This is a genomic window from Subtercola boreus (assembly GCF_003399625.1).
Lineage (GTDB): Bacteria > Actinomycetota > Actinomycetes > Actinomycetales > Microbacteriaceae > Subtercola > Subtercola boreus_C.
The window spans coordinates 57,672-239,182 of record NZ_NBXA01000023.1; the positions used below are offsets into that span (position 1 = coordinate 57,672).

At 68.2% G+C, this 181,511-nt stretch carries 171 protein-coding genes, 2 tRNA genes, 2 pseudogenes and 2 riboswitches (1 of these 177 only partly in view); of the genes and pseudogenes, 71 read left to right on the forward strand and 104 right to left on the reverse strand.

Translation table 11 applies throughout. The features are described from left to right. From B7R21_RS12270 to B7R21_RS12285, 4 genes are all read right to left on the reverse strand, one after another. Nucleotides 1-1,434, reverse strand: partial view of a dipeptide ABC transporter ATP-binding protein gene (locus B7R21_RS12270; protein ID WP_172592154.1) — the 5' portion only. Its footprint begins 321 nt before the window's first position; only the first 1,434 of its 1,755 coding nucleotides appear in the window; the start codon lies at nucleotides 1,432-1,434; its stop codon lies off the left edge, out of view. Further along, nucleotides 1,431-2,411: an ABC transporter permease gene (locus B7R21_RS12275; protein ID WP_116283545.1), complete on the reverse strand. Its 981-nt coding sequence runs from the start codon at nucleotides 2,409-2,411 to the stop codon at nucleotides 1,431-1,433. Before B7R21_RS12275 ends, B7R21_RS12270 begins: the two co-directional genes overlap by 4 nt. Next, entirely contained in the window at nucleotides 2,401-3,330 is a 930-nt protein-coding gene (locus B7R21_RS12280) for an ABC transporter permease (protein WP_116283546.1), read from the reverse strand. Before B7R21_RS12280 ends, B7R21_RS12275 begins: the two co-directional genes overlap by 11 nt. A 131-nt stretch (nucleotides 3,331-3,461) precedes the next feature. Continuing rightward, a complete protein-coding gene (locus B7R21_RS12285) occupies nucleotides 3,462-5,072 on the reverse strand; it encodes a peptide ABC transporter substrate-binding protein (RefSeq protein ID WP_116283693.1) in 1,611 nt (536 codons plus the stop codon). 212 nt (nucleotides 5,073-5,284) lie between these two features. Here B7R21_RS12285 and B7R21_RS12290 point away from each other — a divergent pair, with 212 nt between their 5' ends. Further along, nucleotides 5,285-6,055 carry a CPBP family intramembrane glutamic endopeptidase gene (locus B7R21_RS12290; protein WP_116283547.1) on the forward strand — a complete coding sequence of 257 codons (771 nt, stop codon included), beginning with the start codon at nucleotides 5,285-5,287 and terminating at the stop codon, nucleotides 6,053-6,055. Nucleotides 6,056-6,077: 22 nt separating this feature from the next. Here the strand turns inward: B7R21_RS12290 and B7R21_RS12295 are convergent, their stop codons facing one another. The 11 genes from B7R21_RS12295 to B7R21_RS12345 form a co-directional block, all read right to left on the reverse strand. Next, a complete protein-coding gene (locus B7R21_RS12295; RefSeq protein ID WP_172592155.1) occupies nucleotides 6,078-6,854 on the reverse strand; it encodes a pentapeptide repeat-containing protein in 777 nt (258 codons plus the stop codon). 29 nt (nucleotides 6,855-6,883) lie between these two features. Continuing rightward, the gene (gene gcvP, locus B7R21_RS12300) at nucleotides 6,884-9,799 is read right to left on the reverse strand and encodes an aminomethyl-transferring glycine dehydrogenase (protein ID WP_116283549.1); all 2,916 of its coding nucleotides are present in this window, start codon (nucleotides 9,797-9,799) and stop codon (nucleotides 6,884-6,886) included. Beyond that, nucleotides 9,799-10,203, reverse strand: coding sequence for a glycine cleavage system protein GcvH (gcvH, locus tag B7R21_RS12305; protein ID WP_116283550.1), 405 nt, complete (start codon nucleotides 10,201-10,203; stop codon nucleotides 9,799-9,801). Before gcvH ends, gcvP begins: the two co-directional genes overlap by 1 nt. 3 nt (nucleotides 10,204-10,206) lie before the next feature. Beyond that, complete coding sequence (gene gcvT / locus B7R21_RS12310) at nucleotides 10,207-11,433, reverse strand: glycine cleavage system aminomethyltransferase GcvT (RefSeq protein WP_116283694.1); 1,227 nt, start codon at nucleotides 11,431-11,433, stop codon at nucleotides 10,207-10,209. Between the two features lie 194 nt (nucleotides 11,434-11,627). Further along, nucleotides 11,628-11,730, reverse strand: a riboswitch (glycine riboswitch). A 2-nt stretch (nucleotides 11,731-11,732) separates the two neighbouring features. Further along, a riboswitch (glycine riboswitch) is annotated at nucleotides 11,733-11,824 on the reverse strand. A gap of 73 nt (nucleotides 11,825-11,897) precedes the next feature. Further along, entirely contained in the window at nucleotides 11,898-12,605 is a 708-nt protein-coding gene (locus tag B7R21_RS12315; protein WP_116283551.1) for a copper resistance CopC family protein, read from the reverse strand. A 69-nt stretch (nucleotides 12,606-12,674) separates the two neighbouring features. Further along, a complete protein-coding gene (locus B7R21_RS12320) occupies nucleotides 12,675-13,358 on the reverse strand; it encodes an LON peptidase substrate-binding domain-containing protein (RefSeq protein ID WP_116283552.1) in 684 nt (227 codons plus the stop codon). Between the two features lie 26 nt (nucleotides 13,359-13,384). After that, nucleotides 13,385-13,642, reverse strand: a complete 258-nt coding sequence (locus B7R21_RS12325; RefSeq protein WP_116283553.1) for a hypothetical protein — start codon at nucleotides 13,640-13,642, stop codon at nucleotides 13,385-13,387. Nucleotides 13,643-13,753: 111 nt separating this feature from the next. Continuing rightward, nucleotides 13,754-14,785 (reverse strand): FAD-binding oxidoreductase, encoded by a 1,032-nt coding sequence (locus tag B7R21_RS12330; RefSeq protein WP_116283554.1) that lies wholly within the window; start codon nucleotides 14,783-14,785, stop codon nucleotides 13,754-13,756. Nucleotides 14,786-14,869: 84 nt separating this feature from the next. Then, nucleotides 14,870-15,370, reverse strand: a complete 501-nt coding sequence (locus B7R21_RS12335; RefSeq protein ID WP_116283555.1) for a hypothetical protein — start codon at nucleotides 15,368-15,370, stop codon at nucleotides 14,870-14,872. Between the two features lie 84 nt (nucleotides 15,371-15,454). Next, nucleotides 15,455-17,071, reverse strand: a complete 1,617-nt coding sequence (locus tag B7R21_RS12340) for an ABC-F family ATP-binding cassette domain-containing protein (protein WP_253259788.1) — start codon at nucleotides 17,069-17,071, stop codon at nucleotides 15,455-15,457. A gap of 146 nt (nucleotides 17,072-17,217) precedes the next feature. Further along, nucleotides 17,218-18,465, reverse strand: a complete 1,248-nt coding sequence (locus B7R21_RS12345; protein WP_116283557.1) for an ATP-binding protein — start codon at nucleotides 18,463-18,465, stop codon at nucleotides 17,218-17,220. Nucleotides 18,466-18,671: 206 nt separating this feature from the next. On the opposite strand from B7R21_RS12345, the gene B7R21_RS12350 reads away from it, so the two are divergent. Further along, complete coding sequence (locus B7R21_RS12350) at nucleotides 18,672-19,427, forward strand: SDR family NAD(P)-dependent oxidoreductase (RefSeq protein WP_116283558.1); 756 nt, start codon at nucleotides 18,672-18,674, stop codon at nucleotides 19,425-19,427. 9 nt (nucleotides 19,428-19,436) lie between these two features. Next, nucleotides 19,437-19,901, forward strand: coding sequence for a MarR family winged helix-turn-helix transcriptional regulator (locus B7R21_RS12355; RefSeq protein WP_116283559.1), 465 nt, complete (start codon nucleotides 19,437-19,439; stop codon nucleotides 19,899-19,901). Between the two features lie 25 nt (nucleotides 19,902-19,926). Here B7R21_RS12355 and B7R21_RS12360 read toward each other — a convergent pair whose 3' ends face one another. From B7R21_RS12360 to B7R21_RS12405, 10 genes and pseudogenes are all read right to left on the reverse strand, one after another. Then, a complete protein-coding gene (locus B7R21_RS12360) occupies nucleotides 19,927-20,391 on the reverse strand; it encodes a phage tail protein (protein WP_116283560.1) in 465 nt (154 codons plus the stop codon). A 17-nt stretch (nucleotides 20,392-20,408) separates the two neighbouring features. Continuing rightward, complete coding sequence (locus B7R21_RS12365) at nucleotides 20,409-20,870, reverse strand: aromatic ring-opening dioxygenase LigA (RefSeq protein ID WP_116283561.1); 462 nt, start codon at nucleotides 20,868-20,870, stop codon at nucleotides 20,409-20,411. Nucleotides 20,871-21,007: 137 nt separating this feature from the next. After that, nucleotides 21,008-21,223, reverse strand: a complete 216-nt coding sequence (locus B7R21_RS20740; protein WP_253259810.1) for a hypothetical protein — start codon at nucleotides 21,221-21,223, stop codon at nucleotides 21,008-21,010. A gap of 124 nt (nucleotides 21,224-21,347) precedes the next feature. Then, nucleotides 21,348-21,683 (reverse strand): annotated as a pseudogene (locus tag B7R21_RS20745) (SDR family NAD(P)-dependent oxidoreductase); the annotation flags it as partial. Nucleotides 21,684-22,004: 321 nt separating this feature from the next. Next, entirely contained in the window at nucleotides 22,005-22,628 is a 624-nt protein-coding gene (locus B7R21_RS12380) for a nucleotidyltransferase domain-containing protein (protein ID WP_116283563.1), read from the reverse strand. 92 nt (nucleotides 22,629-22,720) lie between these two features. Next, nucleotides 22,721-25,330 (reverse strand): carboxypeptidase regulatory-like domain-containing protein, encoded by a 2,610-nt coding sequence (locus tag B7R21_RS12385; RefSeq protein WP_116283564.1) that lies wholly within the window; start codon nucleotides 25,328-25,330, stop codon nucleotides 22,721-22,723. Nucleotides 25,331-25,486: 156 nt separating this feature from the next. Further along, entirely contained in the window at nucleotides 25,487-25,834 is a 348-nt protein-coding gene (locus tag B7R21_RS12390; protein WP_116283565.1) for a type II toxin-antitoxin system PemK/MazF family toxin, read from the reverse strand. Then, nucleotides 25,834-26,049, reverse strand: coding sequence for a CopG family transcriptional regulator (locus tag B7R21_RS12395; RefSeq protein ID WP_116283566.1), 216 nt, complete (start codon nucleotides 26,047-26,049; stop codon nucleotides 25,834-25,836). Before B7R21_RS12395 ends, B7R21_RS12390 begins: the two co-directional genes overlap by 1 nt. Before the next feature lie 67 nt (nucleotides 26,050-26,116). Beyond that, nucleotides 26,117-27,193, reverse strand: a complete 1,077-nt coding sequence (gene ychF, locus B7R21_RS12400) for a redox-regulated ATPase YchF (protein WP_116283567.1) — start codon at nucleotides 27,191-27,193, stop codon at nucleotides 26,117-26,119. A 76-nt stretch (nucleotides 27,194-27,269) separates the two neighbouring features. Continuing rightward, complete coding sequence (locus B7R21_RS12405; RefSeq protein ID WP_116283568.1) at nucleotides 27,270-28,778, reverse strand: CoA-acylating methylmalonate-semialdehyde dehydrogenase; 1,509 nt, start codon at nucleotides 28,776-28,778, stop codon at nucleotides 27,270-27,272. 106 nt (nucleotides 28,779-28,884) lie between these two features. On the opposite strand from B7R21_RS12405, the gene rmuC reads away from it, so the two are divergent. Beyond that, nucleotides 28,885-30,219, forward strand: coding sequence for a DNA recombination protein RmuC (rmuC, locus tag B7R21_RS12410; protein WP_116283569.1), 1,335 nt, complete (start codon nucleotides 28,885-28,887; stop codon nucleotides 30,217-30,219). Between the two features lie 97 nt (nucleotides 30,220-30,316). On the opposite strand, the gene glpX is transcribed toward rmuC, so the two are convergent. Further along, nucleotides 30,317-31,303, reverse strand: a complete 987-nt coding sequence (gene glpX / locus B7R21_RS12415; RefSeq protein ID WP_253259789.1) for a class II fructose-bisphosphatase — start codon at nucleotides 31,301-31,303, stop codon at nucleotides 30,317-30,319. 173 nt (nucleotides 31,304-31,476) lie between these two features. On the opposite strand from glpX, the gene fbaA reads away from it, so the two are divergent. Together fbaA and B7R21_RS12425 are read left to right on the forward strand one after the other, a co-directional pair. Continuing rightward, complete coding sequence (gene fbaA, locus B7R21_RS12420; protein WP_116283571.1) at nucleotides 31,477-32,529, forward strand: class II fructose-bisphosphate aldolase; 1,053 nt, start codon at nucleotides 31,477-31,479, stop codon at nucleotides 32,527-32,529. Between the two features lie 119 nt (nucleotides 32,530-32,648). Beyond that, nucleotides 32,649-33,269, forward strand: coding sequence for a DUF6264 family protein (locus tag B7R21_RS12425; RefSeq protein ID WP_116283572.1), 621 nt, complete (start codon nucleotides 32,649-32,651; stop codon nucleotides 33,267-33,269). A 181-nt stretch (nucleotides 33,270-33,450) separates the two neighbouring features. Here B7R21_RS12425 and B7R21_RS12430 read toward each other — a convergent pair whose 3' ends face one another. From B7R21_RS12430 to B7R21_RS12440, 3 genes are read right to left on the reverse strand one after another with little or no spacing between them, the layout of a single operon-like run. After that, complete coding sequence (locus B7R21_RS12430; RefSeq protein ID WP_116283573.1) at nucleotides 33,451-35,028, reverse strand: transporter; 1,578 nt, start codon at nucleotides 35,026-35,028, stop codon at nucleotides 33,451-33,453. Continuing rightward, nucleotides 35,010-35,780, reverse strand: coding sequence for an ABC transporter ATP-binding protein (locus tag B7R21_RS12435; RefSeq protein WP_116283574.1), 771 nt, complete (start codon nucleotides 35,778-35,780; stop codon nucleotides 35,010-35,012). Before B7R21_RS12435 ends, B7R21_RS12430 begins: the two co-directional genes overlap by 19 nt. 52 nt (nucleotides 35,781-35,832) lie before the next feature. Next, nucleotides 35,833-36,864: a 4-hydroxy-3-methylbut-2-enyl diphosphate reductase gene (locus B7R21_RS12440; protein ID WP_116283695.1), complete on the reverse strand. Its 1,032-nt coding sequence runs from the start codon at nucleotides 36,862-36,864 to the stop codon at nucleotides 35,833-35,835. Nucleotides 36,865-36,921: 57 nt separating this feature from the next. On the opposite strand from B7R21_RS12440, the gene xseA reads away from it, so the two are divergent. The 6 genes from xseA to B7R21_RS12470 all read left to right on the forward strand — a co-directional run bounded on the left by xseA (nucleotide 36,922) and on the right by B7R21_RS12470 (nucleotide 42,602). After that, a complete protein-coding gene (gene xseA, locus B7R21_RS12445) occupies nucleotides 36,922-38,166 on the forward strand; it encodes an exodeoxyribonuclease VII large subunit (RefSeq protein WP_253259790.1) in 1,245 nt (414 codons plus the stop codon). A gap of 10 nt (nucleotides 38,167-38,176) precedes the next feature. Then, on the forward strand, nucleotides 38,177-38,416 hold the full coding sequence (locus B7R21_RS12450) for an exodeoxyribonuclease VII small subunit (protein WP_116283576.1): 240 nt from the start codon (nucleotides 38,177-38,179) through the stop codon (nucleotides 38,414-38,416). Nucleotides 38,417-38,419: 3 nt separating this feature from the next. Further along, nucleotides 38,420-39,094: a DUF4245 domain-containing protein gene (locus B7R21_RS12455; RefSeq protein ID WP_116283577.1), complete on the forward strand. Its 675-nt coding sequence runs from the start codon at nucleotides 38,420-38,422 to the stop codon at nucleotides 39,092-39,094. Between the two features lie 44 nt (nucleotides 39,095-39,138). Beyond that, complete coding sequence (locus B7R21_RS12460; protein ID WP_116283696.1) at nucleotides 39,139-39,744, forward strand: carbonic anhydrase; 606 nt, start codon at nucleotides 39,139-39,141, stop codon at nucleotides 39,742-39,744. Nucleotides 39,745-39,838: 94 nt separating this feature from the next. Beyond that, nucleotides 39,839-41,257: a class II fumarate hydratase gene (locus B7R21_RS12465; protein ID WP_116283578.1), complete on the forward strand. Its 1,419-nt coding sequence runs from the start codon at nucleotides 39,839-39,841 to the stop codon at nucleotides 41,255-41,257. A 22-nt stretch (nucleotides 41,258-41,279) separates the two neighbouring features. Further along, nucleotides 41,280-42,602 carry an FAD-binding protein gene (locus tag B7R21_RS12470; protein ID WP_116283579.1) on the forward strand — a complete coding sequence of 441 codons (1,323 nt, stop codon included), beginning with the start codon at nucleotides 41,280-41,282 and terminating at the stop codon, nucleotides 42,600-42,602. A 10-nt stretch (nucleotides 42,603-42,612) separates the two neighbouring features. On the opposite strand, the gene B7R21_RS12475 is transcribed toward B7R21_RS12470, so the two are convergent. The 4 genes from B7R21_RS12475 to B7R21_RS12490 all read right to left on the reverse strand — a co-directional run bounded on the left by B7R21_RS12475 (nucleotide 42,613) and on the right by B7R21_RS12490 (nucleotide 46,128). After that, nucleotides 42,613-43,197 (reverse strand): prepilin peptidase, encoded by a 585-nt coding sequence (locus B7R21_RS12475; protein ID WP_116283580.1) that lies wholly within the window; start codon nucleotides 43,195-43,197, stop codon nucleotides 42,613-42,615. A gap of 152 nt (nucleotides 43,198-43,349) precedes the next feature. Continuing rightward, complete coding sequence (locus tag B7R21_RS12480) at nucleotides 43,350-44,687, reverse strand: PhoH family protein (RefSeq protein ID WP_253259791.1); 1,338 nt, start codon at nucleotides 44,685-44,687, stop codon at nucleotides 43,350-43,352. A 225-nt stretch (nucleotides 44,688-44,912) separates the two neighbouring features. Next, nucleotides 44,913-45,230 carry a YtxH domain-containing protein gene (locus B7R21_RS12485; RefSeq protein ID WP_116283581.1) on the reverse strand — a complete coding sequence of 106 codons (318 nt, stop codon included), beginning with the start codon at nucleotides 45,228-45,230 and terminating at the stop codon, nucleotides 44,913-44,915. A 112-nt stretch (nucleotides 45,231-45,342) separates the two neighbouring features. After that, nucleotides 45,343-46,128: an isoprenyl transferase gene (locus tag B7R21_RS12490; RefSeq protein WP_116283582.1), complete on the reverse strand. Its 786-nt coding sequence runs from the start codon at nucleotides 46,126-46,128 to the stop codon at nucleotides 45,343-45,345. 70 nt (nucleotides 46,129-46,198) lie between these two features. On the opposite strand from B7R21_RS12490, the gene trhA reads away from it, so the two are divergent. Continuing rightward, complete coding sequence (trhA, locus tag B7R21_RS12495) at nucleotides 46,199-46,975, forward strand: PAQR family membrane homeostasis protein TrhA (RefSeq protein WP_116283583.1); 777 nt, start codon at nucleotides 46,199-46,201, stop codon at nucleotides 46,973-46,975. 5 nt (nucleotides 46,976-46,980) lie between these two features. On the opposite strand, the gene B7R21_RS12500 is transcribed toward trhA, so the two are convergent. Beyond that, entirely contained in the window at nucleotides 46,981-47,301 is a 321-nt protein-coding gene (locus tag B7R21_RS12500; protein WP_253259792.1) for a hypothetical protein, read from the reverse strand. After that, a complete protein-coding gene (gene mca, locus B7R21_RS12505) occupies nucleotides 47,298-48,176 on the reverse strand; it encodes a mycothiol conjugate amidase Mca (protein WP_116283584.1) in 879 nt (292 codons plus the stop codon). The genes B7R21_RS12500 and mca overlap by 4 nt, the downstream gene beginning before the upstream one ends. A 156-nt stretch (nucleotides 48,177-48,332) precedes the next feature. Between mca and B7R21_RS12510 the strand changes: the two genes are divergently transcribed. After that, the gene (locus B7R21_RS12510) at nucleotides 48,333-48,809 is read left to right on the forward strand and encodes a DUF4307 domain-containing protein (protein WP_216364224.1); all 477 of its coding nucleotides are present in this window, start codon (nucleotides 48,333-48,335) and stop codon (nucleotides 48,807-48,809) included. 28 nt (nucleotides 48,810-48,837) lie between these two features. Continuing rightward, complete coding sequence (gene greA / locus B7R21_RS12515) at nucleotides 48,838-49,326, forward strand: transcription elongation factor GreA (RefSeq protein WP_116283586.1); 489 nt, start codon at nucleotides 48,838-48,840, stop codon at nucleotides 49,324-49,326. A 179-nt stretch (nucleotides 49,327-49,505) separates the two neighbouring features. On the opposite strand, the gene ilvA is transcribed toward greA, so the two are convergent. Next, nucleotides 49,506-50,768 (reverse strand): threonine ammonia-lyase, encoded by a 1,263-nt coding sequence (gene ilvA / locus B7R21_RS12520; RefSeq protein ID WP_116283587.1) that lies wholly within the window; start codon nucleotides 50,766-50,768, stop codon nucleotides 49,506-49,508. After that, the gene (locus B7R21_RS12525) at nucleotides 50,761-51,984 is read right to left on the reverse strand and encodes an AI-2E family transporter (protein WP_116283588.1); all 1,224 of its coding nucleotides are present in this window, start codon (nucleotides 51,982-51,984) and stop codon (nucleotides 50,761-50,763) included. Before B7R21_RS12525 ends, ilvA begins: the two co-directional genes overlap by 8 nt. Nucleotides 51,985-52,135: 151 nt before the next feature. Between B7R21_RS12525 and B7R21_RS12530 the strand changes: the two genes are divergently transcribed. Next, complete coding sequence (locus B7R21_RS12530) at nucleotides 52,136-53,356, forward strand: winged helix-turn-helix domain-containing protein (protein WP_253259793.1); 1,221 nt, start codon at nucleotides 52,136-52,138, stop codon at nucleotides 53,354-53,356. Nucleotides 53,357-53,695: 339 nt separating this feature from the next. Here B7R21_RS12530 and B7R21_RS12535 read toward each other — a convergent pair whose 3' ends face one another. The 6 genes from B7R21_RS12535 to B7R21_RS12560 all read right to left on the reverse strand — a co-directional run bounded on the left by B7R21_RS12535 (nucleotide 53,696) and on the right by B7R21_RS12560 (nucleotide 60,860). Continuing rightward, nucleotides 53,696-54,571, reverse strand: a complete 876-nt coding sequence (locus B7R21_RS12535; RefSeq protein WP_116283590.1) for a M48 family metalloprotease — start codon at nucleotides 54,569-54,571, stop codon at nucleotides 53,696-53,698. Nucleotides 54,572-54,593: 22 nt separating this feature from the next. Beyond that, a complete protein-coding gene (locus B7R21_RS12540) occupies nucleotides 54,594-55,160 on the reverse strand; it encodes a LemA family protein (protein ID WP_116283591.1) in 567 nt (188 codons plus the stop codon). A 96-nt stretch (nucleotides 55,161-55,256) separates the two neighbouring features. Beyond that, the gene (locus B7R21_RS12545) at nucleotides 55,257-56,822 is read right to left on the reverse strand and encodes a glycoside hydrolase family 1 protein (protein WP_116283592.1); all 1,566 of its coding nucleotides are present in this window, start codon (nucleotides 56,820-56,822) and stop codon (nucleotides 55,257-55,259) included. Further along, the gene (locus B7R21_RS12550) at nucleotides 56,819-58,192 is read right to left on the reverse strand and encodes a D-arabinono-1,4-lactone oxidase (protein WP_116283699.1); all 1,374 of its coding nucleotides are present in this window, start codon (nucleotides 58,190-58,192) and stop codon (nucleotides 56,819-56,821) included. Before B7R21_RS12550 ends, B7R21_RS12545 begins: the two co-directional genes overlap by 4 nt. A gap of 89 nt (nucleotides 58,193-58,281) precedes the next feature. After that, nucleotides 58,282-59,532, reverse strand: a complete 1,251-nt coding sequence (locus B7R21_RS12555; RefSeq protein ID WP_116283593.1) for an alanine racemase — start codon at nucleotides 59,530-59,532, stop codon at nucleotides 58,282-58,284. After that, on the reverse strand, nucleotides 59,532-60,860 hold the full coding sequence (locus B7R21_RS12560; RefSeq protein ID WP_116283594.1) for an MFS transporter: 1,329 nt from the start codon (nucleotides 60,858-60,860) through the stop codon (nucleotides 59,532-59,534). The genes B7R21_RS12555 and B7R21_RS12560 overlap by 1 nt, the downstream gene beginning before the upstream one ends. 86 nt (nucleotides 60,861-60,946) lie before the next feature. On the opposite strand from B7R21_RS12560, the gene B7R21_RS12565 reads away from it, so the two are divergent. After that, on the forward strand, nucleotides 60,947-63,349 hold the full coding sequence (locus tag B7R21_RS12565) for a hypothetical protein (protein WP_147305883.1): 2,403 nt from the start codon (nucleotides 60,947-60,949) through the stop codon (nucleotides 63,347-63,349). Further along, nucleotides 63,316-64,521, forward strand: a complete 1,206-nt coding sequence (locus B7R21_RS12570; RefSeq protein WP_172592156.1) for a glycoside hydrolase family 76 protein — start codon at nucleotides 63,316-63,318, stop codon at nucleotides 64,519-64,521. Before B7R21_RS12565 ends, B7R21_RS12570 begins: the two co-directional genes overlap by 34 nt. On the opposite strand, the gene B7R21_RS20130 is transcribed toward B7R21_RS12570, so the two are convergent. Both B7R21_RS20130 and B7R21_RS12580 read right to left on the reverse strand, forming a co-directional pair. Continuing rightward, nucleotides 64,494-65,360, reverse strand: coding sequence for an esterase/lipase family protein (locus tag B7R21_RS20130; protein WP_172592157.1), 867 nt, complete (start codon nucleotides 65,358-65,360; stop codon nucleotides 64,494-64,496). The genes B7R21_RS12570 and B7R21_RS20130 overlap by 28 nt on opposite strands. A gap of 14 nt (nucleotides 65,361-65,374) precedes the next feature. Continuing rightward, a complete protein-coding gene (locus B7R21_RS12580; RefSeq protein WP_116283597.1) occupies nucleotides 65,375-65,860 on the reverse strand; it encodes a hypothetical protein in 486 nt (161 codons plus the stop codon). A 55-nt stretch (nucleotides 65,861-65,915) separates the two neighbouring features. Between B7R21_RS12580 and B7R21_RS12585 the strand changes: the two genes are divergently transcribed. The 5 genes from B7R21_RS12585 to B7R21_RS12605 all read left to right on the forward strand — a co-directional run bounded on the left by B7R21_RS12585 (nucleotide 65,916) and on the right by B7R21_RS12605 (nucleotide 70,998). After that, a complete protein-coding gene (locus B7R21_RS12585; protein WP_116283598.1) occupies nucleotides 65,916-67,118 on the forward strand; it encodes an ROK family transcriptional regulator in 1,203 nt (400 codons plus the stop codon). A gap of 82 nt (nucleotides 67,119-67,200) precedes the next feature. Further along, complete coding sequence (locus tag B7R21_RS12590; protein ID WP_116283599.1) at nucleotides 67,201-68,307, forward strand: sugar ABC transporter substrate-binding protein; 1,107 nt, start codon at nucleotides 67,201-67,203, stop codon at nucleotides 68,305-68,307. Between the two features lie 144 nt (nucleotides 68,308-68,451). Beyond that, complete coding sequence (locus B7R21_RS12595) at nucleotides 68,452-69,408, forward strand: ATP-binding cassette domain-containing protein (protein ID WP_116283600.1); 957 nt, start codon at nucleotides 68,452-68,454, stop codon at nucleotides 69,406-69,408. 2 nt (nucleotides 69,409-69,410) lie between these two features. After that, nucleotides 69,411-70,667, forward strand: a complete 1,257-nt coding sequence (locus tag B7R21_RS12600; RefSeq protein ID WP_116283601.1) for a sugar ABC transporter permease — start codon at nucleotides 69,411-69,413, stop codon at nucleotides 70,665-70,667. A gap of 115 nt (nucleotides 70,668-70,782) precedes the next feature. Continuing rightward, nucleotides 70,783-70,998, forward strand: coding sequence for a hypothetical protein (locus tag B7R21_RS12605; protein WP_116283602.1), 216 nt, complete (start codon nucleotides 70,783-70,785; stop codon nucleotides 70,996-70,998). 53 nt (nucleotides 70,999-71,051) lie between these two features. Here the strand turns inward: B7R21_RS12605 and B7R21_RS12610 are convergent, their stop codons facing one another. Continuing rightward, nucleotides 71,052-71,414, reverse strand: coding sequence for a hypothetical protein (locus tag B7R21_RS12610; protein ID WP_116283603.1), 363 nt, complete (start codon nucleotides 71,412-71,414; stop codon nucleotides 71,052-71,054). Between the two features lie 43 nt (nucleotides 71,415-71,457). Beyond that, nucleotides 71,458-71,751, reverse strand: coding sequence for a DUF7882 family protein (locus B7R21_RS12615; RefSeq protein ID WP_116283604.1), 294 nt, complete (start codon nucleotides 71,749-71,751; stop codon nucleotides 71,458-71,460). Between the two features lie 228 nt (nucleotides 71,752-71,979). Here B7R21_RS12615 and B7R21_RS12620 point away from each other — a divergent pair, with 228 nt between their 5' ends. From B7R21_RS12620 to B7R21_RS12630, 3 genes are all read left to right on the forward strand, one after another. Then, on the forward strand, nucleotides 71,980-73,005 hold the full coding sequence (locus tag B7R21_RS12620; protein WP_253259794.1) for an FKBP-type peptidyl-prolyl cis-trans isomerase: 1,026 nt from the start codon (nucleotides 71,980-71,982) through the stop codon (nucleotides 73,003-73,005). A gap of 75 nt (nucleotides 73,006-73,080) precedes the next feature. Beyond that, on the forward strand, nucleotides 73,081-74,037 hold the full coding sequence (locus B7R21_RS12625) for a hypothetical protein (protein ID WP_116283605.1): 957 nt from the start codon (nucleotides 73,081-73,083) through the stop codon (nucleotides 74,035-74,037). Next, nucleotides 74,034-74,531, forward strand: a complete 498-nt coding sequence (locus tag B7R21_RS12630) for an NUDIX domain-containing protein (RefSeq protein WP_367379404.1) — start codon at nucleotides 74,034-74,036, stop codon at nucleotides 74,529-74,531. Before B7R21_RS12625 ends, B7R21_RS12630 begins: the two co-directional genes overlap by 4 nt. Nucleotides 74,532-74,560: 29 nt before the next feature. Here the strand turns inward: B7R21_RS12630 and B7R21_RS12635 are convergent, their stop codons facing one another. Continuing rightward, entirely contained in the window at nucleotides 74,561-74,770 is a 210-nt protein-coding gene (locus B7R21_RS12635) for an antitoxin (RefSeq protein ID WP_116283606.1), read from the reverse strand. A 27-nt stretch (nucleotides 74,771-74,797) separates the two neighbouring features. After that, nucleotides 74,798-76,201, reverse strand: a complete 1,404-nt coding sequence (locus B7R21_RS12640; protein ID WP_116283607.1) for an MFS transporter — start codon at nucleotides 76,199-76,201, stop codon at nucleotides 74,798-74,800. 231 nt (nucleotides 76,202-76,432) lie between these two features. Here B7R21_RS12640 and B7R21_RS12645 point away from each other — a divergent pair, with 231 nt between their 5' ends. From B7R21_RS12645 to B7R21_RS12655, 3 genes are all read left to right on the forward strand, one after another. Next, complete coding sequence (locus B7R21_RS12645; protein ID WP_172592158.1) at nucleotides 76,433-77,128, forward strand: hypothetical protein; 696 nt, start codon at nucleotides 76,433-76,435, stop codon at nucleotides 77,126-77,128. An 84-nt stretch (nucleotides 77,129-77,212) separates the two neighbouring features. After that, nucleotides 77,213-79,474 carry a TPM domain-containing protein gene (locus B7R21_RS12650; RefSeq protein WP_116283609.1) on the forward strand — a complete coding sequence of 754 codons (2,262 nt, stop codon included), beginning with the start codon at nucleotides 77,213-77,215 and terminating at the stop codon, nucleotides 79,472-79,474. A gap of 127 nt (nucleotides 79,475-79,601) precedes the next feature. Then, nucleotides 79,602-80,348, forward strand: coding sequence for a PspA/IM30 family protein (locus B7R21_RS12655; RefSeq protein ID WP_116283610.1), 747 nt, complete (start codon nucleotides 79,602-79,604; stop codon nucleotides 80,346-80,348). Here B7R21_RS12655 and B7R21_RS12660 read toward each other — a convergent pair. Continuing rightward, nucleotides 80,338-80,628, reverse strand: a complete 291-nt coding sequence (locus tag B7R21_RS12660) for a rhodanese-like domain-containing protein (RefSeq protein WP_116283611.1) — start codon at nucleotides 80,626-80,628, stop codon at nucleotides 80,338-80,340. The two genes, B7R21_RS12655 and B7R21_RS12660, sit on opposite strands and share 11 nt — an antisense overlap. A gap of 164 nt (nucleotides 80,629-80,792) precedes the next feature. On the opposite strand from B7R21_RS12660, the gene B7R21_RS12665 reads away from it, so the two are divergent. Then, nucleotides 80,793-81,248: an SRPBCC family protein gene (locus B7R21_RS12665; protein WP_116283612.1), complete on the forward strand. Its 456-nt coding sequence runs from the start codon at nucleotides 80,793-80,795 to the stop codon at nucleotides 81,246-81,248. A gap of 10 nt (nucleotides 81,249-81,258) precedes the next feature. Continuing rightward, nucleotides 81,259-81,993, forward strand: coding sequence for a DUF998 domain-containing protein (locus B7R21_RS12670; RefSeq protein WP_116283613.1), 735 nt, complete (start codon nucleotides 81,259-81,261; stop codon nucleotides 81,991-81,993). Nucleotides 81,994-82,072: 79 nt separating this feature from the next. On the opposite strand, the gene B7R21_RS12675 is transcribed toward B7R21_RS12670, so the two are convergent. From B7R21_RS12675 to B7R21_RS12700, 6 genes are all read right to left on the reverse strand, one after another. Next, the gene (locus B7R21_RS12675) at nucleotides 82,073-83,086 is read right to left on the reverse strand and encodes a PHP domain-containing protein (protein ID WP_116283614.1); all 1,014 of its coding nucleotides are present in this window, start codon (nucleotides 83,084-83,086) and stop codon (nucleotides 82,073-82,075) included. A 305-nt stretch (nucleotides 83,087-83,391) separates the two neighbouring features. Then, nucleotides 83,392-84,393 carry a proline racemase family protein gene (locus B7R21_RS12680; RefSeq protein ID WP_116283615.1) on the reverse strand — a complete coding sequence of 334 codons (1,002 nt, stop codon included), beginning with the start codon at nucleotides 84,391-84,393 and terminating at the stop codon, nucleotides 83,392-83,394. 43 nt (nucleotides 84,394-84,436) lie between these two features. Then, entirely contained in the window at nucleotides 84,437-85,354 is a 918-nt protein-coding gene (locus tag B7R21_RS12685; RefSeq protein WP_116283616.1) for a dihydrodipicolinate synthase family protein, read from the reverse strand. Between the two features lie 113 nt (nucleotides 85,355-85,467). Continuing rightward, nucleotides 85,468-86,913: an NAD(P)/FAD-dependent oxidoreductase gene (locus B7R21_RS12690; protein ID WP_116283617.1), complete on the reverse strand. Its 1,446-nt coding sequence runs from the start codon at nucleotides 86,911-86,913 to the stop codon at nucleotides 85,468-85,470. Beyond that, nucleotides 86,906-87,265, reverse strand: a complete 360-nt coding sequence (locus tag B7R21_RS12695) for a (2Fe-2S)-binding protein (RefSeq protein WP_116283618.1) — start codon at nucleotides 87,263-87,265, stop codon at nucleotides 86,906-86,908. The genes B7R21_RS12690 and B7R21_RS12695 overlap by 8 nt, the downstream gene beginning before the upstream one ends. Nucleotides 87,266-87,268: 3 nt before the next feature. Next, nucleotides 87,269-88,474: an NAD(P)/FAD-dependent oxidoreductase gene (locus tag B7R21_RS12700; protein ID WP_116283619.1), complete on the reverse strand. Its 1,206-nt coding sequence runs from the start codon at nucleotides 88,472-88,474 to the stop codon at nucleotides 87,269-87,271. 80 nt (nucleotides 88,475-88,554) lie between these two features. Here B7R21_RS12700 and B7R21_RS12705 point away from each other — a divergent pair, with 80 nt between their 5' ends. After that, the gene (locus B7R21_RS12705; RefSeq protein WP_116283620.1) at nucleotides 88,555-89,757 is read left to right on the forward strand and encodes a metal-dependent hydrolase family protein; all 1,203 of its coding nucleotides are present in this window, start codon (nucleotides 88,555-88,557) and stop codon (nucleotides 89,755-89,757) included. Nucleotides 89,758-89,878: 121 nt separating this feature from the next. Here the strand turns inward: B7R21_RS12705 and proC are convergent, their stop codons facing one another. Together proC and B7R21_RS12715 are read right to left on the reverse strand one after the other, a co-directional pair. Next, entirely contained in the window at nucleotides 89,879-90,724 is an 846-nt protein-coding gene (gene proC / locus B7R21_RS12710; protein ID WP_301182565.1) for a pyrroline-5-carboxylate reductase, read from the reverse strand. 10 nt (nucleotides 90,725-90,734) lie between these two features. After that, a complete protein-coding gene (locus B7R21_RS12715) occupies nucleotides 90,735-91,433 on the reverse strand; it encodes a GntR family transcriptional regulator (RefSeq protein WP_116283621.1) in 699 nt (232 codons plus the stop codon). 154 nt (nucleotides 91,434-91,587) lie between these two features. Here B7R21_RS12715 and treS point away from each other — a divergent pair, with 154 nt between their 5' ends. Beyond that, the gene (gene treS / locus B7R21_RS12720) at nucleotides 91,588-93,879 is read left to right on the forward strand and encodes a maltose alpha-D-glucosyltransferase (protein WP_116283622.1); all 2,292 of its coding nucleotides are present in this window, start codon (nucleotides 91,588-91,590) and stop codon (nucleotides 93,877-93,879) included. 19 nt (nucleotides 93,880-93,898) lie between these two features. Here the strand turns inward: treS and B7R21_RS12725 are convergent, their stop codons facing one another. Both B7R21_RS12725 and B7R21_RS12730 read right to left on the reverse strand, forming a co-directional pair. Beyond that, a complete protein-coding gene (locus B7R21_RS12725) occupies nucleotides 93,899-94,951 on the reverse strand; it encodes a helix-turn-helix domain-containing protein (protein WP_116283623.1) in 1,053 nt (350 codons plus the stop codon). A gap of 55 nt (nucleotides 94,952-95,006) precedes the next feature. Then, a complete protein-coding gene (locus B7R21_RS12730; protein WP_116283624.1) occupies nucleotides 95,007-95,990 on the reverse strand; it encodes an alpha/beta hydrolase fold domain-containing protein in 984 nt (327 codons plus the stop codon). Nucleotides 95,991-96,007: 17 nt separating this feature from the next. On the opposite strand from B7R21_RS12730, the gene B7R21_RS12735 reads away from it, so the two are divergent. The 3 genes from B7R21_RS12735 (at nucleotide 96,008) to B7R21_RS20460 (ending at nucleotide 97,952) form a co-directional block, all read left to right on the forward strand. Continuing rightward, nucleotides 96,008-96,481, forward strand: coding sequence for a MarR family winged helix-turn-helix transcriptional regulator (locus B7R21_RS12735; protein WP_253259795.1), 474 nt, complete (start codon nucleotides 96,008-96,010; stop codon nucleotides 96,479-96,481). A 392-nt stretch (nucleotides 96,482-96,873) separates the two neighbouring features. Further along, the gene (locus B7R21_RS20455) at nucleotides 96,874-97,641 is read left to right on the forward strand and encodes an MATE family efflux transporter (protein ID WP_253259796.1); all 768 of its coding nucleotides are present in this window, start codon (nucleotides 96,874-96,876) and stop codon (nucleotides 97,639-97,641) included. Then, nucleotides 97,614-97,952: a hypothetical protein gene (locus tag B7R21_RS20460; protein WP_216364229.1), complete on the forward strand. Its 339-nt coding sequence runs from the start codon at nucleotides 97,614-97,616 to the stop codon at nucleotides 97,950-97,952. Before B7R21_RS20455 ends, B7R21_RS20460 begins: the two co-directional genes overlap by 28 nt. 13 nt (nucleotides 97,953-97,965) lie before the next feature. Here B7R21_RS20460 and B7R21_RS20135 read toward each other — a convergent pair whose 3' ends face one another. The 15 genes from B7R21_RS20135 to hisS form a co-directional block, all read right to left on the reverse strand. Then, nucleotides 97,966-98,379, reverse strand: coding sequence for a GNAT family N-acetyltransferase (locus B7R21_RS20135; RefSeq protein ID WP_172592159.1), 414 nt, complete (start codon nucleotides 98,377-98,379; stop codon nucleotides 97,966-97,968). Between the two features lie 76 nt (nucleotides 98,380-98,455). Continuing rightward, nucleotides 98,456-98,644, reverse strand: coding sequence for a hypothetical protein (locus B7R21_RS20140; protein WP_172592160.1), 189 nt, complete (start codon nucleotides 98,642-98,644; stop codon nucleotides 98,456-98,458). 116 nt (nucleotides 98,645-98,760) lie between these two features. Continuing rightward, complete coding sequence (locus B7R21_RS12750; RefSeq protein WP_147305885.1) at nucleotides 98,761-98,997, reverse strand: hypothetical protein; 237 nt, start codon at nucleotides 98,995-98,997, stop codon at nucleotides 98,761-98,763. After that, nucleotides 98,994-99,263 carry a hypothetical protein gene (locus B7R21_RS12755; RefSeq protein WP_116283627.1) on the reverse strand — a complete coding sequence of 90 codons (270 nt, stop codon included), beginning with the start codon at nucleotides 99,261-99,263 and terminating at the stop codon, nucleotides 98,994-98,996. The genes B7R21_RS12750 and B7R21_RS12755 overlap by 4 nt, the downstream gene beginning before the upstream one ends. Further along, the gene (locus B7R21_RS12760; RefSeq protein ID WP_116283628.1) at nucleotides 99,260-100,519 is read right to left on the reverse strand and encodes an APC family permease; all 1,260 of its coding nucleotides are present in this window, start codon (nucleotides 100,517-100,519) and stop codon (nucleotides 99,260-99,262) included. The genes B7R21_RS12755 and B7R21_RS12760 overlap by 4 nt, the downstream gene beginning before the upstream one ends. Nucleotides 100,520-100,566: 47 nt before the next feature. Next, the gene (locus tag B7R21_RS12765; RefSeq protein ID WP_172592161.1) at nucleotides 100,567-100,809 is read right to left on the reverse strand and encodes a hypothetical protein; all 243 of its coding nucleotides are present in this window, start codon (nucleotides 100,807-100,809) and stop codon (nucleotides 100,567-100,569) included. 119 nt (nucleotides 100,810-100,928) lie between these two features. Next, nucleotides 100,929-101,381, reverse strand: coding sequence for a helix-turn-helix domain-containing protein (locus B7R21_RS12770; protein WP_116283630.1), 453 nt, complete (start codon nucleotides 101,379-101,381; stop codon nucleotides 100,929-100,931). Between the two features lie 334 nt (nucleotides 101,382-101,715). Next, a tRNA-Leu gene (locus tag B7R21_RS12780) sits at nucleotides 101,716-101,789 on the reverse strand. A 10-nt stretch (nucleotides 101,790-101,799) separates the two neighbouring features. Next, nucleotides 101,800-103,230 (reverse strand): NAD(P)/FAD-dependent oxidoreductase, encoded by a 1,431-nt coding sequence (locus tag B7R21_RS12785; RefSeq protein ID WP_116283632.1) that lies wholly within the window; start codon nucleotides 103,228-103,230, stop codon nucleotides 101,800-101,802. Nucleotides 103,231-103,328: 98 nt separating this feature from the next. Next, nucleotides 103,329-103,862: a DUF501 domain-containing protein gene (locus B7R21_RS12790; protein ID WP_116283633.1), complete on the reverse strand. Its 534-nt coding sequence runs from the start codon at nucleotides 103,860-103,862 to the stop codon at nucleotides 103,329-103,331. Further along, nucleotides 103,859-104,383 (reverse strand): FtsB family cell division protein, encoded by a 525-nt coding sequence (locus B7R21_RS12795; RefSeq protein WP_253259797.1) that lies wholly within the window; start codon nucleotides 104,381-104,383, stop codon nucleotides 103,859-103,861. Before B7R21_RS12795 ends, B7R21_RS12790 begins: the two co-directional genes overlap by 4 nt. A 23-nt stretch (nucleotides 104,384-104,406) precedes the next feature. After that, nucleotides 104,407-105,687 carry a phosphopyruvate hydratase gene (eno, locus tag B7R21_RS12800; RefSeq protein WP_116283634.1) on the reverse strand — a complete coding sequence of 427 codons (1,281 nt, stop codon included), beginning with the start codon at nucleotides 105,685-105,687 and terminating at the stop codon, nucleotides 104,407-104,409. A gap of 72 nt (nucleotides 105,688-105,759) precedes the next feature. Further along, nucleotides 105,760-106,965 (reverse strand): MFS transporter, encoded by a 1,206-nt coding sequence (locus tag B7R21_RS12805; protein ID WP_253259809.1) that lies wholly within the window; start codon nucleotides 106,963-106,965, stop codon nucleotides 105,760-105,762. 67 nt (nucleotides 106,966-107,032) lie between these two features. Further along, nucleotides 107,033-107,479, reverse strand: a complete 447-nt coding sequence (locus tag B7R21_RS12810) for a MarR family winged helix-turn-helix transcriptional regulator (RefSeq protein WP_116283635.1) — start codon at nucleotides 107,477-107,479, stop codon at nucleotides 107,033-107,035. A gap of 45 nt (nucleotides 107,480-107,524) precedes the next feature. Further along, entirely contained in the window at nucleotides 107,525-108,799 is a 1,275-nt protein-coding gene (hisS, locus tag B7R21_RS12815; RefSeq protein WP_116283636.1) for a histidine--tRNA ligase, read from the reverse strand. Between the two features lie 96 nt (nucleotides 108,800-108,895). Between hisS and B7R21_RS12820 the strand changes: the two genes are divergently transcribed. Beyond that, the gene (locus tag B7R21_RS12820; protein ID WP_116283705.1) at nucleotides 108,896-110,176 is read left to right on the forward strand and encodes an acyltransferase family protein; all 1,281 of its coding nucleotides are present in this window, start codon (nucleotides 108,896-108,898) and stop codon (nucleotides 110,174-110,176) included. Here B7R21_RS12820 and B7R21_RS12825 read toward each other — a convergent pair. Next, on the reverse strand, nucleotides 110,151-110,903 hold the full coding sequence (locus tag B7R21_RS12825) for a MazG family protein (protein ID WP_116283637.1): 753 nt from the start codon (nucleotides 110,901-110,903) through the stop codon (nucleotides 110,151-110,153). The genes B7R21_RS12820 and B7R21_RS12825 overlap by 26 nt on opposite strands. 113 nt (nucleotides 110,904-111,016) lie before the next feature. On the opposite strand from B7R21_RS12825, the gene nhaA reads away from it, so the two are divergent. Further along, on the forward strand, nucleotides 111,017-112,357 hold the full coding sequence (nhaA, locus tag B7R21_RS12830; protein WP_116283638.1) for a Na+/H+ antiporter NhaA: 1,341 nt from the start codon (nucleotides 111,017-111,019) through the stop codon (nucleotides 112,355-112,357). Nucleotides 112,358-112,381: 24 nt separating this feature from the next. Continuing rightward, the gene (locus B7R21_RS12835) at nucleotides 112,382-113,269 is read left to right on the forward strand and encodes an EamA family transporter (RefSeq protein ID WP_437184190.1); all 888 of its coding nucleotides are present in this window, start codon (nucleotides 112,382-112,384) and stop codon (nucleotides 113,267-113,269) included. A gap of 94 nt (nucleotides 113,270-113,363) precedes the next feature. On the opposite strand, the gene mfd is transcribed toward B7R21_RS12835, so the two are convergent. The 3 genes from mfd to B7R21_RS12850 form a co-directional block, all read right to left on the reverse strand. Beyond that, nucleotides 113,364-117,125: a transcription-repair coupling factor gene (mfd, locus tag B7R21_RS12840; RefSeq protein WP_116283639.1), complete on the reverse strand. Its 3,762-nt coding sequence runs from the start codon at nucleotides 117,123-117,125 to the stop codon at nucleotides 113,364-113,366. Nucleotides 117,126-117,217: 92 nt separating this feature from the next. Further along, a complete protein-coding gene (gene pth / locus B7R21_RS12845; RefSeq protein WP_116283640.1) occupies nucleotides 117,218-117,811 on the reverse strand; it encodes an aminoacyl-tRNA hydrolase in 594 nt (197 codons plus the stop codon). 95 nt (nucleotides 117,812-117,906) lie between these two features. Further along, the gene (locus B7R21_RS12850) at nucleotides 117,907-118,512 is read right to left on the reverse strand and encodes a 50S ribosomal protein L25/general stress protein Ctc (protein ID WP_116283641.1); all 606 of its coding nucleotides are present in this window, start codon (nucleotides 118,510-118,512) and stop codon (nucleotides 117,907-117,909) included. Nucleotides 118,513-118,705: 193 nt separating this feature from the next. Between B7R21_RS12850 and B7R21_RS12855 the strand changes: the two genes are divergently transcribed. Further along, entirely contained in the window at nucleotides 118,706-120,997 is a 2,292-nt protein-coding gene (locus tag B7R21_RS12855; RefSeq protein ID WP_116283642.1) for a hypothetical protein, read from the forward strand. Nucleotides 120,998-121,009: 12 nt separating this feature from the next. Here the strand turns inward: B7R21_RS12855 and B7R21_RS12860 are convergent, their stop codons facing one another. Both B7R21_RS12860 and guaD read right to left on the reverse strand, forming a co-directional pair. Next, nucleotides 121,010-121,972 carry an antibiotic biosynthesis monooxygenase gene (locus tag B7R21_RS12860; RefSeq protein ID WP_216364230.1) on the reverse strand — a complete coding sequence of 321 codons (963 nt, stop codon included), beginning with the start codon at nucleotides 121,970-121,972 and terminating at the stop codon, nucleotides 121,010-121,012. 2 nt (nucleotides 121,973-121,974) lie between these two features. Continuing rightward, the gene (gene guaD, locus B7R21_RS12865) at nucleotides 121,975-123,372 is read right to left on the reverse strand and encodes a guanine deaminase (RefSeq protein ID WP_116283643.1); all 1,398 of its coding nucleotides are present in this window, start codon (nucleotides 123,370-123,372) and stop codon (nucleotides 121,975-121,977) included. Between the two features lie 156 nt (nucleotides 123,373-123,528). On the opposite strand from guaD, the gene gndA reads away from it, so the two are divergent. The 3 genes from gndA (at nucleotide 123,529) to B7R21_RS12880 (ending at nucleotide 126,505) form a co-directional block, all read left to right on the forward strand. Next, complete coding sequence (gene gndA / locus B7R21_RS12870; protein ID WP_116283644.1) at nucleotides 123,529-124,986, forward strand: NADP-dependent phosphogluconate dehydrogenase; 1,458 nt, start codon at nucleotides 123,529-123,531, stop codon at nucleotides 124,984-124,986. 260 nt (nucleotides 124,987-125,246) lie between these two features. Beyond that, entirely contained in the window at nucleotides 125,247-126,116 is an 870-nt protein-coding gene (locus B7R21_RS12875) for an SDR family NAD(P)-dependent oxidoreductase (RefSeq protein WP_116283645.1), read from the forward strand. After that, nucleotides 126,113-126,505 carry a hypothetical protein gene (locus B7R21_RS12880; RefSeq protein ID WP_253259799.1) on the forward strand — a complete coding sequence of 131 codons (393 nt, stop codon included), beginning with the start codon at nucleotides 126,113-126,115 and terminating at the stop codon, nucleotides 126,503-126,505. Before B7R21_RS12875 ends, B7R21_RS12880 begins: the two co-directional genes overlap by 4 nt. A 16-nt stretch (nucleotides 126,506-126,521) precedes the next feature. Here B7R21_RS12880 and B7R21_RS12885 read toward each other — a convergent pair whose 3' ends face one another. The 4 genes from B7R21_RS12885 to B7R21_RS12900 form a co-directional block, all read right to left on the reverse strand. Beyond that, the gene (locus tag B7R21_RS12885) at nucleotides 126,522-126,791 is read right to left on the reverse strand and encodes a mycoredoxin (protein ID WP_116283647.1); all 270 of its coding nucleotides are present in this window, start codon (nucleotides 126,789-126,791) and stop codon (nucleotides 126,522-126,524) included. A 61-nt stretch (nucleotides 126,792-126,852) separates the two neighbouring features. After that, entirely contained in the window at nucleotides 126,853-127,830 is a 978-nt protein-coding gene (locus B7R21_RS12890) for a ribose-phosphate diphosphokinase (protein ID WP_116283648.1), read from the reverse strand. Beyond that, nucleotides 127,831-129,369 (reverse strand): bifunctional UDP-N-acetylglucosamine diphosphorylase/glucosamine-1-phosphate N-acetyltransferase GlmU, encoded by a 1,539-nt coding sequence (gene glmU / locus B7R21_RS12895; RefSeq protein WP_116283649.1) that lies wholly within the window; start codon nucleotides 129,367-129,369, stop codon nucleotides 127,831-127,833. It abuts the gene before it with no gap. A gap of 42 nt (nucleotides 129,370-129,411) precedes the next feature. Further along, nucleotides 129,412-129,483 (reverse strand) — tRNA-Gln (locus B7R21_RS12900). Between the two features lie 104 nt (nucleotides 129,484-129,587). Between B7R21_RS12900 and B7R21_RS12905 the strand changes: the two genes are divergently transcribed. Next, a complete protein-coding gene (locus B7R21_RS12905) occupies nucleotides 129,588-130,088 on the forward strand; it encodes a MarR family winged helix-turn-helix transcriptional regulator (RefSeq protein ID WP_116283650.1) in 501 nt (166 codons plus the stop codon). Nucleotides 130,089-130,096: 8 nt separating this feature from the next. Here B7R21_RS12905 and B7R21_RS12910 read toward each other — a convergent pair whose 3' ends face one another. Continuing rightward, nucleotides 130,097-131,971 carry an ABC-F family ATP-binding cassette domain-containing protein gene (locus B7R21_RS12910; RefSeq protein ID WP_116283651.1) on the reverse strand — a complete coding sequence of 625 codons (1,875 nt, stop codon included), beginning with the start codon at nucleotides 131,969-131,971 and terminating at the stop codon, nucleotides 130,097-130,099. 96 nt (nucleotides 131,972-132,067) lie between these two features. Here B7R21_RS12910 and B7R21_RS12915 point away from each other — a divergent pair, with 96 nt between their 5' ends. The 3 genes from B7R21_RS12915 to B7R21_RS12925 are packed head-to-tail and all read left to right on the forward strand — an operon-like array spanning nucleotide 132,068 to nucleotide 133,082. Continuing rightward, complete coding sequence (locus tag B7R21_RS12915; RefSeq protein WP_116283652.1) at nucleotides 132,068-132,319, forward strand: DUF6458 family protein; 252 nt, start codon at nucleotides 132,068-132,070, stop codon at nucleotides 132,317-132,319. Next, nucleotides 132,316-132,855, forward strand: coding sequence for an adenine phosphoribosyltransferase (locus B7R21_RS12920; protein ID WP_116283653.1), 540 nt, complete (start codon nucleotides 132,316-132,318; stop codon nucleotides 132,853-132,855). Before B7R21_RS12915 ends, B7R21_RS12920 begins: the two co-directional genes overlap by 4 nt. A gap of 38 nt (nucleotides 132,856-132,893) precedes the next feature. Continuing rightward, entirely contained in the window at nucleotides 132,894-133,082 is a 189-nt protein-coding gene (locus B7R21_RS12925) for a hypothetical protein (protein WP_116283654.1), read from the forward strand. 64 nt (nucleotides 133,083-133,146) lie between these two features. Here the strand turns inward: B7R21_RS12925 and B7R21_RS12930 are convergent, their stop codons facing one another. The 5 genes from B7R21_RS12930 to rsmI all read right to left on the reverse strand — a co-directional run bounded on the left by B7R21_RS12930 (nucleotide 133,147) and on the right by rsmI (nucleotide 138,446). Next, nucleotides 133,147-134,082, reverse strand: coding sequence for a 4-(cytidine 5'-diphospho)-2-C-methyl-D-erythritol kinase (locus B7R21_RS12930; RefSeq protein WP_116283655.1), 936 nt, complete (start codon nucleotides 134,080-134,082; stop codon nucleotides 133,147-133,149). A 74-nt stretch (nucleotides 134,083-134,156) separates the two neighbouring features. Continuing rightward, complete coding sequence (gene rsmA, locus B7R21_RS12935) at nucleotides 134,157-135,014, reverse strand: 16S rRNA (adenine(1518)-N(6)/adenine(1519)-N(6))-dimethyltransferase RsmA (RefSeq protein ID WP_116283656.1); 858 nt, start codon at nucleotides 135,012-135,014, stop codon at nucleotides 134,157-134,159. Beyond that, nucleotides 135,011-135,964: a TatD family hydrolase gene (locus B7R21_RS12940; protein ID WP_116283657.1), complete on the reverse strand. Its 954-nt coding sequence runs from the start codon at nucleotides 135,962-135,964 to the stop codon at nucleotides 135,011-135,013. The genes rsmA and B7R21_RS12940 overlap by 4 nt, the downstream gene beginning before the upstream one ends. Further along, nucleotides 135,961-137,529 (reverse strand): methionine--tRNA ligase, encoded by a 1,569-nt coding sequence (gene metG, locus B7R21_RS12945; RefSeq protein ID WP_116283658.1) that lies wholly within the window; start codon nucleotides 137,527-137,529, stop codon nucleotides 135,961-135,963. The genes B7R21_RS12940 and metG overlap by 4 nt, the downstream gene beginning before the upstream one ends. Nucleotides 137,530-137,570: 41 nt before the next feature. After that, complete coding sequence (gene rsmI, locus B7R21_RS12950; RefSeq protein ID WP_116283659.1) at nucleotides 137,571-138,446, reverse strand: 16S rRNA (cytidine(1402)-2'-O)-methyltransferase; 876 nt, start codon at nucleotides 138,444-138,446, stop codon at nucleotides 137,571-137,573. Nucleotides 138,447-138,523: 77 nt separating this feature from the next. Here rsmI and B7R21_RS12955 point away from each other — a divergent pair, with 77 nt between their 5' ends. Together B7R21_RS12955 and B7R21_RS12960 are read left to right on the forward strand one after the other, a co-directional pair. After that, nucleotides 138,524-140,170 carry a dolichyl-phosphate-mannose--protein mannosyltransferase gene (locus B7R21_RS12955; protein WP_116283708.1) on the forward strand — a complete coding sequence of 549 codons (1,647 nt, stop codon included), beginning with the start codon at nucleotides 138,524-138,526 and terminating at the stop codon, nucleotides 140,168-140,170. A gap of 71 nt (nucleotides 140,171-140,241) precedes the next feature. Then, the gene (locus B7R21_RS12960; RefSeq protein ID WP_116283709.1) at nucleotides 140,242-141,378 is read left to right on the forward strand and encodes a YeiH family protein; all 1,137 of its coding nucleotides are present in this window, start codon (nucleotides 140,242-140,244) and stop codon (nucleotides 141,376-141,378) included. A 133-nt stretch (nucleotides 141,379-141,511) separates the two neighbouring features. Here the strand turns inward: B7R21_RS12960 and B7R21_RS12965 are convergent, their stop codons facing one another. Continuing rightward, nucleotides 141,512-143,107 carry a long-chain-fatty-acid--CoA ligase gene (locus B7R21_RS12965; RefSeq protein ID WP_116283660.1) on the reverse strand — a complete coding sequence of 532 codons (1,596 nt, stop codon included), beginning with the start codon at nucleotides 143,105-143,107 and terminating at the stop codon, nucleotides 141,512-141,514. A gap of 144 nt (nucleotides 143,108-143,251) precedes the next feature. Between B7R21_RS12965 and B7R21_RS12970 the strand changes: the two genes are divergently transcribed. From B7R21_RS12970 to B7R21_RS12980, 3 genes are all read left to right on the forward strand, one after another. Further along, complete coding sequence (locus B7R21_RS12970) at nucleotides 143,252-144,547, forward strand: O-acetylhomoserine aminocarboxypropyltransferase/cysteine synthase family protein (protein ID WP_116283661.1); 1,296 nt, start codon at nucleotides 143,252-143,254, stop codon at nucleotides 144,545-144,547. Continuing rightward, the gene (locus tag B7R21_RS12975; protein WP_116283662.1) at nucleotides 144,544-145,131 is read left to right on the forward strand and encodes a CoA-binding protein; all 588 of its coding nucleotides are present in this window, start codon (nucleotides 144,544-144,546) and stop codon (nucleotides 145,129-145,131) included. The genes B7R21_RS12970 and B7R21_RS12975 overlap by 4 nt, the downstream gene beginning before the upstream one ends. Before the next feature lie 93 nt (nucleotides 145,132-145,224). After that, nucleotides 145,225-145,665, forward strand: a complete 441-nt coding sequence (locus B7R21_RS12980; protein ID WP_172592163.1) for a rhodanese-like domain-containing protein — start codon at nucleotides 145,225-145,227, stop codon at nucleotides 145,663-145,665. A 77-nt stretch (nucleotides 145,666-145,742) separates the two neighbouring features. Here B7R21_RS12980 and B7R21_RS12985 read toward each other — a convergent pair whose 3' ends face one another. Further along, a complete protein-coding gene (locus tag B7R21_RS12985; protein ID WP_116283664.1) occupies nucleotides 145,743-147,449 on the reverse strand; it encodes a thioredoxin domain-containing protein in 1,707 nt (568 codons plus the stop codon). Between the two features lie 58 nt (nucleotides 147,450-147,507). Between B7R21_RS12985 and hrpA the strand changes: the two genes are divergently transcribed. From hrpA to B7R21_RS13000, 3 genes are all read left to right on the forward strand, one after another. After that, nucleotides 147,508-151,380 carry an ATP-dependent RNA helicase HrpA gene (hrpA, locus tag B7R21_RS12990; protein ID WP_172592164.1) on the forward strand — a complete coding sequence of 1,291 codons (3,873 nt, stop codon included), beginning with the start codon at nucleotides 147,508-147,510 and terminating at the stop codon, nucleotides 151,378-151,380. 104 nt (nucleotides 151,381-151,484) lie between these two features. Next, nucleotides 151,485-152,693, forward strand: coding sequence for an MFS transporter (locus B7R21_RS12995; RefSeq protein WP_116283665.1), 1,209 nt, complete (start codon nucleotides 151,485-151,487; stop codon nucleotides 152,691-152,693). Between the two features lie 90 nt (nucleotides 152,694-152,783). Beyond that, nucleotides 152,784-153,608, forward strand: coding sequence for an aldo/keto reductase (locus B7R21_RS13000; RefSeq protein WP_116283666.1), 825 nt, complete (start codon nucleotides 152,784-152,786; stop codon nucleotides 153,606-153,608). Between the two features lie 44 nt (nucleotides 153,609-153,652). Here B7R21_RS13000 and B7R21_RS13005 read toward each other — a convergent pair whose 3' ends face one another. Continuing rightward, nucleotides 153,653-154,636, reverse strand: coding sequence for an aldo/keto reductase (locus tag B7R21_RS13005; protein ID WP_116283667.1), 984 nt, complete (start codon nucleotides 154,634-154,636; stop codon nucleotides 153,653-153,655). An 85-nt stretch (nucleotides 154,637-154,721) separates the two neighbouring features. On the opposite strand from B7R21_RS13005, the gene B7R21_RS13010 reads away from it, so the two are divergent. The 4 genes from B7R21_RS13010 (at nucleotide 154,722) to B7R21_RS13025 (ending at nucleotide 157,329) form a co-directional block, all read left to right on the forward strand. Beyond that, the gene (locus tag B7R21_RS13010) at nucleotides 154,722-155,633 is read left to right on the forward strand and encodes a DUF4349 domain-containing protein (RefSeq protein ID WP_172592165.1); all 912 of its coding nucleotides are present in this window, start codon (nucleotides 154,722-154,724) and stop codon (nucleotides 155,631-155,633) included. Nucleotides 155,634-155,711: 78 nt separating this feature from the next. Further along, nucleotides 155,712-156,128, forward strand: coding sequence for a transferase (locus B7R21_RS13015; RefSeq protein ID WP_172592166.1), 417 nt, complete (start codon nucleotides 155,712-155,714; stop codon nucleotides 156,126-156,128). Nucleotides 156,129-156,209: 81 nt separating this feature from the next. Further along, nucleotides 156,210-156,899, forward strand: a complete 690-nt coding sequence (locus B7R21_RS13020) for a Pr6Pr family membrane protein (RefSeq protein ID WP_116283670.1) — start codon at nucleotides 156,210-156,212, stop codon at nucleotides 156,897-156,899. Continuing rightward, complete coding sequence (locus tag B7R21_RS13025) at nucleotides 156,892-157,329, forward strand: MarR family winged helix-turn-helix transcriptional regulator (protein ID WP_116283671.1); 438 nt, start codon at nucleotides 156,892-156,894, stop codon at nucleotides 157,327-157,329. The genes B7R21_RS13020 and B7R21_RS13025 overlap by 8 nt, the downstream gene beginning before the upstream one ends. A gap of 31 nt (nucleotides 157,330-157,360) precedes the next feature. Here B7R21_RS13025 and B7R21_RS13030 read toward each other — a convergent pair whose 3' ends face one another. From B7R21_RS13030 to B7R21_RS13045, 4 genes are read right to left on the reverse strand one after another with little or no spacing between them, the layout of a single operon-like run. Beyond that, nucleotides 157,361-158,095, reverse strand: coding sequence for an SOS response-associated peptidase (locus tag B7R21_RS13030; RefSeq protein ID WP_116283672.1), 735 nt, complete (start codon nucleotides 158,093-158,095; stop codon nucleotides 157,361-157,363). Nucleotides 158,096-158,113: 18 nt separating this feature from the next. Then, nucleotides 158,114-159,388 (reverse strand): glycoside hydrolase family 3 N-terminal domain-containing protein, encoded by a 1,275-nt coding sequence (locus B7R21_RS13035; RefSeq protein ID WP_116283673.1) that lies wholly within the window; start codon nucleotides 159,386-159,388, stop codon nucleotides 158,114-158,116. Continuing rightward, complete coding sequence (locus tag B7R21_RS13040) at nucleotides 159,385-159,939, reverse strand: gamma carbonic anhydrase family protein (protein WP_116283674.1); 555 nt, start codon at nucleotides 159,937-159,939, stop codon at nucleotides 159,385-159,387. Before B7R21_RS13040 ends, B7R21_RS13035 begins: the two co-directional genes overlap by 4 nt. Further along, nucleotides 159,936-161,099 carry an acyl-CoA dehydrogenase family protein gene (locus B7R21_RS13045; RefSeq protein ID WP_116283711.1) on the reverse strand — a complete coding sequence of 388 codons (1,164 nt, stop codon included), beginning with the start codon at nucleotides 161,097-161,099 and terminating at the stop codon, nucleotides 159,936-159,938. Before B7R21_RS13045 ends, B7R21_RS13040 begins: the two co-directional genes overlap by 4 nt. 48 nt (nucleotides 161,100-161,147) lie before the next feature. On the opposite strand from B7R21_RS13045, the gene B7R21_RS13050 reads away from it, so the two are divergent. Next, complete coding sequence (locus B7R21_RS13050) at nucleotides 161,148-162,983, forward strand: glycoside hydrolase family 15 protein (RefSeq protein WP_116283675.1); 1,836 nt, start codon at nucleotides 161,148-161,150, stop codon at nucleotides 162,981-162,983. Nucleotides 162,984-163,068: 85 nt separating this feature from the next. Here B7R21_RS13050 and B7R21_RS13055 read toward each other — a convergent pair whose 3' ends face one another. The 4 genes from B7R21_RS13055 to B7R21_RS13070 form a co-directional block, all read right to left on the reverse strand. Next, on the reverse strand, nucleotides 163,069-165,546 hold the full coding sequence (locus B7R21_RS13055) for a transglutaminaseTgpA domain-containing protein (protein WP_116283676.1): 2,478 nt from the start codon (nucleotides 165,544-165,546) through the stop codon (nucleotides 163,069-163,071). Next, nucleotides 165,543-166,862, reverse strand: a complete 1,320-nt coding sequence (locus B7R21_RS13060; RefSeq protein ID WP_116283677.1) for a DUF58 domain-containing protein — start codon at nucleotides 166,860-166,862, stop codon at nucleotides 165,543-165,545. The genes B7R21_RS13055 and B7R21_RS13060 overlap by 4 nt, the downstream gene beginning before the upstream one ends. 3 nt (nucleotides 166,863-166,865) lie before the next feature. Beyond that, a complete protein-coding gene (locus B7R21_RS13065; RefSeq protein WP_116283678.1) occupies nucleotides 166,866-167,909 on the reverse strand; it encodes an AAA family ATPase in 1,044 nt (347 codons plus the stop codon). Between the two features lie 114 nt (nucleotides 167,910-168,023). Further along, nucleotides 168,024-168,554, reverse strand: coding sequence for a metallophosphoesterase family protein (locus tag B7R21_RS13070; RefSeq protein WP_253259801.1), 531 nt, complete (start codon nucleotides 168,552-168,554; stop codon nucleotides 168,024-168,026). A gap of 58 nt (nucleotides 168,555-168,612) precedes the next feature. Between B7R21_RS13070 and B7R21_RS13075 the strand changes: the two genes are divergently transcribed. From B7R21_RS13075 to B7R21_RS13115, 9 genes are all read left to right on the forward strand, one after another. Continuing rightward, a complete protein-coding gene (locus B7R21_RS13075) occupies nucleotides 168,613-169,986 on the forward strand; it encodes an L-serine ammonia-lyase (RefSeq protein ID WP_116283680.1) in 1,374 nt (457 codons plus the stop codon). Between the two features lie 211 nt (nucleotides 169,987-170,197). Continuing rightward, nucleotides 170,198-170,536 carry a DUF7882 family protein gene (locus B7R21_RS13080; protein WP_172592167.1) on the forward strand — a complete coding sequence of 113 codons (339 nt, stop codon included), beginning with the start codon at nucleotides 170,198-170,200 and terminating at the stop codon, nucleotides 170,534-170,536. A 5-nt stretch (nucleotides 170,537-170,541) separates the two neighbouring features. After that, complete coding sequence (locus B7R21_RS13085) at nucleotides 170,542-171,498, forward strand: bacteriorhodopsin (RefSeq protein ID WP_172592168.1); 957 nt, start codon at nucleotides 170,542-170,544, stop codon at nucleotides 171,496-171,498. Nucleotides 171,499-171,542: 44 nt separating this feature from the next. Beyond that, the gene (locus B7R21_RS13090; RefSeq protein ID WP_116283682.1) at nucleotides 171,543-172,523 is read left to right on the forward strand and encodes an MTAP family purine nucleoside phosphorylase; all 981 of its coding nucleotides are present in this window, start codon (nucleotides 171,543-171,545) and stop codon (nucleotides 172,521-172,523) included. Nucleotides 172,524-172,545: 22 nt separating this feature from the next. Continuing rightward, nucleotides 172,546-173,799 carry an NAD-dependent epimerase/dehydratase family protein gene (locus B7R21_RS13095; RefSeq protein ID WP_253259802.1) on the forward strand — a complete coding sequence of 418 codons (1,254 nt, stop codon included), beginning with the start codon at nucleotides 172,546-172,548 and terminating at the stop codon, nucleotides 173,797-173,799. After that, on the forward strand, nucleotides 173,796-174,683 hold the full coding sequence (locus tag B7R21_RS13100; RefSeq protein WP_367379406.1) for a glycosyltransferase family 2 protein: 888 nt from the start codon (nucleotides 173,796-173,798) through the stop codon (nucleotides 174,681-174,683). The genes B7R21_RS13095 and B7R21_RS13100 overlap by 4 nt, the downstream gene beginning before the upstream one ends. Before the next feature lie 225 nt (nucleotides 174,684-174,908). Continuing rightward, nucleotides 174,909-175,625 (forward strand): TIGR04282 family arsenosugar biosynthesis glycosyltransferase, encoded by a 717-nt coding sequence (locus tag B7R21_RS13105; protein WP_116283684.1) that lies wholly within the window; start codon nucleotides 174,909-174,911, stop codon nucleotides 175,623-175,625. Further along, the gene (locus B7R21_RS13110) at nucleotides 175,622-176,281 is read left to right on the forward strand and encodes a class I SAM-dependent methyltransferase (RefSeq protein ID WP_116283685.1); all 660 of its coding nucleotides are present in this window, start codon (nucleotides 175,622-175,624) and stop codon (nucleotides 176,279-176,281) included. The genes B7R21_RS13105 and B7R21_RS13110 overlap by 4 nt, the downstream gene beginning before the upstream one ends. Nucleotides 176,282-176,477: 196 nt before the next feature. After that, nucleotides 176,478-177,731: an LCP family glycopolymer transferase gene (locus tag B7R21_RS13115; RefSeq protein WP_253259803.1), complete on the forward strand. Its 1,254-nt coding sequence runs from the start codon at nucleotides 176,478-176,480 to the stop codon at nucleotides 177,729-177,731. Nucleotides 177,732-177,795: 64 nt separating this feature from the next. Here B7R21_RS13115 and B7R21_RS13120 read toward each other — a convergent pair whose 3' ends face one another. Together B7R21_RS13120 and B7R21_RS13125 are read right to left on the reverse strand one after the other, a co-directional pair. Beyond that, complete coding sequence (locus B7R21_RS13120; RefSeq protein WP_147305887.1) at nucleotides 177,796-178,275, reverse strand: hypothetical protein; 480 nt, start codon at nucleotides 178,273-178,275, stop codon at nucleotides 177,796-177,798. Beyond that, on the reverse strand, nucleotides 178,272-179,564 hold the full coding sequence (locus B7R21_RS13125; RefSeq protein WP_116283688.1) for a molybdopterin-dependent oxidoreductase: 1,293 nt from the start codon (nucleotides 179,562-179,564) through the stop codon (nucleotides 178,272-178,274). The genes B7R21_RS13120 and B7R21_RS13125 overlap by 4 nt, the downstream gene beginning before the upstream one ends. A 56-nt stretch (nucleotides 179,565-179,620) precedes the next feature. On the opposite strand from B7R21_RS13125, the gene B7R21_RS13130 reads away from it, so the two are divergent. After that, the gene (locus B7R21_RS13130) at nucleotides 179,621-181,036 is read left to right on the forward strand and encodes a glycosyltransferase 87 family protein (RefSeq protein WP_172592169.1); all 1,416 of its coding nucleotides are present in this window, start codon (nucleotides 179,621-179,623) and stop codon (nucleotides 181,034-181,036) included. Nucleotides 181,037-181,225: 189 nt separating this feature from the next. After that, nucleotides 181,226-181,511 (forward strand): annotated as a pseudogene (locus B7R21_RS13135) (hypothetical protein); the annotation flags it as partial.

Below are 181,511 nucleotides of genomic sequence, written 5' to 3' on the forward strand. Positions count from 1 at the left end.
CTGCCGCTGGCCACCGGAGAGCTCGTTCGGGTACCGGGTCGCGAGAGTCGACGGGAGCGAGACCTGGTCGAGAAGCTCGAGCACCCGGGCCCGGCGCGATGCCTTGTCCCCGATGTTGTGCGTGGTGAGCGGCTCGCTGATCGTGTTGCCGATGTTCCGGAGCGGGTCGAGCGAACCGTACGGGTCCTGGAAGACCGGCTGCATGCGCCGACGGAGGTCGAGCAGTGCCTTGCCCTTCAACGGCGCCGTGTCGGTGCCATTGATGAGGATCTTGCCCTCTGTCGCATCTTCGAGGCGCAACAGCATCTTGGCGACGGTCGACTTGCCGGAGCCCGACTCCCCCACCAGCGCCATCGTGGTGCCGCGCTCGATCTCGAACGACACGTTGTCGACGGCCTTGAAGTCGTCTTTGCTGCCACGGATCCTGTAGACCTTGGTGAGGTTCTGCAGCACGATCGCCGACTCGCGCTTCGGAGCTGCGGCCTGGAGTTCGGCGCGATCCTCAGCGGCCTTGATCAGGTCGAGCCCCTCGGCCGTCCTCGGCGCAGAGTAGTCGAGGTCGACGAGCGACTTCGAGCTCGACTGGATGCGACGCGATGCGAGGCTCGGCGCCGCCGCGACCAGGCGCTGCGTGTAGGGGTGCAGCGGGTTCTGGAGGATCTCCTTCGACGGACCCGACTCGACGACCTGCCCCTTGTACATGACCACGAGGTTCTCGGCGCGCTCGGCGGCGAGGCCGAGGTCGTGCGTGATGAACAACAGGGCCGTGCCGATCTCGCGCGTGAGCTTCTCGAGGTTGTCGAGGATGGTGCGCTGCACAGTCACGTCGAGGGCGGAGGTCGGCTCATCCGCGATCAGCAGCTTGGGTCGCGACGAGAGCCCCATACCGATCAGCACGCGCTGGCGCATGCCGCCCGAGAACTGGTGCGGGAACTGGCGGAGACGCTTCTCGGCGTCGCCGAGGCCCGCTTCCTTCAGCACGGCGATCGCGTGCTTCTTGATGTCGCTCCGGCCGGTGGCGATTCCGTTGGCCTTGATGGCCTCCTCGACCTGGAAGCCGATGCTCCACACCGGGTTCAGGTTCGACATCGGGTCCTGGGGCACGAAGCCGATCAGCTTTCCGCGCACCTCCTCCATCTCCTTCTGGGAGAGCTTGGTGAGGTCGCGGCCCTCGAAGAGGATCTCGCCGCCGGTGACCTGGCCGGAGCCCGGGAGCAGGTTGATCACGGCGTGGGCGGTGGTGGACTTACCCGATCCGGATTCCCCGACGATCGCGAGGGTCTCGCCCGCGCGAAGGGTCAGTGAGGCACCGCGCACGGCCTGGACCATGCCGTTCTGCGTCTGGAAGCCGACCTGGAGGTTCTTGATCTCGAGCAGCGGCGCACCACTGACGGTGGGCCGGGATGCGGTGGGCCGGGGTGTGGTGGAACTCAACGGAGTGCCCTCGCTTTCGGGTCGAGTGCTTCTCGAATGACTTCACCCATCAGGATGAAGGCGAACACGGTGATCGAGAGGGCGATCGACGGGTAGATCAGCGTCTGGGGGTGGGTGCGGATGTCGCGCTGGGCCTGGTTGATCTCGTTGCCCCACGACATGATGTCGCTGCCGAGGCCGACGCCGAGGAACGACAGGGTCGCCTCTGCGACGATCGCGGCGGCGAGCGAGATGGTGGTGATCGCGATGACCGGGGCGATCGCGTTCGGCAGCACGTGGCGGAACAGGATGCGGAGCTTCGAGACCCCGAGGGCGTACGACGCCATCACGTAGTCCGACTGCTTGACGCTCAGGATCTCGGCCCTCAGCACGCGGGCCGTGGAGGGCCACGCGAAGATGCCGATGGCGAGCGAGATCGTCCAGACGCTCCGGTACTCGGAGAGCACCGACATGATGACCACGGCGGCCAGGATGTAGGGGATCGAGAAGAAGATGTCGCCGATACGGGAGAGGAACGAGTCGAGCCATCCGCCGTAGAAGCCGGCGAAGGCGCCGAACACGACACCCAGCACCGTGGTGAGGAGGATCACGATGATGCCCACTGTCAACGATGTGGAGGTGCCGTTGATGATGCGCGAGTAGACGTCGCAGCCCTGCTTCGTGAAGCCGAGTGGATGACCGTCCGTCGGTCCGCCGTTCGAGAGCGCGAGCTGGCAGTCGTTGTTCGGAGCCACCGAGGTGAAGAGCCCGGGGAGGATCGCAACGACCAGGACGAGCAGAATGAGAACGCCCGAGATCCAGAAGATGGGCCGGCTGCGAGCATCCCGCCAGGCGTCGATCCAGAGGTTCGAGGGCTTCTCGGCGACCTTGACGACGTCGATGGCGACGAGCGGGGTCTCTTCGAGGGGGGCGACGAAATGGTTGGCCGAGCGGGCCGGCGTACTGGTCACCGGCGACTCGTTGACGTCATTTGACATAGCGGATCCTTGGGTCGAGCAGGCCGTAGAGCAGGTCCACGGCGAGGTTCACGAGGAGATAGATCAGAACCATCACGGTCACGAAGGAGACGACCGTCGGCCCCTCACCCCGGATGATCGCCTGATAGAGGGTGTTGCCGACGCCGGGCACGTTGAAGATGCCCTCGGTGACCGTGGCTCCGACCAGCAGCACGCCGAAGTCGGTGGCGAGGTAGGTCACCACGGGGATCAGCGAGTTGCGGAGGATGTGCACGGGAATGATGCGGCGGCGGCCGAGGCCCTTACTGTAGGCCGTGCGCACGAAGTCGAGGCTCGAGGTCTCGATCACCGATGACCGGGTGAGCCTGACGATCTGCGCGAAACTGATGCTCGCCAGCACGATGGCCGGCAGGATCAGATCCTGGATCGGGGCGCCGTCGCCGACCGTCGTGCGCGCCCAGCCGAGCTGGACACCGAACACGAACTGCGCGACGAAGGCGATGACGAAGACCGGCAGCGAGATCAGGATGAGGCTGATCGCGAGCGTCGTACCGTCGAACAGCTTGCCCTTCCGGAGGCCGGCGACCATGCCGACGAGGATGCCCGCGATCGTCTCCATCAGGAGGGCGATGACGGCGAGGCGCAGCGTCACGGGAAAGGTGCGGGCCAGGATCTCGATGACCGGCTGGCCGGAGAAGGAGACCCCGAAGTTGCCCTGGAAGATTCCGCCCATGTAGATCAGATACTGGACGATGAACGGCTGGTCGAGGTGATACTGCTGCCGCAACTGCGCGACGATGGCCGGGTTCGGCGTCTTGTCGCCGAACAGGGCGATGATCGGATCCCCCGGGAGGGCGAAGACCATGAAGTAGATGAGGAACGTTGTTCCAATGAAGACAGGGATCGCCTGGAGCAGGCGCCTGAGGATGTATCCGGCCATAGAAGCTCAGCCTCGGTTTTCGGTTAGCGTGGTGCACATTCGGGCGATTCGACCTCACTGTGAAGAGTACGGGATCAAACTACAGGGGCGACAGCGTGAATGCTGTCGCCCCTGCAGTGGTCGGGCTGGGGTCAGCCCTTGGTGATCTCGTAGTACAGCGGAACCGAGTTCCAGCCGAAGTGCACGTTGGAGACGGATGTTCCGTAGCCACCGGTCACGTTCGAGTACCAGAGCGGAATGACGGGCAGGTCCTTGAACAGGATGGACTGTGCGTCCTGGTAGTCCTTGTTCGCAGCGGCCGTGTCGGTCTCGCTCGATCCCTTGGCGAGCAGCGCGTCGAAGGCCGGGTTCGAGTAGTCCCCGTCGTTCGAGCCGGCGCCGGTCGCGTAGATCGGTCCCAGGAAGTTGAACAGACCCGGGTAATCAGCCTGCCATCCGGTGCGGAAGGCGGTCTGGATCGTCCTGTCGGTGATCGCGGTGCGAACCTGGGCAAACGTCGGTGACGGGGCGCCCGAGGCGTCGATACCGAGGTTGTTCTTCAGGTTGTTCGCCACAGCGTCGACCCAGCCCTGGTGGCCGCCGTCGGCGTTGTACGCGATCTGGAAGGTACCGCTCCACGGCGAGATGGCGTCGGCCTTGGCCCACAGTGCCTTCGCGTCGTCGGCGTTGTACTTCAACACGTCGGAACCGGCGATGGAGTCACTCCACCCGTCGATCACCGGGGAGGTGAAGTCGGCGGCCGGGGTGCGGGTGCCCTCGAAGATCACCTTGGTGATGGTGTCGCGGTCGATGGCCTCGGAGATGGCCTGGCGACGGAGCTGGCCCTCCTCACCGCTGAAGTGCGCGAGGCGCCCCGGGATGGTGAACGACTGGAAGATCGCAGCGGGCTGGTTGACCGCACGGTCACCGAGGTCGGTGGTGTAGGTCTGGTACGCGCTGTCGGGGATCTGGTCGATCACGTCGACGGCGTTCGACTGCAGGTCGGCGTAGGCCGCGTCGGCGCTGGCGTAGAACTTGATCGTCAGGCCACCGTTCTGAGCCTTGCGTCCGCCGGTGTAGTCGGGGTTCGCGACGAGGTCGATCTTGACATTGTGCTGCCAGGCACCCGTCGAAGCCAGCTTGTACGGGCCGTTTCCGATCGGGTTCTCACCGAAGGCGGCGAGGTCGGTGAACGCCACTGAGGGCAGCGGCATGAAGGCCGTGTAGCCGAGGCGCAGCGGGAAGTCCGACTGCGGAGACGTGAGCTTGACCGTGAACGTCTGGTCGTCGACCTTGGTGAGGCCGGTGAGCACCGAGTCGGACTCGGCGTTGTACCCCTCGATGTCCGCGAAGAAGTAGCTGTTGAGCTGGGTGTGGCTGAAGAGCGCACCGTACTGCCAGGCGTTGATGAACGAGTCGGAGGTGACCGCTTCGCCGTTCGTGAACTTCTCGTTCGGCTTGATCTTGATCGTGAACGTGGTCGAGTCGGTCGTCGTGATCGAGTCGGCCACGTCGTTCTGAGGCGCACCCTTCTCGTCGTAGTAGACGAGCCCGGCGAAGATGTTGTCCGTGATCTTTCCGCCACCGGTTTCGTTGGTGTTGGTCGGGATCAGCGGGTTCTGCGGCTCGGAGCCGTTGGTGCTGATGATCGCGGTCGTGTTCGCGCTCGTGGTCGATGTGCTGGCACCGCCACCCGAGCAACCCGTGAGCACGAGTGCACTGGCGACAGCCAGAGCCGCGAAGCCCACTCCGTAACGTTTGATTCTCAATGTTCCTCCTGTGCAACTTGGGCAAGTCGAGGCCGCGCTCGAGCCGGAACTCGTGCGCGATGACTACCGAGTACCCTAAAAGGGGGCGCGCACATAACCAAATGCGTGTGAAAAAAGTTACATACTAGAAACTAAAATCACCGTTTTGTTGTGCTCTTCGCACATTCTTGGTGTATTCATACGCTTCGACGCAAGAAAGCCGCGAGATGACGTCTCCTCAGTTTGGCCCTCGCCGTCGCCGGATGCTCGGCCTCGAGGTGCTCATCGTGCTGGGCCTGTCGCTGGGAGATTCGGCGGTGTATTCCGTCGTCAGGCTCATCGCGAACCTGACCCTCACGACCCCTCTCGGCTCCCAGACAGCGACGATCAACGGCAGTCTGAGCGACCGGCCGACGTTCGACCTGATCTACCAGCTGCTGGCGATCTTCTTCGCACTGCTGCCGGTGGTGCTGGCGTTCTACCTGCTCGCTCAGTCGGGGGTGAACCCGTTCCGGCGGTTGGGGTTCGACGCTCGGCGCCCGGTGTTCGACGTGTCGCGGGGGCTCTTCCTCGTGCTGGTCATCGGCGTTCCGGGCATCGCCCTGTACTTCGTCGGCCGGGCGCTCGGCATCACGGTGAATGTCGTGCCGGCCCCGCTCGACTCGTACTGGTGGACGGTGCCGGTGCTGATCCTGTCGGCCCTCCGCGCTGCGCTCACCGAGGAACTGATCGTCGTGGGTTACCTCTACGAGCGGCTGGCCCGGTTCGGCTGGCACAGATGGACGATCATCCTGAGCACAGCGATCCTGAGGGGCAGCTATCACCTCTACCAGGGAATCGGGCCGTTCATCGGCAACGTCGTGATGGGCGTGGTCTTCGGTTGGCTCTACCTCCGCTGGGGCCGGGTGGTGCCGCTGGTGATCGCGCACTGGATCATCGACATCGCGTCTTTCGTCGGCTACGCCTGGGCGCTGGCGACGTTCCCGCAGTTCTTCTAGGCGCTGGCTACTCCTCCAGGTGCTAGCTTCGCCCGCGCGGCCTTCGGGAGCCGAGGGCTCCGCGGACGACCAGGGCCACGATGCCGAGCAGCAGTACCCCGCCGCCACCGAAGAGGAGGATGTTCATTGTGCCCGCCGGCAGGCCCTGCGACGCGGCTCCCGAGGGCGCCCGGGCCGCAGGCGTCTCCGTGAATACAGGCACCGGCGGCGCCGTCGCGGTGGTCGCGGGTGTCGTCACGTTGATCTTGACGAGGGCCGTGGCTGTCTCGTTCGGGCGCGACGACGCGAACGAGCACACCACGCCCGACTGCCCGAGGGGGAACACCGCCCCGGACTCGACCGCCTCACCGGCGATCGTGCAACCGGTCATCGTGAGGCCTGTGGGCAGGGTGGGCGTGAGGGTGACGGCACCGCCGGTGGCCGAGTCCGCGGTGACGTCCAGGGTCGCCGGCAGGATGCCCGCCCCCGTGAAGTCCGCGCTCACGATGCGGGTGGCGCTGAAGTTCGTGCCCGTGAGGTTCGCGCCCTGGAAGTTCGAGTCCTGCACGTCGGCGCGCGCAAGTGTGGCCCCCGACAGGTCGGCACCCTGGAACGCCGACTGGGCGAGCTTCGCCCCGCTGAGGTCGGCCCCCGCGCACTTGCTCCCGCCGGACACCGGCCCGTCGACCGCGCGGTTGATGTCGCAGCCGTCGGAGGAGTACGCAGGGTCGGCAAGAGCCGGGGCGGCACCGGCCCCGACGAGCACCCCCGCCAGCACGAGGGTCGCCATCATCCGTGGGAGCAAACGTTTCTCAGACACCGTCACCATGATACGCCGCTGAGAAAGGCTCACCCCTCCTCGAACGCCTCCGGGGGCGGGCAGGCGCAGAACAGGTTGCGGTCGCCGTACGCCTGGTCGATGCGGCGAACCGGCGGCCAGTACTTGTGCGAGATGAGCGACTGCACCGGGTACACGGCGCGCTCACGGTCGTAGGGATGCTCCCACGAGCCCACAGCGATCGACTGGGCGGTGTGCGGGGCATTCACCAGCGGGTTGTCCCCCGCCGGCCACTCCCCTGCCTGCACGGCGTCTGCTTCGGCCTTGATGGCGATCATGGCGTCGATGAACCGGTCGATCTCGGCCAGGTCCTCGCTCTCGGTCGGTTCGACCATGAGCGTGCCCGCCACGGGGAAGCTCATCGTCGGCGAGTGGAAGCCGTAGTCGACCAGCCGCTTGGCCACATCATCGACGGTCACGCCCGTGGCATCCTTCAGCGGACGCAGGTCCAGGATGCATTCGTGCGCGACGAGCCCGTTGTCGCCGGCGTACAGCACCGGGTAGTGGTCCCGGAGCCGCACGGCCACGTAGTTGGCGGCCAGCACGGCTGCCCCGGTCGCCTGCTTGAGCCCCTCGGAGCCCATCATGCGAACGTAGGCCCAGCTGATCGGCAGGATGCTCGAACTGCCGTAGGGAGCGCCCGAGACGGCCCCTCCGGCGTGCACGACGGTGCCGGCGCCGGCACTCGCGCCAACTCCCACCAGCGGGTGCTCCTGCTTCTGCGCGAACGCGTGCCCGGGCAGGAATGGGGCGAGGTGCGCCCTCGCCGCCACCGGCCCGACGCCCGGCCCACCGCCACCGTGCGGGATGCAGAACGTCTTGTGCAGGTTGAGGTGCGACACGTCGCCCCCGAACTCACCGAACCGGGCGAAGCCGAGCACCGCGTTCAGGTTGGCGCCGTCGACGTAGACCTGGCCGCCGGCCTCGTGCACGAGCCGGCAGATGTCGACCACGTCGTGCTCGTAGACACCGTGCGTCGACGGATAGGTGATCATCAGCGCAGCCAGAGTGTCGGCGTGGCCGTCGATCTTGGCTCGCAGATCATCCACGTCGACATTGCCGAGCTCGTCGCAGGCGACGACGACGACCTTCATGCCGGCCAGCACCGCGGAGGCCGCGTTGGTTCCGTGCGCGCTCGACGGGATCAGGCAGATGGTTCGCGCCTCGTCGCCCCGTGAACGGTGGTATCCGCGGATCGCGAGCAGCCCCGCGAGTTCGCCCTGGCTGCCGGCGTTCGGCTGCAGCGAGACCGAGTCATACCCGGTCACCTCGGCGAGCCACGTCTCGAGCTGGTCGATCAGCGACAGGTAGCCGGTGACGTCGTCACGAGGGGCGAAGGGGTGCAGCCCCGCGAACTCCGGCCAGCTCACCGCCTCCATCTCGGTGGCGGCGTTCAGCTTCATCGTGCACGAGCCGAGCGGGATCATGCCCCGGTCGAGCGCGTAGTCGTAGTCGGCGAGGCGCTTGAGGTAGCGCATCATGCTCGTCTCGGAGCGGTGCGTGTTGAAGACGGGGTGCGTCAGATAGTCGGTGCTGCGGATGAGCGCAGCCGGCAGGCTCGGAAGCACCTCGGTGTACGTCGCGCTACCCCGAGGCAAGGCGTCGAGGGCATCGGTGACGGCGAGAAGGTCGGCCGGGGTCGTCGTCTCGTCGACCGAGACCGTGAGGGTGTCGTCATCGACGACGTTCAGCAGGTAGCCGCGGGCGTAGGCCGAATCGGCCAGAGCATGCGCCCGGCCGGGGACAGCCAGTGTCAGAGTGTCGAAGAAGTGCTCGTGCACCACCTCGAACCCGCCCGCACGGAGGGTCGTTGCGAGATCCCGGGCGCGCTCGTTCACCTCGGTCGCGATCGCCTTCAGCCCGTCGGGCCCGTGGTAGACCGCGTACATGCCGGCCATGATCGCCAGCAGCACCTGAGCCGTGCAGATGTTCGACGTGGCCTTCTCTCGGCGGATGTGCTGCTCGCGCGCCTGCAGACTCAATCGATAGGCGCGGTTGCCGACAGCATCCACACTCACACCGACGAGGCGGCCGGGCAGCTGTCGTTCGAGACCCTTCCGCACGGCCATGTAGCCCGCGTGCGGGCCGCCGAAGCCCATCGGCACGCCGAAGCGCTGGGTGGTTCCGACCGCGACGTCCGCGCCGAGCGAACCGGGCGACTCGAGCAGGGTCAGGGCGAGCAGGTCGGCGGCGACGACCGCGAGGGCTCCCCCGGCATGCGCCTTCTCGATGACCGGGCGGGGGTCGACGATGCGACCGGACGCCCCGGGGTACTGGATGAACACGCCGAAGCTCTCGGGAAGATCATCCGGTGCTGTGCTCGCCAGGTCGAGCTCGACGAGGTCGATGCCGACCGCCTCGGCCCGCGACGCCAGCAACGCCTTGGTCTGCGGGAGGGCATCCGCGTCGACGACGAACGTGTGGGAGGCCTGCTTGCTCGCGCGCCGGGCGAGCAGCATTCCCTCAGCGACCGCGGTCGACTCATCCAGCATCGAGGCGTTCGAGGTGGTGAGACCGGTCAGCTCGGCGACCATCGTCTGGAAGTTGATGAGCGCCTCGAGGCGGCCCTGCGAGATCTCGGGCTGGTACGGCGTGTAGGCCGTGTACCAGCTGGGGTTCTCGAAGACGTTCCGTTTGATGACGGCCGGCGTGATGGTGTCGTAGTAGCCGAGGCCGATCATCGACCGCTTCACGCTGTTCTGCGATGCCAGCGCTCGGAGCTCCGCGGAGACCTCGCGCTCGGTCGCCGGAGCGGGGATGACGGATGCCCGGCCGACCCCATCCGCACCGATCTCTGCGGCGTGGATCGACTCGGGCACGGCCGCCTCGACCAGCGCGTTCACCGAGTCGTAACCGAGCGTCTGGAGCATGACGGCCTGCGCCGCCGCGTCGGTGCCGATGTGTCGATCGACGAAGGGAACCGCCATCAGTGGGAGGCCTCCTCGTCGCTGAGCAGCGCCTGGTATTCGGGGTAGCTGAGCAGATCGGGCAGTTCGGTGAAGGCGACGCGGATGAGCCATCCCTCGCCGTAGGGGTCGCTGTTCACGAGCTCGGGGGAATCCTCGACGGCCGAGTTCTTGGCGAGGATCGTGCCGTTCACGGGAGCGAAGAGCTCGCCGACCGACTTGGTCGACTCGATCTCGCCGACCACCGAACCGTCGGCGATCTCCACGCCCTCGTCGGGCAGGTCGACGTACACGACGTCACCCAGTTTGTCGGCCGCGTAGGCCGTGATGCCGATGGTGGCGCTCGGTGCGGCACCGTCTGCGGCGGGCTCGAGGCGAACCCATTCGTGCTCGGCGGTGAAATGCAGCTGGTCGAAGTCGGTCACGTCTCAGTCTCTCTTTCGGCGGTAGAACGGCAGGGTGGTGACGCGGAAGGCGAAGCGCTTTCCGCGGATGTCGATGGTGAGCTCGGTGCCGGGCTCCGCGAAGGCGGGGTCGACGTAGGCCATGGCGATGGGGAAGCCGAGGGTGGGCGAGAGCACGCCGCTGGTGACGGCGCCGATGGGGGCGGCGCCCGCGGCGGCGGCGTCGGCTGCGGGGGCTCCGGATGTCGCGGGGCCGAAGATCTCGTAGTCGGCACGGGCGGCGCGCTTGCCCTCCCCCACGAGGCCGACGAGCACCCGGGCGGTATCGGCCGCGGATCCCGGCCGGGCTTCGGACTCCAGAACCGCACGCCCGACGAAGTCGCCCTTGGCGAGATTCGGCACGCGGCCGAGTCCGGCCTGGGCCGGCTTCGTGTCGAGGCCCAGTTCGTGCCCGTAGAGCGGCATGCCGGCCTCGAGGCGCAGGGTGTCGCGCGAGGCGAGGCCGGCCGGCACGAGGCCGAACGGTTCGCCGGCCTCGACCAGATCGTTCCAGAGCGACACCGCGAGGGCGACCGGAACGTAGAGCTCGAAACCGTCTTCGCCGGTGTAACCGGTGCGGGCGACGAAGAGGTCGCGCCCGCGGTACTCGGCGTCGACCGACCAGTAGTACTTGAGCGTGTCGAGGGGGTGGGTCGCGGCATCCGGAGCAGCGTGGGTGGCGGCATCCGGAACCGCAGCCGCAGCGCCCTGGAACCGGATGCCCTCGACCGCCTTCACGATCGCGCGGGCGTTCGGGCCCTGAACCGCGATCAGCGCCGTGTCGTCGCTCTCGTCAGTGACCGTCACCGTGAATCCGCCCGTGCGCGCCCGGAGCGCGTCGAGTGCCTCGGCGTGGTTGCCCGCGTTCGCGACCACCAGGAAGTCGGTCTCACCGCGGCGGTACACCACGAGATCGTCGACGATGCCGGCCTCTGCGGTGAGCAGCAGGCTGTACTTCGCCTGGCCGATCGCGATGGCCGAGAGCTTTCCGGCGAGGGCGAAGTCGAGGAACGCCGCCGCCTCGGGGCCCTCGACCCGCAGCTCGGCCATGTGGGAGAGGTCGAAGATGCCTGCCGCCGTGCGGATGGCATGGTGCTCGGCGAGGTCGCTGGAGTACCGCACCGGCATCTGCCAGCCAGCGAAGTCGGTGAACCCGGCGCCTGCGGAGACGTGCACCTCGTGCAATGGCGAGAAGACCAGGCCTGCGGGCATCGCCGTCGCGTCGAGCAGGGTGGCATCGGGCGAGGAGAGGGTGGGCGGCAGGTCGCCGTGCGAGCCCGGGCCCTGCGGATCAGAACTGTCGGTCATGAGTTCTCTCTGGTCAGGCGGGCTCCGGCTCTTTCGCGGATGCGAGACGGCCGAAGCGTGCTGATGTCGACGGGAACCGATCGGCTCCCGAGAACTCTCCCTCTGTCATCGTGCCTGAGAGTTTCACCGCAGCGTCGGAGCGCTGGCGACTTTCACCGTGGGCGAGCCCTCCGGACATCCGGGGAGCTACTTTTCAGAGTGGCCAGTTCGACGCGGTACACGTACCTGAGAGATTGGTGGAGAGACTTGCTCCTTCGGTGCCCCGGCGTGCCTGGGGCTCTCCCGCATCGACCTGTCGGCCGGCAGTGTTCAGTTGTGGGTCGTGGGTAGAACGACCCCCAGCTTAGCGGGCTGCGGGTGGCTGCCGGTCACGACCGGCGGAGCCGCCTCATGATGATGACGACGACGGCCGCGAGCGCGGCGACGATGGCGATCATCACCGCGATGAGCAGCGGAACGGAGAGCATCGACTGGTCGGTCTGGCCGACGGGCGAGCTGTTCAGGATGGTCATCGTGGGCTCGGGAAGCGCGTTCTGCGGCAGCGTGCCGGGTTCGACAGCGGCCGAGGGCGTCGGCGTGTCGGAGGGTGTCGCCGACTGGGGCGAACCGGCCCAGGTGTCGCCGCAGGCCGGGGACGCCAGCAGCGCCGTGGTCGTCGCGGTCGGCATGGAGGGTTGCCAGTCGAAGGTGTAGGAGTCGCTCGTGGTGTGGCCATCGGACGAGACGACCCGCCAGGTGACGGTGTATTCGCCAGCCTCTCCGAGGGAGACATCGGTGGTGACGTCACCCCCATCGACCGTGACGCAACCCGACTCGTGATGGCCGCCGTCGATGTCGGTCACCGTGATCAGCTTCACAGCGCTGGCTGCGGTGAGGATGTCGTCGCTGAACGTCATCGAGACGGCCTTGATCGGCTCGGTGACTGTCTCCCCCTGCTCAGGGCTCGACGACACGACCGTGTCGTGCGCCGACGCGGGCGAGGCCGCACCGGCACCCGCACCGACCCCGGCGAGCACGAGACCCACAACGAGCGCGAGGGCGGCGCGTCGGCGCGATTCGGGGGTGAAGGTTGGCACTCGACAACGATAACCGTCCGCACCTTGGAGCTCCCTGCCGTTCGGCCGGATGCTCAGCCGACACTCGGGCTAGGAGACGTCGTCCCCCTCAGAACCGGGTGCGCTGTCAGAACCGGGTGCACTGTCGCCGGGGCCGTCGTCCGGCCAGAGCGCGCGGTACGTCTCTTCGACCTCGCGTGTCATCGAGATCACCGACGTGAGGAGGTTCTGGAGACTGTTCGAACGCAGAAGGGCGATCTGGTCGAGCGGCCCGACGGGAGCGATGCCCGCGAGCTGCCAGGATGCGGCGCTCGGGTCCTCCGAGAGCTGGAGGTCGGCGGGCCACTCCTGTTCCCCGTTCGCTGCGGCGAGCGCGAGCACCCGGCGAACCACGGTCTCCGCCTCCTCGCGGAGCGGCTCGAGCGCGTCATCCCACTCGAGGGGAGGCAGTAGAGAGGCGTGGGCCTCTGGGAAGGGGTTGTCGGGCATCCATTCGTCGACGACGAACCGCCTTGTGCCCACCGCCACCAGCACGACATGACCCTCGGGTGCTTCGAGTTGTGCGATCTGCGCCAGCGTGCCGACGGCGAACCGCTGCTCGCCCCCGCCCACCTCCTGGCCGCGTTCGATGAGCACCACGCCGAACTCGGCCGGCTCGGATTCGAGCACTTTCGAGAGCATCACGAGGTAGCGCTCCTCGAACAGCCGCAGCTGCAGCGGCATGTAGGGGAACAGTACGGAGCCGAGGGGAAAGACGGGCAGTGTGTCGTCCATGGCCTCAGGCAACCACACCGCGCCCGCTAAGCCAAGGGGTAGCGGTGGAACACTCCGGTGGGGTCGAACCGCTCCGTCAGGCTCTGGATGCGCGCCCAGTCCTCCGGCCGGAACGACCCGGCCGCACGTTCGGGCGAGAAGCGCAGGTCGGCCTCGCTCAGGAAGTGACCGGAGCTGAGCGGTTCGAGGAGCGCCTTCACCTCGTTCAGCCACGCCCGGTTCGAAGCGTCATCCGCCTCGTCGCCCCAGATCGCGTAGGGCACGATCAGGCTCGTGTCGTGCATCCCGTACGCCGCCTCTCCCACCGGCAACAGCGTGCGGCCCCCACCGTGGCCCGGCATCGCCGACAGGAAGTACGTCTTGCCCGACGGAGCGCGCCGCAGCAGGTCGGCGAGTCAGGGCAGCAGGTCGCCGAGGTCGCGGGGGCTCCAGAAGGTGTCGGCGAGGTACCGGTGACCGTCGGGGTAGGTCGCATCCACGCCGACGTGCAGCTCGTCGAAGGCCACTCTGACGCGGTCGGTGTGCTCCCACGACCGGATGCCCGTGCCGGGGCCCTCGTCGAGAGCGGCGAATGCCTCGCGGGCTTCGGCCTCGGTGTCTGTGTAGCTGATCGCGACGACGCCCACGACGTGGGTTGGGGCATCCGTGTCGCCGCCCGCCGTCGCTGGGCCGTCCGGGCGCTCGGGGCCCTGCAGCACCACGGAGACCTCGACGCTCGCCGGCAGTGCGCGCACCGCCCGGCTCACCCACTCAGCGACGGCTTCGACCTGGGCGAGGTCGAACACCCACGAACTGAGGCGGATGTCGCGGGGCAACGGCCGGAGGTCGAGTTCGAACTCGGTGACGATGCCCGGGAACCCCGGGCCGGAGCCGCGCGCCAGCCAGAACAGGTCGGGGTTCTGGGTCGCCGAGGCGGTGACGACCTCGCCCGAGGCCAGCACTACTCTCATGCTGCGGATGGAGAAGCACGACGGCAGCCACTGCCCCCAGTTCAGGCCGAGGCCGCCGCCGAGCAGGAATCCGCCGATACCCGGGCGACCGCAGTGCCCCACCGGGAACGCGAGATCGACAGCGACCAGCGCCTGGCCGAGCTCCCCGCCCCGCACCGCCGGCCCCACCGCGGCGGTTCGTGCGGTGGTGTCGATGACGACCTGGTCGAAGGCCTGGAGGTCGACGAGCAGCCCGTCCTCTCGAACGGAGGCCGCCACCCAACTGTGTCCGCCCGACCGGAGAGCGAGCTTCTCGCCGCTGTCGCGGGCGGCGCTGACGAGTGCCACGAGGTCGGCCTCGCTCTGCGGGTAGGCCACCGCGTCGGGTGTGCCACCTGGCACCAGCCGGTTGAACAACGGATCGCGCACCGCTGTGTCATACGCGTCGTCGCCGCGGGCCACGCGCCTCACGCGCGCCGTCCCGACGGAATCGGACATGTGACGGGCGGAGCTTCCGGGGCTTTGGATCACGATCGCAGCGTATTGGCCGCCACCGCGCCGCGTCAACGCGCTCGCGCAGGCTCAACGCGCTCGCGCGGGCTGGCGAACGGGCGGCGGGCGAACGGGCGACTGGTTGCGGAGCGACCGGCCGGGCGGCGGCACCGGCCGGGGATCGCGTGGCCGCGCCTCGGCAGGCGCCTCGCTTCCGGAATCGACACTCGGTCGCACGGCGCGCGCAGCCGCACGGTACGCGAGCAGCAGGTCATGCGCGGGAGGCTTCGACGGCGCGCCACCGGGCCGCTCGTGCATCCGGGTGGCCGCCTGCGCGTGCTGCCACGACGACATCGCACGGAAGTAGTCCCACGCCGCCTCACACGCGGCCTCGAGGCTGAGGCACCAGCCCACCAGCTCGCGGTCCGCCGACTTCTGCGACCAGGTCACCACCCGGTACCAGGCGTCGACCGTGCCCTTCTGAGCCGGAAACCGGATCAGCCGGATGACGGCGAACGGTCTCGGCGACACCGGGTGCTGCAGCATCCATTCGACGGGCTGCGCGAGGCGCGAGGGATGCCAGTCGACCACACGCTCTCCCCTCGACGAGCGCCCCTGGCCGGCGCGAGGTTCACGCTAGACGGGGCCCCCGACAGCGGGCATCCGTAGCGCCCGCTACGCCGCGCTGACAGCCAGCTCGGCGACACCCGCGCCGGACGCACCGAACTCCACGTACCGCGTCGCGATCTTGTCGGTGAAGAACCGGTCGTGGCTGACCACGACAACCGCACCCGGGAAGTGAAGCAGCGCCCGCTCCATCACCTGCGTGCTCGACAGGTCGAGGTGGTTCGTCGGCTCGTCGAGCAGCAGAACGGATGCGCCCGACAGCAGGCACTGGGCCATCGCGACGCGGGCCCGCTGGCCGCCCGAGAGGGTTCCGATACGCTGCTTCAGCTCGGCCTCCGAGAACTGGAACATCGCCAGGAACCGCCCCACCGACTTGCGGGTCGCCGTCAGGGCGAGGCTGTCGGGGAGGGCGTTCACCGCGTGCGTGATCGTGTCGTCGTCATCGAGCTCGGCGAGCATCCTGTTGTAGGAGACGACGCCGACGCCCTTCGGCCAGTCGACGCTGCCCGCATCGGGTCGCTCCTCCCCCATCAGCACGCGGAGGAGCGTGCTCTTGCCGCTGCCGTTCGCCCCGAGAACAGCGATCCGGTTGCCGCGCCGGATCTCGAGGGTCAGCCCCTCGAACAGGCGCTTCTCGCCGTAGCCCTTGCCGAGCTGGTCGACCCGGCAGAGCACGTCCTTGATGTGGAGGCCGCCGTAGATCTCGGTGATGATCTGGTCGACGGGGCGCGGGGCGCGCTGCTTCTTGATGCCCGCGAGCTGCTTTCCGAGGATCTTGCCGGTGCCGCTGTTCGACTGCTTCGACGCCTTCAGCGCCTCGCGCCGGTCGGAGATGCCCTCGGCCTCGAAGGCGAGCAACTCCGACTCGTGAACGAACTGCTGCTCGAGCGTCTTCAGCCGGAACTGCTTTTGAATCACATATTCGTCGAAATTGCCGGGATATTCGTGCAGATGGAAGTTCTCGACCTCCACGATGCGCGTGACGACGGCGTCGAGGAAGGTCCGGTCGTGCGACACGATGATCGCGGCGCCCCGAAACTCGCGGAACCACGCCTCCAACCACTCGACACCTGCCACGTCGAGGAAGTTCGTGGGCTCATCCAGCAGCAGCACATCAGGTGCCTCGAGCACGATCTTCGCGAGCGCCGCGCGGTTCCGCCAACCGCCCGAGAGGTCGTCGATCGGGCTGGTGCGGTGTGCCTCGTCGAAGCCGAGCGTCGTCAGGGCTCGGTCGATGCTCCGCTGGTAGTCCCAGCCTCCTTTGTGCTCCATCAGTTCGAACAGCTCGGCCTGGCGCGTGATCAGGCGGTCGAGCTCTTTCGCGTCGTCATCGCTGGTACCCACCGCGGCGATCGCGACGGCGGCATCGATACTCGCCAGCTCGTCTTCGATCTCGTGGATGTCGCCGAAGAGGCCCTCGAGCACCTCGGTGATCGTGGCCGAGCCGTCCAGCTCGGAGAACTGCGAGAAGTACCCGAGCTTCAGCCCGTCGTCGAGGGTGACGGTGCCGGCATCCGGTGCCACCTGCTCGAGGGCGAGCTTCAGCATCGTGGACTTGCCCGAGCCGTTCCGCCCGATGAGGCCGACCCGGTCGCGCGTCTCGAGGCGGAAGAAAACCTCACGGAGCACCTGTCGCCCGTCGAAGCTCACGGTGACGTCGTTCATGCGGATGAGGCTCAATCGGGGCCGTTTCTGTGAGATGGTTCCGGATGCTCGCGCGGGGGGCCGCGCACTTCTGGGAGTTTACGGGTTAGCCGTTGCGGGCGGCGGCGCGCGTCTCCCCCCGGTGAACCGATTCGCGGCAACCGTCGTCACAGCTCCCAGAGCGCCGAGACCGGCAGACCGTAGAGCCCGGGCGCGAACTGATAGCCACCCTCGGAGGTGTTGAGGACGATGCCGCCCCTGAATCGATCGCCGGCTTTCTCGGCCAGCTTCTTCAGGCCCGCAAAATGCTCTGGACGGAACGACTGTGAAGCCTTCACCTCCAAACCGAGGATGGAACCGTCGGCGAACTCGATGACGATGTCGACTTCGAGCCCGTTCCGATCTCTGAAGTGGAAGAGCTCGAACTCTTCGGAACTCCAGCCCCGCTGCTTGAAGAGTTCCTCGACAACGAACCCCTCGAGCATCCCGCCGAGATGATCGCTTCCCGAGACAGACAACAGCTGTTGTTCGGCGAGCCGGCTGAGCCGCAGAGCCAGTGATGGGTCTGCCACGATCGCCTTGGCTCGGCCCACTTCCCGGCGGGTGAGATTCGGAGTCCACGGCGGCAGCGTGGCGGTGAGGAAGAGCGTCTCCAGAACGTCCAGGTAGCCCGTCATCGAGGTGGCGGGGATGCCCGCCTGGTCAGCTATCCGGGCTTTGACAAGTTCGCCGGCCTGATTCGCAGCGATGAGCCGCATCACAGCCTGCAGACGAGCGGGTTGAGTGTTGCGACGAAGTTCTGCCGCATCTCGCTCGAGGATCCGCGACAGGTAGCTGTCCAGCCACGTGTTGCGCAGGCGCCCTGAGAGCTGCCGAGCTTCGGGATAGCCGCCGCGCACAAGCGTCGATACATAGCCTGATCGATTCCATGACGTGACGAATTCCGGATAGTCGATTCCCGCCCGTGCCGCAGCGGCGAAATCCCCCTGCCTACCAGCGAGTTCATCCTGACTGAGACCGCGAAGTCCGACCGTGACGGCCCGGCCGGCCAGACTGTCGGAGTCACGAGCGACCCGCATCAGATTAGACGAGCCCGTGAGCACGAATCGCCCGGGTCGACGGTCGCGGTCGACGGCGGCCTTTATTGCGAGAATCAGCCGGGGATACCTCTGGACCTCGTCGATCACGACGGTCGAGGTGCTCGCTTGCTCCACGAATGCGCGAGGGTTCTCTCGAGCGGCTGCGAGAGTCTGCTCGTCGTCGAGGGTGAAGACCAGAGCATCTCGATGCTCGACGAGCAGTTGCGCAAACGTGCTCTTACCGACTTGCCGCGCGCCCTGCACGACGAGCACCGGAAAGGTGTCCAGGACTTCGGTTGCAAAGGGCAGCAGATTGCGCCGAATGAGTTCGACCATACGGCGATCATATCGCTCATGAGGATTTATCTCGTAGAAACGCTGACCTCAACTCGTAGAAACGCTGACCTCAACTCGTAGAAACGCTGACCTCGACTCGTAGAAACGCTGGACCCGATGGGAGGCCGCGCCTGGCCGATTGTCTGCTACCATACAATAATTGATAGGTAGCAAACGATCGATCACCACCAGCAGGGAGACCAGCCATGTCCACAGAACGCATCGCACTCGTCACCGGAGCCAACCAGGGCGTCGGCAAGCAGGTCGCCCGGGAGCTCGTCGCCAGCGGCGTGACCGTGCTCCTCGGGTCGCGCGACCTCGCCCGCGGCGAAGCGGCAGCCGCCGAGATCGGTGCGGGGGCCACCGCGATCCAGCTCGATGTCACCGACGCCGCATCCATCGCCGCCGCAGCCGCGAGCATCGCAGAGCAGTACGGCCGACTCGACCTCCTCGTCAACAATGCCGGCATCTCGAACACCGGCGGTTCCGGCCTCACCCCCGAGCAGAACGCTGCACGATCGAAGGCCAGCACGGCATCCATCGATGAGATCCGCGCCGTGTGGGACGTCAACGTCTTCGGCGTACTCACTGTCTACCAGGCGATGTTGCCGCTCCTCCGCGAGTCGACGGATGCCCGGATCGTGAACGTCTCGAGCGGAGTCGGCTCGCTGAGTTCCAACGCCGATCCGAGCTTCCCGTACCGCGGCATCTACGGCCCCGTCTATCCGGCGTCCAAGGCGGCCGAGAACGCGATGGTCCTCGCGATGATGATCGAACTCGAAGACACCGGCATCAAAGTCAATCTGGTCTCGCCGGGGTTCACGAGCACGGCCCTCAACAACTTCGCCGGCACCGAATCGGTCGAAGACGGATCCCGCGAGGTCGTACGCGTGGCGCTCCTCGGCCCCGACGGCCCCACGAACACGTTCACGGGCTGGGAGAACCAGACGATTCCGTGGTAGTCATGTCAGGTGCCTGACGAATCGCAGCCCCAGCACGACTCGGTCGGAGCGTGGGCGAAGCAGTACTATTTCGCCTCCCGCGCCCTGATCGAGGCGACGCTCCGCGAGCACGGCATCGGACCCACCCAGTGGTACGTGCTGCACCAGCTCGTGAACGAGGGCCCGACGACGCAGCGCGAACTCGCGCTGGCGCTGAAGATCGAACGGGCGACGATGAGCGGCGTCGTCTCGACCTTGGTTCGCAAGGGGCTGGTCGCTCAGATTCCGGATGCTGCAGACCAGCGGCAGCGCATCCTGAGCATCACCGCGGTCGGCCGTGAGCTGTGGGCGGGGCTGCCCGATCCGGTTGCCCGGGCGACCGCACTGTCATTCGACGGCGCCGACCCGGCGGAGCTCGCCGTGGCACGACACGTGCTCAAGGAGGCAACGGAACGCCTGCTCGCGCACATGGCGGCCGAGGAGGCCGCCGGGTAGGAGTCCCGGCACGCGCGGGCTCGCGTCAGTGCTCGCCCTTGATCACGAAGTACGAGCCGCGGATCGTGCCGGCCAGCTTCGACTTCTGGCGGGCGAACTTGAAGCGGCCTTCGAGCTCCTCCGGCACGTCCATGCCGTCTGAGAGCTTGAAGCCGACTGCGCGCTTTCCGCCGTCCTCAATCGCGTACATGACGTTGATCGAGAGCCCGGACTCATAGAACACGTACGCCATGTGCAGGCCGCCGACGACGAAGTCGCTGACTTCGAGAGCCGGAGACGTGATCACGAGGTCGCGTTCGGATTTCAGGATGCCCGTGATCCACTCCAGCACCTCGGGAGCCTCAGCGACCGAACTGACGGTGAACACGTGGTCGTACTTATTCCTGAAGTACCGTGCTTCGTTGGCGCGGAGGCCGGCGAGCGCGTCGGCGACCGGCGACGACGCGAGACCGGTGGTCGAGACGGTGTTGAAGTCGACTTCGTACGGCATGTGGTGGGCTCCTGTCGCTACTTGCCGGCCCGGCGCAGCTGCGATCCGGCGACGATGAGGAATCCGCCGAGTCCGACGGCGAAGGCGCTGACGCCGTAGGCGAGCACGGAGGTCATCAGCGAGGTGCGGAGCGATGCGCCCGTCGCGAGCGCCGCGCTCTGGTTGCGGAGCTCCTTCGCCTCGTCACTCGACGCGTCGACACCGCGGAGGGCATTGCTGATGTCGGCGAACGTGCGCCCACCCGCACCGCGTTCGGCATTGCCCTTGATGACCATCGCCTCGACGTAGGCCGTCGCCGGGCCCTGCACGGGCTTGCCCGCGAATCTCGGCGCGTTGCCGGGCACGGTGATCTTCTCGGCCTGCAACTGCTTGGTGACGGTCATCCAGGCACCGGCTCCGGCAGCTGCGAAGAGCGAGCCGGCCGCGAGGGAGAGCCCTCCGACACGGCGAAGGGCGGAGGCTGTGGGCAGAGATGGCATCGATCATCCTTTCGTTCAGCGGAACACCCGGGCCCCGGATGTCGCGCACTCCGACTCTAGGGGGAACCCGCGACATCCGGGGCCGCCGTGCCCTGCCGCTCCGCGCTGCCGCTCCGCGCTGCCGCTACTCCCTGCCGCTACTCCCTGCCGTCCTCCAACGGGATCAGCATGGTGCGGAACTCCCCCGCGTTCGCGTGAAGTCCCCAGATGCGATCGGCGACGTCGTCTATGCCGTTCGGGAGTTCGAGCTTCGGGATGCCACCCGGGATCACCAGCTGGCTGACCCGGACGCCCTCCCCCTCGAGCGCGTCGTGGAGCATCTCGCCGTAGGCGCTCTCCGAAGGGAACGCCACGGAGGTTCCCGCAAAGCCGGCGCGAGCCTTCACCGAGGTTCCGCCATTGATGAGGATGATGCTGCCCTCCCCCCGCTTCGCGCATCGCCGGCAGAACCGCCCGCACCGCGTGGATGAGGCCGAGCGCCGAGAACTGCAGGGCCTCGAGCGCGAGCTGCGGGGTCAGGTCGAGCACCGGCTTCAGGTAGTCGCGCGACGGGAGCGGGCTGTACTGCAGAGCCGTGATCGGCCCGAGTTCGGCCGCCGCGCGCGCCAAGGCATCTTCGAGTTGGGCGGGCATCCGCACGTCGGCGGCGAACCCGCGTGCCGTGGCCCCGGCCGCTTCGAGCTCAGCGGCCAGAATGTCGACTTTCGACTGGTCGCGTGAGATGAGGGCTATCGCGAAACCCTCGCGGGCGAACCTGCGGGCGACGGCTGCGCCGAGCCCCGGCCCGGCTCCGACAATGGCGAGTGTGGGCATAGTGCGCCTTTCGTTGGGGATAACGTGGGTGATGCGGGCGGACGCTGGGTCCCTCACAGAGACGCTTTCTCGACCAGGGCCCTCGCGGCTCGCTCGGCACGAACAAGACTGGCCTCGTTCACGGGATCGTGACCGTAACCTGCTCGGGTCTTCATTCCCAAAAGGAGAGCGAGGTGATTCGAGGCCTGCCTGTCGACCGATGCCAAGAGGGCCACAGAGTCCTGGTGATCCTGACCCTTTGCGTGCTGCCGAGCCTTAGCCAGCCGACCACGCTGGACTTCTTTGTCTGCTGCCACGGTCCTGACTGTGCTGCTTTTCGGGTCACGCCTCACCCCGATCCTTTCGAATCTGCCTTCTCAGCCACGACGGATCTCCATAGACGTCGATGCCCTCCCGGACAATCGACTCGAAGATGTCAGCGGATCGCACTTCGGACGAACGGTAGAGCAACGGGCGCACGTCGTTTCCTGTCCATCGAGTCATCTGAGCCGTGAGTTCACGCACAAGCGTCTCCCCGGCGTCACCCACATCGGTGTCGGGCATAACGACCAGGAGGTCGATGTCACTGTCCGTGCGCATCTCGTCACGAGCTGCCAAACCGAAGACCTTCACCGTGATCGGCTGAATATGCCAGATGGAGATGGCTGCGGCCATGCGTGCCAGCAGCGCGCGTTTCGCGTTGGCTATCTGTCGGATGGCATCCACAAGCAGATGATCCGGATTGAGCGCATAGGCGAAGCTCCGCCCCGTGACGCGCTCGAGAATGGTTCCCTGTTCTTTAAGACGCGCCACCGATTTTCGAACACCTTGCGAAGAACCGCCTTCCGGCAGGAGCGCACAGATCTGCCGAACAGTCAGGTACTGCTCACTTCTCGTGACGACCGCGAGAATCTGCGAGTCCAGTCCAGTGGTATCGATGACGGCAAACGGATTCTGTAGTCGCACATTCCTCATTTCGACCGCGTGCTGCTCGGAAATATACCACGCAAGTAGATGAGTCTCTACAGAAGTAGACGGAAATCTACGAAAGTAGACGACTACAACGTTACGGGCCTGGTGGGCAGTGAGGTGCGCGAAGCTCGCACATAACCCGACTTCGTGCCCGACACGTTCAGCGTGATCCGGGCTCCGAGATCCTGTGCCACCGGCTTGTAGTACGTGCCGGTCGCCCCAGGGATGGCCACACCGTTACGGATCCACTGGAAGGTCAGGCCCACGGGCGCCGGCTGCCAGCCCGGCGTGACGGCGAACATCGTCGACCCGACCTTCGCGGCTCCCATGATCTGCGGGATGGGCGCAGACGTGAGGATCCCGAGCACCGTGGATGTCGCCGCAGACGTCGCCGTGATCGTGCGATAGCCGGGCTGCTGAGCTGCAACCACCACTGTGATCGCCTTGCCGGCGTCAGCCGCCGCCAGGATGTACTGCACCTTCGTCGCACCCGGGATCGCCGCCCCATCCCGCTGCCACACGTAGGCAACCGTGGTGGGTTCCGGAATCCAGCTCCCGGCGGAAGCGCTCAGTGCGGATCCGACCGCAGTGCGGCCCGTGATGATCGGACGCTCGAGAGACCGGAACGGCCTCAGCACAGGGTTCGACTGCCCACTGGTCTTCTGCACGGTGAGATAACCGTCTGTGGCTCCCGTGACAATGACGCTCAGGCGCTTTCCGGCATCCGTGTCGACTGGGACATACGACGCCTTGGTGGCGTTCGGGATGGCAATGCCGTTGTGAAGCCACTGATAGCCGAAGGCCGGCGCGGGAACCCACGTGCCGGTGACGACGGAGACGGCTTCCCCGACAGTGGAGCTGCCTGTCAGATAGGGCGATCCCGTCCGGTCGAAGACCCGCAGAACCGTGCTGGTCGCGAGGGAGGTGCCTGTGACGCTCAGGTAGTTCACCTTGGAGGCTGTCACCGTGACCGTGAGCCGTGTGCCGGCGTCGGCGCTCGCCAGGGTGTACGTCGGGAGCTGCTGGTTGGGGATCAGCACGCCGTCTCGGAACCATGAGTATGACACTCTGCTGGGCTGGGGACTCCACGCGATCGGCTGCACAGAGAGAGTCGATCCGACGAGGTTGCTCCCCAGGATGGCAGGCCGGGAACCGCCCGAGAAGGAGGACTTCGTTGTCAGCCGGATATCGATGGCGTCGAGGCGGCCCGGACGCTCCACCTCCACTGTCGTGGCGCTCTCCCTGTCGGCGATATTTCCGTACCAGAGGGTCGCGAGATTCGGATCGTCCGGGGCAGCATGCACGAGGTATTCCCCCGCGGCGATCGACGAGAACGTGTATCCCCCGGACGCATCGGTGTTCGTCCGCCGCACAGCGACCCCGCGGGGCGAATAGAGTGCAACCGTCGCGGCAACCGGCACCAGGGTATTCCCCGACGACCGCGTGATGGTCCCCGAGACCGTTGCCATCTCGGAGGAGATGAATGCGTCGATCCCAGTCACATTCTTCCCTGCCGCGACGACGATCTGCCGCGCATCGTAGGAGGTCTTGCCGCCGTACCACACGGTCTGGAACCGGGTATGGAAGGAAGCGACATACGTACCGGGCGGGAGGGCACGGAACGTGTACTTCCCGTCTGCATCTGTGCTGATGTTCGCCCCGCAGGAGACACTGCTGCACAGAGAGACGGTCGCGTCCGCTGGCTGGCCGGACGTCGGATCGGTGAGCGTTCCCGACACCGTGGCGCCGACGCTCAGCTGCGCGTTCAGGATGATCGAGGAACCCTCGCCGACATCGAACGGACCCGACGTGAAGCTCTGGTACTTGTCTTCCGGATCGTCGAAGTCGACGCGCAGAGCCGTCTGCGGAGTGTCCGACCTGAGACGGTAGTTCCCCTGTGAATCAGTGACAACGCTTGAGGCCCGGTTGGCCGACACATGGATTCCCGGCAGCCCGACAGACGGCGAAGCTGCTGAGGTGACCTTTCCCGACACCTGCCAGACACGGAACATCCGCACCTCAAAGCCGGCGGCTGTCTCGCCGAAGTCCAGCCGAGCGGTGAAGCGGCCGACCGGACCCTCGTAGAGTCCGTCCAGGGTCTTTGCGGTGATCCTGTACGCACCCTTGTCCAGACCTCTGATCACGAATGTGCCCGTAGCGTCACTCGTCACCGACGGATAGTCGATCTCGTCTTCGTCCTCCTGTTGTAACCGAGAGGCTGTGATCACGACGTTGGCGACCGGAACGCCAGCTGCCGTCCTGGCCGTGCCGGTGATCCGCGCCTCCGGAGGAAGCAGCAGGTCGGTCTTGACGGTCGCCCCAGCAGCGAGGAGCGCGGGAGACGTGGTGTAACTCCTGTACGCACCATCGAGCGACGGTTCGGCCGTGACCACCAACGCGTGCGGAGGAACCGGGATGTCGGTGAAGGTGAATCTGCCTGTGGAATCAGACGTCGTCGAGAACCTGTAGGAGGGATCGTCAGGGTCGAGGTCCTGAGTGATCGTGACCTTCACGCCGGCGAGCTTCGGCCCTTGCGGGGTGCCGCCGAACACCGTCCCCGTGACGGTTCCCGTTCCCGGCGCCGCTGCGGCCCGGGCTGGCTGGGCCATCCCGCCACCCGACACCATCAGCACCAGGGCCAGCAGTGCGACACCCCGTCGGCTCTGGATGAACCTGCTCGCAACCCTGCGGATCATCGGTCCCCCCGGATCGTGTCGTGAGGAAACCTTATCTCGTTTCAGGAGCGCGAGGACAGGCCCCGAGGGGGGATGTTCCAGCCGTGCCGCGCCTGCGCGGGCGCGACGAGCGCCGCCAGGGCCCTCGTGGCCAAAACGTTGTGGCCCTGAGCGCGCTCAGGGCAGGGCGAGGAAGTCGCGGAGCCACACATCGACCTCTTGCATCGTCGCGGCGTCGACCGTACCCGCGATATCGAAGAGGCGTTCGCGAGTGACCGCGCGAGGTTGTTCAGTCATGGCAAACGTCTGCTGCGGGAGTGTCAGGCTGGCACCCCTCAGTGCAACGTGATTCGGCCACCCACGATCCGTCGTTGTAGCCGGAACAATGATCGCGAGCGTATCGGCTTGCTGGAGATAGAGATCGCTGGCGATGATGAGAGCGGGTCTTCGCCCGGCCTGCTCACGACCTCTCACCGGATCGAGCTCGGCCCAGACGACCATTCCACGCCGAAGATCAGCCGCCATCAGGAGTCGCTGAGTGCGACATCCCACTCCCGGAATTCATCCCAGTAGTTCTCGTCTGCACCGCGGAACGCCCGACCGAATGACTCCATCCGTGCGCGCCGTTCGTATCCGTCGAGCAGCTTCTCGATGAAGCCCGAGGCTGATACGCCCCGCTCCTGGGCATCTCGATTGATTCGATCGCGCAGGTCCTCGGAAACCTTGATAGTCGTCGCCATGCGGAGAGTATACATTGGGGTATACCGTCATGACTACCGCGCCGTCCGCTCGCGCGCACGTTTCCGATCAGACGTTAAAACGGAACTCCACCACGTCGCCGTCGTGCATCACGTATTCCTTGCCCTCGATGCGCACCTTGCCGCGGGCTTTGGCCTCGGCCATCGAGCCGGCCTCGATAAGGTCGTCGAACGAGACGATCTCGGCCTTGATGAAGCCCTTCTGGAAGTCGGTGTGGATGACACCGGCCGCCTGCGGGGCGGTCCAGCCCTTGCCGATGGTCCAGGCGCGCGACTCTTTGGGGCCGGCGGTGAGGTAGGTCTGAAGGCCCAGGGTGTCGAAGCCGATGCGGGCGAGCTGGTCAAGGCCCGACTCCTCCTGGCCGGTGGAGGCGAGGAGTTCGGCGGCATCCTCAGGGTCGAGGTCGATGAGTTCGGATTCGAGCTTCGCGTCGAGGAAGATCGCCTGCGCGGGCGCGACAAGGGCGGCGAGAGCCGCGAGGGCCGCAGAGTCACCGAGTACGCCCTCATCCACGTTGAAGACGTAGATGAAGGGCTTGGCGGTCAGCAGACCGAGCTCGCGGATCGGTTCGATGTCGAACTTCGGCGCACTCGACAGGGGCGAGCCGGAGTCGAGGATCTTCTGCGCTTCGAGAGCGGTCGCCAGCACGGCGGGCTCGATCCGCTTGGTCTTGACCTCCTTCTCGTAGCGGGCGACTGCCTTCTCGAGGGTCTGCAGGTCGGCGAGGATGAGTTCGGTGTTGATCGTCTCGAGGTCGCTCGCGGCATCCACCTTGCCGTCGACGTGCACGACGTCGGGGTCACTGAATCCGCGCACGACCTGCGCGATGGCGTCGGCTTCGCGGATGTTCGCCAGGAACTTGTTGCCGAGGCCCTCGCCCACACTGGCACCCTTGACGATGCCGGCGATGTCCACGAACGACACGGGAGCCGGCAGCAGCTTCTCGCTGCCGTGGATGCCAGCGAGCGCCGCCAGGCGCGGGTCAGGCAGGTTCACGACGCCGACGTTCGGCTCGATGGTGGCGAACGGGTAGTTCGCCGCCAGAACCTGGTTCTTGGTGAGGGCGTTGAAGAGGGTGGACTTGCCGACATTCGGCAGCCCGACGATTGCGATAGTTAGAGCCACGGAGGTCTATCGTACCCGGGCGCCCCCGGGCATCCGGAACCTGCTGTGCAGGAGGGGGCTCCGGATGCCCGCGGGGTCAGTTCTGCGGGAAACCGAGGTTGATGCCGCCGTGGCTGGGATCGAGCCAGCGGGAGGTGATCGCCTTCTGGCGCGTGTAGAACTGGAAGCCGTCGATGCCGTAGGCCTTCGAGTCTCCGAAGATCGAGTCCTTGAACCCGCCGAAGGAGTAGTAGGAGACCGGTACGGGGATCGGCACGTTGATGCCGATCATGCCGACCTCGACCTCGTTCTGGAACCGGCGGGCCGCTCCCCCGTCATTGGTGAAGATCGCGGTGCCGTTGCCGTAGGGCGAGGCGTTGATGAGGTCGACACCCTCTTCATAGGAGGCGACCCGCACGATCGACAGCACCGGGCCGAAGATCTCGTCGGTGTAGACCTTCGACGAGGTCGAGACCTTGTCGATCAGGGTCGGCCCGAGCCAGAATCCGTCGGGGGCACCGTCGACCTCGACGTCGCGACCGTCGATGACGACCGATGACCCGTCTGCGACAGCGATGTCGATGTAGGAGGCGACCTTGTCACGGTGCACCTCGGTGACGAGGGGGCCCATGTCGCAGGCGCGGCGGCCGTCGCCGACGACCAGTCCGGCGACGCGCGACTGGATCTTCGCGATCAGCTCGTCGGCGACGGGCTCGACGGCAACGACCACCGAGATGGCCATGCAGCGTTCGCCGGCCGATCCGAAGCCCGCGTTGACGGCGGCGTCGGCCACGAGGTCGAGGTCGGCATCCGGGAGCACCAGCATGTGGTTCTTGGCGCCACCGAGGGCCTGCACGCGCTTGCCGTTGCGGGTCGCCGTCTCGTAGACGTAGCGCGCGATGGGGGTGGAACCGACGAACGAGATGGCCTTGACGTCGGGGCTGTTGAGGAGGCCATCCACGGCCACCTTGTCGCCGTGCAGCACGTTCAGCACGCCGTCGGGGAGTCCCGCCTCGGTGAAGAGCGCGGCGAGCCAGTTCGCGGCCGACGGGTCTTTTTCGCTGGGCTTCAGAACGACGGTGTTGCCGGCCGCGATGGCCACGGGGAAGAACCACAGCGGCACCATGGCGGGGAAGTTGAAGGGGCTGATCATGCCGACCACGCCGAGCGGGCCACGCGTGGAGTACACGTCGATGCCGGTCGACACGTTCTCGGAGTAGTCGCCCTTGATGAGGTGCGGGAAGCCGCAGACGAACTCCACGACCTCGAGGCCGCGGGTGATCTCACCTGCCGCGTCGGAGAGCACCTTGCCGTGCTCGGCGGTGAGGATCTCGGCCAGCTCACCACGGCGTGCGGCCAGCAGCTCGCGGAAGGCGAACATGACCTGCTGCCGGCGAGTCAGCGAGGTGTCGCGCCAGGCCGGGAAGGCGGCCTTCGCGGCGGCAATGGCTGCAGCGATCTCGGCCTCGTCGGCCAGGGCGACCTGCTTGGTCTCGACGCCGAGGGCCGGGTCGTACACGGGAGCCGTGCGACCGCTGGTGCTCTCGACCAGCGCTCCGTTGATGTAGTGGGTGACGACAGCAGTGTCGGTGAGAACGTCGGTCATTTCGGGTCACTTTCGGTTGCGTGTTCTGAGGTTAGAGCATGCCCGGTTGCGGGGCCACCCGGGGCGCCGCCGCGCCGGTGTCGGCGGCCGGTGCAACACTTCTGCCATGGAATCACTTGGAGTCTTTCTGGTCTGCCTGGCCCTCGCGCTGGTGGTCGGCGCGCTCGGCGGGTGGATGCTGCGGGGCCACCGCTCCGCGGCGAGTCACTCGGCCGATGCTGCCGCGCGCTCCCGTGAGCTCGCTCCCCTGCTCGAGCTGCAGAGCCGGAGTGCCGGCGCGGAGGCGACGGCCGTCGCACTCCGCCAGCAGCTCCGCGCGCAGGATGCCCAGTACCGGGAGCAGATCGCGCAGCAGGAGGGGCGCCTGGCCGAGTTCCAGGAGCGGCTCGCCGACACGCAGCGGGCCGACGCGTCACGGGCCGCGACCGACGGGCGGGTGCTCGTCGCGCTGAGCCCGGTGCAGGAGAGCCTCCGGCTCGTGCAGGCCAAGGTCACCGAGCTCGAGGAGCAGCGCCGCCAGCAGCACGGCGAACTCAGCGAGCAGTTGCGGTCGGCGACGGAGTCCGAGGAGCGGCTCCGCACGACCGCGGAGTCTCTGGCATCGGCGTTGCGGTCGAACAGCACCCGTGGGGTGTGGGGCGAGACACAGCTCCGCAACGTGGTGGAGGCGGCGGGCCTGATCGACAGGGTCGACTTCGAGGTTCAGTCGAGCATCCGGAGCGACCGCGGCGCCGGGCGACCCGACATGGTGGTGCACCTGCCGGGCGGCAAGAACATCGCGGTCGACGCGAAGGTGCCGTTCACGGCCTACCTCGAAGCGTCGGCAATCGCCGTGACGGCCACCGGCGCCGAGGGCGCCCGACGCGAAGAGCTGCTGCGGGCGCACGTCAAGGCGGTGCGCGAACACATCACGACGCTGGGGTCGAAGGGCTACTGGGCCGGGCTCGAAGCGTCGCCCGAACTGGTGGTGGCGTTCATCCCGAGCGAGTCGCTCATCTCCACGGCGATGGAGGCGGATCCGGGCATCATGGACTTCGCCTTCTCGAAGAAGGTCGCCTTGGTGTCACCCGTCACTCTGTGGTCGCTGCTGAAGACGGTCGCATTCAGCTGGCAGCAGGATGTGCTGACGCACGAGGCGAAGACCCTCTTCGATCTCGGCAAGGAGCTCTATTCGCGCCTCGCCACGACGTCGACGCACATCGACAAGCTGGGCCGCACGATCGAACGGAGCGTCAAGGACTACAACGCGTTCGTGGGCTCGTTCGAGCGCCAGGTGTTCCCGACGGCGCGCAAGCTGAACGCGCTCGACGAGTCGGTGGTACTGAAGACGCTGGAGCCGGTCGAGGAGACCACGCGCCAGGTCACGGCCTTCGAACTGGTCGCCGAGCTCGACCTGGCCCGCGACCTCGAAAGCATCGACGACCCCAACAAACTCATCTGACGCGCTACTGGCATTGCGCCGCGCTAAAAGCAGACGGCCCGTTCAGGGCCGCCTGCCGCGCTCGCCCATTTTTCCGTAGGCGGAGCGAAATGGCTCGTCAGAGCCATTTCTCCGCTAGGTGGTCCGCCACGATGCGGCGGATGGTGCCGGAGTGGGAGCGCAGCACGATGCTCTCGGTGCGGATGACCGGGCCCTTGCGGCGGACGCCATTGACCAGCCCGCCATCCGTCACGCCGGTCGCCACGAAGAACGTGTTGTCGGAAGCGACCAGGTCGTCGGCCTCGTATACGTGGTCCATCAGGAGACCCGCGTCGATGCCGCGCTGGCGCTCCTCGTCGTTGCCCGGGCGGAGGATGCCCTGGATGAAGCCGCCGAGCGCTTTGATCGCGCACGCCGTGACGATACCCTCCGGGCTGCCGCCGATCCCCACGCACATGTCGGTGCGGGTTTCGTAGCGGGCCGCGTTGATGCCGCCGGCAACGTCGCCGTCGAGCATGAGCCGGGTGCCGGCTCCCGCCGCGCGGATCTCCTCGATCAGCTGCGCGTGCCGAGGGCGGTCGAGCACCGCGATCTTCATCTCCGAGACATCCTTGCCCTTCGCCTTGGCGAGTGCGCGGATGTTCTCACCGATGGGCTTCCGGATGTCGACGACACCGATGCCCTCGGGGCCGGTGACGAGCTTGTCCATGTAGAAGACCGAGGAGGCATCGAGCATGGTGCCGCGGTCGGAGACGGCCATGACCGAGATCGCGTTGGGGCGGCCCGCGGCCGTCAGCGAGGTGCCGTCGATCGGGTCGACAGCGATGTCGCAGGCCGGACCGTTTCCGTTGCCGACGTGCTCACCGTTGAACAGCATCGGGGCCTTGTCCTTCTCACCCTCGCCGATGACGACGACACCATCGAAGTCGACCGTTCCGAGCAGGGCCCGCATGGCATCCACAGCCGCACCGTCGGCGGCGAGCTTGTCGCCCTTGCCGATCCACGGCCAGGCCCGGATGGCGGCGGCTTCGGTCGCCCTAACGAGTTCGAGCGCGAGGTTCCGGTCGGGGTGCTGCAGGGAGGCGGGAGAATCGGTGATGGTCAAGGCGGTTCCTTTTCGGGGCTCGTGACGGGTGCTGGGCCTGGCGGCCGAGGGAGATCCGCCGCACATGGTGGCGGCGGCACGCCCACCTGCTATCAGAGTAGCGCTGGCAGGGCTCTCCGCCCGGGCGAACGCTCTCTCGCTATGCTGGAACCGCACATCATCAAAGGAGAGTCATGCCCATCGCAACGCCCGATCAGTATGCCGAGATGCTCGACAAAGCGAAGACCTCCGGGTTCGCCTATCCAGCGGTCAACGTCTCGAGTTCGCAGACGCTCAACGCCGTTCTGCAGGGCCTCTCTGAAGCCGGATCCGACGGGATCATCCAGGTCACCACGGGCGGCGCGGACTACTTTGCCGGCCAGAAGGCGCAGGCCGCCTCCGGCAGCGCCCGCGCAACCGGCGCCCTTGCCTTCGCCGCCTTCGCACACGAGGTCGCGAAGAACTACCCCATCACCGTGGCCCTCCACACCGACCACTGCCCCGAGAACGCCCTCCCCACCTTCGTGCTGCCGCTCATCGAGGCCAGCGAGGCCGAGGTGAAGGCAGGCCGGAACCCCATCTTCCAGTCGCACATGTGGGACGGCTCGGCGATCACCCTCGACAAGAACCTCGAGATCGCCCAGGACATCCTGAAGCGCACGCGTGCGATCAATGCCATCCTCGAAGTCGAGATCGGCGTTGTCGGCGGCGAAGAAGACGGTGTCAGCCACGACATCAACGAGCACCTGTACACGACGGTCTCGGATGCCCTGGCCACCGTCGAAGCGCTGGGCCTCGGTGAGAACGGGCGCTACATGGCGGCTCTCACGTTCGGCAACGTGCACGGCGTGTACAAGCCCGGCAACGTGAAGCTCCGCCCGGAACTGCTGAAGGAGATCCAGGACGGCGTGTACGCGAAGTACGCGGCGACCCTCGGCGACAACCACAAGCCGTTCGACCTCGTCTTCCACGGCGGGTCGGGTTCGAGCGACGCCGAGATCACCGAGGCTGTGGCGAACGGTGTCATCAAGATGAACATCGACACCGACACCCAGTACGCGTTCACGCGTTCCATCGCCGGCACGATGTTCAGCAACTACGACAGTGTGCTGAAGGTCGACGGCGAGGTCGGCAACAAGAAGGTCTACGACCCGCGCGCCTGGGGCAAGACCGCGGAGACCGCGATGGCCGCACGCGTGGTCGAGGCGACGCAGCAGCTCGGCTCCGCCGGCCACTCCGGCAAGTAGCTCGCTCCCCCACCGTCGTCCGTCTCGCGGTCCTTCCCAGAACCCTCCGTCGACTTTCCCCGTTGCGCAGCGAACCGCTCGTTCAGCTGCGCCTCGGGGAAACTCGATAGGGTCGAGGAATGGTAGACGACAGGCCGAAGCCCAAATACGGCGAACTCGCCCCTGAGGGCTGGGAGTGGAAGCCGCCCGCGCCGCCCGCCAGTGCTGACGTGCCCGTGCCGGCCGCCGGAAGCGCGGCGCCCTCCCCGTATGGTGGCTCGTCACTGCCGCCCGCGGGCCAGCTAGGCCCCTACAGCCCGCCGAACGGGCAGGATGCGGCCCCGAAGTACGGCGCAACGGCTTCCGGTTCGCCCCGGAGGCTCAACACTGCCGATGTCGTGGCCACCGGAGTGCTGCTGTTCTTCGGCATCCTGCTGTCGGCCAGCATGGTGCCCGCCCTGTTCGACTTCAACACCGTTCTCGGGCAGGCCGCGGCCATGCAGGGCTACGGTTCGTTCACCGCATCGTCGGCCGCCCAGACCGTGGGCACTGCGGCCGGCGTGGTCACGGTCATCCTGAACCTCGCCTCGATCATCCTGTCGGTGAGGCGAGTGCAGCGGCGCCGGATCGCGTTCTTCATCCCGCTCGTCTTCGGCGCGGTAACCTTCGCTGTGTGGATCGGCGCCATCACGTTCGCGTTCTTCAGCGACCCTTCGTTCCTGAACCAGATCACCGCGGTCACGGGCACCACGGCCCCGTAGCCCGGCCCGGCCCCGCCGGTCGCCGCCTCCCGCCCGCGCGATTCGCCGCCTCCCGCGCCATCGGCTCGGGAGTTTCGGTCGCTCTGAGGCGGCCGATGCGACCGAAACTCCCCAGTCGATGTCGCCGGGGGGTGAGGAGGGGCGGGGAGCCGGGTGAGGCGGGGGCGGGCGGCGGGTGCCGCTACGCTCCGCGGAGCGTCTTCAGACGGCTGAGCAGCTGCGGGCCTGAGCGGTCGAGTTGACGGCCGCCGATGCGGATGCCCGCGATGGCGATCACTGTTCCGAGAACCAGCCCCACGACCAACCCGATCCACCCGACCAGCAGGGAGCCGGTGACGTAGCCGACCACCGTGAGCACGATCTCGGGCAGCACCAGCAAGATCAGGATGCCCCAGGTCGCGAACGAACTGAGCGCCGTCGTGAACCCGGCCCCGGGCGCCGACTTGAATGGGTTGTCACCTGCGGCCGGCACGGGGATGATGATGCGCGCCGACGACACACTGGTAAGGCCGAAGCCCGACAGCAGCGCGCCGAAAGCCAGCCCGAGGATGAGCGGGAGCTCGTGCCACGCCCCCGCGATCGCCACGGTGATGAGGGTGAGCGCCAGCACGACGGGAACCGCGATCACGGCCAGAGCGGCGACGCGGCCGAGCCGGTCATCCCTCCCCCGCACGCCGTCGGCGAGGTGGGCGGCGAACGCGGTGCCGTCGTAGGAGATGTCGGCGAGCGTCGCGAGCGACAGGAGGAACGCGACGAGAGGGCCCGCGAGCGTCAGGAGGGTGAACGAGTGCATGTTGTTCGAGTAGAACGCGAGCAGCACAGGGATGAGCGGAACGACGATGAGCTGGCGCGCATACCGGGGGTCGCGTCGCCAGTAGGTGAGGCAGCGCGCGGCGACGGCGCCGGCCGGAGTGGCCGGGAAGACCCCGAACAGGCCGATCTTGCCGCGGGCGACCCGCTTGGACGCCGCCGCGTGCGGTGAGACGAGCGCCGCTGCGAGACTGCGGCGCCAGAGGAAGACGAGCAACGCCAGCGTCGCCAGAGCGATGATGAACTTGAGCGCGGCCGCGCCGACATCTCCGGCAGCGAGGTCGGCAGGCACGCTCCAGGCGGCGCCGAGCGGAGTCCAACCGAGCGCCCGCGCCACCTGCGGCAGGGCGTCGGCCGAATTCCGCACGCTCTGGCTCACGCCGATGATGATCGGGCCGAGCAGGATGAGCGGGATGAAGATCAGGATGCTGCTGATCTCGCGGAACCTCCGCTGCGACTGCAGGCTCACGCTGAGGGCGGCCACCATGCGGGATCCGACCACGCAGGTGAGCACGGCGAGGGCCGCGCAGACGACCGCGGCGGCCGCAGCGACCGGGTAGCGGATCCAAGACCCCACGGTGGCGAGCGAGGCGATCGACGTGATGACGCCGGGCACCCCGAGAACCCCGGCGAGCGTCAGCCCCACGAGGAGCTTCGGCATCGGCAGCGGGAACTGCGCGAGCCGCGCGGGATCGAGCGTCTGGTCGACGCCTGCTGCGATGAGGGGCACCACGATCCACCCGAGCACGACAGCGGAGCCGGCGAGCACGATGACCGTCGCGGCGAGTTCCTGCGGGGCGAACGACAGCGCGACGAGGCCGATCACCGCCACACCGACCACGCCCAGCCCGTAGACCGCGCCGATGATGACGGCGACCAGCTGCCAGGTGCTCCGCTTCAACGAGTTGCGGAGGACGAGGAAGCGTAGCCTCAGGAGTGTCGCAACCATGAGGGCCCCTCCGTGTGGTGTCGCCCACCCACGAGCTCCACGAAGCGGTCTTCGAGCGACGCCTCGCCGCGCACCTCGTCGACGGTGCCGGCGGCGAGCACACGGCCCGCCGAGACGACCGCGACGTGGTCGCACATGCGCTGAACCAGGTCCATCACGTGGCTCGAGACGATGACCGTTCCCCCGCCGCGCACGTAGTCGGTCAGCATGTCGCGGATGTTCGCGGCCGAAACCGGATCCACCGACTCGAACGGCTCATCGAGCACGAGGAGTTTCGGCGCATGCACCAGGGCGCAGGCGAGGGCGATCTTCTTGGTCATGCCGGCCGAGTAGTCGACGACGAGGGTTCCGGCGGCGCTCTCGAGGTCGAGCAGCTTCAGCAGGTCGGCGACCCGCTCGGCGACCGTGTCGCGGCTCATTCCGAACAGCAGGCCGTTGTAGGTGACGAGCTGCTCACCGGTGAGCCTGTCGAACAGTTTGACGCCGTCGGAGAGATTTCCCACGAGCTGTTTGGCTTCGAGCGGATGCTGCCACATGTCGACGCCGTGGATGATCGACTGCCCCGCATCCGGCTGCAGCAGGCCCGTGGCCATCGAGAGCGTCGTCGTCTTTCCGGCGCCGTTCGGGCCGACGAGGCCGTAGAACGATCCCGTCGGAACGGTGAGGCTCAGATTCTCGACGGCGACCTTGTCACCGAACCGTTTGCTGAGACCGCGGAGTTCCAGTGCTGCGACTGGGAGGCCTGACGTCATGGAGATTCCCCTTCTCGTTGACCCCAAGCCTACAAGTCGGCTGCCTCACACCTCAGCTGCGACGGCCGCCGAGTGCCCGCGCATCCTGAGCACCCGACGAGCTCTGGCGGAGCTCTTTCGGCAGTGAGAAGATCAGGTCTTCCTCAGCCGTCTGCACGGTCTCGATGTCGCCGTACCCCGCACCTGCCAGGTCGTCGAGCAGTTCCTGCACGAGAACTTCGGGAACGGATGCCCCGGACGTGACACCGACCGTGTTGACGCCGTCGAGCCACTCCTGCTTGACCTCGTGCGCGTAGTCCACGCGGTACGCCGCCTTGGCACCGTATTCGAGAGCGACCTCGACGAGGCGCACCGAGTTCGACGAGTTCGCGGAACCCACGACGATCACGAGGTCGCTGCCCGCGGCGACCTTCTTGATGGCAACCTGCCGGTTTTGGGTGGCATAGCAGATGTCGTCGCTCGGCGGATCCTGGAGGTTCGGGAACCGGGCCCGCAGGCGCCGCACGGTCTCCATGGTCTCGTCGACGCTGAGGGTCGTCTGCGAGAGCCACACGACGCGGTCGGGGTCGCGGACGACGATGGTGTCTGCCTCGTCGGGGCTGCCGACGAGCGTGGTGTGCTCGGGCGCCTCCCCCGCGGTGCCTTCGACCTCTTCGTGGCCCTCGTGGCCGATCAGCAGGATCTCGAAGTCGTCCCGGGCGAAACGCACGGCTTCGCGGTGGACTTTCGTGACGAGCGGGCAGGTCGCGTCGATGGCCTGGAGGCCCCGGTCGGCCGCACCCTGCACGACGGCCGGCGACACGCCGTGGGCGCTGAAGACGACGTGCGAGCCGGTGGGGACCTCATCCACCTCTTCGACGAAGATCGCGCCCTGCTTCTCAAGGGTCGAGACGACATGCACGTTGTGCACGATCTGCTTGCGCACGTAGACCGGCGCGCCGTAGCGCTCGAGGGCCTTCTCGACGGCGACGACGGCCCGGTCGACCCCGGCGCAGTAGCCCCGGGGAGCAGCGAGCAGCACCCTCTTGGCGCCGATGACGGGGGTATCCTTTAGCCTGTTGCGTACGCCGGGAATTCTCGGCATCGGCAGACTGACGGTTGCGTTGCTCACCTGATGATTCTACGTGCAGGAGGTGTGGGCTTGGCCGTTGCGTTCGATCCGAGCGGTCCCCCGACCCTCGAGAGCCCGTGGCCGGTCTCGGTGTTCTCCGGCAAGATCAAGTCCTACCTCGACCGTCTCGGCACGGCGTGGGTGGAGGGCGAGATCACCCAGTGGGGCGTGAGCGGCGGCAATGTCTACGGCAAGCTGAGAGATCTCACCGAAGATGTCACGATCGGCTTCACGATCTGGTCGTCGGTGAAGGCGAAGCTGCCGGACGATCTCAAACAGGGCGACCGCGTCATCGCCCTGTTCAAACCGAACTACTGGCTGAAGGCCGGAACGCTCTCGATGCAGGTCTTCGAGATGCGGCACGTGGGCCTCGGCGACATGCTGGAGCGCCTGGAGCGCCTCCGCCACCAACTCGCCTCGGAGGGGCTCTTCGACGCGTCGCGCAAGAAGGCACTGCCGTTCCTGCCCCGCACGATCGGGCTCATCACGGGCAAAGACAGCGACGCAGAGAAGGATGTGCTGCGGAACGCGCAGCTGCGCTGGCCCTCCGTGTCGTTCCGGGTCGTTCACACGGCGGTGCAGGGCGACCGCGTGCCCCGGGAGGTCGTGGCGGCTCTCGCCACGCTCGACGCCGATCCTGAGGTCGACGTGATCATCGTGGCGCGCGGCGGCGGCGACTTTCAGAACCTCCTCGGCTTCAGCGACGAGAGCGTGCTGCGCGCTGTGGCGGCGTGCGCGACACCCGTGGTGAGTGCGATCGGGCACGAGGCCGACCGGCCGCTGCTCGACGAGGTGGCAGACCTCCGGGCTTCCACGCCGACCGACGCCGCGAAACGGGTGGTGCCGGATGTCTCGGAGGAGCTCGACCGTGTCGACCAGGCCCGCGCCCGGCTCTCGCTCCGGGTGAGCGCGTTCGTGCGGCACGAGATCGACCGTGTCGAGCAGCTGCGATCGAGGCCGGTCCTGGCCGAATCGTCCTGGATCGTGGATTCGCGGGCAGAAGACCTCACCCGCTACGTGGCTCGCGGGGTGGAGCTGCTGAACCGGGTGCTCGAACGGGCCGGCAACACCACCGGCGAACTGGGAGCGCGACTCCGGGCGCTCTCCCCGCAGAGCACCCTCGACCGCGGGTACGCGATCGTGCAGGGCCCAGGCGGTGGTATCGTGCGGCGGCCATCGGATGCCCTCACCGACTCCTCGCTCACAATCACCCTTGCCGAGGGAACTTTCACAGCCCGCTCCGAGGGCGAGGCCCCGGCCCCCGGTCGCGGATAGGATTGGAGCCATGCCGACTCCCTCCGTTGATTCACGCGACGCTGGTACGAGCGCGCTCAGCTATGAAGAGGCGCGCGACGAACTGGTTCGGGTCGTGAACGAACTCGAGCGCGGAGCATCCACTCTCGAACAGTCGCTGGCACTCTGGGAACGGGGCGAGGCACTTGCGGCCCGCTGCGAGGAATGGCTGATCGGGGCGAAGACCCGGCTCGATGCGGCTCGCGCCACCGCTTCGACGAGGGCCGAGTAGCCCGTGGCCCAGAAACCTCCGCGCGTCGTCGCCGAACTCGGTAGGCCCGAGACATTCGAGGAGACGACCGCTCGAAAGGCCGAGCAGTCGCGCAAATACCGCGCCAACAAGACGATCAACAACCTGTGGCTCTCGCTCATCGTCTGCGTCGCTGTGGTCATCGTGATCGTGCTGCTCGTGCCGCGCGACGACACCTCCCAGCGACAGACGATCGACTACCGTTCGGTGGCGACGAGCGCGCAGGCCGCACTGCCGGTGCCGGTCGCCTCGCCGGAACTGCCGGCGGGCTGGTCGTCGAATGCCGCCGAGATCCGCCGGGGCAACGACGGCGTCGCCTACTGGTACGTCGGGCTGTTGACGCCATCCAACACCTTCGTGGCACTCGCGCAGGGCGTCGATGCGAACGACAGCTGGCTCTCCGACCAGGTGCACGACACGGCTGCTTCGTCGACGATCACGGTCGACGGCATCCAGTGGACCGTGTACGACAACCGCACGACCTCGCAGAACGTGGGGAACGCCGAGTACGCCCTCACCGCCACGGCCGGGCGGAGCACCTACGTGCTCTACGGAACGGCGGACGATGCCGACTTCGAACTCGTCGCCGCCGCACTCTCATCCAACCTCGCAGCCCAGCCGACCGCTGGTGCCGCACCGACGACAGGAGCCGGTTCGTGAGCACGATCGAAGATGCCACCACTCCCGCCGAGACCTGGGGGGAGATGCTCGCCGGCAACGAGCGCTTCATCACGGGCACGCCGCAGCACCCGCGGCAGGATGTCGATCGCCGCAACAGCCTCGCCGCCCAGCAGACCCCGCGCGCGGCGCTCTTCGGCTGCAGCGACTCGAGGCTCGCCGCGGAGATCATCTTCGACCAGGGCCTCGGTGACCTCTTCGTCGTGCGGAACGCCGGGCAGGTCATCTCCGAGTCGGTCGTCGGCAGCCTCGAATACGCGGTGGGTGTGCTGGGCGTACAGCTCATCGTGGTGCTCGGGCATGACGAGTGCGGCGCAGTGAAGGCGGCGATCGACTCGCTGGCTCCGGATGCCGTTCCCCTGCCGATCCACATCGCGAACCTGATCAGCCCGATCATCCCGGCGGTCAGGCGGGTCGCCGGCGAGGCTGCGGCCTCCGGTGCGCCCGAAGGGGTCCCGGTCGACGCGCACGCCGTGGGCAAGTACCACCTCGAGGACACCATCGCCGAGCTGCTCGAGAGCTCGGAGATGATCTCCGAGGCGATCGCCGACGGGCGGCTCGCCATCGTCGGCGCGAACTACCGTCTCTCGGAGGGGCGCGCCGAGCCCGACGTGGTCATCGGCGAGATCTGACCTCTCACTCGCTTCGCTGAGTGATTCGAAAGCTTCCATAACGAAAACCCGCGCGTCCCGATCGGGCCGCGCACCTACCGAAAGGAACCACGAAGTGGTGGAGAACGCAGCCGGCACCGAGTATCGCATCGAGCACGACACGATGGGCGAGGTGCGGGTTCCGGCCAGCGCCCTGTACGGCGCCCAGACGCAGCGCGCGGTCGAGAACTTCCCGGTCTCCGGTGACGTGCTCGAGCCGGCCCAGATCGCGGCCCTCGCCCTCATCAAGAAGGCCGCCGCCCTGGCCAACGCCGAGCTCGGGGTGCTGGAGCGCGGCATCGCCGACGCCATCGCCTCGGCCGCCGACGAGGTCGCCGCAGGCGAGCACGGCGACCAGTTCCCGATCGACATCTACCAGACCGGCAGTGGCACCTCCACGAACATGAACATGAACGAGGTGCTGGCGAGCCTCGCCTCGGAACGCCTCGGATCGAAGGTGCACCCGAACGACCACGTCAACGCCTCGCAGTCGTCGAACGACGTCTTCCCGACCTCTGTTCACGTCGCTGTCACCGCTGCCCTCATCAACGATCTCGTTCCCTCCCTCGCCCACCTCGCCGAAGCCCTCGAGGAGAAGTCGGTGCTGTGGGCGACCGCCGTCAAGTCGGGCCGCACCCACCTGATGGACGCGACGCCGGTCACCCTCGGCCAGGAGTTCGGCGGCTACGCCTCTCAGGTACGCCTCGGAATCGAGCGCGTCGAGGGCACCCTGAAGCACGTCGCCGAGGTTCCGCTCGGCGGCACAGCGGTCGGCACGGGCATCAACACTCCGGCCGGATTCCCCCAGCTGGTCATCCGGCTGCTCGCGTCGGAGACCGGCCTGCCGATCACCGAGGCCCGCGACCACTTCGAGGCGCAGGGCGCCCGCGACTCGCTGGTCGAGGCATCCGGTGCCCTGCGGGTGCTGGCCGTCAGCCTCACCAAGATCTGCAACGACCTGCGCTGGATGGGCTCCGGCCCCAACACCGGCCTCGGTGAGCTGCACATCCCCGATCTCCAGCCCGGATCCTCGATCATGCCCGGAAAAGTCAACCCGGTCATCCCGGAGGCCGTGCTGCAGGTGTGCTCGCGGGTCATCGGCAACGACGCGTCGATCGCCTGGTCGGGTGCGTCGGGCTCGTTCGAGCTGAACGTCGCGATCCCGGTGATGGGCACGGCCCTGCTGGAGTCGATCCGCCTGCTGTCGACGTCGTCGGTGCTTCTGGCCGACAAGACCGTCGCGGGGCTCGAGGCGAACCTCGAGCGCGCCCGGGCTCTGGCCGAATCGTCGCCGTCGATCGTCACGCCGCTGAACCGCATCATCGGGTACGAAGCGGCAGCGAAGATCGCCAAGCACTCCGTGGCGAAGGGCCTCACCGTGCGCGAGGCCGTCATCGATCTCGGCTTCGTCGAGCGCGGCGAGGTCACGCTGGAGCAGCTCGACACAGCGCTCGACGTGCTGTCGATGACGCGTCCGCCCCAGGTCACGGCCTGAACCGGGAACGGGCCAACTGCCGGTGAGCGAGAAGAACTGGGCGGGCAACGTCTCCTACGGAGAGAGGAAGCTCCGCCGGCCCCGCACGCTCGGTGAGCTGCAGGAGCACGTCGCAGACGCTGCTGTGGTGCGCCCGCTCGGCTCGCGGCACTCCTTCAACACGATCGCGGCCACGCCGGGCATCCTGGTCTCGTTCGACCGGTTCACCCCCGTGATGGAGATCGACATGAAGTCGATGACCGTGCGAGTGACGGCGGGAGTCACCTACGGCGTTCTCGGGCAGTACCTGCAGCGACACGGTTTTGCGCTCGCCAACCTGGCGTCGCTGCCGCACATCTCCGTGAGCGGGGCGACGGCGACGGCGACGCACGGCTCCGGCGACCGGAACGGCAACCTCGCGACATCCATCGCCTCGCTGCAGCTGGTGCAGGCGAACGGCTCACTGGTCGATGTCAGCCGGGGCGACGACGATTTCGGCGGATATGCGGTCGGCCTCGGTGCCCTCGGCGTGATCAGCGAGCTGACCCTCGACATCGAACCGACCTTCGACGTGGCCGTCTCCGTGTTCGAGAACCTGGCCTGGAACGATCTCGCTCTTCACCTCGACGAGATCACGTCGGCCGCGTACAGCGTGAGCCTCTTCACGAACTGGGCCAACGACACGGTCGACCAGGTGTGGCTGAAGCAGCGCCGGGGGCGACACGCGTTGCACCGCGGCGCCCAGGGTGGTGCCGGCGAGGGCGCCGAGGGTGACGACAACGACGACAGCGGTGCGGCCGGCCTCGGCGAGCGGTTCTTCGGAACCCGCTCGGCCACCGAGCGTCGCCATCCGCTGCCGGATGTCGCGGCGGAGGCCTGCACGGAGCAGCTCGGTCTTCCGGGTGCGTGGATCGACCGCCTGCCGCACTTCCGGCTCGACTTCACCCCCTCGAAGGGCGACGAGCTGCAGTCGGAGTACCTCATTCCCCGCGAGCACGCGATCGCAGCGTTCGAAGCGCTTCGGGGGCTCGCCCACCGGATCACCCCGCTGCTCTTCATCAGCGAGATCCGCACCGTGGCCGCCGACAACTTCTGGCTCAGCACGGCCTCGGGCCGCGACTCGGTCGCGCTGCACTTCACGTGGAAACCGCTCGGAGCGGAGGTCGAAGCCCTGCTGCCCGACCTCGAAGCTGCCCTCGCCCCGTTCGGCGCGCGCCCGCACTGGGGCAAGGTCTTTACGGCAGGAGTCGCCGAGATCGCACCGCTGTACGACCGTCTGCCCGACTTCACCAGGCTCGCCCAACAGGTCGACCCGGGACAGAAGTTCCACAACGACTTTCTGCGCGCGAAGGTCTTCGGCGCCTGAACCGGGCGAGTCACCCCCAGGGATGCACGATCGCGGCCGTCAGCGCCACCCAGAAGCCGAGGAGCAGGAACGGGCCGAGAGGGATGTCGGGAGCGGGGTGGGCGGTGCGGGGGCCCGCGCGGCGTCGTGCGCGGGCGAGCAGCAGCAACGAGGCCAGGCCGGCCGTCAGGGCCGTGATGCTGCCGGCGAGGGCGTAGAGAGCGAGGCTGGCTCCCGCGACGGGGGCGAGTGCCGCCGCGAGGAGTACCGCGAGCTTCACATCGCCCGACGCGATGGCGCCCGCCGCGCGGAACACCACGAAGACGGTCAGGGTCACGCCCGCGACCAGGGCGGTGACTCCCGGATCGAGACCCGCCCAGAGCGCCGTCGCGGTCGCGGAGGCAGCGACCACCGCGAGGCCGGGCAGCACGATGACGTTCGGCAGGCGGCGGTGGCGCACGTCGAACACCACGAGGAAGGGAGTGGCGGAGGCCACATACAGCACGGGCAGGAGCGCAATGAGCGCAGGCCATGCCAGCGCAGAGGGCAGCAGAGCGTGAAGAGCGTGAAGAGCGTTCAGGGTGAGAGACGGGGCGAGAAGGAGATCGACGGGCATCCGCAGACCGTAGACGAAAGGGCCGGATGCCCGCAGAAGTTATCCACAGGCCACCCGGCCCCCGCTACAGGCTCAGCTCATCCAGGCCGCCGCGCACCGCCCGCAGCCCGCCAGCCGCCAGCCGCCAGCCAGACCACGCCCGCGCGCTCCCACTACAGCTCGTTCGACTCCAGCATCTGCGTCACCAGCGCCGCGATCGCCGAGCGCTCCGAACGCGTCAGAGTGATGTGGCCGAAGAGCGGGTGACCCTTCAATGTCTCGATCACTGACGCGACTCCGTCGTGCCGGCCGACGCGCAGGTTGTCGCGCTGCGCGACATCGTGTGTCAGCACCACGCGGGAGTTCTGGCCGATCCGGGAGAGCACGGTCAACAGAACATTGCGTTCGAGCGACTGCGCCTCATCCACGATCACGAACGCATCGTGGAGCGAACGACCCCGGATGTGCGTCAGCGGCAGCACCTCGAGGATGCCGCGCTCCACCACCTCGTCGAGAACATTCTGCGACACCAGCGAACCCAGCGTGTCGAAGACCGCCTGCGCCCACGGGTTCATCTTCTCGCTGGCGTCGCCCGGCAGGAAGCCGAGCTCCTGACCGCCCACCGCATAGAGCGGCCGGAACACCATGATCTTCTTGTGCTGCTGCTTCTCGAGCACCGCTTCGAGCCCGGCGCAGAGGGCCAGAGCGGACTTCCCCGTACCGGCTCGACCCCCCAGCGAGATGATGCCGACCTCGGGGTCGAGCAGCATGTCGATCGCCACGCGCTGCTCGGCCGAGCGCCCGTGCAGCCCGAACACATCGCGGTCACCGCGCACCAGCTGGAACGAGTGCTTGCCGTTCACACGGCCCAGAGCCGATCCACGGTCCGAATGGATGACCAGCCCGGTGTTGATCGGCATGTCGGACACCAGCGGGGTGTCCATGCCGTCCTGGTCCCAGAGCTTCGACATGTCGGCGGCGCTCAGCGTGATCGAGTCGATGCCCGTCCAGCCGGAATCGACGGCGAGCTCGGCACGATACTCCTCGGCGGCCAGCCCGATCGACGCGGCCTTGACCCGGAGCGGCAGGTCCTTCGACACGACGGTCACGTCGAGCCCGTCGTTCGACAGGTTCAGCGCGACGGCGAGGATGCGCGAGTCGTTGTCCTGCAGTTGCAGGCCCGACGGCAGCACCGACGTGTTCGAGTGGTTCAGTTCGACGCGGAGACTCCCGCCCGCATCCCCGACAGCGATCGGGAAGTCGAGCCGTTCGTGCAGCACGCGGAGCTCATCGAGGTTTCGAAGGGCCTGGCGTGCGAAGTAACCGATCTCCGGGTCGTTCCGTTTGGATTCGAGCTCGGAGATGACCACAACCGGAAGCACCACAGGGTGCTCGGCGAACCGGAAGATCGCCTTCGGGTCGCTCAGCAGTACAGACGTGTCGAGCACATAGGTGCGCTCCGCCGTCTTCTGGCTGGTGGTCTCGGACTTCTTGAGTTTCTGATCGGGCACAAGTACTCCAACCCCGGGCGGCGTTGCTCACCCGGATCTCTTTCCGGCGAAGCGGCCGCCAAGCCTCTCTCAAGACCGTGGCTGGTATCGAAACGTACTTATGTGGCCGCCTCGATCAGGTGCCATACCTGATGCGATCAACCTATGCCGAAGGGGTGCGCCGAAACGAATCGACACACCCCAGCAGACATTAACGTTGTGTTACGGGAGAGGAACCGGACGATGTCAGGAGGTCTTCTTCGCGAGATCGCCAGCCGCATCCTGGGCCTTGTCGGCCACGTCGTCGGCTGCGCCCCGCACCTTGGCCGCCGCATCCTTGATCACACCGGGCGCCGCCTTGGCTGCGTCGGTGAGCTTCTCCTGCACGAGCGGCGCCTTGTCGGCGACGAACTGCTCGGCGTTGTGCACGGCCTTCTGCACCTGCGGCTGATTCCATGCCGCCTCGGCCTTCGACTTGATCTGCTCGTAGCGCCTGCGGCCAGCCGCTGAACCCGCGACGTATCCGGCCCCGAAGCCGATCACCAGCAAGATTTTGCCCTTCATCCGATTTCACCGTTTCTCTTGTCGTGCGCGAATGTGTACACGATCGATGTTCCGGATGTTCGGGCCACGCTTCAAGGGCTTGACCTCTCCCCGCGTCATCCGGTCGACGCGGTCAGCTGCCGAAACGGCGGTTGCGCCGTGAGAAGTCCCGGAGCGCCCGCAGAAAGTCGACCTGCCGGATGTCAGGGCCGAGCGCCTCCATGAAGTAGAACTCACTGTGTGCGCTCTGCCAGAGCATGAAGTCGCTGAGACGCTGTTCGCCAGATGTTCTGATCACGAGATCCGGATCCGGTTGCCCGCCGGTGTACAGGTGCGCACTGATGAGCTCTTCGTCGAGGTTCGCCGCGAGCTCGGCGAGCGAGTGGCCGGCATCCTGGTGCGCCCGGATGATGCTCTGCACGGCATCCGCGATCTCGCTTCGTCCCCCGTACCCGACGGCGAGATTGACGTGGAGTCCCGGATGCCCGGCAGTGCGGTGCTCCGCGTCGGTCAGGGCATCCACCAGCCGGTCGGGGAGGCCCTCGTTGCTGCCGACGTGCTTGATTCGCCAGTCACGGTAGTTCGAGAGTTCTTCTGCCAGTTGGGCGATGATCTCGATCAATTCGGTGAGTTCGGCTTCGCTCCGGCTCGAGAGGTTGTCGGTCGAGAGAAGGTAGAGAGTGACGATGGAGATGCCGAGGTCGTCGCACCACTCGAGGAACTCGCGCACCTTCACGGCCCCCGCCCGGTGGCCGTGCGCGGCCGTCTCGAGCAGGTTCTGCTTGGCCCAGCGTCGATTGCCGTCGATGATCATCGCGACGTGGTGCGGGAGGTTGCCGTCATCCAGCTCCCGGCGGAGCCTCTTCTGGTAGAGCCCGTAGAGCAGGCCTCTCCCCGGGGTGTCCTGCCTGTTTCGCACGAGGTAACGCTACCCTCCGCGCGCCCAAACTCCCAGCGGGTGCCGGGCGCGCCCCGACTAGGGTGGAATCATGCCCGCACAGCCCGATTCGTCGTTGACCGACGACGGTACTCCCCTGCCCCATCTGCCGCTTCTCGACGACGCGGAGGCTCAGGAGGCCGGTGCGGAGGCCGAATCGGTCGCCTCTGCTGCCGCGCCGCCCGCCGAGGTGAAACCCACCTGGCGGGGCTGGATTCACGCCGGAACCTTCCCGGTCGCGATCGCCGCCGGGATCGTGCTGATCGTGCTGGCCGACGGCGCAGCCGCGAAGACGTCCAGCGCCGTGTTCGCCCTCACCTCGCTGCTGCTGTTCGGCAACTCTGCGCTCTACCACCGTTTCAACTGGAAGCCGAAGATCAAGCGGCTGCTCAAACGCATCGACCACGCGAACATCTTCCTGCTGATCGCGGGCACCTACACTCCCCTTGCCGTGCTCGCCCTGCCCCCGGGCAAAGGCACATTCGTGCTGATCGCCGTCTGGGTGGCTGCCGTGCTCGGAATCGGCTTTCGCGTGTTCTGGATCGACGCCCCGCGGTGGCTGTACACCCCGCTCTATGTGCTGATGGGCGGGGCCGCGCTGCTGTTCATCGTCGACATCTTCACAGCCAACGCCGCAACGATGACGCTGGTGCTGGTCGGCGGCCTGGCGTACGTGCTCGGAGCGCTCGCCTACGGGCTCAAGCGGCCGAACCCCGTGCCCGGCGTGTTCGGGTTCCACGAGGTCTTCCACGCTCTCACCCTGGTGGCGTTCGCATGCCACTGGACGGGCATCCTGCTGATCGCGGTCAATCCCCCGTTCAACGGCTGAGCCACCTACTTCTTGGCGTCGAGCCCCTTGGCACCCGGACCGCGATCGGCGGCGGCGCGCGCGGCCTCTTCGGCATCCAGCTTCTCGGCCACCTGGGCACGCATGTTCACGCGGCGAACCCGCCTCGTCATGTCGATGATCAGCAGCACGGCCAGCACCATGACGCCCAGGGTCACGATGAAACCGATCGTTCCGGGGGTCACCGTGTCGGGGTTGAACGCCGGAGCGGTGGTCGGCGTCGGTTCGGGCGTGACTTCGGCCAGCCAGCCGAGAGCGGTCCCGATGGCGGTGTGGATGCCCGCTGAAGCGGACACGACGAGACTCACTTCACCGACCATCCGTCGTCGTCGATGCCTGCGAAGAGGTCGCTCTCGAACTCTCCCTCGCCGGCCTCGAAGAGCGGTACCTTCGAGTCGATGAGCTGGTAGTCCTCGAACGGCCAGGCCTGCTGCTGCAGTTCGTTGGGCCAGAAGAAGAAGGCGCTGTCGGGTGCGACCTGCGAGGCGTGGGCGCGAAGCGCGTTGTCACGGGCGCCGAAGAAGGCTCCCGCGGGAACCTGTGTGGTCGCGAGGTAGGGCGTCTCGTCCATCCACCGCTTCATCTCGGTGAATGAGGCGATCAGCGGGTTCTCGGGGTCGGTCTCGACGAGCAGGTCCCTGATGGCCCGCATGCGCTGCGAGCTGAAGATGCGGTCGTAGTAGAGCTTCGAAACCTGCCAGGCCGGGCCGAGCTCGGGCGCGTACGACGGATCTGCGGCGAGCTCGTAGGCGAGCACCGAGATGTCGTGGCACCGGATGTGGTCGGGGTGCGGGTAGCCACCCTTCTCGTCGTAGGTCAGCAGCACCTGCGGCCTCTGCTCGCGGATGAGGTGCACCAGCGGACGCACGCTGAGCGTGGGATCGATCGCGGCGAACGCGTTCGCGGGCAGAGGCTCGCCGTTCTCGGGGAGCCCGGAATCGGCGTACCCCAGCCAGCGGTGCTCGAACCCGACCGCGGCCTGGGCAGCAGCCATCTCGACGCGGCGGAGACCCGGCATGTCGCGGTCGCCCCACGCACGAAGCTCAAGCCCGTCGTTCAGGATGTCGCCACGCTCGCCGCCCGTGCAACTGACGACCATCACCGCGTCTCCGCGGTCCACGTAGTAGGCATAGGTGGCGGCACCCTTGCTCGATTCGTCGTCGGGATGGGCGTGCACGGCCATGAGACGAAGTACCAGCTGTCTCAACTCCTCAGCTAAGCGAACTACCCTGTAGTCAGGGTCGAAGATTATGCCGGAGAATTCCGACTCGACCAGACTAATCGTTCGGCCCGGGCCTTCATTCCCTCGGGCCGGGTACCCACCAAGGAGAGCTGGCACGTGAGCGAAGACGAGCGGAGCGAAGACGGACCGTTCGCGGCCGCCTCGGAGGCACTGGCTCCCTCCTCGACACGGCCACCAGCATCCACCGTCCGCGGGGAACGCTACGGGGACACGGCGAAATCCCGGGGCCGCGGTCGTCTGATCGCGCTCGCCTTCGGGGCTGCCGTCGTCGTCGTGATCGGCTCGTGGGTCGTCTGGGCGGGGCTCGACAGCTCGCGATCCACAGTCAATGCTCAGGACAAGGGCCATGTCATCGTCAGCAACACCCGCGTCGATGTGACGTTCGACGTGTCGGTCGACCGCGGTATCGCGACCGCCTGCGCCGTGCAGGCCCAGAACGAGCAACATGCCGTCGTCGGCTGGAAAGTCGTCGACATCCCGGCCTCGACAGAGCGCGACCAGGAGGTCACGACCACGGTGCTGACGACCGAGCCCGCCGTCACGGGTTTGATCTACAGCTGCTGGCTCACGTAAAATCATCGCTTTGAGCTAAGGAGTTCGCATGGCGGAGAACGCAGAAGTCAGCTGGCTGACCCAGGAGGCGTACGACCGTCTGGCAAACGAACTCGAATACGCCAGCACGACCGGGCGGCAGGAGATCACCGACAAGATCCAGTCTGCCCGTGAAGAGGGCGATCTCAAGGAGAACAGCGGGTACCACGCCGCCAAAGACGAACAGGGCAAGATCGAGGCGCGCATCCGGTTCCTCACCAACCTGCTGAAGACGGCGCAGGTCAGTGCGGCACCCGAGAGCCACGGCGTCGTGGTTCCCGGAACGGTCATCACGGCGGTCATCGCGGGTGACGAGAGCGTGTTCCTGCTCGGCAGCCGCGAGATCGCGGGCGAGAGCGACCTCGACGTGTACTCCGAGAAGAGCCCGCTCGGCACGGCGATCCTCGGCCTCGCGGTCGGCGACACCACCACCTACGAGGCGCCCAACGGCCGTGCCATCACGGTGAAGGTGACGGCCGTGGAGAACTACACGGGCTGACCCCTCCGCCCCGGCCCCGCCCGCCCCGGAGGCCCTTCGTCATCTCATCGAGTGGGCACTTCCGGCCCCATGTTTCGTGTTTGAGGGCCGGAACTGCCCACTCGAATGTGGCGGCGTGGGTGCCGACAGAGCGGAGCGGAACGGGAGCGGGAGCGGGAGCGGGGCGGGAGCGGGGCGGGTCAGTCGAGTACGAGGCGGGCGTCGTAGCCGGCGTCGCGGAGCTTGGCCACCACCTCGGCACGGTGCTCGGGGCCGCGGGTCTCGATGCTCAGCTCGAGCTCGACCTCGCTGAGCTGCAGGCCCCGCCCGTGCCGCGTGTGCAGCACCTCGATCACGTTGGCGTTCGCCTCCGCCACGATCTCGGCGGTGCGGGCGAGCTGGCCCGGGCGGTCGGGCAGCATGATCTTGAGCTTGAGGTACCGGTCGCTGGCGGCGAGCCCGTGGCTGATCACACGCTGCATGAGCAGGGGGTCGATGTTGCCGCCCGAGAGGATGACGACGGTCGTTCCCGGATCCTCCCCCACCTGGTCGGAGAGGATCGCCGCCACGCCGACCGCGCCGGCCGGCTCGACCACGAGCTTCGCCCGCTCGAGCAGCACGAGGATGGCCCGGGCGATGTCGGCCTCGCTCACCGTCACGATCTCGTCGACGAGCTCGCGGATGATCTCGAAGTTCAGGGCACCGGGCTTCGCCACCGAGATACCGTCGGCGATCGTCGCCGACGTGCGGATCAGCGTGGGCTCCCCCATGGCGAGAGAGGGCGGGTAGGCCGCAGCGTTCGCAGCCTGCACTCCGATGATGCGGATGCTCCGCCCCTCGGCCGCGGCGCGCTGCTTGAGTGCGCTCGCCACCCCCGAGATCAGGCCGCCGCCGCCGATCGGAACGATGACCGTGCGCGCATCCGGAGCCTGCTCGAAGATCTCGAGCCCGAGCGTGCCCTGGCCGACAATGACGTCGGGATGATCGAAGGGAGGGATGAGCACGGCACCGGTCGTCGCGGCGAACTCCGCCGCCGCGGCCAGGGGTTCCTCGACGGTGTGGCCGCGCAGCAGCACATCGGCGCCATAGTCTCTCGTCGCCTGCAGTTTCGGGAGGGCGACGCCGAGCGGCATGAAGATCGTCGCCTTGATGCCGAGTTCTCGGGCCGCGAAAGCGACCCCCTGCGCGTGATTTCCGGCCGAGGCCGCCACGACACCGCGCGCCTTCTCTTCGGGGGTCAGCCGCGACATCCGGTAGTACGCACCACGGATCTTGTAGGAGCCGGTGCGCTGGAGGTTCTCGAGCTTCAGCAGCACCTCGGAGCCCAGCACCTCAGCGAGGTACCGCGAGGTCTCCATCGGGGTGCTCTGGGCGACCTTCGAGACGACGGCCCGCGCGGCCTGGATGTCGGCGAGCAGCGGGACGGCGGAAAGGGTCTGCGAAGGCGCGGGGGTCTCAAGCATCGGGTGTCGGTTCTTTCGGGTCGGGTTTCGCATGCCAGGTTCCGCTCGCTATGTACTTCACCATCACGTTCAGGGTGGCGATGAGTGGCACAGCGAAAAAGGCGCCCGGGATACCTGCGATGATACTTCCCCCCGCTACAGCCAACACGACTGCCAGCGGATGCACCTTGACCGCCGTTCCCATGACAAGCGGTTGCAACACATGGCCTTCGATCTGCTGGACGAGCAGAACGACGCCGAGCATCACGAGGGCGATGACCCAACCGTTGTAGACGAGCGCGATGAAGATGGCGACAGCGCCCGTGAGCACGGCGCCGACGACAGGGATGAACGAGCCCAGGAAGACCAGCACCGCCACCGGCACGGCGAGCGGGACCCCGAGCAGGAAGGCCCCGAGCCCGATTCCGACGGCATCGACGAACGCGACCAGGATCTGCACCTTCACGAAGCTCTGCAGGGTCTGCCACCCGGCCTTGCCCGCCCCGTCGACGCCCGCGCGTGCGCGCTTCGGGAAGACGCGGACCAGCCAGTTCCAGATGCCCTTTCCGTCGATCAGGATGAACAGCGTCGAGAAGAGCACCAGCAGCACGCCGGTCAGCACGTGGGTCAGGGTGGACCCGACGCTCAGCGCCCCGCTGACGAGAGCCGAGCTGTCGTTCTGGATGGCCTGGAACGCCTGCCCGATGTATCCGCTGATCTGGTCGTCACTCAGCTGAAGCGGGCCGGTCTTCAACCAGTCGCGCAGCTCGTTGTAGGAATTTGTGCTCTGCGTCTTCAGATCGGCGTAGCCCGACGAGATCTGCGTGGTGACGAGGAAACCGAGCGCGCCGATCACGATGAAGACGCTGAGGATCGACACGACGATCGCCAGCCACTTCGGCCAGTGGTGGCGTATCAGGAAGTTCTTGAACGGGACCAGGAGCGCACTCAGCACGACGGCGATGAGGAGCGGGATGATCACCAGGGAGAACTGCGACAGCACGAACAGGAGCGCCGCCAGTGCGCCCGCGATGACCAGGAGCCGCCACGCCCACGCGCCGGCGATCTGCATGCCCGGGGGCACCGACCCGGAAGCCGCAGCAGCGGTCGCGGTGGCCTCGGTGACGCTCGCCGCGGACTCTGCGACCTCGTACCGCGCATCGAGCGCGGCGCGGCGCCTCGCGATGAAGCCGACGCGGCGGTGGGGGCGACCGGGGGAAGGGGCTGTGCCTGACATTTCCCCATTCTAGGAGTCCGGCGCGGGAGCGGTATCCGTCGGGACACAGGTTGTGGATGGATGTCGCGGGCTTGCTCCCTGGGGACGAGAAGTGGTATCCGTCCACTCCGGTGTCGGAGGTCGGCGCTAGGGTCGGAGGGTGGTTGATTCGATGTCTGCAGCGCTCGCCCGGCGCGTCGCCCTCGCCGCTCAGGGGTTCGGGGCTCTGCGCCCGGTCGGCGCCGCGACGCCGGGCCTCCGACAGCTCACACCGCTGGTGTCGAAGCTCGCGCTGCTGCAGATCGACTCCGTGAACGTGTTCGAACGGAGCCACTACCTGCCCGTCTTCGCCCGCACCGGCGCCTACGACAAGGCGCAGCTCGACCGGCTCACCTACGGCCCGCGGATGGTCGAGTACTGGGCGCACGTGGCTTCGTTCATCCCGGTCACGACACTCCCCCTCCTCCAGTGGCGCATGGACGACTACCGTTCACGCGCAAGCACCGGTGCAGACACCTGGGCGGCCGCCAACCCGCAGATGATCGACTGGCTGCAGGGCGAGCTGGCCGAGAAGGGGCCGATGACGGCCAGCGCCTTCGAGCACGAGAGCAACAGGCGGAACGGCCCGTGGTGGGGCTGGTCGGATGTGAAGATCGGCCTCGAGACGCTGTTCCGCTGGGGTGACGTGGTCTCCGCGGGGCGCACCCGCTTCGAGCGCCTCTACGCCCTGCCGGCGCAGGCGTTGCCGGCGGCGGTGGTCTCAGCGATGCAGGAGGCCCCGCTACGCCGGTCGGAGGCGGCGCGTGAACTCGTGTCCCAGTCGGCCCGCGCGCTGGGGGTGTCGACGCTCGGTGACATCGCCGACTACTTCCGGCTGAAGACCGTGGATGCGCTGCCCGCCGTGCGCGCTCTCGAGGAGTCAGGCGAACTGCTGCCCGTCGCCGTGGACGGTTGGAACCGTGCCGCCTGGCTGCACCGCGATGCCCGGCTGCCCCGCCGGATGGATGCAGCGGCCATCCTGTCGCCGTTCGACCCCGTCGTCTGGCGCCGCGAACGGGCTGAGCGGCTGTTCGACTTCCACTACCGCATCGAGATCTACACGCCGCAGCCCAAGCGCATCTTCGGCTACTACGTGCTGCCCGTGCTGATCGACGACCGGATCGTCGGCCGCGTCGACCTGAAGAGCGACCGGCAGGCCGGCCTCCTCCGTGTGCAGTCCGCGTGGATCGAGCCGTGGGTCTCGCCGGCGGTGTTCCCGACGATCGCGGCACGCCTCGCCGCCGTGCTCCGCACCACCGCCGCGTGGCAGGGCCTCAGCGAGGTCACCGTCATGCCCACCGGCACCTTCGCCGCCCCCCTCGCGGCGGAACTCGCCCTCCCGCCGGCCCCCTGACGCCCGCGCCCTCGCCGCCCCTGACGGCCGCGCCCTGCCGCCCCCGCCCCCGCGCCCTCCCGCCGGCCCCGGACGTCCGGACGCCCGCCGGCGCCCGGACGCCCGCCGGGCCGAATCGAGTGGGCAGTTCGGGCCCCCTGCTGGCGATCATGGGGCCCGAACTGCCCACTCGATTGAGAGTCAGGGTGCGAGCGCGGGAACGGGGCGGGCACCGCGGCGCGCGGGGGCGGGCAACGCCACGCGCGCCGACCACCCCCCGAGCTCCTACGGTGCCGCCCGCGAGAACGCGGAGCCACACCCCGAGCTCCTACGGTGCCGCCCGCAGGGCGGACCATAAACTCAGAAGCTGCCGCCCATCTTCTCGAGGCGCGCAACGCGCTCGGGGATCGGCGGGTGGGTCGCGAAGAGCTTGTTCATGAGACCGGGCTTCAGGGGGTCCGCGATCCACATGTGCGCCATCGAGGTGGACTGCCGCGCCATCGGCCGGCCGTAGTTCTCGAGCTTCACGAGCGCGCTGGCGAGGGCATCGGGGTGGCGGGTCGTCATCGCACTCGTCGCGTCGGCCAGGTATTCGCGCTGGCGGGAGACCGCGAGCTGCACGACAGTCGCGACGAGCGGCGCGATCACGGCGGCGACGAGCCCGAGGATCAGCAGCACCGGGTTCGAGTTGTTGCTGTTGCCACGGCCGAAGAAGGCCATGCGGAGGAAGAAGTCGGCGATGATGCCCACTGCCACGACCAGCCCGTAGACGATCAGCGACACCCGGATGTCGTAGTTCTTCACATGCCCGAGCTCGTGCGCCATGACACCCTCGAGCTCGGCGTCGGTCATGATGTCGAGCAGCCCCGTGGTCACCGCGACCACCGCGTGGGCGGGATCCCGGCCGGTCGCGAAGGCGTTGGGGGCGGAGTCGTTGACGATGTAGACCCGGGGCATGGCCATGCCGGTCGTGATCGACAGGTTCTCGACGATGCGCCAGAGCCGGGGGTTGTCGGCCTTCTGGATCTCGACCGCCCCGCTCGAGATGACGGCCTGCGAGGCCGCGAAGAAGTACTGCACGATCGCGAACCCGACGGCGAAGACCAGGATGACGATCGTCAGCGACAGGTTGTTGTAGAGGAAGCCGGCCAGGTAGCCGAGGCCGCCGATGATGAGGATGAACAGAACGAGGATGATGACCGTGTTGCGCTTGTTCTGCGCGATCGCCTTGTACAAAGAAACCCGGGGGGAGGAGGGGTTAGAACTGCACGCGCGGCGGCTCGGCGATCGCCGCGAGGTCGGACACCTCGAAGAAGTCGCGCGAGCCGAAACCGAGTCGTTTGGCGAACACGTTGTTCGGGAAGACCTTCACCTTGGTGTTGAGCTCGCGCACACCACCGTTGTAGAAGCGGCGGGACGCCTGCACCTTGTCTTCGGTGTCGACCAGTTCGGCCTGCAACTGCAGGAAGTTCTGCGACGCCTGGAGCTGCGGGTAAGCCTCGGCCACCGCGAAGATGCTCTTCAGCGCGGTCTGCATGTGGTTCTCGGCAGCGGATGCCTCGGCAGGCCCCTGTGCGCTGAGCGTCTCGGCGCGGGCCTGGGTGACGGCCTCGAAGACGCCCTTCTCGTGCGCCGCATAGCCCTTCACCGATTCGATGAGGTTCGGCAGCAGGTCGGCCCGCCTCTTCAGCTGCACCGTGATGTCGCTCCACGCTTCGTCGACGCGCACGTTCAGCGTGACGAGCGAGTTGTAGGTCGCCCACAGGTAGATGCCGACGATGACGACGAGCACGACAACGATGATCAGGGGGATGAGCCATTCCATGACCCCCACTATAACGACTGAGGGCTTCTCATACAGCGAGCGCGAGGCAAGCTCCCAGCGACAGTGCGATCAGAAAGAAGAGGCGGATCGAGCGCCTCACGAACGCGCCTCGAGCACCCGCTGCAACCACCCGTACGATTCCTTCGGGGTGCGATCCCGCGTGTTCGCATCGACATGCACGAGCCCGTACCGCTGGCTGTAGCCGGCCGTCCACTCGAACCCGTCGAGCAGCGAACGGATGTGGAACCCGGCCAGCGTCACCCCCGGTGCGACCCCGGATGCCCCCACCGCATCGAGCGCAGCGACGACCTGGGCCGTGAAGTGGTCGATCCGTCGGGCATCGTGGATGCGGGCGTCGCCGGTGGCGGCATCCAGAACGACCCTGTCGGGAGCCCCGAACCCACCCCCGCTGACGTGCACGGGCGGCAGCGCATCGCCGTACTCGGCACCGAGTTCGGCGAGCGCCACCCCGAGGAACTCCGGCGCGTCGGGCAGGCCCGACGGGGTGCGCTCGAACTCCGGCCACGGCGCGAAGCGGAACGGCAGCGACGAGAGCGCCGACGCCTCCCCGTCGGCGGCAGCCACGCCGAGGCCGCCCGCGGCGACACGGGTCGGGGCGCTGTAACTGATGCCGTAGAAGTCGAGAGGCTGCCGGATGATCGCCAGATCGCTTTCCGACGCTTCGACCATTGGCCGCAGCAGCCGGCTGAACTCATCGGCCACCGACGGGTACCTTCCGAGCAGCACCGCGTCGCCGAACATCCGGTTCTGCACCGTGTTCCAGAGCGCGGTGAACTGCGCATCGTCGTCGGAACCCGTCTGCGGCGACGTCGGCGAGTAGGCGTTCACGATGCCGATCCCACCCGTCACGGGCGCCGCACGGAGCGCCTCGACGGCGATACCGTGCCCCAGAAGCAGGTGGTGTCCGACGGGCAGCGCGTCGAAGAGCAGAGTGGATCCCGGTGCATGCCGCCCGAACGCGTACCCCTCGAGCATCACCGTGGCCGGCTCGTGCAGGGTCACCCAGCGGTCGACACGATCGCCGAACTGCTCCCCCACCGCGTAGGCGTAGTCGCCGAAACGGTGCGCGGTGTCGCGCTTCAGCCAGCCGCCGCTGAGCGCCGAGGGGGTGTCCCAGTGAAAGAGCGTCGCCGTCGGGCGGATGCCTGCGGCCAGCAGCTCGTCGAGCAGGCGGTCGTAGAACGCCACACCGTCACGGTTCAGCGCGCCGGAACCCTGCGGCTGCAGGCGCGGCCAGGCGAACGAGAACGAGTACGACTCCGCCCCGAGCGTCGCCAGCAGCTCGACGTCTTCGGACACCCGGTGGTAGTGGTCGGCAGCGATGTCGGCTGTGGCCCCGCCCTCGATGCGGCCGCGCTGGTGACTGAAGTCGTCCCAGACGGAGGGCTCCCTGCCGCCGTCGTGAGCGCCGCCCTCGACCTGGAACGCACTGGAGGCGACCCCCAGCACGAAACCCGCCGGGAGCCTGGTGGCGAAGGCCTCCGCCTCGCCCTGGGCGGTGTCCCGGGCATCCACCCGACGCCTGCCCGCCGCGGTTGCACGCCCGGCCGAGCCGCTTCCGGAGGGCCCGGCACTGGATGACCGGGGGCCACTCGAACCGATCGCGCCGCTTCCGCCACCCGACCCGCCGCCGCGCCTCATGCGCCGAGCACGCGGTCGAGGTAGGCGTTCGTGAACAGCCGCGCCGGGTCGAGCCTGTCGCGGAGCGCCACAAAGTCGTCGAAGCGCGGATACAGCTCCCGCAGGTGCTCGGCACCCCGAGTGTGCAGCTTGCCCCAGTGCGGTCGGCCGGCGTGTGCCGTCATGATCTCCTCGACCGCTTCGAAGTACTTCTCGTGACGTTCACGGAAGAAGCGGTGCACTGCAATGTATCCCGTCGCGCGTCCGCTCGCGGTCGACAGCCACAGGTTGTCGGCTGCGGCGAAACGCACCTCGACCGGGAACGAGACGCGCCAGCCCCGGCGCTCTATCAGCGCGTCGATCTCGCGGAGCACCGCGGGCACCGCTGCGGCCGGCAGCGCGTACTCCATCTCGCGGAACCGCACCGTGCGCCTCGAGGCGAACACCCGCGGCGAGTGATCCGCGAACTCGCGGGTGCCGGTGAGTCTTTCGGCGACCCTGTTGATGTGCGGGATGACCGGGGGCACGATCCGCCCGAGCGAACAGGTGAGTCGGAAGAGCTGGTTCGACACGAGCCAGTCGTCCACGAGGCGCCGCGCGGGTGTGAGCGGGGCGCGCGGTGCTGTGCCGGGCAGGCGGGTGTTCGTCTTCGTGAGGGCCGTCTGCGTGTGCGGGAACCAGTAGAACTCGAAGTGGTCGGATGTCGCCACCCGGGCCTCGAGCGTCTCCAGCACCTCCCGCAGCGGTTCCGCACGCTCCACGGCATGCAGAACGAATGCCGGCACGCACTGCAGCGTCACGGAGACGAGGATGCCGAGGGCGCCGAGCCCGAGCGCGACGGCGGGGAGCAGCTCGGCGTTCTCCGTGCCGTTCCCGGCGTCGCTCGAGATACCACCTACCGTGTCGCCGACCCGCAGGAGCTCGCCCGTGCCCGTCACGAGCTCGGCTCCGACGACCTGGGCAGCGATGCCGCCGAAGCGGGCCCCTGTGCCGTGGGTGCCGGTGGAGATCGCTCCGCTGATGCTCTGCCGGTCGATGTCGCCCATGTTCGCCAGGGCGAGGCCGTAGGGCCGGAGCATCCGGGGCAGGTCGAAGAGACGCGTGCCGGCGCCGAGCGTGACACGGCCGCGCGCTTCGTCGACGGCCAGCACGCCACTGAGGGCGGAGAGGTCGAGCTGCACCCCTGTTGCGACGGCGATGCCCGTGAAACTGTGGCCGGCGCCGACGGCCTTGATCCGGATGCCCGCCCGGGCGGCCGCGGCGACGGCCCGTTGCACGGCTTGGGCGGTCGCGGGCCGTTCGACGCGTGCCGGACGCACGGCCTCCGTACGGCCCCAGTTCTGCCAGACGGCACCGGTGACGGCGGCGCCGCCGTCGGCTCCGAGGCCCACGCCGACCCCGACTCGCGGCCGCCTGGCGCGGCGTGGGCCGGCAGCCCGCGGGGCGCTGGTGGCCGCGGGCACGTTCGGATCGATCTCGCTCACAGGAACGCCTTACCCTCGCCGCGGTAGGTCGGCACAGCCGCCACCACCTCATCGCCCGACACCACATGGAACTCGTTCACGTGCTCCGACAGCTCCCCCGACTTCGTGTGCCGGAGCCACACCCTGTCCCCCGCCGCGAGCGCAGCCGCAGCCCGGCCCGACAGCGGTGTCTGCACCTCACCCGCCATCTCGCGCGGCTGCATCGACAGAGCCTCCGGCCAGACGATCTCGGGGAGACGGTCGGATTGCGCGGGGCCGGAGGCGATCCAGCCACCGCCCAGCAGCGTCGCCATCTGCGGCGTGGGCTTTCGCACGACCGAGAGCGCGAACGCGGCCGCCGGCGCCGGGCGGAAGCGCGAATACGTGTCGAAGAGATGCCCACCGAACAGCCCGCTGCCCGCCGCGACCTCGGTGACGGATGCATCGGCCGAAGTCGATTCGAGCGAACCGGTGCCGCCGCCGTTCACGAATTCGAGGTCGGCCACCTCACGCACGGCCTCGACGACCGCGCCGCGGCGGTCGGCGATCTCGGCGATGGAACGGTGCTGCATCCAGTCGAGCACGCGTGCGCGAGCCGGATTGCCACGCGGGCGATTGCCGACGCCCGCGATCTGCGCCTCGTAGCCCATCAACCCGACGAGGTCGAAGCCGGGCCGCGCGGCGATGTGCTGCGCGAGCACGCGCGCCTGGCCGGCCGTGAAGACCGGCGAGCGCCATACCCCCACGTGCCCGAGGGCGCGGGTGACGAACGACGAGTCGAGTTCGATCGAGAGTCGGATGCTCGCCCTCCCCCGCGGCGGAACAACAGCGTCGATCAGGTCGAGGTGCTCCACGGAGTCGACCATCAGCGTGACGCGGGAAGCGAGCCGCTCGTCGGCGGCGAGCTGCCGGATCGCCGCACGATCGGCGGTCGGGTACCCCACCACCACGTCGTCGATGGTCTCGGCGAGCCAGAGCGCCTCGGGCAGCGTGTACCCCAGCACCCCCGCATAGCCCGGGAGCGCGAGCACAGCATCGAGCACGGCACGCACCCGCACGGATTTGCTGGCGACGCGGATCGGCTTGCCCGCCGCCCGGTCGATCATCGCGAAAGCGTTGTGCGCGAGTGCACCGAGGTCGAGCGCGGCGAGCGGCGGGTCGAGGTGCGCGGTGGCCCGGGTCAGGCGCGGCCAGTGTTCGGCGGGATCGTGCCACAACGGGGCTCCCGCCGGGGGCCTGGCGAGACTGAACAGGGGCCGGTCATCCATCAACGGACGCTCCTCACTCGGGCGACGGCCACGGATCCGGCAGCCGCGAACAGGGCGGCCAGCACGAAGAGCGCCATGAATCCGCCGGTCATCGCCACGACGAGCGCTCCGAGCAGCGGCGCCATCGCCTGCGGAACCGCGGTCGCGATGTTCATGATGCCGAGGTCCTTGCCCCGCGCGGCCGGATCCGGCAGCACCTGGGTGGCGAGTGCCTGGTCGACAGAGAGGAAGCAGCCGTAGCCGAGGCCGAGGAGCCCTGCCGCGACCATGGCCGCTGGGAGGTTCGGCACGAACGCCAGCAGCAGGGCGGCGAGCGCCTGCAGCACCGAGGCTGTGAAGACGAAGGCCCGCCGGCGCTCCAGGCGGTCGGAGAGCGCCCCGGCCCCGAGGGAGGCGAGGATGACGAACACCATGTAGATGAGCGTCAGAACGATCAGATCGGTCTCCGCCGACTCGTCGTGCAGACCGTAGGTGAGAAAGTACAGCAGCAGCGCCGTTCCGAGGGCGTTGCCGGTGTTCACCAGCACCCGGCCGAGGAGCGTGAACCCGAAGTCGGGGTGACGCGTGGGGCTGATCCAGAAGCCGTTGAAGAAGCTGCGCACGCCGAAGGGCGCTCGGGCGGAACGCGCGAGCACCGCATCCGGAGCCCACAGGCAGAACGGCAGCACGAGCAGCACCAACAGCACGGCAACGGCCAGGTAGCCGGCGAACTGCGCCGTGAAGAGGGTCGTCACCAGAATGAGGCCGAGGATCGTTCCGATCGCCTGCGGGGCGGCCAGCCAGCCCGACACCACTCCGCGCTGGGACGTCGGCACCCGGTCGGAGATGGTGGCCGTGAGCGCGGCGGTGAGCACGCAGAAACCGGTGATGGCGAGAACCCAGAAGATGCCGACCCCGACAAGCGTGCTCTGGGCCCCGAGCAGTGCCAGCGACGACCCGAAGACCAGGGTTCCGACGACCATCCAGGGGCGGCGGCGACCGAAGCGCGAGGTGGTGCGATCGGAGAGGGCGCCGGTGAGCGGGAACGCGATGAGCGCTGCGACACCCGCAAGGCCCGAGATGACGCCGAACGCGAGCACGCTGGCGATCCAGTCCGTGGAGGCGGCCGCGGCTGAGGCAGAGCCGCTCTGCAGGCTCTCGATCTGCAGGGGCAACAGCAGTTGGATCGGGGTGAGCTGGGCCATCCAGATGCCGAGCCAGGCGGCGGCGAACAGTGCGATCCAGCCGCCGCCGACCCGGATCCGGGGCTCTGCGAAGGCTTCGGGGGTACCCGCAGGCACCGCGGGGGCGTCGCGCGCGTCATGCGGCCGAGGGGTCTCACGCGACATCCGGCTACCGTCCATCCCGTTGTTTTCTTACATACAACCGCATGGGGCTTTGACTTTGGGAGAGATTCCTTGCTGAATGGAAGAACGTGTCAGTTCTGAAATGGGGAAAGTCCGGGGGCAGGCCGGCGGGGTCGGCTGCTCTGCGTCCGCGATCCCGGGTGCTGATAGCGCTCTCACTGGTGGGTCTGCTGCTGCCTGCGGCGCTCACGCTCGCGACGGGTTCGGAGCGGGCGACAGCCGCGGTGACGGCCTCCGCTACAACGACAACTGAACCGACACCTGCACCGAGCGTCGCGCCGGGTGTGCCCGCACCCACCTCGACTCCAGCGCCCACACCCCCGCCGACACCTCCCCCGTCCGACCCGGATCCGATCAGCAGGCCGGAGATCACCTCCCCGGGCTCGGGTGAGCTCCTCGGCGGCGGTTTCACCATCACCGGAACCGCCGAGCCGGGCAGCTCGGTGCAGATCTCGGCCAGCACGCGCTCCGATCCGCTCTGCGTGAGCACGGTGGGCACCGACGGCACGTTCAGCTGCAGCACGGGGGCTCTGCCGAATGCCCCAGGGGTGCAGCTGCGGGTCGTGCAGCTCGTCTCCGGGCACGCCAACTCCAGCGACACGGTCACGGTCGACGTTCTCAACGCCCCGACGGCAGAGTCCGGCTCGTCGTCGGGAGTCAGCACCGGCTACGGAACGGTGCGGGGCTCGGCGGCAGGCGGGGCCACCGTTCGCGCGAGCGCTGCCGGTGACGCCGGCTCGTTCGACTGCCTCGCCGTCGCCGACGGGTCGGGCGGCTGGGCGTGCAACCTCGGGGCGGGCATCCCGAGCGGTATCCTCCGGGTGCAGGCGACGCAGTCCACCACGTGGAGCGGGGGCGAGTCGCCGGCCAGTGCGTCGTTCACCCTGCGCATCGACTCGGACACACCGGCACCCCCCGTCGTGACGAGCCCGGCCCGGGGAACGACGGTGCGGGCATCCGGTGCCGTCTTCGCCGGTACCGGCGAGCCCCAGGCGCTCGTCACCGTCTTCGCCGGATCGTTCGCAGCCTGCACGGCAACGGTGCAGAACGGAGCGTGGAGCTGCACGGCCGGTGACCTCGCCGCCACCCGGGCACCCGTCTCGGCCATCCAGCAGGACGCTGCGGGGAATGTCAGCAACGAGAGCACGGCGTTCGACGTGGTGTTCGTCGCGGGCACGCCCACACCTGGCCCGTCGGCGAGCGCACCCGCCGCGCCGGGCGCGGCTTCCGGCGGCACGGAGGCGCCCGGTGCTGGCGGCGCCGCCGGGGCGGGCGGCACCGGCGGCGCGGCTTCCGGCGACGGCAGCGGTGCCGGTGCCGGTGCCGGTGGAGCCGACGGCACGGGTGGCGCTGGCGGCGCGACCGGCCAGGGCGACGGCGGTGCCTCCGGGGGCTCGGGAGCCGGATCCGGCGGCGCACCGGGATCCCCCGGCCCAGGCGGCAGCACGCCGCACACCGAGGCGCACGGCGCCGACGGATCGTGGGCCGGCTCGACCCGCTTCTCGGTGTCGCTCGCACCCGTCTTCGGCCAGGCATCGGGACTCAACTGGCTCCTGGCACTCGGGGTCGCCGTGGCCGCCCTCCTCCTCGTTGCTGCACCCGCACGGCTGATGGCCGGAGCTCTCTCGGTCTCCTTCCGGGCGCGGATCAGGCGAACGGGAACCCTGCTGACCGGGCGGAACCGCCCCCGCAACGAGTTCGACCGTGCGCCCGAACTGGCCCTCAACCCCTGGGTGCTCGCCTCGGTCAGCATTGTCGCGGCCGCCGCCATCGGCATGCTCTCGGGGCCGGTCGAGAACCAGCCGGCCTACCTCCGCCTCCTTGCGGCGATCTGCATCGCCTTCGCTGTTCTGAACGCGGTCTCCGTGCTGGTTCCGCGGCTCCTCGGGCTCCGGATGCTCGGCATCCGGTCGACCGTGACGTTCGCGCCGCGCTACCTCGCCCTCGCGGTGGTCGCCACGATCGTCTCCCGCGTGTTCACGATCGAGCCTGCCCTGCTCTTCGGGCTGGTGCTCGCAGCCGGGTGCGCCGACGGGGCCTCACGCCGCATCCGCGGGCAGTTCGCGATGCTCCACCTCCTCACCCTGCTGGTGCTCGGCGGCGTCGCCTGGACAACGATCAGCCTGCTGCCCGCCCTCGGTACGCCGTTCGGGGCTTTCGCAACCGAGATCCTCAACACACTCGCACTCGGATCCTTCGGGGCTGCGGCCGTTCTGGTGCTCCCGTTCGGGAGATTCAGCGGGCGCGCACTGTTCGCGTGGTCCCGGGCAGCGTGGCTGGCCACGGCGCTCGGAGCCTTCACCCTGCTTGCCGCGGTGGTCGCTCCCGCCGTGACCCCCGGCGCCGGGATCGCCGCAGCGTCGGCACCGGTGCCGGCCCTCGCCGCGCTGCTGCTCGTCGGGGTCGGTTTCGCGGCGGTGAGCCTGTCGGTGTGGGCGTGGCTGCGGTTCGTCGCTCCGGCGCTGAAGTGATGCCGGCCGGAGCCGGCGGCGGTGCTGCCTCCTGGAACCGCCTCGCCGACCGGGCCCAGGAGGGCCTCACCCAGCACTTCCAGAGCAGGGTGTTCGGCGCCCGGTGGCTGCACAACTCCGCGCCGATCCGGCTCGCGCACCTCGTCACGTTCAACTACTGGTGGTTGGCGCACGCCGTGGAGGTGCGGGTCGACGGGGCAGAACGCCGGGGCGATGCGAAGAGCGCACACGGGGCCGACGCCCGGCGAGTGCAGCTCGCCGAGAACACCTACGCGGGCATCCTGTGCCGCAACCGCGGCCTGTTCAACCACTACTTCGACGACATGGGCTGGCTGGCGATCGCCGCGCTCCGACTGTTCGACGTCACCCGATCGGCACGGTACCTCGCGGATGCCGAAGCGCTCTGGGAGCACATCCACAGCCGCGGAGGGAGCAGCGCCCGCCCCGGCGCGATCGCCTGGCGCGACTCGCAGCTCGACTACCTGAACGCGCCGACGAACGGCGCCTTCGCGATCCTCTCCTCCCGGCTCGCCGCACGCACGGGTTCTGCCCGGTACGAGGCGGCGGCCGACGCGTCCCTTGCGTTCTTCACCGAGACCTTCGTGGGCGGACAGAACGCCGCACTCGCCGCTTCCCCCGCTCCCCCCGCCGGTGCTGCGGATCTCGTCGCGGACGGCATCAACCGCCTCGGCGACGGCGCCCTCGACTCGGGCTGGCTGTTCACGTACAACCAGGGCCTCTACGTGGGAGCCCTCGTCGAGGCGTTCGACCGATCAGCCGACCCGCACCTGCTCGAACGGGCCACTCGAACCGCCGCTGCCACGATCGCCCGGCTCGCTCCGTCGGGCCGCTTCCTCGACGAACCCGCGCGGCTCGAGCAGAGGGGCGGCGGCGACGCGGGCCTCTTCAAGGGCATCTTCGTGAGATACCTCGAGCTGCTGCTGGAGCGTCTGGAACCCGACAGCTCCGGGCTCCGGATGCTCGAACCGTTCTTTCTCGCGAACACCGCCCTGCTCGCCGCCCCCGAGCCGCACGCCACGGAGGCCTGCCCCCGGGTCGCCGACGACTGGGCTGCCGCCCCCGGCCCGACCACCGCCCTCAGCACACAGCTGGCCGCCGTGATGGCCATCGAGGCGCGCGCCCGCTACGAGCGCCACGGCGCTGCCCGCTGACCGCGCATCCACCCGCCGCGCGCCTCTCTCCCCCCGTCGGGAAGATGCGGGGTCTGGAAGTGGGCGGGTGAGACGGGGCGAGGGGCGGCGAGTTCCTTGTCCAAGAACTCGCCGAGGGCCCGGGATCCGATGATGCGGGAGTGGCCCGCCACGGGCAGCCGGATGTTGCGGGCCCCCGGAAGCACGCTGCCCGCCCGCACGTTCTGGTCGAAAGTGCCGTAGACGGAGGTGATGCGCGAGTTCACGGGCGAGGCGGCGCCGAGGAAGGTCACGGTGAGATCGTCGGCGGCGAACATCCGGACGCTCGAAACGCGGAGGTACCGCGCCCAGTGCGAACCCGAGAACGGAGTGTTCACGGCGACCAGGCGCTGCACGCGCCGGTCGGGGTCCAGGCGCAACATGACGTACTTGCCGATCAGACCGCCTTTGCTGTGCGCCACCAGAACGACGTTGCGGAGGTCGTCCCTGGCGAGCCTGTCGGCGACGATTCGCGCCGACAGGGCGATCGGCAGGGTGTTCCGGCCGAGTTCCGGCACCAGGTGCACGCGATGGCCGCTCCGCGCGAGGCGCCGGGCGATCGGCCGCATGAAGTGCGCGCGTTCGAACACGCCGGGCAGCAGCACCACCTGAAGCGGTTCGGCCGCGCTGCCTGCTGCCGCGCCGCCAGCCCCCGCGTTGGCCGCGGCGGCGCCGCGAGCCCCCACGCCACCAGCTGCCGCGCCGCCAGTGTCCGAAAAAGCCGCGCCGTGACCACGCAGGCGCAGGACGCCCGCCGCCTCCGCCCTCACGGTATAGCCGTAGTCGAGCATCCAGTAGCCCGCCATCGCCAGGCGGTTCACGCTCCCCGCGCCCCTCAGCCGAGGTCGGCTTCGAGGCCGCCGCCCGATGCGCCGATGAGTTCGAGCAGGGCGCCCGCGTAGGCATCGGCAGCATCGACCGCCACGAAGACCCGGGCCTGGCCGGAGACCACGATCTCGACCTCGTACGACTCCTCCACCAGCAGTCCGTCTTCGTCGAGAGCGCCGGAGCCACCACCGAAACCGCCGCTACCGGCATTCCGGAGCGAACGGAACGTCGCACCGAGCAGTGCGCGGAGCTGATGTTCCGCAGGCATCCAGAGTGCGTCGTCGAGGGCCACGGAGTCGAGCGCCCACTCGGTCGTGCCGTTGAAGCCCAGCACCGTTCCGGTGTCGTATTCGTGCGCTTCGATGGTCATGTCGCTGACCGTGAAGACGTCGCCCTCGAACCCTTCCCGGGAGATCATGAAGAGATCGCCGGAGACCGGGCGCCAACGGAGGCCGGCCAGTCGGAGGGCCTGGGAGAGCTGAGGAGAGATCATCCAGCAATTATGCGTCGCTCCGGCTGGGCATTGACATGGGCTGTATGTTGTTCTGGTGGATGACCAACGGCGCACTCCCGGTTCTCAGACTTCACTTCGTGAAGCCAACCGTGCGCGCATCGTCGACGCCGTCAAGAAGCACGGTGGTCTGACACAGGTCGAACTCGCCGGAGCCACGGGGCTCTCCCCGGCCACCGTGTCGAACATCGTGAAAGAGCTCTCGGCCTCGGGGCTGCTTCATGTCGCGCCGAGCACGCGGAGCGGCCGGCGCGCCCAGCATGTGACCCTCGCGCACTCGCTCGGCCTGTTCGCCGGAGTGCACTTCTCGACCCGCCACATGCGCATCGCCCTGGCGGATGCCAGCCACCGGGTGGTGGCCGAGCACCACATGCCCCTCGCGAAGGACCACCGCGCCGACAACGAGCTCGACAAGACGACGCTGCTGCTGGCCGACATGCTGGAATCGGTCGACGCCACCATGCAGGAGGTGCTGGCGGTCGGGATCGCCGTACCCGCGCCGATGGACCGGGAGACCGGCACCACCGCGCGGAGCGGGATCATGCGCGGCTGGGACGGCGTGAAGGTGGCCGAGGTGATGGAACGCAGGCTCAAGCGCCCGGTCTTCGTGGACAACGCCGCGAACCTGGCCGCCCTCGCCGAGTACCGCCTCGGGGCCGCGCGGGGCAGAGCCAACTCGGTGACGATCGACGTCGGCGACGGCATCGGGGCCGGGCTGATCCTGAACGGAGCGATCTTTCGCGGCCACAACGGTGTGGCCGGTGAGTTCGGCCACACGACCATCCTGGAGAACGGCCCGCTCTGCCGGTGCGGCAACCGGGGCTGCCTCGAGGCGATCGCGGGCGGGCCCGCCCTGCTGGAGAGCCTGCGGCACGAGCTCGGCACGATGAAACTCGGCGACATCGTGTTGCGGGCCATGGCGGGTGAGTCCCTACCGATGCGCACCGTCGCGGATGCCGGGCGGCACATCGGCGTCGCCGCTGCGAATCTCTGCAACCTGCTCGACCCCGAACGCATCGTGATCGCTGGAGAGCTCGCGCGGGCGGGCGAACTGCTGCTCGGGCCCCTCCGGCACGCGGTCGAGCGTTCGATCATCGTCGGGCCGGAGCTCATGCCCGAGATCGTGCAGGGCCAGCTGGGAGCACGTGCAGCCACGCTCGGTGCCGCGGTCTACGCTGTCGACAGCGTGCACATCACGGCCGACGACAACACTGCTGCCAAGTTGTTATCTCCCGCTTGACTTCAAGTCTTGACGACAAGCTTCAAAGATGCCAAGCTCGCTCACGTCGCCAATGAGGGCGGCAATAACGGGAGGTTTTTCAATGAAGATCGCCACCACGAGAGCGGTCATTGCGACGGCCGCACTCCTGCTCGCAGCCGGCTCGCTCACAGCATGTTCGAACGGCTCATCATCGGGTACCGCAGCAAACACCGCCAACGCCTCCACGGCGAAGATCGGCCTGCTGCTTCCCGACTCCGTCACCGCTCGCTATGAGAGCGCCGACAAGCCCCTCTTCGAAGCGAAGATCAAGTCGCTCTGCCCCGACTGCACCGTGCTCTACTCCAACGCCGACGGCGATGCGGCCAAGCAGCAGCAGCAGGCCGAGTCGATGCTGACCCAGGGGGTCAACGTGCTCGTGCTCGACCCGTTCGACGGTGAGGCCGCAGCATCCATCGTCGGGGAGGCCAAGGCCAAGAACATCCCGGTGATCTCCTACGACCGCCTGATCAACAGCGCCGACCTGTCGTACTACATCTCGTTCGACAACGAGAAGGTCGGCGAACTGCAGGGCCAGGCCCTGGTCGACAAGATGAAGGCGAGCGGCGCAGCCGCGGACGCGGGCATCCTGATGGTCAACGGGTCGCCGACCGACAACAACGCGAGCCAGTTCAAGAAGGGCGCGCACTCCATCATCGACAAGTCGGGCTACAAGATCCTCGCCGAGTACGACACACCCGGATGGGACCCGGCACAGGCTCAGACCTGGGTCGCCGGCCAGATCACCCAGTTCGGTCCGCAGATCGTCGGCCTGTACGCGGCCAACGACGGCACGGCCGGTGGCGCGATCGCCGCACTCAAGGGTGCGAACGTCAGCCCGCTGCCTCCCGTCACGGGCCAGGACGCCGAGCTCGCCGGCATCCAGCGGATCCTCGCCGGAGACCAGTTCATGACCGTCTACAAGGCCTTCAAGCCCGAGGCCGAGCAGGCTGCGACCCTCGCCGTGTCGCTCGCTAAGGGTGAGAGCGTGTCGCCCACCTCGAACACCACCACCAAGGGCGGGGCTTCCATCCCCTCGTTCCTGCTGACGCCGGTCGCTGTGACCGTCGCCAACATCGAGTCGACCGTCGTCGCCGACGGCTTCTACAAGGCCTCGGACATCTGCACCGCAGACTACTCAGCCGCCTGCGCCACCGCCGGCATCAAGTAACACCCACGGATCGAACCCGGCCGGGTCGCGCCCCTCGCGCGCTCGGCCGGGTTCGCTCTCGTCTCTGTCGCCGGCGCTCCACCGCCGGCACAACCCCCTGCCAGTCGACCTGGCACCATCCACTCCTGAGGAGGAACCGTGACGATGGAATCCGCCGTCGCTCCAACCGCGGGCTCGGTCCGCGAACCCGTGCTGTCGCTGAAGGGCGTGTCGAAGGGCTTCGGCGCCGTGCGCGCGCTCACCGACATCAACCTCGACATCCATGCCGGCGAAGTCGTCGCCATCGTGGGCGACAACGGCGCGGGCAAGTCGACCCTCGTGAAGATCCTGGCCGGGGTGCACCCGCAGGATTCCGGCACCATCACCTTCGACGGCCAGGTGGTGTCGATTCCCACCCCGACCGCCTCGCGCGCCCTCGGAATAGCGACCGTGTTCCAGGATCTCGCTCTCTGCGACAACCTCGACGTCGTCTCGAACCTCTTCCTCGGCCGCGAGATCACCCACGGCACCCTCGACGAAGAAGAGATGGAGCAGCGCGCGTGGAGCCTCCTCCGCCAGCTCTCCGCAAAGATCCCCTCGGTGCGGATCGCCGTCGCCTCCCTCTCCGGAGGGCAGCGCCAGACCGTCGCGATCGCCCGTTCGCTCATCGGCGAGCCGAGCGTCGTGATCCTCGACGAACCGACGGCCGCGCTGGGCGTCGCGCAGACCGCCGAAGTGCTGAACCTCATCGAGCGCCTCCGCGAGCGCGGCCTCGGTGTGCTGATCATCAGCCACAACATGGCCGATGTGCAGGCCGTCGCCGACCGCGTGGTGGTACTCCGCCTCGGGCGGAACAACGGCGACTTCCATGTCGCCGATGTGAGCTACGAGGAGATCATCTCCGCCATCACCGGTGCCACCGACAACGTCGTCACCCGCCGGGCCAGCGCGCACGCAGTGGCGTCAGCAGCAGAGGCGCACGACGCGGCTGCTCCGCCTGCGGGCAGGGCGACTCCGGATGCCGTGGGCCCCACACTCGGCAAGGCCACCGTCGAGGAACCGCTGCCCGACAACGCCACAGGCGCCGACAACCACGACGACGGTTCGAAGGAGATCCGCTGACCATGACCACTTCTCCCACCGGATCGCCGGCAGACCGCGCCGCCGACCTGCAAGACGAACGCCTCATCCGCACCGAAGGTGTTCGGGGCGCCGTGCTCGCCTTCCAGCAGCGTGTGCGCGGAGGCGACCTCGGTTCTCTCCCCGTCATCATCGGCCTCGTCGTCATCTGGGTGATCTTCCAGATCCTGAACCCGAACTTCCTCTCCTCGAACAACCTCGTCAACCTGACTCTGCAGTGCGCCGCTGTCGGTACGATCTCGATCGGTATCGTGCTGGTGCTGCTCCTCGGCCAGATCGACCTCTCGGTCGGTTCCGTGAGCGGTCTCGCCGCAGCCATCCTCGGCGTGGGCCTCACCCAGCTCGGCTGGCCGGTGCTGCTCGCCGTCGTGGTCGCCCTCGTCGTCGGAGCCGCGATCGGTTTCCTCTACGGACTGCTCTTCACCCGGTTCGGCGTACCGAGCTTCGTGATCACTCTGGCTGGGCTCCTCGCCTTCCTCGGCCTCCAGCTGAAGGTCCTCGGCCCGAACGGCTCGATCAACCTCCCCTACGACTCGTGGATCGTGCAGTTCGCCCAGGCGACGTTCCTCCCGCCCTGGGCGGCCTACGGCCTGGCCGTGCTCGCCGCGGCGGCGGTGTTCTACACCGACATCCGCCGCGCTTCGCGTCGCCGGAAGGCGGGCCTGTCGACCGGCGCGATCTCGGTGACACTGATCAAGTCGATCTCCCTCCTGGTGCTCCTCGTGATCGTCGTCGCCTACCTCGCGACCGACCGCGGCCTCGGAGCCATGTTCCTGCTGTTCGTGGTGCTGGTCGTGGTGATGAACTTCTTCCTGACCCGCACCAAGTGGGGCCGGTCGGTGTTCGCTGTGGGCGGCTCGGTCGAGGCCGCACGCCGGGCCGGCATCCGGGTCAACCGCGTGTACATCTCGGTGTTCATCCTCACCTCGACCTTCGCGGCCCTCGGCGGCCTGCTCGCGTCGGCACGGCTCACCTCGGCGAGCCTCTCCTCGGGAGGCGGCGACACGAACCTGAACGCGATCGCAGCAGCGGTCATCGGCGGAACCAGCCTCTTCGGCGGCCGGGGCAGCGCCTACTCCGCGCTGCTGGGCATCCTGGTCATCCAGTCGATCTCGAACGGTCTGACGCTGCTGAACCTCGACTCGTCGATCCGGTACATGATCACGGGCGCGGTGCTGCTGCTCGCCGTGATCATCGACTCGCTCTCCCGCCGCTCGCGGGCGAGCCACGGCCAGGCCTGACGCCTCTTGCGTCTGCCCGGGCGGGCGCCTCTGTCAAGGCCTTCGCGTCTTCGCCCCGACGACGCAGACTGTAAGCATCTACAGAACGTAGAAGACAATCAGGAGGATCCATCCCATGATCGAGAAACTCAGCGAATTCGGCCTGAAGAGCGAGTACGCCTACGCAGGCGGGTTCGCCTCCATCGCCCTGTCGTTCGTGGCCTACTTCGTCAGCCGCGCCAGGAAGGGCGACTCCAAGGCCCAGTCAGACCGTTGGGGCATCTTCATCGGCCACTGGGCACCCACGTTCTTCGCGCTGGGCGTCGCCCTGAAGCTCGAAGAGAAGAAGTAGGGCTCTTTCCCTCTCACCCCGCCTGATCGGCAGACGGCTTCGTCGGCAGCCGATCAGGCGGGTTCGTCGACAACTCCGACGAACCTGCTGCCGATGGCGTCGAATTCCCTCCGGGTGTCTCCGGATGCCACGGGCGGCAGTTCGTCGGGTGCGTGGAAGTCACAGCTGAGGTACGTGAACGTCGGCCACCATTTCTTCGGCCGGGCGGCCTCCGTGAATCCGCAGATGGTGCAGGTGAGCTGGACCCAGACCGGCTTCTTACCGGTGCGATTAGCCCGGGACTGCAGCAACCACGCGGGCGGATCGGTGTCGATCGCCTCGACCTCCTCCTCGGTCATCCGTGAGGGAAGGCCGTGGCGGGACGCCATCTCGAGGGGGATGTCGAGGCGGAGTGCCGCTTCTCGTCGTGAGATCATCCTCCCCACGATAGTGCCCGGCCCCGGGCAAGGCCTCCCGGCTTCAGCCCTTCGGCTCGGGAACGACGCTCAGACCCGATCCACTGTTCGCCGACTGCATGAGCAGCTCGACCCAGGCCCGGTTGAGCTGTGGCCTGTCGGACGAGTCGAAGGTGAAGACAAGCGGGATGGATGGATGGAGCCACACCGACGTCAGGCCGGTCGGGCCGTGGGCAGAGGTGAGGCCGAACTTCTCGTCCCGCCGCAGCTTCGCCATGATCACGGTCTGCAGGTGCGCGAGCATCCTGTCGTCGAAGTGCAGGACGGTACCCGCTGAACCGTAGGTCAGTGTTCCCATGATGTTGTGGTTCCCATGCTGTTGTGTGCCTCCTGGCGGGTACGGGCGAACAAGCGCCACTACTGTGACGGTTGTCGCCGGGCATTCGTCACGCCCGCTCCCGAAGTTTTTCCGCACACGGTATTGTTCGTGCGGCGCCCTGCTCTCCCAGCCCATCAACAGCTTGTTCATAGGCCGACGGGAGAGACTGATCGGGTTTGTTCACCAATGAGAAGTGTCTGAGGATCCATGCGTAAATTCACCCTGATCGCCGCCGCGGCCGCCGTCGCACTCACGCTGGCGGGATGCGCGTCCTCTGCGGCTCCCACCGCCACCAGTTCGGCCGCCGCCTGCACGCCGACAGCGGCGGGCACCACGTCGGACGCCGTGACGGCCACCGGCGACCTCGACACCCTCCCCACGACGACCTTCACCGCGCCTCTCACGGCGACGGCGACCGAGCGCACCGTCACCACCGTGGGCACCGGCGCCGAAGTCACAGAGGGCTCCCTCGCCACCATCGACTTCACGCTCTACAACGGCACCTCCGGCAAGCAGCTGTTCACCACCACAGACGCCGAGATCGGCTCGCAGAAGGTGACAGTCGACCAGACGCAGTTCCTTCCCGGCATCGTGAAGGCGGTGCAGTGCTCGACGGTTGGATCGCGCATCGTGGCCGTGGTGCCACCCGCCGATGCCTGGAGCACCAACGGCAACTCCACGCTCGGCGTGGCAGCCACCGACACCGTCGTGTTCGTGATCGATGTGAAAGACGTGACGGAGGCCCCCGCCGCCACCACGGCGCCGACCCCGAGCACCGATCCCAACATGCCCACCCGCGCCACGGGTGCCGACCAGCCCGCGCCCGCCGGTTTCCCGACGGTCACCCTGGCCGATGACGGAACTCCCACCGTGACGATCCCGAGCACCCCCGCGCCCACCACCCTGCAGATGGCCACACTGAAGCTCGGAACGGGCGCGGTCGTCGGCGACGGCGACACGGTCACCGTGCAGTACCAGGGCGTCAACTGGACGACGGGCGCAGTCTTCGACCAGAGCTGGACCAAGGGCGGCCCGACCAGCTTCGCCACCAACCAGGTCATCAAGGGCTTCGGCGCCGCACTCGTCGGCGCAACCGTCGGCTCCCAGGTGATCGTGGTCATCCCACCGGACCAGGGTTACGGCGCCAACGGCCAGTCGCAAGCCGGGATCAGTGGCACCGACGACCTCGTCTTCGTGGTCGACATCCTCGCCACCGCGTCGGCTGCGAAGTAACTCCACCCAGGAGGCGGCCCCCGGGTTCTGGATGCCCGGGGTCGCCACCGCGCGGTGAACGACGATACTGGAGAGGTGGATCTCGAGAGCGTCGCCGCCGAGCTCTCCGTGCTGCCGCCCGCGGAGTTCGTGGCGCGTCGCACCGAACTCGCGAAGGCTGGGCGCATGGAAGCTGGTGCCGCCTCGGGGAAGGCGGCCGGCCGGGAACTCGCAGAGGCGATCAAGCGGCTGGCGAAGCCGTCTGCGGCCGCCTGGGCGGTCAACCTGCTCGCGACGAGGCGACCCGGGATGCTCGAGAGCGTCGCGGCGCTGGGTGCGAACGTGCGGGCGGCGACCGCGAGCGGCGAGCCTGCTGCACTCACGGCCCTCACGGCGGAACGCCGCAGCACGCTCCGCGCGGCCACGGCCGCCGCGTTGGAACTCGCGGAGCAGGCTCTGGATGCATCCGACGCTGACGCACCGGGCGGCGCAGAGGGCACGCGGCCCTCGAAGCTCTCCCCCGCTGTCGCGGCCGATGTGGAACAGACGCTCCAGGCCGTTCTGGCTGACGCTACGGCTGCGGCTGCCGCACGCACCGGCCGACTCGTACGGGCCCTGGCGGCCTCCGGTGTGGAGTCGGTCGATCTCGACGGCGCGGTGAGCGGGCCGTTCACGCCGCCCGGGCCTGGCGACGGCGATGACCTGGACGACGGCGGCGACGGCGACGGCGACGGCGACTATGACGCCGCAGCAGCGGCAACCGCCGAGGCAGCCGACGCCGCAGCGGCGCTCGAAGCCCTCGACAGCCGGCTCGGCGAGCTGCAGGAGCTGCGGCGCGCGGCACGCGAGCGATCCGACTCTCTCGATGACGAGATCGACCTTCTGCGGGCCCGACTGGCCGATATCGAATCCGAACTCCACGACCGCGAAGCAGATCGTGCAGACCTCGAGGAGCGGCTCGACGAGACCGACCGAGCGTTCGGGCAACTCGACCGGCACCGCGAGAAGGCGGCCCGCCGCGCATCCAGCGCCGCTCGGGCGGCCGACCGGTGACGCCGACGAACGCGGTGAGCGCGGTGAGCGCGGTGAGCGCGGGCATCCTGCTGTACCGGTTGCAGCCAGCCGGGCCCGAGGTCTGGATCGCGCACATGGGCGGGCCGTTCTGGGCACGCAAGCACGAACGGGCGTGGTCGATCCCGAAGGGCCTGGTCGAACCCGGGGAGAGCACCCTCGAGGCAGCCCTCCGCGAATTCGCCGAGGAGATCGGAGCTCCCCCGCCCGCGCTCGCCTATGACGTGCTCGGTGAGGCGAGGCAGCGATCCGGCAAGGTCGTCTGCGCCTACACCGCCCAGCTCACGGGCGGGCTCGGCGTCGAGTTCTTCGGCAGCAACACATTCACGCTCGAGTGGCCCCGCGGTTCCGGTGTGGTGCGGGAGTACCCCGAGATCGACGACGCCCGGTGGGTGCCACTCGGCGAGGCTCGGAGCCTCGTCGTGGCGGGCCAGGAGTCGTTGCTTGACGCGCTCGGCCTCCGGATCGGGCGCTGACCGGAGGGTGCCCGCCCGCGGTCAGTCGGTCACTCGGTGCCGACGGCCTTGTCCGCTGCATCGCGGGCGCCGTCGATCTGACCGTCGAACTTCCCGCCCGTGGCTTTCTTGACGGCTCCGGCGACCGAGTCGAGGATGTTGTCGCTCACCTCTTCGGCCTTCTCGCTCTTGAGTGCATCCTGAACCTTGTTGTCTGCAAGGAAAGATTGTGCCTTTGCGGTGATGTCTTCGAATCCCACGGTATTTCTCCTTTTGATTGGATGTTTCTACCGTTCATTCTGCCCGTCTCCCGTGACGAGGGACAGGGGCTGCGTGATCGATTCCAACGACTTGCGCTCAGCATCCACACCGAAGATGAAGGCGATGATGCCACCGAGGATCATGATGCCGGCGCCCAGGAAGTACCCGCCGGTCAGGGGTCCGCGATCGGTTCCGTCGCCGATCAGGATGCCGTAGATGAGGGGAGCACCCGCGCCGGCGAGCTGGCCGAGGGCGAAGAAGTACGAGATCGCCTGGCTGCGGAGTTCCAGCGGGAAGATCTCGCTCACCGTGAGGTAGGCGCTCGAGGCGCCGGCGGAGGCGAAGAAGAACGACACGCACCAGAAGATCGTCTGCGTGGTCGCATCGAGTGTGCCGGCGCTGAACAGCACCGCCGACACCCCGAGCACCACACCTGAGACGCCGTAGGTCAGCAGGATCATCCGCCGCCTGCCCCAGACGTCGAACAGGTGACCGAGCAGCAGCGGGCCGAGCAGATTGCCGATGGCGAACGGGAAGAAGTAGAACTGCGTCGACACCGAGTCGGTGCCGTAGAAGTTCTGCAGCACGAGCGCATAGGTGAAGAAGATCGCGTTGTAGAGGAACGACTGGGTGATCATCATCGTCGCGCCGACCAGAGTGCGCTTCGGGTAGTCCTTGAACAACACTCTGACGATGGTGCGGAACGGGATGCTCTCGGTCGCCTTCACCGTGATCGCCAGCTTCTCGTCGACCGGCTCGATCGTGCCCCCCTCCCGTTCGACGCGGGCCTCGATGTCGTCGACGGTCTCCTCGGCCTCCTTCTCGCGGCCGTGGGTCATCAGCCAGCGCGGACTCTCTGGGATGTGCCGCCTCAGGTAGATGATGGCGAGGCCGAGGATCGGGCCGATGAAGAAGGCCAGGCGCCAGCCGATGTTCTCGGCGAAGTTGTCGGGGTTGAGGAAGAACAGGTTGGCGGCCGAGCCGAGGGCCGCGCCGCCCCAGTAGGTGCCGTTGATGGCGATGTCGACCCGGCCGCGGTAGTGCGACGGGATGAGCTCGTCGATCGCCGAGTTGATGGCGGCGTATTCGCCGCCGATCCCCATGCCCGCGAAGAACCGGAAGAAGAACAGCACGTACATGCTCGGTGAGAGGCCTGCTGCGGCACTCGCGATGAGGTAGATCACGAGCGTGAGGATGAAGAGTTTCCGGCGCCCGAGCTTGTCGGAGAGCCGGCCGAAGACGAGGGCACCGACGATCTGGCCGACGAGGTAGACCGTTCCGGCGAGGCCCACATCGGCCGGTGTCATACCCAGATCCTTCTGGAACCCGGCCGACGCGACGATCTGGATCTCGAGTCCGTCGAGCACCCAGCTGAAGCCGAGCCCGATCACGATCGACCAGTGGAACCTCGTCCACGGAAGCCTGTCCATCCGTGCCGGAACGAGGCTTCTCACGCCTCCGGCACCGCTGCCTGGTGTTCTCTCAGTCGTTGACACAGAGACGACAGTAACCCCGGCGGCAAATCTGCCGTGAAGGAGTGACGAGCCGCGCCTTCACGTGTATTGTTCAGCCGCATCCCGGGTTGCGTGGAGCTTTCTCGGTTACCGTGCAGAGATTCCCGCCTGCCAACACCCCGCCTGCGGACGAACAGGAAGATGACGATGGCGCGCAGTCTGAGAATCCCCCTCTCGTCGAAGGTCGACGACGAGCACGGCAGGGATACCCACGCCGGGCAGCCGCTGGCGCCCGACGTACGGCTGACGATCGACGACCACCAGCGCTTCGGCGACGGAACCCTCTGGTCCTTCGCGGGCGTCGAAGTCGTCGACATCGTGCAGTCGCCGACACCGCCGATCCCGATCTTCCGGCACGTCTCCCCCGTGCACGGTGACCGGATCGCCGTGGTCTTCCTGCTCGAAGGCGAGGTGCAGGTGACCCACGACGGTGCGCAGTTCCGTTTCCTGTCCGGCTCCGCCGCGTACATCGTGACCGGTACCGCCACCTCGGTCGAGGCATCCGAGACCTGCCGCGCCGTGATGGTCTCGCTTCGGCGGAGCCGGCTGGCGGCCGCCGGGATCGACGTGCGCCAGACATTCGGGGCGTTCGCGGCCTCGACGGCACGAACCTCGCCCCTGCTCACCTTCGCGCTCGCCCTGATCGAGGTCTCCCGTGATCACACCCTTCCGACCGAGCCGACCGCAACCGTCCTGACCGACCTGGTCGCGGGACTGTTCCGCGCCGACGATGCGTACTCCACCCGCTCCCTCGGATCGGGCCTCGATGTCGAGTTCGAGGGGTACCGGGAGACCGTGCGCACGTTCCTGCTCACGCAGGTCGAAGAGGGCTCTGCGGGGTGAAGACGCTCGGTGGCAGGGCGAAGCGATCGGGCAGCGCCCGTTCAGCGGGGCCTAAATCGCGCTGGCATCCCTAGGATGGTGGGCATGCGAGCACCACTGTCGGTCATCCGTTCCCTCTCTGTCGTCGGCCTCGCTCTCGGGCTTGCACTCGGCGGCGTGCTCGGCGTGTCAGCTTCAGCCAGCGCCACCGAACCGGTCGACCTCGGCGGCAACCGGGTGATCGACTCGGCCGGGGTTCTCTCAGCCGCCGACGTCACCGCCATCACCGATGCCACCGAGAAGTTGTATGCCGACAGCGGCATAGACCTGTTCGTGGCCTATGTGAGCACCTTCGAGAACCCGGCGAGCGCCGAGGACTGGGCAAACCAGACCGCGTCGGCGAACAACCTCGGACCCACGGACTATCTCCTCGCTGTGGCTGTCGACGGCCGCGCCTACTACCTCTCCGGGGACAGCTCGGGCCCCGTCAGTGGCTCCCAGCTCTCGACGATCGAGAGTGCACAGATCGAGCCGCAGCTGAAGAACGACAACTGGGCGGGGGCTGCCGAAGCTGCTGCAGTGGGGCTCGGCGACGCCGCGGCGGGTGGTACCGGCAGTTCCGGATCGGGTGGTTCGGGCTCGTCGTCCTCGTCGACCGGGGTGAGCGGTGGGACGATCGGCGCCATCGTCATCGTGCTCGTACTGATCCTCGTCATCGTCGGCGGCATCATCGTGATCGTGTTCGTACGCGCCTCGCGCCGCAACCGGCTGGCCGCCGGCGGCTCTGCCCCGATCGACGGCCCCGCGGAATCCGGTGAGCCTGCCGATCCGCTCGTCGCCATGCCGATCCAGGAACTCGAACGGGAGGCTGGGAGCATGCTGGTGCAGACGGACGACGCGGTGCAGACCAGCACCGACGAACTCGGCTTCGCCGTCGCGCAGTACGGGGACGAAGCGGCCGCGCCGTTCCAAAAGGCCCTGGGCGAGGCGACGGCGGGGCTGAAGCAGGCGTTCCAGCTGAAGCAGCGGCTCGACGACGCCGAGCCCGACTCGGATGCAGAGATCCGACAGTGGAACACCGAGATCGTGCGGCTCTGCACCGAGGCGAACCGCGTGCTCGACGAACAGGCCGCGGCCTTCGATGAGCTACGGGAACTCGAGAAGGACATCCCGGCGGGAATCGCCGCCGGCACGGCCGCCGTAGCCGCCGTGGAGCCACGCGTGCAGGCGGCTGCATCGGCCATCGTGGCCCTTCGAGCGTCGTACACCCCGAGCGCCTTCTCGACTGTCGTCGACAACCCGGCGCAGGCCACTGAGCGACTGACTTTTGCTCGTTCCGCGCTCGAGCACGCGGAGACCGAGCAGAGGTCGGACACCGGCGAGGCCGCCGTGGGCGTCCGTGCCGCGGAGGAGGCCGTCGACCAGGCGACCCTGCTGCTTGAGGCCGTCGACCGTGTCACGGCCGATCTCGCCTCAGCCCGCGGCCAGCTCGATTCGCAGCTCACCAACCTGCAGCAGGACGTGGCCGACGCCCACGCTGTCGCTGCCGCGGGAGACCCCCAGGGTGCCATCGCGGCTGCGGCTGAGCGCACGACGGCTGTGATCGCCGAGGTGCAGGCCCAGCTCGCCGGCCCGGTCGACCCGGCCGTGGTGGCCCAGCGGCTCGAGCTGGCGAACCGCGACATCGACGGGGTACTCGGGGCGGTGCGGAGCCAGCAGGCCACCGCGCAGCGCGCAGCCTCCACCTTCGCCCAGACGCTGCAGTCGGCCCGGAGCCGGGTCTCCGCGGCCAACGACTACATCACGGCACGGCGGGGCGGGGTCGGTGCCGAGGCACGGACGCGGCTGGCCGAGGCGACCCGGTTGGTGGCGCGCGCCGAGGAGCTGTCGACCACCGACGCCGTCGGCGCCCTGGCCGCCGCACAGCGCGCCGACGGCCTGGCTGCCCAGGCGATCGAGTCGGCCCAGCGCGACGTCGGCGAGTTCGCGAACGGATACGGCGACGGCTCGGGTGCTCCTGCCGGCGCCGGCGGCGGACTGTTCGGTGCGGGAGGTGGCGGCGGCGGTGGCGGAAACGGGATGCTCGGGGCCATGCTCGGCGGCATCGTCATCAACTCCGTGCTCGGCGGAGGCCGGGGCGGAGGCGGCCTCTTCGGCGGCGGCGGAGGCCGGAGGGACGATGATGATGACGACGACGGCTTCGGAGGCCTCTTCGGCGGCGGCAGCGGAGGCGGCTTCTTCGGCGGCGGCGGCGGTGGCAGCAACGGCGGGGGCAGCCGCAGCGGGGGCGGCTCGTTCGGCGGCCGGAGCGCCGGCAGCTTCGGTGGCGGTGGAACCCGTTCCCGTCGCGGCGGCGGGCGCTTCTGAGCCATCGGCCACCGACACGCTCCTGCCGACCGGCGCCCAGCGCCCAGCAACCAGCACGATCGATCGACTCTCACCCTGACCCTCCTGACAGACCAACCGGCAGTACCACACGAAAAGAGAAGGAATCATGTCAAAACAGTCCATCTTCGGCCGCATCGCTCAGCTCACCAAGGCGAACATCAACGCGCTGCTCGACTCCGCTGAAGACCCGGAGAAGATGCTCGACCAGATGGTGCGCGACTACACCAACAGCATCGCCGACGCCGAGAGCGCCATCGCCGAGACCATCGGCAACCTCCGCCTCGCCGAGGACGACCACCGCGAAGACATCGAGGCCGCGGCGAGCTGGGGCGCGAAGGCCCTCGCGGCGAGCCGCAAGGCCGACGAGTACCGGGCTGCGGGTGGGGAGGGCACCTCCGCAGACGCCGACCGCTTCGATTCGCTGGCGAAGGTCGCCCTGCAGCGACAGATCCAGTCCGAGAAGGAGGCGACAGATGCCGAACCGCAGATCGCGTCGCAGACCGAGATCGTCGACAAGCTGAAGACCGGCCTCAGCACGATGAAGCAGAAGCTCGACCAGCTGAAGTCGAAGCGCAGCGAACTTGTCGCCCGCTCGAAGAGCGCCGCCGCCCAGGCCCAGGTGCTCGACGCGGTGAAGAGCGTCGACATCCTCGACCCCACCAGTGAGGTCAGCCGCTTCGAGGACAAGATCCGCCGCGAGGAGGCAAAGGTGCGGGGTGCAAGTGAGCTCGCGGCATCCAGCCTCGACTCGCAGTTCGACCAGCTCGACGACCTCGGCGAGCTGACCGAGGTGGATGCCCGGTTCGCCGCCCTCAAGGCGGGCGGGTCATCCACCCCCTCGATCACGCCGTAGAGACGTCGAAACCTGCCTCGCGCCAGGCCGTGGTGCCGCCGGCGATGTTCGTCGCGTCGACGCCCCGGCCGGCGAGGTACTGCGTCGCACGGGCGCTCCGGCCGCCGAGTTCGCAGATGACGTAGACCGGCCCCTCGGGCAGGTCCTGCCCCTGGAGCTGGCCGAGGGGGATGTTCACGGCGCCGGGAACGTGACCGCCAGCGAATTCGTCGGGCTCGCGCACATCGATGATGGCTGGTGCAGAGACGGCAGCCAGCTCGGAAACAGTGATCTCGTTCATGCCTCCATCATCTCAGCCCGTGTGCGTCTCGGCCATCGGTGCTGGGCGTTTGCTGAACGGGGCCCTACCAGAGTCACTCCTCGAAAAGCGAGGGGTGCCCGGGTCTCTGCCGCCGACGTAACTTCGAAGAGTCGGAACTGCCGACACCGAAGGAGTCATCCGAAATGCCACAGGTCATCGAAACCGTCGACGTCAACGTCCCCGTCTCGGTCGCGTACAACCAATGGACGCAGTTCGAGGAGTTCCCGAAGTTCCTGGACGAGGTCGAAGCGATCAAGCAGGAGACCGAGACCCTCACGGTCTGGACTGTCAAGGTCGGCCCGGTCGAGAAGACGTTCGAAGCCAATATCACGGAGCAGCACCCCGACGAGCGGGTCGCCTGGAACAGCACCGGCGGCGATGTCGACCACGCCGGCGTCGTCACCTTCCACAAGCTGAGCGCCGACGAGACGCGCGTCACCGTGCAGCTCGACTGGGAGCCGCAGGGCCTGCTCGAGAAGCTGGGCGGCGCTCTCGGCGCCGACAACCACGCCGTCAAGAAAGACCTGAAGAACTTCAAGGAGTACATCGAGAAGAAGGGTTCGGAAGACGGCGCCTGGCGCGGCGACGTCTCCGCGTAAGCTTCATCCCATGGAACCCCGGCAGCCCTCACGGTCGCCGGGGTTCTCCTCGTTCTGGCCCGGTCTCTCGCGTGTGGTCGGTGCCATCCTGCTGGCCGCCGGGGTCACGACGATCTGGGTGTCCCGCCTCGCCTCGCACACCGACGTCTACCTCAGCGAGATGGGGGCATCGGATGCTCCCACCCCCGTGCTCTTCAACGCGGCCCTTCTCGCCATCGCGGTCGGCGGGTGTCTCGTCGCGATCGGGCGGTCGGGGATCCGCTCGCGCGTGCGCTGGCTCGGGGCGTGGAGCATCTCGGCGACCCTGGTCTTCGCCTGCCTCTCGATAGCGCTGGCCTCGCGCGTGACCTGCTCGCCGGGCTGTCCGGTGCCGTTTACGAACGGATCCACGGTGGCGGACTTCGTGCACACGCTCGCCGCGTCACTCGGGTTCGCCGCGGTCGGGCTGGCGATCATCCAGGCCGCCTATGCGCACAGCCTCCGCCCGCTGTTCGCGGTGTCGATCGCGAGCGGCGCTGTGATCATCCTGGCTTCCGGTGTGGGCGGTCTGCTGTCGGTCTTCCGGTTCCGTGTGGATCTGGGCGGCTGGCTGGAACTGACGGCCGCGACAGTCGCGCTGCTGTGGGTGATCGTGTTCGCGCTGGCACGGATCGCGCCGCTTCCCGCGCCGCCCGCCCCGCGTGCACTTGTTCAGGCAGAGGGCCCTGCCATCGAGGTCTCGTCGACGGCGACGCACCTGTCCTGAAGTGCGGTCGGCACTGGGCTCGGTCGCCTGGAGGTGGGCGTCGCGGCTACGATGGCCGCGTCTCCGACGGGCTGCGGCCTCAGCGGCGGCACCACTCCAGCAGGCGTTCCACCGGCCACGTCGTGATGATCCGCTCGGCCGGCACGCCGTTCGCCGCCGCGCGTTCGATGCCGTAGTCGAGCAGTGCGAGCTGGCCCGGCGCATGCGCGTCAGAGTCGATGCTGAACAGGCAGCCCGCCGCGAGCGCTGTGGCGATGAGGTCGTCGGGCGGATCCTGCCGCTCGGGCCGCGCGTTGATCTCGACCGCGACTCCGTTCTCGGCGCACGCGCCGAACACCCGGTCGGCGTCGAATTCCGACGGTGCACGGGTGCCGCGCGACCCCTCCACGAGACGCCCGGTGCAGTGGCCGAGGATGCTGGTGCGCGGGTGGTTGACGGCCCCGAGCATCCGCTCGGTCATCGTGGCCCGGTCGGCCCTGAGGTGCGAATGGATGCTCGCCACCACCACATCGAGCCGATCGAGCAGTTCGGGCGTCTGGTCGAGGGTTCCGTCGTCGAGGATGTCGACCTCGATGCCGGTCAGGAGGCGGAGCGCCGGGGTGCTGCGGTCGAGTTCGGCGACAACCTCCAGCTGCTCGGTGAGACGTTCGGCAGTCAGACCGTGGGCGACCGTGAGATGCGGCGAGTGGTCGGTGAGCGCGAGGTACTCGCGGCCGAGGCTGACAGCTGCGTCGACCATCAGCGGAATCGGGGTGGTGCCGTCGGACCAGTCGCTGTGCGAATGGAGGTCGCCGCGGATCTGGATGGCGAGCGCCCGCCCGCCGTCAGTGAGCGGGCTCGACTGGGCAGCGCGGAGCTTCGTGAGCCGCTCGGGAACGTCGCCGTCGAGGGCCTGCCGGATGACTCCGAACGTGCTGGCGCCGATCCCCTTCGTCGCCTTGAGCCGGCCGTCGTGTGCCCGCGCCGCCAACTCGTCGGGGCTCCAGTCGCCGATCGTCGCCGCCGCCTTTCGGAACGCCTGCACCTTGAACTGCGGCGCCCGGTCGCGTTCGAGGTGGAAGGCGATCTCGGAAAGGGCGGCAACGGGGTCCATTCCTCCATTCTGCGCCCATAGGCTGCAGCCCCGACGCGCGGGCACCCGCCATCCGCCACCGCCACCGCCACCGCCGGTGAGGATGCCCGGCAAGCCACCCTGAGTGCAGCGCCGGTTTCGACCAGCTCCTCCCGTGTGGGAGACGCGGTAGAGGCCCGACGGTGGGTTGAGCTGCCCCGGTAGCTCAACGGCATGAGTCGGAGCCGGGCGTGAGGGGGCGCGGCCGAGGTCGGCCCGGGCGACGCCAGGACGCGGCGGAGCCCGGGGCGCGGGGCTCGGTCGCTGACGCCGAGCCGGCGGGCGACTCAGAACTGGAAGCCCGTCGGAAAGGGGTCGCTCGGGTCGAGGAGGTACTGGCCGATGCCGGTGACCCAGGCGCGCCCGGTGATCGTCGGAATGACGGCGGGTCGGCCCTCCACCTCCGTGGTGCTGATGAGGCGGCCGACGAAGCGCGAGCCGATGAAGGACTCGTTCACGAAGTCGGTGTCGAGGGCGAGCTCGCCGCGGGCCCAGAGTTCGGCCATGCGGGCAGAGGTTCCGGTGCCGCAGGGTGAACGGTCGAACCAGCCCGGGTGGATCGCCATCGCGTGGCGAGAGAGCGTCGCATCCGATCCGGGCGCGATGAATTCGACGTGGTGGCAGTGGTCGACGCCGTCGATCTGCGGATGATGCGGGGCGTCCTGCTCGTTGATCGCCGTCATGATGGCCAGCCCCGCCGCGATGATGTCGTTCTGCCTGCTGCGCTCGAACGGCAGGTTCACCGCGTCGAGGTCGACCATCGCATAGAAGTTGCCGCCGAAGGCGAGAGTGTAGGGAATGGTGCCGTAGCCCGGCACGTCGATCACGGCATCGAGCCGCTCGACGTAGGCGGGCACGTTCTCGATCGTGACCGAGTCGGCGTGCCCGTTGCTCACGGCGACCCGGGCGATGACGAGGCCCGCGGGCGTGTCGAGGCGGATAGTCGTGACGGGTTCCACGACGTCGACCATGCCCGTCTCGACCAGAACCGTGGCGACGCCTATCGTGCCGTGGCCGCACATCGGAAGGCATCCCGAGACCTCGATGTAGACCACACCCCAGTCGGCGTCGGCCCGCGTCGACGGCTGTAGGATAGCGCCGCTCATGGCCGCGTGGCCGCGCGGCTCGTTCATGAGCAGCAGGCGCACGTCGTCGAGGTGCTCCATGAAGTGGAGCCGCTTCTCGTTCATCGTCGCGCCCGGGATGACGCCCATGCCACCGGTCACGACGCGGGTGGGCATGCCCTCGGTGTGCGAATCGACGGCGGTGAACATCCGTGTGCTGCGCATGGCTTCTCCTGGCGGTCGTGACGGGCGAGTCGTGAAGTGAGGGTCAGCGCGACGCGAGGTAGCGCAGCGCCTTCTCGGTGTCAGCCCGCACCCGGGCTTCGTTCTCGGCGCTCAGGGGCCCGCGCGGCGGACGGGTTCTGCCGCCGAAGCTCTGGCCGGCGATGTCGATCGAGAGCTTGATGGCCTGCACGAACTCCGTGCGTGAGTCCCAGCGGAACACCGCCACGAGTTCCCTGTAGAGCGTGAGCGCCTCGGCGATCCTGCCTTCGGTGACCAGCGTGTAGATCTCGACGGCCTCCTTCGGGAAGGCGTTCGGGTAGCCGGCGAACCAGCCCACTGCGCCATCCACGAGCGTCTCGAAGAGCAGGTCGTCTGACCCGGCAATCACATCGAGGTCGGTGAGTTCCTGGATTTCGAGCACCCGGCGGATGTCGCCCGAGAACTCCTTGACGGCCACGACCTCAGGGATCTTCGCGAGCTCGGCGAGGAGTGTGGGCGTCAGGTCGACCTTCGTGTCGAACGGGTTGTTGTAGGCCATGATCGGCAGCCCCACCTCGGCGACACGGGTGTAGTGCTCGATGACCTCGGCGTCGCTCGCGCGGTAGATGGTGGGCGGCAGCAGCAGCACGCCGTCGGCGCCGTCTTCCTTGGCCAGCTCGGCCCAGTGCCTGGCCTGGTGCCAGCCGATGCCGTGCACGCCGGCGATGACGAGACCCCGTCCGTCGACGGCTTTCACCGCCGTCTGCACGACCGTGCGGCGCTCGTCGTCGGTGAGCGAGGAGTATTCGCCGAGCGAACCGTTCGGCCCGACACCGCGGCAGCCGTTCTCGATCAGCCAACTGCAGTGCTCTGCATACCGCTTGTAGTCGACCGCGAGGCCGGCGGGCGCCGAGGAGTCCTCCCTGAAGGCGAGGGTGGTGGCGACGATGACGCCGCCGAGGTCGAATGCCGTGTTGGTCATGAGTGTCTTTCTTGGGTCGTTGTCCCAGTGTGCGGCCTCGGTGGGCCGGTTCGTGTTGAGCAGCGGAATCTGTGGAAGAAGTGGCGGTGCGGTCGGATGTGGACGAGAGGACCTCAGCCGGGTTCCGCCGCCAACTCGCCCAGTCGGAGCGGCACTGCGATCGGCCGCCGGTCGGTGCGCACTCGGTCGGCGGCGGCCGAACGCGGCCCATCGGAGTGCCCCGGCCCATCCGAGTGCCCCGGCGAGAGCGTAGAAAGCAGCTCCTCGACGGTGCGGCCGCACACCCGACCCTGGCAGATGCCGAGGCCCGCGCGGCTCGAGAGCTTCACCGACCTCAGGCTCGCCCCGCCCGTCGCGGCCACCGCGCCGCAGAGGTCACCGTATGAGACCTCCTCGCACCGGCACACCACCGTGTCGTCGGTGAGCCAGCCCTGCCACCCGGTTTCGATGCCATGGGCGTTCTCGATGCGGTCGGCGAAGGCCAGGTAGGTGCGGCGGTGTGCCAGCGCCGAGGCGAGCCGGGCATCCAGAACCGAACCGCCCGCGGCGACGTGACCGGCGATCTCGCCCTCGGCCAGCGCCAGATCGACACCGCCGATACCCGTGATCTCGCCGGCGGCGTACACCGACGAGACGCTCGTCTGCTGCCCCTCGTCGACGGTCACGAAGTCGTCGGCGCCCAGCGCGCATCCCGCCGCCAGCGCCAGCTCGAGTCGGGGAGTGAAGCCGTGCCCGACGCAGACCGCATCGACGGCGATCGTCTGCTCGGTGCCCGGGATCGGCGCCCACGAGGCATCCACCCGGGCGATCGTGACGGTCTCGACGCGGTCGGTGCCGTCGGCGCGAACCACGGCCACACCGAGGCGGTAGGGAATGCGGTGCTGCAGATGGTTCAGCACGTACCCCGCGAGCTCCGTGCCCTTCTTTGCTGCACGCAGCAGCTGCCACGGCTTCGGCAGCCAGCCCGCGAGAAGGGATTTCGTGCGGTTGGCCTCGTACACGCCGATGACCGTCGACCCCGTGGCCACAAGGGAGGCCGCAACAGGCAGCAGGAAAGGGCCCGCGCCCGCGACCAGCACCCGCGACCCGATGGCGACACGCTCTCCCTTCGCGAGGGCCTGGGCGGCGCCCGCAGTGAACACGCCGGGTAGATCCCAGCCGGGAAACGGCAGGGTTCGGTCGTGGGCGCCGGTGGCCAGCACCAGAGCGTCGGGTTCGAAGACACGCTGCGAGCGCCCCGCGCCGTCGGGCTCACCGATCACGGCGAACACGGCACCCGGTCGGCCGTCACGGGTCTCGATCGCCCAGACACTGGCTCCGCGGATGATCGTGCAGCCGTCATCGGTCTCGAGCTCCGAACGGAGCGCCGTGAACGTCGCCCAGCCGTGGTGGAGCACGCTCTCGCGCTCCGACGGGCGCGACGGCGGGAGGTGCCGCCAGTACTGCCCACCGAGTTCGTCCGACGAGTCGAGCAGGGTGACGGCCGCTCCGAGGCGGCGGGCAGCACGGGCCGCGCTGAGGCCCGCGGGACCCGCGCCGATGATGAGAACGTCAGGCACGCCCGTCCGCCTCCCCGGGCAGCTCGATCGGCTCGGCCACCTCGGGCAGCGCGTCGTACTGCGTCGACACCGTGTCACCGTCGGCCGCCCGGCGCTGGCAGGCCCGCACGTCGCGCTGGCCGTTCACCTCGACCAGGCAGTCGTAGCAGACCCCGATTCCGCAGAAGACCCCGCGGGGCCGGGCGTTCTTCGAGGTGGTGCGCCAGGCGAGAGTTCCCGAGCCGAGCAGCACGCCCGCGATGCTCTGGCCCGCGAGACCGTCGACGGGCCGCCCGTCGACGGCGATCCGTATGCCCGAAGCCTCCGCCGGGCGGATCGGGTCGTCAGACGGAGGAAGGAGGAAGGAGGTCACGGTTCACGCCGCCCGGGAGTCGGGGAAGGGCGTGAGGAAGGGCGCGAGGAAGGGTGCGAGCGAAGCCCGCGCGGGCGAGAACGGTGCGGCATCCAGAGCCGGCGGGGCGCCCGCCAGCAGGTCGGCGAGCATCGCGCCGGTCGCGACCGAGAGCCCGATCCCTGCGCCCTCATGGCCGGTCGCGTGCCAGAGCCCCGGCAGCCGCGGGTCTGGGCCGATCACCGGAAGATGATCGGGCATGAACGGCCGGAAGCCGCCATAGCTCCGCATCACCATCATCTCCGACAGGAACGGGAAGAGCCGGAGCGCCTTCTGCGCCAGCTCCCGCAACACGGCCACGGTGAGACGGGTGTCGAAGCCGATCTGCTGGCGCGAGGAGCCGATGAGCACCGTGCCCGCAGCCGTCGTCTCGATGACGCTCGATGTCTGGAGAGCGGCATTGCTCGAACCCACGACACCCACGTAATCGCCGTCGTACACCTTGTGGAAGATGCGGTGAGGCATGCGCGACGTGACCAGCACCATCCCGCGCCGCGGTTTCACCGGCAGCGAGAGGCCGAGCGCCTCCGAGACGTCGCCCGACCACGGCCCGGCCGCCACGACGACCGCATCGGCATGGTGCGTGCCTCGCGTCGTCCGCACTCCCACGAGTTCACCCCCCGGGCTCCGGATGCCCGCCAGCACGGCCTCGTTCTCGAAGAACTGCGCGCCGCTGAGCTTCGCCGACGCGATGAGCGCCTCCGTCATGATGACGGGCTGCACCTGGGCGTCTTCGGGGTAGTGGATGGCCGCGGTGATCGCCGGGTTCAGGTGGGGTTCGAGCAGCAGGGCATCGTCACGAGAGACCGGGCGGGCATCCACCCCTGCCGTGCGCTGCAGCGCCGCGAAATCGTGGAGCGGCTGTGCACCCTGGGCGGTGGTCGCGACGACCACACCGCCCTTCCGTTCGAACTCGACCGATGGGAATGCCGGCCCCAGTTCGTCGCGGAGTTCGGCGTCGACGACCGGCCAGAGGGTCGAAGAGTACTGCGTGAGCCTCAATTCGTCGCCCGGCCCCTTGTCGGAGAGCAGCAGGTTGCCCTCTCCCCCCGACGACGTGCCGCCGACGTTCCGGCCGCGTTCGAGGACGGTGACGTCGATGCCGCGGCGGGAGAGGCTGCGGGCGGTCGCGGCGCCGATGATTCCGCCGCCGATCACGATGACCCTCATCTCTCCTCCTCGTCCATCTCTCTTCGTCGTCGCGGTAGTATATCACGCAGCACTCCGCCACCTCACGAAAGAACCGCCCAATGCCTCGCGCCGCAGGAACCGTTACCGTCACGAACGCCCTCGTCTTCGACGGCGTGAGAGACGACCTCGTCGAAGCGGACATCACCGTCGTCGACGGCATCATCGCCGAAGTGGGGCCGAACCTCACCCCGGTCGGCCGGGTCGTCGATGCCAAGGGAAGGGCGGCCATCCCCGGGCTCATCGACGCCCACTTCCACGCCTACAGCACGGCGATGGGCGGAATGGAACTCGAACTCCGCCCCTTGAGCTACGTCTCGATCGTCGGGACGCACCGGCTTGCCGACGCCCTCCGCCGCGGGTTCACCACGGTGCGCGACGTCGCCGGGGGCGACATCGGACTGGCCCGAGCCATCGATGAAGACCTCTTCCCCTCGCCCCGCTACTTGTTCACCGGCCCCGCGCTCAGCCAGACCGGCGGGCACGGCGACCCGAGGCCCGGCGATCTCGACCTGTGCTTCCACGGCGGGCACATGAACGAGATCGTCGATGGAGTGGATGCCCTGCGGATCGCCGTGCGCCGCCGCTTCCACTCCGGAGCCCATGCCATCAAGGTGATGGCCTCCGGCGGGGTCGTGTCGCTCACCGACCCGATCCGCGTGCCGCAGTACTCGGCCGAGGAACTGCTCGCCGTCTCCGACGAGGCGAGACGCCGCGGAAGCTACGTGGCCGCGCACGCGTACTCACCGGAGGCGATCATCCACTCGGTGACGAACGGCATCCGCTCGATCGAACACGGGAATCTGCTGAACGAGGAGGCCGCGGCCCTGATGGCCTCGCACGGCGCTTTCCTCGTGCCGACGCTCGCCGCCTACGACGCGATGAACCGGCGCGGCGACGAGGTGAACCTGAACCCGGTGTCGAGGGCGAAGAACTCCGAGGTTCTGGATGCCGGCAGCACAGCCGTGCAGCTGGCCCGGGCGGCGGGGGTGCAGATCGGCTTCGGCAGCGACCTGATGTCGGCCCTCGCGAACGACCAGCTGCAGGGCATCCGCCTCCAACTCGAGGTCGAATCCGTGGCGGACGTGCTGCGCTCGCTCACCTCGGTGAACGCGGCCCTGCTGCAGCGCACCGACATCGGCCGGATCGCACCCGGCGCGGCGGGCGACCTGCTCCTGCTCGACGGCGACCCCTTCACCGACACCACGCTCCTCTGGGACGAGTCGCGCCCCCGCCAGGTCATCCAGGCGGGCCGTCTCGTCTGACGCGCCCCGCGTCCCCACGCACCATCGAGTGGGCGGTTCGGGCCCTGAATCGTGATGGTTGGGGCCCGAACTGCCCCTTCGATCGTTGGGCGGGAGGCACGCGGCGGGCGGGCGGCAGGCGTCAGGCGCCGGAGGCCAGCTCGCGCGAGCGGGCGACCGCGGCATCCGTCGCGCGGGTGAAGAGCTCCTCGAGACCACCCTCCGACAACACGCGGATCGCCTGCTCGGTCGTGCCCTTCGGGCTGGTCACGAGGCGGCGGAGCTCCGCGGGATCCTCCCCCGTGTGCTCGAGCAGCGCGGCCGCACCGATGAACGTGCCGTTCACGAGAGTCGCGGCCTGAGAGGGCGTGAACCCCTTCGCGACAGCCGCCGCGGTGAGCTGCTCGACGAGGTAGAAGAAGTACGCGGGGCCCGATCCGGAGATCGAACTGAGGGCATCGATCTCGTCTTCGGGCACCGCCACGACCTCGCCCACGAGCTCGAAGAGGGCCGTGACGAGGGCGAACTGCTCGTCACTCGTGCGTTGCCCCTGCGCCAGCCCCGTGACGCCCTTGCCGATCAGCGAGGGCGTGTTGGGCATCGCCCGCACCACCGCCACCGACGACGGCAGGGCGCGCTCGAACACGTCGAGGGTGACGCCCGCTGCGAGACTCACGACGATGGCGTCGGGCGCGAGCGACGGCGCGATCTCGGCGAGCAGGTCGGTCACCATGTACGGTTTCACTCCGACGATGACGATGCGGGCATCCGTCACCGCCACGGGGTTCGCCCGGGGATCGGTCTCGGTGCTGTACACCGTGAGACCCGGATGCGAGGGAACCGTCTCTGCCCGCGACACCGACCGCGTGGTGGCCCGGATGCCGCCCTCGACCGTGACACCCGGTCGCAGCAGACCGGCCAGCACGGCCTGGCCCATGGAGCCGGCCCCCAGCAGGGCGGTGGTGGGAAAGGTGGATTCGACAGTCACTGCGGGGTGCTCATTTCGTGGGGAGGGATGCTTCGGGCGCTTCTTCGCTACGGCCGGCCCACCAGCCGAGCACGTGGCCGATGTGGGCGTGCAGGAGCTTCTCGGCGGCGTTGGAATCACCCGCGACGAGCAGGTCGAGCAGCTCGTGGTGCTCCACCGCCGACCGTTCGAGTTCGCGGGTGTCCTTCAGCTCGGCGAGGCCCACCATCCGGGTCTGGCTGCGGAGCTCCGCCACCAGGCCCACCAGACGCCGGTTGCCGGTCAGCGCGATCAGTTCGAGGTGGAAACGCGAGTCGGCGGCCAGGTAGGCCGCGAAGTCTGCGGCGGCGGCGGCACGGATGATCTGCTCCGCCAGCTCGCGGAATTCCGGCAGTCGATCCTTCGGAAAAACTTCCACGGCGATCCGCATCGCGGGCACCTCGAGCCAGCGCCTCGCCTGCACGATCTCGCGGAGATCCTCCTCGCCAACGGAGGTGATCCGAAACCCCTTGTTGCGGACGGACTCGACGAACCCGCGCTTCTCGAGGTCGAGCATCGCTTCACGCACGGGGGTGGCCGAGACGCCGAACTGCGCCGCCAACCCCGGCACCGAGACGACGGTGCCGGGCACGAGTTCGCCGGAGATGATCGCAACCGAGAGCGCACGCTCCACTTCGGCACGGAGACTCGACGACTGCGGGATGCTTCGGATCGGGGAGCTCTCGTTCATCTCAGCATCATCTCCTGTGACCGGGTAGGCCGGCGCACCTGGCGCCGGGTCGTATATGGCACACTACTGCCCGAACAGGCACGCGACGCGGCTCAGAACACTGCAATTGGAGGGAATGCACGCAACCACCGTCGGGAGAGGGAAAGATAGAGCTATGACCGAGGACGAATCGACCGAGACCGCCGCCGAGACCGCCGCAGACCCGACTGCCGATGCCGCCGACAGCACTGCAGAACCCGCCGCCGAGATCACCTTCGACGGCGAGCTCTACCCCGCACGCCCGGCCCGGCTCCGGCCGCGGGCGAACCTGCGGGCCAGCCGCATCCAGCGTTCGTTCTCGGATCCGCGCTCCGCCGACGCGTCGAACGTCTCGTACGTCGAGTGGCTGATCCGGCAGTCGATGCTCCGCGACGCGCAGGTGCTCTCGCGCGGGCTCTCCGGCCAGCCGAGCATGTGGCGGAACCCCTACGCGAAACCGGATGCCCGGCGAGCCATCCGCACCGCATCCGTCTGGTTCACTGCCTACCCCATCTCGCTCATCACCGAACCGGGAGTCTCCTACCTCGGCGCCCTCGGCGACGAACGGCTCTGGGCCGCCTTCGAGACCATCGGCATCTCAGCCGTGCACACCGGTCCGGTGAAGCGCGCTGGCGGCATCACGGGCTGGAGCATGACGGCCAGCGTAGACGGCCACTTCGACCGCATCTCCACCCAGATCGACCCCGCCTTCGGGTCGGAGGACGAGTTCCGCATCCTCTCGGATGTCGCCGACCAGCACGGCGGCAGCGTCATCGACGACATCGTGCCCGGCCACACGGGCAAGGGCGCCGACTTCCGCCTCGCCGAGATGGCCTACAAGGACTACCCCGGCATCTACCACATGGTCGAGATCCCGGAGGAGAGCTGGGGCCTCCTTCCCGAGGTGCCTGCGGGCCGGGACTCGGTGAACCTCAACAAGGAGACCGAGCACCAACTCGCCGAGCAGGGCTTCATCATCGGCGAACTGCAGCGCGTCATCTTCTACTCCCCCGGCCAGAAGGACACCAACTGGAGCGCGACGGGCCCGGTGCTCGGCGTCGACGGCATCACGCGTCGCTGGGTCTACCTGCACTACTTCAAGCAGGGCCAGCCCTCGATCAACTGGCTCGATCCCACCTTCGCCGGCATGCGTCTCGTGATCGGCGACGCCCTGCACTCCCTCGGCGACCTCGGTTCGAGCGCGCTCCGCCTCGACGCCAACGGCTTCCTCGGCGTGGAGAAGAGCGCCTCAGGCAGCCCGGCCTGGTCGGAGGGCCACCCGCTCTCCGAGGCGGCCAACCACCTCATCGCGGGCATGGTGCGGAAGGTCGGTGGCTTCAGCTTCCAGGAGCTGAACCTCACGATCGAGGACATCCGCGACACCGGCCGCGTCGGCGCAGACCTGTCGTACGACTTCATCAACCGGCCCGCCTACCAGCACGCGCTGGCGATGGGAGACACCGAGTTCCTGCGGCTGACCCTCCGCACCTCCCTGAGCCTCGGCGTCGAACCCGTCAGCCTCGTGCACGCCCTCCAGAACCACGACGAGCTCACCTACGAGCTGCTGCACTGGGAGACCCTGCACCGCGCCGACCTGTATCCCTTCCGCGACGAGGAGATCACCGGCGGCCAACTCGCCGAGACCGTGCGCGCCGACCTTGTGGCGAAGCTCACAGGCGACGCCGCCGACTACAACATGGTCTTCACCACCAACGGCATCGCCTGCACCACCGCGTCGGTCATCGCCGCGACCCAGGGCCACACCACGCTGGCGTCGATCACCGATGAGGATGTGGAGAGCATCCGTGCCGCCCACCTCTGCCTGGTGCGCTTCAACGCCTGGCAGCCCGGCGTGTTCGCCCTCTCCGCCTGGGACCTGCTCGGAATGCTGCCGGTGCCCGCCTCCGACGTGCGCGACCTGATCGCCGACGGCGACACCCGTTGGATCGAGCGCGGCGCCCACGACCTCATGAACGTCTTCCCCGAGGCCACCGCCTCGAGTTCGGGCATGCCCCGGGGCCGGTCGCTCTACGGATCACTGCCCGGGCAACTCGAGACGCCCGGCTCCTTCGCGCTGTCGGTACGGCAGATCCTCGACCTCCGCTCCTCGCACGGACTCGACATCGCCAGCCAGGTCGACATCCCGGATGTCGCCCACCCCGGCATGCTCGTCATGGTGCACCGTCTCGACGAGGGCGACGCCACGATCGAGGATCCGCGCCTGCAGATCACCGTGCTGAACTTCACCGGCGAACCGATCGAGGGCACCGTACGCTCCGACGCGCTGGTCGCCCGGCGTGCGGTGATCGATGCCACGACCCACGAGGAGACGGGGCGGGTGGATGATCTGCAGAGCTTCTCGGTGAGCCTGCCGCCCTACGGCGGCCTGTTCCTCCTCATCGAGCCGGAGGTCGACGCCGCGTCGTGAGCCGCACAGGGGCAGGTCGTCAGAACCGGTTCGCACCCAGACGGTAGAGCCGCAGAGCCAGCGACAGCCGCACCCGGCCCTCGGCGGATCTCGCGTCGAAACCGAGCTGTTCGCTCAGCTCGGCCACCCGCGCCTGCATGGTCGAGTGATGCACGCCCGACGCGGCGGCCGCCGCCCGGATGCTCTCGGCCCGCACGATGAGTTCGAGGTGCGGGAGGTTCCGCGGATCCTCCTGCACCAGCCGCTCGATCGCCAGAGCGTCGGGCTGCGGCGCGGCAGAGGCCTCGGCGGCTTCGACGAGCAGCAGCACGCTTCCGAGACGGCCCGCGTCGACCACCGGCTCGGCCGGGGTCGTCAGCCGGAGCGCCAGGAGCGCCGTCTGCCACGATCGGGGCGCATCCACCGCCAGAACGGAGAGCCCGAGTCCCTGGCGGGTCGGGCTGCCGGTCGGTACTGCGGGAGCGGCTGCCGGAGGAGCTGCAGTCGCGGCCGTGCTGTCGCGCACGATCGACGCCCGCACCCGCCCGACGGGCGTGACCACCACCGCTGCGCCTCCGCCCAGGGCCGAACCGGGTTCGCCTGCAGGTGCCGCCGCCATCCGCAGCTCGCCGACGTCGACCCTCAGCCGGCGGGCGGCCGCCGCCCGCGCTTCGGGACTCTCGGCCGGATCGATCAGGATCTCCAGGTTGCGACGGGCGATGGCCACCGGGTGGGTTCGTTCGAGCGAGATCCGCAACCCGAACGAGAGCCGCTCGAGAACCATCTCATCGTTGGTGTGGGCGTCACCCGTGCGCTCGACCCACGCGAACCACCCCTCACCGATTGCGTGGGATGCCCACCGACCCGGCTCCGCACGCACGGGTCCCCGCGAACGGATGCCCGCCCCATCGACACGCATCACCGTCTCGTCGGCGGCGAACCCGACCGCGCAGCCCGTCAGAACGCTTGCCGCACGCAGCAGCGCCTCGGCCGTCGCGTGCCCCTCCACGAGGGTGTCGAAGTAGGAGATGACGCGCAGGCTCTCACTCGCCACCGGATCGAGGGCGGTGATCCGTCCGACTAGTTCCTGCATGTTCTGGGAGCATACTCTGGGTAGAGCATCCGGAGCCTGCTCGGGGTGCAGCCGCTCAGGCGCCGAGGATACGCCGCACCCAGCGGGTCCTGTTCTCGGCAATGGCGCTCGACAGTGCGGCTGTCGGCGCCATCAGCTCCGCACCGTGGAACACGCCCGGGGTCACGTGCAGCTCGCAGATGCCACCGTCGGCCCAGATCTTCGAGGCATACGCCACGTCTTCGTCACGGAAGACCTCCGCCGAGCCCACGTCGATGAACGTGGGCGGAAGCCCCGACAGGTCTGTTGCCCGAGCCGGTGCAGCATAGATCGACACGTCATCCGTTCGGCGCCGGTCGCCGAGCAGGGCGTCCCAGCCGGTGTCGTTGCTTCCTCTGTCCCAGACGCCGATGCCCACGAACTGCCGGCTCGAGACCGTCTCGTTCCGATCATCCAGCATCGGATACATCAGCAGCGACCCGATGAGCCCCGGACCGCCCTTGTCGCGGGCCATCAGGGTGACGCCGGCCGCGATTCCGCCGCCGGCGCTTCCCCCGGCGATGATCAGACGGTCGGCGTTGAAACCGAGTTCGTCGGCATTCTGGGCAGCCCAGACCAGCCCGGCATAGCTGTCGTCGACGAGGGCCGGATCGGGTGACTCGGGCGCCAGCCGGTATTCCACGCTCACCAGCACAGCGTCGAACTGCTCGACCCAGTCCAGCAGGGGCTCGAGTCCGGTGAAGCGGTCGCCGATGATCATTCCGCCGCCGTGCACGTTATAGATGCCCGGGCCTCCTGCGACATGATCGCTCCGACGGAAGATGCTGAGGATGATTTCGGGAGCCCCCTCCGGGCCCGGCACACTCCGCTCCTCGTGGGTCACCTCGCGCCCTGCCAGCAACTGGTCGATCGGCGGGGTGATGCCGGCCGATCGCATCGGCGCGATCATCTCCGGCGTCAGGGTGGATGGCAACTGGTCGCCGATCACGGCGAGCACCGCGGCGAGTTCCGGGTCATAGGGCGGGCGTGCGAGGTGGTGGGTTGGATCGGTGAGTGTCATGGTGGGTCTCCCTGGCCGTGAGGCACATCGTTGTGCCGCCAACTCCATCCTCGCCGACCTCTCCGCCACCCGCGACCGCCACCTGTCGCCGATCCCGCGCTTCTTCCCGCCAACCGGCGGGCGGCGAGGACTGGATCCGCGAACGCGAACTCACCCACGAGCAGGCCTTCGCCCTCGGGTTTCTCGAGCAGAACCCCGGTTCCATCCAGCGCGACATCGCCGCGCTGACCCGCACCAGCGCCGCAAGCGTGTCGAGCCTTCTGCAGGGGCTCGAACGCCGAGGCCTCATCGAACGTCGCACAGAGAACGGCAACGAACGGAGCAAACGCGTCTACGCCGCGTCCGCCGGCGCCGAACTCATCGCCGGTTTCGATTCCGCAATGGAGGCCGCCGACGACACGATCCTCGCTCCGCTCAGCGCGGCAGAGCGCGCCACCCTGCACGCTCTGCTCAAGAAGGTGACCGCGGTTCTGCCGCAGCCCTCCCGCTGAACCCAGCCCCGATCATCCAGAACCACTCTCCGCCGTGCCGGCGGCACCCCTTCCGACCGCCGACGCCGTCGGCACCAACCGCTGGTACCTCTCCGCGGCACCGATCGTGCGGGCTCTCGTGCACCTCTGCGTGCCGATGGCCGCCGCCATGGTCGTCGGCGCCGTCTACAACGTCGTCAATGCGGGCTTCATCGGCTCGCTTTACGACGCCACACTGCTGGCCGCCGTCACCTTCGGAACCCCTCTCCTCGGCCTCGTCATGGCGATCGGCGGCGTCTTCGGTGTCGGCGGCGGAGCTCTCATCTCGCGGCTCCTCGGTGCGGCCGAGAGAGACTCCGCGAAGGCCGGCGGAGATCAAGCGCGTCTCGTCGTCCGCCCTCTGGGGAGCCATCGTGACGGGCGCCATCCTCGGCGGTCTCGGCCTGCTGCTGCTCGGCCCGCTCGTGTCCATTCTGGGCGCGGATGCCGCCGCGGTTCCCGCGACGAGCGCCTACGTGGCCGTCATGCTCGCCTTCGTACCGGTGCTCGCCGCCGCCTTCTGCCTCGAACAGATCGTGCGGTCGGAAGGTGCAGCGCGCCAGGTCATGATCGGACTCATCGGGTCGACCGTCGAGAACGTTCTGTTCGACGTGTTGTTCATCCTCGTTCTGCACTGGGGCGTCGGCGGGGCCGCCCTGGCGACGGGGCTCTCGAACCTCGGAGTCGTCGTCTACTTCATCGTCTGGCTGCAGCGGACCAGCGAGAATGTCAGCCTGTCGCCTCGCTGGTTCACGCTCTCCCCCGCCGTGCTGAAGCCGGTCTTCGGCATCGGCGTGGGCGAGCTGCTGCAGTCCGCCTTCCTCATCGTCACCTCACTGGTGCTGAACAACCTCGCCGTCGCCTACGGAGACAGTGCCCTCGCAGCGATGGGTGTGGCTGTGCGGATCGCGCAGGTGCCGGAGTTCCTCGTGATGGGCGTCACGCTCGGCGTGCTGCCGCTGCTGGCCTACTCCTACGGCAAAGGCGACCGGGTGCGGCTGATGTCCGCGCTCCGCGTCTCGGCCCTCACGGTCGGGAGCATCACCGTGATCGCGGCCGTCGCCGTCTTCGCATTCCGCGACCAGTCTTCTCGGCCTTCGTCGCCGACCCCTCCGTGCTCGTCATCGGCGTCACCATCCTGACGGCGCAGCTCGTCGCCATGGTCGTGAACGGATTCACGGGTCTCCTGACATCACTCTTCCAGGCGACAGGGCGTTCACTGCCCGCCATCGTCATGTCGATGGCGCCGGGGGTATTGTTCATCCCGATCGTGCTGCTCGGCAACCTCTGGTTCGGCCTGGCCGGCATCATCTGGTCGCTGACGGTCTCCGAGGGGCTCGTGTTCCTGCTCGGCATGGCCATCTGGCTGGCATCACGCCGAGCGATCGACCGGGGTCTCGCCGACGGCAGCGCCGAGCGCGCCGACCAGGTGCTGGAGCAGGCCGCCGCCTGAGGTAGCGCCCTCTTCAGGCGAGCACCCACGTCTCGGGATCGTTCAGATCTTCTATGCACTCGAAGCCCGCAGCAGAGAAGAGTCTCTTACTCGGATGATTCTGCGGCCTTATTCTTGCCCACACGCCGAAATCGAGGCCATACTCCACTTTCGTCCTGTCGACGATCTGGAGGGCCGCCTCGAGTGTCTGGCGGCCCAGCCCGAGACCCCGAGCTTCGCTCCGGGTGGCGATCGCGAGAATGATGATCTGCTGGCCCTCAGAATCGAAGGAGAAATGCACAGCCGACACGATCTCGCCCGCGGCATCGAGCGAGAAAACAACCGCCTCCGTGTCTGGCACAGGAAGCCTGAGCGCTCTCAGCCCCGATTGGACTTCAATCTCCCATGGTGCGGGGTGATACCGTCCGCGATGGCTGTCGTACAGCATCGCGGGGGGATCAGCACAGACAAATCGTTTGAGCGCTTGGTTATGTTGACGATGCCCTGACGACCACGTGAGCGGGTCAGGAAGAGGCACGATTCGCGAGCCACAACGCATGCGCCTGCTTCTCGACCGCGCTGATGCTCTTGCGGCCGATTGTCGACCTGTATTCCTCAGCGTATTGGTCTCGTTCCGCATCGGTGAGGCCGTCGTTGCCCACCTCTTGCCTGACATTGTCGCCTGGACGAACGAGAGTGACAGAAGGGGTCATGGCAGCATCGTAACGCGATCCGACGCCTTCGCACGGGTTCCTGGCAAAATCAGTGGGGTTTTCTCATGAAGTCCACGAGCGCCCGATACCTAGGAAAAATCGTGTACCAGGGGCCCTTAGTCGGGCAGCTCGATCTTGTCGGTCGGCGGCGCGAAGAGACGGCCGGCGAGCTTGCCCACGAGAGGCGTGGATCCGGCGCGGAACGATCGACAGGCTGGCGCACCGGTCGTACCGGAGACACCCGGCCTGCTGTGGATGATCGTGGTGAGGGTCGCCCGCGTCGTGCTCGACCGCATAGCGTCGGCTGCGATGATGAGGTCGAAACGCTGCTTCTCGCCGCTCTGGAACATCACCTCCCGCGCAGGATCTCGAGCTCGGCCGTGGCCCCGCCGCTCTCCGACGCCCGCACCGGGAAATCGGCGACCACTCTGCCGCCGGCGCCCAGGAACCGCGTGCCGACCTCGCCGGTGTTCGCCGCACGAACCGCATCCTCGAGCCCAGCGCGCCGCAGCACCCCTCGCCCCGCTCCGCGCACGTCGATGTTCTGCCCTCCGTCGCGGAACTCGGGTGCACGTGGGTCGACAGCCCGGCCTCTCTGCCAGACCGAGGTCGCCGTCACTGTGGCAGTCGCCGCCGCCGCACCAGCACCACGCGGTACCCGATCCCGACCACCAGCACAGCGGCACCCCCGAACACCGCCGGCAGCAGCAGCGTCGCCACGAGCGCGAGGCAGCCGAGCACTCCGAGCACCTGCAGAGCGCGCGGATAGCGCCGGTGAGCCGGCTGCTGCGTGAAGGCGGCGGCGTTCGCCACCACGTAGTAGAGCAGCACGCCGAAGGATGAGAATCCGATCGCGGCCCGCAGATCGACGCTCACGACCAGCACGCAGACCACCACGGCAAGCGCGATCTCAGCATGCTGGGGCACCTGGCGTCTCGGATGCACGGCCGCGAGCCAGCGGGGCAGGTCATTGTTCCGGGCCATCGCTAGGCTCGTGCGACCGATTCCCGCGATGAGCGCGAGCAGCGCTCCCAGCGCCGCGGCAGCAGCGCCGACACGCACGAGCGGCGCGGCCCAGCTCCATCCACCCGCCACAACCACATCGGACAGCGGAGCAGTGCTCGCGGCGAGCCGCTCCGGACCGAGCACGGTCAGCACCGTCATCGCGAGCACGCCGTACACGACGAAGGTCGCGGCCAGCGCGATGAGGATGGCGCGCGGGATCGTGCGGGCAGGATCCTTCACCTCCTCCCCCATCGTCGCGATCCGGGCATAGCCCGCGAAGGCGAAGAAGAGAAGCCCGCCGGACTGCAGGATGCCGTACCATCCGTGTTCGAAGAGGTCGGGTCGGGCATCCGGCACCGCCAGGCCTCCCCCCGTCACCGCCGACATCACGACGACAGCAAGCACCAGCAGCACGAACGCCACGATCACGCGGGTCAGTGCTGCCGTCCGTGTCACACCGAACAGATTGACCGAGGCGAGCGCCAGCACGGCGAGCACAGCGACGGGCTTCTCCCAGCCGGGCGGCGAGGCGTAGGCGGCGAACGTCAGCGCCATCGCTGCGCAGCTGGCCGTCTTGCCGACAACGAAACTCCAGCCCGCCAGGAACCCCGGCCACGCCCCCAGTCGCTCCCGCCCGTAGATGTAGGTGCCGCCCGACGTCGGGTACTCCGCAGCGAGCTGCGCCGACGATGACGCGTTGCAGAACGCGACGATCCCGGCGATCAGCAGCCCGACGAGCAGCCCCGCTCCCGCAGCAGCCGATGCCGGAGCGAAGGCGGCGAAGACACCGGCCCCGATCATCGACCCGAGGCCGATGCTCACTGCGTCAACGGTACCGAGCCTTCTCGCGAGAGCCGAAGACGAGGTCATCCCTCCACTATCACCCGCCGAAGTGAACAGTCGGTGACGAAATTCATTCAGCCGGCGATATCGGCGTCGTCAATGGCACGACCGATGTACCCGCGCAGAGTCTCATGGGCCCGCGGATCGTAGATCCCCCAGTCGATGTCGTGAGCATGTTCCGCGCACACCCCGAACAGCAGCCTCCTGCCCCGGTGGTTCACCCCGACGGCGTCGGCCAGCGGAGCCTTGCACCCCTCCTCCATGCAGAGAGTGGAGTCCGGCGGGAGATCCAGCGAATGGTGCGTCATGACGACCACGTCCTCAGCAGCTCGCAGGGTCTGAGCGCGCCACATGGCCAAGTGTATGGACAACGTCGATCCAGATGTCATTTCACACAACATTGGGCCGACCTTGCCTCACATCGGAGGGTTCACGGTCAGACGAGCACGAGGTTCAGAGCCTCCGACGGCGCCCGGTAACGGTCGGCAATCTGCTCCACGGCAACGAGGACGTCCATCGACGGGGTCACCCTGCCCGCCAGATACGAGTTCAGCCGCGGCCGTGACGTACCGAGCTCGCGGGCCAACCTGGCCTGCGTCATGCGCGTCCCCCGGTACGCCTCCCGAAGACGCTCGAGAGCCAGCTCGGCCGGCGTCGCCGTTGCTCGCGCCAGAGCCGACTCGAGAAGACCCACCGTCGATCGCGACTCGGCGGCCTCGGCCGCCTCATCGAAAACCGGTCGGAGCTCGGGATCCGTGGCGACCGCGTCGACGAGCTTTCGCCAGTCGTGGGCGTACCCTCGGTCGATGGCGGCGAGCATACCCTCGAAGCCCCATGCGGACACGGGGTCGTCCGGGGTGGCTTCGATGTTGCGGAATCGTAGCGGCATGGCTGCGCTCCTTTCAGATGAGATGTCCGGCAAGCCGCCGGCATTCAGCGACGACGTCGTCCCACTTCTGCCACCGAGCTATAAGCCCTTTGTAGGTGGGGAGATCGCGGATGCGGTACCGGTTTTTTCCGGTATCGCGGGTTTGAGAACGAATTCGCTGTCACGATCCAGTGCGCCCTGAATGAGGTCGAACATGTCTTGAAGATCCGTGAGGACGTGGTCGTGGTCGTGGTCGTGGTCGTGGTCGTGGTCGGTGGACATTCTAGGGTGCGCATAGAACGCCGCAGAAGTCCCGCCGACCACCACGCCATCGGGCAGATGAAAACTAGCTGAGTACCCCCAGAGGGACTCGAACCCTCACTCGGACGATTTTAAGTCGTCTGCCTCTGCCAATTGGGCTATGGGGGCGACCGGGAGGTTACTCTTTCGAGACTGCTCCACCGACCGGCACAGGAGCGCCGGCGGGGCCTGGTGTGCCGGCACCGGCAGAAGCACCAGCGGGCGCTGCCGACGACACCGAGGCGGGCGCCGCCGGGCGGGGGCGGGAGGCGAACTCCTCGAACGCTGCGCGCGGGTGAACGCGGGCCTCGAGCGACGCGATGTCCCGCCCGAGAACGACGTTGAACGCCCAGTTGCCGATGACGCGGATCTTGCGCTCCCAGCTGGGCATGGCCAGACCGTGGTATCCACGGTGCATGACCCAGGCGGGGAATCCGGTGATGCCGATCTTGCCCGACTGGAAGGCACCGACGCCGATACCGAGGCCGGCCACAGCGCCGGCGTTCTTGTGGAAGTAGTCCTTGACATCCTCTCCGCGGAGCTCGGCGACGAGGTTCTTCGCGAGCTGCTTGCCCTGACGCACGGCGTGCTGGGCATTCGGCACGCAGAATCCGCCGACGCCACCACCTGTGAGGTCGGGCACGGCTGAGACGTCGCCGGCACCCCAGGCATCGGCGATCATGCCGTCGTCGTTGATGACGCGAAGGTCGGCCTGCACGCGCAGGCGCCCACGCTCCTCGATGGGGAGGTCGGTGTTCTTCAGCATCGGGCTGGCCATGACACCGGCCGTCCAGACGATCGTGTCCGACTCGAAGCTCTCGCCGGTCGACAGCTCGACCACTCCGCCGACAGCAGACTTCAGCTGGGTATCGAGGTGGATCTGGGCACCGCGCTCGGCGAGGTTCTGGATGACCCAACCCGCCGTCTTCAGTGAGACCTCGGGCATGATGCGGCCCATCGCCTCGATGAGGTGGAAGTGCGTGTCCTCGAAGGCGAGCTCGGGATAGCTGTCGAGGAGGGCGCTGGCGAAGGAACGCATCTCGGCGAAGATCTCGATGCCGGCGAAGCCGCCGCCGACCACCACGAAGGTGAGAAGACGGTCGCGCTCGGGACCTTCGGGCAGCTGCGACGCCTTGTCGAAGTTGGTGAGGATCCGGTCGCGGATGGCGACGGCCTCCTCGATGGTCTTCAGGCCGATGGCCTCGTCGGCAACGCCCGGGATCGGGAACGTGCGCGAGACGGACCCTGCGGTGACGACGATGATGTCGTATTCGAGCTCGTAGTCCTCACCGATGTTCGGGTGGATCGTGACCGTCTTGTCTGCGTGGGTGATCTTCTCGACCTTGCCCGCGATGATCGTCGTCTTCTTGAGGTGACGACGAAGCGAGACGACCGCGTGGCGGGGCTCAATCGATCCGGAGGCGATCTCGGGAAGGAACGGCTGGTACGTCATGTAGGGCAGCGGGTCGACCACGGTGACATCGGCTTCGCCGCTCCGCAGCCACTTCTCGAGCTTCCAAGCGGTGTAGAAACCGGCGTAGCCGCCGCCGACGATCAAGATTTTCGGCACAGTAAAAGGTTCTCCTCGGTCAGGTACAAGCCATCAGGCTACTACCTCCGCACCACGAGCCCGGAACGAGTCGCCCCACCGGTGTGCCACGGAGTTGTTCAATGGCCCGCACTGGCCGCAGTTACAGGATACTCCTTGCACTCGCAAACGCGTGGCGACCAATCGCCCTGTTCGAGGGCAATGTCCCCGATCGGGTTCACCCCGGGGCCCGCAGCGAGCGAGTGGGCGGCGAGGGCGTGCAGGCACTTGACCCGCACGGGCATCCCGCCGGCGGAGATTCCGGCGATCTCATCGACGACCGCGATGCTCTCCCGGTCGGCGAGATACTGTGCGTGGGCGGCCCGGTAGGCCTCACCGACGGTCTCGTCGGTGGAGACCAGCTCCTGCAGCGCAGGCATGATCTGCGCAGCCTCGAGGTCGGACATCGCCGCCGTCGCGGCCGGATGGCTCAGGTAGTACATCGTCGGGAACGGTGTGCCGTCATCCAGCCGCGGGGCGGTGGCGACGACGGTCGGAGCGCCGCAGACGCAGCGTGCGGCAATGCCGAGCACGTTGCGCGCCGGACGGCCGAGCTGGTTCGAGACGGTCAGGATGTCGAACTCGCTGGCGGGTTCGAACGGGGGCGTGGTCATTTGGTCGTTCCGTCGGGGGTTGCCGCACCTGTCGGCGCGATACCGAGTTGGTCGGGTGTCTGGGTACTGAGCCCCGCGGTCATGCCCGATACGAACAGGGCGGCGATCCAGTCGCTCTGGGTGGCCTGGATGTTGCTCGAGACGGGTGGGGCGGAGGTGGCGGCATCGGCCCCCGTGTCGTTCAGCACGAGGAAGCTGGTCTCGCCGGGAGACACATAGTAGAGCCGGTCGCGGGCCTCGGCGCGGATGTAGGCCGGGTCGCTCCAACGCGCGACATCCGCCGACAGGCTGGAGTTCTGGGCCTGGGCGGCCGCAAGATTCTGCTGCAGGTCGGCGATCTGCTGGCGCTGCTCGATGAAGATGCGGGCACCGGGGGCGACGATCACCACGAACAGCACCAGCACGATGAGCATCAGCACGGTGAAACCCGAGAACCGGATGCTGCGGAGCCAGTTGGTCGGAGCAGCCGCCATCGAGCGACGGTCGGCCGAGCGCGGAGCCCTGCCGACCGTCGATTTCATGGAATTCCTTACGTGCAGCTCTGTCAGGCGGTGAAGCGGGGGAACGCGGTGCGGCCCGCGTAGACAGCCGCCTCGGCGAGCTCCTCTTCGATCCTCAGAAGCTGATTGTACTTGGCGACACGCTCGCTGCGGGCAGGCGCACCGGTCTTGATCTGCCCCGAGTTGGTGGCCACCGCGAGGTCGGCGATCGTGGTGTCCTCGGTCTCACCGGAGCGGTGCGACATCATGGTTGTGTAGCCCGAGCGCTGCGCCAGCGAGACAGCGTCGAGCGTCTCGGTGAGCGTACCGATCTGGTTGACCTTGACGAGCATCGAGTTGCCGGCGCCGAGCGAGATGCCCTTGGCCAGGCGAACCGGGTTGGTCACGAACAGGTCGTCGCCGACGATCTGCACCTTGCTGCCGATCGAGGCGGTGAGGTGCTGGTAGCCCTCCCAGTCGTCCTCTTCGAGCGGGTCTTCGATCGAGACCAGCGGGTAGTTGGCCAGGAGGTTCTCGAAGTAGCTGCTGAGCTCGACCGACGTGGTGGCCTTGCCCTCGAACTGGTAGGCGCCGTCGCGGTAGAACTCGCTCGCCGCGACATCCATCGCCAGGGCGATGTCGGTGCCGGGAGTGAAGCCGGCTGCGGTGATGGCCTCGAGGATCAGGTCGAGCGCAGCGGCGTTCGACGAGAGGTTCGGAGCGAATCCGCCCTCATCGCCCAGACCGGTCGAGAGGCCCTGCTTCGACATCAGCGACTTCAGCGCGTGGTAGGTCTCGACGCCCCAGCGGAGGGCCTCCGAGAACGACTCCGCACCGATCGGAGCGATCATGAACTCCTGGATGTCGACGTTCGAGTCGGCGTGCGAGCCACCGTTGATGATGTTCATCATCGGCACCGGCAGCACGTGGGCGTTCGGACCGCCGACGTAGCGGAACAGAGGCAGGTCGGCCGAGTCGGCAGCGGCACGGGCCACGGCGAGCGAGACGCCGAGGATCGAGTTCGCACCGAGGCGGCTCTTGTTCTCGGTGCCGTCGAGGGCGATCATCGCGCCGTCGACGAGGCGCTGGTCGCTGGCATCGAAACCCTCGAGCGCAGGTCCCAGCTCGTCGATCACGGCGTCGACGGCCTTCAGAACGCCCTTGCCGAGGTAGCGGCTCTTGTCGCCGTCACGCAGTTCATAGGCCTCGAAGGCGCCGGTGGAGGCGCCGGACGGGACGGCTGCGCGGGAAACCACGCCGTCGTCGAGCAGAACCTCGACCTCGATGGTCGGGTTGCCGCGCGAATCGAGGATCTCGCGAGCGCCTACGGCTTCGATCAATGCCACTGGATTGTCTCCTTATGAGTTCTGTGACGGATGTCGCAGCAGGCGAGCATCCGGTGGCCACAGTCTATCGAGCTACTCCTCGCCGACGCTCAGCGCCTGGGCCTCGTCGAGCTCGGACTCCTCGCCGCCCGCATCGACCCGGCGGAGGGTCTTCCGCCCGATCACCACGAACAGTGCGGCCACGATGACCGAGCCGGCGGCGGCGTACATCGGGAACCCGGGGCTGACGGCCACGGCCAGCGCAGCAGCAGCGGGCGGGGCGATGGCGCCGCCGAGGAACCGTACGGCAGAGTAGGCCGACGACGCGACGGTGCGCGGCAGGTCGGTCGCCATCATCACGGATTCGGTGAGCACGGTGTTGATGATTCCGAGCATCAGGCCGCCGACGACGATGCAGGCGATGAGCCCGACGGTGGACGAGATGAGCAGACCGCCCGCGACAAGATCGAGCGCGAGGAGCACCAATGCGCCGGTCAGGGCTGTGGTGCGCTTCATCCGCCGCGTCAGGAGAGGCGCGACGAACACCGACGTCACCGCGACCCCGATCCCCCAGCCGAAGAAGGTGAAGCCGAGGCCGATCGCGTTGAGGCCGAGCGGGAAGGGCGTGTAGGCCAGCAGGGTGAAGAAGCCCATGTTGTAGAACAGTGCGGTGAAGGCGAGCAGGCGGATGCTCGGGTTGGCCAGGGCGCGAAGCGGCGCACTCAGCCGGGTCGGTTCCCGGTCGGCCTTCTCGTCCTTCGCAAGCAGCACCGAGATCGCGACGAAGCCGACGGCCATGAGCACAGCGGTTCCGAAGAACGGTCCGCGCCAGCTGATCGAACCGAGCAGCCCGCCGAGCAGCGGGCCGATTGCGATGCCGAGGCCGAGGGCGGCCTCGTAGAGCACGATCGCACTGGATGCGCCCCCGCTGGCCGCACCGACGATCGTCGCGAGCGCCGTCGAGATGAAGAACGCGTTGCCGAGGCCCCACCCGCCGCGGAATCCGATGACGGCTTCGACGCTGCCGGCAGAACCGGCGAGGGCTGCGAACACCACGATCAGCGCGAGGCCGATGAGGAGGGTCTTCTTGGCGCCGATGCGGCTCGACACGAAGCTCGTGATGAGCATCGCGAGGCCGGTGATGACCAGATAGCTCGTGAAGAGCAGCGAAGTCTGTGTCGGACTCGCCTGGAGCGCTTCTGCGATGGCGGGCAGGATCGGGTCGACCAGACCGATGCCCATGAACGCGATGACACTCGCGAAGGCGACGGCCCAGACGGCCTTCGGCTGGTGCAGGATGGATGCCCCACCGCCGCCGTGGCCGGTGTTGTGCGGGAGGGACGGGACGTTCTTCGTGGTTGTCACCTCAGGCCGCCTGCTCCTGAACGTCGATGCGGTCGCCGATCAGGTCGGTGGCCTCTGAGAGCACCCCGAGCTGCCGCACGGTCAGGTCGGAGAAGAGCGGCTCGAGCGCGAGGCCCAGCCGGTAGCGCCAGTCGTTCAGCGCGCTCTGGCCCTTCGGGGCGATCGCGATCAGCCAGGCACGGGCATCGGAGGAATCCGCGATCCGCTTGATCCACTCGAGCTCGTTGAGGTTGGCGACGATCTTCGTCATCGTGGGCTGGCTGACCCTGTTGGCGATGGCCAGTTCGCCGAGGCGCAGGGGGCCGGAGGAGGTCAGCACGCTGAGCGTCCGCCAAGCCGCCGGCGAGGTGGAGTCTCCCGTGGCCTGGGCCGCGAGACGGGTGAGACGGTGGGTGACGGACACGAGGTCGCCCAGAAGTTCGGAGAGTTCAGAGAGTTCGCTGTTCACGTACCTAATTGTATAGCCGAACTATATGTATATCAAATGCTCACTTCAGATCGCCTTCACCTCGAGGTCGGCCTCGGCGTGCGCGTCGGGCCCGACGAATGCGAACGACGTGAAGCCTGCCGCCGCGGCGCGCTCGAGCTGCGCCTTGGTGTTCTTCGTGCGCCGTTCGAGCCGCACGCGGGTTCCCGAGGCGATGAGCTGCATCTTCAGCCCGACCAGTTGGGCCGGGCTCGCAGATGCCTCGTGCAGCAGCAGCAGGGCATCCGGAGCCCCGACGACCGACGCCTCGAGCAGGTCGACGATGCGCTCGAACCCGATCGAGAACCCGCAGGCGGCGACATCCGTTCCGAGGAAGCGGCCGATCATGCCGTCGTAGCGGCCCCCGCCTCCGAGCGAGAACGAGAAGTCGGGGTGGGCGATCTCGAAGATCGTGCCGGTGTAGTAACCCATGCCGCGCACGAGGAACGGGTCGAACTGCAGGTGCTTCTTGTCGACCACCTCGGCGAGTGCGGCCAGCTCAGCGATCAGCGCCGGGTCGACGCCCGCGGGCAGCGCCTTCGTGATCGCGCGCACACCGAAGGGATTGAACTCCTTCGTCGTGATGCGGTGGAAGAACGCATCGAGCGCATCGACTGCAGCCGGAGTGACGGCGCGCTCCCGCAGCTCGGCCACCACGCCGTCCTGGCCGACCTTGTCGAGCTTGTCGACAGTGATGAGAACCTGTGGATGCTCGGCCGGAGCGAATCCGAAGACCTCCAGCATCGCGGTGAGCAGCCGGCGGTCGTTGATGCGGATCGTGCAGCCCTCGAGCCCCAGCTCGTCGAGCGTGGCGAGCGTCGCCGTGATGATCTCGGCCTCGGCCAGCTGGCCCGGCTCGCCGATGATGTCGATGTCGCACTGCACGAACTGGCGGTAGCGACCCTTCTGCGGGCGCTCGGCACGCCAGACTGGCGCGATCTGGATGGACCGGAACACGCTCGGCAGCTCACCGCGGTGACTCGCGTAGAACCGGGCGAGCGGAACGGTCAGGTCGAAGCGCAGTCCCAGGTCGGCGAGGAACTCGGGCGCCTCGAACTCAGCAGCCTCTTGGAGGTCGGTTGTGGTGAGGGCGCGTTTCATCACGCTGAAGCTGAGCTTCTCGTTGTCGCCGCCGAGGCCGGAGTGCAGGCGTTCGATGTCCTCCATCACGGGCGTCTCGATCTCGTCGAACCCGTGCGCGGTGTACGAGCGGCGGATGATGCCGAGCGCACGCTCGCGCGTCGCCTTCTCTGCGGGGAGGAAGTCGCGCATACCGCGGGGCGGGGTGATTGCCTGAGCCATGCCCCAATTCTGCCAGTCGCGCGGATGCGGGCGCGCCGGGCCTCGCTGTCGGCGTTGGTTCGGCTGATCAAAGCTCAGAACCTCTATGGTGGTTCGATGAGCTCCGCCAGCCTGACGACGTCGTCGATCGACCTCTCCAAACGCGACCTGACCCTCGACATCGCACGGGTGTTCTGCGTGCTGCTCGTGGTGATCATCCACCTGCTCATGGTCGGGGTGGGGTTCGCCGCCAACGGGCAACTCGTCGTCTCGCGACCCCTCGAGCAGCAGTGGTGGTTCGCCCCGGTCACGTGGATCGGCCAGATCATGCCCCTGTTCTTCGTCGTCGGCGGGTTCGCCAGCCTCACCGCCTGGCGGAGCTCCCTCCGTCGCGGCCGCACCGGCGCCGACTTCGTACGCACCCGCGTGCTGCGCCTCGCCCAGCCCGCACTCCCCCTGTTCCTCTTCTACGTGGTCGTCATCGGCGGCGCGCGGCTCATCGGCATCGACCCGACCCTCCTCGACACCGTCGTCGTCGGGGCCGGCTCGCCGCTCTGGTTCCTCGCCGCCTACGGGCTCTGCCAGGCGCTGGTGCCGACGATGGCCCGCTGGCACGCACGTTCGCCGCGCCGGACGCTCGTCGTACTGCTCGCCGGGGCGGTGGTGGTGGATGCCGTCCGGTACTCCAGCGGCATCGACGCCGTGGGCCTGTTGAACCTCTTCTTCGTCTGGCTGCTGGTTCAGCAGCTCGGCTTCTGGTATGCCGACGGATGGTTCGACCGCCGTGCCTGGTGGCAGCTGGTGCTGATCGCCGCCGGCGCCTACGCGACGCTCTTCCCCCTCACCGGCTGGGGACCGTACAGCAACGACATGCTGACGAACCTGAACCCGCCCACCCTGCCACTGGTCGCGCTCGCTCTCGGGCAGGCGTGCATCCTGAGGCTGCTGCGACCGCTGCTGGCGGCGCTCGTGAACACGCACGCGGCGCGGGCCTTCGTGTTCGTGGTGGGGTCGCGGCTGATGACCATCTACCTGTGGCACCTGCCGGTGATCATCATGCTCTCCGGCATCGCCCTGCTGGTTCCCGGGGCGTCGCCCGCTCCGGCGAGCCCGTCGTGGTGGTGGAGCAGGCCCCTGTTCTTCGTGATCGTGATGGCCGCCCTGTTCGGGCTGTCGTTCCTCGTCGGTCGGTTCGAGAAACCGCGCGAGGTCGGTCCGACGCCTCCGGCGCGGATCGTCGCGCTGGCCGCCGTGCTCACGTTCGTCCCGGCGTTCTGCGTGATGGAGTTCTTCCTCGACCTGCCGTTCGCGATACTGGGCGCGGTGTTCTACGCGTTCGCGGTGTTGCTGCTCGGGCGGTGGCCCGGCCGGGTCACTCCCCAGGCGGCAGCGCGATGATGCCGGCGTCAGCCGCGTCCTGACCCTCCGCCTCGCGGATCCCCGCCTCCGCCTCTGCCTCCGCCTCTGCCTCCGCCTCGCGGATCTCGGCCTGCAACCCGCGGAGTGTCGACCGCAGTGCCCGCTCAGCGTCGAGACCCTGCGCCTTCGCCGAAGCAACCACGGCGAGCAGCAGCGAGCCGAGCTCGTCTTCGTCACCGAGAGGGATGCCCGCCGGCGCATCCTCATCGAGCAGCCCGATCTTCTGGGCCCTGCCGATCACCTTGTCGGCGAGCGCGAGTGAGGGCATGCCCACAGGGATCCCGTCGAGCACGCTCGTGCGGCCCGGCTTCTCGACCGCCTTGAGGTCGTCCCACATGTTCACCACATCGTCGGCCGTGTGCGCGACGCGGTCGCCGAAGACATGCGGATGCCGCCCGACCATCTTCGCCGTCATGTGGGCCGCGACATCCTGGATGTCGAACTCCTCCCCCGGGGTGTGAGCGGCCAGATCGGCGTGGAAGACCACCTGGTAGAGCACGTCGCCGAGTTCCTCGAGCAGGTCGTCGCGGGTGCCCACCTCGATCGCCTCGACCAGTTCGTGCGACTCCTCGACGAGGTACTGCACGAGCGACTCATGGGTCTGCTCGGCATCCCACGGGCATCCACCCGGCGCCCGCAGCCGCGCGGTCACGGCGATCAGTTCGTCGAGCTTCGAGGGGGTCTGGTCTGTCACGGGAAGCCTCATGTCCGGGGGCCGCCGCGGGGTACGTCGACCGTCTGAACTCTTTCGTTAGACTGTAACCGGTGAGCCGGGAAGTCTGGTCGGCAGTATCTTCTTCGACCCTTCCGAGAGGCACCATGACCCAGCCCACACCGCCCGGCAGCACCCCCGGCACTGCTTCCGGCAGCACCCCCGGCACCCGCACCCCCGGCCTGTTCGCCTCAGACCGATCGGCCGAGTCGTCCCGCCTCGGTGAGATCCTCCGCAAGGAGACCGTCGGCGGGGTGATCCTCGTGATCGCGGCGGCGATCGCCGTCATCTGGGCCAACACCCCCTTCGCCGACAGTTACTTCGCGCTCCGCGACTTCGAAATCGGGCCGGAGGCACTTCACCTGCATCTGAGCCTCGGCCAGTGGTCGTCAGACGGACTGCTCGCGATCTTCTTCTTCCTGGTCGGCCTCGAACTGAAGCGGGAGTTCGTGGCGGGCGAACTCCGCAAGTTCAGCAAGGCCATCGTGCCGGTCTCCGCTGCGATCGGCGGCGTGGTCGTGCCCGCACTCATCTATGTGGCGATCAACCTCGCCGACCCCGAAGCCCTCGGCGGCTGGGCGATCCCGACCGCGACCGACATCGCCTTCGCTGTGGCCGTGCTTGCCATCGTCGGATCACGCCTGCCGAGCGCGCTCCGCATCTTCCTGCTCACCCTCGCTGTGGTCGACGACCTCATCGCCATCGCGATCATCGCCTTCGTCTACACCAGCGAGATCCAGTTCGTGCCCCTCCTGCTGGCGCTGCTGCCGCTGGCGCTGTACACCGTGCTCGCGCAGCGGTTCCGCCGGTTCTTCGGCCGGCACCAGGCCGCGGCCTGGCTGATCCTGCTGCCCATCGCGCTCACCGTCTGGGCCCTCATCCACGCCTCGGGCATCCACGCCACGGTCGCCGGCGTGCTGCTCGGTTTCGCCATCCCGGTCATTCGCAGCAAGGCCAGCGGAGGACCGGATGCGGGGCCCGGGTTGTCGGAGATCTTCGAGCACCGCTTCCGCCCGATCTCCACCGGCTTCGCCGTACCCGTCTTCGCGTTCTTCGCGGCGGGCGTCACCATCGGCGGTATCGACGGCTTCACCACGGCGCTGTCGAGCCCGGTGACGATCGGCGTCATCGCGGCGCTGGTGCTCGGCAAACCCATCGGCATCCTCCTCACCACCTGGGTGACAACCCGGGCGACCCGGGCGGAACTCGATCCGAGCATCCGCTGGATCGACCTCACCGGTGTCGCCCTCCTCGGTGGAATCGGGTTCACGGTGTCCCTCCTCGTCGCGGAACTCAGTTTCGGGCTCGGCAGCGTGCACGACGACGACGCCAAGGTGGCGATCCTCGTAGCCTCTGTGCTTGCGGCGCTCCTCGCAATCGCCGTCCTGCGGCCACGCAACCGCCACTATGCGAAGACCGAGAACGACGAAGGCGCGGCCGACCGGTAGCGTGAGGGCGTGACATCCACCGCCCTGAGCTCGCGAGCCGGAACTCTCGGGCCGGTCGGACTCGTCGTGGCCGGCCTGCTCTGCCAGGAGCTCGGCGCCTCGTTCGCGATCATGCTGTTCCCGACCGTCGGTGCGCTCGGCATGGTGACGCTCCGGCTCGTCTTCTCGGCGCTGGTGCTGATGGTCGTCTTCCGCCCCCGCCTCGCCGGCTACAGCCGCAGCGACTGGATGATCGTGGTCGCCTTCGGCCTTACAGTGGGCGGCATGAACATGATGTTCTACACGGCCCTCGACAGGCTGCCCCTCGGAACGACGGTCACCATCGAGGTTCTGGGCCCCCTGGTGCTGTCGGTCGTGGTGAGTCGACGCGCCTCCGCCTGGCTCTGGGCGGTGCTGGCCTTCGCGGGCGTCGCGCTGCTCAGCCAGGGCGGCGCCGGCGCCCTCGACCCCGTCGGCGTCGCGTTCGCCGCGGGAACCGGAGTGTTCTGGGCGGCCTACATCCTGCTCTCGGCCCGCACCGGCGCGCGCTTCCCGAAACTCGACGGCATCGCGATCGCCATGGTCGTCGGGGCCGTCATGTCTCTGCCGTTCGGTCTGCTGACGGCCGGATCCGCCCTCTTCGAGCCACGTGTTCTGCTACTCGGGCTCGCAGTCGCACTGCTCTCGTCGACCGTTCCCTATGCGTTCGAGCTGCTCGCCCTCCGGCGCATCCCGGAGGCGACCTTCTCCATCCTGATGAGCCTCGCGCCGGCCATCGCCGCGCTGGCCGGGCTTGTGATCCTCGGGCAGTCGCTGACCTGGATCGAGGCCGCGGCGATCGCGCTGGTCATCGCGGCGAGCGTGGGCGCGGTGCGCTCCGCGGCCCGGCGGCGCGCCCCCGGCCCCGTCTCACCCGCCGAGCCCCTCGCCTGACGCCGGGCACCACGGAATGCCCTCGACAAAACCTCGCGCATATCGGCGAGGTTCGCCGCTGGCGCATTCGGTGGCCGTACTGCCGGCAGGCGCACTACTCCGCGGGCGCGGGCGCCGCCGCGGCAGAGGCCGAAGTGGGGGCGGGGAAGATGGCACCGAGCAGGGACTCGACCCACGCGATGAGCTCCGCATCGGGCAGCGGATGCCCGTTCACGACCGGCATCGGAACAGACAGCGCCGCCGCAGCACCCATGTACTTCGCCGTGGGGTACATCCGGCGGAGCCGCGCCTGCACCGAGTCGGCCAGCGCAGCCGGGGCCACCCGCAGGTTCGACCCCATCGCCACGACCTCGCTGAGCCCGGTGCGCTGGGCCAGACGCCGGAGCTTCGACACCATGATCAGGTTGGTGACCTGCTCGGGCGGCTCTCCATAGCGGTCGGTCAGCTCTTCGAGCACCTGGTCGATCTGGCCGTCGGCCGCAGCGGGCGATGACGCCGTCGACAGTTTCTGGTACGCCTCGAGCCGCAGCCGCTCGCTGTCGACGTAGTCCTCGGGGATGTGCGCATCCACCGGCAGCTCGAGCCGCAGCTCGGTCTGGCCCTCTGCCACATCGCCGCGGAATGTCGAGACGGCCTCCCCGATCATCCGGAGGTAGAGGTCGAACCCGACGCCCGCGATGTGGCCGGACTGCTCGCCGCCGAGCAGGTTTCCGGCACCACGGATCTCGAGGTCTTTGAGGGCGACCTGCATGCCCGAGCCGAGTTCGTTGTTGGCCGCGATCGTGGCGAGACGGTCGTGTGCGGTCTCGGAGAGCGGCTTCAGCTCGTCGTACAGGAAGTACGCGTACGCCCGCTCGCGCCCCCGCCCGACCCGGCCGCGCAGCTGGTGCAGCTGCGACAGACCGTACTTGTCGGCACGGTCGATGATCAGCGTGTTGGCATTCGGGATGTCGAGCCCGGTCTCGATGATCGTCGTCGACACGAGAACGTCGAACTTGCGCTCCCAGAAGTCGACGATGACCTGTTCGAGCATGTGTTCGGGCAACTGGCCGTGCGCGATGGCGATCCGGGCATCCGGAACCAGCTCGGCTATGTGCGCGGCGACCCGGTTGATCGACGAGACCCGGTTGTGCACGAAGAACACCTGCCCCTCGCGGAGCATCTCGCGGTGGATGGCCGCAGCGATCTGCCGGTCGGAGTTCGGCCCGACGTAGGTGAGGATCGGGTGCCGGTCTTCGGGCGGCGTCGCGAGCGTCGACATCTCGCGGATGCCCGTCACCGCCATTTCGAGCGTACGAGGGATCGGCGTGGCACTCATCGAGAGGATGTCGACGTTCGTCTTCAGCTTCTTCAGCTTGTCTTTGTGTTCGACACCGAAGCGCTGCTCCTCGTCGATGATCACGAGCCCGAGGTCTTTGAATGTCATCGCCTCGGCCAGGATGCGGTGGGTGCCGATCACCATGTCGATGGTGCCGTCTTCGAGACCTTTGATGGTCTCACGGGCCTCCTTGTCGGTCTGGAACCGTGAGAGGGCACGGGTGTGCACCGGGAAACCGGCGAACCGTTCGGTGAAGGTCTCGAGATGCTGGCGGACGAGAAGGGTCGTCGGCACGAGCATCGCGACCTGCTTGCCCTCCTGGATGGCCTTGAACGCCGCGCGCACCGCGACCTCGGTCTTGCCGAAGCCGACGTCGCCGGCGAGCAGGCGATCCATCGGGATGGGCCGCTCCATGTCGGCCTTGACCTCGTCGATCGTGGTGAGCTGGTCGGGCGTCTCCGCGAACGGGAACGCCTCCTCGAGCTCACGCTGCCACGGCGTGTCGGGACCGAACGCGTACCCCTTCGACGCCATGCGCGCCGAGTACAGCTTGACGAGCTCGACCGCGATGTCACGCACGGCCTTCCGGGCCTTCGTCTTGGCCGCCGACCAGTCGCTGCCGCCCATCTTCGACAGGGCGGGCGCCTCTCCCCCGACGTACCGGGTCAGCAGGTCGAGCTGATCGGTGGGAACGTACAGTTTGTCGCCGGGGTACCCGCGCTTCGACGGCGCGTACTCGATGAGCAGGTACTCGCGGGTGCTCTTCACCGGATTGCGCCCGCCGCTCGACACCTCGCGCTGCACGAGTTCGAGGAACTTGCCGATGCCGTGGGTCTGGTGCACGACGGTGTCGCCGGCCTTCAGCTGCAAGGGGTCGACGACGTTCTTCCGGCGGGTCGCCAGCTTCTTGACCTGGCGGGCGTCGTAGCCGGCGCTCCGGCCATAGAACTCGTTCTCGCTGATCAGGGCCAGCTTGATCTCCGGCAGCTCGAACCCGCTCTCGACGGTGGCCTTCACGAGGTAGGCGATGCCGGGCTCCGGATCGGCGGGGTACTGCTCGACGACCCGTGCGGCCAACTCGCGCTCGGCCAGAACATCAGCCGCGCGCTCGACGAGACCGTTGCCCGCCGCGACCACCGCGACACTCCAGCCGTCGTGCATCCGGCTCGCCACATGCTCGAGCGCACCCTCGACGTTGCCCTGGAAGCTCGGCACGGCGTCGGCCTGGATGCGCACGTAGTGCACGTCGGTGCCCACGATCGCTTCCAGGTGTTCGTCGACGGATGCCGTTCCGCTGTCGAACGTGCTGAGAGTCCACCACGGGCGGTGGATGCCTGCGGCGTCCCGCAGATCGTTCAGCGTGATGAACTCGCCCGACGCCAGGTCGATCGGAGCCTCAGCCCCCGCGGTGGCCGCATTCCAGGCGGCCGAAAGGAACTCCCGGTTCGTCTCTGTGAGGCTCACGGCCCTGCTGGCCACCCGTTCGGGTGCGATGACGGCGATTGCCGCGCCGGCCGGCAGGTAGTGGGTGACGGTGACGAGCCGATCGAGGAGGGCGGGCGCCAGTGACTCCATCCCCTCGACCGGGATGCCCTGGCCGATCTTCTCGAGGAGACCCGAGAGACTCGGGAACTCGTGCTGCATCTCCCGCGCCCGCTGCTTCACCGACTCGCTGAGCAGCAGCTCGCGGCTCGGCGGCAGTTCGACGTGGTCGAACTGGTTCTCGAGCGAGCGCTGGTCGGCCACCGAGAAGCCGCGGATCGTCTCGATCTCGTCGCCGAAGAAGTCGACCCGCACGGGGTGCTCCGAGACGGCGGGGAAGATGTCGAGGATGCCGCCCCGCACGGCGAACTCACCCCGCCTGGTCACCATGTCGACCCGCGAGTAGGCGAGTTCGACGAGTTCGCCGACGAGGTGCGCAAGATCGTACCCCCGGCCGCCCTGGACGAGGCGCACAGGTTCGTGCTCGGTGAGGTTGTCGGCGAGTGGCTGGAGCGCGGCCCGCACCGAGGCGACGACGATGAGCGGCCGCGGGCGCTTCGGGCCGCTGTCGGCCATCGCGGCGGCCTTCTTGGCTGCGGCCTTGGCACCCTTGCCTGCGACTCCGGATGCGGCGGTGCCCGCACCGCCGATCACGTCGGCAGCGAGGGCGGGAACACCGGCGGCATCGGCGGCAGCCGTCTCGGCCGTCCACTGGTCGAGGCGGCGGAGGGCGGCGATCCGCTTGCCGACGATCTCGGCGCTCGGACTCAGCCGCTCGTGCGGCAGGGTCTCCCAGGCCGGGAACTCGAGGACGTCGGCGCCGGGCGCCAGGCATTCGAGGCTCGCGCGGAGGCTCTCCGAGTCGCGGCCGGTGGCCGTCACGACGAACAGCACCTGCGGCAGTCCGCGCTCGGCGCGCTGCGCCAGCAGCCCCGCGAGCAGCGGCGCCCGGAGCCCGTCGGTGAGCGAGAAGTCAGCGTCGCGACCAGCCTCCGCCAGGGCGCGGTCGAACGTGGAGGCGCGCGAGAGCGCCGGAATCAAGCCCTGAAGGATCACAGGGCCAATTCTACGGCTCCCCTCTGACACTGCCCCCGGCTTGCGCTCCCAGTGTTCAGAACCCAGGTGAGGCGGAACGGCGGCGGAACGTGTCAGGCGGGCGGCGGCGCGTGGAAGCGCTGCTGCGCCGCCGTGAGGCCGTCGGCCGCGATGAGCTCGACGGCGTCCGCGGCATCCGCCAGCAGGTTGGGGAGCGTCTGGCGCTCCACCGACGAGAAGTCGCGCAGCACGAAGTCGGCCGCGCTCTGCCTGCCGGGCGGGCGTCCGATGCCGACCCGCACTCGGGTGAAGTCGGGCGTTCCCGACGCGGCGATGATGTCACGGATACCGTTGTGCCCGCCGTGGCCGCCGCCGTGCTTCAGGCGCAGGGTGTCGAAGGGGATGTCGAGTTCGTCGTGCACCACGATCAGGCGCGATGGCTCGATCGAGTAGTACGAGAGCAACCCGGCCACCGGCCCGCCCGAGTTGTTCATGTAGCTGTTCGGCTTGCCGAGTACGAACCGTGTACCACCCGGAACGAGCCTCCCTTCGGCGACCCGGGCGTTGGCCCTGTGCGCCTTGAAGGTGCCCCGGAATCGGGCAGCGAGATCGTCGAGCACCATCTGGCCCACGTTGTGCCGATTGCCGGCGTACTCCGGGCCGGGGTTGCCGAGCCCGACGACGAGCCACTGGTCGTCAGCAGCCATGGCCGCACCGAACCTTTCGTGTGAAGACGCTGGGGGTGAAACACGTGTGCCGCGGCGAACAAGGCCGCCGCGGCACAGGTGACAGGAACGAAGGACTAGGCGGGCGTCGGAGCGTCGGACGTCGATGCGTCGCCAGCCGACAGGCTGTCGCCGAGGTCCTGCTCCTCGGGGATGGAGACGGCGACGATGAGCTGGTCTTCGTCTCCGACGAGAACAGCGCCCTCGGGCAGCTCGATGTCCTTGGCGAGCACCTGGGTGCCGGCCTCGGCGCCCTCGATGTTGACCGTGACGCGGGTCGGGATGTTCGTGGCGAGCACCTCGAGCAGCAGCGTGAACGTGTCGAGGTCTGCGGTTGCGCCGGAGACGGGCTCGCCCTCGACCTGCACGGTCACTTCGACCTGCACGCGCTCACCGGCGCGCACGACGATGAGGTCGAGGTGCTCGATGATCTGGCGCACCGGGTCCTTCTGGACATCCTTGACCAGCGCGAGCTGCGTTGCGCCTTCGATGTCGAGCTCGATGAGAGCGTTCGACTTGCGGATGAGCAGGAAGACCTCGTGGCCGGGCAGGCTCACGTGCTGGGGATCGGCACCGTGGCCGTAGATCACGGCGGGAATCTTGCCGGCGGCACGGAGCTTGCGTGCAGCACCCTTGCCGAATGAGGTGCGGGTCTCCGCGATGATCTTGTTGTCGTCAGCCATGGTTTTCTCCTGGAGGCTAGAAGGGGGGTGTGTTCAACTCGAACGCATCAGCGTGAGGAAAGACCGTAAGCCTCGTCCACCGCGTCGATCACGGATGCCGGGGGCATCCCTCGCCGAAGTTCAGTCTGTAAGTCTACACCTCCGGCAGACGACGGCGGCACGAGTCCTCAGCAGAATGTGCAATACTGAGCATATGTCACTTAAGATCACGTCCTTCCGCCGGAGAGTCGCCCCACCAGCGTTCGTTCTCGGCGCCCTCCTGCTGGTGAGCGTGCTCTCTCCCCTGTCTGCGCCGGGCGCACACGCCATGCTCGGTGAATGCGGTGCCCCCTACATCCAGTGGAAAGACGGGGTGACCAATTCCTATGAAGACCCGACCGGTGGCGGGCACATGACCGAGACAGGAATCAAGGGCCAGCTGATCGTCCCCCAGTGCGACATCGTGGAAGCGCCCGTACCCGGTGACGGTGGCGATACCGGTGGCGGGGCAGGTACACCCCCGCCTGCTCCGCCCGGCCCCAAGCTGCCTGCCCCTCCGGCATCGGTGCCCGCGGGCGCTGCGCCCATGTGTGCGGAGGGCGCGAACAACCACACTCCCGGCGTGGACTCCTCGGAGGGACTCGGATCGGGCGACATCGTCGCGACCAACGTCGAGCAGGGCCTCAATACGGGCAACATCGTGCCCTCGGAGACGACGGCTGCCGACCGTCTCGCTTTCCCCGGCGTCGGCGCCAGCCGGTTCGTCTCCCTCGATGTGAACGTGGGCCCCGCCCAGGGCGGAACAGCCGACGGGAACCCGTACGAAGGCCTCACCCCGGAGAATGCGGCGCAGGCTCTCTACGAGCCGGGCGGCAGCATCGTGTGGACCGAGGTGGGCCCGAAAGGCCAGGTCATCCGGGTCGCTGGAGCAGCACTGATCAAAGCGGCGGGCAGGGCCATCGCTGGAGTACCCAACGGGCACTCGGAATTCATCAAAGTCCTGATGAGGTCGGATGCGTACAGCCGGCTCGTCACCTATCAGCGCCTGACCGAGCTCTACCATGACTACGCCCGAACGCCGGGCGCCATCTTACTTCTCGATCTCATCGAGAATCTGATGCACGACATCGAGCTGTACATCGATCTCGGTGACACGTCCTCAGCCGGTGACGCGGCATCCTTCTATGCCGATGCGTCGACCCAGGGCATCGGGCCCGACCATGTCGTCGGCAACCCCAACGGCGGCGCGTGTGGCCATCTCCAGTCCGCCAGCGCCGTCGACACGAGTGGGGCGACCCTGACGGGGGGAGGCGCTCACTGGGTGCATGTGACGCTTGTCGGCACTCTGCACGGCACTCTCGTCGATCGGCTGAAGACTGCGGCTCCGACGGCACACTGCCCCTCTGTGGAGCTGGATGCCATCGCCGGACAGGTCACGATGGCTGCGGTGACCTCTGGATGCACCGCGCCGATCCAGAACGTGAGGCTTCTGACCCGCAGCCAGGTGGCGGATGCCACAACCCCGACGAGTGCACTCAAGCTCGATGCACTCATGGTCCCGGGCAGCAGCCTCACCCAGGACATCGCGGCGCAACTCTCCGTTTTCCGTCGCTTCTCGGTGTACCCCACTGATCCCGGCTACGGGGTGCGTGACTCCGTCTCAGCTCTGGCCGAGGGCAACACGAGCCTGTCGATGTCCACCGACGGGTATGGGCAGCTCTACTACAAGCCGCCGGCGAGTGTCGGAGGTGGAGTGGACGGCCTCGCGGCGGTAGCTACCGACACCTCGGGTCACGATCATCCCTTCATCATCAAGGTGGCAGTGAAATCGCCACCCACCTGCAGCGAGGGCGCAGCGACGCGGTTCATCGGCTCCGACCACACCGTCTACATCCAAGACGGTGTGCTTGAGCTGATGCGTGCCCAATCGTTCACCATCGATCCCAAGACCTTCTGCGAAACGGACTACCGGGACTCCTACCGGGTGATCATCGAGAACGGAATCGGGGGAACCACGGCGAAAGTGAATACCGATGGAACGGTGACGTACTCATGGACGGACCCAGACGTGGTCGGAGATCATTCGTCGATCACGGTGACGGCCTGGGATGAGAAGACCGGGGCACCCAGCACAACCGTCGACATTCCGATCCACGTGCGCGACGTGGTGCCGGTCTGCGACGACGTCCACATCGAATACGACAGGGCTGCGATGAAAGGCGCGCCCGTGAAGATTCCGCTGAAGTGCACGATGACGGGCGGCCTGAAGGTTCTCCACCCGCTCATTCCGCAACTTCTCCTGGGCGAGGACGCCGGGGCGCGCCTGAAGGTCTCGAGCGGCGTGCTCACTGCAGGAACCGACGGCGTCACGTTCACTCCGGACTCGGGGGCATCGGCCAGCACCATCGCCGCGCAGGCAAAGGTCTGGAACGAAGACCCCAGGGGCCCCTGGAACATCTTCAATCGTTCCAGCGCACCGTTCACCGTCGCGGTGATCGTGAAGTGACGCGAGCGGGGGTCAGCCTGCGGTCGTGGCGATCAGCAGCGCATCCAGAGCCATCGACGCACCGTAGAGCACGGCGAGCACGACGTACCCCAGCACCTCCCGGCGCGTACCGATGCCGGGCTTGTGCCACCACGCAAAGACCCGGAAGATCCAGGGGGCGACCAGCCACCCCAGCAGCTGCGTGCTCACGACATTCCCGATGAACAGGCTCAGCCAGAACGGCACCCCGCTCAGGAACGGCGTCGCTACGAGGTAGCCGAACAGAAAGACGATCGGGTAGAGCACCAACAGAACGAGCAGGTTGTCCTTGAAGATCATGAGGCGGCTGGGCCGGTCGGTGTTCCAGAAGGTGAACCCGTAGTTCGCTTTCGAGACCCGGGTGTCCGACGCGTAGGCCTCGCCCTCGGCCAGCAGCTTGCGGCGCTGCGGCGAATCCGTCCAGGCCGCGAGGTGCTCGTCGGTGTCGAAGCTCAGGATGACCGTCCAGTCCTCCTGCACACCGGGCGTCGGGCGTTCGATCTTGTGCCCCTGGAAGCCGGGGAAGTTCGCCTCGGCCGCCGAGATCCTGCGCTGCCAGCTGAGGAACGCCGCTTCGTCGGCCGGCTCGACGCGGCTGGTGACGATGATGGATGCCGCATCCGGAGTCTTCCGTTCATCCTCGGTGACGAGGTGGATCTCCTCCTGGCCGACAAAGTGCCCCTTGATCTCGTCGAACAGGGCCGCCCGCTCGGAGCTCTGCAGCCAGCTCCGGGCCGCCTCGACGTTCACGAAGCGCTGCACGAGCACCCAGTCGGTCTGCGACGGCGGCGACGGCTCGATGACCTCGCGGCCGAGGAAACCCGGCCAGGTCGCGAGAACGTTGCCGAGCTTCCGCTGCCAGGCCCGGTAGGCGTCGTCGCTGCCCGGCAGCACACGGCGTTGGATGATCAGCGAGACCGCGGGCCCCTGAGTGGTGGTGCCCACCGTCGTCGCCACGCTCAGCCCTTCTTGTAGGCTCGCGAGCCGTACACCCAGGTCTCGTCGACAGCACGTTCGTCTCCGACGATCATGATGCCGAAGAGCATGTTCGCCGCGTCATCCATCGTCACCGGGTCGCCACCGTCGGCGATGAGCGAGGAGTGCCAGTCGGCGCCGGGAGGGCCCTGGGTCCAGTCGAGGGCGACGAAGTCCGCCTCCTTGCCGATTTCGAAGCTGCCGACCCGGTCGTCGATGTAGAGCCCTTCGGCTCCACCGAGCGTGATTGACCAGAAGGCGCGGTAGGCGCTGAGCTTGTTGCGCTCCGACTCGGCCGTCGCCATCTTCGCGGGGTCGACGCTGCCGTCGAGGATGGTGTTGTTGATCATCCCGACCTTGTAGGCACCGTCGAGCACGGCGAGCATCGAGAAGCGGTTGCCGCCGCCCATGTCGGTGCCGAACGACATGCGCACGCGCTGCTCGGGGTCAGTCGCCTTGCCGAGCCGGAACATGCCGCTGCCGAGGAAGAGGTTCGAGTGCGGGCAGAACGTGACAGAGGCATCCTTGTCGTGGATGCGCTTGAATTCGTCGTCCGAGAGCCAGACGGCGTGGCCGCCGGAGAACTTCGGGCCGACCAGGTTGTACTTCTCGTAGACCGCCAGATAGTCGTCGCATTCGGGGTGGAGTGCGAGAACGCCCCGGATCTCGTGCGGGTTCTCGCTGATGTGCGTGTTCACCCAGGTGTCGGGGTACTCCTTCTTCAGCTGCTCGCACCGCTCCATCTGCGCGGGGCTCGATCCGAAGGCGAAGCGCGGCGTGACAGCGTAGAGGTTCCGGCCCACATTGTGGTACTTCTCGATCAGCGTCCTGCTGTTCTCGTAGAAGCTGTCGGCGGTGTCGGCGAAGTAGTCGGGGGCATTCTGGTCGATGCCGGTGAGCCCGGCGATCATCCGCATCGAGCGGCGGGTGGCCTCTTCGAAGAACTCCTCGGTGCAGACCGGCGCCGTGCTCGTGAAGACCTGTGCCGTCGTGGTGCCGGAGGCCAGCAGGTTGTCGAAGAACCGGACCGCGCCGTCTTTGGCGTACGCGCGGTCGGCATAGCGCGCCTCTTCGGGGAACACCCACTTCTGCAGCCACGGCAGCAGCTGGAGGCCGAACGCGCCGAGCACCCGGGTCTGCGGAAAGTGGATGTGCCCGTCGATGAAGCCCGGAGTGATGATGCGGTGCTCGATGTGGGTCACGTCGATGTCAGCGAACTCGTCGATGATCTCGCCGTATGCTCCGAAGGCGATGATGATGCCGTCTTCGACGACCATCAGGCCGTCGGAGAGGAACCGGGCCGACGCCTCCTCATCGCCGACATGCTTCCACGGGTCGTCGACGAAGTCGAAGAATGTGCCTCGGATGCCAGTGATACTCACGATGTGTCGCCTCTCTAGGGGGGTGCTCGGTGCGATCCTATTACCCCCGTACCCCGGACTGGGGGCAATTGACCACATAGGGGGGTAGTCATCCCCCACCGGGGCCTTCGGGGTGAAAGCACTACGCTTGAAAGGGCACTTATCTGGAGGAAGAACATGGCTGGAACAAGCGAAGCGACTGCGAACATCGGTGTTGTCGGGCTTGCTGTGATGGGATCGAATCTCGCACGCAACCTCGCGAGCCGCGAAGGCAACACGGTGGCCGTCTACAACCGCTCGGTGGAGCGAACGAACCTGCTCATCGACGAACATCCAGAGGCCGGCTTCGTCGCCAGCGAGAAGATCGAGGACTTCGTCGCCTCCCTCACGAAGCCGCGCACGGCCATCATCATGGTGCAGGCCGGGAAGGGCACCGATGCGGTCATCTCCCAGCTCGCCGAACTGTTCGAACCGGGCGACATCATCGTCGACGGCGGCAACTCTCTCTTCACCGACACCATCCGCCGCGAGGAGGCGATCACGCCGACCGGTATCCACTTCGTCGGCACCGGCATCTCGGGCGGCGAGGAGGGCGCGCTGAAGGGCCCCTCGATCATGCCCGGCGGGTCGGATGAGTCGTGGAAGACCCTCGGCCCCATCCTGAAGTCGATCGCCGCCATCGCCGAGGGCGAGCCCTGCGTGACCCACGTGGGCACGGGCGGCGCCGGCCACTTCGTCAAGATGATCCACAACGGCATCGAGTACGCCGACATGCAGCTGATCGCCGAGTCGTACGACCTGCTCACGAAGGTCGGCGGCCTGAGCCCGCGCGCTGCGGCCGACGTCTTCACCGAGTGGAACTCGGGCGACCTGGAGTCGTACCTGATCGAGATCACGGCCGAGGTTCTCAAGCAGGTCGACGCCTCGACCGGCAAGCCGTTCGTCGACATCGTGCTCGACCAGGCCGGGTCGAAGGGCACCGGCGTCTGGACCGTGCAGAACGCGCTCGACCTGGGCGTGCCCGTGGGCGGCATCGCCGAGGCCGTCTTCGCGCGGGCCGTGTCATCGCACCCCGAGCAGCGGGAAGCCGCGCAGGCCGTCATCACGTCTCGCCCCTCCCCCGTGTCGGTCGGCGACTCGTTCAGCGACGACGTCAACGCCGCGCTCTACGCCTCGAAGGTCGTCGCGTACGCGCAGGGCTTCGACGCCATCATCGCCGGGGCCGAGAAGTACGGCTGGGACATCAACAAGGGCAACATCGCGAAGATCTGGCGGGGCGGCTGCATCATCCGGGCCCAGTTCCTGAACCGAATCGTCGAGGCGTACGACAAGAACCCGGGCCTGAAGACGCTGCTCGCCGACCCGTACTTCGCCTCGGCGGTTGCCAACGGTGAGGCCGCATGGCGCCGGATCGTGTCGACTGCGGCGCTCTCGGGCATCCCGGTTCCCGGCTTCAGCTCGGCGCTCAGCTACTACGACTCGCTCGCGTCGAAGCGTCTGCCGGCCTCGCTCGTGCAGGCGCAGCGCGACTTCTTCGGAGCGCACACCTACAAGCGCGTCGACAAGGAGGGTACGTTCCACACCCTCTGGTCGGGCGACCGCACCGAGATCGAGACCGAGGGCAGCTCGCACTAGCCGCGAAGCGCCGTCGTAGAAGAGGATGACGCACACGTTGAGGCTCACCCAGCCGTAGCGCGTGCGTCATCCTCTTTTACGTCGCCGGTCGCCGACCCGCAGAGTCGTTCGCGGGTCGCCGACCCGCAGGGTCGTTGGCCGGTCGCCGACCCGCAGGGCCCGCGGAGCCCGGGGAGCCCGCGACCGAATTGTTGCAGGACCGTTGGCAGAACCGGCCGGAAGTCCGAGTGGCTGTCAGCGGATGGGCGGATAATTTGTGCATGGCCCCTGAGTCCCCCCGCCCCGCCTCCGCCCGCCCCGTCGCCCTGGTCACCGGTACGTCCACCGGGATCGGGCTGGCGACCGCCGTGTCCGCCGCCCTGGCCGGCTGGCACGTGGTCGCCACGGTTCGCCGCGCCGGCAGCGACGTCGACCTGCTCACGGCCGCCGAGGTCGCGGGGGTCTCCTCTCACGTCGAGGTGCGGATGCTCGACATCACCGACCCGCAGGCCGCCGCCGCACTCGTCGACGACGTCGCGGCAACCCACGGGCGTCTCGATGCCGTGGTGAACAACGCCGGGTCCGGCCACGTGGGCACGCTGGAGCTCGACTCCCTCGACGAGGCGCGCCGGGTGATGGAGGTCAACTACTTCGGCGTGCTGAACGTCACGAGACCTGCGATGCCGCACCTCCGCGCATCCGGCGGCCGCCTCGTCACCGTCACGAGCGTGGGCGGAATCGTCGGCCAGCCGTTCAACGAGAGCTACTGCGCGGCGAAGTTCGCGGTGGAGGGCATGATGGAGAGCCTCCATCCGGTGGCAGCGGCTGTCGGGGTGCGCGTCACCGTGGTCGAGCCGGGTGCTGTGGCCACCGAGTTCGTGGCGGGCGTCGGGCCGAGCATCCAGAACCTGCTGGGCGACGCGGGCGCGTATCGGGAGCCGTTCGAGAGGTACATCGAACGCACCCGGGGCGCCTTCGATGCCGCCCAGAGCCCGCAGGGCGTCGCCGACGTCATCGTGGGCGTGCTGCTCGACGAGCACCCGCCGTTCCGGGTGCAGACCTCCGACAGCGCGACCGGTTTCGTCGGTCTGAAGCTCCGTGATCTCGACGGCGGCGCCGTCACCTCGGCGACTGCAGGATGGATCGCGTGACCGACTACGACGACGAACCCGAACTCGCGGGCTACGAACCGCACGGAGACAGGCCGCTTCGGAGCGCCCGGCGGCTCCACGTGATGCGCGCCGTCGTCGTGCTCGGCATCGTCGCCCTCGTGCTGCCGGGCATCCTCACGACCTACAGCCTCGCGAAAGCCACCGCAGGCGCGGCCTGCGCGGCCAACGTCAGCTACCGCGTGCCGAGCGCCACGGGCTCCGCGGTGAGGTTCGAAATCTTCAGCGCTGTCGGCGCGGGGTGGGTCTGCTACTCGGTGGGCGCCTATGGCGGAGACCGCAAACCGGTCGCAGCACTCGGCCTGATCCCCTCGTACCCGACGCAGGCCGAACTGCGCCAGCTCAGCCCGCAGGACTCGCTGAACCCGTAGGGGTACCGCCTGGGGGTCAGAGGCCCAGGCGGCTCTTCACTTCGATGACCGACGGGTTGGTGGCGCTTGTTCCGTCGGGGAACAGCACGGTCGGAACCGTCTGGTTTCCGCCGTTCAGGGCCTCCACCAGCTCGGCCGTACCCTCGACCTCCTCGATGTTGACCTCGGTGTAGCCGATGCCGTCTTTGTCGAGCTGCTTCTTGAGGCGGTTGCAGTAGCCGCACCACGAGGTGCTGAACATCGTGATGGTCTCTGCGGCAGGAAGAAAGTCGGTTGCAGTTGTCATGCTTTCTTCAACCAGCCGCCTGCGAGGTTTATTTCACGCCCCGCGCCTCACGCACGGCAACTCACGCGTCGCCGTCGAACATCGACGTGACAGAACCGTCGTCGAACACCTCGTGGATCGCGCGAGCGAGCAGCGGTGCGATCGGCAGCACGGTGAGCGACGGGAACCGCTTCTCCTCCGGGATCGGCAGGGTGTCGGTCACCACCACGGAGTCGATGAAGTCCGACTGCAGGATCTCGTAGGCCGGATCGGAGAACACCGCGTGCGTGGCCGCCACGATGACACCCTTCGCGCCGGCGTTCTTCAGGGCCTCGGAGGCCGCGACGATGGTTCGACCGGTGTCGATCAGGTCGTCGACCAGCAGGCACCATCGACCGCTCACATCGCCCACGATCTCGTGTACGGAGACCTGGTTCGGCACCAGCGGATCACGGCGCTTGTGGATGATCGCCAGAGGTGTTCCGAGCTTGTCGCTCCACACGTCGGCGACCCGCACGCGCCCCATGTCGGGCGACACGACCGTGAGCTGGTCGAGGTCGAAGGTCTTACGAACGTGCTCCATCAGCACCGGCATCGCGAACAGGTGGTCGACGGGACCATCGAAGAAGCCCTGGATCTGTGGCGCATGCAGGTCGACCGACATGATGCGGTCGGCGCCGGCGGCCTTGAACAGGTCGGCGACCAGGCGTGCCGAGATGGGCTCGCGGCCGCGGTGCTTCTTGTCCTGGCGGGCGTAGGGGTAGAACGGGGCGACCACGGTGATGCGCTTCGCCGAGGCACGCTTCAGAGCGTCGACCATGACGAGCTGTTCCATCAGCCACTCGTTGATCGGCGTCGAGTGCGACTGGATGACGAACACGTCGCTGCCGCGCACGCTGCCGTTGAAGCGCACATAGAGCTCACCGTTGGCGAACGTGTGTGCGGTGGTGCTGATCAGTCCGGTGTCGAGCTCGGCCGCGATGGCCTCAGCGAGCTCAGGATGCGCCCTCCCCGAAGCGAGAACGAGGTGCTTTTCACCCTTGGACGTGATCTCGGACACTTATTCTCCTGAATCCGGAGCGACGGGCTCCGCTGTTGTTGAATTGTCTGCTGATGAGTTGTCGGCTGTCGCATTGTCGGCTGTCGCCGCTTCTGCTCGCTTCGCAGCCAGGTCGGCGGCCGATCCCTCGCGGTGCGAGGCGACCCATCCTTCGAGATTGCGCTGCGGTGCGACGTTCATGGCCAGCGACCCGGGCGGAACGTTCTTTCGCACCACTGTTCCGGCTCCGCTGTACGCTCCGTCTCCGATTGTAACGGGGGCGACGAACACGTTGTGCGAACCCGTGCGCACGTGGGAACCGACCTCGGTGTGGTTCTTGACGACGCCGTCGTAGTTCGCGAAGATCGTGGCCGCACCGATGTTCGACTGCTCGCCGATGTGCGCATCCCCGACGTACGAGAGATGCGGAACCTTGCTGCCCGCGCCGATCGTTGCGTTCTTCGTCTCGACGAAGGTACCGATCTTGCCGCCGGCACCCAGAACGGTGTTCGGCCGCAGGTAGGAGAAGGGGCCGACAGTGGCGCCCGCACCGATGACGGCGAGTTCGGCATCCGTTCGCTTCACGATCGCACCCTGCCCGATCTCGCAGTCGACAAGCGTCGTGTCGGGCCCCACGACGGCCCCGCGGGCGATGACGGTCGCACCGCGGATCTGCGTTCCGGGCAGCACCGTCACGTCGGGCTCGAGCGTGGCCTTGAGGTCGATCCAGGTGGTCAGGGGATCCTGCACCGTCACGCCGGCCAGCTGCCAGCCCCGGATGATCAGGGCATTCATCTTGGCGGCCGCTTCGCTGAGCTGCGCGCGGTCGTTGATGCCGGCCACGAGCCACGAGTCGGCGACGGGCAGCGCGGTCACCTCGGACCCGGCCCGTCGGAGCAGCTCGATCACGTCGGTGAGGTACTTCTCGCCCTGCGCATTGTGCGTGCTGAGCTGCGGCAGCAGGTCGCGGAGTTCGCTCGCGCCGAACATGTAGACACCCGCGTTGATCTCGGCGATGGCGAGCTCGCTGTCGGTGGCATCGCGGTGTTCGACGATGCGGTCGACCCGGCCCGCGCTGCCGTCGGCACGGGAATCGTCGTCGTCGGCGTGGCGGATGATCCGGCCGTAACCCGACGGATCGGGCAGGTAGGCGGAGAGCAGTGTCGCAGCTGCGCGCGAGCGGCGGTGCTCGTCGACCAGACCCGCGAGCGTCTGAACGTCGAGCATCGGGGTGTCGCCGTTCATCACCAGCACGTCTCCGTCGAAGTCGGCGGGGAGGGCATCCACCGCCTGCTCGACAGCGCGGCCGGTACCGGGCGTCTCGTCTTGGTCGACGACGAGGCCGTCGGGGAGCTGATCGGTGATGACATCGACGAGCAGGTCGCGTTCGTGGCGCACCACGGCCACCGTGTAGGCAGCGTCGAGCTCCCGGGCCGTGGCCAGCACATGGCTGACGATCGGGATGCCCGCGAGGTGGTGCAGGAGCTTCGGGGTCTTTGACCGCATCCGCGTTCCCTGGCCTGCGGCGAGGATGATGATCGCGAGTCGTGAGTCGGTCATTGTCCTCTTTCGTTCCGGGCGTCGGAGGTTCTGCGCCGGGCGCTCCGCCTCCAGGATTCGAACCTAGTCCTAACAGCTCCAAAGGCTGTCGTGCTGCCGTTACACCAAGGCGGAATGCCCGAGACTGACGCCTCGTGCAGTGCACAAGTCTGCCAGATCGAGCGCCCGCACGTGACGACCCCGACCAGATCCGGGCGGTTTCGGGCGATAATGAAAGGATGCCCGATCCGGAATCCACTGACTCAGTCGACGCGATCGTCGACGCGTGGAAGCGGGAACGGCCCGATCTCGACTTCGCACCCCTGCAGGTGCTCTCCCGGGTCTGGCGCCTCTCCCGGCACCTCGACAGGGCCCGCCGCACCTCCTTCGGCACCAGCGAGCTCGACTCGTGGGAGTTCGACGTGCTCTCCGCGCTCCGCCGGGCGGGTTCGCCCTACCAGCTGAGCCCGAAGGCACTGCTGGAGGAGACCCTGGTGTCCTCCGGCACCATGACGAACCGGATCGACCGGCTCGTCAGCCGGGGCCTGGTGGAGCGGCGAACTTCGCCACGCGATGGCCGGGGCATCCTCGTCACGATGACGGCCGACGGGCTCGCCCGGGTCGACAGGGCCATCGACGAGCTCGTGATCAATGAGACACAACTGCTGTCGAGCCTCTCGAAGCCCGACCAGGAACGCCTGGCCGGACTTCTGCGGAAGCTCTCGCGCGACTTCGGCTAGCAGTACAGCTAAGCCAGCAGCTCGCTCAGCTCCAGCCAGCGGAGCTCCAGGTCGCTGAGCGTCGACTGCACGGTGTCGAGCTCGGCCGACAGGGCTCCGAGGCCGGAGTAGTCGCTCGCGTCGTGCGTCGCCATCTTCTCGTGGATGCTCGCGACCTGCGTTCCGTACTTCTCGAGCCGGCGGTTCACCGAGGCGAGCTCCTTCTGGGCGTTCCGGAGGTCGGCACCCGACAGTTTCGGCTTCGAGGGTGCGGCGCTGCCCGATCCGCTCGCGCTGCCCGTGCTGCCTGTGCCGCCCGACTGGCCCGCCTGCGACTCGGTCGGGCTCGACGTCGATCCGCGCGAACCGGTGCGCTGCTGCAGTGCCCGCACCTCGAGGTACTGGTCGACGCCCCGCGGCAGATGGATGAATCCCCCCTCGATCACGGCGTACTGGTTGTCGGTGACGCGTTCGAGCAGGTACCGGTCGTGCGAGACGACGAGGAGCGTGCCCGGGTAGGTGTCGAGCAGGTCCTCGATGGCGGCGAGCATGTCGGTGTCGAGGTCGTTGGTGGGCTCATCCAGAATCAGCACGTTCGGTTCGCTGAGCAGGATCAACAGCAGCTGCAGGCGGCGCTTCTGCCCACCGGAGAGGTCCTTCACCGGCGTGGAGAGCTGCGCACTCGTGAAGCCGACGCGTTCGAGGAGTTGGGTGGGTGTCATCTCCTTGCCGCCACTCACGTACGAACTCCGCTGGCGGCCGATGACCTCGCTGACCCGGTCGTTCAGGATGTCGTCGAGCTCGAAGAGCTGCTGGGTGAGGGTCGCCACGCGGATGGTCTTGCCGCGCTTGACCGTTCCCGTGGTCGGCTGGAGCGAACCCGCGACGAGGCTCAGCAATGTGGACTTGCCCGCGCCGTTCACACCCAGCACACCCGTGCGCTCACCCGGGGCGATGCGCCAGGTCACGTCGTGCAGCACGCGCTTCTCCGGCGTGGTGCCGGATCCGTTCCCTTCGTAGACGACGGAGACATTCTCGAGGTCGACCACGTCTTTGCCGAGGCGCTGCATGGCCATCGACGCGAGCGAGATGGAGTTGCGCACGGGCGGCTCGTCGGCGATCAGAGCGTTGGCAGCATCGATGCGGAACTTCGGCTTCGCTGTGCGGGCAGGGGCGCCGCGCCGCAGCCACGCGAGCTCCTTCTTCATGAGGTTCTGGCGCTTGCCCTCCATGGTCGCCGCCATCTGGTCGCGCTCGACGCGCTGCAGGATGTATGCCGCGTATCCGCCCTCGAACGGTTCGATGAGCCGATCGTGCACCTCCCAGGTCGCAGTGCAGATCTCGTCGAGGAACCACCGGTCGTGTGTGACGACCACGAGCCCTCCGGCGTTCGCCGACCAGCGGCGCTTCAGGTGACCGGCGAGCCAGGAGATGCCCTCGACGTCGAGATGGTTGGTCGGTTCGTCGAGGAAGATGATGTCGTGGTCGCCGATGAGCAGCTGGGCGAGCGCGATGCGACGGCGCTGGCCGCCCGAGAGGTCGGAGACGCGCGCGTCCCACGAGATGTCGCTGGCGAGGCCCGCGATGACGTCGCGCACGATGGGGTCTCCCGCCCAGACGTGCTCGTCGATGTCGCCGACGATGGTCTGGCCGACCGTCAGAGTGTCATCGAGGGTGTCGGACTGGTCGAGGACGGCCAGCGTGACGCCGTTCCGCCGGGTCACGCGGCCCCTGTCGGGCTCGAGGCGCCCCGCGAGCATCCGGAGCAGCGTGGACTTGCCGTCGCCGTTCCGGCCGACGATGCCGATGCGGTCGCCCTCGTTGATGCCGATGGTGACGTCATCGAAGATCACGCGGGTGGGGAATTCGAGGTGGAGGGACTCTGCCCCCAGTAGATGTGCCATTACCTCAAGTTGACCACAGAATCGAGGGGTCCACGGTGAGGGTCGAAACGCGCACACGCGTGTAGCGTCTGTGGTGACGCAGAAAGCAGGTCTCCCATGAGTCTCGGATTCGGTATCTTCCTCATCGCCGTCGGCGCCATCCTCGCCTTCGCCCTCGACGTGACCGTCAGCTGGATCGACGTGAAGACCGTCGGCTACATCCTCATGGGCGCGGGCTTCGTGATCGTGATCATCGGCATCGCCTTGATCGCCCGCAAGCGCTCCTCGACGGCGACGACCCGCAGCGCGGTCGACCCGGTGAGCGGCGAGCAGGTCACGCGGAGCGAGCGCCGCGACGACGTGGTGTGAGCAACTCTTCGAGCGTGGCGCAGCTGATCGCCGCCAGATTGACCACCACCCCGGATTTTCCGAAGCCGGGCATCCTGTTCCGCGACCTGACGGCGCTGATGGCCGACGGCCCCGCACTCCGGCAGGTGACGGATGCCCTGCTCTCCCGCATGCCGGCCGACATCGATGCCGTGGTCGGCGTCGAGGCCCGCGGGTTCCTGTTCGCGGCTGCGGCAGCACATTCGCGGGGTATCGGGGTGTACCCCATCCGCAAGGCCGGCAAACTGCCCGGGCCTCTGCTGAGCGAGACCTACTCTCTCGAATACGGCACGGCGACCATCCAGCTGCAGCCCGATTCGCTCGCCCCGGGTTCCCGGGTCTACGTGCTCGACGACCTGCTGGCCACCGGAGGCACCCTGGCGGCGGCCGTGCGCCTCCTCGAGAGAGCGGGCTACGTGGTGGTCGGGCTCGGTGTGGCGATCGAACTCGAGGGGCTCGGCGGGCGCGACGTTCTCGAGGGGTACCCGGTGCACGCGCTCATCGAACTGCCGGGCTGAGCGGTCTTCCGGATGCCCGGAACGGGCGCCCCTGCACGATGAGCTTCGAGCTGCTCGCGCGGCTCGTGGCGGTCGGTCGCCCGCTGCAGCAGCTGCACACGGAGGTGTACCGCCGAACATCCGGAACCGTCGACCCGTCGCACCAGACGGAACCCCGCCGCTCGACCCTGATCGCGCCGTATACCGCCGAGGTTCGCGCGAGGGCATTCCTCCGAGCAGAGCCCTGACCCAGCGGCGCATGGCGCCGATGCAGCAACGCGCGCCAGGGCGCACTCGGGGTGGCCGCGGCGGTCAGTCGCCAATCAGGCGGGCACCGTGCACGGGTCCGGTCACCCGCACGACGTTGTGGCGCGCGGCGCCCAGCGCGACCTGCAGTTCGAGCGCGCCGTCGAGGTCGGCCGCCAGGAACGCGACCGTCGGCCCGGAACCTGACACGATGCCGGCCAGGGCGCCGTTGGCCTCGCCGACCTCCAGCACCTGGGCGAGCGCTGGCGCGAGATGCAGCGCCGGGGCCTGGAGGTCGTTGTGCAGCGACTCGGCGAGCATGTGCGGATCGCCCGCCCGGAGGGCCTGCAGAACGTCGGCGTCGACCGTGGGCTGGGTCTGCGCGGGAAAGATGTCCTGGGCGTGCCTGTCCCGATGCCGGTCGAGTTCCTTGTAGACCTCGGGGGTCGAGGAACCGAACTCCGCGAGCGCCAGCACCCACTGGAACTGGCCTTTTGCGAGCGCAGGGCTCAGCCGGTCGCCGCGGCCCGTGCCGATCGCCGTGCCGCCCGTGAACGCGAACGGAACGTCGGCCCCGAGGCGCGCGGCGAGCCCGAGCAGCTCCTCACGCCCGAGCTCGGTGCCCCAGAGCGTGTCGCAGGCCAGGAGAGTGGCTGCGGCATCCGCGGACCCGCCGCCCATGCCGCCCGCGATGGGGACGTTCTTCGAGATCTCGAGGTGCACTCCCCCGCGGTATCCGGCGCGATGCGCAAGCATGCGCGCGGCGCGGATGGCGAGGTTCGAACCGTCGGTGAGCAGGGCTGACGAGTCGATGGATCCGGTGAAGGCGACCGAGAAGTCGTCGGCGTCGAACGCTCTCACATCTTCATAGAGCGACACGGCCTGGTAGGCGGTCGCCACGTCGTGGTAGCCGTCGGGCATCACCGCACCGACTTTGAGGAACACGTTGATCTTGCCCGGGGCCCTGACATGAACCGCTTTGCCCCGCCAGCTCTGAGTCATGTCAATAACCTACCTGAGGCTGGCGACGTCGCCGGACGGTGGCCAGCTGGGCCACCCGGACGGTGTAGTCGCCCTCACTCGACGGTCGTCGCCAAACGGGCGATCGCCAGGAAATCGTGCACGGTGAGTGCTTCACCGCGCGCGGTGGGGTCCTGCCCGGCAGCCTCGATGACCTGCGCAGCGGTCGCTGCGCTGCCGAACACGCTCGACAGCGACTGCCGCAGCATCTTGCGTCGCTGCTGGAAGGCAGCGTCGACCAGTTCGAACGTGGCGAGCCGCAACTCCTCGCTGGCGAGGCTGGTGCTCGAACGCTCGAAAGCGACCAGCACCGAGTCGACGTTGGGCACAGGCCAGAACACCTGGCGGCTGACCTGGCCTGCCGTTCGCCAGGTTCCGTACCACGACGCCTTGACACTCGGGCTGCCGTAGACCTTCGACCCGGGGTCGGCCGCGATGCGGTGCCCCACCTCGGCCTGCACCATCACCACACCGCTCTGGATGCTCCAGAAGTGTTCGAGGAAGTGCAGCAGCACGGGCACGGAGACGTTGTACGGCAGGTTCGCCACCAGCCGGGTCGGCGCCCCGGGCAGCGACATGATGCGCATGGCATCGTCGCGGATGACGGTCAGCCGGGCATCCGGTTGCAGCACCCCGACCGTGAGCGGCAGCTGTTCGGCAAGACGCTTGTCGATCTCCACGGCGATCACCTCGGCGCCCACCTCGAGGATTCCGAGGGTGAGCGAACCGAGCCCGGGACCGACCTCCACCACGGTCTCACCGGACTGCACGCCCGCGATCCGCACGATGCGGCGCACCGAGTTGCCGTCGATGACGAAGTTCTGGCCGAGTTTCTTGGTCGGCGTGAGGTTCAGCAGCTCGGCGAGGTCCCGGATCTCGGCCGGCCCCAGCAGAGCCGCGCGTTCGTCGGTCATCGGTCGGCCCACTCGGGCAGCACGACGGGTTCGGCAGTCCACGAACCGTAGACGAGTTCGGTGTTCGACGAGATCTGCGCCGCGAGCATCGACACGTCGGTGCCGAGGTGCTCGGCCATTGCGCGGAGGGTGTGGGGAATGAGGTAGGGCGCGTTCGGCCGACCCCGGTTCGGCGTCGGCGTGAGGAACGGCGCGTCGGTCTCCACCAGCAGCAGGTTGCGAGGAGCGACTGCCAGCGCATCCCGAAGCTTGCCCGCATTCTTGAAGGTCACGGTGCCGGCGAAGGACATGTACCACCCGTTCTCGGCGCAGATGCCGGCCAGCTCCGCGTCGCCGGAGAAGCAGTGGAACACCGTGCGTTCGGGTGCACCGACGCGTTTCAGCGTCGCGATTACTTCGGCGTGCGCATCCCGGTCGTGGATCTGCATCGCGAGGTTGTTCTCTTTGGCCATCTCGATGTGGGCCTCGAACGAGCGGTATTGCGCCGCGAGGGCCTCGTCACCCGAGGTGCGGAAGAAGTCGAGCCCCGTCTCACCGATCGCCGCGACGCGGGGGCGCGTCGCGAGCTCGGCGATGACCGCGAGGGCATCGTCGAGGCCGCCCGCGAGATCGTACACGGGCGCCTCGTTCGGGTGCAGAGCGACGGCGGCGAGCATCCGGGGCTCGCGGAGCGCCTGCTCGGCCGACCAGCGTGAGGTCTCGACGTCGCCGCCGACCTGCACGACACCGCGGACGCCGACACTGGATGCCCGGTCGAGGTGCTCACGGTATGTCAGCGTCTCGCCCTCGTGACCGTCTGCGATCTCGAGGTGTGTGTGGTTGTCGTACACAGGAACGGTGAGCGGCTCCGGGAGCGGCGGGTAGCTCAGGTCGCGGCCGGGCGACGGGTCTCGCTGCCGGATGAAGGGTTGGTCGGCGCCCTGCCCGGCAGGCGGCCCTCCGTCGGTCACGCCGCGCCTTCGATGGTCTCGACCCGCGGGAACAGCGGGGCGAGGGTTTCGACGCGGCCGACGCCCTGCCAGTCGTCTGCCTGGCGGATCGGCACGTCGGCGACGTCGCCGACCCCGCCGAGCGCCTGCCAGAGCTTCGTCGTGGCCTCGGGGATCACGGGCGACAGCAACACGGCCAGGGTGCCGACTCCGTGCACGACGGTCGCCAGAACCGTCTCGAGACGTGCGCGGTCTTCGGGGTTCTTCGACAGCTTCCACGGCTCCTGCACCGTGATGTACCCGTTCAGCTGGTCGACCAGCTGCCAGATGCTCGTGAGGGCATCCTGGATGGCGAGCCGCTCGATCGCGGCGTCTGCCTCGGCGACCACCGAGCGCTCGAGTGCGCGGAGGCCCTCCTCTGCGTCGGTGAGGGTGCCCGCATCCGGAACCCGGCCGTCGACGTACTTGATCACCATGGCGATCACCCGCGATGCGAGGTTGCCGAACCCGTTGGCGAGTTCGGACTGGTAGCGGGCCGAGAGGTCTTCCCAGCTGAACGAGCCGTCCTGGCCGAAGGTGATGGCGCTCATGAAGTAGTACCGGAACGCATCCGAACCGAACGTGTCGGTGATCTGGTTCGGGGCGATGCCGGTGAGCTTCGACTTCGACATCTTCTCGCCCCCGACGAGCAGCCAGCCGTGGCCGAAGACCTGCTTGGGCACGGCCAGCCCTGCGGCCATCAACATCGCCGGCCAGATGACGGCGTGGAAACGGGCGATGTCCTTGCCGACGATATGAGTGGCGGGCCAGAGCTCCTCGAAACGGGCGTCGTCGCTGCCGTACCCGGCCGCGGTGATGTAGTTCAGGAGCGCGTCGAACCAGACGTAGACGACGTGCGTGTCGTCCCACGGCACCTTGATGCCCCAGTCGAACGACTGGCGGCTGATCGAGAGGTCGTGCAGGCCGCGCCGGACGAACGCGACGATCTCGTTGCGCACACTCTCGGGCTGGATGAACTCGGGGTTCGACTCGTAGAGGTCGAGCAGCCGGTCGGTGAAGTCGCTCATGCGGAAGAAGTAGTTGCGCTCCTGCAGCAGCTCCACCGGCTTGGAGTGGATGGCGCAGACCTGCACTCCCTCGTACTGGCCGGTGCCGTCGACGAGGTCGGTGGGCTGCTTGTACTCCTCACAGCCCACACAGTAGAAGCCCTCGTAGTCGCCCGTGTAGATGTAGCCGGCGTCGAAGAGGCGCTGCAGGAACAGTTGGACGTTCTTCTCGTGCCGCTCGTCGGTGGTGCGGATGAAGTCGTCGTTCGAGATGTCGATCGTGGCCAGGAGCGGCTGCCAGGCCGTCGCCACGAGGCGGTCGGCCCACTCCTTGGGCGAGACACCGTTGGCCGTGGCTGTGCGAAGGATCTTTTGCCCGTGCTCGTCTGTACCCGTGAGGAACCACGTGTCGTCGCCCGCCTGGCGGTGCCAGCGCGCGAGCACATCGGACGCCACCTCGGTGTACGCGTGCCCGATGTGGGGCACGTCGTTGACGTAGAAGATGGGGGTGGTGATATAGAACGAAGAGCCGTCGGACATGCTCCTCATCTTAAGGCGTGCCGGGCATCCGGGCCGCCGTGTTACCGCGGCTGGGGATAACCCGGCAGATCGGGCGACTGTGGGCGAGAAGACGTGCCGGATGCCCGCCCGGCCAGCGCGGCCTCGTAGAGATCGCGCTTGCTGAGACCCGTCGCCTCGGCGATCGCCGCAGCGGCATCCTTCAGCCGCGTTCCGTCTGAGACCAGTTCCCGCACCTGCGCCAGCCCCGTCTCGAGGGTGACCTCCAGTGCGGCAGCGCCCGCCACGACGAGCACGATCTCGCCCTTCACGCCGGCGGAAGCCCAGGCCACGAGCGACGCCGCCCCGCCCCGGCGCACCTCCTCGTAGAGTTTCGTGAGCTCCCGGCACACCGCCACGACCCGACCCTCGCCCAGCACCGCCGCGATGTCGGCAAGCGACGCCGCGAGCCGGTTCGGCGATTCGAAGAACACCATCGTGCGACGCTCCCGCACGAGTTCGGTCAGGGCCGACACCCGCTCCCCCTGCTTTCGCGGCAGGAAGCCCTCGAACGTGAACCGGTCGGTGGGCAGCCCCGACACCGCGAGCGCCGACACGACGGCCGACGGACCCGGGATGATCGTGACATCCACACCCGCGGCGACAGCCGCCTGCACCAGGTGGAACCCCGGGTCTGAGACCGTCGGCATTCCGGCATCGCTCAGCACCACGAGGTCGGTCGTGCGAGCCAGCTCCACGAGCTCGGCCGCCTTCTCCCGCTCATTGTGGTCGTGGAGGGCAAGCAGCCTCGGCCGGTTCTGAACACCGAGGGCGCGCAGCAGTTTCGCGGTGACACGGGTGTCCTCCGCCGCGACCACCTCGGCGGCCTCGAGGGTCTCGACGAGACGCACGGAGGCATCCTTGAGGTTGCCGATCGGGGTGGCGGCGAGGATGATCATCCTCCCAGTCTCGCACCGCTACCCCTTCCCCGGTGTGGCGGTGCGCTCGGGTGGCCCTCGGGGTTCGCACCAGTACCATGGGGCGGGTGAGCCCAGCGACCGACTCCGTACCCCCCGCGCCAGCCCCGTTGGCCGCCGACGCCCCGGCGCGCCCCGAAGGCCCCCGCGGAAGCCGGCTCGACACATGGTGGGCGGCCCTCGTGAGCACCCCGGCCCGGCAGCGGGCCTGGCGCTGGGGCGGGCCGATCGCCGTCACGCTGCTCGCCGCGATCCTCCGGCTCGTAAACCTCGGCGACCCGCACAGCCTGGTCTTCGACGAGACGTTCTACGTCAAAGACGCCTGGTCGCTGCTGCACCTCGGCTACGAGGGATCCTGGCCGTCGACGCCCGACCCGGCCTTCAACGCCGGCGACGTGAACACCTACACCAACAGTCCGACGTATGTCGTGCATCCACCGCTCGGAAAGTGGATCATCTCCCTCGGGCTCGCCGTGTTCGGAGCCGAGAACAGCTTCGGCTGGCGCGTCTCGGTGGCGGTCTGCGGCATCCTCGGTGTGCTGCTCATCTCGATGATCGGTACGAAACTCTTCCGCTCGACGCTTCTCGGCTCGATCGCCGGGTTCCTGTTCGCGATCGACGGGCATGCGATCGTGATGTCGCGGGTGGGCATTCTCGACGGCATCCTGATGCTCTTTCTCCTTCTCGGATTCGGCGCCTTCCTGCTCGACCGCGAGTGGCATCTGAAACGGTTGGCCGAGCGCATAGCCGCGAGCGAGCGGGAGGGCCGGGAGGTGCTCTGGGGCCCCGCGATCTGGAACCGGCCGTGGCTCCTGGCCGCCGCCGTCGCCCTCGGCCTCGCCACGGCGGTCAAGTGGTCGGGGCTCTACTTCCTGGTCGCTTTCGCCCTCTGGACCGTGCTGGTGGATGCCCTCGCGAGGCGCCGCGCCGGCCTCCCGTTCTGGATCAGCGCCGCCATCCTCAAACAGGGCCTCGCGTCGCTCGTGCTGCTGGTGCCGGTGTACCTCGCGAGCTACCTCGTCACCTGGACGGGCTGGTTCACCAGCACGAACGGCTACTACCGCAACTGGGCGCAGACCGACGGCACGCCCTGGGCCGGTGGGCTCGCCTGGGTGCCGCTCACCATCCAGAACTTCTGGCACTTCGAGGTGAGTGTCTACAACTTCAATGTGAACGAACATTCGCCGCATCCCTACGCGGCCAATCCGTTCACCTGGTTGTTCATGATCCGGCCGACGCAGATGTATGTGAACACGATCAGCGACGGCACCGGCGGCTGCGGCGAGCAGACCTGCTACGAGAACATCACCTCGGTCGGCAACGCTGCGATCTGGTGGGCTGCGACGGCTGCCATCTTCTTCCTGGTCTACCGTCTCATCCGAAAGCGCGAATGGCAGGTCGGCATCATCCTGATGGGCATGGTGGGTGGTTACCTGCCCTGGTTGCTCTTCTCTGGCCGCACGATCTTCCAGTTCTACACGATCGCCTTCGAGCCCTACATGATCCTCGGGCTGACATTCGTGATCGGCATGGCCCTCGGCAGGCGCACGGATGCCCGGCGAAAACGGGTCGCGGCCCTCTGGGTCGTGGCCGCCTATCTCCTACTCGCGGTGGCGGTGTCGGTGTTCTTCTGGCCGGTGTGGACGGCACAGCCCATCCCCGGCTGGCTGCTCACCCTGCACTACTGGCTGCCGTCGTGGCGGTGAGCGGAGCAAATCCGACAGGCGCGGTTCCGGATGCCCGACGCCGACGGTCGCGCTTCCCCGGCCCACGCTGGCTGCCCGGGTTCGTCGTCGCGGGCGCGGCGACGCTCATCGCGTTCCTCCTCCATCTCGCCCTGCCGGCCATCCCTCCGCTCACCGCTGCGGTCGGGCTCGGGATGATCGTGGGCCAGATCCCCGCCACGCAGCGGTTGCTCGACACGGTCCTGAAGCCCGGTATCGCGCTGGCTGCGCGCCGGCTGCTCCGGATCGGCATCGTGCTTCTCGGGCTGAAGCTCTCGCTCTACGACATCGCCGGACTCGGCTGGCCGACCATCGTCGTCATCGTGCTCGTCGTCGGAATCACCTTCGCGGCAACCTTCGGCTTCGGCCGGCTGCTCCGCCTGCCCGGCACCCAGCCGATCCTGATCGCCGCCGGTTTCTCGATCTGCGGCGCCTCGGCGATCGGCGCGATGAGTGCGGTCACCCGCAGCAAGGACGAAGACCAGGCCACTCCTGTGGCGCTGGTCACGCTCTGCGGCACTCTGGCGATCTTCATCCTGCCGGCCCTCCGCTTCCCGCTGGGGCTCGACGACGCCGACTTCGGCCTCTGGGTCGGACTCAGCGTGCACGATGTCGGGCAGGTCGTCGCGACCGCCCAGATCGCCGGCCCCGTCGCTCTCGCCGTGGCCGTCGTCGTGAAGCTCACACGGGTGCTGACCCTCGCGCCGATGGTCGCGATCGCCGGGTTCTTCGAGCGCGGGCGCGACCGCCGCGCACTCCGGGCCGAGGAGCTCGACCGGTCGGCACGGCTCGCACGGCTCGCCGCCGGAACGGCCAGTGAATCCGACGCCGCGATCGCCGCAGAGGAGGGTACCGACGAGTTCAGACGGAAGGCTGCCGCCGCGGCATCCGCAGCCCGGGCGAAACGCCCTGCGATCGTGCCGCTGTTCATCGTGGGATTCCTGGCCGCCGTGCTGGTGCGCACCTTTTTGCTCGGTGACGGTGCGCTGGGGGCCTCCGTGGCAGCCCCGGTTCTCTCCGTGGCAGACACCGCGCAGACCATCCTGCTCGCGATGGCCCTGTTCGGGCTGGGCTCGAACATCCGGTTCGCCGCCCTCGCCCGCACCGGCTGGCGCGCCCTCATCGTCGGCCTCGCCTCGTGGCTGCTCATCGCGGTGCTGTCGCTCGCGGCGGTGACCCTCCTCCGCTGACCCGCCCCGCCCCGCCCTCGCCCCGCCGCTCCAAACCGGGCGTAAAAGAGGACTGAAGCCGCGGAGCGTCGCCTGCACACTCAGCGGATGCCCCAGTCCTCTTCTACGGCTGGCGCCGCGCGGAGACGGAGGGTCAGCCGGCGACCGGCGCGCCCGCCTCCGCGGCGACGGGCGCGCCCGCGCGCGCCGCATACGCGGCCACCAGCTCGCGCTTCAGCACCTTGCCCGACGGGCCGAGCGGCAGCGCCTCCACGATGTCGATGTGGCGCGGGTACTTGTAGGCCGCGACATCCTGCTTCACGAACTCCGAGAGCTCGTCGGCCGTGGCCGAAGCGCCCGCCGCGAGCACGACTGACGCGATGATCTCCTGCCCGTGCGTCTCGTGCGGCACCCCGTAGACCGCCACCATCGAGACGGCCGGATGCCCGGCCAGAACCTCCTCGACCTCCCGCGGGTACACGTTGTAGCCGTTCCGGAGGATCATGTCCTTCGTGCGGTCGACGATCGTGAGGTAGCCGTCCTCGTCTTTCCGGCCGAGGTCACCGGTACGGAACCAGCCGTCCACCATCGCCTTCGCCGTGTCCTCGGGGCGGTTGTGGTAGCCGTTCATGAGATTGTGGCCGCGGATGACCAACTCGCCGAGCTCGCCGGTCGGCAGCAGCACGATGGAGTCGGCCGTGTCGGCATCGGCGATCTCGACATCGACCCCCCAGATCGGCGTGCCGATCGTTCCTGCACGGGGCGGCACCCCGACCATGTTGAACGTGGCGACGGGTGAGGTCTCGGTGAGGCCGTACCCCTCGTGGATCTCGGTGCCGAACAGTTCCTTGAAGCGGTTGATCACCGCGACGGGGATGGCCGCACCCCCCGAGATGCCGTAGCGGAGCGGCGGGCGGGCCTGGGTGCGGGTCGCAGCATCCAGAAGCGCGATGTACATCGTCGGCACGCCCATGAAGATCGTGCACTGCTGCTCGTTCATCACCCGCAGCGCGGTGTCGCCGTCGAACTTCGGCACCATCACCATGGTCGCTCCGGCGCGGAAGACCGTGTTCATCGTGCAGGTCTGCCCGAACGTGTGGAAGAGGGGCAGGGCACCGAGCACCTTGTCTCCCTCCTTCATGTCGAAGGTCGTCAGCAGCGACACGTTCACCTGCTCGACGAGCGCCAGGTGGGAGCCCTCAGCTCCCTTGGGCGTGCCCGTCGTACCGCTCGTGTAGAGGATGGTCGCCGTGTCGAACGGATCGCGCTGCACATACGTGTCGATCGGAACGGATGCCCGGGCCTCGTCCTCGAGCCGGGGCGGCAGCTCGGGGTTCGCCTCGGGCAGCAGCACGCTCAGCACCGGCACGCCGGCGAGCCCCGCACCCTTCGCGCCCTCTGCCAGAAGCGGAGCGGCGCAGACGAGCAGTTCGGCGCCACTGTCGCGGAGCACGTACTCGATCTCCTTGCCCTTCAACAGGGCATGGATCGGCACGACGACCCCGCCGAGCGACAGCACGGCGTAGTAGATCCGAGGGAAGTCGGCGACGTTCGGGATCAGCATGGCCACTGACGTTCCCGGGCCCACACCCCGGTCCCGCAGGGCTCCGGCATACTGGCGTGTCTGCTGCCAGAGCTCGGCGTAGGTGGTCGAGGTCTCACCGACCACGATCGCAACATGGTCGGGTGTTCGTCTCGCTGCTTCGACCAGAATCGAGGCAACGGACATCGTGGCAAAACCTGTACTCATGAAGCGCTTCTCTCAGTCGGCATTGACGTGCGTCCAGCTTAGATCGGCAGTCTCAGAACTGCCTGCGAGACCCGCGGCGTCACATTGCGTAGCACGGGCCTCCGAAGGGCATTCGTGACGATAGCCTCCGGTAGTTTGGCTTCCATGGCAGATCGCGAATACGGCTTCAGGACTCGGGCAATCCACGCAGGCAACATCCCCGACGAGGTGACCGGCGCCCGCGCTCTGCCGATCTACCAGACGTCGGCATTCGTCTTCGATGACACGGCGGACGCCGCGGCCCGTTTCGCCCTGCAGAAGTACGGCAACATCTACAGCCGGCTCGCGAACCCGACCGTCGCTGCCTTCGAGGAACGCATCGCCAGTCTCGAGGGCGGGCTCGGCGCTGTGGCGACCGCCAGCGGGCTCGCTGCGCAGTACATCACCTTCGCGTCGCTGGTCGGCGCGGGCGATCACATCGTGTCGTCCGCCAACCTCTACGGCGGCTCGATCACGCAACTGGATGTCACGCTCCGCCGTTTCGGCGTCGACACCACCTTCGTGCGAAGCTCCGACCCTGCCGACTACGCCGCAGCCATCACCGACAAGACCAAGCTGGTCTTCGCCGAGACCGTGGCGAACCCCTCGGGCGAGATCGCCGACATCGAGGGGCTCGCCGAGGTCGCCCACGCCCACGGCATCCCGCTCATCATCGACTCCACCATCGCCACCCCGTTCCTGAACCGGCCCATCGAGTGGGGCGCAGACATCGTCATCCACTCGGCGACCAAGTTCCTGGGCGGCCACGGCACCACCCTCGGCGGAGTCGTCGTCGAGAGCGGCCGGTTCGACTGGCACAGTGAGAAGTTCCCGCTGTTCGGCCAGCCCGTGCCGAGCTACGGCGGCCTCGAGTGGTCGGGCAATTTCGGCGAGTACGCCTTTCTGACGAGGCTCCGCGCCGAGCAGCTCCGGGACATCGGCCCCTCCCTCGCCCCGCACTCCGCGTTCCTGCTCGCGCAGGGCGTCGAGACGCTGCCGTTCCGCATGCAGGCGCACATCGACAACGCACGGATCGTCGCCCAGTGGCTCGACGCCGACCCCCGCGTCGAGTACGTCAACTGGGCAGGGCTCCCCGGGCATCCACACTACGAACGCGGCCTGAAGTACCTGCCGAAGGGTCCGGGTTCGGTCTTCAGCTTTGGCGTGAAGGGCGGCCGGGATGCCGGGCGCACGTTCATCGAATCCGTCGATCTGGCGAGCCATCTCGCGAACATCGGCGATGCCAAGACCCTCGTGATCCACCCCGCGTCGACCACCCACGCCCAGTTGAACGAGCAGCAGCTCGTCGAGGCGGGCGTGCTGCCCGGCATCGTGCGGATCAGCGTGGGAATCGAAGACCCCGAGGACATCGTCTACGACCTCGACCAGGCATTGACGAAGGCGACGGAAGGTCTCTCATGACACTCACCAACGACACTCCCGGCGAGCTCGTGACGGCCCAGCTCTCGAACGGCCTGACCTGCTCGGTGCCGTCGTCGTCACCCCTCGCGAAGCTGCTGAAGTCGCAGCGCACCTGGGTCGGCCCCGATGCGAAGGCACGCCTGAAGATCCTGCGGACGGCGAAGTCGATCGCCATCGTGGGTGCATCGCCGAACGCCGCGCGCTCGAGCTACTTCGTGGGCACGTACCTCCTGTCGTCGAGCGACTACCGCGTCTACTTCGTGAACCCGAACGCGAAGGAGATCCTCGGTCAGCCGGCCTACCCGGATCTCGCCTCGCTCCCCGAGGTACCCGACATCGTCGACGTGTTCCGCAAAGCCAGCGACATCCCTTCAGTGATCGACGACGTCATCGCGAGCGGCGCGAAGACCGTCTGGGTGCAACTCGGCATCTGGAACCAGGAGGCGGCGGAGTACGGCGAGAGCAAAGGCCTGGCCGTGGTGATGGATCGCTGCATCAAGGTGGAGCACGCTCGCTTCCACGGCGGGCTGCACCTGCTGGGCTTCGACACCGGCCAGATCTCGGCGCGCAAGACCCTCCGCTAGGGCGCACCGGTCACGAGGCCGATTGTTACGCAGCCGTGACATTCACCCGCAATGTTCAGGTCGATGTCACTGGTCGCCGCTAGCGTTGAGTTCGTGATCACAACCCCCGGTTTCCTCCCCGCAGCTGCCACGCGCTCCGCCGTGCCGGCCATGGTGTCGACCCAGTGGCTCTGCGATCACCTCGGCTCCGACACGATGGTGATTCTGGATGCCCGGGGCTTCGGTCTGCCCGACGACCTGTCGGAGGCTCGGTGCACGCGCATCCCCGGCGCCCTGTTCGCCGACCGGATCAGTGTGGATGCGGCCGCCTTCCACAGGATGGCTGAACACCTCGGCATCACCTCCGGTGCAACGGTCGTCGTGTACGACAGGGCTTCAGATACCACACCCGGGGCCGCGTCGCCGGCCCAGCGCCTGCAGGAGACGTTTGCCATCTTCGGCTACGAGCGGGTGAGTGTGCTCGTCGGCGGCTTCCCGAAGTGGAACGCCGAGGATCGCCCGGTCGAGGCCGCCGCGGACTCCGCGGCGGCCTGACGGCCTCCCCGCAGCCGATCTTCAGCAGCAGATCACCGGCAGTCGATCTTCAGCCGCCGATCTCCAGCAGTCGATCCTCAGCCATCGGACTGCAGCCTGACCATGAGCTCGAGGGCGGCCCCGAAGCCGATCGGTCGCGAGAGCGCGTCGGGGCCGAGAGGCGCAAGCGCCCGCACCGCCGCGCGACGGTAGGACTCATCGCCGGATTCGAGGTGCGCCAGGTACGCAGCACGCGCCGCAGCACTGTTGCCCGACGGGTACGCCCCCTCCGACACGTCTCCCTCGAGAAGCAGGCCGCGGGCCGCCAGTACTGGATCGCCGCCGCCCGGAACCACGAACGGGGAGCCCTCGGCTGTCGGCGCCATCACTGTATCGAGGAGGTCTGCACCCGCTCGGCTGTAGCGCGTGTCGCCCGTGGCCGTGCCGAGCTGCAGCAGGGACGTGGCGAACATTCCGTAGTCCTCGAGCGTCGCCGGCGCCTCCGAGACGTGACCGCCGAGCGATGCGCGCACGAGGGTTCCGCCCGGGCGGAGATGATGTTCGAGCAGGTAGTCCGCGGCACGCCGGGCCGACTCGATCAACGCGCTGTCGCCGAAGGCGGTTCCCGCATGCGCCAGTGCGCCGATGGCGAGACCGTTCCAGCCGGTGAGGATCTTGAGATCGAGAGCCGGAGGCTCCTCCCCGTGGCGCTGGTCGCGATCGAGTTCGTAGTACCCACCCTCGGTGCGGACTCCCGCAACGACACTCTCGGAATCCTGGGCGGACGCGAAGCCGCCCTCCGGCTGCTGCAGGTGGCTGACCACGTAGCCCGCGATCCCGAGGGCCGTGGCTCGTGCCCAGCCGTGGCCTGCGCCGCCGGCGCCGTCCGCACCGCCGCCACCGCCTGCACCACCGGCACCGCCGCCGCCGCCGGCAGCAGGTTCACCCGTATCCTCCGCTGCCTCGTGCTTCTCGGCAGCAGTCGTGTACGCGTCGAGCAGCAGGGCGTTGTCGTAGAGCATGCGCTCGTAGTGGGGCTCGCTCCAGTCCTGCCGGGTCGCGTAGCGGAAGAAGCCACCCTCCACCCGATCGCGGAGCGGCGAGCCCGCCATGGCTCGCAGGGTGCGATCGGCCAGGGGAGCATCCATCGCCTGCAGGAACTGCAGCACCGGTGCCACCGGGAACTTCGGTGCGGTGCCGAACCCCCCGTGCTCAGTGTCTTCGTAGTCGTCGAGTTCGTACACCACCTGGGCAAGCTCTCCGGCGGTGGGCAGCTCGAGGCTCTGATCGGACTCGGTCTTCGCCCCCGCCTCGGCGAGTGCCTCCACCAGCTGGCCTGCGGTGCTCTCCACGTCGTCGCGTCGGCTCCGCCAGGCGTCCTCCACCGCATCCAGAACCTGCCGGAACGAGGGAGTGCCCTGTACGGCTACCGGTGGGGAGTAGGTACCCGCGAAGAACACCCGGCCCTGGGGGGTCGCGAACACGTTCAGGGGCCAGCCGAGGTTCTGGGTGAACGCGCCAGCGGCCGCGAGATAGACCGCATCGACCTCCGGATGCTCCTCCCTGTCGACCTTGATGGCGACGAAACCGTCGTTGAGGGCGGCGGCGAGAGCGGGGTCGCTGAAGCTCTCCCGGGCCATCACGTGGCACCAGTGGCAGGTGGAGTACCCGATCGACACCAGCACCGGCACGTCGCGGCGCACCGCCTCGGCGAAGGCCTCCTCCCCCCAGGGGAACCAGTCGACCGGGTTGTCGCTGTGCGAGCGGAGGTAGGGGCTTATCGCGGCGGCGAGTCGGTTGGCCATGCATCCAGCGTACGTGCCCGGTCCGGCGGCCGAGCGTCGCTTGTAGAATGGAACGCCCATGATTCCTGAGTCGATCACCTTTCCGCCCGAGCTCCCCGTCAGTCGACTCCGCGACGAGATCGCGCGCACCATCAAGGCGAACCAGGTGGTCATCATCGCCGGCGAGACCGGATCGGGCAAGACCACCCAGATCCCGAAGATCTGCCTGCAACTCGGCCGCACCAGTATCGGGCACACCCAGCCCCGGCGTATTGCGGCACGAACGATCGCCGAACGCATCGCCGAAGAACTGGGGCAGGAGGTCGGCGACCTCGTCGGGTACCAGGTGCGTTTCACCGACAGGGTGGGGCCGAACACCCGCATCAAGCTGATGACCGACGGCATCCTGCTGAACGAGATCCACCGGGACCGTCTGCTGAAGAAGTACGACACGATCATCATCGACGAGGCGCACGAGCGGAGCCTCACCATCGACTTCCTGCTCGGCTACCTGCGGGAGCTCCTGCCCAAGCGCCCCGACCTGAAGGTCATCGTTACGTCGGCGACGATCGATCCCGAGAGCTTCTCGAAGCACTTCGGCGGCGCGCCCATCATCGAGGTCTCTGGCCGCACCTTCCCCGTGGAGGTGCGCTACCGCCCGCTCGTCGCAGACGGTGGGGTTCTGGATGACGTCGACGATGTCGACACCAGCAGTGCCACCGCCGACCGCGACCCTCTCGATGCGGTCAACGAAGCCCTCGACGAGCTCGCCCGCGAGGGCGACGGCGATGTGCTGGTGTTCTTCTCCGGCGAGAACGAGATCCGTGACGCCGAGGAATCCATTCGGGGCCGGCTGAACTCCGGCGGCTCCGGCTCGTTGGGTTCTGCCACCGAGGTTCTGCCGCTCTACGGGCGGTTGAGCGCTGCCGACCAGCACAAGGTGTTCCAGAAGGGCAGCACTCCGGGCATCCGGCGACGCATCGTGCTCGCGACGAACGTGGCGGAGACGAGCCTCACGGTTCCGGGGATCAAGTATGTGATCGACACCGGCACCGCCCGCATCAGCCGGTACAGCGTGCGGTCGAAGGTGCAGCGGTTGCCGATCGAGGCGATCTCGCAGGCATCTGCCAACCAGCGTGCGGGCCGGAGCGGGCGCACGAGCGACGGGATCTGCATCCGCCTCTTCTCGGAGGAGGACTACCTCTCCCGGCCCGAGTTCACCGAGCCGGAGATTCTTCGCACGAACCTTGCAGCGGTCATCCTGCAGATGATCTCGCTCGGCCTCGGCGACATCGCCTCGTTCCCGTTCCTCCAGCCACCGGACTCCCGCGGCATCAAGGACGGCCTCGACCTGCTGAGCGAACTGGGCGCGATCAACGCGCCGGGTGCGACCTCGAACAGGCCCGGCGCGCCCGTGGTGCCGACCCTCAGCCGGGTGGGCCGAGACCTCTCGCGGATGCCGATCGAACCCCGATTCGCACGGATGGTCATCGAGTCGAAGAACCACAACACGAGTCGCGAGGTGATGGCGATCGTGGCCGGCCTGACCGTGCAGGATCCACGCGAACGACCGCTGGAGAAGCGCCAGCGCGCCGACGAGTTCCACGCACGGTTCACCGACCCGACCAGCGACTTCCTCACGCTGCTGAACCTCTGGAACTACGTGGAGGAGAAGCAGCGGGAGCTGTCGTCGAGCGCGTTCCGACGGCTCTGCAAGGCGGAGCACCTCAACTACCTCCGGGTGCGGGAGTGGCAGGACGTCTTCCGGCAGCTCAAGCAACTCAGCAGACCGCTGGACCTGGTGATCGGCGAGCCGTCGGTCGACCCCGACGGTATCCACCGTTCGCTGCTCGCCGGCCTCCTCTCGCACATCGGCCTGAAGGATGCGGCGAAGAAGGACTATGTCGGCGCCCGCCAGACGCGGTTCAGCCTCTTTCCCGGTTCTGCGCTCTCGAAGAAGCAGCCGAACGCCGTGATGAGCGCCGAGCTGGTCGAGACGAGCAGACTGTTCGCCCGGATGAACGCCTCGATCGACCCCGCCTGGGCGGAGACGCTGGCGGGTGACCTCTGCAGACGGAGCTACTCCGAGCCGCACTGGGAGAAGAAGCAGGGTGCGGTCGTCGCCTTCGAGCGGGTGACGCTCTATGGAGTGCCGATCATCCAGAAGCGGCGCGTGCAGTTCTCCCGCGTGGATGCGGCCTACGCCCGTGAGCTGTTCATCCGTCACGCCCTCGTCGACGGGGACTGGGAATCGCACCACGCCTTCGACCGGGAGAACCGGCGCTTCCGCGACGAACTCGCAGAGATCGAGGAGCGCAGCCGCCGCCGCGACCTGCTCCTCGACGACGAGGCGGTCTTCGAGTTCTACGACAAGCGTCTTCCGCGGGACGTCAACACTGCAAGGAGCTTCGACGGCTGGTGGAAGAAGGCGCGTCACGACACCCCCACTCTGCTGAGCATGACCGTCGAGTCGCTGCTGCCCGACGGGGCTCCGGAGATCGACGAGTCCCAGTTTCCCGCAAGCTGGCAGCAGGGCGACCAGCAGCTCGCACTGTCGTATCGCTTCGAGCCGGGCTCGGACGACGACGGTGTCACGGTGACGGTTCCGCTGGCGCTGCTGCCACGGCTCGAGCCGACAGGTTTCGAAGCGCAGGTGCCGGGCTTTCGCGAGGAACTCGTGACCGCGCTCATCCGCTCGCTGCCGAAGGCCATCCGGCGGAACTTCGTGCCGGCTACCGACTGGGCCTCGAAGCTGCTGACGGCGCTGCCGGATGACGCGGACGCCTCCGGGCACGGCACGGGGAACCGCACCGGGCACGCCGCGCCGTCGGGTGACGATCTGACCTTCCTCGCCTCTCTCGCCCAGACGATGTCGCGGCTGGCCTACGTGCCCGTTGCCGCCTCGGACTTCGATCGCACTCGTCTTCCCTCGCATCTCTCCGTCTCCTTCCGTGTCGTGGATGAATCGGGCACGACTGTCGCGGCGTCGAAGGATCTGCCCGCTCTCCAGGCCCGGTTCCGTTCGGCCGCGCGCGACAGTGTTGCCCGCGCTTCCCGGCAGACCGCCCACTCGCTGGAGCGGAGCGGCCTGACAACATGGGACTCTACGGAGCTGCCGAAGTTCGTGGACACGAAACTCCAGAACAGTGTGATTCGCGCGTATCCGGCCATTGTGGACGAGAAGACGTCTGTCGCCATCCGGCTCATGAGCACCCAGCAGGAGGCCGACCGGCTGAGCCCCGCGGGCATCCGCCGGCTCCTGCTGCTTGCCGTGCCCTCACCGGTGTCGTATGTGCGCGAGCACCTGAGCCAGAACGAGAAGCTCATTCTGGCGACGAGCCCCTATGCGAGCATCCAGGCCCTCTTCGACGACTGCCTCGCAGCATGTGCCGACGAGGTGCTCCGAAGCGCGCACCCCACCGGGCTGATCTACACGCGGGCCGAATTCGAGGCCGTGCGAGACCGTCTGTCAGCGGGCATCATCGATTCGATGTACCAGACGGTGGCGACGGTCGCTGCCACGCTGGCAAAGGCCCGCGACGCCGAACGTGCCCTCAAGACCGTCACGAGCGTCTCTCTGCTGCCCGCCCTCTCGGATGCCCGCGCCCAGCTCGCGGCGCTCATCTTCCCGGGGTTCATCTCGTCCACAGGCACCCGGCAGCTGCAGCACTATCCACGGTATCTGACGGGCGTGGAGCAGCGGATGCAGAAGCTGCCCGACGCGCCTGCACGGGACAGGGCGTGGCTGAACGAGGTGCAGAACGCCACTGCCCGCTACGAGGCCTCGGGGGGCACGCTGCCCCTGCCGAAGGATCCGGCCACGGTGCTGAGCACCCCGATCATCCGGGCCCGCTGGCTGATCGAAGAGCTGCGGATCAGCCTCTTCGCACAGTCGCTCGGCACCGCAGAGCCCGTCTCGCTGCAGCGGCTGCAGAAGCTCCTCGCGAGCTGAACTGGACGCACGGCAACGGCACGGCAACGGCTCGGCAACGGATCGGTGACGGTTCGACCCCTCCGGGGGCGTCCGTACCGTCCAACCGGTACACTTGATCTCTTGTGAGTAGCTACGCGAATCTTCTGAAGACCCGGGGTGTCGGCCGGATCATGGCCGCCCAGCTTGTGGCGCGCTTCCCCTTCGGCATGCTCTCGCTCGCCTTTCTGCTGCACATCGAACACGTGCACGGTTCGTACGCGGCGGCCGGGCTGGTGCTGGCCGCGCTGTCGATCGGCCAGGCCATCGCCGGCCCGCTGACGAGCCGCCTGATGGGGCGCTGGGGCATGCGACCGGTGATCACCGGAACGATCATCGTCTGCGCCATCGCCGTCTCGGTGATCGCGCTCGTTCCGATGACCATTCCACTCACCATGGTCGTCGCCTTCGCCGCCGGGCTCACGATGCCGCCCATCCAGCCGGCCGTGCGCACCATCTACCCGAAGATGGTCAACTCGAAGCAGCTCACGCCGCTGTTCTCGCTCGACGCGTCGGCGCAGGAGATCATCTGGGTCGTCGGCCCCGTCATCACGACCTTCACTGCCACCCAGATCGGCACCGTCGAGGGCATCCTGCTCGCGGTCGCGTTCCTCGTGGGCGGCGGCGCCTGGTTCCTGTCGAGCCCCGAACTCGGCCGGGTGAGGATCCCCCGCAGCCGCAAGCGACTCGGCGCGGTGCTGAAGAAGCCGCCGGTGCTGCTCGCCACCATCGTCGGTTTCCTGCTCGTCGCCGCCTGCGCCGCCATCGAAGCGGGGGTCGTCGCATCGTTCGGGCACGGCGGCGCAGAGGCCGGCATCGTGCTGGCCGTCTTCGCCGTCGGGTCGCTCGTCGGCGGTCTCGCGCTCGGCCATGTCGGCATCGGCCCGTGGTCGCTCGCCCAGCGGATGCTCGTCGTCTTCATCGGCACGGCGATCGCCGCGGTCTCGCTGAACGTGTGGTGGCTGGCGATCTTCCTGTTCCTGGCGGGTGTCGGCATCGCCCCCGCCCTCGCGGTGATGTTCTCGATCGTCTCGTCGAGCGTGCGTTTCAGCGAGACGGCCGAGGCGTACGGCTGGGTCGGCACCGGCCAGCTCATCGGCGCGGCGGTCGGATCGGCGCTGGCCGGGTTCCTCATCGACGCCCAGGGCCCCACCGGCGCCTTCATCGTGGCGGCCTGCCTTGCGCTCGTCGGATTCCTGGTACCCCTCCTCGGGCGGCGCTGGCACCCGGACCTCCGCGGCCGGGACGCGAGCCCCATCCCCGACACCGAGCCCTTCGCCGCCGTCACGAGCTGAGCCGCTCAGCAGCGGGCCGGTCGACACCGGGTGGCCAGCGCCGCGCCGGCCAGCACCGGCAGTGCAGGAGAGGTGTAGAAGAATGGGGCCATGACGACAGCCCCCTCGATTCCGCTCAACGACGGCCACTCGATCCCCCAGGTGGGACTCGGGGTCTACAAGGTCACCGACGCGGAGGCTGTGGAGGCGATCGCGGCCGCCTTCGCTTCCGGCTACCGGCACGTCGACACCGCGACGCTCTACGACAACGAGGTGGGTGTCGGTGAGGCGGTGAACCGCTCCGGGATCGACCGTTCGGAGATCTTCGTCACGACGAAGGTCTTCCAGGACAGGCACGGCTACGACGAGGCACGCCGCTCATTCGACGAGAGCCTCGAACGGTTGAAGCTCGACTACGTGGACCTGTTCCTCATCCACTGGCCCGCGCCGAAGCAGAACCTCTACGTCGAGACCTGGCGGGCCCTCGAGAGGATCCAGGCCGACGGGTTGGCCCGATCCATCGGCGTCTCGAACTTCCACACGCACCACCTCGACCGGCTGGCGGCCGAGACCGGCGTGGTTCCGAGCGTCAACCAGGTCGAGCTGCACCCGTGGCTCCCGCAGGCGGAGCTGCGCGCCTACAACGACGCTCACGGCATCGTGACCGAGGCGTGGTCGCCTCTCGCCCGCGGCCGGGTGCTCGGCACCCCCGTTCTCGACGGGATCGCCGCAAAACACGGCATCTCCCCTGCGCAGGTCGTCATCCGGTGGCATGTGCAACTCGGCAACGTGGTGATCCCGAAGTCGATCACCCCGTCTCGCATCGCGAGCAACATCGACGTGTTCGACGTCACCCTCGACGAGGAGGACCTCGCTCTCATCGCCACGCTCGAGACGGGCGAGCGCACCGGCCGCGACCCCAACGACGTCGGCTGAGCCGCAGCGCCGAGGGCTCAGCGCGGGCTCTCAGGGAGCGCGCGCTACCAGCGCGAGTGGATGCTCTGGCGGAAGTAGCGGTCGTAGATGCGGTGCACGCCGTCGTCGAAGGCCGCCCCGAGGGGAGCGATCGAACCGGCCTCGGCGTTGCCTGCGGCCTGGCCGGGGTTCCGGGCACCGGGGATGACCGTGCTCACGCCCGGCTGCTGCGCGACCCAGGCGAGAGCGGCTGTGGCCGGCGCCACACCCTCGGGCACCAGCTCGGCGAACGCCTGCGCCGCCTCGACTCCCGACTCGAAGTCGACTCCCGAGAAGGTCTCCCCGACGTCGAAGGCGCTGCCGTCGCGGTTGAAGGTACGGTGGTCGTTCGCATCGAAGGTGGTCTCCTTCGTGTATTTGCCGCTGAGCAGCCCCGATGCGAGCGGCACCCGGGCGATGATGCCGACCCCCGCGGCACGGGCGGCGGGCAGCACATCATCGAGCGGCTTCAGCCGGAACGCATTCAGGATGATCTGGATGGTCGCGGTGCCGGGCCGCGCGATGGCCGCGAGTGCCTGGTCGGCCGTCTCGACGCTGAACCCGTAGGCCGCGATGCGCTCCTCGGAGACGAGGGTGTCGAGCGCGTCGTAGACGGCGTCGTCGACGAAGACCTCGGACGGCGGGCAGTGCAGCTGCACGAGGTCGAGTGTCTCGACTCCGAGATTCCGGCGCGACCGGTCGGTCCACAGCCGGAAGTTGTCGAGCACGAAGTTCGAGGCGACCTGCGCTTCGCGTCGACCCATCTTCGTGGCGACCGTGATCGAGTGGCCGGGATTCGCCGACAGGAAGGTGCCGATCGTCTGTTCGCTCCGGCCGTCACCGTACACATCGGCCGTGTCGAAGAAGGTGACGCCGGAGTCGACGGCCGCATCGAGCACAGCCAGGGCATCCGATTCGGCCACGTCACCCCAGTCGGCGCCGAGCTGCCAGGTGCCGAGTCCGATCTCTGAGACGGTGCGGTGGGTTCGGCCGAGTTCGCGTGAATGCATGCCCCCACCCTAAGCCGGATAACAACCCCATAACCATGTGGGCCAGATGGGCTTGATTCGCAGCTGCTCTCCCTACAGTGTGGCCATGAAGCGAAAATTGCTCGTTATCAGCGTTCTGGCCTCCGCCCTGCTGCTGGGTGGATGCTCGGCCCTGGGTGGCTCGTCCGGCAGCTCGTCCGGCGGCCTCTCAGGCGGCACCTCGAGCGAGGCGAACGGCTCACCGGGCGGCGAACAACTCACGGCACCGAACGGAGCGGCTCCAGCCGACGGAAGCACGGGGCGGGACGCCCCCACGCTCATCCCCGGAGCCCAGATCGTCACGACCGGCACGATCACCCTCCTGGCCGAGGAGCCGTCGGCTGCGGCCGACAGCGCGGTCGCCCTCACGACGTCGCTCGGCGGCCACGTCGACAACCGCACGGAGCAGTCCTCGGGCGACGCGCGCGCCGATCTCGTGCTCCGCATCCCGAGTGCGAAGGTGACGGAGGCGATCGACGGCCTGAAGAAGCTCGCCACCGTCGACTCCGTCTCTGTCACCGCGACCGACGTGACGGCCGAGGCCAGCGACATCGATGCCCGGGTGACGGCGCTCCAGACCTCCGTCACCCGGCTCCTCGACCTGATGTCCAAGGCGACCAACACGACGGACCTCATCGCGCTCGAGTCCACTCTCTCCGAGCGTCAGGGAGATCTCGACAGCCTCGTCGCACAGCGCACGGCGCTCACCGACACGATCGCGTACTCCTCGATCACCCTCAGCATCGAGGATTCCAGCGCGGCACCGGTGACGGCCCCCGGAGACTTCTGGACTGGTCTCGGCACCGGTTGGGCCTCGCTCCTCACCGCGCTGGCGGGAGCCCTGGTGGCGTTCGGCGTCGCGCTCCCCTGGCTCGTCGCCCTCGGCGTCATCGGCCTGGTCGTGCTGGGAATCGTGCGGCTCGTGACGCGCCGCGGGAGGCGGGCGGTGCCAGCCGCAGGCAGTGAGACACCCAGCTGATTTGCAGGCTGTAGGGAATCGACAAGCATCCTGCCGTGTTACATGTATCACAGGTACAAGTACGTCAGGGAGATTCTGTTGAGCAAGGTTTACGTGGAGATCGAGAACGAGTTCGGCGAGCTTGCACGGTACAAGCACCACCTGAACGGCCGCGGGTTCATCTCGGCGACCGCCACGGTGCATCCGAGTGCCTACATCGAGTCGTCGGCCTACGTCGAACCCGACGCGCACGTCGGTCAGGGCGCGTGGATCGGCGCCGGCAGCTGGATCGACCGGGGCGCCCTCGTCGGGGCCGGGGTCTTCATCGGTGCGAATGTGCACGTCGGCCAGGAGTCGCGCATCGGCCGGGGCGCGAAGGTCGGCAGCCACAGCCGCATCGGCGACCGGGCGACCGTGGCCGACGGAGTGAACGTCGCGCATGACACTGTGATCGCCGACGACGGGGTCGTCAGCCGGTCATCCCACTCCGAGGGATCGTTCGCGAAAGCGGCATGATCCGCCCGTGAACGCCGGGCACGATACCGCCACCGCCCGGCGTTCTGCTGCACCGAGGGATGATCGCCCTAAGCTGTGGGAATGAAGCTCCTGTTCACGGTTCTGCGGGTCGTCGTCGCAGCCGCCATCGCCACGGCCGTCATCGGCCAGCTCGCGCACAGTGCAAACCTCGCGAACCAGGCGAATCCCGCGTCGGTGGGATTTGTCGTGGTCAACTTCTTCAGTTTCTTCACGATCGACTCCAACGTCGCCAGCATCGTCGTGCTTGTCGCCGGGGCCGCATTGGTCGTCCGCCGGGTGTCACCCGATCCACTGCTCTTCACCACCGTTCGCGCCGCTGTCGTGACGTACATGGTGACGACCGGCATCGTCTACAACCTGCTGCTGCGGGGCATCGCGCTCCCCCAGGGCCAGACGCTCGCCTGGTCGAACGAGATCCTGCACGTGGTCGCGCCGATCTATCTCCTGCTCGACTGGCTCTTCGCCCCTGGTCGGGTTTCCCTCGATGGCAAGCGCCTCTGGGCGATCCTCGCCTTCCCGATCGTCTGGGTGGCCTACACACTGATGCGCGGGCCCCTCACGATCGACGCCAGCACGGGCGCGAACTGGTACCCGTACCCGTTCCTGAACCCCGCGACGTCGGCGAACGGGTACCTCTCCGTGACGCTCTACGTGATCCTCATCGCACTGGTGATCACCGCAATCGGGGCCGGCGCGATCCGCGTCACCCGGGGTCGGCGGCAGTCCCGTGTAAAGTCGAGAAATGCCTGACGAATCCCGCATCGACCGACACGACGTTGCCGAGCGCCTCACGCTGGCCATCAGCCGGTTGAACCGGCGGATCCGCCCAGTCGGCGACGAGCTGAGCAACGGTGTGCTCTCGGCTCTGTCGAGCGTGAAGAACGCCGGTCCGCTCCGCCCGAGCGACCTCGCCCGGCTCGAGAATGTCGCTGCTCCCACGATGACCCGGATCGTCGCCGACCTCGAGAGCCGCGGCCTCGTCGAACGCGAGCCCGATCCGGCCGACGGCCGTTCCTTCCTGCTCCGGGCGTCGGAGTCGGGTGTCGAGGCGGTCGCGTCGGCTCGCCTGGCGCGCACCACCCGGGTGCTTCAGTTGCTCGAAGACCAGAGCGACGACGATATCGTGAACCTGGCCCAGGCGCTCCCTGCACTCGAGGCCGCTGCCGCCAACCGGGGCTGACCGGCCGCGAGCCCGCCAAGCCGTCCGCGCCTCAGCCCGCCAGCTCGACCGGTTCGATGAGCCCCGGATCGGCCGGGTCGAGGGTTCGCGAATTGTTCACCGCGCGCCCCACCGGGTAGGTCGTGATGGACCTCGCCACCGAGGTCGAACTCCGATCGAGCAGGTGCAGTAGGGCATCCGGAGCCGTGACCCTGGCGGGATCGAGCCACTGCGTCCAGAGGTCGGGCTGCAGGAAGACCGGCATGCGGTCGTGCACCTCGCCTGACGCATCGCGCGCCTCCCTGGTGATGATCGTGAAGGTGACCTTCCAGCCGTCGTTCTCGCGGCGCGCACTGTAGAGCCCAGCCGCGGCGAGCACCTCCACGTCGGCGTGGATGAAGTAGGGCTGCTTACCATCGGCCTGCTGCTGCCATTCGTAGTACCCGGTCATCGGTACGACGCAACGATGAGAGGCGAAAGCGGTGCGGAACATCCCGTTCGTCGCCACGGACTCGAGCCGGGCGTTGATCGGCTGTGGCCCACCGGGCTTCGACCAGGCGGGCTTCAGCCCCCAAGCGGCGAGCTCCAGTTCACGCTCCACACTCGGGGAGCGCCCGGGCGTCGGGTCGTCGGCGTCGCCTTGTGGAATGCGCTCCCGGATGATCGGAGCCTCGTCCGTCGGAGCGACGCTGTAGCGCGGACGCCAGTCCTCCGCCCGGCCACCGCGCGCGATGAACTCGAGGATGAGGTCATCCGTCTCCTTGTTCATGGCGAACCTTCCGCACATCTGCTTCCTGCCCTTCTCTCACCCCGCCGGGTGCGTGCGCTCCCATTGTTGCCGTTGCAGCGTCAGGATACGCACCACCGACTGGTCGATCTGATGCTCACCGATCTGCCCCGACTGCACGGCCGCCCGGATCGCTCCGACCGGCCCCGACATGTCGATCGCGCTGTTGTAGAGCAGGATGTCATTACCCGCCGACACCGCACGTACGGCGTTGGCGGCCTGGTCGGCGAATTCAGGCAGCCCGGAATCCTGGAGCATGAGCATGTCATCGGTGACGGCCACTCCGGTGAAGCCGAGATCGTGGCGGAGGATCTCGTGCCAGCGCGCCGAGAGCGAGGCCGGCTCCGGGTCGACGCTCGTGTAGCTCAGGTGGCCGAACATCACGAGGGACGCTCCGGCATCGATCCCGGCGGCGAAGGGGGGCGCATCGCGCGCCTGCCACTGGTCGAACGGGAGGTCGGTCGCCGGGATGCTCGTGTGGGAGTCGGCGTTCGTCTCGCCGTGGCCCGGGAAGTGCTTCAGGGTACTGAACACCGATCCGTTCTCGGCCGCCACCGAGGCGGCGACCCGTGCGCTCGCTGACGCCGGGTCGGTGCCGAGCACTCTGTCGTAGATGAACGAGCCGGGGTCTGCAGTGACATCGGCGACGGTGCCGAAGTTCACGGAGACGCCCGCAGCCTCCAGCAGGGCCGCCCGCTGGGTGAACGACGCTGTCGTCTCCTCCACCGGCAGCGACTTCAGTCGGTCTGCCCCGGGAAACACATCCTCACCCAACCGGGCGACATCGCCGCCCTCCTCGTCGATCGAGACGAGCGGGGAGAGGCCCGCCGTGAGCGTCACGCCCGCGAGCTGGGCGCGGAGTGCATCCGCGGAGCCCGGCACGTTGTTGCCGAGCAGCAGGAACCCACCCGGACCGTTCGCCGCCAGGTACTGCGCCATCGGCGCTGGGTCGGTGCCCGGCACCTGCACCATGAACATCGTGGCCAGCTTCGCGTCGAGCGTCATGGAGTGCATGCGCGTCGAGGCATACAGCACGTCGAGCTCTGCAGGTGTGGCGATGGTGGTCGTGGCTGCGGGGACAACGGCAGTTGTGGCGGCCGACGACGCCGTGGCGGACGCCGATGACGCCGATGACGCTGGGGCGGCCGTGTCCGGCGTGCCCACCACAGAATCCGCCGCAGCTCCCGTCGAGCATCCACTGATCGACGCCGCCAACGCCACACTCGCCGCCACTGCAGCCCACGCCGACAGCCCGGCACGCACCCGAGCCCGGTTCCGCACCCGCGCGGTCATTCCCCTCCCACGCCCTCGCCGGCAGCTGTCACGGCCTGCCGGTGTCGCGCCGCCGTCTCCCGGTAGCGCACCGCGTTGTCCTTCACCGAGGCCCGCTCGGCGTCGGTGAGTTCGCGCCGCACCTTGCCGGGCATCCCGGCCACCAGCGATCCGCTCGGGATCACCGTGTTCTCGAGAATCAGCGCCCCCGCGGCGATGAGGCAGTCGTCGCCGATCTGTGCGCCATTCAGCACGGTCGCGTTCATGCCGACGAGGCTGCGGTCGCCGATCGTGCAGCCGTGCAGCACCGCGCCATGGCCGACGCTCACATCGGCGCCGATCGTCACCGGCGAACCCGGGTCGGCATGCACCACCACGTTGTCCTGGAGGTTGCTGCCCTCGCCGAGCGAGATGTGCGCGGTGTCTCCCCGCACGACCGCGCCGTAGAAGACGCTCGCCGACGCCGCGACGGCGACATCGCCGATGAGCAGGGCGGTGGGCGCGATGAAGGCCGAGTCGTCGACTACAGGCGTGCCGCCATCGAGCGGGAGGATGTTCGTGAACGGTGTCATTCGGCAGGCCCCAACCAGGCTGTGGCGACCGTCGAGTGCGCTGACTCGGGGTCGGAGGGATGGAAGATGCCGGCGACGACATCCCGGTACAGTCGGCCGAGCTCGCTGCTCGACGACAGGGACCGGCCGCCGGAGACCCGCAGCGCCTGGTCGACGACGAACCGTGCGTTCTCGGTCGCGCGGAGCTTCAGACCGACGAGTCGCGGGAACCAGGACCGGCCGAGATCCGTCTTCTCGTCCACAGCCCGCGCCAGAACGTCGAGTTGAGGGTAGAGCGCGTCCTGAGCGATGGCGGCATCCGCGACGCGGTACCGGATGTCGGGATCCGACGAATAGCGTCGGCCGTCGTTCTTCAGCGACGTGCGCCGGTGGGCCGCCTCGACGGCGAGCTCGAGGGCGCGTTGGCCGATCCCGGTGTAGACGGCGGCGATCAGGATCTCGAAGTTCGCGAGGATCGCGAACACGAACGGGTCGGCACTCGGGCCGGCCGGGAGCTTCCGCACGATGCGATCCGCCGCGACCTCCGCACCGTCGAGCACCGTCGTGCGGCTCTGGGTGGCCCGCATGCCGAGCGTGTCCCAGTCGTCGAGGGTCTCGAACCCGCCCGCGGCCCGGTCGAGGAAGCCGTGCACGAGCAGCGGGTCGGCGGGGTCGGTCTCGTCGAGGCCGAAGATGCCGAGCCGCGTCCACGCCGGCGAGAGCGACGTGAAGATCTTGCGGCCGAAGAAGCGGTACCCGCCGCCCGGCTGCGGTTCGGCGCGCGTGGTGGATCCGAAGAGCACCAGGTCGTTGCCCGCCTCACTGTTGCCGAACGCGAACACCTCACCGGCACCCGCCTCGCGCAGCACGAATTCGAGCGAATCGTCGCCGCGGTCGAGCAGCGCCTTCGCGACCCCCGTCCAGACGAGGTGCATGGTGATGCCGAGCGCGGTGGCCGGGGCCGCCGTGGCGAGACGGAGCTGTTCGCGGGCGACCCGCTCGAGCCCGAAACCGAGGCCGCCGAACTGCTCGGGCACGAACATCCGCAGGTACCCGGCCTCGCGGAGGGCGTCGAGATCCTCGGCGAAGAACTCGTTGCGCGCGTCGTAGCCGGCTGCACGCGAACGGATGCTCCCGAGCAGCTCGTCGCTGATGATCGTCTCCGTTGCCGCTGCGCTCATGTCTGCCTGCTCACCCTGCAAGACTACGTCGTCGGGCAAGATGGACACATGGCCCTCCCGATTGAGAACTACGCCCTGATCAGCGACTGCCACACCGCGGCACTGGTCGGTGACGACGGGAGCATCGACTGGCTCTGCCTGCCGCGCTACGACTCGCCGTCGACGTTCGGCGCACTGCTGGGAGACGAGAGCCACGGTCGGTGGAAGATCGCCCCGCAGCATCCGGAGGCCCGCTCGCACCGTCACTACCTCGGCAACACCTTCGTGCTCACCACCGTCTGGACCACCCCCGAGGGCGTCGTCGAGGTCACCGACTTCATGCCGCACGGCGACCGCCGGGCCGACCTGATGCGACGGGTCAGGGGCGTCTCCGGATCGGTGCGGATGGCGGTCGACCTCCGTATCCGCTTCGGCTATGCCACCGCCATCCCCTGGGTGCGCCAGATCGCCACACCGGAGGGCGCCTCGGATCTCGTCGCGATCGCCGGCCCCGACGCGCTGGTCATCCGCGGTGCCGAACTCGAACCGACCGATCACGCGCATGGCCGCGAATTCGTGGTGAGCGAGGGCGAGATCGTGGACACGGTGATGACCTGGTACCCCTCCCACCGGCCCACACCGACCCCCAGTGGCGTCGACCTCGCCCTGGCGGACACCCTGGACTGGTGGGAGAACTGGGGTTCCGACAGCGCCCAGGACGGCCCGTACCACGCCGCGGTGATGCGCTCGCTGCTCGTGCTGAGGGCCCTGACGCACGAGGACACCGGCGGGATCGTCGCCGCCGCGACCACCTCGCTGCCGGAGAGTTTCGGTGGCCAGCGCAACTGGGACTACCGCTACGTGTGGCTCCGGGATGCGTCGCTCACCCTGACCGTGCTGCTCGACCACGGCTTCACCTCCGAGGCAGACGCGTGGCGCGGCTGGCTCCTCCGTGCGATCGCCGGAGACCCGAATGACGTGCAGATCATGTACGGGCTGGAGGGCGAGCGATGGCTGCCCGAGCGCGAACTGACCTCGCTGCCGGGCTACAACGGCGCCTCCCCCGTGCGTGTCGGCAACGGCGCTGTCGACCAGTACCAGGCCGATGTGATCGGCGAGGTGATGGTGGCCCTCCACCGCTCCCGCGTGCAGACCGGCAACGCCAGCCAGGATGCCTGGGCACTCCAGCGCGCGCTGCTGACGGTGGTCGAGACGAACCTCGAACGACCCGACTCCGGAATCTGGGAGATCCGCGGCCCGAACCAGTTCTTCACGCACTCCCGGGTGATGGTCTGGGCGGCCCTCGACCGGGGAGTCAAGGGTGTCGAGCAGTTCGGCCTCGGTGGTCCCGTCGAGAAGTGGCGGCGATTGCGGGAGCAGGTTCGCGCCGAGATCGAGGAGAAGGGGTACAACACCGAGCTCGGCTGCTACACCCAGGTCTTCGGCGGCACTGCTGTCGATGCCTCCCTGCTGCAGCTCGCCCAGGTGGGCTATGTCGATGCCGACGATCCGCGGATGCTCGGAACCGTCGCCCGCATCGAACAGGAGCTGCTGCACGATGGACTGCTGCTGCGCTACCGCACCGAGTCGGGCGTCGACGGGCTTCCCGCGGGCGAGTATCCGTTCCTCGCCTGCTCGTTCTGGCTCGTCGAGCAGTACGCCCGAAGCGGCAGGCTCGAAGACGGCCGGCGGCTGATGGATGCCCTCCTGAAGCTCCGCAACGACGTCGGCCTCCTCAGCGAGGAGTACGACATCACCGGCCACCGCCAGGCGGGCAACACCCCCCAGGCGCTGTCGCACCTCGCGCTCGTGCGGGCGGCCGATGCGCTGACCGAAACCGCGCACACATCGAGGGACGCAGACACGGGCGCGCCCGAGCCCACGGAGCGGAACGCACTCCGGTAGTCCGGCATCCAGCGGTAGTGCGGCAGGAGGCGGAACGCGCTCGAACGACCGAGCAGGCTGGGCACCGGATGGCGCAGCCGCCCGGTCAGCGCCCCGACCGGTCGAGAAGCGAACGGTTGAGAAGCGACCGGTTGAGAAGCGACCGGTCGAGCAGCGACACCGGCAGCAGAGCCGCCCGCCGGTCATCCGCTGTGCTGGCCTGTGCACTCAGAGAATGGATGATCGCCTGCACATCCGCCACGAGTCGGCTTCGCCGCTCGACCTCGTCGGGCGGCAGAGCCCCGCCCGGGGCCGCATCCGCACCCCCACCCACCGCGCCCGGCGGCGCGAACTGCTCGCGCTCGAGAGCTGCCAGCAACTCCTCGATCGCGTCTGCCGGCATGTGGTAGAGCGCTGCCAGCCGCAGAGCGAAGCCCCGCGCCGTCTCCCCCTCGGAGAGTTCGAAACGGTAGTCCCTGGCCGAGTCCCTGACCTCCTGCCAGCCGAGAGACGCAGGTCGCGCATCCGTCAGCATCCCCGCGAGGCGGCGCCGTCGCCGCAGCCTCCGCCAGGTTGCGGGAAGAAGCGCGAGAAGGATCACCAACAGAATTATGCCGGCCGCGATCAGCCAGGCCGTGCCCTGCTGAGCCGCCTGCACCTGCGGGTCGGTGACTGCGACGTCGCCACTGTCGAGCTGCGGGGCGGCTCGGGGTGTGGTGGGTGCGGCGCTCGAGCCGGCGGCATCCCGGAGCGGGGCCGCTGCTGCCGCGGCGGTGTAGTTCGGCAGCGAGTAGTCGGGCGGGGTGAGCCCGAGCCCCGGAGTCGGTTCGAACGCGAGCCAGCCGACACCGTCGAACCAGAGTTCGGGCCAGGCGTGCAGTTGGTCGCTGTAGACCTGGAACGTGGTCAGGTCATCGCTCGTGCGAGTTCCGGCCCCGCCGGGGTGGTAGCCGATCGCGATGCGCGCGGGAATCCCGAGGGTGCGCGCCATCACGGCCATCGCCGATGCGAAATGGATGCAGTATCCGCTCTTCGCGGAGAGGAACGTGGCGACCGCGGCGAAGTTGCCCCCGTCGTAGTGCCCCTCGACCGGCGCTGAGACCGAGTACTCGAACGCTCCCGAGGTGAAGTAGCTCTGCAACGCGACCGCCTTGTCGTAGGCGCTGGCCGCGCCGTTCGTCACCTCGAGGGCCGTGTTGCGGATGATCGGGGAGATCGAACGGGGCAACCGGAGATAGCTCTGCAGGGCATCCGGAACCGACGAGCCCGCAGACGCCAGCTGGTCGACGGTCGGTTGCACGAGGAGGCTCGAGACGGTGTAGTTCTGGCCGGTGGTGTTCGTGCTGTCCCCGGTGACGGTGAGGCTGCCGGGGCTGACCGTCCAGTCGCCGTTCAGGCCCGTCACCGCGGTCTCCGGGTAGGGCACGGGCAGCCAGTCGCTCCGGAGGCCGGTGACAGAGACATCGGACGTGACCGGTTGGGTCGCGACATCCGCCGAGAGCCCGTCGGGCGGGGCGAACCCGGCCGCCAGCGGGGCGGCGTCACCCGTCTGCTCGGGCTGCCAGGGGCCGGTGGTGAAGTCGGACAGGTTGACGAGCTTCAGATAGAGACCCGATGCCGAGGTCGTGGTGTAGGTCAGCGAGAGGACCGGGTTCGTGCGCCGCAGATCCTGGCTGAGCTGGATCGACGGATCGACTCCGCTCGAATACACCGACGGCAGCTGGGCCGACAGTGGCGTGCGGAAGGACCCCGGCGTCAGCCCCGGAGTCACCCCGGGCAGGAAGCAGGCGAGCAGCACCACGAGCCCGCCGGAGAGCACAGCGCGCCCGCCGTTCCAGCCCGATCGGATGCTCGCCGTCTCCCGGAGGCGCAACCCGATACCGAAACGCGCCGCCGCGAAGAGGAGCAGCAGATAGGTGCCGGCCAGCACGGCGAACAGCACGACGTCGAAGTCCTGCTGGCGGACGGTGTACGGCACGATCAGGATCGACACCGGCACGAGACCGGCGAGAGCCGGCATCCGGAGCCCGAAGACGAGCGCGTCGGCCAACACCGCGAGGAGCCCGACGGTGAGGGCGAGCAGGAGCACGATGGGCTGCACAGGGTCGGCGGGAACGCTCTGGATCGCGATCGACTCCCCCGCATCGGCGAGGCCGGAACGGATCGCGTCGAGCGTGCCGAGGGTCGGGAGAAGGCCGAACAGGGCGCTGCCCGGCGCGAACATCACCGTCACCGTGATCGCCCAGGCCACCAGCGCCGCGATCGGTGCCACGACGACCGGCAGCGGGAGCAGGCGGACGATGAGCGCGACGCCCAGCACGAGGGCCACGACGAGGGCGGTGTTCCACCACCAGCCCGTCCCGGAGAGGAGGGGGGCGAGCCCGCCCACGGGAAGCACGATCAGCAGGAAGAGAAGGGGTGAGACAGCGGCCTGCCCGGCCCGGCTCGGCTCGATGCGCACGGGCCTCGATTCGGCACTGCCCGGCCGGCCGTTCCTCTGGCCGGCCCGGGAGCCGTTCCCGCGCCCGGCCTGCGGCCGGACCGGCTGCTGGGGTGGCCGGAGCAGCGTGCGTGTGTCGCTCACAGCACCAGCCTCTCTCCGTCGACGGTTCCCCACGCTGCAGACGGGGCCTCGTCGGAGGTGATGACCTGCGTCATCCAGCCCGCTGACTCCAGCACCTGCCGCGAGGAGGCCGCCCAGCCTGCTGAGGCCGCCCCTGGCGGGGTGACGATGATCGCCACGGCACCGGAGGAGAACCGTGCGGCGCTGGCGAGGGAGTGGAGGGACGCCTCGTCGAGCCTGCCCACAACAGCGAAGAGAGGCGGCAGGTCGCCGGCCGATGACTCCGTGCGGCTCACTGCGAGGCGGTAGTCGACACTGGCCGGAAGCGCTGGGGCGGCGTGATCGCCCACCGCTTCGCCGGCATCACCGCGGTGCTCCGCTTCGACGACCGAGGTGCGTGCCGCGTGCAGCAGCAGTTCCTCAGGCGACGACGGATCGAACCGGGCACCGACGGCGTCGATCAGCCGCACCTGGAAGCCCTCGCCGAGAAGGTGCAGCGCGATGGAGGTGCTCATCGACACCGCCCACTCGAACTCGGGCGAGAAACGGTGATGGCCGGCCGCATACCCCGCCGCTGCGCAGTCGAGGATGACCACCGCATGCTGGTCGTTCTGCTGGTCGTCCTGGCGCACCATCAGCTCGCCGAGCCGGGCCGTCGCCGACCAGTTGACGCGGCGCATCGAGTCGCCGGTCTGGTACTTGCGGGAGATCACGTCCTGTTCCCCCGCGCCGCCGAGCTGGCGGGAGGTGGGCGCAGACCCTGCTCCGGAGGCGAGGCGCACCGCGCCACGCGGCAGGGGCACGGTCGACGGCGTCACCGTGAGCACATCGGTGCCGCCGACCCTGACCGACCGGATGACCATGCCGAACGGGTCGGAGAGGAGCAGTGTGAGCGGGCCGACCATGTGCTGGCCCCGATGGCGCGCCTCGAGTTCGTAGTCGAAGACCGCCGGCACTCCGGCACCGGATCGTCGGAGCCGGGGGAACGGCGCCCGGGCGCCAGCGACCAGCGGTGCGGCCGCGCGGTCGAACCAGACCGCGTGCCCCACGGCGAAGAAGCCGCGGTTCTCAACGAGCAGTCGCACATTCACGTCGCTGCCTGCCGCAGCGAGCTCGGGAGTGAAACGCCGGTCGATCACGAGCTGCGGCCGGTGGAGCAACACGCCGACAGCCCCGACGACGGGCAGCGCCAGCACGAGGAGCGCAACGAAACTCAGGTCGCGGCGCTGCATCACGTTCATGACGACGAGCAGCAGGATGCCCGCCACCAGGAAACCCCAGCCCCGGAGGGTCGGCCGGGGCACACGATCCCGCACGAAGGCGAGCGCGGCGGGCACGGCCTAGGCCATCCTCGCCGCGACCAGGGGAACGGGCGTGTTGGCGACGATGCGGTGGAGCACCTCATCGTGAGCGGCCGCCCCGCCGACACGGTTGTCGGAGAGGGATCGCCGGGTGAGCAGCAGGCGATGGGCCAGCACGGGCACGACCAGCGCGTCGATGTCGTCGGGCAGCACGAACTCACGACCATCCAGAGCGGCTGCCACCTTCGCCGCCCGCACCAGGTGCAGGGTCGCGCGGGGGCTCACCCCGAGGCGGATGTCGGGATCGCGGCGGGTCGCCTGGGCGATGTTGACCGCGTACTGTTCCACGGCCGGCGAGACGAAGACGCTCCGGGCGGTCTCGATCATCCGCTGCAGCTCATGGCGGGTGACGACGGCGTCGATCTGGTCGAGCGGGCTCTGCTGCTCACGATTGTGCAGCATCGCGAGTTCGGCCCGGGCATCCGGATAGCCCATCGACACCCGCATCATGAAGCGGTCGCGCTGGGCCTCGGGGAGGGCGTAGGTGCCCTCCATCTCGATGGGGTTCTGGGTGGCGACGACACTGAACGGGGGTTCGAGGAAGTAGGTCTGGCCGTCGATCGAGACCTGGCGTTCCTCCATACACTCGAGAAGGGCCGACTGGGTCTTGGGCGAGGCACGGTTGATCTCGTCGGCGATGACGATGTTCGAGAAGATCGCGCCCGGTTTGAACTCGAACTCGCGCTCGTGCTGGTTGTAGATCGAGACGCCGGTGACGTCGGAGGGCAGAAGGTCGGGCGTGAACTGGATGCGGCTGACGCTGCAGCCGACCGAGCGCGCGAGCGCCTTGGCGAGGGTGGTCTTGCCGACACCCGGAACATCCTCGACCAGGAGGTGGCCCTCGGCGAGCAGCACGATCAGCGAGAGAGTGGCGATCTCCTCCTTGCCGTTGATGACCTTCTGCAGATTCGCCAGGATCGCCGCCGAGAGCCGCCCGAACTCGTCGATCTCGCCGAGCTGCTGGGGGTCGGCCCGGCTCGCTGAGCGTGATTCGGCGGCTCTGGTCGTGGCCCGGTCTGTCATAGCTGCTCCGCTCTCGGCACTCGTGCGCCGATTGTAGCCTGAGAAACTGTCAGCGCAACGCCCTCCGGCGACCCCTGGCGCGAGAGATCGATCTCCGCCGACGGATGGGACGGGTCAGCGGAGTGGAAGGCGGTGGAGAGTCACGTCGGTGAGGGTGCCGCCGGAGGGGGTGGCAGGGGTGGCAGTGGCCGTGAGATAGGTGCAGGAGGGCTGGCGGCGGCGGTCGGTGGGCGATCCGGGGTTCAGGAGGCGGAGGCCGCGGGGGGTGACGGAGTCCCAGGGAATGTGGCTGTGCCCGAAGACCAGCACGTCGACGTCGGGGAACGCCTCGTCGGCGCGAGCCTCACGGCCCGTGGCCGGCCCGGTCTCGTGGATCATCGCGAAACGGAGGCCCGCGACATCCACGTGCGCAACCTCGGGCAGCACCGCGCGGAGCTCCGGGCCGTCGTTGTTGCCCCAGACTCCGACGAACGTGCCACCGGCCGCCCGGACGCGCGCGGTGAGACGCTCGTACGTCTCGAGGTCGACCCAGTCGCCGGCGTGGAACACCACCTCCGCCGCATCCACCGCCTGCCACACCTCGGCCGGCAGGTCGCGCGCCCGCTTCGGCAGGTGGGTGTCGGCGAGCAGCAGGAGACGGGTCACGTGCACACGATAGGCCAGGATCGGCCGCCCAAGCCACCGGAGCGTAAGCTGGCCGCCCATGAGCCTCAGCGCGTTCGACCTCTTCTCCATCGGTATCGGTCCGTCGAGTTCGCACACCGTCGGCCCGATGCGCGCGGCGTACCTGTTCGTGTCGGCGCTGCAACAGGATGACCGGCTCTCCTCTGTGGCACGGGTGAAGGTCGAGCTCTTCGGTTCCCTCGGGGCGACCGGCCACGGGCACGGCACCATCAAGGCGGTCATGCTCGGGCTCTCGGGCGAACAGCCTCACCTCGTCGATCCGCTCACCGCAGACGTGAAGGTCGAGCGCCAATCGGCGGGCGGCACGCTCGAGCTCGCGGGCGGGCATCCGGTGCCCTTCGACTGGCGGAAGGACATCGTGATGCACCGCCGGGAACGCCTCGCCTTCCACAGCAACGGCATGCGGTTCGCCGCGTTCGACGAAGCAGGCGACGTGCTCGAAGCGCGCGAGTACTTCTCGGTCGGCGGCGGCTTCGTGCTCGACCAGGACGAAGCGGGCCGCACCATGCTGGTGCACGACGCGACGCCCGTGCCGTACCCCTTCACCAGCGGCGCCCAGCTGGTGGACCTCTGCGAGAGGACAGGACTCCGGGTGAGCGATCTCGTGCTGGCGAACGAGCTCGCCTGGCGGAGTGAAGCGGATGTCCGCGCGGGCCTCCTCCACCTCTGGGAGGTCATGCAGCAGACCATCGAGCGGGGCTGCGCGGCCACCGGGACGCTGCCCGGCGGGCTGAAGGTCAGGCGCCGCGCCGCCGCCCAGCTGGCCCAGTTGGAGCAGAACCCCGCTCCGGACGATCCGCTCCGCGCGATGGAGTGGGTCACCCTCTTCGCCCTCGCCGTGAACGAGGAGAACGCGGCCGGCGGGCGCATCGTCACGGCACCGACGAACGGAGCCGCCGGAATCATCCCCGCCGTGCTCGCCTACTTCACCCGTTTCGTGCCCGGAGCCGGCGACGACGACGTGGTGCGGTTCCTTCTCGCAGCGACGGCGGTCGGCATCCTCTTCAAGGAGAACGCATCGATCTCGGGAGCGGAGGTCGGTTGCCAGGGTGAGGTCGGCTCGGCGTGCTCCATGGCCGCCGCCGGTCTCGCCGAAGTGCTCGGCGGTTCGGCCAGACAGGTGGAGATGGCGGCGGAGATCGGGATCGAACACAACCTCGGCCTGACCTGCGATCCCGTCGGCGGGCTCGTGCAGATCCCCTGCATCGAACGGAATGCGGTGGGTGCGGTGAAGGCGATCACGGCGGCCCGGATGGCGGTGCGGAGCGATGGCGAGCACCATGTCTCCCTCGACGCCGCGATCAAGACCATGCGGGAGACCGGGGCGGATATGAAGGACAAGTACAAGGAGACGTCGCGGGGTGGCCTGGCGCTGAACGTGGTCGAGTGCTGAACAGGCTGGCGAGCTTAGATCCGATCCACGGATCGCACAAGTCCCCGGCGGGCCGCAGAACCCCACACCGCCGACCGCGTATTTTTAAGCTATGACCGACAAGACACAACCGGAACCCGACGCCGATCACGACGCCGAGACCGAGGGGGACACCGCGTCGGGTGGAGCTCCGTCGGATCCCGATCCGCAGAGTCTCTAGGCGCGCCGCGCGTTGGGCATTCTGCTCTATGGCAACCCGAGCATCGAGATCAGCTTCGATGACCGGGCTCTCCAGCATCTCCAGATCGTGATCACGGCCAAACTGCGTCGCCGCGAGAGCTTCGTCTTCTCCTGGAACGACTCAGCCGACGTCGGGAGCGGCCGAAGCTCGATCTGGCTCGACCCGTCGAGCACCCTCTACTACCGGTATTTCGGCTCCCGCATCCCGGCGATCAATCGCGAATGGATCGACGTGCTGATGGAGTCCGCGAACAGCGGCAGCGGGCTCTTCTTCCTCCCGGAGCCGGGCACCGGTGCCCACAATTCTGCGACCGCCCGATCGAGAGGCTGACCCGGATGACCGCCTCCGCACCCTGGCTTTCGCCCCTCAGCCAGCCGCAGTACCTGATCACGCTGTACTTCCTCGTCGTGGCAGGGCTGGCACTGCTCGCGGGGTTCGCCCGGAGCGTGGCGACGCGCTCGGAGGTCGGATCGCGTTTCCGACCGGCCGTGGTGGCGAGGCTCGTCGTCACGGGCGTGGCGTCCGTGTCGTACGTCTTCCTCGTGATGGCCTTCCTCTCGGGCTACAGCCTGGTCGGGGGTGAGTACGTTCCGACCGACGGTGCCGTGCTCGTGTTCGCACTGAGGTACATGGACTGGTCGGTCACGGTGCCCATGCTGGCCCTCGAACTCCTCGCTGTCTGCACCGTCGTCGGCTCGGGTCTTCGCCGCACCCAGGTGCTCGCAGCGGCGAGCGCATTCGCGATGATCTTCTGCGGCTTCCTCGGCGCGATCGTGATCGATGAGGGCCAGAGCCAGGCCCAGCTGCTGATCTGGGGCGGGATCAGCTGTGTGTTCTGGATCGTCACCAACGTTGTGCTCATCCAGAGCGTCCGTCGTTCCCTTCCCACCCTGACCCCGCAGGCCGCTTCGTGGATGCGATCGGCCACCATCCTGATGCTCTCGGGGTGGGTCGTCTATCCCCTCGTCTACCTGATCCAGGTGTTCGGTTCGGGTGGCGGCTGGGCGACCACGATGCAGGTGTCGCTCTGTGTCGCCGATGTGCTGGTGAAGATCGGCTTCGGCACGCTCATCCACCGGGTGGCGAAACTGCGCACCGCAGAGGATGTGCGGGCCGGGGACGACGTGCATCCGGAGTCCATCTGGATCTCGTCGGTCAAACAGTCGGACGCGGGCCAGCCGAGCGAGGTGTATCTCGCGGAGGGCGCTTCCGTGCACCAGAGGCATGCCCGCCCGCCGATGTCGTCTGCGGTGCCGGTGGAGCGGAGCGCCTCCGACGACGAGGAGCTGTGAGCTCACAGGACTTCCGGCGTTCGCCCGGGCTGTTACCGTGAACCATGCCTGAAGCGCCACCGCCCCGAACGTCCGCGTCGCCTGAAACGGCTGCCACGCCTGCCACGCCTGCCCCCGAGCGGCCTCTGGTCGGCGTCATCGGAGGTTCCGGTCTCTACAGCCTGTTCGACGAATCGGCGGCCGGAACCGAGACCCTCGTGGTGCCGACGCCCTACGGCGAGACGTCGAGCCCCATCACGGTCGGGCGGATCGGCGGCCGCACGGTCGCGTTCCTGACCCGGCACGGCGCCGACCATTCCGTCCCGCCGCACCAGATCAACTACCGGGCCAACATCTGGGCGCTGAAGTCCCTCGGGGTCCGGGCGATCGTCTCATCCGCTGCGGTCGGCGGCGTGAGCCCGGAGGTGCCGCCCGGAACCCTCGTGCTCACCGACCAGTTCATCGACCGCACCTGGGGCCGGCCAGACACGTTCTTCGACCGGGGCAGCGTGCAGCACCTCGCCGCGGCCGATCCGTTCTGCCCGGCCCTCCACAGCCTGGCCGCGAGCGCCCTCACCGGTGCGGGAGAGGTCTTCTCGTCCACAGGCACGGTCGTCGTCATCCAGGGCCCCCGGTTCTCGACCCGCGCTGAGTCGGTCTGGTTCCGGGCCGCGGGTGCCCACACCGTGAACATGACCCTGGTGCCTGAGGTGACGCTCGCCGCCGAACTGAACATCGGGACGGTCAACCTCTCGTTCGTGACCGACGCTGACGCGGGCCTGGCCCCGAGCGCAGCGCCAGGCACAGCGGCAGGCACAGCGGCAGGCGAGGCAACCGACGCAGCCTCCGGCTCAGAGCCCGACTCGGTGAGCGCCGACCTCGTCTTCCGTCGGCTCCGGGATGCCCAGCCGCGCATCATACGGGCGATCGAGGCCATCGTCGCCGCCATCCCCGCGGGCTACGAGCCCCGCGAGCTGATCGCTGCCGATGAGGTCGCGCGGGTCATGGCCTACGCGGTTGCGGAGAACGGCGGCACCCATGCCTGACTTGGCTCTGCCTGACACTTCCGTGCCTGACCCGGCCGGGCTGCTGCTCGTCACCGGCGGTGCCGGCTTCATCGGATCGGCCATCGTGCGCGAGGCTCTCGGCCTCGGGTGGCGGGTGCGTGTGCTCGACTCGCTCCGCGCCGATGTGCACGCCGTGCGGCCCTCGGACGAGACGACACCGGTCATCGATGGTGTCTCCCTCGATGATTCGAGGGTCGAGTTCCAGCTCGGCGATGTCACCGACCCGGAGGCCGTCGCTGCCGCGCTCGACGGCGTGAGCGTCGTCTGCCACCAGGCGGCGAAGGTCGGTCTCGGAGTCGACTTCCTCGATGCCCCCGACTATGTGGCGAGCAACGAACTCGGCACCGCGGTTCTGCTCGCCGGGATGACACGGGCCGGCATCGGCCGGCTCGTGATGGCCTCGTCGATGGTGGTCTACGGCGAGGGCAGCTACCGCCGGGCATCCGGAGCCGACGGGCAGGCCGGCGGGCAGACCAGCGAAGAGGTCGACCCCGGCGCCGGCCCGGAGACCGACGTTCACGCCGGCGCCGCCATCCGCCCGCCAGCGCGGTTGCAGAGCGACCTGGAGGCCGGGCGCTTCGACCCCCTCGACCCGATGACCGGGCTGCCCCTCATTCCGGCGCTCATCTCGGAGGACGACCCCCTCGACCCCCGCAACGTCTACGCGTCGAGCAAACTCTCCCAGGAGTACCTCGCGGCCTCCTGGGCGCGTTCGACCGGCGGCCGGGCCATCGCCCTCCGGTACCACAACGTCTACGGCCCCGGAATGCCGCAGAACACGCCCTACGCGGGGGTGGCATCCCTCTTCCGCTCGGCCATCGAACGCGGCGAAGCACCGCGCGTCTTCGAGGACGGCCGGCAACGGCGCGACTTCGTTCACGTGGCCGACGTGGCCCGCGCGAACCTCCGGGCGGTGGAAAGCACGGCGGTCGACAGCACGGCGGCGGACAGCACTGCGGTCGACAGCACGGCGGTCGACAGCACGGCGGCGGGCGTCGGCTCGAGCTTCCGTGCCTTCAACGTGGGCAGCGGTACCGTGCACACCATCGGCGATCTCGCCGAGGCTCTCAGCCGCTGGTCTGGTGGGCTCGAGCCCGTCGTGACCGGGGAGTTCCGGCTCGGCGACGTGCGTCACATCACAGCCTCGAGCGAACGCCTCCGCGCAGAACTCGGCTGGCAGCCGTCGGTGTCGTTCGACGAGGGAGTGCGCGAGTTCGCGTCCGCACCCCTCCGCGCGGCCGTGCAGTCGTCGTGAGCGGCTCCGGAACCGGCAACCCCAGCGACCCCGGCAGCCCCAGCGACCCCGCCGCCTTCCTGGAGGATGCCGCACCCCCAGAGGATGCCGCACCCCTTGAGGATGCCGCACCCCTGGGGGATGCCGCACCCCCGCGAGACGCCCCACCGCTCGTCGACGTCGTCCTCCCCTGCCTCAACGAGGCCGAAGCACTGCCCTGGGTGATCGGCCGACTGCCGGTCGGCTACCGCGCGATCGTCGTCGACAACGGGTCGACGGATGATTCGGCCGCAGTGGCCCGCGCGCACGGCGCCACCGTCGTGACCGAGTCGAGGCGCGGCTTCGGTGCGGCCGCGCACGCGGGCCTCCTTGCGGCGACGGCGGAGACGGTCGCGTTCTGCGACGCGGACGCCTCGATGGATCCGTCGGAACTCCCCCGCATGGTCGCCCTCCTCGCGCCTGCTGCCCGCGATCCCGCAGCCACTCCCGCTGGCGCACGCCTGGTGCTCGGCCGCCGCCGCCCGACCGTCCGCGGATCCTGGCCCCTGCACGCCCGGCTCGCGAACCGGGCCCTCTCCCTCCTCATCCGACTCCGTTCCGGCGTGGTGCTGCACGACCTCGGGCCGATGCGCGTCGCCCGCCGGGCCGACCTCCTCGCCCTCGGCCTGCTCGACCGCCGGAGCGGCTATCCGCTCGAAATGGTGCTCCGCACGAACGAAAGAGGGTGGAGCATCGTCGAGACCGACACCGCGTACTCCCCGCGCGTCGGTCGCTCCAAGGTCACCGGCACCGTGCGGGGAACCATCGGAGCGATCCGCGACATGTCCCGACTGCTCTCTGCTGTCAAGAACGGAGCTGTCAAGAACGGCGCTGCGAAGAACGGCGCTGCGAAGAACGGCGACTGACCACCTCGGCTGAACCTTCCCACACGCACGGCGTGCTGAACCTGACCGCCGGCTGTACGAACCATCCATCCGGGCCACTGCTCCGAACCACTCCCGCACAAAAACAGCACGCAACACGAACACAGCAGCAAAGCCAACACAGCAACCACACCAGCACAACAAGCAACACAGCAGCAACACCGTGCAGCATATGTCGCAGTCACACGCAGCCAAGAGGGAGTTCCGGTGCTCACAGTCATCGTCATCGCAAAAGAGTGTGTTCCCGGGCGGGTGAAGACCCGGCTGACCCCCGACCTCACCTTCGGTCAGGCAGCGGCCGTGGCATCCGCGAGTCTCGCCGACACCCTCGACGTCGTACGGGGGCTTCCCGCCGAACGCCGTATCCTCGCGTTCGATGGCGACCCGGCGAATGCCCCCGTCGAAGCTGCGGGTTTCGAGCTGATTCCACAGGCCGAGGGCGGTCTGGATGCCCGGCTGGCCGACATCTTCTCGAAGTGTGAGGGGCCCACCCTGCTGGTCGGCATGGACACGCCCCAGCTCCTCCGCAGCCACCTCGAGCCCGTGCTCAGCTGGCCGCAGGGAGTGGACTCGGAGCTCCCCGATGCCTGGCTCGGGCTCTCCACCGACGGCGGGTTCTGGGCGCTGGCCATGGCCAACCCCGATGGCAGCGTCATCGAAGGCGTCCCCATGTCCCAGGACGACACCGGCAGCATCCAGCTCGATCGACTCCACCAGGCCGGCCTCACCGTGGGTCTGCTCGCGAGCCTGACCGACGTCGACACGGCGCAGGATGCCGCGCTCGTGGCCTCCCTCGCACCGGATGGCCGCTTCGCCGCGGCCTGGCGGGCAGCCGCGTCGGAGAACACAGCACCTACCCACACAGCACCTACCCACACAGCACCCACCCACACGGCACGCGACCTCGCGGGAGCACGCGCATGACGCCCACCTTCGGTGCCGGCGGCGGCGAACCGTACGCCCGCGCCCTGCAGAACGACGGCCAGTTGTTACTCGTACCCGTCGGTGCGCCCGACTCACGGTCGCTGGTCATGGATGTCGCCCGCTGGAGTTCCGCAGCCGACGCCACAGACATGAGCCTCATCGAGGAGGGGACCGGACCCCTGCTCGACATCGGCTGCGGACCGGGCCGGATGGTCAGGGCAGCCCTCACCGCGGGATACAGCGCCCTCGGTATCGACGTCTCTCGAGCGGCTGTCGGCGTCGCCCTCGCCGCGGGCGTGCCGGTGCTCGAGGCGTCGGTCTTCGACCGGCTCCCGCTGGAGGGCGAATGGATGACCCTGCTGCTGGTCGACGGCAACATCGGTATCGGCGGCGATCCGACGGCCCTGCTCGAACGGTGCGCCGAACTCCTGTCGCCCACCGGATGCGTGCTCGTCGAAGTGCAGCGCGACGCGATGCTCGACCGCACCTACGACTGCACCGTCGTGGGTGACGACGGGTGCGCGAGCGCTTCGTTCCCGTGGGCCGAGATCGGCAGTTCCGCCCTCGCGGCCCGTGCCGCAGAGGTCGGTCTCACCCTGGTGCAGACCTGGACCCGTGACGGGCGGTCGTTCTGTCGCCTCGAGCGCCAGAACTGACTGCGGGCATTGTTGGTGCGGTCAGCGCTTCCCGCAGCAATACTGGGCATTCGCGAGGAATCTCCGGTAAAAACACCGCAGTGACCAGCGACGCGGGTTCGGATACGGCAACATAGGGTGACGATCGCTGATTGAAGGGCACCCGGCCGCTAATGAGACTGACACTTTCTTCGACAGCGCTGTTCGGAGCAGCACTGTGAGCCCCCGAGACATGCAGGTGCGCCACGGCCGTCAGCAGGCGAGGCGTCCGGCAGGCGTGCTGTTCCGCATCGTGCTGGCCGTCGTCGCGGTGCTGGCCGTCAGTTCCACCTCGGTGGCCGCCATCGCTGTGGCTCAGACTGTCGGACGCGCGCAGCCGGGCATCCAACTCCAGACTGCGACGGGCGCGAACGCACCCGAGGTCGCCGTCGGGGCCGCGGAGGGCAGTGTCAACCTGCTGCTCGTCGGCACCGACACCCGCACCGACCAGGGCGCCGGCTTCGAGGACTCTGCCAACCAGGACGCCAGCTCCGGTGCCGGCAACAACGACGTCACGATACTCCTGCACATCTCGGCCGACCACAAGAGCGCCGCCGTCATCAGCTTTCCCCGCGACCTCGTGGGCCCGGTTCCCGCCTGCCCCGACCCCGACGGATCGGGCACCATCGACGCCACCGACGCCGCGATCTTCAACTCCACCCTGTCGCGCGGTGGAATCTCCTGCACTGTGCTCACCGTCGAGGCCCTGACCGGACTGACGATCCCCTACGCCGCCGAGATCAGCTTCTCCGGCGTCTCGGCGATGTCCACCGCCGTCGGCGGAGTCACCGTCTGCCTCGCCTCCCCTGTCGTCGACTCCTTCACCGGCCTCGACCTCCAGGCCGGCAACCAGAACCTGATCGGCGATGAGGCCCTCGCCTTCGTGCGTACCCGCCACGGTGTCGCCGACGGCAGCGACCTCGGCCGCATCAGCAACCAGCAGGTCTTCCTCTCCGCGCTCATGCGCAAGGTCACCAGTGCCGGCGTGCTCGCCAACCCGGTGACGCTCTACCAGCTTGCGAACGCGGCGCTCGCGAACATGAACCTCTCGACGAGCCTCAAAAACGTCAACTCGATTGTCTCGATCGCTCTCGCCCTGAAGGACGTCGACCTCAAGCAGCTCGTCTTCGTGCAGTATCCGGTCGTCGCCGACCCCGACGACCCGAACCGTGTGGTCGCCGACGAGACGGCCGCAGGGGTGCTGAATGCCGCGCTGGTGAACAACCAGCCGATCTCCCTCACCGGAGGAACGGGCGAGGCCGCGACCAGCGACCCCAACGCCACTCCGAGCGACACGGCAGCACCGAGCGATACACCGGTGCCCACCGACGGTGCGACGGCCGCCCCCGCGCCGACCTCCACCGATGTGGCCCTGCCCTCGAACGTGACCGGCCAGACAGCAGCCGACGAGACCTGCACCGTCGGCAACTAGCTGAAGCGCCGAGCGCCGCTCTGTAGGGCGCAGCTCTGCCGGGCGCCGCTCTGCCGGCAGTGACCTATCGGACGACGTTCCGGCGCCCGGCGACCCGCAGGTACACCACGCACACCCCCGCCGTCAGCACGGCGAGGCCGAGCCACATGAAGCCCAGCCGGGCTGCATAGTCGAACGGCAGCACCGTGTCGTTCGCGATCGGCAACGTCTTCGCGTAGATCTCGGGCACCACGAGCAGCATCAGCAGGCATCCGGTGACGATTCCGCCCTGGATGATCATCAGTACCACCTTCGACACCCGTCGACCGGCGTGCCGGGCCACCACGCCGATGAGGAACACGATCGGCGACAGGATCGCATCGTGCAGGATGATCGCCCCGAGCATCCACGCGGCCACGCGGAGGATCGCCGGCAGGTCCTGCTTCGAGACCAGGACGACCGCGCCGAGCACCAGGCCGAGCACGCCCACACCGATCAGGATCGTGCGGGTCAGCCGCATCGTGCGGGCACTCATTCCGGGCCCACTCAGCTCACGTCCGCTCACGACAGCACCTCCAGCTTGCTCAGCCATTTCGTCTGCAGCACCCCGGGGCGCCCGGGCGCGATCATCCGCGCCGGATAGCCGTGGTCGATGTCGAGCGTCTCGCCATTGAGCGTGAGCGCTACGAGGGTGTTGTCGTCGCCCACGTACTCCGAGCCCATCTGGGTGACCCGGTAGCCACCCTCCTTCTCGAGGCTCGTGATGCGGAGGGCCGCGCCCTGGCCCGCGTCGACCCGCCTGACGAGTTCATTCAGCCGCACGCCCGTCCAGGTGGCCATCTGGCTCCATCCCTCGACACAGGCGATCGGCAGGTCGACGGTGGTCTGCGGCATGGCGAGCAGCTCGGCACGGCTGAACGACAGAGTGCGCGACCCGTTGCCGAGGGTGAGCGCCCAGTCCGGCGCCATCGCCGTCTCGGTGACCTGCGCGGCGACGGCAGTCCGGTTGACGGGAACCGCCTGCGGCCCGATCCCCTTCACACGGGGCGCGAACAGGTTGAACGGTCGCAGCAGCGCGAAGGACTGCCCGGCCGTGAGCACGACGACCGCGGCAACACCGACACCGACGGTGACCAGGAAGCCCCGCCGACTCGTGGATGTAGCGGTGCCAGGCTGCTCGGCGGGCGCGGCGTCGATCCAGCGGAACAGCCGCCCCGTCAGACCGGAGACCTGCCGCGCGCCCGGCACCTTCTGAAGCGGCGCCGGCAGCACATCCACGAGCGGAGCGTTGATCTCCGCGCGCTCCTCGTCGTCGAAGGCGAGCGCGGGGCCGTAGCCGTCGCGCTTCCGCCAGTACTTCGCGATGATCGGCAGTTTGACGCCGATGTGGATGGCGAGCGATCCGATGATCACGAACGACAGCGCGAAGTGCACCTCGCGGAAGCCGAATGGCCACGGGTAGAACTGATAGGTGTTCAGCAGTCCGATGGTGATCTCGACCAGCGACGCCCCCACGAAGACGGCGATGGATGCACGGGCGAGCAGACTGCCGATGCCGGTGATCGGCGGGGTTTCGAACAGATTCGGGAACACGGTGTAGAGCTTTGCCAGAATCAGCGGGAAGCAGGCGATCCCGGCGGTGATGTGGATGCCCTGCGTGAACTGGTAGAGATTGCCCGGGAAGGTCGGGAAGTGCATCCAGGGCAGCGGTTCCTGCAGGAAGTGGCTGTAGAGCCCCGTGCCGAAGCAGACCAGGAAGGCCAGGCCGAGCAGGCGGCCGATGACAACCGCGAGCCGCGGATTGCGGGTGGGCGCGGCGACGGCGTGCTGGAGGGTGAGAAGCAGTCGGCGCATGGTCTCTCTTCGGAGCGGGACACCGAAGTGGTGGCTCTGGCCCCATGATAGGCCTTGTGCGTATTCTGCTGACCGCCATCACCCTCGCTGCGATGGCCGCGCTCGCCGTGTTCTCGATCACCGCGGTCGGCTTCTTCGACCCCTCGGATGCCGGGGGCATCTTCTGGTGCACAGCAGGCCTCTGGGCGCTCTACGCCCTGGCGCTCTGGTCGGTCAGGACGGTCCCTTCGAGGGCCGCGATCGTGCTCGTGATCGCCGGATCGGCTCTGCTCGGCGGCAGCGCGCTCGCCGGCCCGCCGAACACCAGCACCGACTCCGCCCGCTACGCCTGGGACGGCATCGTTCAGCTCGGCGGCGTGTCCCCCTATACCCACGTGCCGGCCGACGACGCTCTGGCCGAGTTCCGCACCGACTGGCTGTTCCCGTCAACGGTGCTCGACGCCGACGGGCGCCCGCAGTGTGAGGGGCCGCGCGTGGGGCGCACGCTGAGCATCCCGTCCTTCGTCGTGACCTGCACGACCATCAACCGGCCGCAGGTCAACACGATCTATCCGCCGGCCGCCGAGCTGTATTTCGCCGGCGTCAGGGCCACCGTTCCGGCGAGCGTCGGTTACATACCGTTCCAGGTCGCCGGCGCCCTCATCCTCGTCGGCGTGAGCATCGCGCTGGTTCTCGCCCTTCGCCGACGGGGTATCGACCCGCGCTGGGCCGCCGTCTGGGCCTGGAGCCCCTTCGTCGCCACCGAGGCTGTGACGAATTCGCACGTCGATTCCCTCGCGGCGCTGCTGCTCCTCATCGCCACGCTCCTCCTCTCCCGGGCGGGCACCGGCGTCAGGCGGGTCGATGTCCAGCGCAGCGTTCTCGGCGGGATCAGCCTCGGCGTGGCCATCGCCGTGAAGCTCGTGCCGGTGATCGGCGTTCCCGCGATCCTCCGGCGGCATCCGTTCAGTGTCTCGATCTCCGCCGTACTCACCTTCGCCGCCCTCTACGTGCCCTACATCCTGTCGACCGGCATTGCGGTGATCGGCTTCCTGCCCGGCTACCTCAGCGAGGAGGGCTACGACGACGGCAGCCGGTTCGCCCTGTTGTCGATCGTCGCCCCCGGTCTCGGCGCGTTGGTGCTGGCGGCGATCCTGCTGCTCGTGACGGCCCTTCTCGTCTTCCGTTTCACCGACCAGGACAGTCCATGGTTCGGCCAGGTCGTCATGATCGGGGTGACCATGCTCGTCGTCACACCGAGCTACTCCTGGTACGCCCTGTTGATGGTGCCGTTCGTCGCACTCTCAAGGCGCTGGGAATGGATGCTCGTTCCCCTCGCCCTCACCGTGCAGCTGCTGGTACCGACGCTGGCTGTGGCACGGATCTCGTTCGCGGTCGCCATCGTGGGCATCCTGATGGTGACGATGCTGAGACGGCGCGCCGGCGGCGTCGGCGGCACCCCCCGACCGATGGTGAACCTGAGCGTAACCTGAGAACGAAAATCCATACCCATCCGATTTGCGGGGGGTGGCGAACTCATAGCGTCAGGCAATCACCGACACAAACGGGTTTCGACTCCGTCAGTTCTTGTCCCGGCAGACGTACGGCTCCGGCCACACGTGAACCGGTACATCAACTCGTTTGACGTACCCGAAACCCACTCACAGAAAAGGATTTCCATCATGCGCAACTTCAAGAAGGTCTCGATCGCCATCGCCGCTTCGGGGCTGCTCGCTTTCTCGCTCGCCGCCTGCTCCACGTCGTCCACCACGTCTTCTTCGCCCTCCGCTTCGGCGTCGGCTTCGACCAACGGAACACCGATCGCGACGATCCCCTCCCTCTCGGGCAAGGACACGGCCGTCACGGTCGACGCTGGCTTCCTCGCAGCACTGAAGAGCCTCGGCCTCACCCCCGGCGTGCTCGGCACCGCGACCCTCTCCACTGCCGGCGTGCTCGACTTCCCGATCA

What these genes read in the sequence shown, in the direction of transcription:
- B7R21_RS13090 (WP_116283682.1), top strand. Translation starts at nt 171,543, where the DNA reads ATGCCTGAAGCGCCACCGCCCCGAACGTCCGCGTCGCCTGAAACGGCT.
- B7R21_RS12460 (WP_116283696.1), top strand. Translation starts at nt 39,139, where the DNA reads ATGCTCGCCGGCAACGAGCGCTTCATCACGGGCACGCCGCAGCACCCG.
- B7R21_RS12385 (WP_116283564.1), bottom strand. Translation starts at nt 25,330, where the DNA reads ATGATCCGCAGGGTTGCGAGCAGGTTCATCCAGAGCCGACGGGGTGTC.
- B7R21_RS12970 (WP_116283661.1), top strand. Translation starts at nt 143,252, where the DNA reads ATGGCAGATCGCGAATACGGCTTCAGGACTCGGGCAATCCACGCAGGC.
- B7R21_RS12985 (WP_116283664.1), bottom strand. Translation starts at nt 147,449, where the DNA reads ATGGCCAACCGACTCGCCGCCGCGATAAGCCCCTACCTCCGCTCGCAC.
- B7R21_RS12910 (WP_116283651.1), bottom strand. Translation starts at nt 131,971, where the DNA reads ATGGCACATCTACTGGGGGCAGAGTCCCTCCACCTCGAATTCCCCACC.
- B7R21_RS20140 (WP_172592160.1), bottom strand. Translation starts at nt 98,644, where the DNA reads ATGACCCCTTCTGTCACTCTCGTTCGTCCAGGCGACAATGTCAGGCAA.
- B7R21_RS12360 (WP_116283560.1), bottom strand. Translation starts at nt 20,391, where the DNA reads ATGCCGTACGAAGTCGACTTCAACACCGTCTCGACCACCGGTCTCGCG.
- B7R21_RS12615 (WP_116283604.1), bottom strand. Translation starts at nt 71,751, where the DNA reads ATGGGAACACTGACCTACGGTTCAGCGGGTACCGTCCTGCACTTCGAC.
- rmuC (WP_116283569.1), top strand. Translation starts at nt 28,885, where the DNA reads ATGGAATCACTTGGAGTCTTTCTGGTCTGCCTGGCCCTCGCGCTGGTG.
- B7R21_RS12715 (WP_116283621.1), bottom strand. Translation starts at nt 91,433, where the DNA reads ATGAACGAGAGCTCCCCGATCCGAAGCATCCCGCAGTCGTCGAGTCTC.
- B7R21_RS13000 (WP_116283666.1), top strand. Translation starts at nt 152,784, where the DNA reads ATGACGACAGCCCCCTCGATTCCGCTCAACGACGGCCACTCGATCCCC.
- B7R21_RS12875 (WP_116283645.1), top strand. Translation starts at nt 125,247, where the DNA reads ATGGCCCCTGAGTCCCCCCGCCCCGCCTCCGCCCGCCCCGTCGCCCTG.
- B7R21_RS12665 (WP_116283612.1), top strand. Translation starts at nt 80,793, where the DNA reads ATGCCACAGGTCATCGAAACCGTCGACGTCAACGTCCCCGTCTCGGTC.
- B7R21_RS12905 (WP_116283650.1), top strand. Translation starts at nt 129,588, where the DNA reads ATGCCCGATCCGGAATCCACTGACTCAGTCGACGCGATCGTCGACGCG.
- B7R21_RS13025 (WP_116283671.1), top strand. Translation starts at nt 156,892, where the DNA reads ATGCCTGACGAATCCCGCATCGACCGACACGACGTTGCCGAGCGCCTC.
- B7R21_RS12540 (WP_116283591.1), bottom strand. Translation starts at nt 55,160, where the DNA reads ATGGAATGGCTCATCCCCCTGATCATCGTTGTCGTGCTCGTCGTCATC.
- B7R21_RS13075 (WP_116283680.1), top strand. Translation starts at nt 168,613, where the DNA reads ATGAGCCTCAGCGCGTTCGACCTCTTCTCCATCGGTATCGGTCCGTCG.
- B7R21_RS12365 (WP_116283561.1), bottom strand. Translation starts at nt 20,870, where the DNA reads ATGCCATCTCTGCCCACAGCCTCCGCCCTTCGCCGTGTCGGAGGGCTC.
- B7R21_RS12590 (WP_116283599.1), top strand. Translation starts at nt 67,201, where the DNA reads ATGAAGATCGCCACCACGAGAGCGGTCATTGCGACGGCCGCACTCCTG.
- B7R21_RS12700 (WP_116283619.1), bottom strand. Translation starts at nt 88,474, where the DNA reads ATGAGGGTCATCGTGATCGGCGGCGGAATCATCGGCGCCGCGACCGCC.
- glmU (WP_116283649.1), bottom strand. Translation starts at nt 129,369, where the DNA reads ATGACCGACTCACGACTCGCGATCATCATCCTCGCCGCAGGCCAGGGA.
- B7R21_RS13125 (WP_116283688.1), bottom strand. Translation starts at nt 179,564, where the DNA reads ATGCGCCGACTGCTTCTCACCCTCCAGCACGCCGTCGCCGCGCCCACC.
- mca (WP_116283584.1), bottom strand. Translation starts at nt 48,176, where the DNA reads ATGGCCGTGCACGCCCATCCCGACGACGAATCGAGCAAGGGTGCCGCC.
- B7R21_RS12795 (WP_253259797.1), bottom strand. Translation starts at nt 104,383, where the DNA reads ATGAAATCGACGGTCGGCAGGGCTCCGCGCTCGGCCGACCGTCGCTCG.
- B7R21_RS12760 (WP_116283628.1), bottom strand. Translation starts at nt 100,519, where the DNA reads ATGACCTCGTCTTCGGCTCTCGCGAGAAGGCTCGGTACCGTTGACGCA.
- B7R21_RS12650 (WP_116283609.1), top strand. Translation starts at nt 77,213, where the DNA reads ATGCGAGCACCACTGTCGGTCATCCGTTCCCTCTCTGTCGTCGGCCTC.
- B7R21_RS12345 (WP_116283557.1), bottom strand. Translation starts at nt 18,465, where the DNA reads ATGGTCGAACTCATTCGGCGCAATCTGCTGCCCTTTGCAACCGAAGTC.
- B7R21_RS12855 (WP_116283642.1), top strand. Translation starts at nt 118,706, where the DNA reads ATGTCACTTAAGATCACGTCCTTCCGCCGGAGAGTCGCCCCACCAGCG.
- B7R21_RS12325 (WP_116283553.1), bottom strand. Translation starts at nt 13,642, where the DNA reads ATGCACGACACGAGCCTGATCGTGCCCTACGCGATCTGGGGCGACGAG.
- rsmI (WP_116283659.1), bottom strand. Translation starts at nt 138,446, where the DNA reads ATGATCATCCTCGCCGCCACCCCGATCGGCAACCTCAAGGATGCCTCC.
- B7R21_RS12975 (WP_116283662.1), top strand. Translation starts at nt 144,544, where the DNA reads ATGACACTCACCAACGACACTCCCGGCGAGCTCGTGACGGCCCAGCTC.
- B7R21_RS13030 (WP_116283672.1), bottom strand. Translation starts at nt 158,095, where the DNA reads ATGTGCGGAAGGTTCGCCATGAACAAGGAGACGGATGACCTCATCCTC.
- B7R21_RS12730 (WP_116283624.1), bottom strand. Translation starts at nt 95,990, where the DNA reads ATGACACTCACCGATCCAACCCACCACCTCGCACGCCCGCCCTATGAC.
- B7R21_RS12655 (WP_116283610.1), top strand. Translation starts at nt 79,602, where the DNA reads ATGTCAAAACAGTCCATCTTCGGCCGCATCGCTCAGCTCACCAAGGCG.
- B7R21_RS13085 (WP_172592168.1), top strand. Translation starts at nt 170,542, where the DNA reads ATGACCGCCTCCGCACCCTGGCTTTCGCCCCTCAGCCAGCCGCAGTAC.
- B7R21_RS12340 (WP_253259788.1), bottom strand. Translation starts at nt 17,071, where the DNA reads ATGAACGACGTCACCGTGAGCTTCGACGGGCGACAGGTGCTCCGTGAG.
- greA (WP_116283586.1), top strand. Translation starts at nt 48,838, where the DNA reads ATGGCGGAGAACGCAGAAGTCAGCTGGCTGACCCAGGAGGCGTACGAC.
- metG (WP_116283658.1), bottom strand. Translation starts at nt 137,529, where the DNA reads ATGTCCGACGGCTCTTCGTTCTATATCACCACCCCCATCTTCTACGTC.
- rsmA (WP_116283656.1), bottom strand. Translation starts at nt 135,014, where the DNA reads ATGACCGACGAACGCGCGGCTCTGCTGGGGCCGGCCGAGATCCGGGAC.
- B7R21_RS12965 (WP_116283660.1), bottom strand. Translation starts at nt 143,107, where the DNA reads ATGAGTACAGGTTTTGCCACGATGTCCGTTGCCTCGATTCTGGTCGAA.
- B7R21_RS12560 (WP_116283594.1), bottom strand. Translation starts at nt 60,860, where the DNA reads ATGTCGCGTGAGACCCCTCGGCCGCATGACGCGCGCGACGCCCCCGCG.
- B7R21_RS13020 (WP_116283670.1), top strand. Translation starts at nt 156,210, where the DNA reads ATGAAGCTCCTGTTCACGGTTCTGCGGGTCGTCGTCGCAGCCGCCATC.
- hrpA (WP_172592164.1), top strand. Translation starts at nt 147,508, where the DNA reads ATGATTCCTGAGTCGATCACCTTTCCGCCCGAGCTCCCCGTCAGTCGA.
- B7R21_RS12930 (WP_116283655.1), bottom strand. Translation starts at nt 134,082, where the DNA reads ATGACTCAGAGCTGGCGGGGCAAAGCGGTTCATGTCAGGGCCCCGGGC.
- B7R21_RS12435 (WP_116283574.1), bottom strand. Translation starts at nt 35,780, where the DNA reads ATGACGTCAGGCCTCCCAGTCGCAGCACTGGAACTCCGCGGTCTCAGC.
- B7R21_RS12405 (WP_116283568.1), bottom strand. Translation starts at nt 28,778, where the DNA reads ATGACCGACGTTCTCACCGACACTGCTGTCGTCACCCACTACATCAAC.
- B7R21_RS12885 (WP_116283647.1), bottom strand. Translation starts at nt 126,791, where the DNA reads ATGACAACTGCAACCGACTTTCTTCCTGCCGCAGAGACCATCACGATG.
- B7R21_RS12620 (WP_253259794.1), top strand. Translation starts at nt 71,980, where the DNA reads ATGCGTAAATTCACCCTGATCGCCGCCGCGGCCGCCGTCGCACTCACG.
- B7R21_RS12450 (WP_116283576.1), top strand. Translation starts at nt 38,177, where the DNA reads ATGCCGACTCCCTCCGTTGATTCACGCGACGCTGGTACGAGCGCGCTC.
- B7R21_RS12350 (WP_116283558.1), top strand. Translation starts at nt 18,672, where the DNA reads ATGTCCACAGAACGCATCGCACTCGTCACCGGAGCCAACCAGGGCGTC.
- ilvA (WP_116283587.1), bottom strand. Translation starts at nt 50,768, where the DNA reads ATGCTTGAGACCCCCGCGCCTTCGCAGACCCTTTCCGCCGTCCCGCTG.
- gcvT (WP_116283694.1), bottom strand. Translation starts at nt 11,433, where the DNA reads ATGCCCGCAGGCCTGGTCTTCTCGCCATTGCACGAGGTGCACGTCTCC.
- B7R21_RS12330 (WP_116283554.1), bottom strand. Translation starts at nt 14,785, where the DNA reads ATGTCCGATTCCGTCGGGACGGCGCGCGTGAGGCGCGTGGCCCGCGGC.
- B7R21_RS12925 (WP_116283654.1), top strand. Translation starts at nt 132,894, where the DNA reads ATGAGCTTCGAGCTGCTCGCGCGGCTCGTGGCGGTCGGTCGCCCGCTG.
- B7R21_RS12675 (WP_116283614.1), bottom strand. Translation starts at nt 83,086, where the DNA reads ATGGACCCCGTTGCCGCCCTTTCCGAGATCGCCTTCCACCTCGAACGC.
- B7R21_RS13050 (WP_116283675.1), top strand. Translation starts at nt 161,148, where the DNA reads ATGGCCCTCCCGATTGAGAACTACGCCCTGATCAGCGACTGCCACACC.
- B7R21_RS12580 (WP_116283597.1), bottom strand. Translation starts at nt 65,860, where the DNA reads ATGATCTCTCCTCAGCTCTCCCAGGCCCTCCGACTGGCCGGCCTCCGT.
- B7R21_RS12425 (WP_116283572.1), top strand. Translation starts at nt 32,649, where the DNA reads ATGGTAGACGACAGGCCGAAGCCCAAATACGGCGAACTCGCCCCTGAG.
- hisS (WP_116283636.1), bottom strand. Translation starts at nt 108,799, where the DNA reads ATGGCTCAGGCAATCACCCCGCCCCGCGGTATGCGCGACTTCCTCCCC.
- B7R21_RS13035 (WP_116283673.1), bottom strand. Translation starts at nt 159,388, where the DNA reads ATGACCGCGCGGGTGCGGAACCGGGCTCGGGTGCGTGCCGGGCTGTCG.
- B7R21_RS12955 (WP_116283708.1), top strand. Translation starts at nt 138,524, where the DNA reads ATGGGGCGGGTGAGCCCAGCGACCGACTCCGTACCCCCCGCGCCAGCC.
- B7R21_RS13010 (WP_172592165.1), top strand. Translation starts at nt 154,722, where the DNA reads ATGAAGCGAAAATTGCTCGTTATCAGCGTTCTGGCCTCCGCCCTGCTG.
- B7R21_RS12685 (WP_116283616.1), bottom strand. Translation starts at nt 85,354, where the DNA reads ATGACCAACACGGCATTCGACCTCGGCGGCGTCATCGTCGCCACCACC.
- B7R21_RS12440 (WP_116283695.1), bottom strand. Translation starts at nt 36,864, where the DNA reads ATGCCGAGAATTCCCGGCGTACGCAACAGGCTAAAGGATACCCCCGTC.
- B7R21_RS12790 (WP_116283633.1), bottom strand. Translation starts at nt 103,862, where the DNA reads ATGACCACGCCCCCGTTCGAACCCGCCAGCGAGTTCGACATCCTGACC.
- fbaA (WP_116283571.1), top strand. Translation starts at nt 31,477, where the DNA reads ATGCCCATCGCAACGCCCGATCAGTATGCCGAGATGCTCGACAAAGCG.
- treS (WP_116283622.1), top strand. Translation starts at nt 91,588, where the DNA reads ATGACCGAGGACGAATCGACCGAGACCGCCGCCGAGACCGCCGCAGAC.
- B7R21_RS12670 (WP_116283613.1), top strand. Translation starts at nt 81,259, where the DNA reads ATGGAACCCCGGCAGCCCTCACGGTCGCCGGGGTTCTCCTCGTTCTGG.
- pth (WP_116283640.1), bottom strand. Translation starts at nt 117,811, where the DNA reads ATGGCTGCTGACGACCAGTGGCTCGTCGTCGGGCTCGGCAACCCCGGC.
- B7R21_RS12915 (WP_116283652.1), top strand. Translation starts at nt 132,068, where the DNA reads ATGAGTCTCGGATTCGGTATCTTCCTCATCGCCGTCGGCGCCATCCTC.
- gndA (WP_116283644.1), top strand. Translation starts at nt 123,529, where the DNA reads ATGGCTGGAACAAGCGAAGCGACTGCGAACATCGGTGTTGTCGGGCTT.
- B7R21_RS12605 (WP_116283602.1), top strand. Translation starts at nt 70,783, where the DNA reads ATGATCGAGAAACTCAGCGAATTCGGCCTGAAGAGCGAGTACGCCTAC.
- B7R21_RS13045 (WP_116283711.1), bottom strand. Translation starts at nt 161,099, where the DNA reads ATGAGCGCAGCGGCAACGGAGACGATCATCAGCGACGAGCTGCTCGGG.
- B7R21_RS12320 (WP_116283552.1), bottom strand. Translation starts at nt 13,358, where the DNA reads ATGGACGACACACTGCCCGTCTTTCCCCTCGGCTCCGTACTGTTCCCC.
- B7R21_RS12545 (WP_116283592.1), bottom strand. Translation starts at nt 56,822, where the DNA reads ATGAGGCGCGGCGGCGGGTCGGGTGGCGGAAGCGGCGCGATCGGTTCG.
- B7R21_RS12595 (WP_116283600.1), top strand. Translation starts at nt 68,452, where the DNA reads ATGGAATCCGCCGTCGCTCCAACCGCGGGCTCGGTCCGCGAACCCGTG.
- gcvP (WP_116283549.1), bottom strand. Translation starts at nt 9,799, where the DNA reads ATGGCGGTTCCCTTCGTCGATCGACACATCGGCACCGACGCGGCGGCG.
- B7R21_RS12725 (WP_116283623.1), bottom strand. Translation starts at nt 94,951, where the DNA reads ATGCAGGAACTAGTCGGACGGATCACCGCCCTCGATCCGGTGGCGAGT.
- B7R21_RS13005 (WP_116283667.1), bottom strand. Translation starts at nt 154,636, where the DNA reads ATGCATTCACGCGAACTCGGCCGAACCCACCGCACCGTCTCAGAGATC.
- B7R21_RS12475 (WP_116283580.1), bottom strand. Translation starts at nt 43,197, where the DNA reads ATGCCCGTCGATCTCCTTCTCGCCCCGTCTCTCACCCTGAACGCTCTT.
- B7R21_RS12555 (WP_116283593.1), bottom strand. Translation starts at nt 59,532, where the DNA reads ATGGATGACCGGCCCCTGTTCAGTCTCGCCAGGCCCCCGGCGGGAGCC.
- B7R21_RS12530 (WP_253259793.1), top strand. Translation starts at nt 52,136, where the DNA reads ATGTCTGCAGCGCTCGCCCGGCGCGTCGCCCTCGCCGCTCAGGGGTTC.
- trhA (WP_116283583.1), top strand. Translation starts at nt 46,199, where the DNA reads ATGCCCGCACAGCCCGATTCGTCGTTGACCGACGACGGTACTCCCCTG.
- B7R21_RS12825 (WP_116283637.1), bottom strand. Translation starts at nt 110,903, where the DNA reads ATGAGGCTTCCCGTGACAGACCAGACCCCCTCGAAGCTCGACGAACTG.
- B7R21_RS12680 (WP_116283615.1), bottom strand. Translation starts at nt 84,393, where the DNA reads ATGCGCAGCACACGGATGTTCACCGCCGTCGATTCGCACACCGAGGGC.
- B7R21_RS12280 (WP_116283546.1), bottom strand. Translation starts at nt 3,330, where the DNA reads ATGGCCGGATACATCCTCAGGCGCCTGCTCCAGGCGATCCCTGTCTTC.
- B7R21_RS12705 (WP_116283620.1), top strand. Translation starts at nt 88,555, where the DNA reads ATGCCTCGCGCCGCAGGAACCGTTACCGTCACGAACGCCCTCGTCTTC.
- B7R21_RS12850 (WP_116283641.1), bottom strand. Translation starts at nt 118,512, where the DNA reads ATGGCTGACGACAACAAGATCATCGCGGAGACCCGCACCTCATTCGGC.
- B7R21_RS12275 (WP_116283545.1), bottom strand. Translation starts at nt 2,411, where the DNA reads ATGTCAAATGACGTCAACGAGTCGCCGGTGACCAGTACGCCGGCCCGC.
- B7R21_RS13065 (WP_116283678.1), bottom strand. Translation starts at nt 167,909, where the DNA reads ATGACAGACCGGGCCACGACCAGAGCCGCCGAATCACGCTCAGCGAGC.
- B7R21_RS12645 (WP_172592158.1), top strand. Translation starts at nt 76,433, where the DNA reads ATGGCGCGCAGTCTGAGAATCCCCCTCTCGTCGAAGGTCGACGACGAG.
- B7R21_RS13110 (WP_116283685.1), top strand. Translation starts at nt 175,622, where the DNA reads ATGACGCCCACCTTCGGTGCCGGCGGCGGCGAACCGTACGCCCGCGCC.
- B7R21_RS20135 (WP_172592159.1), bottom strand. Translation starts at nt 98,379, where the DNA reads ATGCTGTACGACAGCCATCGCGGACGGTATCACCCCGCACCATGGGAG.
- B7R21_RS12525 (WP_116283588.1), bottom strand. Translation starts at nt 51,984, where the DNA reads ATGTCAGGCACAGCCCCTTCCCCCGGTCGCCCCCACCGCCGCGTCGGC.
- B7R21_RS12290 (WP_116283547.1), top strand. Translation starts at nt 5,285, where the DNA reads ATGACGTCTCCTCAGTTTGGCCCTCGCCGTCGCCGGATGCTCGGCCTC.
- B7R21_RS12390 (WP_116283565.1), bottom strand. Translation starts at nt 25,834, where the DNA reads ATGGCGGCTGATCTTCGGCGTGGAATGGTCGTCTGGGCCGAGCTCGAT.
- nhaA (WP_116283638.1), top strand. Translation starts at nt 111,017, where the DNA reads ATGACCCAGCCCACACCGCCCGGCAGCACCCCCGGCACTGCTTCCGGC.
- B7R21_RS13040 (WP_116283674.1), bottom strand. Translation starts at nt 159,939, where the DNA reads ATGACACCGTTCACGAACATCCTCCCGCTCGATGGCGGCACGCCTGTA.
- B7R21_RS12820 (WP_116283705.1), top strand. Translation starts at nt 108,896, where the DNA reads ATGAGCTCCGCCAGCCTGACGACGTCGTCGATCGACCTCTCCAAACGC.
- B7R21_RS12600 (WP_116283601.1), top strand. Translation starts at nt 69,411, where the DNA reads ATGACCACTTCTCCCACCGGATCGCCGGCAGACCGCGCCGCCGACCTG.
- B7R21_RS12660 (WP_116283611.1), bottom strand. Translation starts at nt 80,628, where the DNA reads ATGAACGAGATCACTGTTTCCGAGCTGGCTGCCGTCTCTGCACCAGCC.
- B7R21_RS12770 (WP_116283630.1), bottom strand. Translation starts at nt 101,381, where the DNA reads ATGCCGCTACGATTCCGCAACATCGAAGCCACCCCGGACGACCCCGTG.
- B7R21_RS12430 (WP_116283573.1), bottom strand. Translation starts at nt 35,028, where the DNA reads ATGGTTGCGACACTCCTGAGGCTACGCTTCCTCGTCCTCCGCAACTCG.
- B7R21_RS12610 (WP_116283603.1), bottom strand. Translation starts at nt 71,414, where the DNA reads ATGATCTCACGACGAGAAGCGGCACTCCGCCTCGACATCCCCCTCGAG.
- B7R21_RS12640 (WP_116283607.1), bottom strand. Translation starts at nt 76,201, where the DNA reads ATGGACAGGCTTCCGTGGACGAGGTTCCACTGGTCGATCGTGATCGGG.
- B7R21_RS12395 (WP_116283566.1), bottom strand. Translation starts at nt 26,049, where the DNA reads ATGGCGACGACTATCAAGGTTTCCGAGGACCTGCGCGATCGAATCAAT.
- B7R21_RS12485 (WP_116283581.1), bottom strand. Translation starts at nt 45,230, where the DNA reads ATGAAGGGCAAAATCTTGCTGGTGATCGGCTTCGGGGCCGGATACGTC.